The organism is Flavobacterium sp. N2820, from assembly GCF_025947285.1.
GTDB lineage: Bacteria > Bacteroidota > Bacteroidia > Flavobacteriales > Flavobacteriaceae > Flavobacterium.
Genome location: NZ_CP110008.1, coordinates 1,312,672 through 1,543,357, shown reverse-complemented (window position 1 = coordinate 1,543,357; position 230,686 = coordinate 1,312,672). Strand labels below are relative to the sequence as shown.

The 230,686-nt window shown below is 32.4% G+C and carries 239 protein-coding genes and 4 tRNA genes (1 of these 243 cut by a window edge); 140 read left to right on the top strand and 103 right to left on the bottom strand.

All coding sequences use genetic code 11. The features are described from left to right. Window positions 1-1,936: the end of a choice-of-anchor D domain-containing protein gene (locus OLM52_RS07490; protein WP_264547919.1), read on the top strand. The gene continues 3,746 nt to the left of window position 1, outside the view; only the last 1,936 of its 5,682 coding nucleotides appear in the window; its start codon lies off the left edge, out of view; it ends in the stop codon at window positions 1,934-1,936. A gap of 562 nt (window positions 1,937-2,498) precedes the next feature. Here OLM52_RS07490 and OLM52_RS07485 read toward each other — a convergent pair. The 6 genes from OLM52_RS07485 to OLM52_RS07460 form a co-directional block, all read right to left on the bottom strand. Further along, a complete protein-coding gene (locus tag OLM52_RS07485; protein WP_264547918.1) occupies window positions 2,499-3,026 on the bottom strand; it encodes a helix-turn-helix domain-containing protein in 528 nt (175 codons plus the stop codon). Window positions 3,027-3,407: 381 nt separating this feature from the next. Further along, window positions 3,408-5,363, bottom strand: a complete 1,956-nt coding sequence (locus tag OLM52_RS07480) for an OmpA family protein (protein WP_264547917.1) — start codon at window positions 5,361-5,363, stop codon at window positions 3,408-3,410. Window positions 5,364-5,374: 11 nt separating this feature from the next. After that, window positions 5,375-6,304 (bottom strand): type IX secretion system membrane protein PorP/SprF, encoded by a 930-nt coding sequence (locus tag OLM52_RS07475; RefSeq protein ID WP_264547916.1) that lies wholly within the window; start codon window positions 6,302-6,304, stop codon window positions 5,375-5,377. Between the two features lie 55 nt (window positions 6,305-6,359). After that, window positions 6,360-17,297, bottom strand: coding sequence for a tandem-95 repeat protein (locus OLM52_RS07470; protein ID WP_264550501.1), 10,938 nt, complete (start codon window positions 17,295-17,297; stop codon window positions 6,360-6,362). A gap of 43 nt (window positions 17,298-17,340) precedes the next feature. Beyond that, complete coding sequence (locus OLM52_RS07465) at window positions 17,341-18,246, bottom strand: hypothetical protein (protein ID WP_264550500.1); 906 nt, start codon at window positions 18,244-18,246, stop codon at window positions 17,341-17,343. 527 nt (window positions 18,247-18,773) lie between these two features. After that, window positions 18,774-20,849: a tail fiber domain-containing protein gene (locus tag OLM52_RS07460; protein WP_264550499.1), complete on the bottom strand. Its 2,076-nt coding sequence runs from the start codon at window positions 20,847-20,849 to the stop codon at window positions 18,774-18,776. A 405-nt stretch (window positions 20,850-21,254) separates the two neighbouring features. Here OLM52_RS07460 and OLM52_RS07455 point away from each other — a divergent pair, with 405 nt between their 5' ends. From OLM52_RS07455 to OLM52_RS07445, 3 genes are all read left to right on the top strand, one after another. Beyond that, complete coding sequence (locus tag OLM52_RS07455) at window positions 21,255-23,324, top strand: histidine kinase dimerization/phosphoacceptor domain -containing protein (RefSeq protein WP_264550498.1); 2,070 nt, start codon at window positions 21,255-21,257, stop codon at window positions 23,322-23,324. Between the two features lie 10 nt (window positions 23,325-23,334). Further along, window positions 23,335-24,090 carry a response regulator transcription factor gene (locus tag OLM52_RS07450; protein ID WP_264550497.1) on the top strand — a complete coding sequence of 252 codons (756 nt, stop codon included), beginning with the start codon at window positions 23,335-23,337 and terminating at the stop codon, window positions 24,088-24,090. A gap of 131 nt (window positions 24,091-24,221) precedes the next feature. Then, window positions 24,222-24,686 carry a hypothetical protein gene (locus tag OLM52_RS07445; RefSeq protein WP_264550496.1) on the top strand — a complete coding sequence of 155 codons (465 nt, stop codon included), beginning with the start codon at window positions 24,222-24,224 and terminating at the stop codon, window positions 24,684-24,686. Between the two features lie 337 nt (window positions 24,687-25,023). On the opposite strand, the gene OLM52_RS07440 is transcribed toward OLM52_RS07445, so the two are convergent. Further along, window positions 25,024-25,533, bottom strand: a complete 510-nt coding sequence (locus OLM52_RS07440) for a hypothetical protein (protein ID WP_264550495.1) — start codon at window positions 25,531-25,533, stop codon at window positions 25,024-25,026. A 54-nt stretch (window positions 25,534-25,587) separates the two neighbouring features. Next, window positions 25,588-25,974 carry a helix-turn-helix domain-containing protein gene (locus tag OLM52_RS07435; protein ID WP_264550494.1) on the bottom strand — a complete coding sequence of 129 codons (387 nt, stop codon included), beginning with the start codon at window positions 25,972-25,974 and terminating at the stop codon, window positions 25,588-25,590. 137 nt (window positions 25,975-26,111) lie between these two features. On the opposite strand from OLM52_RS07435, the gene OLM52_RS07430 reads away from it, so the two are divergent. The 21 genes from OLM52_RS07430 (at window position 26,112) to OLM52_RS07330 (ending at window position 36,481) form a co-directional block, all read left to right on the top strand. Then, window positions 26,112-26,303: a hypothetical protein gene (locus OLM52_RS07430; RefSeq protein WP_264550493.1), complete on the top strand. Its 192-nt coding sequence runs from the start codon at window positions 26,112-26,114 to the stop codon at window positions 26,301-26,303. Window positions 26,304-26,739: 436 nt separating this feature from the next. Continuing rightward, window positions 26,740-26,961 carry a hypothetical protein gene (locus OLM52_RS07425; RefSeq protein WP_264550492.1) on the top strand — a complete coding sequence of 74 codons (222 nt, stop codon included), beginning with the start codon at window positions 26,740-26,742 and terminating at the stop codon, window positions 26,959-26,961. 17 nt (window positions 26,962-26,978) lie between these two features. Next, window positions 26,979-27,263 (top strand): hypothetical protein, encoded by a 285-nt coding sequence (locus tag OLM52_RS07420; RefSeq protein ID WP_264550491.1) that lies wholly within the window; start codon window positions 26,979-26,981, stop codon window positions 27,261-27,263. Between the two features lie 18 nt (window positions 27,264-27,281). Further along, the gene (locus OLM52_RS07415) at window positions 27,282-27,599 is read left to right on the top strand and encodes a hypothetical protein (protein ID WP_264550490.1); all 318 of its coding nucleotides are present in this window, start codon (window positions 27,282-27,284) and stop codon (window positions 27,597-27,599) included. A gap of 11 nt (window positions 27,600-27,610) precedes the next feature. Beyond that, entirely contained in the window at window positions 27,611-28,057 is a 447-nt protein-coding gene (locus tag OLM52_RS07410; RefSeq protein WP_264550489.1) for a hypothetical protein, read from the top strand. A gap of 13 nt (window positions 28,058-28,070) precedes the next feature. Next, window positions 28,071-29,828: a hypothetical protein gene (locus OLM52_RS07405; protein WP_264550488.1), complete on the top strand. Its 1,758-nt coding sequence runs from the start codon at window positions 28,071-28,073 to the stop codon at window positions 29,826-29,828. 6 nt (window positions 29,829-29,834) lie between these two features. Continuing rightward, a complete protein-coding gene (locus tag OLM52_RS07400; protein ID WP_264550487.1) occupies window positions 29,835-30,314 on the top strand; it encodes a hypothetical protein in 480 nt (159 codons plus the stop codon). A gap of 27 nt (window positions 30,315-30,341) precedes the next feature. Continuing rightward, window positions 30,342-30,677, top strand: a complete 336-nt coding sequence (locus tag OLM52_RS07395; protein ID WP_264550486.1) for a hypothetical protein — start codon at window positions 30,342-30,344, stop codon at window positions 30,675-30,677. Window positions 30,678-30,688: 11 nt separating this feature from the next. Then, the gene (locus OLM52_RS07390) at window positions 30,689-30,883 is read left to right on the top strand and encodes a hypothetical protein (protein WP_264550485.1); all 195 of its coding nucleotides are present in this window, start codon (window positions 30,689-30,691) and stop codon (window positions 30,881-30,883) included. Between the two features lie 15 nt (window positions 30,884-30,898). Continuing rightward, the gene (locus OLM52_RS07385) at window positions 30,899-31,144 is read left to right on the top strand and encodes a hypothetical protein (protein ID WP_264550484.1); all 246 of its coding nucleotides are present in this window, start codon (window positions 30,899-30,901) and stop codon (window positions 31,142-31,144) included. 25 nt (window positions 31,145-31,169) lie between these two features. Next, on the top strand, window positions 31,170-31,655 hold the full coding sequence (locus OLM52_RS07380; protein WP_264550483.1) for a hypothetical protein: 486 nt from the start codon (window positions 31,170-31,172) through the stop codon (window positions 31,653-31,655). An 18-nt stretch (window positions 31,656-31,673) separates the two neighbouring features. Further along, window positions 31,674-31,943 (top strand): hypothetical protein, encoded by a 270-nt coding sequence (locus OLM52_RS07375; protein WP_264550482.1) that lies wholly within the window; start codon window positions 31,674-31,676, stop codon window positions 31,941-31,943. A gap of 227 nt (window positions 31,944-32,170) precedes the next feature. Next, window positions 32,171-32,518, top strand: coding sequence for a hypothetical protein (locus OLM52_RS07370; RefSeq protein ID WP_264550481.1), 348 nt, complete (start codon window positions 32,171-32,173; stop codon window positions 32,516-32,518). Further along, complete coding sequence (locus OLM52_RS07365) at window positions 32,515-33,228, top strand: DNA methyltransferase (protein WP_264550480.1); 714 nt, start codon at window positions 32,515-32,517, stop codon at window positions 33,226-33,228. The genes OLM52_RS07370 and OLM52_RS07365 overlap by 4 nt, the downstream gene beginning before the upstream one ends. Window positions 33,229-33,246: 18 nt before the next feature. Then, on the top strand, window positions 33,247-34,851 hold the full coding sequence (locus tag OLM52_RS07360; RefSeq protein WP_264550479.1) for a DNA cytosine methyltransferase: 1,605 nt from the start codon (window positions 33,247-33,249) through the stop codon (window positions 34,849-34,851). Window positions 34,852-34,853: 2 nt separating this feature from the next. Beyond that, window positions 34,854-35,174: a hypothetical protein gene (locus OLM52_RS07355; RefSeq protein ID WP_264550478.1), complete on the top strand. Its 321-nt coding sequence runs from the start codon at window positions 34,854-34,856 to the stop codon at window positions 35,172-35,174. 30 nt (window positions 35,175-35,204) lie between these two features. Continuing rightward, the gene (locus OLM52_RS07350) at window positions 35,205-35,474 is read left to right on the top strand and encodes a hypothetical protein (RefSeq protein WP_264550477.1); all 270 of its coding nucleotides are present in this window, start codon (window positions 35,205-35,207) and stop codon (window positions 35,472-35,474) included. Further along, entirely contained in the window at window positions 35,471-35,686 is a 216-nt protein-coding gene (locus OLM52_RS07345) for a hypothetical protein (protein ID WP_264550476.1), read from the top strand. The genes OLM52_RS07350 and OLM52_RS07345 overlap by 4 nt, the downstream gene beginning before the upstream one ends. After that, on the top strand, window positions 35,683-35,928 hold the full coding sequence (locus OLM52_RS07340) for a hypothetical protein (protein ID WP_264550475.1): 246 nt from the start codon (window positions 35,683-35,685) through the stop codon (window positions 35,926-35,928). Before OLM52_RS07345 ends, OLM52_RS07340 begins: the two co-directional genes overlap by 4 nt. Further along, window positions 35,928-36,104, top strand: coding sequence for a hypothetical protein (locus OLM52_RS07335; protein ID WP_264550474.1), 177 nt, complete (start codon window positions 35,928-35,930; stop codon window positions 36,102-36,104). The genes OLM52_RS07340 and OLM52_RS07335 overlap by 1 nt, the downstream gene beginning before the upstream one ends. Window positions 36,105-36,112: 8 nt before the next feature. Beyond that, entirely contained in the window at window positions 36,113-36,481 is a 369-nt protein-coding gene (locus OLM52_RS07330) for a hypothetical protein (RefSeq protein WP_264550473.1), read from the top strand. A gap of 12 nt (window positions 36,482-36,493) precedes the next feature. Here the strand turns inward: OLM52_RS07330 and OLM52_RS07325 are convergent, their stop codons facing one another. Beyond that, entirely contained in the window at window positions 36,494-36,694 is a 201-nt protein-coding gene (locus tag OLM52_RS07325) for a hypothetical protein (RefSeq protein ID WP_264550472.1), read from the bottom strand. A gap of 262 nt (window positions 36,695-36,956) precedes the next feature. Between OLM52_RS07325 and OLM52_RS07320 the strand changes: the two genes are divergently transcribed. The 29 genes from OLM52_RS07320 to OLM52_RS07180 all read left to right on the top strand — a co-directional run bounded on the left by OLM52_RS07320 (window position 36,957) and on the right by OLM52_RS07180 (window position 56,925). After that, window positions 36,957-38,546: a transglutaminase-like domain-containing protein gene (locus OLM52_RS07320; protein WP_264550471.1), complete on the top strand. Its 1,590-nt coding sequence runs from the start codon at window positions 36,957-36,959 to the stop codon at window positions 38,544-38,546. 4 nt (window positions 38,547-38,550) lie between these two features. After that, a complete protein-coding gene (locus OLM52_RS07315; RefSeq protein WP_264550470.1) occupies window positions 38,551-39,351 on the top strand; it encodes a hypothetical protein in 801 nt (266 codons plus the stop codon). Between the two features lie 32 nt (window positions 39,352-39,383). After that, window positions 39,384-39,827: a hypothetical protein gene (locus OLM52_RS07310; RefSeq protein WP_264550469.1), complete on the top strand. Its 444-nt coding sequence runs from the start codon at window positions 39,384-39,386 to the stop codon at window positions 39,825-39,827. Window positions 39,828-39,892: 65 nt separating this feature from the next. After that, a complete protein-coding gene (locus tag OLM52_RS07305) occupies window positions 39,893-40,480 on the top strand; it encodes a hypothetical protein (RefSeq protein ID WP_264550468.1) in 588 nt (195 codons plus the stop codon). An 85-nt stretch (window positions 40,481-40,565) separates the two neighbouring features. Then, entirely contained in the window at window positions 40,566-40,934 is a 369-nt protein-coding gene (locus OLM52_RS07300; RefSeq protein WP_264550467.1) for a hypothetical protein, read from the top strand. Then, window positions 40,928-41,176, top strand: a complete 249-nt coding sequence (locus OLM52_RS07295) for a hypothetical protein (RefSeq protein WP_264550466.1) — start codon at window positions 40,928-40,930, stop codon at window positions 41,174-41,176. Before OLM52_RS07300 ends, OLM52_RS07295 begins: the two co-directional genes overlap by 7 nt. Window positions 41,177-41,189: 13 nt before the next feature. Continuing rightward, entirely contained in the window at window positions 41,190-42,068 is an 879-nt protein-coding gene (locus OLM52_RS07290; RefSeq protein WP_264550465.1) for a hypothetical protein, read from the top strand. Continuing rightward, window positions 42,052-42,240, top strand: coding sequence for a hypothetical protein (locus OLM52_RS07285; protein WP_264550464.1), 189 nt, complete (start codon window positions 42,052-42,054; stop codon window positions 42,238-42,240). Before OLM52_RS07290 ends, OLM52_RS07285 begins: the two co-directional genes overlap by 17 nt. A gap of 3 nt (window positions 42,241-42,243) precedes the next feature. Further along, window positions 42,244-42,750, top strand: a complete 507-nt coding sequence (locus OLM52_RS07280; protein ID WP_264550463.1) for a hypothetical protein — start codon at window positions 42,244-42,246, stop codon at window positions 42,748-42,750. A gap of 1 nt (window position 42,751) precedes the next feature. Then, a complete protein-coding gene (locus OLM52_RS07275; RefSeq protein WP_264550462.1) occupies window positions 42,752-43,183 on the top strand; it encodes a hypothetical protein in 432 nt (143 codons plus the stop codon). A gap of 1 nt (window position 43,184) precedes the next feature. Next, entirely contained in the window at window positions 43,185-43,547 is a 363-nt protein-coding gene (locus OLM52_RS07270; protein ID WP_264550461.1) for a carboxypeptidase-like regulatory domain-containing protein, read from the top strand. After that, a complete protein-coding gene (locus OLM52_RS07265) occupies window positions 43,544-43,930 on the top strand; it encodes a carboxypeptidase-like regulatory domain-containing protein (protein ID WP_264550460.1) in 387 nt (128 codons plus the stop codon). The genes OLM52_RS07270 and OLM52_RS07265 overlap by 4 nt, the downstream gene beginning before the upstream one ends. Before the next feature lie 94 nt (window positions 43,931-44,024). Next, window positions 44,025-44,498 carry a hypothetical protein gene (locus tag OLM52_RS07260; RefSeq protein WP_264550459.1) on the top strand — a complete coding sequence of 158 codons (474 nt, stop codon included), beginning with the start codon at window positions 44,025-44,027 and terminating at the stop codon, window positions 44,496-44,498. Window positions 44,499-44,552: 54 nt separating this feature from the next. Next, window positions 44,553-44,975 carry a hypothetical protein gene (locus tag OLM52_RS07255; protein WP_264550458.1) on the top strand — a complete coding sequence of 141 codons (423 nt, stop codon included), beginning with the start codon at window positions 44,553-44,555 and terminating at the stop codon, window positions 44,973-44,975. A gap of 2 nt (window positions 44,976-44,977) precedes the next feature. Then, window positions 44,978-45,121, top strand: coding sequence for a hypothetical protein (locus tag OLM52_RS07250; protein WP_264550457.1), 144 nt, complete (start codon window positions 44,978-44,980; stop codon window positions 45,119-45,121). 3 nt (window positions 45,122-45,124) lie between these two features. Then, window positions 45,125-46,324 (top strand): phage head spike fiber domain-containing protein, encoded by a 1,200-nt coding sequence (locus OLM52_RS07245; protein ID WP_264550456.1) that lies wholly within the window; start codon window positions 45,125-45,127, stop codon window positions 46,322-46,324. Between the two features lies 1 nt (window position 46,325). Next, window positions 46,326-46,625, top strand: coding sequence for a hypothetical protein (locus OLM52_RS07240; RefSeq protein ID WP_264550455.1), 300 nt, complete (start codon window positions 46,326-46,328; stop codon window positions 46,623-46,625). Continuing rightward, window positions 46,622-46,885, top strand: coding sequence for a hypothetical protein (locus OLM52_RS07235; protein WP_264550454.1), 264 nt, complete (start codon window positions 46,622-46,624; stop codon window positions 46,883-46,885). The genes OLM52_RS07240 and OLM52_RS07235 overlap by 4 nt, the downstream gene beginning before the upstream one ends. 1 nt (window position 46,886) lies before the next feature. Continuing rightward, window positions 46,887-47,189, top strand: coding sequence for a hypothetical protein (locus OLM52_RS07230; RefSeq protein WP_264550453.1), 303 nt, complete (start codon window positions 46,887-46,889; stop codon window positions 47,187-47,189). 1 nt (window position 47,190) lies between these two features. Then, window positions 47,191-47,724: a hypothetical protein gene (locus tag OLM52_RS07225; protein ID WP_264550452.1), complete on the top strand. Its 534-nt coding sequence runs from the start codon at window positions 47,191-47,193 to the stop codon at window positions 47,722-47,724. Further along, complete coding sequence (locus OLM52_RS07220) at window positions 47,721-48,329, top strand: peptidoglycan-binding domain-containing protein (RefSeq protein ID WP_264550451.1); 609 nt, start codon at window positions 47,721-47,723, stop codon at window positions 48,327-48,329. The genes OLM52_RS07225 and OLM52_RS07220 overlap by 4 nt, the downstream gene beginning before the upstream one ends. A 2-nt stretch (window positions 48,330-48,331) precedes the next feature. Beyond that, entirely contained in the window at window positions 48,332-48,742 is a 411-nt protein-coding gene (locus OLM52_RS07215) for a hypothetical protein (RefSeq protein WP_264550450.1), read from the top strand. After that, a complete protein-coding gene (locus OLM52_RS07210; RefSeq protein ID WP_264550449.1) occupies window positions 48,739-49,218 on the top strand; it encodes a M23 family metallopeptidase in 480 nt (159 codons plus the stop codon). The genes OLM52_RS07215 and OLM52_RS07210 overlap by 4 nt, the downstream gene beginning before the upstream one ends. A 2-nt stretch (window positions 49,219-49,220) precedes the next feature. After that, window positions 49,221-49,709, top strand: a complete 489-nt coding sequence (locus tag OLM52_RS07205; protein ID WP_264550448.1) for a hypothetical protein — start codon at window positions 49,221-49,223, stop codon at window positions 49,707-49,709. 21 nt (window positions 49,710-49,730) lie between these two features. After that, on the top strand, window positions 49,731-50,441 hold the full coding sequence (locus tag OLM52_RS07200; RefSeq protein ID WP_264550447.1) for a class I SAM-dependent methyltransferase: 711 nt from the start codon (window positions 49,731-49,733) through the stop codon (window positions 50,439-50,441). Beyond that, window positions 50,441-50,647, top strand: coding sequence for a hypothetical protein (locus OLM52_RS07195; protein ID WP_264550446.1), 207 nt, complete (start codon window positions 50,441-50,443; stop codon window positions 50,645-50,647). The genes OLM52_RS07200 and OLM52_RS07195 overlap by 1 nt, the downstream gene beginning before the upstream one ends. After that, window positions 50,647-50,892, top strand: a complete 246-nt coding sequence (locus OLM52_RS07190) for a hypothetical protein (protein ID WP_264550445.1) — start codon at window positions 50,647-50,649, stop codon at window positions 50,890-50,892. Before OLM52_RS07195 ends, OLM52_RS07190 begins: the two co-directional genes overlap by 1 nt. Then, on the top strand, window positions 50,889-54,506 hold the full coding sequence (locus OLM52_RS07185) for a DEAD/DEAH box helicase (protein WP_264550444.1): 3,618 nt from the start codon (window positions 50,889-50,891) through the stop codon (window positions 54,504-54,506). Before OLM52_RS07190 ends, OLM52_RS07185 begins: the two co-directional genes overlap by 4 nt. A gap of 25 nt (window positions 54,507-54,531) precedes the next feature. Next, on the top strand, window positions 54,532-56,925 hold the full coding sequence (locus tag OLM52_RS07180; protein ID WP_264550443.1) for a hypothetical protein: 2,394 nt from the start codon (window positions 54,532-54,534) through the stop codon (window positions 56,923-56,925). A gap of 424 nt (window positions 56,926-57,349) precedes the next feature. On the opposite strand, the gene OLM52_RS07175 is transcribed toward OLM52_RS07180, so the two are convergent. Continuing rightward, a complete protein-coding gene (locus OLM52_RS07175) occupies window positions 57,350-58,567 on the bottom strand; it encodes a tyrosine-type recombinase/integrase (protein ID WP_264550442.1) in 1,218 nt (405 codons plus the stop codon). 56 nt (window positions 58,568-58,623) lie between these two features. Beyond that, window positions 58,624-58,697: transfer RNA gene (locus OLM52_RS07170), tRNA-Met, on the bottom strand. Between the two features lie 160 nt (window positions 58,698-58,857). Here OLM52_RS07170 and OLM52_RS07165 point away from each other — a divergent pair. Both OLM52_RS07165 and OLM52_RS07160 read left to right on the top strand, forming a co-directional pair. Beyond that, entirely contained in the window at window positions 58,858-59,250 is a 393-nt protein-coding gene (locus tag OLM52_RS07165) for an START-like domain-containing protein (protein ID WP_264550441.1), read from the top strand. A 51-nt stretch (window positions 59,251-59,301) separates the two neighbouring features. Next, window positions 59,302-60,141, top strand: coding sequence for an aminotransferase class IV (locus tag OLM52_RS07160; RefSeq protein ID WP_264550440.1), 840 nt, complete (start codon window positions 59,302-59,304; stop codon window positions 60,139-60,141). Here OLM52_RS07160 and OLM52_RS07155 read toward each other — a convergent pair. The 5 genes from OLM52_RS07155 to OLM52_RS07135 all read right to left on the bottom strand — a co-directional run bounded on the left by OLM52_RS07155 (window position 60,134) and on the right by OLM52_RS07135 (window position 64,679). Continuing rightward, window positions 60,134-60,694 carry a YqgE/AlgH family protein gene (locus tag OLM52_RS07155; RefSeq protein ID WP_264550439.1) on the bottom strand — a complete coding sequence of 187 codons (561 nt, stop codon included), beginning with the start codon at window positions 60,692-60,694 and terminating at the stop codon, window positions 60,134-60,136. The two genes, OLM52_RS07160 and OLM52_RS07155, sit on opposite strands and share 8 nt — an antisense overlap. A gap of 118 nt (window positions 60,695-60,812) precedes the next feature. Then, window positions 60,813-61,091 carry an HU family DNA-binding protein gene (locus OLM52_RS07150; protein ID WP_264550438.1) on the bottom strand — a complete coding sequence of 93 codons (279 nt, stop codon included), beginning with the start codon at window positions 61,089-61,091 and terminating at the stop codon, window positions 60,813-60,815. Window positions 61,092-61,267: 176 nt separating this feature from the next. After that, on the bottom strand, window positions 61,268-62,215 hold the full coding sequence (gene fmt, locus OLM52_RS07145) for a methionyl-tRNA formyltransferase (protein ID WP_264550437.1): 948 nt from the start codon (window positions 62,213-62,215) through the stop codon (window positions 61,268-61,270). Continuing rightward, on the bottom strand, window positions 62,215-64,101 hold the full coding sequence (locus OLM52_RS07140) for a RecQ family ATP-dependent DNA helicase (protein ID WP_264550436.1): 1,887 nt from the start codon (window positions 64,099-64,101) through the stop codon (window positions 62,215-62,217). Before OLM52_RS07140 ends, fmt begins: the two co-directional genes overlap by 1 nt. A gap of 38 nt (window positions 64,102-64,139) precedes the next feature. Beyond that, entirely contained in the window at window positions 64,140-64,679 is a 540-nt protein-coding gene (locus tag OLM52_RS07135; RefSeq protein ID WP_264550435.1) for an ATP-binding protein, read from the bottom strand. Between the two features lie 126 nt (window positions 64,680-64,805). Between OLM52_RS07135 and OLM52_RS07130 the strand changes: the two genes are divergently transcribed. From OLM52_RS07130 to OLM52_RS07115, 4 genes are all read left to right on the top strand, one after another. Continuing rightward, window positions 64,806-65,090 (top strand): DUF493 family protein, encoded by a 285-nt coding sequence (locus tag OLM52_RS07130; protein WP_264550526.1) that lies wholly within the window; start codon window positions 64,806-64,808, stop codon window positions 65,088-65,090. Window positions 65,091-65,096: 6 nt separating this feature from the next. Beyond that, the gene (locus tag OLM52_RS07125; RefSeq protein WP_264550434.1) at window positions 65,097-65,795 is read left to right on the top strand and encodes a DUF4290 domain-containing protein; all 699 of its coding nucleotides are present in this window, start codon (window positions 65,097-65,099) and stop codon (window positions 65,793-65,795) included. Between the two features lie 4 nt (window positions 65,796-65,799). Further along, window positions 65,800-67,110 carry a UDP-N-acetylglucosamine 1-carboxyvinyltransferase gene (gene murA, locus OLM52_RS07120; RefSeq protein WP_264550433.1) on the top strand — a complete coding sequence of 437 codons (1,311 nt, stop codon included), beginning with the start codon at window positions 65,800-65,802 and terminating at the stop codon, window positions 67,108-67,110. 70 nt (window positions 67,111-67,180) lie between these two features. Beyond that, the gene (locus OLM52_RS07115; RefSeq protein ID WP_264550432.1) at window positions 67,181-67,948 is read left to right on the top strand and encodes a sulfite exporter TauE/SafE family protein; all 768 of its coding nucleotides are present in this window, start codon (window positions 67,181-67,183) and stop codon (window positions 67,946-67,948) included. Window positions 67,949-67,987: 39 nt separating this feature from the next. Here the strand turns inward: OLM52_RS07115 and OLM52_RS07110 are convergent, their stop codons facing one another. From OLM52_RS07110 to OLM52_RS07090, 5 genes are all read right to left on the bottom strand, one after another. Further along, window positions 67,988-68,407, bottom strand: coding sequence for a hypothetical protein (locus OLM52_RS07110; protein ID WP_264550431.1), 420 nt, complete (start codon window positions 68,405-68,407; stop codon window positions 67,988-67,990). A gap of 56 nt (window positions 68,408-68,463) precedes the next feature. Then, window positions 68,464-70,929, bottom strand: a complete 2,466-nt coding sequence (locus tag OLM52_RS07105) for a DUF5686 and carboxypeptidase regulatory-like domain-containing protein (RefSeq protein ID WP_264550430.1) — start codon at window positions 70,927-70,929, stop codon at window positions 68,464-68,466. Between the two features lie 91 nt (window positions 70,930-71,020). Continuing rightward, window positions 71,021-71,392, bottom strand: coding sequence for a GxxExxY protein (locus OLM52_RS07100; RefSeq protein ID WP_264550429.1), 372 nt, complete (start codon window positions 71,390-71,392; stop codon window positions 71,021-71,023). 315 nt (window positions 71,393-71,707) lie between these two features. Next, window positions 71,708-72,121, bottom strand: coding sequence for a type II 3-dehydroquinate dehydratase (gene aroQ, locus OLM52_RS07095; RefSeq protein ID WP_264550428.1), 414 nt, complete (start codon window positions 72,119-72,121; stop codon window positions 71,708-71,710). Window positions 72,122-72,250: 129 nt separating this feature from the next. Further along, window positions 72,251-72,805, bottom strand: a complete 555-nt coding sequence (locus OLM52_RS07090; protein ID WP_264550427.1) for a porin family protein — start codon at window positions 72,803-72,805, stop codon at window positions 72,251-72,253. A 327-nt stretch (window positions 72,806-73,132) separates the two neighbouring features. Between OLM52_RS07090 and OLM52_RS07085 the strand changes: the two genes are divergently transcribed. The 4 genes from OLM52_RS07085 (at window position 73,133) to OLM52_RS07070 (ending at window position 77,005) form a co-directional block, all read left to right on the top strand. Beyond that, the gene (locus OLM52_RS07085; protein WP_264550426.1) at window positions 73,133-73,657 is read left to right on the top strand and encodes a porin family protein; all 525 of its coding nucleotides are present in this window, start codon (window positions 73,133-73,135) and stop codon (window positions 73,655-73,657) included. Between the two features lie 138 nt (window positions 73,658-73,795). Continuing rightward, on the top strand, window positions 73,796-74,428 hold the full coding sequence (locus OLM52_RS07080; protein ID WP_264550425.1) for a porin family protein: 633 nt from the start codon (window positions 73,796-73,798) through the stop codon (window positions 74,426-74,428). 76 nt (window positions 74,429-74,504) lie between these two features. After that, window positions 74,505-75,404 (top strand): site-specific tyrosine recombinase XerD, encoded by a 900-nt coding sequence (xerD, locus tag OLM52_RS07075; protein WP_264550424.1) that lies wholly within the window; start codon window positions 74,505-74,507, stop codon window positions 75,402-75,404. 104 nt (window positions 75,405-75,508) lie between these two features. Then, window positions 75,509-77,005 carry a sensor histidine kinase gene (locus tag OLM52_RS07070; protein WP_264550423.1) on the top strand — a complete coding sequence of 499 codons (1,497 nt, stop codon included), beginning with the start codon at window positions 75,509-75,511 and terminating at the stop codon, window positions 77,003-77,005. A gap of 51 nt (window positions 77,006-77,056) precedes the next feature. On the opposite strand, the gene rny is transcribed toward OLM52_RS07070, so the two are convergent. The 3 genes from rny to OLM52_RS07055 all read right to left on the bottom strand — a co-directional run bounded on the left by rny (window position 77,057) and on the right by OLM52_RS07055 (window position 79,418). Then, a complete protein-coding gene (gene rny / locus OLM52_RS07065) occupies window positions 77,057-78,619 on the bottom strand; it encodes a ribonuclease Y (protein WP_264550525.1) in 1,563 nt (520 codons plus the stop codon). 206 nt (window positions 78,620-78,825) lie between these two features. After that, on the bottom strand, window positions 78,826-79,119 hold the full coding sequence (locus OLM52_RS07060) for a cell division protein ZapA (RefSeq protein WP_264550422.1): 294 nt from the start codon (window positions 79,117-79,119) through the stop codon (window positions 78,826-78,828). A gap of 8 nt (window positions 79,120-79,127) precedes the next feature. Continuing rightward, the gene (locus OLM52_RS07055) at window positions 79,128-79,418 is read right to left on the bottom strand and encodes a hypothetical protein (RefSeq protein ID WP_264550421.1); all 291 of its coding nucleotides are present in this window, start codon (window positions 79,416-79,418) and stop codon (window positions 79,128-79,130) included. Window positions 79,419-79,610: 192 nt separating this feature from the next. On the opposite strand from OLM52_RS07055, the gene OLM52_RS07050 reads away from it, so the two are divergent. The 3 genes from OLM52_RS07050 to OLM52_RS07040 are packed head-to-tail and all read left to right on the top strand — an operon-like array spanning window position 79,611 to window position 84,524. Further along, window positions 79,611-81,293 (top strand): M23 family metallopeptidase, encoded by a 1,683-nt coding sequence (locus OLM52_RS07050; protein WP_264550420.1) that lies wholly within the window; start codon window positions 79,611-79,613, stop codon window positions 81,291-81,293. Window positions 81,294-81,308: 15 nt separating this feature from the next. Continuing rightward, the gene (locus tag OLM52_RS07045) at window positions 81,309-83,771 is read left to right on the top strand and encodes a TonB-dependent receptor (RefSeq protein ID WP_264550419.1); all 2,463 of its coding nucleotides are present in this window, start codon (window positions 81,309-81,311) and stop codon (window positions 83,769-83,771) included. Window positions 83,772-83,810: 39 nt separating this feature from the next. After that, the gene (locus OLM52_RS07040; protein ID WP_264550418.1) at window positions 83,811-84,524 is read left to right on the top strand and encodes a hypothetical protein; all 714 of its coding nucleotides are present in this window, start codon (window positions 83,811-83,813) and stop codon (window positions 84,522-84,524) included. Window positions 84,525-84,567: 43 nt separating this feature from the next. Here OLM52_RS07040 and OLM52_RS07035 read toward each other — a convergent pair whose 3' ends face one another. The 5 genes from OLM52_RS07035 to OLM52_RS07015 all read right to left on the bottom strand — a co-directional run bounded on the left by OLM52_RS07035 (window position 84,568) and on the right by OLM52_RS07015 (window position 90,532). Then, on the bottom strand, window positions 84,568-85,269 hold the full coding sequence (locus OLM52_RS07035) for a hypothetical protein (protein WP_264550417.1): 702 nt from the start codon (window positions 85,267-85,269) through the stop codon (window positions 84,568-84,570). A gap of 138 nt (window positions 85,270-85,407) precedes the next feature. Continuing rightward, window positions 85,408-87,255, bottom strand: a complete 1,848-nt coding sequence (locus OLM52_RS07030; protein WP_264550416.1) for an ABC transporter ATP-binding protein — start codon at window positions 87,253-87,255, stop codon at window positions 85,408-85,410. Beyond that, complete coding sequence (locus tag OLM52_RS07025) at window positions 87,256-88,983, bottom strand: phospho-sugar mutase (protein WP_264550415.1); 1,728 nt, start codon at window positions 88,981-88,983, stop codon at window positions 87,256-87,258. An 83-nt stretch (window positions 88,984-89,066) separates the two neighbouring features. Next, the gene (locus OLM52_RS07020; protein ID WP_264550414.1) at window positions 89,067-90,008 is read right to left on the bottom strand and encodes a glycosyltransferase family 2 protein; all 942 of its coding nucleotides are present in this window, start codon (window positions 90,006-90,008) and stop codon (window positions 89,067-89,069) included. 2 nt (window positions 90,009-90,010) lie between these two features. Beyond that, the gene (locus OLM52_RS07015) at window positions 90,011-90,532 is read right to left on the bottom strand and encodes a DUF4199 domain-containing protein (RefSeq protein WP_264550413.1); all 522 of its coding nucleotides are present in this window, start codon (window positions 90,530-90,532) and stop codon (window positions 90,011-90,013) included. 228 nt (window positions 90,533-90,760) lie between these two features. Here OLM52_RS07015 and OLM52_RS07010 point away from each other — a divergent pair, with 228 nt between their 5' ends. From OLM52_RS07010 to OLM52_RS07000, 3 genes are all read left to right on the top strand, one after another. After that, entirely contained in the window at window positions 90,761-91,012 is a 252-nt protein-coding gene (locus tag OLM52_RS07010) for a type B 50S ribosomal protein L31 (RefSeq protein WP_008256814.1), read from the top strand. 100 nt (window positions 91,013-91,112) lie between these two features. Then, a complete protein-coding gene (locus tag OLM52_RS07005; protein WP_264550412.1) occupies window positions 91,113-92,288 on the top strand; it encodes a GlmU family protein in 1,176 nt (391 codons plus the stop codon). A 2-nt stretch (window positions 92,289-92,290) separates the two neighbouring features. Continuing rightward, on the top strand, window positions 92,291-92,617 hold the full coding sequence (locus tag OLM52_RS07000) for a hypothetical protein (protein WP_264550411.1): 327 nt from the start codon (window positions 92,291-92,293) through the stop codon (window positions 92,615-92,617). On the opposite strand, the gene OLM52_RS06995 is transcribed toward OLM52_RS07000, so the two are convergent. After that, window positions 92,614-92,880 (bottom strand): hypothetical protein, encoded by a 267-nt coding sequence (locus tag OLM52_RS06995; protein WP_264550410.1) that lies wholly within the window; start codon window positions 92,878-92,880, stop codon window positions 92,614-92,616. The two genes, OLM52_RS07000 and OLM52_RS06995, sit on opposite strands and share 4 nt — an antisense overlap. A 757-nt stretch (window positions 92,881-93,637) precedes the next feature. Here OLM52_RS06995 and mtaB point away from each other — a divergent pair. Next, a complete protein-coding gene (gene mtaB / locus OLM52_RS06990) occupies window positions 93,638-94,981 on the top strand; it encodes a tRNA (N(6)-L-threonylcarbamoyladenosine(37)-C(2))-methylthiotransferase MtaB (protein ID WP_264550409.1) in 1,344 nt (447 codons plus the stop codon). 39 nt (window positions 94,982-95,020) lie between these two features. Here the strand turns inward: mtaB and OLM52_RS06985 are convergent, their stop codons facing one another. Continuing rightward, complete coding sequence (locus tag OLM52_RS06985) at window positions 95,021-95,302, bottom strand: N-acetyltransferase (protein ID WP_264550408.1); 282 nt, start codon at window positions 95,300-95,302, stop codon at window positions 95,021-95,023. Between the two features lie 51 nt (window positions 95,303-95,353). Between OLM52_RS06985 and OLM52_RS06980 the strand changes: the two genes are divergently transcribed. From OLM52_RS06980 to OLM52_RS06970, 3 genes are read left to right on the top strand one after another with little or no spacing between them, the layout of a single operon-like run. Beyond that, window positions 95,354-96,022, top strand: a complete 669-nt coding sequence (locus tag OLM52_RS06980; RefSeq protein WP_264550407.1) for an alpha/beta hydrolase — start codon at window positions 95,354-95,356, stop codon at window positions 96,020-96,022. After that, window positions 96,019-96,909, top strand: coding sequence for a lytic transglycosylase domain-containing protein (locus OLM52_RS06975; RefSeq protein WP_264550406.1), 891 nt, complete (start codon window positions 96,019-96,021; stop codon window positions 96,907-96,909). Before OLM52_RS06980 ends, OLM52_RS06975 begins: the two co-directional genes overlap by 4 nt. 10 nt (window positions 96,910-96,919) lie before the next feature. After that, the gene (locus OLM52_RS06970) at window positions 96,920-97,288 is read left to right on the top strand and encodes a sulfite exporter TauE/SafE family protein (RefSeq protein WP_264550405.1); all 369 of its coding nucleotides are present in this window, start codon (window positions 96,920-96,922) and stop codon (window positions 97,286-97,288) included. Window positions 97,289-97,394: 106 nt separating this feature from the next. Here OLM52_RS06970 and OLM52_RS06965 read toward each other — a convergent pair whose 3' ends face one another. Further along, window positions 97,395-98,093, bottom strand: coding sequence for a TlpA family protein disulfide reductase (locus tag OLM52_RS06965; RefSeq protein WP_264550404.1), 699 nt, complete (start codon window positions 98,091-98,093; stop codon window positions 97,395-97,397). A gap of 139 nt (window positions 98,094-98,232) precedes the next feature. Next, the gene (locus tag OLM52_RS06960; RefSeq protein ID WP_264550403.1) at window positions 98,233-98,748 is read right to left on the bottom strand and encodes a DUF2892 domain-containing protein; all 516 of its coding nucleotides are present in this window, start codon (window positions 98,746-98,748) and stop codon (window positions 98,233-98,235) included. A 167-nt stretch (window positions 98,749-98,915) separates the two neighbouring features. Between OLM52_RS06960 and rpmH the strand changes: the two genes are divergently transcribed. Then, window positions 98,916-99,077, top strand: a complete 162-nt coding sequence (gene rpmH, locus OLM52_RS06955; protein ID WP_007136275.1) for a 50S ribosomal protein L34 — start codon at window positions 98,916-98,918, stop codon at window positions 99,075-99,077. A 171-nt stretch (window positions 99,078-99,248) separates the two neighbouring features. Continuing rightward, window positions 99,249-102,104, top strand: a complete 2,856-nt coding sequence (carB, locus tag OLM52_RS06950) for a carbamoyl-phosphate synthase large subunit (RefSeq protein WP_264550402.1) — start codon at window positions 99,249-99,251, stop codon at window positions 102,102-102,104. Between the two features lie 315 nt (window positions 102,105-102,419). On the opposite strand, the gene OLM52_RS06945 is transcribed toward carB, so the two are convergent. The 3 genes from OLM52_RS06945 to OLM52_RS06935 are packed head-to-tail and all read right to left on the bottom strand — an operon-like array spanning window position 102,420 to window position 104,038. Then, the gene (locus OLM52_RS06945; RefSeq protein WP_264550401.1) at window positions 102,420-103,088 is read right to left on the bottom strand and encodes a hypothetical protein; all 669 of its coding nucleotides are present in this window, start codon (window positions 103,086-103,088) and stop codon (window positions 102,420-102,422) included. Window positions 103,089-103,126: 38 nt separating this feature from the next. Next, window positions 103,127-103,666, bottom strand: coding sequence for a YceI family protein (locus OLM52_RS06940; protein WP_264550400.1), 540 nt, complete (start codon window positions 103,664-103,666; stop codon window positions 103,127-103,129). 9 nt (window positions 103,667-103,675) lie between these two features. Next, the gene (locus tag OLM52_RS06935) at window positions 103,676-104,038 is read right to left on the bottom strand and encodes a c-type cytochrome (RefSeq protein ID WP_264550399.1); all 363 of its coding nucleotides are present in this window, start codon (window positions 104,036-104,038) and stop codon (window positions 103,676-103,678) included. Between the two features lie 73 nt (window positions 104,039-104,111). Here OLM52_RS06935 and OLM52_RS06930 point away from each other — a divergent pair, with 73 nt between their 5' ends. The 7 genes from OLM52_RS06930 to OLM52_RS06900 all read left to right on the top strand — a co-directional run bounded on the left by OLM52_RS06930 (window position 104,112) and on the right by OLM52_RS06900 (window position 108,368). Then, window positions 104,112-104,498: an OB-fold protein gene (locus OLM52_RS06930; protein ID WP_264550398.1), complete on the top strand. Its 387-nt coding sequence runs from the start codon at window positions 104,112-104,114 to the stop codon at window positions 104,496-104,498. Between the two features lies 1 nt (window position 104,499). Beyond that, window positions 104,500-105,012 carry an ankyrin repeat domain-containing protein gene (locus OLM52_RS06925; RefSeq protein WP_264550397.1) on the top strand — a complete coding sequence of 171 codons (513 nt, stop codon included), beginning with the start codon at window positions 104,500-104,502 and terminating at the stop codon, window positions 105,010-105,012. A gap of 6 nt (window positions 105,013-105,018) precedes the next feature. Continuing rightward, a complete protein-coding gene (locus OLM52_RS06920) occupies window positions 105,019-105,795 on the top strand; it encodes a T9SS type A sorting domain-containing protein (RefSeq protein WP_264550396.1) in 777 nt (258 codons plus the stop codon). 15 nt (window positions 105,796-105,810) lie between these two features. Continuing rightward, window positions 105,811-106,707 (top strand): DUF5777 family beta-barrel protein, encoded by an 897-nt coding sequence (locus tag OLM52_RS06915; RefSeq protein ID WP_264550395.1) that lies wholly within the window; start codon window positions 105,811-105,813, stop codon window positions 106,705-106,707. A gap of 84 nt (window positions 106,708-106,791) precedes the next feature. Further along, window positions 106,792-107,364, top strand: coding sequence for a hypothetical protein (locus OLM52_RS06910; RefSeq protein WP_264550394.1), 573 nt, complete (start codon window positions 106,792-106,794; stop codon window positions 107,362-107,364). Window position 107,365: 1 nt separating this feature from the next. Beyond that, complete coding sequence (locus OLM52_RS06905) at window positions 107,366-107,767, top strand: hypothetical protein (protein WP_264550393.1); 402 nt, start codon at window positions 107,366-107,368, stop codon at window positions 107,765-107,767. Window positions 107,768-107,789: 22 nt separating this feature from the next. After that, window positions 107,790-108,368: a hypothetical protein gene (locus OLM52_RS06900; RefSeq protein ID WP_264550392.1), complete on the top strand. Its 579-nt coding sequence runs from the start codon at window positions 107,790-107,792 to the stop codon at window positions 108,366-108,368. A 1-nt stretch (window position 108,369) separates the two neighbouring features. Here OLM52_RS06900 and OLM52_RS06895 read toward each other — a convergent pair whose 3' ends face one another. Further along, window positions 108,370-109,767 (bottom strand): FAD-binding oxidoreductase, encoded by a 1,398-nt coding sequence (locus OLM52_RS06895; RefSeq protein WP_264550391.1) that lies wholly within the window; start codon window positions 109,765-109,767, stop codon window positions 108,370-108,372. A gap of 196 nt (window positions 109,768-109,963) precedes the next feature. Beyond that, a complete protein-coding gene (locus OLM52_RS06890; protein ID WP_264550390.1) occupies window positions 109,964-110,872 on the bottom strand; it encodes an AEC family transporter in 909 nt (302 codons plus the stop codon). Between the two features lie 45 nt (window positions 110,873-110,917). On the opposite strand from OLM52_RS06890, the gene meaB reads away from it, so the two are divergent. Next, window positions 110,918-112,054, top strand: coding sequence for a methylmalonyl Co-A mutase-associated GTPase MeaB (meaB, locus tag OLM52_RS06885; protein WP_264550389.1), 1,137 nt, complete (start codon window positions 110,918-110,920; stop codon window positions 112,052-112,054). Window positions 112,055-112,062: 8 nt separating this feature from the next. Here the strand turns inward: meaB and OLM52_RS06880 are convergent, their stop codons facing one another. From OLM52_RS06880 to OLM52_RS06855, 6 genes are all read right to left on the bottom strand, one after another. Beyond that, window positions 112,063-112,674: a hypothetical protein gene (locus tag OLM52_RS06880; RefSeq protein WP_264550388.1), complete on the bottom strand. Its 612-nt coding sequence runs from the start codon at window positions 112,672-112,674 to the stop codon at window positions 112,063-112,065. A 27-nt stretch (window positions 112,675-112,701) separates the two neighbouring features. Beyond that, window positions 112,702-112,932 carry a hypothetical protein gene (locus OLM52_RS06875; protein WP_264550387.1) on the bottom strand — a complete coding sequence of 77 codons (231 nt, stop codon included), beginning with the start codon at window positions 112,930-112,932 and terminating at the stop codon, window positions 112,702-112,704. A 23-nt stretch (window positions 112,933-112,955) separates the two neighbouring features. Beyond that, a complete protein-coding gene (locus OLM52_RS06870) occupies window positions 112,956-114,371 on the bottom strand; it encodes an MATE family efflux transporter (RefSeq protein WP_264550386.1) in 1,416 nt (471 codons plus the stop codon). A 101-nt stretch (window positions 114,372-114,472) separates the two neighbouring features. Then, on the bottom strand, window positions 114,473-115,174 hold the full coding sequence (locus tag OLM52_RS06865) for an ABC transporter ATP-binding protein (protein ID WP_264550385.1): 702 nt from the start codon (window positions 115,172-115,174) through the stop codon (window positions 114,473-114,475). Between the two features lie 85 nt (window positions 115,175-115,259). Next, complete coding sequence (locus OLM52_RS06860; protein WP_264550384.1) at window positions 115,260-116,084, bottom strand: O-methyltransferase; 825 nt, start codon at window positions 116,082-116,084, stop codon at window positions 115,260-115,262. Between the two features lie 80 nt (window positions 116,085-116,164). Further along, entirely contained in the window at window positions 116,165-118,027 is a 1,863-nt protein-coding gene (locus tag OLM52_RS06855) for an ABC-F family ATP-binding cassette domain-containing protein (protein ID WP_264550383.1), read from the bottom strand. A gap of 80 nt (window positions 118,028-118,107) precedes the next feature. On the opposite strand from OLM52_RS06855, the gene OLM52_RS06850 reads away from it, so the two are divergent. The 13 genes from OLM52_RS06850 to OLM52_RS06790 all read left to right on the top strand — a co-directional run bounded on the left by OLM52_RS06850 (window position 118,108) and on the right by OLM52_RS06790 (window position 126,319). Continuing rightward, window positions 118,108-118,332 carry a hypothetical protein gene (locus OLM52_RS06850; RefSeq protein WP_264550382.1) on the top strand — a complete coding sequence of 75 codons (225 nt, stop codon included), beginning with the start codon at window positions 118,108-118,110 and terminating at the stop codon, window positions 118,330-118,332. Then, window positions 118,322-118,603 (top strand): type II toxin-antitoxin system RelE/ParE family toxin, encoded by a 282-nt coding sequence (locus tag OLM52_RS06845; protein ID WP_264550381.1) that lies wholly within the window; start codon window positions 118,322-118,324, stop codon window positions 118,601-118,603. The genes OLM52_RS06850 and OLM52_RS06845 overlap by 11 nt, the downstream gene beginning before the upstream one ends. Before the next feature lie 3 nt (window positions 118,604-118,606). Then, window positions 118,607-119,725: a glycosyltransferase family 2 protein gene (locus tag OLM52_RS06840; RefSeq protein ID WP_264550380.1), complete on the top strand. Its 1,119-nt coding sequence runs from the start codon at window positions 118,607-118,609 to the stop codon at window positions 119,723-119,725. 84 nt (window positions 119,726-119,809) lie between these two features. Next, window positions 119,810-121,108 carry a dihydrolipoamide acetyltransferase family protein gene (locus OLM52_RS06835; protein ID WP_264550379.1) on the top strand — a complete coding sequence of 433 codons (1,299 nt, stop codon included), beginning with the start codon at window positions 119,810-119,812 and terminating at the stop codon, window positions 121,106-121,108. Window positions 121,109-121,189: 81 nt separating this feature from the next. Further along, window positions 121,190-121,963, top strand: coding sequence for a 3'-5' exonuclease (locus tag OLM52_RS06830; protein ID WP_264550378.1), 774 nt, complete (start codon window positions 121,190-121,192; stop codon window positions 121,961-121,963). Window positions 121,964-122,004: 41 nt separating this feature from the next. After that, window positions 122,005-122,616, top strand: a complete 612-nt coding sequence (locus tag OLM52_RS06825) for a fumarylacetoacetate hydrolase family protein (RefSeq protein WP_264550377.1) — start codon at window positions 122,005-122,007, stop codon at window positions 122,614-122,616. Between the two features lies 1 nt (window position 122,617). Further along, window positions 122,618-122,962, top strand: a complete 345-nt coding sequence (locus tag OLM52_RS06820; RefSeq protein WP_262317896.1) for an Hpt domain-containing protein — start codon at window positions 122,618-122,620, stop codon at window positions 122,960-122,962. A gap of 30 nt (window positions 122,963-122,992) precedes the next feature. Then, on the top strand, window positions 122,993-124,240 hold the full coding sequence (locus OLM52_RS06815; RefSeq protein WP_264550376.1) for a CinA family nicotinamide mononucleotide deamidase-related protein: 1,248 nt from the start codon (window positions 122,993-122,995) through the stop codon (window positions 124,238-124,240). A gap of 79 nt (window positions 124,241-124,319) precedes the next feature. Then, window positions 124,320-124,562, top strand: coding sequence for a 50S ribosomal protein L28 (gene rpmB / locus OLM52_RS06810; protein WP_008253904.1), 243 nt, complete (start codon window positions 124,320-124,322; stop codon window positions 124,560-124,562). Between the two features lie 21 nt (window positions 124,563-124,583). Next, a complete protein-coding gene (gene rpmG, locus OLM52_RS06805; protein WP_008253902.1) occupies window positions 124,584-124,766 on the top strand; it encodes a 50S ribosomal protein L33 in 183 nt (60 codons plus the stop codon). A gap of 8 nt (window positions 124,767-124,774) precedes the next feature. Then, on the top strand, window positions 124,775-124,927 hold the full coding sequence (locus OLM52_RS06800) for a DUF4295 domain-containing protein (protein WP_113988621.1): 153 nt from the start codon (window positions 124,775-124,777) through the stop codon (window positions 124,925-124,927). A gap of 223 nt (window positions 124,928-125,150) precedes the next feature. Then, window positions 125,151-126,131, top strand: a complete 981-nt coding sequence (ftsY, locus tag OLM52_RS06795) for a signal recognition particle-docking protein FtsY (protein WP_264550375.1) — start codon at window positions 125,151-125,153, stop codon at window positions 126,129-126,131. Window positions 126,132-126,139: 8 nt separating this feature from the next. Continuing rightward, on the top strand, window positions 126,140-126,319 hold the full coding sequence (locus OLM52_RS06790; protein WP_264550374.1) for a hypothetical protein: 180 nt from the start codon (window positions 126,140-126,142) through the stop codon (window positions 126,317-126,319). 12 nt (window positions 126,320-126,331) lie between these two features. Here the strand turns inward: OLM52_RS06790 and OLM52_RS06785 are convergent, their stop codons facing one another. Then, entirely contained in the window at window positions 126,332-127,399 is a 1,068-nt protein-coding gene (locus OLM52_RS06785) for a serine hydrolase domain-containing protein (protein ID WP_264550373.1), read from the bottom strand. 104 nt (window positions 127,400-127,503) lie between these two features. Between OLM52_RS06785 and OLM52_RS06780 the strand changes: the two genes are divergently transcribed. Both OLM52_RS06780 and OLM52_RS06775 read left to right on the top strand, forming a co-directional pair. After that, a complete protein-coding gene (locus tag OLM52_RS06780; protein WP_264550372.1) occupies window positions 127,504-127,920 on the top strand; it encodes a lipocalin family protein in 417 nt (138 codons plus the stop codon). A gap of 2 nt (window positions 127,921-127,922) precedes the next feature. Next, a complete protein-coding gene (locus OLM52_RS06775; protein ID WP_264550371.1) occupies window positions 127,923-128,219 on the top strand; it encodes a DUF721 domain-containing protein in 297 nt (98 codons plus the stop codon). Window positions 128,220-128,280: 61 nt separating this feature from the next. On the opposite strand, the gene OLM52_RS06770 is transcribed toward OLM52_RS06775, so the two are convergent. The 4 genes from OLM52_RS06770 to OLM52_RS06755 form a co-directional block, all read right to left on the bottom strand. Further along, a complete protein-coding gene (locus OLM52_RS06770) occupies window positions 128,281-128,700 on the bottom strand; it encodes a nucleoside-diphosphate kinase (RefSeq protein WP_008253880.1) in 420 nt (139 codons plus the stop codon). 57 nt (window positions 128,701-128,757) lie between these two features. Next, complete coding sequence (locus tag OLM52_RS06765; protein ID WP_264550370.1) at window positions 128,758-129,585, bottom strand: formylglycine-generating enzyme family protein; 828 nt, start codon at window positions 129,583-129,585, stop codon at window positions 128,758-128,760. A gap of 150 nt (window positions 129,586-129,735) precedes the next feature. Continuing rightward, the gene (gene bshC, locus OLM52_RS06760; RefSeq protein WP_264550369.1) at window positions 129,736-131,331 is read right to left on the bottom strand and encodes a bacillithiol biosynthesis cysteine-adding enzyme BshC; all 1,596 of its coding nucleotides are present in this window, start codon (window positions 131,329-131,331) and stop codon (window positions 129,736-129,738) included. Window positions 131,332-131,405: 74 nt separating this feature from the next. Next, window positions 131,406-135,041, bottom strand: coding sequence for a T9SS type B sorting domain-containing protein (locus OLM52_RS06755; protein WP_264550368.1), 3,636 nt, complete (start codon window positions 135,039-135,041; stop codon window positions 131,406-131,408). A gap of 107 nt (window positions 135,042-135,148) precedes the next feature. On the opposite strand from OLM52_RS06755, the gene OLM52_RS06750 reads away from it, so the two are divergent. From OLM52_RS06750 to OLM52_RS06730, 5 genes are all read left to right on the top strand, one after another. Further along, window positions 135,149-137,341, top strand: a complete 2,193-nt coding sequence (locus OLM52_RS06750; protein ID WP_264550367.1) for a B12-binding domain-containing radical SAM protein — start codon at window positions 135,149-135,151, stop codon at window positions 137,339-137,341. A 178-nt stretch (window positions 137,342-137,519) separates the two neighbouring features. After that, entirely contained in the window at window positions 137,520-138,005 is a 486-nt protein-coding gene (locus OLM52_RS06745; RefSeq protein WP_264550366.1) for an acetyl-CoA carboxylase biotin carboxyl carrier protein subunit, read from the top strand. Between the two features lie 135 nt (window positions 138,006-138,140). Then, window positions 138,141-139,583 carry an acetyl/propionyl/methylcrotonyl-CoA carboxylase subunit alpha gene (locus OLM52_RS06740; protein WP_264550524.1) on the top strand — a complete coding sequence of 481 codons (1,443 nt, stop codon included), beginning with the start codon at window positions 138,141-138,143 and terminating at the stop codon, window positions 139,581-139,583. Window positions 139,584-139,685: 102 nt separating this feature from the next. Beyond that, window positions 139,686-141,227: an acyl-CoA carboxylase subunit beta gene (locus tag OLM52_RS06735; RefSeq protein ID WP_264550365.1), complete on the top strand. Its 1,542-nt coding sequence runs from the start codon at window positions 139,686-139,688 to the stop codon at window positions 141,225-141,227. A 91-nt stretch (window positions 141,228-141,318) separates the two neighbouring features. Beyond that, on the top strand, window positions 141,319-142,443 hold the full coding sequence (locus OLM52_RS06730; protein ID WP_264550364.1) for a peptidoglycan endopeptidase: 1,125 nt from the start codon (window positions 141,319-141,321) through the stop codon (window positions 142,441-142,443). A gap of 3 nt (window positions 142,444-142,446) precedes the next feature. Here the strand turns inward: OLM52_RS06730 and OLM52_RS06725 are convergent, their stop codons facing one another. Both OLM52_RS06725 and OLM52_RS06720 read right to left on the bottom strand, forming a co-directional pair. Beyond that, window positions 142,447-142,980: a hypothetical protein gene (locus OLM52_RS06725; RefSeq protein ID WP_264550363.1), complete on the bottom strand. Its 534-nt coding sequence runs from the start codon at window positions 142,978-142,980 to the stop codon at window positions 142,447-142,449. Window positions 142,981-142,990: 10 nt separating this feature from the next. Next, window positions 142,991-143,374, bottom strand: a complete 384-nt coding sequence (locus OLM52_RS06720; RefSeq protein ID WP_264550362.1) for an RDD family protein — start codon at window positions 143,372-143,374, stop codon at window positions 142,991-142,993. A gap of 119 nt (window positions 143,375-143,493) precedes the next feature. Here OLM52_RS06720 and OLM52_RS06715 point away from each other — a divergent pair, with 119 nt between their 5' ends. Next, window positions 143,494-144,912: an MBL fold metallo-hydrolase gene (locus tag OLM52_RS06715; RefSeq protein WP_264550361.1), complete on the top strand. Its 1,419-nt coding sequence runs from the start codon at window positions 143,494-143,496 to the stop codon at window positions 144,910-144,912. Window positions 144,913-144,966: 54 nt separating this feature from the next. Here OLM52_RS06715 and OLM52_RS06710 read toward each other — a convergent pair whose 3' ends face one another. From OLM52_RS06710 to OLM52_RS06695, 4 genes are all read right to left on the bottom strand, one after another. Continuing rightward, window positions 144,967-145,203 (bottom strand): YdcH family protein, encoded by a 237-nt coding sequence (locus OLM52_RS06710; protein WP_264550360.1) that lies wholly within the window; start codon window positions 145,201-145,203, stop codon window positions 144,967-144,969. Between the two features lie 143 nt (window positions 145,204-145,346). Beyond that, window positions 145,347-146,648: a 30S ribosomal protein S12 methylthiotransferase RimO gene (gene rimO, locus OLM52_RS06705; RefSeq protein WP_264550359.1), complete on the bottom strand. Its 1,302-nt coding sequence runs from the start codon at window positions 146,646-146,648 to the stop codon at window positions 145,347-145,349. 232 nt (window positions 146,649-146,880) lie between these two features. After that, window positions 146,881-148,428 carry an OmpP1/FadL family transporter gene (locus OLM52_RS06700; RefSeq protein WP_264550358.1) on the bottom strand — a complete coding sequence of 516 codons (1,548 nt, stop codon included), beginning with the start codon at window positions 148,426-148,428 and terminating at the stop codon, window positions 146,881-146,883. A gap of 43 nt (window positions 148,429-148,471) precedes the next feature. Next, window positions 148,472-149,488, bottom strand: a complete 1,017-nt coding sequence (locus OLM52_RS06695) for a hypothetical protein (RefSeq protein ID WP_264550357.1) — start codon at window positions 149,486-149,488, stop codon at window positions 148,472-148,474. Window positions 149,489-149,587: 99 nt separating this feature from the next. On the opposite strand from OLM52_RS06695, the gene proS reads away from it, so the two are divergent. The 6 genes from proS to OLM52_RS06665 all read left to right on the top strand — a co-directional run bounded on the left by proS (window position 149,588) and on the right by OLM52_RS06665 (window position 154,153). Beyond that, entirely contained in the window at window positions 149,588-151,066 is a 1,479-nt protein-coding gene (gene proS / locus OLM52_RS06690) for a proline--tRNA ligase (protein ID WP_264550356.1), read from the top strand. An 84-nt stretch (window positions 151,067-151,150) separates the two neighbouring features. Then, a tRNA-Glu gene (locus OLM52_RS06685) sits at window positions 151,151-151,222 on the top strand. Window positions 151,223-151,252: 30 nt separating this feature from the next. Then, window positions 151,253-151,324: transfer RNA gene (locus OLM52_RS06680), tRNA-Glu, on the top strand. Between the two features lie 156 nt (window positions 151,325-151,480). Beyond that, entirely contained in the window at window positions 151,481-151,732 is a 252-nt protein-coding gene (gene rpsT / locus OLM52_RS06675; RefSeq protein ID WP_008254132.1) for a 30S ribosomal protein S20, read from the top strand. A 145-nt stretch (window positions 151,733-151,877) separates the two neighbouring features. After that, a complete protein-coding gene (typA, locus tag OLM52_RS06670) occupies window positions 151,878-153,674 on the top strand; it encodes a translational GTPase TypA (protein WP_264550355.1) in 1,797 nt (598 codons plus the stop codon). 47 nt (window positions 153,675-153,721) lie between these two features. Beyond that, window positions 153,722-154,153 (top strand): hypothetical protein, encoded by a 432-nt coding sequence (locus tag OLM52_RS06665; protein ID WP_262317873.1) that lies wholly within the window; start codon window positions 153,722-153,724, stop codon window positions 154,151-154,153. Between the two features lie 48 nt (window positions 154,154-154,201). Here OLM52_RS06665 and OLM52_RS06660 read toward each other — a convergent pair whose 3' ends face one another. The 12 genes from OLM52_RS06660 to OLM52_RS06605 form a co-directional block, all read right to left on the bottom strand. Then, the gene (locus tag OLM52_RS06660) at window positions 154,202-155,287 is read right to left on the bottom strand and encodes a peptidylprolyl isomerase (protein WP_264550354.1); all 1,086 of its coding nucleotides are present in this window, start codon (window positions 155,285-155,287) and stop codon (window positions 154,202-154,204) included. 5 nt (window positions 155,288-155,292) lie between these two features. After that, a complete protein-coding gene (locus OLM52_RS06655) occupies window positions 155,293-156,378 on the bottom strand; it encodes a peptidylprolyl isomerase (protein WP_264550353.1) in 1,086 nt (361 codons plus the stop codon). 11 nt (window positions 156,379-156,389) lie between these two features. Beyond that, window positions 156,390-156,947 carry a gliding motility-associated peptidyl-prolyl isomerase GldI gene (gene gldI / locus OLM52_RS06650; protein WP_264550352.1) on the bottom strand — a complete coding sequence of 186 codons (558 nt, stop codon included), beginning with the start codon at window positions 156,945-156,947 and terminating at the stop codon, window positions 156,390-156,392. 8 nt (window positions 156,948-156,955) lie between these two features. Further along, window positions 156,956-157,963 (bottom strand): DHH family phosphoesterase, encoded by a 1,008-nt coding sequence (locus tag OLM52_RS06645; protein ID WP_264550351.1) that lies wholly within the window; start codon window positions 157,961-157,963, stop codon window positions 156,956-156,958. A gap of 44 nt (window positions 157,964-158,007) precedes the next feature. Further along, window positions 158,008-160,020, bottom strand: coding sequence for a T9SS type B sorting domain-containing protein (locus tag OLM52_RS06640; protein ID WP_264550350.1), 2,013 nt, complete (start codon window positions 160,018-160,020; stop codon window positions 158,008-158,010). A 16-nt stretch (window positions 160,021-160,036) separates the two neighbouring features. Continuing rightward, on the bottom strand, window positions 160,037-160,888 hold the full coding sequence (locus OLM52_RS06635) for an ABC transporter permease (RefSeq protein ID WP_264550349.1): 852 nt from the start codon (window positions 160,886-160,888) through the stop codon (window positions 160,037-160,039). Window positions 160,889-160,895: 7 nt separating this feature from the next. After that, the gene (locus OLM52_RS06630; RefSeq protein ID WP_264550348.1) at window positions 160,896-161,792 is read right to left on the bottom strand and encodes an ABC transporter ATP-binding protein; all 897 of its coding nucleotides are present in this window, start codon (window positions 161,790-161,792) and stop codon (window positions 160,896-160,898) included. A gap of 130 nt (window positions 161,793-161,922) precedes the next feature. Then, a complete protein-coding gene (locus OLM52_RS06625) occupies window positions 161,923-163,233 on the bottom strand; it encodes an ABC1 kinase family protein (RefSeq protein ID WP_264550347.1) in 1,311 nt (436 codons plus the stop codon). 98 nt (window positions 163,234-163,331) lie between these two features. Beyond that, complete coding sequence (locus OLM52_RS06620; RefSeq protein WP_264550346.1) at window positions 163,332-163,991, bottom strand: TetR family transcriptional regulator C-terminal domain-containing protein; 660 nt, start codon at window positions 163,989-163,991, stop codon at window positions 163,332-163,334. Between the two features lie 141 nt (window positions 163,992-164,132). After that, a complete protein-coding gene (locus OLM52_RS06615; RefSeq protein WP_264550345.1) occupies window positions 164,133-165,191 on the bottom strand; it encodes a nucleoid-associated protein in 1,059 nt (352 codons plus the stop codon). A gap of 103 nt (window positions 165,192-165,294) precedes the next feature. Then, window positions 165,295-165,846, bottom strand: coding sequence for a plasmid pRiA4b ORF-3 family protein (locus OLM52_RS06610; RefSeq protein ID WP_264550344.1), 552 nt, complete (start codon window positions 165,844-165,846; stop codon window positions 165,295-165,297). An 82-nt stretch (window positions 165,847-165,928) separates the two neighbouring features. Continuing rightward, window positions 165,929-166,384: a YciI family protein gene (locus OLM52_RS06605; protein ID WP_264550343.1), complete on the bottom strand. Its 456-nt coding sequence runs from the start codon at window positions 166,382-166,384 to the stop codon at window positions 165,929-165,931. A 138-nt stretch (window positions 166,385-166,522) separates the two neighbouring features. On the opposite strand from OLM52_RS06605, the gene OLM52_RS06600 reads away from it, so the two are divergent. The 8 genes from OLM52_RS06600 to OLM52_RS06565 all read left to right on the top strand — a co-directional run bounded on the left by OLM52_RS06600 (window position 166,523) and on the right by OLM52_RS06565 (window position 173,473). Further along, complete coding sequence (locus OLM52_RS06600; RefSeq protein WP_264550342.1) at window positions 166,523-168,661, top strand: TonB-dependent receptor; 2,139 nt, start codon at window positions 166,523-166,525, stop codon at window positions 168,659-168,661. Between the two features lie 151 nt (window positions 168,662-168,812). Continuing rightward, window positions 168,813-169,433, top strand: coding sequence for a hypothetical protein (locus OLM52_RS06595; protein ID WP_264550341.1), 621 nt, complete (start codon window positions 168,813-168,815; stop codon window positions 169,431-169,433). An 8-nt stretch (window positions 169,434-169,441) separates the two neighbouring features. Continuing rightward, window positions 169,442-170,782, top strand: coding sequence for a 2TM domain-containing protein (locus tag OLM52_RS06590; RefSeq protein WP_264550340.1), 1,341 nt, complete (start codon window positions 169,442-169,444; stop codon window positions 170,780-170,782). 2 nt (window positions 170,783-170,784) lie between these two features. Continuing rightward, entirely contained in the window at window positions 170,785-171,084 is a 300-nt protein-coding gene (locus tag OLM52_RS06585) for a 2TM domain-containing protein (RefSeq protein WP_264550339.1), read from the top strand. Beyond that, window positions 171,075-171,413: a 2TM domain-containing protein gene (locus OLM52_RS06580; RefSeq protein ID WP_264550338.1), complete on the top strand. Its 339-nt coding sequence runs from the start codon at window positions 171,075-171,077 to the stop codon at window positions 171,411-171,413. The genes OLM52_RS06585 and OLM52_RS06580 overlap by 10 nt, the downstream gene beginning before the upstream one ends. Before the next feature lie 65 nt (window positions 171,414-171,478). Continuing rightward, complete coding sequence (locus tag OLM52_RS06575) at window positions 171,479-172,231, top strand: LytR/AlgR family response regulator transcription factor (RefSeq protein WP_264550337.1); 753 nt, start codon at window positions 171,479-171,481, stop codon at window positions 172,229-172,231. A 62-nt stretch (window positions 172,232-172,293) separates the two neighbouring features. Then, window positions 172,294-172,782 carry a TlpA family protein disulfide reductase gene (locus tag OLM52_RS06570; RefSeq protein WP_264550336.1) on the top strand — a complete coding sequence of 163 codons (489 nt, stop codon included), beginning with the start codon at window positions 172,294-172,296 and terminating at the stop codon, window positions 172,780-172,782. A 97-nt stretch (window positions 172,783-172,879) separates the two neighbouring features. Next, window positions 172,880-173,473 (top strand): thioredoxin family protein, encoded by a 594-nt coding sequence (locus OLM52_RS06565; RefSeq protein WP_264550335.1) that lies wholly within the window; start codon window positions 172,880-172,882, stop codon window positions 173,471-173,473. A gap of 60 nt (window positions 173,474-173,533) precedes the next feature. On the opposite strand, the gene OLM52_RS06560 is transcribed toward OLM52_RS06565, so the two are convergent. The 5 genes from OLM52_RS06560 to OLM52_RS06540 all read right to left on the bottom strand — a co-directional run bounded on the left by OLM52_RS06560 (window position 173,534) and on the right by OLM52_RS06540 (window position 178,412). Then, entirely contained in the window at window positions 173,534-174,304 is a 771-nt protein-coding gene (locus OLM52_RS06560) for a CDP-alcohol phosphatidyltransferase family protein (RefSeq protein WP_264550334.1), read from the bottom strand. 44 nt (window positions 174,305-174,348) lie between these two features. Then, a complete protein-coding gene (locus tag OLM52_RS06555) occupies window positions 174,349-175,368 on the bottom strand; it encodes a COX15/CtaA family protein (protein WP_264550333.1) in 1,020 nt (339 codons plus the stop codon). A 74-nt stretch (window positions 175,369-175,442) separates the two neighbouring features. Then, window positions 175,443-176,858, bottom strand: a complete 1,416-nt coding sequence (locus tag OLM52_RS06550) for a CCA tRNA nucleotidyltransferase (protein WP_264550332.1) — start codon at window positions 176,856-176,858, stop codon at window positions 175,443-175,445. Between the two features lie 92 nt (window positions 176,859-176,950). After that, entirely contained in the window at window positions 176,951-177,517 is a 567-nt protein-coding gene (locus OLM52_RS06545) for an L-threonylcarbamoyladenylate synthase (protein WP_264550331.1), read from the bottom strand. A gap of 1 nt (window position 177,518) precedes the next feature. After that, window positions 177,519-178,412: a polysaccharide pyruvyl transferase family protein gene (locus OLM52_RS06540; RefSeq protein ID WP_264550330.1), complete on the bottom strand. Its 894-nt coding sequence runs from the start codon at window positions 178,410-178,412 to the stop codon at window positions 177,519-177,521. Between the two features lie 83 nt (window positions 178,413-178,495). Here OLM52_RS06540 and OLM52_RS06535 point away from each other — a divergent pair, with 83 nt between their 5' ends. Next, the gene (locus OLM52_RS06535; RefSeq protein WP_264550329.1) at window positions 178,496-179,260 is read left to right on the top strand and encodes a lipopolysaccharide kinase InaA family protein; all 765 of its coding nucleotides are present in this window, start codon (window positions 178,496-178,498) and stop codon (window positions 179,258-179,260) included. 24 nt (window positions 179,261-179,284) lie between these two features. Beyond that, window positions 179,285-180,097, top strand: coding sequence for a glycosyltransferase family 2 protein (locus OLM52_RS06530; protein WP_264550328.1), 813 nt, complete (start codon window positions 179,285-179,287; stop codon window positions 180,095-180,097). Here OLM52_RS06530 and OLM52_RS06525 read toward each other — a convergent pair. Both OLM52_RS06525 and OLM52_RS06520 read right to left on the bottom strand, forming a co-directional pair. Then, complete coding sequence (locus OLM52_RS06525; protein ID WP_264550327.1) at window positions 180,092-181,129, bottom strand: CDP-glycerol glycerophosphotransferase family protein; 1,038 nt, start codon at window positions 181,127-181,129, stop codon at window positions 180,092-180,094. The genes OLM52_RS06530 and OLM52_RS06525 overlap by 6 nt on opposite strands. 2 nt (window positions 181,130-181,131) lie before the next feature. Next, window positions 181,132-181,812: a phosphocholine cytidylyltransferase family protein gene (locus OLM52_RS06520; RefSeq protein ID WP_264550326.1), complete on the bottom strand. Its 681-nt coding sequence runs from the start codon at window positions 181,810-181,812 to the stop codon at window positions 181,132-181,134. Window positions 181,813-181,947: 135 nt separating this feature from the next. On the opposite strand from OLM52_RS06520, the gene OLM52_RS06515 reads away from it, so the two are divergent. After that, a complete protein-coding gene (locus OLM52_RS06515) occupies window positions 181,948-182,577 on the top strand; it encodes an adenylyltransferase/cytidyltransferase family protein (protein ID WP_264550325.1) in 630 nt (209 codons plus the stop codon). Here OLM52_RS06515 and OLM52_RS06510 read toward each other — a convergent pair. From OLM52_RS06510 to OLM52_RS06495, 4 genes are read right to left on the bottom strand one after another with little or no spacing between them, the layout of a single operon-like run. Continuing rightward, on the bottom strand, window positions 182,574-183,155 hold the full coding sequence (locus OLM52_RS06510) for a LicD family protein (protein WP_264550324.1): 582 nt from the start codon (window positions 183,153-183,155) through the stop codon (window positions 182,574-182,576). The two genes, OLM52_RS06515 and OLM52_RS06510, sit on opposite strands and share 4 nt — an antisense overlap. 9 nt (window positions 183,156-183,164) lie before the next feature. Continuing rightward, window positions 183,165-183,542 carry a hypothetical protein gene (locus OLM52_RS06505; protein WP_264550323.1) on the bottom strand — a complete coding sequence of 126 codons (378 nt, stop codon included), beginning with the start codon at window positions 183,540-183,542 and terminating at the stop codon, window positions 183,165-183,167. Continuing rightward, window positions 183,539-184,606: a glycosyltransferase family 9 protein gene (locus OLM52_RS06500; protein ID WP_264550322.1), complete on the bottom strand. Its 1,068-nt coding sequence runs from the start codon at window positions 184,604-184,606 to the stop codon at window positions 183,539-183,541. Before OLM52_RS06500 ends, OLM52_RS06505 begins: the two co-directional genes overlap by 4 nt. A 15-nt stretch (window positions 184,607-184,621) precedes the next feature. Beyond that, window positions 184,622-185,437, bottom strand: a complete 816-nt coding sequence (locus tag OLM52_RS06495; RefSeq protein ID WP_264550321.1) for a 2,3,4,5-tetrahydropyridine-2,6-dicarboxylate N-succinyltransferase — start codon at window positions 185,435-185,437, stop codon at window positions 184,622-184,624. Between the two features lie 106 nt (window positions 185,438-185,543). On the opposite strand from OLM52_RS06495, the gene OLM52_RS06490 reads away from it, so the two are divergent. From OLM52_RS06490 to OLM52_RS06465, 6 genes are all read left to right on the top strand, one after another. Continuing rightward, on the top strand, window positions 185,544-186,392 hold the full coding sequence (locus OLM52_RS06490; protein WP_264550320.1) for a copper resistance protein NlpE N-terminal domain-containing protein: 849 nt from the start codon (window positions 185,544-185,546) through the stop codon (window positions 186,390-186,392). A gap of 34 nt (window positions 186,393-186,426) precedes the next feature. Next, window positions 186,427-186,837: a Holliday junction resolvase RuvX gene (gene ruvX, locus OLM52_RS06485; RefSeq protein ID WP_264550319.1), complete on the top strand. Its 411-nt coding sequence runs from the start codon at window positions 186,427-186,429 to the stop codon at window positions 186,835-186,837. Window positions 186,838-186,885: 48 nt separating this feature from the next. Further along, the gene (def, locus tag OLM52_RS06480) at window positions 186,886-187,473 is read left to right on the top strand and encodes a peptide deformylase (protein ID WP_264550318.1); all 588 of its coding nucleotides are present in this window, start codon (window positions 186,886-186,888) and stop codon (window positions 187,471-187,473) included. 115 nt (window positions 187,474-187,588) lie between these two features. After that, window positions 187,589-188,023: a DUF5606 domain-containing protein gene (locus OLM52_RS06475; RefSeq protein WP_264550317.1), complete on the top strand. Its 435-nt coding sequence runs from the start codon at window positions 187,589-187,591 to the stop codon at window positions 188,021-188,023. Window positions 188,024-188,147: 124 nt separating this feature from the next. Beyond that, entirely contained in the window at window positions 188,148-188,921 is a 774-nt protein-coding gene (gene mazG, locus OLM52_RS06470) for a nucleoside triphosphate pyrophosphohydrolase (RefSeq protein ID WP_264550316.1), read from the top strand. A 108-nt stretch (window positions 188,922-189,029) separates the two neighbouring features. Then, entirely contained in the window at window positions 189,030-189,317 is a 288-nt protein-coding gene (locus OLM52_RS06465; protein WP_264550315.1) for an antibiotic biosynthesis monooxygenase family protein, read from the top strand. A 64-nt stretch (window positions 189,318-189,381) separates the two neighbouring features. Here OLM52_RS06465 and OLM52_RS06460 read toward each other — a convergent pair whose 3' ends face one another. From OLM52_RS06460 to OLM52_RS06425, 8 genes are all read right to left on the bottom strand, one after another. After that, window positions 189,382-189,876 (bottom strand): hypothetical protein, encoded by a 495-nt coding sequence (locus OLM52_RS06460; RefSeq protein WP_264550314.1) that lies wholly within the window; start codon window positions 189,874-189,876, stop codon window positions 189,382-189,384. Window positions 189,877-190,011: 135 nt separating this feature from the next. Beyond that, window positions 190,012-190,218, bottom strand: a complete 207-nt coding sequence (locus tag OLM52_RS06455) for a helix-turn-helix domain-containing protein (protein WP_262318060.1) — start codon at window positions 190,216-190,218, stop codon at window positions 190,012-190,014. A gap of 3 nt (window positions 190,219-190,221) precedes the next feature. Continuing rightward, a complete protein-coding gene (locus OLM52_RS06450; protein WP_264550313.1) occupies window positions 190,222-190,758 on the bottom strand; it encodes a DUF2975 domain-containing protein in 537 nt (178 codons plus the stop codon). 295 nt (window positions 190,759-191,053) lie between these two features. Next, a complete protein-coding gene (locus OLM52_RS06445) occupies window positions 191,054-192,667 on the bottom strand; it encodes a hypothetical protein (RefSeq protein ID WP_264550312.1) in 1,614 nt (537 codons plus the stop codon). Window positions 192,668-192,825: 158 nt separating this feature from the next. Continuing rightward, a complete protein-coding gene (locus OLM52_RS06440) occupies window positions 192,826-193,893 on the bottom strand; it encodes a tetratricopeptide repeat protein (RefSeq protein ID WP_264550311.1) in 1,068 nt (355 codons plus the stop codon). Between the two features lie 653 nt (window positions 193,894-194,546). Continuing rightward, complete coding sequence (locus tag OLM52_RS06435; protein WP_264550310.1) at window positions 194,547-195,473, bottom strand: hypothetical protein; 927 nt, start codon at window positions 195,471-195,473, stop codon at window positions 194,547-194,549. A 441-nt stretch (window positions 195,474-195,914) separates the two neighbouring features. Then, window positions 195,915-196,493, bottom strand: a complete 579-nt coding sequence (locus OLM52_RS06430) for a cytochrome b/b6 domain-containing protein (RefSeq protein WP_264550309.1) — start codon at window positions 196,491-196,493, stop codon at window positions 195,915-195,917. Between the two features lie 139 nt (window positions 196,494-196,632). After that, window positions 196,633-197,205, bottom strand: coding sequence for a pentapeptide repeat-containing protein (locus OLM52_RS06425; RefSeq protein ID WP_264550308.1), 573 nt, complete (start codon window positions 197,203-197,205; stop codon window positions 196,633-196,635). A gap of 95 nt (window positions 197,206-197,300) precedes the next feature. On the opposite strand from OLM52_RS06425, the gene OLM52_RS06420 reads away from it, so the two are divergent. From OLM52_RS06420 to OLM52_RS06410, 3 genes are all read left to right on the top strand, one after another. After that, window positions 197,301-197,374 (top strand) — tRNA-Ala (locus OLM52_RS06420). A gap of 13 nt (window positions 197,375-197,387) precedes the next feature. Beyond that, entirely contained in the window at window positions 197,388-198,176 is a 789-nt protein-coding gene (locus tag OLM52_RS06415) for an ABC transporter substrate-binding protein (protein WP_264550307.1), read from the top strand. Window positions 198,177-198,232: 56 nt separating this feature from the next. After that, the gene (locus OLM52_RS06410) at window positions 198,233-199,015 is read left to right on the top strand and encodes an alpha/beta fold hydrolase (protein ID WP_264550306.1); all 783 of its coding nucleotides are present in this window, start codon (window positions 198,233-198,235) and stop codon (window positions 199,013-199,015) included. 16 nt (window positions 199,016-199,031) lie between these two features. Here OLM52_RS06410 and OLM52_RS06405 read toward each other — a convergent pair whose 3' ends face one another. Both OLM52_RS06405 and OLM52_RS06400 read right to left on the bottom strand, forming a co-directional pair. Then, window positions 199,032-201,041 (bottom strand): T9SS type A sorting domain-containing protein, encoded by a 2,010-nt coding sequence (locus OLM52_RS06405; RefSeq protein WP_264550305.1) that lies wholly within the window; start codon window positions 201,039-201,041, stop codon window positions 199,032-199,034. A 239-nt stretch (window positions 201,042-201,280) separates the two neighbouring features. Then, entirely contained in the window at window positions 201,281-201,991 is a 711-nt protein-coding gene (locus tag OLM52_RS06400; RefSeq protein WP_264550304.1) for a DUF4197 domain-containing protein, read from the bottom strand. Between the two features lie 128 nt (window positions 201,992-202,119). Between OLM52_RS06400 and OLM52_RS06395 the strand changes: the two genes are divergently transcribed. The 3 genes from OLM52_RS06395 to OLM52_RS06385 all read left to right on the top strand — a co-directional run bounded on the left by OLM52_RS06395 (window position 202,120) and on the right by OLM52_RS06385 (window position 206,894). After that, window positions 202,120-205,545, top strand: a complete 3,426-nt coding sequence (locus tag OLM52_RS06395) for a methylmalonyl-CoA mutase family protein (RefSeq protein WP_264550303.1) — start codon at window positions 202,120-202,122, stop codon at window positions 205,543-205,545. Window positions 205,546-205,681: 136 nt separating this feature from the next. Next, complete coding sequence (locus tag OLM52_RS06390; protein ID WP_264550302.1) at window positions 205,682-206,437, top strand: transposase; 756 nt, start codon at window positions 205,682-205,684, stop codon at window positions 206,435-206,437. Next, a complete protein-coding gene (locus tag OLM52_RS06385) occupies window positions 206,421-206,894 on the top strand; it encodes a GyrI-like domain-containing protein (RefSeq protein WP_264550301.1) in 474 nt (157 codons plus the stop codon). Before OLM52_RS06390 ends, OLM52_RS06385 begins: the two co-directional genes overlap by 17 nt. Before the next feature lie 57 nt (window positions 206,895-206,951). Here OLM52_RS06385 and OLM52_RS06380 read toward each other — a convergent pair whose 3' ends face one another. From OLM52_RS06380 to OLM52_RS06365, 4 genes are all read right to left on the bottom strand, one after another. Further along, window positions 206,952-207,128, bottom strand: coding sequence for a hypothetical protein (locus tag OLM52_RS06380; RefSeq protein ID WP_264550300.1), 177 nt, complete (start codon window positions 207,126-207,128; stop codon window positions 206,952-206,954). 210 nt (window positions 207,129-207,338) lie between these two features. After that, a complete protein-coding gene (locus OLM52_RS06375) occupies window positions 207,339-208,748 on the bottom strand; it encodes an MBL fold metallo-hydrolase (protein ID WP_264550299.1) in 1,410 nt (469 codons plus the stop codon). A gap of 61 nt (window positions 208,749-208,809) precedes the next feature. Further along, complete coding sequence (locus tag OLM52_RS06370) at window positions 208,810-209,586, bottom strand: sulfite exporter TauE/SafE family protein (protein ID WP_264550298.1); 777 nt, start codon at window positions 209,584-209,586, stop codon at window positions 208,810-208,812. After that, the gene (locus tag OLM52_RS06365; protein WP_264550297.1) at window positions 209,586-210,218 is read right to left on the bottom strand and encodes a Crp/Fnr family transcriptional regulator; all 633 of its coding nucleotides are present in this window, start codon (window positions 210,216-210,218) and stop codon (window positions 209,586-209,588) included. The genes OLM52_RS06370 and OLM52_RS06365 overlap by 1 nt, the downstream gene beginning before the upstream one ends. 82 nt (window positions 210,219-210,300) lie before the next feature. Here OLM52_RS06365 and OLM52_RS06360 point away from each other — a divergent pair, with 82 nt between their 5' ends. The 4 genes from OLM52_RS06360 to OLM52_RS06345 all read left to right on the top strand — a co-directional run bounded on the left by OLM52_RS06360 (window position 210,301) and on the right by OLM52_RS06345 (window position 214,302). Further along, window positions 210,301-210,846, top strand: a complete 546-nt coding sequence (locus tag OLM52_RS06360) for a hypothetical protein (RefSeq protein WP_264550296.1) — start codon at window positions 210,301-210,303, stop codon at window positions 210,844-210,846. Window positions 210,847-210,931: 85 nt separating this feature from the next. Then, the gene (locus tag OLM52_RS06355) at window positions 210,932-212,320 is read left to right on the top strand and encodes a T9SS type A sorting domain-containing protein (RefSeq protein WP_264550295.1); all 1,389 of its coding nucleotides are present in this window, start codon (window positions 210,932-210,934) and stop codon (window positions 212,318-212,320) included. A gap of 148 nt (window positions 212,321-212,468) precedes the next feature. Next, window positions 212,469-214,076, top strand: a complete 1,608-nt coding sequence (locus OLM52_RS06350; RefSeq protein ID WP_264550294.1) for a class I SAM-dependent methyltransferase — start codon at window positions 212,469-212,471, stop codon at window positions 214,074-214,076. Between the two features lie 7 nt (window positions 214,077-214,083). Next, on the top strand, window positions 214,084-214,302 hold the full coding sequence (locus OLM52_RS06345; RefSeq protein WP_264550293.1) for a hypothetical protein: 219 nt from the start codon (window positions 214,084-214,086) through the stop codon (window positions 214,300-214,302). Here the strand turns inward: OLM52_RS06345 and OLM52_RS06340 are convergent, their stop codons facing one another. After that, window positions 214,303-215,301, bottom strand: coding sequence for a metal-dependent hydrolase (locus tag OLM52_RS06340; protein WP_264550292.1), 999 nt, complete (start codon window positions 215,299-215,301; stop codon window positions 214,303-214,305). Between the two features lie 264 nt (window positions 215,302-215,565). Between OLM52_RS06340 and OLM52_RS06335 the strand changes: the two genes are divergently transcribed. Then, window positions 215,566-217,797: a GH92 family glycosyl hydrolase gene (locus tag OLM52_RS06335; RefSeq protein ID WP_413614422.1), complete on the top strand. Its 2,232-nt coding sequence runs from the start codon at window positions 215,566-215,568 to the stop codon at window positions 217,795-217,797. After that, a complete protein-coding gene (locus tag OLM52_RS06330) occupies window positions 217,798-220,083 on the top strand; it encodes a GH92 family glycosyl hydrolase (protein WP_264550290.1) in 2,286 nt (761 codons plus the stop codon). A gap of 201 nt (window positions 220,084-220,284) precedes the next feature. On the opposite strand, the gene uraH is transcribed toward OLM52_RS06330, so the two are convergent. The 10 genes from uraH to OLM52_RS06280 all read right to left on the bottom strand — a co-directional run bounded on the left by uraH (window position 220,285) and on the right by OLM52_RS06280 (window position 229,821). Beyond that, window positions 220,285-220,692, bottom strand: a complete 408-nt coding sequence (uraH, locus tag OLM52_RS06325; RefSeq protein WP_264550289.1) for a hydroxyisourate hydrolase — start codon at window positions 220,690-220,692, stop codon at window positions 220,285-220,287. Between the two features lie 13 nt (window positions 220,693-220,705). Beyond that, a complete protein-coding gene (locus tag OLM52_RS06320; RefSeq protein ID WP_264550288.1) occupies window positions 220,706-221,212 on the bottom strand; it encodes a GlcG/HbpS family heme-binding protein in 507 nt (168 codons plus the stop codon). Between the two features lie 63 nt (window positions 221,213-221,275). Continuing rightward, window positions 221,276-221,845, bottom strand: a complete 570-nt coding sequence (locus OLM52_RS06315) for a Crp/Fnr family transcriptional regulator (protein ID WP_264550287.1) — start codon at window positions 221,843-221,845, stop codon at window positions 221,276-221,278. 297 nt (window positions 221,846-222,142) lie between these two features. Then, on the bottom strand, window positions 222,143-222,895 hold the full coding sequence (locus tag OLM52_RS06310; RefSeq protein ID WP_264550286.1) for a hypothetical protein: 753 nt from the start codon (window positions 222,893-222,895) through the stop codon (window positions 222,143-222,145). Window position 222,896: 1 nt separating this feature from the next. Continuing rightward, window positions 222,897-223,802, bottom strand: coding sequence for a DUF5655 domain-containing protein (locus OLM52_RS06305; RefSeq protein WP_264550285.1), 906 nt, complete (start codon window positions 223,800-223,802; stop codon window positions 222,897-222,899). Further along, window positions 223,799-224,677 carry a DNA-methyltransferase gene (locus OLM52_RS06300; RefSeq protein WP_264550284.1) on the bottom strand — a complete coding sequence of 293 codons (879 nt, stop codon included), beginning with the start codon at window positions 224,675-224,677 and terminating at the stop codon, window positions 223,799-223,801. The genes OLM52_RS06305 and OLM52_RS06300 overlap by 4 nt, the downstream gene beginning before the upstream one ends. After that, window positions 224,670-227,015 (bottom strand): DGQHR domain-containing protein, encoded by a 2,346-nt coding sequence (locus OLM52_RS06295; protein ID WP_264550283.1) that lies wholly within the window; start codon window positions 227,013-227,015, stop codon window positions 224,670-224,672. The genes OLM52_RS06300 and OLM52_RS06295 overlap by 8 nt, the downstream gene beginning before the upstream one ends. Window position 227,016: 1 nt before the next feature. Beyond that, window positions 227,017-227,922 carry a type II restriction endonuclease gene (locus tag OLM52_RS06290; protein ID WP_264550282.1) on the bottom strand — a complete coding sequence of 302 codons (906 nt, stop codon included), beginning with the start codon at window positions 227,920-227,922 and terminating at the stop codon, window positions 227,017-227,019. Further along, window positions 227,897-228,808, bottom strand: a complete 912-nt coding sequence (locus OLM52_RS06285; RefSeq protein ID WP_264550281.1) for a DNA adenine methylase — start codon at window positions 228,806-228,808, stop codon at window positions 227,897-227,899. Before OLM52_RS06285 ends, OLM52_RS06290 begins: the two co-directional genes overlap by 26 nt. 629 nt (window positions 228,809-229,437) lie before the next feature. Next, on the bottom strand, window positions 229,438-229,821 hold the full coding sequence (locus tag OLM52_RS06280) for an HU family DNA-binding protein (RefSeq protein ID WP_264550280.1): 384 nt from the start codon (window positions 229,819-229,821) through the stop codon (window positions 229,438-229,440). Window positions 229,822-230,686: the final 865 nt, after the last annotated feature.

The following is a 230,686-nucleotide window of genomic DNA, read 5'->3' as shown; positions in this document are numbered from 1 at the left end:
TGTAAAAGATAGATCCGACAATAATATTACGGGTGCACTAAAAAATTTAACTACTGTAGATAGACAAACGGCTCCATTACCATATGAATCTCTAACCAATGGAAACTGGACTGCAGCAGCGACATGGGCAAATAACGCAATGAACTATATTCCAAATTCTAATTCAATAATTGATGCAACAACACCAATTGATTGGAATATTGTGAGAATAAATAATGATGTTATTTCAACGGGTAACAAAACTGTATTAGGTTTGTTTGTAAATACTACTCGAAATTTATTAGTTCAAAACGACACTAAAATGCAAATTTCGCATTACTTGTTATTGGATGGAAAAATCGATTTAGAAGTACGCTCACAACTAATCCAAACGTTAAATAGTGATTTAGATGTTGCAAGTATAGGAACCATTGAAAGAGATCAACAAGGAACAGGAAATTTATTTAACTATAATTATTGGTCCTCACCAGTCAGTACGGTAGTAAGTGCAGTGGCTAATAATACTGGATATACGATTAATAACGCAATGAAAAATGGTACAAATCCTGCAACACCTTCAAATATAAATTGGGTTGGAGGTTACAATGGAAGTACTACTCCTTTTAACATTGCTAGATATTGGTTGTACAAGTTTACCAACTTAACCCCAGATTATGCAAATTGGCAACAATTGAATGAAAATTCTGTTTTAGCTACGGGGCAGGGTTATACGATGAAAGGAAGTGGGGTAGCAGCTCCTCCAGCAATTTCTTCTCAAAATTATGTTTTCGTTGGAAAACCAAATAATGGCTTAATTACTTCATCAGGATTGAATATAGGACCAGGAAGTATCAATTTATTAGGTAATCCTTATCCATCTGCTTTAGATGCTACAACATTTATAAATGATAACCTTGCAAATATAGATGGAACGTTGTATTTCTGGGAGCATTATGCTACTAATAACACCCATATTTTATCAGGTTACCAAGGAGGTTATGCTGTTAGAACAATATTAGGAGGTGTAGCTCCAGTTGCGCCAGCTTTAATTAGTGGTTCTGGTTCAAGTACAAGAATTCCAGGTAGATTTATCCCTGTTGGACAAGCTTTCTTTGTTAAAGGAAGTGCAACTGGAGGGACGGTAACATATAACAATAATCAAAGATTGTTTATAAAAGAAGATAATGTTGATTCGAATAGCATGTTTAGGAATTCGTTTAGTTCATCAATCGTATTTCAAGAAAGTAATCAAGAAGATACTTATGATATAAATCTGTTCAAGTTAATTCGTTTAGGATATACCGCCTTAAACACAAATATGCACAGGCAATTATTGTTAGGATTTACACCTAATAATGAAGCTACGGCAGCAATTGATAATGGATTTGATGGAATTTTGTTTGATTTGCAAACCAATGATGCTTATTTTCCATTAGCAGATAAAAGTTTGGTTATTCAAGCTGAAGGAAGTTTTAATGAGAACGGAATTTTTCCAGTGAATATTAAGGCTACTACTGGTACAAATGGTAAATTTGTAATTGAAGAATTGGTAAATTTTGATCAAAATCAAGAAATTTATTTACACGATAATCAAACGGGTATTTATCATGATTTAAAAATGGGTGAAGTTATTGTACCAGTTACCGCTGGTGAAAATTCAAATCGATTTACCATTCGATTCAAAAATGAAACGCTTGGAAATAATGATTTTGAATTAAATAATAATTTATTCTACCATTACAATAATGAAATTATTGTTTTAAGTCAACTTGTTGAAGAAGAAATTAAAGAGGTTAACGTTTTTAATGTTTTAGGTCAACATATCAAAACTTGGAGAGGTGAAGATTTAGACTTATCTAATGTTAGTTTACCAACAAATCACTTTGCAAAAGGAATTTATATTGTAAATGTAATAACTAAAGTAGGGAAGTACTCTAAAAAAATTATTGTAGAATAAATTTTTGTATATAAAATAAAAAAAGGCGAATTAATTATTCGTCTTTTTTTTATTTAAAGTGTTGATTTGTAATAAAATAATGTTTTAAGCAATCTTAAAAAGTCATTTCAAAGTAAAATTAATAGGATCAAGAAATTTGTATTTTACATTCATGAATTATGATAAAAATTACATTAGGTAATTTACTTTATATCTTTTCAGTTCAATTTTTACAACTTTATCATTTTCGAAAAATAAGTATAAATATTTTTTACAAAAAAAGCAATTTTTTGTATCAATTCTAAACATCCATATATTGCATATGTAATCGTTAAAGCAAAATCCAAATTGTTCTAAAATAGCCTTCTTGCTTTGCCCAATTAAAAGTTCATATTCAGGGAGATTAATTAAACTCATTCTAATGATAAAATTAATAAACCAACAAAAATTATAATAAAATAAAAAGCTAACTCCTTAAAAGTTAATGTAAGCGTAAAATTTCTTTTTAGTTTATCAATTATAATTTTCATGAGTATAATTTTTATAATGGAGTAATATATTATCAAATATATTGTTAGAAAATTTAATCTAAATTTTCTAGGTTGTATAATGATTTTGTTAATTCAACTAAGTTGTTAGTTTTTGTTTTTTTCAATATTCTCATTTTATATGTACTAACAGTACTCAATGCAAGAGAAAGCTTTTTTGATATTTGATTTATTGAGTATCCTTTCATTAACAATGTAGCGCATTCAATTTCTCGTTTTGATAAGAAATTTTTGCTTCTGATAGTGTTTGTAACGGTTTTATAGTTATTTTTTTTCTTAAAAATTGAATTTAAACAATTAATGATTTTCCCTTCATCACTTACTTTATCTAAATAAAAAAAATTATGAGAACTGTAGTTTCTTTTTAAATTACTGTCTTCTGTTAAAAAAATTACTTTTAATTCCTTTTTAAATAAGTTAGATTTATCTTGAATCAATTCTAATTCAGAATGATTTTTTGTATCAATTATTAATAAATCAAAATTTTTTTTAAATTCCGCACCAAATATTTGTTCAAAAGAATCTAATAGCGTAACATTTGAATTTATGTAATTTTTTTTCACAAAAATAGAAAGTGCAACTCTCACAATTGGATAACTACTATAGATTAGTATATTGTAACACATCGTTTAAATTTATGTTTTAAATTAAATAGTTAATGGAGAAGTTAAAGAAATGATAATAAACCCCCTCAAATCTAATTTCATTTTCTTCATTTAAAATAATTTCACCCCCTCAGATAAATTATTTTTTTTAGTTTTTGGTAAACTAATTACTTCTCCATAACTATTTTTACTAAATAGGATTAACTATATCTTTAACAATTCTTTTTAAAATAAAATCGTATGTTTTTTACAAATCACAACTTCAGTGAATTTTTTTATTTTTTTATCAATTACAATTTTTTAGATAAGTTTTTTAAAACATGGACAAAATTGTATTTATTACATTGATATAACTATAAATTCACTTCGTCTATTTGCCTCATGCTCTTCTTCAGAACATTTCGACTCGTTAGCAGGCTCGCAACCACAATCATTTATTAATTGTAATTCACCATAACCCCTTCCGGTTAATCGCTCTGCTGAAATTCCACTTTCAACTAGCCAAGCAATAGTAGATTTAGCTCTTCTATCTGATAACGCTTGATTGTATTTTGCGGTTTGACGACAATCGGTGTGTGAACGAACATCTATTTTCATGGTAGGATTTTTTTTCATTACTTGAAGAATTTTTTCTAATTGTAATGCTGCATCAGGTCTGATATTAGACTTGTCCAAATTGAAATAGATGATTTTGATATCAAATGATTTTGCTAAATCTGAACCAACACCAACTTGTTTTACTCGTTTTGTAATTGGCAATTTTGATTTCGTTTCCCCTGTAACGCTTCCAGTTACTACAGAAGTTTCAACTGTTTCGTAATCTTTTTTTTCCGCTCTTACAAAATATGTTTTTTCGCATTCTAATCCTTCAAATCGATATTCACCATTTTCATTAGCAATCATCTCGCTAATCGAATTCATTTTTTCGTCAAACAGTGTTACCTTAGCATTGGCTAAAACTTCCTTTGTTTCCTCATCAGTAATTACTCCCGAAACGACTTGTTTACAAGTGTATGAAAGCGGAATTTGCTCTACGAATTTATAAATGTCATCGTTTCCTTTTCCGCCTTCTCTATTGGATGAGAAAAACCCGAATCTAGTTTTTGAATCCATCAAATAAGCAAAATCATCTTGTGGACTATTTACTGGCGCACCTACATTGAATACTTTTGACATACTTCCATCTTCGTTGATTTTCACTGAGAAAATATCTAAACCTCCTAAACCTAATTGTCCGTCAGAAGCAAAGAAAATTTCGTTTTCATCAGTTACAAATGGGAATGTTTCACGTGCTTCGGTATTAATTCCACCACCTAAGCTTTCTGGTGTTCCAAAAGAACCATCTGCATTAATTGCAACTTTAAAAATATCGGATTCACCAACAGTTCCAGGCATGTTTGATGCAAAATATAATATTTTATCATCTGGACTCAATGCTGGATGTGCACAACTGTATTCGTCACTATTAAACGGTAATTCTTCAACATTATCCCATTTGCCTTGGTCGTCCTTTGTTGATTTATACAACTTTAATAAAGTAGTTTTTTCTGCATCTGTTTTTTGTTTCCCGTTGGTATAATTATTACGAGTAAAATACATTGTAGTACTATCTTTAGTAAACACAGCAGAAGATTCATTAAACTTAGAATTTATTTTTTTAGATAATGGTGCTGCATCTACTAAATAACCTTCAGAACTAACAGTAGCACTGTATAAATTATAGAAAGAAGCATTAGTCCATGTGTGTTTTACATTGGAAATACCACTTGAATCTCTTGCTGAAGTGAATACAAAGTTTTCTTTGTAAAAAGAGCCTCCGAAGTCAGAATATTCTGTATTGATTCCTGCATCTTCGATTTTTTGTCTTCCTGAATTTCGTTTTATTTCAGCTAAATAGTCTTTATTAGATTCGAAGATTTTTGCACGATTATCAGCAGCTGTTTTTTGAGAAAACTTTGTAAGATATTCATTTGCTTTTGTATAATCTCCAATAGACTTCAATGTTTGAGAATATCTAAAATAGTATTCTGGTGCTACATCTTGACCTAGTGCGAATAATTCACTATACCATCTATTTGCTTCTAACAAATTTGCGTTGAAATAATATGAGTTTCCTAATTTTTGAAATAAATCAACAGATTTGTACCCTTTTTCAGCGACTCCTTCATAAATTTCAATAGCATCTATATAAGCCAAATTATCATACTTTTTATCAGCTGACGATAACTTAATTTTTTGAGCAAAACCTGAGGAAATACTCAATACGAACAATAATAATATTACTTTTATTTTCATAATGTGTCTTTTTAGAAGAATCTTGGAGAAACTACTTTGTCATAATTTTTAAACAATTCATAGCGCAAGAAAAATTCATGTGAGCCCGAATTGTAATTCGCTAATTTTGTAACTTCCATATCATATCCATAACCAATAAACCAAGAATCTGAAACTTGAAATCCGGCTAATAAACTTGCTGCAGCATCCCAACGATAAGCAGCTCCAAGAGTGAATTTATCGTTGAATAAGAAATTAGCAGATAAATCAACCTGTAAAGGGGCACCCTGAACCATTTTAGTTAAAAATGCTGGTTTTAATTTTACATTTTCAGACAAATCAAAAACATGGCCTCCAATTAAATAAAAATGCATTCTTTCTGAAGCAACTGAATTGGCTGTAAAAGCAGATTCACCTTTGTCAAAATGACTTGTTTCTAAGAAATTAGGAACCGATAAGCCTACATATGTTTTGTTGGAATGTAAGTAAACTCCGGCTCCAACATTTGGTGAAAACTTATTGTCTACATTATATTGTGCTAAAACATCACCAGGATTGTAAATATTCAATTTTGTAAAATCTACATTTAAAAGGTTAGCCGTAGCTTTAGCACCAAAAGATAATTTATACGTTTCTGACGTTTTAACCGAATAAGAAATGTCTAATGAAAATGAATTTTCATCTGAAGGACCAATTCTATCATTTACAATAGAAAAACCAATTCCGAAATTAGAATTATTGATTGGAGTATTTAAAGAGAACGTATTTGTTACAGGCGCTCCATCTAATCCAACCCATTGATTTCTATGCAATCCAAAAATACTTAAAACACCACGAGAACCAGCATAAGCAGGGTTAATATTAATAGTGTTGTACATATAATTTGTGAATTGCGAATCTTGTTGTGCATGAGATGATGCCGCTACAAGTGTTACAATAAATATTAAAAATCTTTTTTTCATTTTTTTTCACTTTTTATAATAGCTCAAGGGGAATTGCTTCCCCTTGAAGCTTTTATTATCTATTAATATATAAATGTCCTGAACGTTCTTTGCTGTTTCCGGCACTGTTTCTGTATTTCACTACATAGAAGTATACTCCTACTGGTAATTCAGATGATTGGCTAATGGTTACTCTTCCTTCGGAAATTCCTCTAAAGTATTCTCCATTTTGTCCATAACCTTCGGTTTCATAAACTAAAAGACCCCATCTGTTATAAATCTCAACCGTATTATCAGGATATAATTCAATGTTTCTGATTACAAACACATCATTATCTCCATCTCCGTTAGGAGTAACCAAATTGAAAATCTCTAAATCATCTGCAGAAGGTTCATGATTATTAAACTCTAAATAATCTGGTACACCATCTCCGTCTGAATCTAATGGATTTGTTGGGTCAGGACCAATCTCGTCTCCATTTGGTAATCCATCACTATCACAATCACCACTTAAAAATTCTAATGATTGTTCTAAAGTAACATGCTCTTCTATTGATTCGCATGGATTCAAAGGATTTGTACCGTCAGTAACTTCTGTTCCATCAATTACACCATCTCCATCTGTATCAGGATTTGTTGGATCTGTACCTATTGTATCCTCTTCAGCGTTTGTAAGACCGTCATTATCACAATCTAAATTAGGATTACCCACACAAGCACCAACTACAACTGTAATACTGGCAGTATTTGAAACGGCACCTTCATTGTCTAATATTGTGTATGTAATAATTGATGTAAAACCAGTTGCAGATGGAACAGGAATAAATGTTACAGTTCCATTTGGGTTTGCGGTATAAGTACCTTCACCTGGAACAACTAAAGTTGTTTGCTGACCAGGAGTAGTAGGATCTAAATCAATTGAAGTTAAATCAATAGTGTTATTTCCTTCTATGTCTGTATCTTGACCTGAGACCACTGGATTGTTGATAACAGCAATGGTAATTGGTGTTTCACTCATTGTTATATCTGAATCATTATTAGCCACTGGTGCATCATTTACAGCCGTTACTGTGAAAGTAATGTCAGCGTTATCACATAATACTGGAGTACCAGCATCACATAAAGTGTATGTTAATGTCGCTACTCCGTTGAAGTTAACAGCTGGATCGAAAGTTACAACTCCTGTTGTAGCATCGTAAGTCCAAGTTCCTTCTGGTGTAGTGATTGAGTTTTGATTACCTGCTGTACTAGGATCTAAATCAACGGTATGATCTGAAGTTGGAGAAGGATTACCATCTACATCTGTATCATTCGTTAAGATATTCACGGTTCCGTTAGCTCCGTCTTCTGTTAGTGCTAAAGCAACTACATCATCATTAGCAATTGGTGCATCGTTTACTGGAGTTACTGTTACAGTTACTGTAGCGGTATCACAAGAAGCTGGCAATGGAATACCTGAATCACAAACTTGGTACGTAAAAGTATCCGTTCCATTAAAGTTTGGATCTGGTGTATAAGTTACTTCTCCTGTTGTAGGATCAACGGTTACAGTTCCATTATTTGGCGCATCAGTAATAGTTACACTTGTTGGGTCAATTGGACCTTCTAAGTCTGTATCATTAGCTGTTACATCAATTACAACTGGAGTATCTTCATTAGTTGTAGCTGTGTCATTATTAGCCACTGGTACATCATTTACAGCCGTTACTGTGAAAGTAATGTCAGCGTTATCACATAATACTGGAGTACCAGCATCACATAATGTGTATGGTAACGTCGCTACTCCGTTGAAGTTAACAGCTGGGTCGAAAGTTACAACTCCTGTTGTAGCATCGTAAGTCCAAGTTCCTTCTGGTGTAGTGATTGAGTTTTGATTACCTGCTGTACTAGGATCTAAATCAACGGTATGACCTGAAGTTGGAGAAGGATTACCATCTACATCTGTATCATTCGTTAAGATATTCACGGTTCCGTTAGCTCCGTCTTCTGTTAGTGCTAAAGCAACTACATCATCATTAGCAATTGGTGCATCGTTTACTGGAGTTACTGTTACAGTTACTGTAGCGGTATCACAAGAAGCTGGCAATGGAATACCTGAATCACAAACTTGGTACGTAAATGTATCCGTTCCATTAAAGTTTGGATCTGGTGTATAAGTCACTTCTCCTGTTGTAGGATCAACGGTTACAGTTCCATTATCTGGCGCATCAGTAATAGTTACACTTGTTGGGTCAATTGGACCTTCTAAGTCTGTATCATTAGCTGTTACATCAATTACAACTGGAGTATCTTCATTAGTTGTAGCTGTGTCATTATTAGCCACTGGTACATCATTTATAGCCGTTACTGTGAAAGTAATGTCAGCGTTATCACATAATACTGGAGTGCTAGCATCACATAAAGTGTATGGTAATGTTGCTACTCCGTTGAAGTTTAACGCTGGGTCGAATGTTACAACTCCTGTTGTAGCATCGTAAGTCCAAGTTCCTTCTGGTGTAGTGATTGAGTTTTGATTACCTGCTGTACTAGGATCTAAATCAACGGTATGACCTGAAGTTGGAGAAGGATTACCATCTACATCCGTATCATTCGTTAAGATGTTCACGGTTCCGTTAGCTCCGTCTTCTGTTAGTGCTAAAGCAACTACATCATCATTAGCAATTGGCGCATCGTTTACTGGAGTTACTGTTACAGTTACTGTAGCGGTATCACAAGAAGCTGGCAATGGAATACCTGAATCACAAACTTGGTACGTAAAAGTATCCGTTCCATTAAAGTTTGGATCTGGTGTATAAGTTACTTCTCCTGTTGTAGGATCAACGGTTACAGTTCCATTATCTGGCGCATCAGTAATAGTTACACTTGTTGGGTCAATTGGACCTTCTAAGTCTGTATCATTAGCTGTTACATCAATTACAACTGGAGTATCTTCATTAGTTGTAGCTGTGTCATTATTAGCCACTGGTGCATCATTAACAGCCGTTACTGTGAAAGTAATGTCAGCGTTATCACATAATACTGGAGTGCCAGCATCACATAAAGTGTATGGTAATGTCGCTACTCCGTTGAAGTTAACAGCTGGATCGAAAGTTACAACTCCTGTTGTAGCATCGTAAGTCCAAGTTCCTTCTGGTGTAGTGATTGAGTTTTGATTACCTGCTGCACTAGGATCTAAATCAACGGTATGACCTGAAGTTGGAGAAGGATTACCATCTACATCCGTATCATTCGTTAAGATGTTCACGGTTCCGTTAGCTCCGTCTTCTGTTAGTGCTAAAGCAACTACATCATCATTAGCAATTGGTGCATCGTTTACTGGAGTTACTGTTACAGTTACTGTAGCGGTATCACAAGAAGCTGGCAATGGAATACCTGAATCACAAACTTGGTACGTAAATGTATCCGTTCCATTAAAGTTTGGATCTGGTGTATAAGTCACTTCCCCTGTTGTAGGGTCAACTGTTACAGTTCCATTATTTGGCGCATCAGTAATAGTTACACTTGTTGGGTCAATTGGACCTTCTAAGTCTGTATCATTAGCTGTTACATCAATTACGACAGGAGTATCCTCATTAGTTGTAGCTGTGTCATCATTAACAATAGGCATATCATTAATAGGGTTAACCGTAATAGTTAAGGTTTGATTATCACAAATACCTGGTAATGGTAAACCTGAATCACAAACTTCGATTGTAATAATTTCTGTTCCTGTGAAGTCTGGATTTGGCGTATAGATGTATGTTCCATCAGGTTGTACTACAATTGTTCCGTTAACTGGAGGAACGATTGGTGTAGTATTTACAACAAGTGTTGTACCGTCTGGATCTGAATCTGCAGCGTTAGTAATGTCACCTGAAACAGGTGTGTCTTCATTCGTCACATTGGTATCATCACTTATTATTGGTGCGTCGTTTACCGCTGTAGTTGTTACAGTTACTGTAGCTGTGTCGCAAGCCGCAGGTAAAGGTAAACCACTATCACATACTTGATATGTGAATGTATCCGTTCCGCTGTATCCTGGGTTTGGAGTATAAGTTACTTCGCCTGTTGCAGGATCAACTGTTGTTGCTCCGTTTGTTGGCGGTACTGTTACTACAACCGTTGCAGGATTTAAAGGTGATTCTAAATCAGAATCGTTACCTAAAACGGCGATTACAACTGGTGTATCTTCCGTAGTTGGTGCTGTATCATTATTGGCAACCGGTGGATCATTGACTGCATTAACAGTAATTGTTAATAATTGATCCACACAATTTGCTGGAAGAGGTGTGCCTGAGTCACAAACTGTGATAAGAATTACATCTGTACCATTAAAGTTTGGATTTGGCGTATACACGTATGTTCCATCAGGTTGTAACACAATTGTTCCATTTGTAGGACCACTTAAAGGTGTAGTGTTTACAACAAGTGTTGTTCCGTCTGGGTCAAAATCTGCTGCGTTAGTAATATCACCCGATACAGGTGTATCTTCATTTGTTACGTTAGTATCTGGCAAAACAACAGGTACATCATTATCAGCAGGAACTAAAACAGTTACTGTTGCTGTATCACAAGCTGCTGGTAAAGGCAAACCACTATCACATACTTGGTACGTAAAGGTATCTGTACCATTAAAGCCTGGATTAGGTGTGTAAGTTACTTCTCCTGTTATTGGGTCAACAGTTGTTGTACCGTTAGAAGGAATAGTTACAATTGTTACTGTAGTTGGATTGATTGTACCATCCAAATCAGTATCATTAATTAATACTGGTATAACTACCGCAGTATCTTCTGGCGTAGAAACCAAATCGTTATTAGCATTTGGTGCATCATTAACAGGGTTAACCGTAATAGTTAAGGTTTGATTATCACAAATACCAGGTAATGGTAAACCTGAATCACAAACTTCGATTGTAATAATCTCTGTTCCTGTGAAGTCTGGATTTGGCGTATAGATGTATGTTCCATCAGGTTGTACTACAATTGTTCCGTTAACTGGAGGAACGATTGGTGTAGTATTTACAACAAGTGTTGTACCGTCTGGATCTGAATCTGCAGCGTTAGTAATGTCACCTGAAACAGGTGTGTCTTCATTCGTCACATTGGTATCATCGCTTATTATTGGTGCGTCGTTTACCGCTGTAGTTGTTACAGTTACTGTAGCTGTGTCGCAAGCCGCAGGTAAAGGTAAACCACTATCACATACTTGATATGTGAATGTATCCGTTCCGCTGTATCCTGGGTTTGGAGTATAAGTTACTTCGCCTGTTGCAGGGTTAACTGTTGTTGTTCCATTGGTTGGCGGTACAGTCACTACAACCGTTGCAGGGTCTAGAGGTGATTCTAAATCAGAATCGTTACCTAAAACGGCGATTACAACTGGTGTATCTTCCGTAGTTGGTGCTGTATCATTATTGGCAACTGGTGCATCATTAACAGGGTTAACCGTAATAGTTAAGGTTTGATTATCACAAATACCTGGTAATGGTAAACCTGAATCACAAACTTCGATTGTAATAATTTCTGTTCCTGTGAAGTCTGGATTTGGCGTATAGATGTATGTTCCATCAGGTTGTACTACAATTGTTCCGTTAACTGGAGGAACGATTGGTGTAGTATTTACAACAAGTGTTGTACCGTCTGGATCTGAATCTGCAGCGTTAGTAATGTCACCTGAAACAGGTGTGTCTTCATTCGTCACATTGGTATCATCACTTATTATTGGTGCGTCGTTTACTGCTGTAGTTGTTACAGTTACTGTAGCTGTGTCGCAAGCCGCAGGTAAAGGTAAACCACTATCACATACTTGATATGTGAATGTATCCGTTCCGCTGTATCCTGGGTTTGGAGTATAACTTACTTCGCCTGTTGCAGGGTTAACTGTTGTTGTTCCGTTTGTTGGCGGTACTGTTACTACAACCGTTGCAGGATTTAAAGGTGATTCTAAATCAGAATCGTTACCTAAAACTGCGATTACAACTGGTGTATCTTCCGTGGTTGGTGCTGTATCATTATTGGCAACTGGTGCATCATTAACAGGGTTAACCGTAATAGTTAAGGTTTGATTATCACAAATACCAGGTAATGGTAAACCTGAATCACAAACTTCGATTGTAATAATTTCTGTTCCTGTGAAGTCTGGATTTGGCGTATAGATGTATGTTCCATCAGGTTGTACTACAATTGTTCCGTTAACTGGAGGAACGATTGGTGTAGTATTTACAACAAGCGTTGTACCGTCTGGATCTGAATCTGCCGCGTTAGTAATGTCACCTGAAACAGGTGTGTCTTCATTTGTTACGTTAGTATCATCGCTTATTATTGGTGCGTCGTTTACCGCTGTAGTTGTTACAGTTACTGTAGCTGTGTCGCAAGCCGGAGGTAAAGGTAAACCACTATCACAAACTTGGTACGTAAATGTATCCGTTCCATTAAAGTTTGGATCTGGTGTATAAGTCACTTCTCCTGTTGTAGGATCAACGGTTACAGTTCCATTATTTGGCGCATCAGTAATAGTTACACTTGTTGGGTCAATTGGACCTTCTAAGTCTGTATCATTAGCTGTTACATCAATTACGACAGGAGTATCCTCATTAGTTGTAGCTGTGTCATCATTAACAATAGGCATATCATTAATAGGGTTAACCGTAATAGTTAAGGTTTGATTATCACAAATACCTGGTAATGGTAAACCTGAATCACAAACTTCGATTGTAATAATCTCTGTTCCTGTGAAGTCTGGATTTGGCGTATAGATGTATGTTCCATCAGGTTGTACTACAATTGTTCCGTTAACTGGAGGAACGATTGGTGTAGTATTTACAACAAGTGTTGTACCGTCTGGATCTGAATCTGCAGCGTTAGTAATGTCACCTGAAACAGGTGTGTCTTCATTCGTCACATTGGTATCATCACTTATTATTGGTGCGTCGTTTACTGCTGTAGTTGTTACAGTTACTGTAGCTGTGTCGCAAGCCGCAGGTAAAGGTAAACCACTATCACATACTTGATATGTGAATGTATCCGTTCCGCTGTATCCTGGGTTTGGAGTATAAGTTACTTCGCCTGTTGCAGGATCAACTGTTGTTGTTCCGTTTGTTGGCGGTACTGTTACTACAACCGTTGCAGGATTTAAAGGTGATTCTAAATCAGAATCGTTACCTAAAACGGCGATTACAACTGGTGTATCTTCCGTAGTTGGTGCTGTATCATTATTGGCAACCGGTGGATCATTGACTGCATTAACAGTAATTGTTAATAATTGATCCACACAATTTGCTGGAAGAGGTGTGCCTGAGTCACAAACTGTGATAAGAATTACATCTGTACCATTAAAGTTTGGATTTGGCGTATACACGTATGTTCCATCAGGTTGTAACACAATTGTTCCATTTGTAGGACCACTTAAAGGTGTAGTGTTTACAACAAGTGTTGTTCCGTCTGGATCTGAATCTGCTGCGTTAGTAATATCACCCGATACAGGTGTATCTTCATTTGTTACGTTAGTATCTGGCAAAACAACAGGTACATCATTATCAGCAGGAACTAAAACAGTTACTGTTGCTGTATCACAAGCTGCTGGTAAAGGCAAACCACTATCACATACTTGGTACGTAAAGGTATCTGTACCATTAAAGCCTGGATTAGGTGTGTAAGTTACTTCTCCTGTTATTGGGTCAACAGTTGTTGTACCGTTAGAAGGAATAGTTACAATTGTTACTGTAGTTGGATTGATTGTACCATCCAAATCAGTATCATTAATTAATACTGGTATAACTACCGCAGTATCTTCTGGCGTAGAAACCAAATCGTTATTAGCATTTGGTGCATCATTAACAGGGTTAACCGTAATAGTTAAGGTTTGATTATCACAAATACCAGGTAATGGTAAACCTGAATCACAAACTTCGATTGTAATAATTTCTGTTCCTGTGAAGTCTGGATTTGGCGTATAGATGTATGTTCCATCAGGTTGTACTACAATTGTTCCGTTAACTGGAGGAACGATTGGTGTAGTATTTACAACAAGTGTTGTACCGTCTGGATCTGAATCTGCAGCGTTAGTAATGTCACCTGAAACAGGTGTGTCTTCATTCGTCACATTGGTATCATCGCTTATTATTGGTGCGTCGTTTACCGCTGTAGTTGTTACAGTTACTGTAGCTGTGTCGCAAGCCGCAGGTAAAGGTAAACCACTATCACATACTTGATATGTGAATGTATCCGTTCCGCTGTATCCTGGGTTTGGAGTATAAGTTACTTCGCCTGTTGCAGGGTTAACTGTTGTTGTTCCATTGGTTGGCGGTACAGTCACTACAACCGTTGCAGGGTCTAGAGGTGATTCTAAATCAGAATCGTTACCTAAAACGGCGATTACAACTGGTGTATCTTCCGTAGTTGGTGCTGTATCATTATTGGCAACTGGTGCATCATTAACAGGGTTAACCGTAATAGTTAAGGTTTGATTATCACAAATACCTGGTAATGGTAAACCTGAATCACAAACTTCGATTGTAATAATTTCTGTTCCTGTGAAGTCTGGATTTGGCGTATAGATGTATGTTCCATCAGGTTGTACTACAATTGTTCCGTTAACTGGAGGAACGATTGGTGTAGTATTTACAACAAGCGTTGTACCGTCTGGATCTGAATCTGATGCGTTAGTAATGTCCCCTGAAACTGGTGTGTCTTCATTGGTTATATTGGTGTCATCTACTATTACTGGTGAATCATTAACAGGTGTAACTGTAATAGTTAAAGTTTGATTTGCACAGCTTGCTCCAGGTGTGCCTGAATCACATACTTGTATAGTAACGACGTCTGTCCCATTAAAACCAGGGTTGGGTGTATAGGTGTAGGTTCCATCAGTATTGATTATGATGGTTCCATTAGCTGGCGGTGTTACTGGTGTAGTAGTAACTACCAACATTGTTCCGTCTGGGTCAAAATCAGATGGGGTTAGAATAGTTCCTGTTATAGGATTGTCTTCTGTACCTGTAGCTGTATCATTTGTTATTGTTGGTGCATCATTAACTGGATTTACCGTAAACGATATGTTTGCATTAGCGCAAAGTGCCGTTGGATCACATAATGTATAGGGTAGGGTAGCTGTTCCGTTGAAGTTATCTGCTGGATCGAAGGTTACAATACCTGTTGTATTGTCTAATGCCCAAATACCTTGTGGTGTGGTTATAGAGGTTTGAACTCCTGGTGTAGTTGAATCTAAATCTACGGTAAACTGCCCTACACCATTTAATGGTGCGGTTGGGTTTCCATTACCGTCGGTGTCGTTTCCGATTATATTTATTGAACCGTTTAAACCGTCCTCAGTTAAAGGTATAAGTTGTATGTCATTATTAGCCACTGGGGCAACATTACAATTTTCTGTTTCTAAAACTAAATTTTTAGACAAAACGGTACCACATGATGTAGTAATCTCGTACTTTATAGTTATACTACCAACACCTGTAACCGTAATAACATTGCCCGATAAAGTCCCTGGTCCAGAAACTAAAGTTAAAACTCCTCCAGTTGGCAGTGCGTTAACAGTTATTGTAGTTCCTACACAATATTTACCTGAAGGACCTGTAGGACTTGGTGAAAGTGGAACAGATATCGTTTCTGCACCACAAATTTGAACGGGTGCGGTGTTGTAAGTGTATAAGAGTTCGAATGTATTTGTTGCCGTACCATCACCCATACTACCATTTATACGGTGACCAACATAACCGAAATTAGCATAACATTCGTTCACCACCATAGAAGTATGACCTCCAGTTTCTACTGCAAGTATTACATCGCTTGCACCTATGCCCTGTGGCGTACCAGGATTGTTAGCAGCTGCGGTCCCAACCATAGGATTTGAGGGACACCAACCCGTAATTCCAGCTGAAGTATTAATTACATTCACTGCGGGAAAAAAGCAATCATGCTCATTTGGACTTAACCATTTCACATTGCTCATCACTGGACCTGCAGCACTCGCGTAGCGCGGTTGTGTCCAAACTAGTTTGTCGGTGGTGGTCCAATCGCCTAATTGTCCTACAGCATTTGACCCGATGGAATATACATTTCCATTGGTAGCTAAGATATAATAACTAGAGCTTGATGTAAAAGTTGTCGGATTAAGATTTATTTGCGCTGTAGATGAACACGTGGCACCAATCATTTTAGGAGTTATTCCAGCTGGTACTGCCATTTGAACGGCTCTGTTTCTATCTGTAAAGGGAGTTCCCGCTGCATCCAACGATTGTGAACCCCAAGTCCATAGTGTACCGTCTGATTTTAAAGCCATTAAACCTTGATAGGTTCCTCTAGCTGCCACAACATTGGTTAATGCTGGATTTCCAGCTGCAGCTGTTGTTACCTGTGACCAAACTGTCGCTGAACCTACTCCTCCATTTCCTCGAGCACTTGCATTGGCTGCGAGCACCCATACGTTTCCACTACAGGTAGTGATTACTAATGTTTGAAACGTACCGTATAACATTTTAACATCGGCAGGTGTCACCCCTGGAGGTAAACCATCTGCTTTTCCATTTACTGTAATTTTTTGGAACGTGGTGGTTGGTGTAATACTCGGATCGATTAAAGCACCTGAGTGTCCCCATGCAAAAAGCCCTGTAGTAGTTAAGACCACTTGTTGGCTTATTGCGTTACCTCCTGTGGCGACTTTTAACGGCGTACCTGTTAAGGCTGGATAGGTTACATTATCTAAAGTTACCGGAGTTAAAAGATGGGTTCCTGTTCCGTAAGTTCCAGAAACAACCCCGCTATTTCCCATGCTTTCACCCCAAACCTGAAACGTACCGTTTGAAGTTAGTGCTATGGTACCGTGATACGCAGAAATAAAGTTATCGTACTCTATCGTGTTGGGATTATTATTGGCATTAAAACCATAATTGGTTCTGTCTGTTGTACTACAACCCACGGCTGGTGTTCCACATTGTGCCACAACATTCTCACTTGCCATAAAGGACAAGAAAAATGCTAAGAACAGCCCAAGTTTAGTTTTATGTTTTAAAAATATATTCATAATAGTGGTATTTTGTTTTTACTAAGTATGCAATGTTGTGTGATTATTGTATTGGCTTTTTAAGAGCTGCTGTTTGAGTTCGTCCATTTATATCAATAAAATTGAACTGTATGTAAGCTTCTACTTCTGCAATACCACTCAACTCATATTCTAAAACTTGTTTCCCTTGTTTTAGGGTAGTACCTGATTTAAGCTTTGCGATTATATTTGAACCAACACCAGCAGTAGTTGCATTGGTGTATTTCAAATCAAGACTTTGATTTCCATACGTTTCAATTACTACTGGTATGCTGACTGAAATTCCTGTAGTTTCTACTCCTTTATGTAAGTCACTAGAAACTTTTAATTCATCTCCTAGAAAAGTCATTCTTATTGGAAAAACGGTTACATTAATTTTAGAAGGAACTTTTTCATGCGCACATGATTCTTCTTTACTGTGTGCTTTTGCAGCTGCACTGTTGTCAATCAAACTAATTTCGTATTTGCCTGGTTTGTCAAACACATATTCGTTCAACGCATTACCTAATCCTGATTTAGTTCCGCTAGGTCCAGAAATAGTCCAATTAACTGAATTACCAAGTTGTGGTGCTTTTATTTTTTGACCGAAAGTAATTTCTAATGACAGGATGATTTCAGTACCATTGTCATTTGTTTGCTGTTTGACCGTTTGAAAATTAGTGGTATTGGCATTATCATTTAAGGCCCTTGTTGCAGTATAAGTTTCTGATTTACTGACAACTTTCCTATGAAGAAATTTGATCCGTCTACCAATGATTTTTTTTTCTGATGGATTGGAAAGGTTTTGTAGTGAGTTTTCCAGTTTTAAAATGACATTCCTTTTTACTTCACTTTCATAAGAACTTGCAGTACTATAAAGTACAGATAGCATCAGAAGAAATAAAAAAAGTTTGCTTTTGCTTCGGGTTTTGAATAAAGTAAAGTCAATCATACGGGGTAAGTTTTAGTTAATGATATAATCTAGTGGTAACAATTTGCAATTGCTCAACCTAAATCTTGACAAAAGTATTAAGCAACAATTTGTTAACTCTTTCAATTATTGCTGTAGTGTATTGATTATTGATTTTATTTTAAGATTTATTTGTAGAATAAGTTCGATTGGGAGTTATAAGTTATGAGTTGTGAGTTGTGGGTTGTGAGTTATGAGTGGGAAGTTTAAAGGTATTGGAAGGTAGATAGGACTCTATTGGCTTAGCTCAAGGTTAAATATTGAAAAATCTATATTATGTATAGATATGGATACGTTGCTTTTTAGAATGCGGATTTAGTGTATGTAATTTCATAATTTACTTCATTATAAAAAAACAATCTGTCTTTATTACATAATAAAGACAGATTGAATGACAACTGAAATAACTAAATCAATGTGAAGGCTCCCAATAAAATTATTTTTAATAACCAAAAGAAAGCCAATTTGTGTAAAGTAATACTATCTTTTTTTCGTGATGCTGTATAAACTTATTTATTTGTTTTAGCTTCTAAAATTTCAACTTTCTTCTTTAATTCTTCAATCATAGCTTGTTGTTCTTGAATGGCTTTGGTTAATACTGGCACCAAATTGCCGTAAGACAAGCCCAAGGTTTCTCCTTTTTCAAGATCACCTTCACTACCAGTCACTACTTCAGGTATTACTTTTTTCACGTCTTGTGCAATAAAACCAACTTCCTGATGCTTAGTTTCGTCTTTTTTATAATAATAGGTTACGGGTTTCAACTGCAGTACTTGTGTCAATCCATATTGATTCATAGGTTTAATATTCTCTTTCAATCGAGCATCGGACGCATTTACCCAAGTAAAACTATTGCAATAGGCACCACCACCCATTGTTAGTGCTGCCCAAGGTGTTGTAATACCAATTCCTACGTTACCAGCATATATATTCATGCGCTCTGCACCCCCCTGAAAAAAAGAGATGTCATCATCGGCATCATTATTGTTTCCAATTAAGAGCTTAGTGTTTTCGCCTCCGCCATCAACATAGTATCTTATAAAAGCTTCGTCTCCGCCACCGCCACCTGGATCAGTTGGGAACGAAATTCCTGCATCGCTAGAGTTTCCAACGTGAGGTCGGATGGAACCGTTTACTACTGTAAATTTTTTGCTTGGGTTTGTGGTTCCTACGCCCATATTTCCGTTATTTAGAATTACGGCTTGATCCGCATTGCCTATCCTAAAACCTAAATAACCACCTCCAGTGTTTTGTTTGTTAATAAATGTATAGTTACCATCGCTAGCTTGTAATAATCCATAACCCGATGGATTGGCTTGGCTGTAATGTGCAAAACCAGTCCAACTACCACCATGACCAACATCTCCAATAAAGGCGTTATTAATTCTTGCATTGCCACCTTGGACGTCTAGACGTTGTGCTGGCGCTGCAACTCCAATTCCAACATTACCAGTTCCAGTTATTCGCATTAATTCATTACTTGTTGTGGTGCTTGTTCCAGCATAGAATATATGATTGGAAGTTGGAACTTCGACTTGATACCGTAAACCATAACTGTTAACTCCGAATCCATAGAAATTATGGTCGTTATTAAAGTTTTGCCACATGACTATTTTTCTGTTTTGAATACTGTTATCAAATTGTAATGGCGCCCAAGGTGTTGAGGTTGCTATACCTACATTACCTGATGCTGTAATGCGCATCCTTTCCGTATTGGCTGTGCGAACCACAAAATCTCTAGCGTCAGTTGTTCCAATAAAGTTAGCTGCTGGATTTGTTCCTGCGTTTCCAGTGGTTCCCCAACCAGAGTTTGAGGTTAACAATTTAGACCACGCTGTAGTGGGTGAGTTGTTGGTTTTTCTGAAGTATAAGTCTTGGTCAGCAAAGCTTCCTGCAATTTGTAATGCATAATTATTAGCAGGATTATTATGTCGGCTGTCAATTAAATGCCACCACGAACTAGCTCCAGCTGGAAAATTTATTGGTGCAACAGTCTCATAAAAACCAGATTGTGCACCTGCATTGCCTTGCAAGCCCGCGTTGTCTCTAGTTTCGGTTCTGGAATTGGAATTTCCAAACCCAAATGTTCCGTTGGCTAAGTCTAATTTGTACGCTGGTGTTGGTGTTCCAATACCTACATTTCCGGTAGACATAACGCGCATTCTTTCAAGATTATTTGTACGAACTGTAAAATCTCTTGCATCTGTAGTTCCAACAAAATCAGTGGCAGGGTTAGTAGAAGCATTCCCATTCACTGACCAACCGCGCGTATTGGCATCTGATGCGATTGCTATCCATCTTAATGTTGGCGTGTCCCAATAATAAAATCCAGGCACCACATTATTAGGAGATGTTCCTGCGGTTGCAGTATTAAAAACTAATGTTCCATTAGCTAAAGCACCTCCTTGCGGATTTACAACTGGAGCAGCAACTGTTTTGGAAGTTAAGGCTACACGGGAAACTAATACACCTTGATTAGCAGAGTTTACATCAAAAGCAGCATTGGGTGTTGTAGTGTTTACGCCAACTTGGGAAAAAACGGAGGTGCAACCCAAAAAAAACAAGAGGTTTAAAATTTGTTTCATTTTTTTAAAATTTTATTGCAATATTTTTATTGCGTGAAGGGTATTGATACTAAAAATTAATCTATAAATAATTGTTTTTGAGCGATATAAATAAAACACATCAAAATTATCAGTTAATAAGAACAAATAGATATTGATAATTGATGTGTGATATTGATAATTGATATTATTTACCCCCTTTTTTGTTTAGTATATGAGGTGGTGGGATTGCCTTATTTAGGCAATACATCTAAAAACAGTATAAACAAAAGTTAATTATTGATAGATTAGAACAATAATTAATATTAAAAAGTACATTTATGATATCTTATAGCAATTTTAGATATTTAATATATTTTTTTATTAAATACTTTTGATATTACAATTAACGTATTAAAATACTTATAAATCGATACAATTTTAACGATGAATAAATTACTTGTATTGCTTGTTTTTCTGTTGAATACACAAAAAGCATATTTTCAAACTACTGAACATAAGAAGGCTATCGATAGTCTAATGAAATTAGTAGACCAATCAAAAGAGGATAAAGAAAAAATAAGCTTATACCATCAAATTTGCAAAAAATACTACCCCGAAGAACCATCAAAAATGATGTACTTTAACAAAAAGATATATGAATTGTCTAAAAAGACAAATTATAAAATAGGGTATGGGTTTTATTATTTGAATCTTACAGATATTGATTACTTAAACAGTGATTTTGAGCAAGCTATTGTTCATGGAGAAAAGGCGTATGAAATTTTGTCCAAAACTAAGGATGTAAAAAATCATTTAAACGCGGCATCTTATTTAGCTTATGCGTATTTAGATAATTCAAACTATGACAAAGCAAGAAAGATTTTGCTTGAAAATTTATCACTTGCACACAAATATAATGATCCAAAAATATTGGGAAGGCTGTATCTTTTTTTAGGGGAAACTTATGAAGACGAAACAGCTTCAGTTGAAGAACTCAAGAATTATAAAAAAGCGCTTTATTATTACAATAAAACAAACGATGTTGTGGGGAAAGTATCCCTTTATCAAAGAATTGCTTATATTTATAAAAATATATACTTGCACGAAGAAGCCTTAAAGTATTTAAATCTTGCGCTTGATCAAAAACCCGACGACTACAATTATAACATCTTACAGTTTGAAAAAGCAAGAGTTTACAATAAAATGGGACGCTATAAAGAAGCTAATTCACTAGCTCTTAAAAATGAAAAAGCACTTTCTAAAAACCAACAAAACTCTAGTGATGTCTATTGGATTAACAAACTTTGTTTAGCGATAAGTAATTTTGGATTGAAAAAATATAGTACGGCTATAAAAAACTGTAACGCTATCTTGGCCTATGGCGTTGATGACGATACCAAAATGTCCACTCTAAATATAATTGGTCATAGTTACTTAAAATTAAATAATTTAGAAAAATCAAAATACTACATTGATGAATCGTTAACTCTTGTTAATAAGGTTAACGATTTTGGCAAAGAGGATGTTTATAAAATAAAATCGGAATTGGAAGCAGCACTTGGCAATTACAAAATTGCATTAGATTACAGTAATAAATATAATTTATTAACTACGGATCGTAATTCAAAAATCAATCAAAACAGAATACAGCATTTACAAGTTGATTTTGAAGTGGCAGAAAAGGAGAATGAAATTAAAAAGCTAGAAATAAAAGAACTCCAGTATACTTTAAATATTGAAAAGCAAAAAAAATATTTAATCATTTCTTCCTTTTTGATTCTAATGGCATTAATTTCAATTATTGTTTTTTTTAGAATAACAAAATCAATTAAAAAGCGAAATCGTATTATTGAAAATTCAAATCTTGCACTTTCAAAATCACAATTACTTTTGCAAAAATCGCTTCACGAAAAAGAAATTCTTTTAAAAGAAATCCACCATCGCGTAAAAAATAATTTGCAATTAGTGATGAGCTTGTTAAATATTCAAGCCCGAGAAAGTGATTCAAGAGACTTAGATGATTTTTTAGAAAAAGGACAGTCTAGAATTATATCCATGGCTTTAATCCACGAAAATCTATACCAAACAGATCAATTAGATAATGTAAATTTTCAAGAGTATATTGAAAATTTAGTTCACAATATAAAAAACACATTTAACCATCAAAACGATAATATTTTAACAGAAATTAAAGCCGTTGATGCAAATTTTGATATACAAACATCAATTCCATTAGGGCTTATTATCAATGAATTATATTGTAATATTTTAAAGCATGCTTTTCCAGAACAAAAACAAGGAAAAATCGTAATCGAACTAAATCATAAAGATCATGATAATTTTCAATTAACGGTATCGGATAATGGTGTTGGATTGAGTGATAATGCAAGTGACAAAAAAACATTAGGGTTAGAGCTTGTTTATTTGTTGGTTGATCAACTTTGTGGAAAAATTACGTTGCTTAAAGACCAAGGAACAAAATATATTATTGATTTTAAAGAAATAGTTAACTAACAATACCCCTATGAGACCAAAAATTTTAGTAGTTGAAGATGAAATTATCATAGCGCATGATATAAAAGGAATTTTAAACGATGATTATGATGTGATTATTAATATTAAAACAGTTGAAGAGGCAATTTCAATCATTGAGCAAGAACATTTTGACTTAGTCTTGTTAGATATAAATTTAAAAGCAGAAAAAGAGGGTACTGTGTTAGGGGAGTATTTGCTAAAAAAAGATACGATCCCTTTTATATACATTACATCATATTCCGATAAAACGACCTTAGATAAAGTCAAAAACACTAGACCATACGGATTTATTGTAAAACCTTTCAAATCCTCCGATTTGCAAACTACGGTATATTTGGCGATGAACTCATTCATTCATAGAAAAATTGATTGTTTGAGAGCCGAAGATGAAATTTTAAGTGATGTACCTTTTCGGATCAAAGAAACCATAAATTATATAAATGATCATATTTGTGAAAAAATTGAAATTTCAGTGTTGGCAGATATAACGAAGTGGAAAGTGCATCATTATATAAGAGTTTTTACAAAACACATGAGTCTTACCCCTTATCAATACATACTCAATAGAAAAATAGAAAAGTCAAAAGCATTACTTGCAGATGAACAAGTTTCAATCAATTCAATCGCTTTTGAAATTGGGTTTTTAAGTTATAGTAATTTTTGTAATGCTTTTAAAAGAATTACAGGCATAACACCTGAAGCATATAGAAATTTAGAAATACTTAAGAAAAAAAGAATTAATTGAAAATCGTCTCGCTACTTAGAGTGCTGTTATTTTAATTCAATTAAATTATTTTTTTGTAAAATTAGTATACATATTTGCTCAAAATTAATAGGTTAGGTTTATATTTGCGCAAAACATAAAATAAATTAAACATGAAAAAAATTCTCTCAATTGCAGTAGTATTATTCACATTATTATCTTGTAGCTCTGATGACAGCAAATCAAGTAGCCAAGAAACGTACATTAGATTTTCGATAAACGGAACTAATTATGAATTTAACGATATTATCACAGCTGAATCAGGACTAATTACAATTAATGGAAATAATGGAGCAGGGTTAACTAATCCTGGTGATACTCAACTTGAATTATGGATACCAACAGTATTAGAAAACGGAACATTTGCTGTCAATGACGGATTTGATTCAGAATACTTAGTATCATTTACTTCAGAAGCATTAAATTTTGACTTTGATTTTGCTGAAAGTGGTTCAATAACACTTACTCAAACCACAGGAGATTATATCAAAGGAACTTTTACAGCAACGGTTACCAATGCTGATAATACTACTATTACCATTAATAATGGGGAGTTCAAAGCGTATAGTATGGAGTAATTTATAAATTGATAGAATTTATACTATAAAAAAGGGTGCTTCTGCATCCTTTTTTTATTAATGGCAACAAGAAGTTTTTTAAGAGTTGAACGCAAAATCGTTTACTGTTTCGTTTACTGTTTGTAAAACTAAGAAATAGTTAGACATAAAAAAAACGGATTAGTAAACACTAATCCGTTGATTTTTAAAAGCTTCCTTTTCGTAGCGAGGACGGGAGTTGAACCCGTGACCTCAGGGTTATGAATTACAATTGATATAAAAAAAGCCTTTAAAAAGGCTTAATTACATAGGTTTTGCAATAATAAAAAACATAAATCGTATGCGTTTTAGTATTCTATTATTTTATGTTTTCAGCTGTCAAACAGTATGAAATCATCTTTAAACTATTGATATAATGTTGAAACAGATCAACTCTATTTAATTGTGTGTTTGTTTCATAATTTTTCATGTAAACCTTATATAAATCCTCTTTAAAGTTTAACCATAAATTACTGTTGTATGTAGGAATACAAAAATAATGTGTTCCGGTTAACTTACTTTTATGATAAACAGTTAAAATCATTAAAATCGCACAAGGTTTTGTGCTTCCTTCTTTGTAAAGTAATTTGTAATTTGATTCCCTTTTAAATAAGTTATCATTTGTATAGCTCATTTTATCAGAAAAATATCCAGGTACATTTTTTAAAACATAGCCTTTTTTCATATCCAAACCGCTTTCAATTTGGATTTTATACCCTTTCGTTAAATAATTGTACTCTTCAATAGTAGTGCCTTCTACGGCAGTGCTATCTGGTTGCGCAAATAAATTAAAAGAAACAAACAATAATAAGTAAAATAATTTTTTCATGTTATAAAATTTTAAGTTCATTTTTTCAAATGTACAATTTTCAAGCCAAAAAATTTAGGCTCCAGAACTTTTTTCGTTTGGATAACGATAATACATTACTTGTTCTTCCAAAGTAGCTATAATTTTGTCTTTATCTTTAATAGTATTTTCTAATAAAACAATTATTTTATTTTCATCATGCTTGGTTATTTGATAAGCAGCTGGGGGTTCATTTACAACATTGTTTTTTAATTCTTCCAGCGATTTATTAATAAAATCATCAATTGTTATTTGAAAGTGTGCGCAAATTCTTTGAATGGTTTCTATTCTAGGTTGTGATTTTTCTTTTATATATTGTGAAACGACACTTCTTTTTAAATCAAAAATTGCACCGAATTCATCTTGTGAACAGCGCATTTTGTTTACTAAATAAGAAATATTTTCAGAAATATAATTTTTCATGTGTATTTTAACATTTTTTAAAACGTTGAAAATCAATAAAATACAAATATATTCGTAAAATCTTTGAAAATAAATCGAAAAATATTTGCGTTAATCGAATAACGTTTGTAATATTGCTCAATCAAAATACAAAAAAAATGAATAAAGTATCTGATTTTTTAATCGAACGCAACAAAAAAATTGTTGCACGATTCAAAGAAGTAAAGAAAACCCAAAAAAGAGATGAAGCAATAACTACTGTTTCTCTTGAATTTGGTTTAAGCTATTCTTCAATTGATTTTATTGTATACCCTCGTAAAAAATCTAAAACCGTGCCAAAAGCATCTTAATTATAATGTTTGCCGAAACTGTACATACTATATTTTTGAGTTTGCCCGAAAGCGAACAAAAAAGATTTATGCGTATGGTCCAGGTTAACACTAAAAAGCCAAAGCAAAAAGCAATTCAAAACAATCCTTTTTCAAAAGAAAATTGTTTAAATATTGCAGCAAGTTTAATGAAAAAAAAAGGGAGCGGCAACCACGCCACTCCCACCATTTAACCACACCATGCGGTGCAGATTTGTAAGGAACCACCCTTACAGCTACAAATAAACAAAATTAATGCCAAAAATGAAACACTTTTTTCAACAATACCTTTGCGCAAGTTAAACTTGCATGATTCCTGGAAGTTGAGGACAATGTGAATTACTATTTGAAGATATGTAAAAATTGTCCTCTCCTGAAAGGTTATCATTATTAAAAAAACCATTTAACCATTAATATCATGCAAAAACCAAAAGAAATTCAAGAAAAATACAACCGCTACCAAATGGCAGTAGAAGTATTGAGCGAATTGTCTGAAAAAGACAATGAAGCACCACAATTAAACCCAACAATTGTGTATTTAAAGCAACAACGAAAAGTTATTGCCGAAACATTATTAGATGCAACAAGCATTTTAATGATGCAAGTTGATTCACCCGAATTTATTACTTCAGATAATTAATTAAAACGTAAAAAATCATGCAAACATTTGAAAACGATTTTAAAAATTGTGCCGTTATTACATGGCCAACAAGTGAAAAGGAATATTTAAAAGAACCAATATTCCAATTTAGAATTAAAAAAGATGCAACCGTAGTGGTTGGTGATGTCGTTGAAATTTCTTCAAAAAAGTATAAAAACGCAACTACAAAAGTTTTATACAAAATAGAAGAAATTTTAGAAACAAAATCTTCAACAGCTTTTCCAAAAATGATGATTTACAAGGTTAAATTTTCAAAAATGGAACAAGTTATAACTGAATAACCATTTAACCACCACATCATGCAAAATGTCACTACAATATTCAACGAGGGAAACACTACACAAGCGGTTAATACGCTTCCTGTTACCATTATGCAGCCTATGGATCATATTCTTAATTTATTATGTATCCACTACGTAGAGCATTCAAGAATAACTTTAAATTCCAAACCAGTTGACACAATAAAAATTTTCTTTGATGCCGATTTACAGCCAAATTCAAAGCAAATATTGGCCGTACTTAGTCAATTTGGTTTTAAAGTTAGATACTTCAACTACAACCCAACTAAAAAGATACTTATTCTTATCGTTTCACAATCAAAAGCAATTTTGAATTAATTATTTTGGTTATGATTAAAGGAAATTGCAAAAGATTTTTCAAATTTACATTACCTATAACTGGAAAAGTTACTTATGAAAATTTAGAAATATGTAAAATAAATTGTCCAGAAGCTAGTGTAGGTGATTTGATAATTTTTGATAAAAAGAGTATATATGATTATAAGTCAAAAATAATTATAATCACAAAAAGAGGTAGAATTAAAAGTAAAGATGATTCTATTAGATGCGCTACTAACACAATTAAATTTTCAGAAAACAAAAAATATATTGAATTAATCCAAATACAATATAGAGTTGAAAAATTTATTTTTTTTGAAAACAAAATCGAAAAAGAAATAATAGCTAGTTTTTTGAATATAAATATTCCTGATGAACATTCTATTTTAATAGAAAATGATACAATATCAGAAGAACAATTTCAGTTGAAATATACAAAGATAAAACCAACCATTTAACCACGACCACACCATGCGAATAGGAAACTCTAAACAAGCTGGAGAGATATTTCACAATACTATATTTGGACAACTACTCCCAGTTAACGTAAATTCATTACACGTTGAACGTGAAATTGAAACACGTTCATTAGACGTTAAACGTGAAACAGATATACGTTCATTAGACGTTGAACGTACCGAAAAAACACGTCGATTACACGTTGATTTTACCAATAACACTAAAAATCAACAGCCGTTAAAAGCCGTTTTTCCTGAAATTAATGGAGAAGCATTTGCTTTAACGATGGATAAGTACCGTATTTACGTTTCTAAACTAAACGAAATGCGCAAACTGGAGAACATTGCCATTGAAAAACACAATTTAAACGTTCCTGCAAAACAAGATGACGACGTAAAACAAACGTTCGCTAATTTGTTTGTAAAGAAATATAATTCACTTCTTCCAGTTGCATACAATGAAAAAGTAGACGAGATTTTTGAAGACAAAGGCGTTATCTTGAAAAAGAAGAAGCTGCACATTATCAAATACCAGTCAGAATTGGTTTTTCAGCAATTCTTATACGAATACAGCCAACAATTAGCACAAAACACAAAAGTATTCAAAGACATGGGAATAGTTGAAAATCGCCCTATTAAAATGCTTGAAATTAATTCGCTAAAAATTGTAATGCTTCAAAGAAACGGAATTGCTTCGATAGACGTTTGTAAAGAAACGATCAAGAATCACAGACGTAATTTAGTCGAAGCAGGCATTTTATTCGATTACACCTTTTGCGGTCATAAAAGAGGCGTAAAAGCACATATAAACCGTGAAATTTTGGTTGTTTTCGACCAACATTCTGGAGATTTGGCTACGTCTGAAAATCAGCGCTTTACGCCCCGAACCGCTAAAAGTTTTGGTAATAATAAAGAGGTTACTGTAACAGAATTAAATAAAAGTAAAATAAAAGAGAATGTTCAAAACATTTCTCTTATAAAAGGAACGGCTTCGCCTGATTTTAATTTTAACAATAACATTGACAGTAACACCATTGCGCAAGTTGAAAAAGGCAAACTGGGGGGCGGCGAAAAAAGTGTTAAAATTTCGGAAAAATTGGAAAATTTTATTGAAAATGAGTTTGAATTGTGCAATAAGTTAGCATCTGGCCAATTCAATTACTACAAACCGCTTGATATTAGAGAATTATATCATGAATCAGTAAGCGGAACTATGAGCCGTGAACGTTTTAAAGAATTGATCATTCAGGAATTTTTTAAAGAAGCTGCCCGATTATACAGAAATTCAACACCTTTCTTCGGTTCATGGAAAAAAGCATTGGACACCTGGACCAATAAGAAGTTTTTAGTGAACGGAAATTTGTATAACAAGGAATTAATGGTAGAAAAACTGCAAGAATACCGTTGGAGATTAAACCACGCACACAAATGGTTCACGTCAAAGAACGTTACACCACTTTATCCGAACCAATATTTTGATTTTACACGTCAATCGCCTAAAGAAATTGGCTTTGAGTACACTAAAAAAGCATTTTTATCCAATAAAAAAGCACTCGAAAACCGAATTACAGAAGAAAAACAAGCATTAAAAGCGGCAAAAGAACGTAAAGAACGTATCAATTATGCGAAAAAATTTGATTTGGTATTCAACCGCTTCAAAAACAATAGAATTTCATTAAACGATACGTTGGATTACGTTAAAAACAATCTTCCTGCTAATTATCAAATGAAATTTACCGAACGTTTAAGAGAGTATTCAACTAAAAAATAATATAATATGGCAATTTGGAGCGAAGAAAAAAGTAGAATAAAAGTAGAAGTTTTATTAAATAAAAAAACACTTATATATTATTCTTATATAAAAGAAAATGATAAACCAGTTGAAGAAATAACTTCAAGGATGTTATCAAGACTTATTCACTTTAATACAATTATTAAAGGGTTTTCAGAAATTACAGTTTACGATAACTTTTTAAACGAAGAAATTTTCAAAGTAAATAAAAGACCACTTAAAGAATTATCAAAAATTGTTGAAAAAACAATAATTGAAATAAATAAAGCATTAAAAATTTTTGATTTATCTATTAAAGAAATGCAAAGTACAAATGAGTTTGATATTCATTATATAAATAAATTAAAACAAGATGAGTATAATAATATAATATCAACAATTTGTAAAACCAATAATATTAATGAAAATCATATAAGAAAAATTGGTGGGTGGCAATTATCAAATTATAATTTACCGAACGTTTAAGAGAGTATGCAACAAAAAAATAGAGTTATGAACTTAAAAAAAGAAGATATTGAAGTATTTGATCATAATGATGGTTGTAATTATAGCGAAGTTAGATTTGATTATAACGGTTTTCATATCAGTATTGAAATAATAAATGAAAGTTATGGACCTAATCCACTTTCCGTATTTGTAAAAAACGAAAAAATTGATGAAGCTGTTCAAGTTGATTTTTCAATTATTAATCAAGAATTAAAACTTCAAATTAGAGATATTGATTACGGTAAAGAAACTAAAATTAGATCATTAAAAGAATGGTTGGATTTGGAAAAATTACAAAAATCGATAAGACATATAGCAAAACAATTAAGTTATAATTATTAAACACTAACAAAATGGAACAAATTTTAATGCCATTGGCAATAATTGGCGCTTTCTTATTCATTGCTTTTGGATTATCGGCTGCTAATTCAATAGAAGCGAAAGAAAGTGAAACTGTATCTAACATATTAACTGGATTTTTGATTTTAGGTATAGTTTGTTTTCTGATCGGTTTTTTTGGATTAATAATTATCGGTTTTTTCTTTTAACGAATTCAAAAAAAAATGACAAAAATTGCAATCATTGGTAGCTGTAGTCATGAAATTGTTTTAGCAATTCAAAAAGTAGCCAGTTTACAAAATCTTGAAAAGGTAGTAATTATTGAAGATCAACAGACAAAAAATATAGCATTTGAACCCGAACCATTTCCAATAAAAAACTACAGAGGTAATTTAGTAGAAATGACAACGTATTACGAACAAAAACCAAGTAAATTTTTTACCAAACCTAAAAAGAACTTTAAAAAATAATATCAACAATTTAAACACTAACAAAATGAAAAAAACAACATCAATTTTTATAATGAGTGAATTAGCTTTTAATGATGATAATATCTATAAAGATACAGAAGATTTTTTTAAACAAAAATTTATTGAGGCTTATGAATTTTTTAAATTAGTTGAAGATAAAAAAAAACATTTCCAATATCCTTTACTTCTATCAAAGTTTAAAAATAAAAATTTTGATTTAATAGATTTTTTAAGTACTGCTCTGATAAAATTTGATTACAATTTTGCTAAGTCTTTAAATTTATATGATTGTATTTCTCCTAGATGTTTTTCTTCTGATACTGAATTTGGAAAAGAAGTATTAAAATTTTTAATAAATAATGAAATTTGTTTTTTCGTTATTTCAAAAGCATATCATTCAATTAGTCATATAGATATTTCATTTAAAGTCAGCGATTTTCATACACAATTTGAAGCTATTGAGTGTTTAACAGATAATAAAAGTATATCTTATAAAAACCATAAAAAATAACAAAAACCATTTAACCACATGAAAACAAATCTTATTTTTTTAGCCATTTTACTATTGAGTGCAGGCTATTTACTTTCATTATTCATTAGAGCAATTTTTATTCCTGCATGGCGTGAGTATCAGTTTCAAAAGCAGCATAAAAAAAACTTAGAAAAAAACGGATTAAAACCCTTTCTTTTTGAAAATGGTGCCGTTACCATTTATGCTAAAACCCAGCAAGGTGCAATTTTTCAATACAAAGAGTTGAAAAAAAACTTCAAGGCACAAAAAAAAGCATCTAAAAATTAGATTCGTATGCCTTTCTGGACTACCACCGAAAGCAAAATAAAAATAGTTGTGTTGTTTAAGGGAGAAACTAAAAACCAGTACTGGTATTCTCCCATTAAACACAATTATTTACCTAACGAAGCAATCATTCAATCGATGCTCAATAGGTTAAAGCTAAAAATAGCAGGATTTCATAAAATCCAATGCTACGACAACCAAACTGATACATTAATTTACGTAATTGAATAATGAAACAAGTAAAGCTACACAACGTTTCACACCAAGAAGTACGAACGTTACAAAACGAAATATATGATTTTCAGCAGCAAGCCGAAAAATCATTAAAAACTACTGAAAATTTCTTAGATGCAATCATAACGTTAGATATTTCTTTTAGATTATGGTTCACTTTCCGCACTAAAATTGAGAAACCCGAAGCAAAAAAAGGGTATCAAATTACTTTCAAAACTTCCGAAGCTGCAGTACTTCTAAAAGTATGCTATTTTGATAATCCTAATTCTGGAGTATTTGAAAAAAATGTAAAAGAAAAATATAAGTTATTCCTGGACCAACAATTAAAAGGAGCGTTGTTATGATTGAACCTATATCATTGGCGTATAATTTAGATTGTATTATAGGAATGAAACAATATCCTGATTTATATTTTGATTATGCTATAGTAGATATTGAGTATTGTATTGGAGCATCAAAACCAACACTTAAACCAAAATTTGTTAGACAAAGTAATGGTTCAAAAATTTCAATTAAGCAAAACAATTACAAACATTCCGATTGGGATTTTAAAAAATCATCTGAAGAGTATTTTAAAGAACTTTTCAGAATAAGTAAAAACCAAATTATTTTCGGAGGAAACTATTATGGACTTGAGGGCGGTTATTTGGTTTGGGACAAATTGAATGGTGCAACTGATCAATTTGGTTGTGAATTAGCATGGTTATCATTTACAAAAAGGACTGATATTGTTTATTATTTATGGTCTGGAATGATGCAAGGTATTTATTGCGGTAAAGATGTTAGAAAAGCATTAATACAACAAGGAAATAAACAACTAAATGAAAAACGAATACATGAAACACAAAAGCCAATAAAAATTTATGATTGGATTTTGAATGAATATGTTGAACCAGGTTCAAAAGTCATAGATACACATTTAGGTTCTGGAAGCAATAGAATTTCAAATTATTGGTTTGGGAATGAATTCCATTCATTTGAAATTGATAAAGAAAAATTTGATGCTCAAGAAAAAAGATTTCAGATAGAAATAAGTCAAAAAAGATTTTTTTAATTTAAACCATTTAACCACATGAATATTTACTATATCGATTTATTTTGCGGTGCAGGCGGCACTTCTTCGGGCATACATTTAGCCAGTGAAAACACAAAAGTTTTAGCTTGTGTTAATCATGATGCAAATGCCATAAAATCGCACTTTGAAAACCACCCAAAAGCATACCATTTTACCGAAGATATCCGAGATTTTGAAGTAGTACTAAAACTTAAAAAATTAGTTCAGGAAATCCGCAAAAATGAACCTGATTGTATGATCAATATTTGGGCGAGTTTAGAATGTACTAATTTTTCAAAAGCAAAAGGCGGTCAAGCAAGAGATGCCGACAGCCGAACGTTAGCCGAACATATGTTCATGTATTTAGAACAATTAGAACCTGATTACTTTTTTGTAGAGAATGTTCGTGAGTTTATGTGTTGGGGGCCTTTGTGCGAAAACGGCAAACCACTTTCAAGAACTGAGGGTAAAGATTACGTAAAATGGATTGAAAAAGTTAAATCTTTCGGTTTTAAATACGATGCTAAACTATTAAATTCGGCAAACTATGGAGCCTACCAAAGTCGTGAGCGTTTATTTATCCAGTTTGCAAAGCACGGTTTACCAATTGCGTTTCCAGAACAAACACATACAAAAGATAAAATTGAAAGTCCGTTGTTTCCAATGGAAAAATGGAAACCAGTTCGCGAAGTTTTAGACTTACAAGATGAGGGCGTTAGTATTTTTGAACGTAAAAAACCACTTTCGGAAAATACATTAAAACGCATTCATGCCGGACTTTTAAAATTTGTTGCAAATGGAGAGCCAGTTTTTACCAAACGTTACAACGGTGGAAAAATAAAACCCGAACAAAAAGTAAACTCTATTGAGAAACCAATGGGAACTATTTGTACAAATGGCACTCATGCACTTGTGAAATCGGTTTTTATTAAAAAATACTATTCAGGCCGTCCAGAGGGGAAAGTAATTTCGGTTGATGAACCAGCAGGAACTGTTACAACCGTAGGAGGTCAAGCAATCGTAACCGCTTCGCATCTTTCTACTTATTACGGCAATTTTGGTTTACACTCAATCGATGCGCCAGCACCAACCATTACCACAAAAGACAGAATTACAAAAGTGGATGTGAATTTTATTGATCAACAATACGGCACAGGTGTAGCGGCTTCAATTGAAAAGCCAATAGGCACACTTACAACTGTTCCAAAGTTTAATTTAGTAAAAGCACAGCAATACATTTTTAATCCTGCTTGGGGCGGCAACAATGGCAGTATTGATGCACCATGTTGCACAGTTGTAGCACGTCAGGACAAAGCACCTTTGTATTTAGTTTCTACAGAATTAGGACAAATTACGATTCCAGTTTACGAAAGCGATTCAGAAACCATGATAAAAATTAAGGAATTCATGGTTTTAAACGGAGTTATTGACATAAAAATGAGAATGCTAAACATTCCAGAACTAAAACAAATACAAGGATTTCCAAAAGATTACAAGTTAATCGGTACACAAACGGAGCAAAAAAAATTCATTGGAAACGCAGTCGAAGTAAATCAGGCAAAAGCATTAATTCAAGCAAACTACAACGCATTACTAAATTATAAACTTTTAAAATCAGCTTAATCATGGAAAAACCAAAAGTAACACCGCTACTTGCATTAAAAATAGCGGAAGTAGCTAACAATTTAGATTATGGTAAAAAACTAGAAGAAGCTTTTCCATTAGTAAAAACAATAGCAACAACAGACATAAAAGATGAAAAAGTAAAAGCAATAATGGAAAACGATAATATTCGACAATTTATGTTAGGAAGCATTTGTAGAAGTTTAGGATTAGAAATTGTTATTCCTAAAACAAAATGCAACGGAAGTTGTGAATTATGTGATTGTAAAAAATCTACAAATCAAGGTACAAAAGAAAGTCCGACAGCTGGGCAAAGCGAGTAAAAAAGTTAAATAAATCTACATTTTAATAACATGATTAAAGATTCCACCTACATACGCAAGTTTACAGCCAAACAAAAAAAGCAACTGGAAGAAGTTGCCGCTGCGCAAAACTTGAAAACCGTTCCTGATATACTTTTCTTTTCGTTAGAAAATTACTTAGAACTTGTAAAAGACGTTGCCAGGCTAAACCGCATTATTGAAATGAAACACAAAAAGCAATTAAACCTTCAGGAACGATTAGATGATTTACAACGGAAATTAGATAATATTCAAAACCTTTTAAATAATCCAAGACTATGAAAAAAATAGAAACCTTTTTTACAAAAGCAGCACATTTTCTAAACAATAATTGTAAACCCAGTATTACAACATTTTTCATCTTTATTTTATGCGTTTCATTATTGCTATTAATCAATAAAATACGACAGAAAACACCCGAAGAAATTCACGAAGAAAAACTACACAACGAAGCATTTAACCAACTATTTTTTAATCAATTAAACGAAAGATGACTATTCCAATCATTAAAGGTGCTGCCAGTTACCAACGTTTAAATAACGTTTTACTGGCGGTTAAACCCACAGGAGAAACCATTCCAATAATAAAGTTTAAGCAAACGTTTCCAGACTTACAACGTTGCACGTTAGCACATTTGCAGTACATGGAAAAGTATATTGCAATGAACCCAAAACTTTGTGAAACAATGGAAATTCAGGAACCAAAAAACAACGTTCAACTTTCAATTTTCGACTAATGAAAATAAAGGATTTGTATGTAGTATGTGTAAAATCTATCCATGATGAAGATACTTTTTACATTTTTAGAGCCAATGGCATAGAGGTAAAAATTATTTTATCAGGCGATAAAATAAAATCTAACAAAGAACTTACGGAGTTAGAATTAGACTATATCAACACTAATTTAAAATAATTTAGAATATGGGAAAATTTAAAAAAATCGAATGGAAATATGTAATAATATCAAGTATTTTAATTACATTTTTCACGTTTATAGATATGATTCTCGAAAATAAAATATCTTTTTTTCAATTAACATTAGCATTTGTATCGGTTCCTGTAATAGTAATTATCTTAGCGTTTAGCGATAATAAAAAGGAACAGCCAAAACCACGTCATAACAATAATTATTACATTTCACTTACTGAATTTTTAAAAAAGGATCTTGTTTTTTACAACGAACAATTACACCAGTTTACAGAAGATGAATTAGATGATTACAATATATGGTTATTAAAAAATTATAAAAATTATAATGTAAAAAAATCACAATCTAACAAACCCGATTAATTTCGGGTTTTTTTATGCGTATTCTTCATGTATCATCTTTACTTCAGATTTTCTTAAACCTTTAACGTGTTTTGCTTCACACAGAGGTATTTGTCTATTATTCTTTACTATTTCCCATATTTTCTGACGAACATTTTCACGCCCAAAAAAAGTGGCAAATTTTGCCAATACTTCACCTTTTCTCATCGGTTTAAATTCGGTAGTATCACTCATAGCTAAATTGGTTAAATGGTAGGTCAAAAATATAAAAAATTTCAATTAAAAACATTACAAAATCATACATAATCCTACATAATGTTACATAATGTTACAAAATCCTACAGAATACTACCAAATCATACAAAATCCTACAAGTCAATTATTTAACGGAAGTATATTTGGGTCACATTTAACCACACCCACCACAGAAACATACGGCGTTTACACGTAGCACATCAAACATACGTTCCTAAACGCCAGTTTCTAAAAAAAGTATATGAGTGAAGCGCAATTAATTAATACTATGCTCTACAGAAAGTTAGAATCGGGTTCGCAATATAGCGGCCTAATTCCTAACTATAAACACGTAAAACATAGTTTTGAATTGCCACAAGAGTTTTCAGATACTTATGATACGTTAGAATACATGGCCTATTGGACCAATAAGTATGCTAACCAATTTCAAAAAGTGGCCAATGTGCTAAAAGGTAAAAACGTTCTTGAAACAGTAAAAAACAATTACACTTTTTTATACAAACATTTTCAGTATAAAATCGACGAAAGTTTACAACAAATTTATGCTCCAAGTGCTGCATGGCATTTTAGAAAAGTAGGTTTTGATTGTAAAACATTTTCAAGTTTGGCATCCGCATTATTATTGTGTCAAGATATTGATCATTCGTTTGTAAAAGTAAAATTGCAAGGCTCTAATGATTGGGGCCATGTTTATGTTCAAATTCCGTATCAAGGTTCTTATTTAATAATTGACGCTACAACACATGACAATAAAGAAGTGAATTTCCATGAAAAACACGAATTTAACATGAAAAATTTAAAACATATCGGTTTAGCCAGTCCTTATTTAAACACGCCTTATCTAAATTTAGATAGTGCGGCTTTGTCATGTCCTGGTCAAGCGTGCGATTGTAGTTCTGGTTTGTCAAATCCATATACATATCCATTTTTAACAGCGCAACCTACAACGCCATTTGCAGTAGGATTAAACGGAATTGATGCAGGTTCTATTTCTTCAATTGTTAATCAACTGGACTTTAATTCAATCATGTCATTATTTAGTGGTATTGACTGTATAGGCGGTTCGGCTTACGATAAAGATTATTTGCGTAACAATACCAAATTAATGACGAAAACATTTGCAGACTATGCGCTACAAATCAACAATGCGGCATTAAACGATATTGGTTTATTAGGTTTTCACACTGCAAGCTTCAAAGGTTTTGCAAAAATGCTCGATGCAGCGTATAAAAAAGGAAAACAAGCACAAGGCTGGAATTCCTGTTCAAAAGACAATTTTGATGCTACAATTAGAGTAACTGAATTCTTTTCAATTACTGCAATTCAAGCATTAGACGCTTGGTTAAATAAATTTTTCACAAAAGGTAGTGTGTTATCAACATTGACTTTTAAAAATTACAAATCATTAACTACAGGTTATTCAAGTGGCACAGGTTATTGGGGTACAAGCGCTGGAGGTGCAGAAACGGTAACAATAAACGAACCAGAGTATAAATATACAATCAAAGCTGATGTTTCTACAATTCCAGTATTTGAATTAACAAATTACACAATTCAAGCGGACAAAGCTAACACATTTGATTCTTCAACTTATTTACAATCGTTAAATAATGTTTTAGAATATTTTGATACGCCTTTAGATACATTTCCAGGAGAAAGTTCAACCGGAAATAATAACACTAATCCGGGTAGTGGTTCGGCTGTAGTTAAAAAAACAACTGAATCAGGCGGTGGCGTAATTATCATTGGCGGTTTAGTTATTGGCGCTTTAGCTTGGGGATTTTCAAAAATGAAAGACAATGGTCCTGGATCTAAACAAGTAAAAAAATAAGAGCATGATACAGTATTCAAATAAAGCATTAGGTAGAGCCGTATCAACAGGAGTGAATGGATTGGTTCAAGGAGCAACCAAACCAAAAAGAAGTTTTTTTGGTAGACTTTGGCGTGGAGCTGTAAGAGTTGCAATTCAAGCTATTCCAGGTGAATTAGCTGAAGCACTTTTAGAAGCATTTGGAACTTCTATTGATGAAATTAGTAGAGGTAGTATTTATGTTGCGGAAGACGGCACAGCATTGATTTCTGATGTTGAAAACATAGCTATTGAAAATTGGATTACAAGAAGTTTTGCGCCTAAATATAAGGCAATGGTTGAAAAAGCAACCGTTTTAATGCAAACTACTAATGCTCAATTGCAATTGAAGTTAATCAATGAAATTAACAACGAATTGGCTATTGTGAAAGAATATCTTAACTGGGACAATCCTAAGTTATCACAAGAAGCACAAAAACAAAGAAATGAACTTGTTACAGAATTAATAGGTCATTTAGAGCATATAATTTTCAAAGCTATTGAAGCTTCGCCAGTAGAATATATTGCCGAAAACAAAGCAATCGAAAGTACAGCAGATTTACTTTTCCCAATTGTTTCATTTGTAAAATTTCAAGCAACCGCTACAAATTATACATTAGGAAATACGATAGTACCAACAGATTCAGCACCAGTTGATATGTCGGGAGAAAACCAACCAAAACCAACCAATGAAGCACCAAAAAATCCACAAAGCAGTAACAGCCTATTAAAACTAGGCGGTTTTCTTTTGGCGGGTGTTGTCATAGGTAAATTAGTGAGTAATTAAAATAAAATAAAACCATTTAACCATTTTAAACCATGTTTCAAAAACCATCACAAAAAAGCGCTATGTCTTCTGTTGTAAAAATAGGAGCAGGAGTAGCAGGGGCAAAATTATCAGATGGAGTTGTTAATGTAATGCCTGAAAGTACAAATAATTATAAAAAATTATTAGTAACTGGCGTTGCGTTAATTGCAGCTGCTTCGGTAAACCCAAAAACTACTGCTGGCGAAGCAGTACAAGCAGCATTCGTAGGAATGGCTGTTAAACAAGGAACTGATTATGTAACTGATATGTTGAAAGACAGTGTACCAGTACAAGACAATGCAACAACTACAGGTAAATTTCTTAATGCTGTAATTGGCCACACAACAGAGGTGTCAAACCCAACAGCAACAGCACGTTTAGGACGTAGCTTGAGAAATCCAGTAGACTGGGAACCTGCAAGAGAGGTAAGAGTAGCACCAGCACAGTTAGTTTAATCTAACAAAAAAATTAGTATTTAAAAAAAACCACAGTAAAAAAAAACCATTTAACCACATTAAACATGAGAAATTTAGCTTTTTTTAGTATCGTTTTAGCTTTCTTAGGAGATATCAGCGGACGACTTTCAACCCAATTAAGAAATGACTTAGGTAATTCTAAAGTTGTTCTTGATGATCAAACAATGGAAATCAAGAAAGAAATTTCTGGAGGTTCTATTATCGATTTAATCGACGGTACGTCTGACCGTGTAACAGGTATCAATTCATTCGATAAGGATCGTTTGAAACAAGGTAGAGCATTCATTTTTGACCAAATCGCATTGAACTACGCAACAAATGCCGCTTCAGGATTAGAAGGTAGTTTGGAGTATGGTACAAAACCACCAGCAGCACTTCAAAATGCGGTATTAGTTATTTCACAAAACGGACGTGAAGCATTAAGATTGCCAGTTCGTGATGTTGCTAATATCGAAACTGGTGCAAATGCACAAGACGAGTATAAACAATTGAAATCTTTACGTTATTTATTAGATGACCAAGAAGTAAAAATTCAATTGCATTTTCCTCCAGGAGTAGTTTTAGACGGTGCTGTTAAACATTACGTTTATTTCAGAGCAAACGGTTTACAAACTGCTAAAAAAGTTGACTAAACCCACCATTTAACCCAACCATTTATAAAAAAGCCTTTGCCGTTAAAGGCATAGGCTTTTTTTAATTTTTAAAAGTGCATCAGTCATGAATATTACTTATAAAACCATAAATATTACACTTCCAAGAGGTGACCAAAGTGCAACAAAAGGTACAAAAATTCCAACAGGAAAAATTATCGCAATTGGTACAACCACAAGAGGTAACGGTACAAATGAGATTATTGATTTCTCTTTGTTAGACAACAACAATGAAATCTTATCGCCTTGCGATGTACAGTTTTCTGAAAAAACAGCAGGAGGTCGATGGATTGATTCTATGCGCCCAGTGCATTTAGATGGTGGCCGTGAAGTAGATGCAAAATTATTTGCCTACACACCTGAGCGACCAACAGATGTTAATGTACAAGTCTTATTTGCAATTCTTGAAGATAATAAAAACGATTCATCATGCTAAACGCATTTTCTAAAACTATAACCAAAGATGATAACGCATTCCCATTAAAAGGAATGATTAATCCATGCTTTCAAAACAACGGAACTTCAAACGTGGTTATTTTAGGAAATGAATTAGCTCCAGGCGATTCGTTTCCCATGAATACCAACGGAGAAGAATTAGCAAACTCAGTAACAATAACTTTTGGTGCTGGAGCTTCTAAAAAATTAATTTGCAATTACTTCACTCGAAGTAAGAGCTAAAAACGCTACACAAATGAGTAATTCAATCGCTACTATACAGTTTTTACAACAAAATCCTAATACGCATTTTTTGCGCATTACGGATATGTCAAATGATACCCCTTTGGGTAAAAAAGATACTTACTTGCAAGATATTACAAATCAAAACTTGCAAGATTACATAAAATTATTACTAAACGGACGCGAGTGTGAAGTTTGGATAGAGCATAGAAAAATGCAAGGTAACACAAATGTCAAATTTGGACAATCTTATAAAATGAATTTTATTTTAGAAAAACCAATTGAAGCTGTTGCTACTGTCCATACAACACAAGTTCCTGCCGTTGTTTCAAACCAACAACCAATTATGGCCGAACCAATACATAATCAAAATATGCTTGGCAATCCGTTTGGATTATCAGCACCGCAAATCATGGACAACATGATGAAAGCAAATAAACTTGACGATGTAAAGGAAGCCTTGAAAGAAACAAAAGATGAGTTAGCTGCAGTAAAAAAGAAAAATGAAATTTTAGACGACGAAAATCGTAAACTAAAAACTGATTTATCAATAGCTGCAAAAGACAAGGAAATGGCAATTTTAGCCGAAAAGCTTGATAAAAAAAGCTGGATTGATTCGCCTGCCTTTGAAAAATTAATGGATAAAGCACCTCAAATGATGGAAAGTGTAGTAGCTATGAAAATGGGCGCTACAACTGAAACCGTTTCAATGGGGTTAGGAAATCCAAACGTTTCAAGCATCAAACGTGAGTTTTTTGAATTTGTTGGAGAAAGCTGTACCGATGATCAAATTAACTATTTAGGTTCGATTGTTCATTTTATCGGGAACGAAAATTTTATGTTAGAGTTAAATCAAATAATTCAAAAGTACGCAAATGGCAACAACGGTTAGTATTACAGGAAGCAGTCAAATTGACGAACTGAAAAGAAAACAAGCGGTTGAAAAAGTCTTAGAACTTACAACCGACGAATTAGTGCGTTTGGCTTCGTTAAAAGATAACGAAAAAGCAAGAAGCTATTTAAGCTCAGCAGCCAAATTCGCTATTCTAAAAACATTTATGTAAAAAATGAAAAATCCACCTAAAAAAACAAAATTAGCCAATCCAGCAGTTGCAACTGTATTGAGTTCAGAAGCAGGCCAAACGGCCATAAAAAATGCTTCCGAAAATCAAAGAGAAGTTGTGAAAGCTACGGTTTCGGTACTTCCGTTTATTTTAAAAACTGGTTTTGTTTTAGGTGTAGGATATTGGGCATATTCAAAATGGACAAATCGTTTTGTTCCATCTAAAGAAGTTTCTTATTACCAAGAAGCAAACATAACTAACGGTCAGGCGAAATCAAAAGCCGAAGCTATTTATGGAGCGATGAAAGGTTTTGGTAACGGTTTTCAAATTGTAGCTGCTAACATTGCTGGTTTGAACTATAACGGATGGATTAGATTATACAATGCTTTTGGAGCACGACAAGGATCCATTCCTTTATCGCCAAAAATGGATATTGTAGAATGGTTTACCGACCAGTTTGATGAAGAGGAATTACAACAACTAAGATTCTTAGTACAAAACGTATTTTAAAATGACAGCAGAACAACAAGAATATTTAAAATATGGCGGTATAGCCGTAGGAACTGGTTTGTTAGTCTATCTAATTGTTAAATCTTCAAAAGATTCAGGAGGAGGACAACAAGACCCAACAGGAAATGATAATACAGGCGGTTCTGGATATTATGAAGCACCTTTTAATGCGCAATCTGTTGCAGAAAATCTATTTTCATTAATGGACGGTTATGGCACAAAAGAAGCTGAAATAATTGCCGAACTAACTGCTGTAAATCAGTCACAGTTTGCAAAAGTAGTTCAAGCATTTGGACAAAGGCCTTACTATTTATTTGGAAGCAACGATTGGTTTGGAACAATGCACGGATTGAAATACTGGTTACAAGAAGAATTAGGAGTTACTTCTGATTATTATAGAACCTTAAAACTAAAATACCCTAACTATCTGTAGTATGCAAGTACAATTCATTTTATATGATTCTTTTGGCGACCCTTTAGAGGGTGCAAGCGTTGTTCTTTTAGATTTTAAAGGAATGCAAACTACTATTGGAGATGCAACAGATAAAGACGGTAATTTTCAAATTTATAATACCTCAATTACGCCTGATTCAAAATTAAGAATTTCACACGTAGATGGCATTACAATTATTGATACAGTTAAAAATATCAATTTCAAGTCAATTGAAATGGCACCAATTACACTAAATGAATTTGTTGCAATTGGTAAGACTAAAACAAAACTAAATTGGTGGTGGATTATTATTCCAATAGGAATAGGAACCATAATCGCCAATTCAAAAGCAGACAAAAAATGAGTGCAATTATAAAAGGAACAGTTTTAAATTATTTCAAAAAGCCAATTCCAGGCGCAACTGTTACAGTTCAAAATTCATATCCTGAAATTGAAACTACAACAGATCAAAACGGATTATTTGAAATAGAAATTTCAGGGAAACAAACCTTGATTTTTAAACATGAAAACACAAAACAAGAGTTAGCGCAAGGCGTAAATGAAAATATGACCGAACCGTTAACTATAAACATGATGTCTGAATTAGAAACACAAACGCCAACCGCTTCAACTTCGGAATCATGCAAAAGAAAAGGCTTATTTTCAGTTTTAGTGTTTACAGCTGGCTTTTTAGCAGGCGTAGCATTATCATCTGGAAAAGAAAAAGCCGTAGTAGCAAAAATATAAAGAAACTGCTTCAAGTAGTGTCAGTTGTGTAGCGCAACTTTGAGTTAATGGGCGGTTATTCGCCCATTAATTTCAATTAAAAAACAACAAAATAATGGCAAAAAGTTATCTAAATAGAAATGATTTACCGCGCGGAATTAGAAATAACAATCCGGGCAACATTAGATATTCAAGTAGAAATAATTGGCTTGGTAAAATTCCATTTGCACAAAATTTTGATACCGATAAAGCATTTGAGCAATTTAAAGAATTACGCTACGGTATACGTGCCAAAATGATTTTAATATACAATGATTTGGCCGCTGGAAAAACCATTACACAGTTAATTCATGAGTTTGCGCCACCGTTTGAAAATAATACACAAGCTTATATTAATACTGTTGCAACACAAACAAAATTACCAGTAAACTCAAAAATTGTTTTAACTGAGGATAATTTATTAAAAATTGCAAAAGCCATTAATCGAGTGGAAAACGGCACCCAAAACGAAAAGTATATTACGGATCAAGATTGGAAAGACGGTTTGGCCATTTTTGATAAACCATTACTAAAAAAAAAAGTAGCATAGTACCTGCCATTCTGTTTGGAATAGCAGCTTTTTTAATTGCAAAAAACGAGTAAAATGAGTGTAACGATAGGAGTAGTAAAAAAACCTGAATCACAATTAGAAGTGACAAAGGTTATCAATACCGAAGGACTTAACGGAACAATCCCATATAAATTAATTTCAGAAAATACAATTAATGAAAATATTGTAAAAGCTTCTGGAGGTAATTTATATTCAATAATAGCTATTGGATTGACAAATGAGGTTAGATTTTTAAAGTTTTTCAATAAAAATACCTTACCAAGTTGGGGCGAAGATTTACCAATTATGACCATTCCAATTCCTGCAAATACGCAAGGAGCTGGTTTGGCAATTTCTTTTCCTGACGGTATCAATTTTGATCGTGGAATTGTAATAGGAATTACAGCAGGAAGCGCTGACAATAACGAAGACCCAATCGAAGCAGGTGACGTAATTGTGAATTTAATATATGCTTAATTATGTTAACATTATTAGCAACTGGCCAACCGCAAAATGGTTCTTATGTTAATGAATTGATAAAACAATTCAAAGCGAGAGTTGCTGCCGATGCTGGAACTTTTGAAGCAGAAGAATGTTTAACAAACCACCTAAATAATTTATAAAAAATGAGTTTAATAGAGCAAGCAAGTTTAGTGATAACACCAAATGCGGTGAAAGCAAGCAAATTGTATGCTATTAAACCTTTTGACGGTACAGGCGATTTAGCTGTGGTTCGTGCAACTACAGCTACAAGAGTAAATAAATTGGGTTTAATTGAACAAGTACCTGCAAATGTTGCAAGATTAAACTATAAAAATTCAAGTTGTCCGAGTATATTAGTTGAACCTTTGAGAACGAATTTATTTACATATTCTCAAGATTTCACAAATGCTATTTGGATAAAATTAGGAAGTATTTTTATTAATCCAAATTCGGGTATTTCTCCGTCAGGTAATAATGATGCTTCACTAATTACGAATAATAATATTTCTGATTTTATTAGTCAAATTTATAACGGAAGTACAGGAGTAGTGTATACTTTTTCTGTTTTTATAAAAAACAATAACGCAGAAAGAAGCTCAATTCTTGTAAGAAATACGCTTAATGCGTTACAAGGGTTAATAAATTGGAACGGAAGCGAATTAACTTCTATTTCAGGGGTTAGTGGTGGTTCAATTACTTATGAAACGCTATCTAATGGCTGGTATAGATTAATAGGAACTTTTACGTCTGTGGAAAATGCAATTAGACCAAGATTTAGTTCAGACAATATTAACGTTGGTAGATCTGTTTTTTTGTGGGGAGCACAATTAGAAGCAGCTGCAAACGCTACTTCATATATTCCAACAATAACAAGTGCAGTAACAAGAAATGCTGATGTGATTTCTAAAACGGGGATAGCTGATTTGATAGGGCAAACAGAGGGAGTTGTGTTTGTTGATATGGATTTTCAAGCTTTAAGTATAGATAATGGTATAATATCAATAGGAGATGGTGGTATTGCAAATAGGATATTTTTTTCTTGTTCTTCTTCAAATTTAATTTCGGTTGTAGTTAGAAACTCAACAGGATTTCAATATAGTTTTTCATTAGCAGAATCTTCTGGTAGAAAAAAAATAGCATTATCATATAAGAATAATGATTTTGATTTTTTTATTAATGGAGTTTTAATTAATTCTTCTAATAGCGGTGTTTTACCTTTAAACATTTCATCTTTATCTTTAAGTGTAGGGAATACAAGCTCTAAACAAAATTATATAAACAAAATTTTACTTTGGAAAACTAAATTAACAGACGAACAATGCATTTCTTTAACAACTTTATAAAATGAACGTATACAAATTAAAATATAAAAACAAAGAAACCGCAATAGCTGATTTAATAGCTAAAGGGGTTTATATTGAAACAGAAGAAGGACTTATCTACGGAGAAGGTGTGCAAGCGGTTGTAGAAATAGGCTTGATTGTTTTAGAAGATGGTGTTTATGACGAAGAAGGTAATGAAATTACACCACCTATTTATGCAGAAGGATACCATTACGATATAATGTGCGAACAAAAAATAGATTTCGGTGCAGCCGATATTACAAGTCAAATTACTAAACCTAAACACTCTTTTGCAGGATGAAAACACTAATCGAATTAACAAAATACTGGAAAAATAGAAACGTATTACACCTTGTTTTTGGGGCATTAATAGCTATAGTTCCAAATATAATTTTACCTAAAGGTTTAGGTATTATTATTTCTTGGGCGCTTTGCATCGTTATCGGTCATTATTGGGAAGTCCAACAGGTTAAACACTTCAACGCAACATATTCTAAAAAGGACGTAATTATAACGGTTTTGGGTGGGTTAATTGTTGGACTAATCTTATTATTTTTTTAACATGAACATCATTAACATCATCATCACAGTTGCATCAAGTTCAATTGTAACATTTGTTTTATCAATTGCAGCTTTCAAATATGATCTAATAAAAATTAAAGCCACAACCAGCTCCGAAGTTTCAAAATCTGAACAGGAAAAAATGGTAACAGCCGACAAAGCAATTGAACTGGTTAACAAGCTTCAAGACACCATGAAAAGCCAGTATGAGGAAATGCAGGAAGAAATGGCAAAACTCCGAAAAGAACTGCATTTGTACAAAAGTCAATGTTCAAATTGTACTAACAATAAAATAGGTAGATAACATGAAAAAGTCATTAAAATATTGGTTTACCATGCTGTTAATTTTATTAGCAGTATCATTTCTTGTTATTAGTTGCAAGGCAAAACCACAACCGCAAAATACACATACAATTGAAAAAACAATTGAAACTAAATTAGACAGCGTTTCTACTATCAAAATATCTAAAGCAATACAAGATAGTTTGATACTAAAAATCAGCCAAATCAAAACGGCTAAACCAGAATGCGACAGTATTACTAATGCCGAAATTAAACACGTTTTACAACGTTTAAACAATGTAAAAAAATCAGGTAATAATGAGTTTGGTATTTTCTTCGATGAGCTAAAAAACGAACTTGTTATTTATGCCGATATTAAAGAAGCCATTGAAAAAGACACTAAAATATTAAAATCATTAATTTCAGATTTAAAAAATAGTAAATCACAAACAATAGTAAAAGAAGTATACCCAAAGTGGTTAGTTTGGCTTGCTATTGCTGGAGGTTTATCAATAGCATATATTCTATATCGTTTCTCTAAAATATTCAGACCATGAAAACAACAAATTACATCAAACCAGTTGCCATAGGCATAGGTATAGGCGGCTTGATTTTATTATTAACCAGTAGTAAAAAAGAAGCACCGCAATTTAATGAACCAGCACCAACACCAGGAAGCAACCAAACTACACCACCACCAAAGCCATTACCAACAATGGACCCAAATAAAGTTGTAGCAAAAGGAAGTACAGGACTTGAAGTAAAAGAATTACAAAAACTTTTAGGATTTAAAGGCACTGATATTGACGGTATTTTTGGAAATGACACCGAAACAAGACTTTTCACGTTAAAAGGCGTAAAAAAAGTAAGTGTAAATCAATACAATAAATTGCCATTGATCAATCGCAATGTTTTAGCTATTGGTACTAAAATAATGGCAAACATCAATTTTTCCACACCTACAAATTTGTATGAAGCTTTTAAAAAAGCAGATGGAACTTATGAAAGTACAGGCAAAGTTGAAACAACCGTAGATTATGGGGAAGAGGTTGGAGAAATTATAGGTAAAAACACAACGGCTACCTGGTATTTAGTTGAAAAAAATACTTTTTGGGGTAAAGAACTCTATTTTGTAAAAGCTGCGGATATTAAAAAAATCTAAAAATGAAAGGTAGTACAAAAGTTATAATAGGCGGTTTTCTCGTTTTTGCAATTTATAATGAATTGCAAAAACGGAACAATCAACCAAAAATCTACTATAACAATACTATTACTGGAAATTACAACGCAAGAACAATACCGCCTTTCGGTATTTTTATTAAACCTGAACAAAAAGATAATAAAATGTTACTTAACCACGAGTTAGTACATTGGAAACAATATCAAGAAATGGGTTTAATAAAATTTTACGCAAATTATTCAAGCTATAATAATGAATTAGGCTACGACTTAAATCCAATGGAAATAGAAGCAAGAATTCTAACAGGAGAAAAGCAAGAGTGTATTTATGGTTATACAGAATGTGTAAGAAACGGAAAGGCATTAACAGTACAGAATGAAAACTTTAGATTATGAAAAAACAGCATTGGTACATCGCTGGTGCGACACTTTTAACACTTCTAGTTATGGGAACAAATAAAGCATTTGGAAATATTACAGCAGAACAAAGAGCGAGAGGTTGTGATGCTGGCGGTTGGGGTTGTGGTTCATTTGGCGCAAGTCGTGGAGCAAGAAAACACAACGGTTTGGATATTGTTACCACTCCTGGACAAACTATTTATGCACCTATTTCAGGAAAAGTAACACGTTTTCCTTTTCCTTACTCAAGTGATTTAAGTTATACCGGTATAGAAATTGTAAACGAAGTGTACAAAGTAAAAATTTTTTACATGAAAGCTACAGTTTCAATTGGCGCACAAGTAAAGCAAGGACAACAAATAGGAATTTCACAAAATATTGCTGCAAAATATTCGTCGCAAATGACAAATCATGTACATATCGAGGTATATGATAAAAATGGCAAATTGTTAGATCCTACTAAACTATTTTAATAATGAACATTAACACACCTCAAAAAGTAGTTCTTGGAATAGGTATTTTGACCTTATTAGCTGCTTATGGAAAAAAGAAATATGATGATTATTCAAACGTAATCGAAAATTTACAATTCAAAATCAGTAGTATTTCAAAAGTAAATATTAAAGGATTATCATTATTCTTTGATATTTCGGTAAAATTTTACAATCCTACTGAACATGATTTTTACGTTAATGGCTTAGGTTTTATTTCTGTTAAAAAAGTTCGTGTATTTAGAAAAGGTATTTTTTTAGGTGAAGCAAATTCGGATATTACAAAAATCGAAATTCCTGCTTTTGGAACAAATTCAATTTCAGGAATAACAATTGAAACAAAATATTTGTCTTTTTTATCGGAAATGTCTAATTTAGCACAACTTACGGAGATAAAAGACTATACTTTAGAAATTGTAGTTGAAGCTTTAGGCCAATCATACGTAATTGAGCAGCCAATGACTGCTGAATAACCATTTAACCACCAACCAACCATGAGTAATTCTTTGATAAAAGAAATACTTAAAAAATCTTCTTTAACCAAAGAAGATTTAAGTGTTTTAGAAAACTTCGAACCAAATGACGGCCAAAATAGGCTGTATTCATTTTTTACGCCTATTTGGTTGTGTGAAGTAATGTATAAACTGGCAATTCAAAACGGATTTAACTCAAAAACTGGAAAAATATTAGAGCCTTCTTGTGGTACAGGTCATTTCTTAACCGTTGTTGATAATCCAAAAAATGTAACTGCATTTGAACTAGATAAATTCAACTACGAAATAGCAAAAAAACGAGTTCCTGAAGCTACAATTTATAACCAATATTTTGAAACTGCATTTTTACAAGAGCCTAGATTTACGTCACTATTAAAAAATGATGCAACCTGGTTAAAAGATGCTCCCTTTGATTTAGTTATTGGAAATCCACCTTACGGCAAATATTCAGGAAGTTACGCACCCTACTTTAAAAAACTAAAATTTAAACAACTAGAACAGTTTTTTATGCTTCAATCATTGAAAGTATTAAAAAAAGGCGGCTTGCTTGTTTTCATTACTGGAAGCAATTTCATGCGTAATGATAAAACCTACGAACATGAAAAAAAGCAAATTGGAGAATTAGCCGAATTTGTAGATGCTTATCGTATGCCAAAAGTTTTTAAAAACACACAAGTTCCAACGGATATACTAATATTTAAACGCAAATAATGAAATCAGCTAAAATAGAAACGGAAGTTAGATCTGCAATTCATATTGCTTTATCTAATTTAAAAAGAGAAGCAGCACCAACAATTTATGACTTAATTCAAACAGAAAGCGGATATAAGTATGTTGAAAACGAAATAGTAATAATGATGTGCAAAGAGAACTTTACGGCTTCGGCTTGCATTCCTCATTTAAACGATATGTTGTAATGAACTTTGTCGAAATAACCTCAAACGATAACTGGTTTAAAAAACACCCTGAAAAAATAGCAGGAGTAGAATACGAAACTACTTCTCGCTTTTTTCCTATTATGGTAAAAGGAACTAAAGAGGACGTTTTAAGAGTTACTGGAGTTAATCATAACAAACCAACAAACGACAAAGAAAAGCAATTAAAACTAGCTAAATTAAAGGCAAAAGCTATTAAAATAAAACTTCAATTATTAACCACATGAAACAATATAAAGGACCATTAAGCAGCACCGCTAAAAAGTTAATTGAACAGTCAAAAGACCGATTAATGCGTATGCAAAAAACCACAGGACTAGGGCGTATTTCTAGTTCGGTTTATACTATTGAGGAAAGTATTGAAAAATACAATCCAGGTATTACACAAGATGAAATTCATGCTTGGGTATGGTATAGAAGATTAACAGGAACGCCAATGCTTAATTGGAAATCTTATTTTGTTGATCCAACACAAAAGCAGCTAAAAGAATGGGTAGTAAAGGGTATATTGTTTTATGATGCCACAAAAAAAGAAAACAACCTTGTTCCTTATCCTATCTTTGTTTTTGGTAATCTTTACGAAAAAATATCAAAACTAAAAAAGAACCAGGAAACCATTGTTGATACTTACGGGCAAAAAATATTTGATAACCATATCAAAACTATTCAGGACTTAATGCCTAATAAAATTTCAATTTCTAATCCAGTTGAAAGTGAAAGGCCAGTTATTTTAGCCATTTCAGAAACGGCACGTAATTTCATGGTTAATTCACTTAAAGAAATTCCATTAAGTGAACCTTCAACACTTCAGGAAGCCTACAAAGATTATTTAAGAACTTTGTCCGATGATCAGTTTAACAAAACTAGAGCATTGGAAATCATCAATTATTATCTAAACAATGAAAATAAACCTCGAACTATTGAAAAAGAGGAATGGTTAGATATTAAAAAAAGAACTAGAGATGAAGGGGAGCGTTTATTTAAAAAGTTTCTATATGAAGCATTAGAATACAATGATCAGGTAAGAATTGATATTGAGTATAACGAAAAGTTTAATGCAATTGCACCATTGCAATATCATAAAATTCCAATTGGCTTACAAATATCTAAAAAATTCATGGGTAACGATTTAGATATTCGTTTAGCACAACGCGAAGGAATTGCTTTTATGGAATTAGTAGGTAGTGGAATTATCGCTTATGATGTAGGCGTTGGTAAAACTATTACGGCAATCATTGAATTATCAAACGCAATTAATTCAGGTAAATGTAAACGCCCAATTGTAGCAGTTCCTAATCCAACATATAAAAACTGGATTAAAGAAATTTTAGGTAATGGAGATTTACAAGGAATTTTAACCGGTACAGGAATTACAATTAACGAATGGTATAATTTGGGTGCAGAATATGACCATATTGACGTTGACAATAAAGTAAAAGAAAAAACAATCACTTTAGTAACCTATGAAGGTTTACAAAAAATTGGTTTTAATGAGTATACGGCTAACGAACATTTTGAGCAGCTTTCAGATATTCTCTCACAAAGAAGCGAAGGAACAGATAGAGATAGAGAAAAAGAAAATGAAAAATTACGAGAAATAATTGGAACAGGAACTAAAGAAACTATTGCTGATATTGAAACTTTAGGTTTTGACTACATTGTTGTCGATGAAGCACACAATTTTAAAAATGTGTTTTCAGAAGTAAAAGCCGATGAAAACGGTAAACAATTTCACATTAAAGGGGGCCAGCCTTCAAATAGAGGTATTAAGTTGTTTTTTATTACTAATTATATCCAAAGAAAATATGGTAGAAATGTAATGCTTTTAACGGCTACACCTTTTACCAATAGTCCAATGGAAATTTATTCCATGCTTTCATTAGTCGCATTTGATTATATGAAGTCATGGGGTATTACTAATTTAAGAACATTTTTCGAACAATACATTTCAGAAACAACGGAACACGTAGTAGGAATTGATGGAGAAATTAAACAAAGTAATGTTGTGAAGTCATTTAACAATCGTATTTCATTACAAAAATTGATTAATTCTCACATTAATTTTAAAACAGGAGAAGAAGCCAATATTCCTAGACCGTGCAAAATTAATCTTCCTAGAATAAAAGTAGCAACCGAAAAAGGGATTGAAAAATTAAAAGTAGAGGACCAGGTATTAACCTATTTAAAACTTACTCCCGAACAACAAGCTAATCAAAGAGCAATTAATTCAGAAGCAAGTCAAGGAGCTGATAAAAGTGATCCAGGTAAACTATTGCGTTTAATGTCGGAAAGTTTAAATAATGCACTTTCTCCATTCCTATACGATAAATCGCAACCAGACGATTATTTTGATTTTGTTGTTTCAAGTCCAAAGATAAAATATACAATGGACTGTATTGATTCAGTTAAAAAATACCATGAAAATAGAAACGAAAATGTTTCAGGACAAGTTATTTACATTGATAGAGGAAAAGAGTATTTTCACTACATAAAGGAATATTTAGAAAAAGAAGTAGGATATAAAACAGGAGTTAAATTAAAAGAATTTCCAAACCAAAAAGTTGACGAAGTAGAAATCATTTCTAGTGGAATTACCCAAGCTAATAAAGAAAAAATTAAAATTGCTTTTAATGAAGGTACGTGCAAGATTATTATCGGAACGTCAACAATTAAAGAAGGTATTAATTTACAGGAAAAATCAACAGTATTATATAATTTGTACCCAAACTGGAACCCAACCGATTTAAGACAGTTAGAAGGCCGCATCTGGCGACAAAAAAATATGTTTGGTTTTGTTAGGATTGTTATGCCATTAATGGAAAACAGTATGGACGTTTTTGTATTCCAGAAGCTTGAGGAAAAAACAAGCCGTATCAATGATTTATGGAGCAAAGCTGATAGAGGTAATGTATTAGATGAAGAAAGTTTAGATCCAAACGAAATTAAATTTGCATTGGTTACAGATTTGAACGTATTAGCACGTTTCGAAGTAAAACAAATTGCTGCAGAACTTTCAACTAAATTAATGGTATTGAATAGTAATATTGAAGATTTAGGAAATTACAGCTATTTAAAAACACGTTTAGAAGATTATAGAAATCAGGTATATGCAAAAATAATTACCTGGAAAGAAAGTTTTAAAAATCTAAAATTAAGTGACTGGAATGAGGAGTTATTAATATTTGATGATGTTTCGTCTTTAGGTAAAAAAATGGAATCATTTACCAAAGCAAAACAAAACCGAATTGAAAGATACATTGCATTGTATGAGCAGCTTAACAATATAACCCAAAATTACACCGATAAGGATTTAATTGCAGCAGCTTCAAAATATATGTCTTTAGTACTGGAACGTTCTTATGATAGTGGTTTAGAAAATTACAAAGAAACTACTTCAAAGTATGCAAAAATTAAACGTACTATTTTTGACCAAAGAGGTTATAATGAAAATACGGATATTTCTGTTATTCTAGCTGAAATGGAAAAAGAAAAAGCATTAACGCAATTGGAAATAGAAGAAGTTAGAACAGAAGAATTCCAAGAAAAAATACTTTTAAAAGTTGCAGAACAAAAACAAAAGTATGCTATAAAAGGTGGGGAGTTAAAAGACCGTGTAAAAGATTTTGCGGATATGAACTATTTAATGTCTTATTTATTTCAGGACGTTGTTCAAAAAGATAGCGAAGGTAATAATTTAGCAGGCTGTTTTCTTCCAACTAAAGAAAATACAGTTAAACGAACTCAACCAAAAGTAGAAGATAACGATAAATTAAGAAGATTGAAGCTGGCTAAAATGAAAGCAAAGGCCATTAAAATCAAATTACAACTTTTAGCAGCATAATAATTAACCATTTAACCAACCACCAATGATGACAATTAAAAATTATAACGAGCAAAAAGATACCTGGAATTGGAAAAACTTTCCTCAAACTATTCAAGATAACAGAAATGATATTGAGGATATGATGGAGTTTTATGATGATGACGATGATATTAAAGAAACAATTGATTTGTTTTTAAAATCAATTAATGATAATCTTACTAAAAAGGATAGTGTATTAGTTAAAACGGACAAACCTAAAACCGTAGCACCTGCCAAAAGAAAAGAAACTATTGCAGAAACTTTAGATAATACAAAGTATCTAAAAAAAGTAATGCCAAAACATCAACAGGAAATACTGTTAGGTTATGAACGTTCAGAAGAAAAAGAGTACTTTGTTCAGTTAATTAAAGACCTGGAGAAAGATTTTGATTTAGCTAGAAAACGCCAAGATTTACCATTAATGGATAGTTTTGTAAAAGCACATTTCTTTTATGGCCAAACAGACTGGTATATTTTAGATTACGACCCATCTGAAAATATGTTTTTTGGTTATGTTGTTTTGAATGGAGATACTCAAAATTCTGAAGCAGGTTATATTTCAGTTGATGAACTACAAACAATTAGAGGTATTGAATTAGATTTTCATTTTTTCCAAGAACCATTAGGTCAAATTTTAAATGATAAATATCCAGGTGAATTTCCTGAATATAAAAAAGAAAGTAGTACTGTTAGCAAAATAGAAAAAACAACAACTGCTAAAAAAGCAGCACCTAAAAAAACTAAAGTAGCTAAAGTAATCAATGAAAAGAATTTAGTTGATAACAACTCGATTGAATATTTATTAATTCGACGTTTTTACGCCATGATAAAAAAAGGTGAAAACGTTGTTATTCCTTTCAATACAGTTCGTTTATTATATGTTGCCTTCAATAAAGCAGCCGTAGAGCGTAAAGTCAGAAAAACGTCTGAAAATGCTAACTTATTCAATAAGTGTAATGAAAAATTAACTATTCTTTTTGAGGAATTTGCAAACCCTAAAAAAGCAGACGTAAAAATTGAATTTACAGACAAAAAGTTATTTGCAGAAATTGAAGAATTTTCTACTAATAAAAAAGTTCTCCCAAGTGTATCTTTATTGAAAAGATTTATAGCTATTCAAGGTACTTTGCCTGAAGTTAGTAAAGTAAAAACTCTTTTGAAAAGCATTGAAAAACAAATTGAGGTATCTAATGACCGTTTACGCCCTGAATTGTTAATGGCTAAAAAGGAATGTGAAACATATTTGTATGACCCAAAAGAAAAAGTAGAAGTTACTTTTTATGGTTTATCAAAACCTAGAAATGTATGTACTAATCGTATAAAATGCACAGGGATTGACAAATCAGGAAAATTACATAAAGGGTATAAGTTTCAAGAGCACACAGGAAACATTATAAAAGTTCGTAAACAAAAATTAGGTTCACCGAAAGTATGCTCTAATCGTGTTAAGTGTAATGGAATAGATAAAAGCGGAAAATTAAAAAAAGGGTATAAATTTCAAGAAAACACTGGAAACATTGTGGCGGTTAAAAAAAAAACACTAAACGCACCAGTTAATAATTATCCAGTAGAAACTGTAATTATACGAAATGCTACAGCTCCAGCTATTGAAATGATACAGCCTATTGTTTTTAATGAAAAAAATACAATGCTTTCAAACCCATTACCATTGCAAACAAAAGCGCCTGAAAAAACAGTTACAAAAAGTAATGAAAAACTATCTTCAGGCGCAAAAAGGTTGTTAGGGACAAATTTTGATACACTTGCAATCAATGAGGAATGGAGCGAGTTAATGCAAAATCCAGCGGCTAACTTAAAAATTGCAATTTGGGGTAAACCTAAAAATGGAAAAACATCGGCATCATTGCAAATGGCTGAATATTTTACAAATTTTGGAAAAGTGCTATACAATTTTGCGGATCAAGGTTTTAACCTTTCAACACAGGAACTTTGGAAAAGCAGCGGATTAGCAAACAATTCTAATGCAGAACCAAGCGACATCAGTACTACGCAAGAACTGGAAGCAGAAATTGCAACAGGACAATATAAGTTTGTTTTTATAGATATGATTTCCGACTATATAAGAAAAGAAAAATTAAAACCTGAGGAATTTAAAGAACGTTTTGTTAAACGTTTTCCAGACGTTTCTTTTATTCTAATTTTTGAAGTTACTAAAAGCGGTGATTTCAAAGGTGATCAAGGTTGGACGCACGTTGTAGATGCAATTATGACGGTTGAAAACTTCTTTATGGAAAATAGAGGGCGTTATGGAATGGGTGAGCGCATTATTTGGGAAGAGGGTTTTCAACGTTTTAATCCAAAAAGATATGAGGAATACATGAGAGAAAAAAGAGAAATAGAAGCAGGTAACGCACCAGTTGAAACCGTAATTAATTAAGCCATGAAACTACTAATTTTTAAAATTATATTTTGGCTACTATGGTTTTTTATCAATGCAGTTTTTTATACGCTTGTAACTATAATAATTTGTCCGTTTGAATTTGTTTACTGGTTAATTACGTGTAAACGATTCAATTTTAAAATAATTCAAAACTGGGAAAATTACATTTTTTCAGATATTTAAGTAACCATTTAAACATTAGATACCATGAGTGCAAAAAAACCAACCGCAAAACAATTAGCAGCACGTAAAAAATTCGCAATAGCTGCAAAAAACGGAACGTTAGCAAAAAAACGTAAGACCGCTAAAAAGAAATAGATTTTGTTAGTTATTTTTTGTTGATTGAAAACGTGTTGCAATTTTGTAACACGTTTTTTTGTTATTATACAATAATGATACTTTAAAAAGTAAACTTATAGGTTTACTTTTTAATTAAGTTAGAGTAATCATCTGGAAGCACCGCATCAATATCACGTAAGTATTTATCTAAAGCGGTCATTGTAGTGTGGCCCGTAATCAACATCAATTTACTTTTTGCTTCAAATGGTGTTGAGTTTTTAACCAATTCATTGTATAATTTGGTTATGTAAGTGTGTCTAAAGCTATATAACCCATATTCTTTGCCTAATTTTAGGGGAATTTTAAAACGTTTTCTAAATATATCCGAAATAGCATTTCTTCGGGTTGTTTCTGTAGCATTCCACTCCATTCCAAAACCATTAGGTGTAATAAAAAAGCTATTCGGGTCCAGGTGTGAAAGTTCGGGTAATTCCTTAATCATAATATCCGGAATTATTTTAGTTTTCACAGGTTGGTTTTTGGCACGTATGTAAATCTTTTTATCAACTACATCAATATCCTTTACTTGTAAACGACAAACCTCAATAGGGCGCAAAAAGTTGTAAGAAATCAATTTTATAAATACCGATAAAATAGGCTCGCTCTCAATAATCTTTTCAATGTTTTTTTCTTGCGTAGTGGTATAACTTTTATTGCGTTCGGGTGTAGATTTTAAAACTGCAATATCATTCACAAAATTATCCGTTATAATTTCGTCGTCTTCTAATACTTTAAAAAGCATTGACAAATTAGAACGCGTATTGTTTCTATTTCGGGCAGACGTTGCTTCAGCAATTTCATTCAGGTAAATTGTAACTACTTTTTTGGTAATCGTTTCAATAGTTTGTAATTCATCAATTCCGTTTTCAATCAACCATTTTTTAAATTTTGTAGATCTAATTCTAAAATCGCTGTAACTATTTTCAGAAAGAACGGTATTTTTTTTACGTAAAGCGTAATCAAAAGCATCTTTAATGGTATATTTCACATCAATACTATCAAATTTTGAAGCAAGATAAGGATTAAAACCACCGTCTAAATGACGTTGCACCGCCCAGCATAAGTTTTTAGCAGCTTTTTTTCGTTCCGATAAATTTTTAAGTTTATTAATGCCGCCATATATAGGAGTTTGGCGAACTAATTTTTTTGTAATAGGATTTCTAAAAGAGTAATACACGTACCATCTTTTCGTTAAGCTGCCGCCAGCATCATAAATTTTTGGATCAGAATAATTCTTCATAATCTTTAAATCGTATGCGTTATCGTATGCGTTTTGCAATAATTGCTTACTCAATGACATAAAAAAAGCGGTTTTAAATTACTCTAAAACCGCATAAAATCTATGTTTTTAACCAGTAGCGAGGACGGGAGTTGAACCCGTGACCTCAGGGTTATGAATCCTGCGCTCTAACCAACTGAGCTACCTCGCCAAATATACTGCAGACATCCTTACCGAATGCGGGTGCAAATATAAAACTAATTCTGTTGTTTGCAAATATTATTTTACAATTATTTTCTAAAAAATAAATAAAATCTTTTTTTGTATTTTCAATTTATTCTCTATATATTTCCAAACTTAAAAATTACAAAATGAGTACAAAAGTAAAATACGAATTAGAGTTTCCAATTCAGTCTTCTCCACAATTATTGTATCAATATATATCAACTCCATCTGGTCTTTCGGAGTGGTTTGCCGATAATGTTAATTCTAGAGGAGAATTTTTTACTTTTATTTGGGATGATTCCGAAGAAAAAGCAAAATTAGCGTCTAAAAAATCGGGCGAGCGAATCAAATTCAGATGGTTGAACGATGACGATTCTGAAACCGACTACTTTTTTGAACTAAAAATTATGGAAGACGAAATCACAAAAGATGTTTCGATTGTAATTTCTGATTTTGCTCATGAAGACGAATTAGACGAATCAAAATTACTTTGGGAAAATCAAATTTCCGACTTAAAACATGTCTTAGGTTCTGTTTAAAAAACAAATTATAAAGAGTATATTTGTCCCGATTTTTAATCGGGATTTTTTATGGTAAATTACAACGGAAACATTCAGGAAAATAGCAATTGTACAGTAGAATCAAATAGAGGTTTTTTGTACGGTGATGCCGTTTTTGAAACTATTAAAGTGTTAGATAACAAGGTTTTGTTCTTGGAAGATCACTACTTTAGATTGATGGCCTCAATGCGTATTTGTCGCATGGAAATCCCAATGAATTTCACCATGGAATTCTTCGAAGAACAGATTTTAAAACTGACAAATTCTCTTGAAAAAGCAAATTCGTTTAGAGTTCGTTTTTCTATTTTTAGAAAATCTGACGGATTTTACACACCAATTAGCAATGAAATTGAATTTATCATTGTTGCAATTCCTTCCGAAAATTCTGTTTATACGATTGAAAAATCCAATTATGAAGTCGAATTGTACAAAGATTTCTTTATTCCAAAACAATTGCTTTCGACTTTAAAAACAAATAACAAAATGCTTCAAATTACAGGAAGTATTTTTGCCAAAGAAAATGATTATGATAATTGCTTGGTTTTAAACGATGAAAAAAATATTGTAGAAGCTTTGCAAAGTAATTTGTTTATGAAAATGGGCAATTCAGTTGTTACACCACCAATTTCTGATGGTTGTTTAAACGGAATTATGCGCAAACAAGTAATTGAAATTCTAAATAAAATGGAAGGAATTGAGGTAAAAGAAACGTCAATTTCACCCTTTGATTTACAAAAAGCAGATGAACTATTTTTAACAAACGTAATCACAGGAATTCAGCCCATAACGAAATACAGAAAAAAAGAATATACTGTGAATTTTTCGAATGAAATAGTAGCCAAACTAAATGCAAAAATAAGACTTAGTTAAGCAATGGATTTTCAGGCGCATTAGAAAACAGGACGTATTCGCCTCCTTGTTCAATGATTTTTTCTTTCCAAAATTGGTTGCTTGATTTGGAGAGTAATTTCTTTTTTAAAGAATTTTCACTTACAATCCATGCGTTTTCTTGCAGTTCCATTTCCAGTTGATTTACGCTCCAACCACTATATCCTAAGAAAAAACGAATATTGTTCTTGTTGATCTCTCCTGTATTAATCAGGTGCTTTGTGGTTTCAAAATCACCGCCCCAATATATTCCATTCGAAATTTCAACACTATTCGGAATAATTTCCGGAATGTTGTGAATAAAATACAAATTGTCTTGCTCTACAGGACCGCCATTGTATATTTTAAAAGAAGCTTCAATTTCTGGCAGCAAATCATTAATAGTATAATTCAAAGGTTTGTTTAAAATAAAACCAATAGAACCTTCGTCATTATGTTCTGCCAATAAAACCACAGAGCGATTGAATGAAACATCGCCTAAAGTAGAAGGCTCTGCAATGAGCAAATGACCTTTTTTGGGTAAAGTTGATATCATATTTCTGTAAGTTTAATATCTAAAGTTATCAAAAAAAGTTTACAAAATCAAATAAAATCGTCTAGAAACAAAAAAATCCCGAATTTATCGGGATTCTTATACTGTATAAATCAAAAAATTATTTTTTGTTTACTGCTCCTTCTAATTCAGCACCAGCTTTAAATTTTACTACATTTTTAGCAGCAATTTTGATAGTTTTACCAGTTTGTGGATTTCTACCATCTCTTGCAGCTCTTGAAGATACTGACCAAGATCCGAAACCTACTAAAGATACTCTTCCACCTTTGTTTAAAGTTCCTTCAACATTGCTTAAAAATGATTCTAAAGCTAATTTAGCAGCTGCTTTTGTAATACCAGCAGAAGCTGCCATTGCATCGATTAATTCTGATTTGTTCATGATTAAAGTTATTTATAATTGGTTAAACTTAATTATTTATAGCAAATTTAGCGGTATAATTGAGCTGTGCAAGCATTTGGCTAATTTTTCGACTAAAATGTTGATAAAATAGACTAAATGTTAATAACATTGTTTGTTTTTTTGAATTTTTAGCCCAAATATAGCATTTTCAGGGCTTACAGCGCTATTGCTTTTTCAGAAAACGATATTCCGTTTAACAATTCATGGGCTTGCATTCTTTTCTTTCCTGGAAATTGTAAACTGGTTATTTTTAAAACGCCGTCTTTTGTTGCAATGAAGATCTCTTTTTTGGTGGTTGTAACGCTTCCAATTGCATTAGTTTGTTCTTTTTCTTCAAACGATGCGGCATATATTTTTACATTCCATTCGTTTTCACCATCTTTTATATAGGTCCAAGCCGCTGGATAAGGTGATAAACCTCTAATTAAGTTAAAAATCGTTTTTCCTGATTGGGTCCAATCTATTTTGCAGTTGTCCTTATTTAATTTGTAAGCTGTTTTTACTTCAGGATTTTCTGTTTGAAGTGTAGTGGTCGCTTTTCCTTCCTCAATTAAATGTAGTGTTTCAATTACGGCTTCACTTCCTAATTGCATTAATCTATCGTGTAATTCTCCAGCTGATTCATTTGCGCCAATGGTAGTTTCCTTGCTCAAAATCATTGCACCGGTATCAATTTTATCATCAATAAAAAAAGTAGTCACACCTGTTTTCTTTTCTCCATTAATAATTGCCCAATTAATAGGTGCAGCACCACGATATTCTGGTAACAAAGAAGCGTGCAAGTTGAACGTGCCTAATTTTGGCATTTTCCACACCACTTCGGGCAACATTCTAAACGCCACTACCACATGTAAATTGGCATTCAAACTTTTTAATTCAGCTAAAAAATCTTCCGATTTTAAGTTGGTAGGTTGCAATAAACGTAAGTTTTTAGATACGGCATAGTCTTTAACCGCACTTGTGCTTACTTTTTGACCACGACCCGCAGGTTTGTCTGGAGCGGTAATTACCCCAACAATTTCATAATTATTTTGATAAATAGTATCCAAAATTCCCACAGCAAAGTCGGGTGTTCCCATGAATACAATGCGAAGTTTTTCCATTATAATAAGTAATATTGATTGTATGAATTGATTGCAATTTTATGGTGTTCTAATAACAATTGCAATGCAAAGATAGTGGCTTCGGGAGAAATTTGTAACGAATTTTCAATTTCTCGGGATGATAAGTTGTCTTTTTGTAACAATTGAAGAATTAATTCGGTATTTTCTTTCGGATTGCTCTTTTTTTTGGAAAAACAATACGAACAAATGCCACAATCTTCTTCAGTAATCTCTTCAAAGTAGGCGAGAAGCAGTTTATTTTTACAACTGTCTTCATTCGAAATATAATCAATTACGCTTTGAAACTGGTCTTGTTTCAACTGGTTTTGATGTGCTAAAAATTTAGCCACACGATTAATGGTTAAATCGTCTTCGCGAACTTCATTAAAAGTAATCGAACTATCATTGTTTTTTGCATGAAGAATAATACATTGACTTTCGGCTAATTGATCAATCACTTTTTCAACCGCTGCTTCAGTTGTATTTGACTTTTTGGCAACTAAATGCGGATTGATCGTTGTTTCTACATCAAAAATTCCGGAGTAAGTTCTTAAAATAGTGGTAATAATGGGTTCGTCATGCGGATGCAAACTGATGTAACGAATTACTTCTTTGCTCGGTATGATGAATTGCAAACTAATTTTTTCTGAAGATTCACTCTGAAAAGTCAAAATGCCTTGTCGGTCTAAAAATTGTAAACTATTAAAGGCCTTTAAAATCGGAAAATTATAATGCGAACAGAATTGGTTTAAATTGAAAGCGAAACTTTCGTTAAAGCCTTCTCCATAAGCAATTCTGAAATAATTATTTAGTTTTACATACACATCTCGTACAAATTTTTTATCGGGCAACACATCAAGAAATTGCCTTTTTGTAAAGTCGATATCGCCAGAATTGGTCAAAATAATTCCAAATGCTTTTTCGCCATTTCTTCCCGCTCTTCCGGCTTCTTGGTAATAATTTTCGATGTTTTCAGGCAGTTGAATATGGATGACCGTTTTTACATCAGATTTGTCAATTCCCATTCCAAATGCATTCGTAGCAACTATCACTTGGGATTTATTCTCTAGCCAAGATTGCATGTTTTTTTCTTTCTCTTTAGCAGGTAAACCACCGTGGTAAAATGTAGTCGAAAATCCCAATTGATTTAACTGTTGCGAAGTTTCAATACACGATTTACGATTACGCACATAGATAATCGAGGATTGCGGATTTTTGGTCAGAATCTGTTGTATTTTAAATAACTTATCTTCTGTTTTAATAACATGATAGGCTAAATTTTCTCGGGTAAATGATTTGGTGAAAAATTGCGGATTTTCTAAGGCTAAATTTTTGCAAATATCTTCTTGAACACGCTTGGTTGCCGTGGCTGTTAAAGCTAAAAAAGGTGTTTTTGGAAAGGCTGTTTTTAATTCCGAAATTTTCAAATAAGCTGGTCTAAAGTCATGTCCCCATTGACTTACGCAGTGTGCTTCATCGATTGCGATGAGATTTATAGGCAATTGCTTTAAACGTTCTACAATCCAATCGTGTTGTAAACGTTCGGGAGAAAGGTATAAAAATTTGTAATTTCCAAATTGGCAATTGTCTAAAATATCAATTACTTCATCTTGCGAAACGCCACCCGTTAAGGCAATTGCTTTAATGTTTCGGCTTTGTAAGTTTTGTACTTGGTCTTTCATCAAGGCAATCAAAGGCGAAACCACTAAGCAAATTCCGTTTAAAAGTAATGCTGGAATTTGAAAACAAACTGATTTTCCACCACCGGTTGGCAATAAAGCAAAGGTGTCATTTCCGTCTAAAACCGACTGAATAATTTCCTCTTGTGGTGTTCTAAAGGTTTCGTGTTTCCAATATTTTTGAAGTAATAATAAGGCTTCAGACATGTTAAATGGCTTTTAGAAACACTAATGTACAAAAAGTTTTATTTCGCAAGGTGTTTCATAATGAAATCAATACGATTTTCTACCGAATCTTTAGGAACTTCGGTAATTGAATATCCATAATTTTTATAGGTTTCCATCAAGTGTTCATGAATCAAAACCGCTTGTTCATAGTTTTCATAGCGTTCGGCATCGCTTACATAAATTTCTTTCCAAGGCGGTAAAACAAAAATGGAAGTGTATTTATGGTCTTTACAAGCTTGATCAAAAAAAGAAGGATACGCATCACCAATGTAATGCATGTAAGCCAAAACATCAGGAATTCCGCGGTCTAAAAAAACGATTCTGGCGGCTTCGTTTTGGGCAGCGTGAAATTGTTTTTTTCGACCTTCCAAAAGGAGTTCGCTAAACAACAAAGGTTTTTCAAGAAACAATTGTTCAATCCCTTGTTCCTGCGCTTCTTTGATTACTTCGCGCGAAACTTCTGGATAACAAGTGTGCCCTTTTTCTTTTAATGCTTCAATTAAAGTTGTTTTTCCCGAACTTGGTCCGCCGATTAAAACCACAATTTCTTTGTTCATATCTGAAATTCTAAGGCGCAAAAGTAAGTTTTTTTAAAAATCTAATCAACTTAAAAATTTTATAAGTAGCAACAATATATTTCTGAACATAAAAAAGTATATTTGCTTTTCAAATACGAAATGATGATGGATAAGAAAACCGAAGATTTTTACATTCGTTTAAAAGAAGAATTGTCAAACTCAACACTTTGGCCTTCAGAATATTTATATAAATTTATTGTACCTTCAGATGTGCATAAAATTGCTAAAGTGGAAGCTACATTTAACGATATGGGCGCTGTGATTACTACACAACAATCTAAAACAGGTAAATTTACAAGTATTTCGATAAGTGTAACGATGCCAAGTGCTCAAAGTGTTATTGATAAATATATTGCCGTTTCTGACATAGAAGGCATCATTTCATTATAAAAAATCATGCAAGAAGAAGTAAGTTATTTAGAATATAATTCGCAACGCTCTCATTTAATTATTCCTGAGTATGGAAGACATTTGCAAAAATTAATCGACCAAGCTACAGCAATTGAGGATAGAGAAGAACGAAATAAAGCCGCAAAATACATCATTTCGGTAATGGGTTCTTTGAATCCACATTTGAGAGATGTGTTGGATTTTCAGCATAAACTGTGGGATCAGTTGTTCATTATGTCTGATTTTAAATTAGATGTAGATTCACCTTATCCTATTCCTTCAAAAGATATTTTAACGCAAAAACCAGATCGTTTAAAATACCCACAAAATTTTCCTAAGTACCGTTTTTATGGCAATAACATCAAATACATGATTGATGTGGCCAACAGCTGGGAAGAAAGCGAATTAAAAAATGCCTTGGTTTTAGTGATTGCCAATCACATGAAAAAAAGTTATTTGAGTTGGAATAAAGACACTGTAACGGATGAAATCATATTTCAGCATTTGTTAGAACTTTCGGGTGGAAAATTAAACCTTTCTAAATCAAACGAAGAGCTTTCAAACACGCACGATTTGATGAAAGTGAATAAAAAAGTGTCTAATAAAACACAATTCAGTACAAATAAACCTGGAATTGTTAAGAAAACGAACAACAAAGGGCACCTAAACAAAAACAATAAAAATACATTCAAAAAAAATAGTTAATTGCATGGGAACATTTAAAATTGAAGGAGGAAAATCATTAAAAGGAGAAATTACACCACAAGGTGCAAAAAATGAGGCTTTACAAGTTTTATGTCCCGTTTTGTTAACTTCTGAAAAAGTAAGAGTTACCAATATTCCAGATATTATTGATGTCAATAAATTGATTACTCTTTTAGGCAATTTAGGGGTAAAAATTCAAAAAAATGGACCTGGTGATTATACATTTCAAGCCGATGAAGTCAACGTAAACTATCTAAAAACAGAAGCATTTAAAAAAGAAGGCGGAAGTTTAAGAGGTTCTATCATGATTGTTGGGCCACTTTTAGCGCGTTTTGGTTGCGGGTATATCCCAAAACCAGGTGGCGATAAAATTGGTCGCCGTCGTTTAGATACACACTTTGAAGGGTTTATTAACCTTGGTGCAAAATTTAGATACGAAAGAGAAGACCATTTTTATGGTGTAGAAATCGACGGAAAATTACAAGGTGCTTACATGTTATTAGATGAAGCATCAGTAACAGGAACAGCAAATATTGTAATGGCTGCTGTTTTAGCAGAAGGAACAACTACTATTTATAACGCAGCGTGTGAGCCATACTTACAACAATTGTGTAAAATGTTGAACTCAATGGGAGCAAAAATCTCAGGAGTAGGTTCAAACATGTTAACGATTGAAGGTGTGGATAGCTTAGGCGGTTGCGAACACAGAATTTTACCAGACATGGTCGAAATCGGTTCGTGGATTGGTCTTGCAGCCATGACAAGAAGTGAAATTACAATTAAAAATGTAAGTTGGGATAACTTAGGACAAATTCCAAACGTATTTAGAAAACTAGGAATTACCTTAGAACGAAAAGGAGACGATATTTACATTCCTGCTCACAAAGAGGGCTACGAAATCAAAACCGATATTGATGGCTCTATCTTAACCGTTGCCGATGCGCCATGGCCAGGATTTACACCTGATTTATTGAGCATTGTTTTAGTAGTGTGTACACAAGCAAAAGGGGATGTGTTAATTCACCAGAAAATGTTTGAAAGTCGTTTATTCTTTGTGGATAAATTGATTGATATGGGAGCAAAAATTATGTTATGTGATCCGCACAGAGCGGTGGTTATGGGGCATAATTTCCAATCACAATTAAAAGCAACAACGATGAGTTCGCCAGATATTAGAGCCGGAATTTCATTATTAATTGCCGCTTTAACTGCAAAAGGAACGTCAACCATTCAAAATATCGAACAAATTGATAGAGGGTACGAGCGCATCGATGAAAGACTTCGTGCTATCGGAGCTAATATCGTGAGAGTATAATTTAGTATTCAGTGTTCAGTCGCAGTAAGCAGTATTACTGTGACTGAAAACTGTGACTGAAAACTAAAAAATGGAAACCTACATCATCATTTTTCTCTGCATTGCATCCTTCATAGCTGGTTTCATAGATGCTATTGTAGGTGGCGGTGGCTTAATTCAAACACCAGCCGCTTTAATTTTATTGCCTAATGTATCTGTTGCATCCATTATTGGAACATTAAAAATCCCAGGTTTTAGTGGCACAAGTATGGCAACCTATCACTATCTGAAATCGGCAAAAGTGAATGGGAAGTTATTCTTAGTAATGGCAATTGTTTCTTTTGGATTTGCTTATTTGGGTTCAAGTTTACTCAACATAATGCAAAACGATTTCATGAAACCCTTACTTTTTGTGGTTTTAATTTTACTCTTGCTGTATACCTATTTCAAAAAAGATTTCGGACAATTTCAAGTAGATAAATTGTCAAAAAAGCAAACCTATATTTACGGAAGTATCATTTGTGTGTTCTTAGGTTTTTACGATGGATTCATTGGTCCAGGAACCGGAAGTTTATTAATCATGGCGTTTATAGCGGTTTTAGGGTTCGATTTTTTAAAAGCCAATATTTATGCAAAATTAGTCAATTTGGCTACCAACATTGGTTCCATCACTTTATTTGTCTTAAAGGGAAAAATCATTTGGGCAGTTGCTATTCCTATGGCAATATGCAATGTTACCGGTTCGTGGTTAGGCGCTCGATTAGCCATTTCAAAAGGCAACGGATTTATCCGTGTTTTCTTTTTAATTGTGGTAGGATTGGCGTTAATCCGATTTGGATATGATGTGTTTTTGAAATAAAAAAAACACCTCGATAGAAGTGTTTTTTATGATTTTATATTAAACAATCCAATGTCTTTTAATTGCCTTTTTAGAATACCAAAGCAAGAACAAAGCAAACACCGGAATTATAGCGGTCATGACCAATTCAGCAGTTCCATAATCACTAAGTTTAAATCGAGTAAAAGCGTCAATATTTTGAACAATAATGGCTAAAAACGAAATTAAAAATAACGTGTAGGCCCATTTTTTTCTTAATAATAACGAAACACTTCCAAAAGTAGCTGCAAAAACGGCAATTGCAAATGCAGCTGTTGACCATGCTGGCGTAGCATCCATCATTTGTAATTGAGTTTCGGTGTACATCGCTCTAAACGAATCGGTATTATACGCTTGTTGAATGTATTGACTTACACCCATTAAATTCCACAAAAGTGCAATTACACTAATAATCCAAAAGGAAATTGTTGGTTTTGACATAGTTCATAATTTTATTGGTTAGTACTACTAAGGTATAAAATTATTTTGAACCACTGTTAAAATTTTAAACCAAACATGATTCCATCTCCTTGAAAACCATCCTGGTAGCTTCTCACATAATCAATTCGCAAGAAACGAAATTTTCCCCAACCAATGTTGTCAAACCCAACGGTGAACTCTTGATAAGGTTTCATGTTTGGAATGTTTAGCTGATGAAAACCACCAATTAAATTCCATTGTAGTTTGTTCAATAATGGAATTTTATTCATGATATATCCTTTGAAATTATGCTCAATATGGGTTTCCAAATAAGCATCGTTTGTAGAATGTGTATAATAAGGAAGTAAATTAAACGAGTTCAAGGAATTGTTAAATAAATTTACATGGGTTTGATTGCCGTTAAAATGTTTGTAATCTACAAACGAAATAGCATCCGCATTAAAGAATTTTCCAGCTTTGAAACGCAATCCAAAATCACCTTTGTTCCCAATTGTTTTGTTGTAATCTACTGTTCCGCTGATTAAATCATAATGATAATTACTGTTTGAAGCACCAAAAGCTTTTTCGTAATAAAAACTCAAAATTGGATAATCGTCGTTTTGAATGTTGATTTTTCCATTTGGACGCGAAATGTATTTTTGACCAAAGCGAATACGCGTTCCTAAACTTGCTTTCATAATCTGATGCTTTTCAAACGGAACCGAAGTATAATTGTTAGGTTGTAACGGATCATTCGAAAAATACAAATCATCATTTTTAATTAACGTATAATCGGTGTTATTAAATAAAGCGCGGCGATTTTCATACAACACTTTTCCTGAAGCAAAAACGCCGTTTGTAACTTCTTTTCCATAGCTAATTTCTGCAAATTCTTTGTTGTACAATTTCATATAATTGTTTTTAAAGAATAAAGTGGCAACCGAATTCACAATGTTACTAATCGGTTCGTTTGGATTAAATTGACTTATTGTGCTTCCGACTGAAAAATTAATGTAAGCATTATTTATAGTATTGAATCGATGATAAAAATTCCCTTTTACACGCAATCTATCTTCGGCAAAACCATAATTAAATGTAGAGGATATTGAAGTGAATTTTCCGGTTTCTTCGTTCCATTTTCTAAATGAAAAACCACTGTCCAAATTATAGCCTTGTACCGTGTTAAAACTCAATGAACTCAAATTGGTCAAGCCTTGATAATTAAAATTCCAGTTTTTAAAGCTGTTTTTGTACGTATAGCCCGTGATGATTTTAAAGAATTTAAACGTATTACTTTTGGCATCAATAGAATCTAAATACACTTGAGATTTTCGAACGTTTTGAATACTATCTTTTCGCACATAATTGTTCTCTTCTTCTTCAGTTAAAGGCACTGGTCTGGTTTCGGTCCAAAACGAAGTTTCTTTTTTATTGGCATTTTCGGCAAATGTTACTATTTCTTTACCAAAGGTTTTCTTCTCAAAATCATCTTTAAACACATAATTTGAAAACACATGTGTGAACTTACCCGTAAATTTCATTCCAAAAATACCAGCATTAAAGTCTAAGGATTGTACGTTTTTTGCCCAAATTTTAGTGGTTTCATTATAACTAAAATTCTGATTGACCTTCATGGTTTCCAAAATGGGTTGTTGCATGCGATACCCTTTGATGTCTAAATCAATTCCGTAAATAGCCCACGAATCTTCAACAATATAGATATATCCTTCAAATACAGGTTCTTTATCACGTTTTGGGGTAACCAAAATTTTGTTGATTAATTGGTTTTTATCGTCATAAAAAGTGCTCTCTAACTTAAATTTATAGTAATTAAAAGTATTGTCGGCTATTGGAGAGATCATGTTAATGCCAAAATCGACATAATTTTCATAAAAATCATAATTGGTATTTAAAGCAGTATTGTAACTAAAGCCGTTATCGTCGCCAGCAACTTTTGAAGCGATAATTTCTTCTTTTAAATTAGCTGGTTTTTCAAATTTAATTTTAGAAACGGTTTCCGATTGATAAATAATACCACTTCGGGTTGAATCTAAATTACCATCTAAATCGCCAATTTCAACGCCCATAAATTTCTTCGGAATATCTTTTGCTCTAAAAATCCCTCTTGAATAGAAATCCGCTTCAAATTTGTCTGTTCGTGCTGCATTTTTCTTTTTTGCAACAATAGCTTGACGAATAATTTCATAGGCTGGATTTTCCGTATTTGTAACTATAATATCGTTTAATTGATAACTTTCTTCTTGAAGCGTTACATCAAAATCATATGGAAATTGCGAAATATTTAGTATTTGTTTTTGTGTTTTATACCCTAAATATTGAAATATCAACGCAACATTGTTTTTTTCGGTAGTATTGATTTCATATTTACCTAGTTCATTTGTGGTGGTTCCAATATAGGTGTTTTCAATATAAATATTTACAAAAGGAAGTGGATTTCCATCGGAATCTTTGACAGTTCCTCTAATTTGAGCAAAAGAAATAATTGAAAAAAGAAGTGTGATTGCAAGTATAGTTTTTTTCATAAGGCGTTTTACTTTTTTTGTTACACAGAGTTTCACTGAGTTTTTTTAATTACTTTGTCTTGAATGAGTTTCGCAGAGACGTTTTACTTTTTTATAATATGAATCGTTTGATTCCTTTTGATAATAATTTGGTATTAAAATTAATTAGTAAGCCAGTTTTATAGTTTCCTAATCTCATATAGGTTAGAATTTGAGCTTTATGGACATCAGTAAATGTTTCAACCGTTTTTATTTCGATGACCAATTGATTTTCAATTAATAAATCTATTCTATAACCCTGATCTAATTTAATCTCTTTGTATTCAATGGGTAGTTTTAATTCTCTTTCCACTTTTAAATTAGCTTTCTTTAGTTCATAATATAAGCACTCTTGATAAGCAGATTCTAATAATCCTGGGCCCAAATGACGATGAACTTCAATAGCTAAACCAATTACTTGTTCCGTTAATTTATCATTTTCCATAATTTAATTATAATACTATTCTTTAAATTAAATACGATGCTCTAACTAATTCATTTACACAAAACATAGTGACCTCTGTGCCTCTCATTAAACTCAGTGCATCTCTGTGTAAAAAACAAGTGCAACGCTCTGTATTTCTCACCTTTACCACAAAGTTTAGAAAAAACCTCTGTGCGTCTCATTAAACTCGGTACATCTCTGTGTAAAAAACAAGTGCAACGCTCTGTATTTCTCACCTTTACCACAAAGTTTAGAAAAAACCTCTGTGCCTCTCATTAAACTCAGTGCATCTCTGTGTAAAAAACAAGTGCAACGTTACTCAAAGGCTTTCAATGCTAAATCATAACTCTGCAATCCAAAACCAATAATTACCCCTTTTGCAGCTGGAGAAATATACGATTGATGTCTAAACGATTCACGTGAAAAAGTATTTGAAATATGTACTTCAACCACTGGGGTGTTAATAGCTTTTATAGCATCTCCAATTCCAATTGAAGTATGTGTGTAAGCACCAGCATTTAAAATAATACCATCATATGAAAAACCAACTTCTTGAATTTTATCAATCAACTCTCCTTCAATATTACTTTGAAAATAGGTGAAATCAAACCGGTTGAATTTTGTTTTTAACTTTTCAAAATACGATTCAAAAGTTTCGTTTCCATAAACTTCGGGTTCGCGTTTGCCTAATAAGTTTAGGTTTGGACCATTAATAATAATAATTTTCATGAAGTTTGTTTTTGTAAAAATAAAAAAACCATTCGTTTGAAGAATGGTTTTAGTAAAATATTATGAATTTAAAATGTTTTAAATTAAGCTAATGCTTAAAGCCTATAGCTTAAGACTTATTGCAAAAGATTAAAACATGTATCCAACAGAAAATTGAATAACAGAATTTTTAACATCAGCATCTTTTTTAGGCTCAGTTAAACCTGCCGCATATCTTCCAGAAACAAATAATCCATTTGTAATTTTGTAACTTAATCCTCCAGCAACAGCAAAGTCAAAAGTATTACTGTCTCCGGCATCAACCTCGTTGCGTTCGCTTACTAAAACAGATGCTTGTGGACCAAGTTCTAAACTCAATTTATCTTTTGTTAAGTAAAATTTAGCTAGCACAGGTAATGATAAGTAGCCTAACTCATTTTTTACTTGCTCACCAAATCCTTCTAATTCTGATCCTTGAGTTGAATACAATAATTCAGGTTGAAGGGCAAAGTTTTCAAAGATTTTTATTTCGGCAACAACACCAGCATGATAGCTTGTTATTGATTTAAAATCAAAACCATCAACATCACCTCCTGTATAGTTGGCAAAGTTTAAACCACCTTTTACACCAAACTTTAATAATTGTGCTTGGGAAGTACTAATTCCTAGAATTAAAAGTACTGCTAATACGATTCCTTTTTTCATAAATTAATTTTAATTTTTGAGGTTATACTATTTTTGAAACGTAAATTTCGTTATTTTATTGGATAAAAAAGTTGTTTTAACCCATTTTTATAACAATTTTGCTTTTTTTAAGAAATGGTATTGTTAACTACAAGGTTGTAGATTGTTGATAACTCAAAACATGTTTTTTTGTTAAAATCCTATAATTGCTAGTGTTTATTAAGTATTTGATTCTCAATTCATATGCTTTTTACGGTTAAAAAAAATGTTAATAACCTAACAAATTTTGTTCATTTGTAAAAAAAAATACTATAAATTTGTCTCATTAACTTTAAATTTAAACTAAACATGAAAAAAGTTTTATTCGCTGCAATTGCAGTAATGGCATTCGGAGTATCAAATGCTCAAGAAATGAAATTTGGTGTAAAAGCTGGTTACAGTACAACAAATTTTACTGGAGATGCTGACGGTGGTGACGCTAGAGGTGGATTTTACGTTGGTGGTTTGGTAGATTTCACAGTATCTGAAAAATTCCATGTTCAACCTGAATTAATGTATTCTACAGAAGGTGCTAGTGATGATGCTGGTATTGATTATTTAAGATTACCAATCATGGCTAAGTATTATGTTATGGAAGGTTTATCTTTACAAGCAGGTCCAGAGATTGCATTCAAAATTGCTGCTCAAGAAGATCTTGTTGACGAAGCTACTAAATCTTTAGATTTTGGTTTAGGATTTGGAGCTGGTTATGAATTGTCAAATGGATTAATGTTTGACGCTCGTTACAACCTTGGTTTAGCTAATATTTCTGATGTTGATGGTTTTGATTTCGGAAATGCAGGTTTACAAATTGGTTTAGGATACAGATTCTAATTTGTAACTTAAATAAGTTAAAAATCCCGCTTTCGAGCGGGATTTTTTTATTTTATCTGTTTTATTGTTTGTTCATCGTTTATATTTTAAATTATGTTTAGTTTTCTTACATTTGCCCAAAATTTAATAATTTAAAAAATGAAAAAAACAATTTTAGTTGCAGTTGCACTTTTAGGTTTTGGAATTTCTTTTGCACAAGAAGAGGTAAAATCAGTTGCTGATGTTAAGTTTGGTGTTAAAGGAGGAATGAACTTAGCAAATATCGTTGGTGATGATGCTGGCGATGCTAATAATTATGTTGGTTTTAATGCCGGTTTCTTTGTTGAAATTCCAATTACTAATAAATTAACATTCCAACCTGAACTAATTTATTCAGCTCAAGGTTCAAAATCTGAAGGAACAGTTAATGTAGAAGGTACATTAATAAATTTTGATGCTACATTAAAATTAAATTATATCAACGTTCCTATGATGTTCAAATACCAAGTGGTTAATAAATTTTCATTAGAAGCGGGTCCTTATGTTGGTTTTTTAACCAGTGCTGATATGAAAGTAAAAGCTTCAGGATTTGGTTCTGATACAGTTGATATGAAAGATGAATTAAAATCAACAGATTTTGGTTTAGGATTAGGAATGAACTATGAATTTTCGGATGTTATTTTTGCAAATGCTAGATACCAAGCAGGTCTAACAGAAATTGGTGACTCTGAAGGTGGAAGCAATGATATTAAAAATTCTGTTTTCCAAATTGGTTTAGGTTTTAGATTCTAATTTCTATACATAATATTACTGAAAGTCCCGCTTTTGCGGGATTTTTTTATTGTAACAAATTGTTTACTTTTGAAATATGAGTACATGGCAATCTTATATTAAAGAATATCAAAATTATTTGCGATTGGAACGTGGTCTTTCTAAAAATACCATTGAAAATTATACCTTTGATATTGAAAAATTGGTTTTGTTTTTGAACGAAAAGGAAATTAAAATTTCGCCTATTCACATTTCAGAAGAAACCGTGCAGCAATTTATATATGAAATGGCTACTCAAATTAATCCAAGAAGTCAATCGCGTTTAATTTCAGGTTTAAAAAGTTTTTTTAATTATCTCATTTTTGAAGATTATCGTAAAGACACTCCTTTGGAATTAATAGAAGTACCAAAAACTGGCAGGAAACTTCCCGATACACTTTCTACTGAAGAAATTGATGCTTTAATTGAGGCAATTGATTTATCTACATTAGAAGGTGAACGAAATAAAGCTATGTTAGAAACTTTATACAGTTGTGGATTGCGTGTTTCTGAATTAATTTCGCTCAAAATTTCTGATTTATTTTTTGAAGAAGGATTTATAAAAATTACCGGTAAAGGAAATAAACAACGTTTTGTTCCTGTAGGAAAAACAACAATTAAGTTTATCACGACTTATGTAAATCAAATTCGGGTTCACATTGCTGTACAGAAAAATTTTGAAGACACTTTGTTTTTAAATAGAAGAGGTAAGCAATTAACAAGAGCTATGATTTTTACAATTATAAAAAATTTAGCGAGTGCTATAAACTTAAACAAAACAATTAGCCCTCATACATTTAGACATTCATTCGCAACTCATTTGCTAGAAAACGGAGCAGATTTACGTTCGATTCAATTAATGTTAGGTCACGAATCTATTACAACAACTGAGGTTTACATGCATTTAGATAGAAAATTTTTGGCACAAGTTTTGAATACGTATCATCCCAGAAAATAACTTAACATTTGTTTAGTTTTTTGCCAAATAAACAATTGGTTTTCAGTATTTTTGCGAATCCAATTCATTTTCTGGTAAATACGTTTTAAAAATAATCCCTATTTATGATTTTTACATCTAAAAAGCCTGAAGACTTAAATAAACTCTACGAAAGTTTAATCAAACAGCTTCCTAATATTATATTTCAAATACGCGTATCTCCTGCGAAGGAAATTCATTTGGATTTTATTAGTAAACCAATAGAGTTTTTATATCAATTCTCAATTGAAGAAATTTTAGAAGATTCATACAACTTCGCAAAGTATAGAATTTATGAAAGCGATTTGATCGTTTTTAAAAAAACCTTTACTACAGCTGTAGAAACCAAAACGAAATGGGAAGTAGATTTCCGTTTTCTTTTACCCGATAGTAGTTATAAATGGTTGCGCATTGAAGCCACACCAAAAGCGACCGAGAATGATGAAACTATTTTTTATGGATTACTATCCGATATCACAACCATAAAAGAGCAAGAAATTCAACTACGAGTGGCTGATGAACGCTATCACTTTGCTGTACAAGCTTCCGATAGAGGTGTTTGGGATTGGGATATGGTTACTAATAAAGTGTATTATTCCTCAGAATCAATGAAGATTTTAGGGTTAACCGAATCGGATTTAGTGGCATCACCAGAGGAGTGGGATGAACGTGTACACCCTGATGATAGAGAAGAATATTATGGAAATATCAATTTACATTTTGAAAATAAAATTCCGTTTTATGAAACATGTCATCGTGTAATGTGCAATGGAAGTTATAAATGGATTTTAGATAGAGGTAAAGTAATTGAACGCGACGAATCGGGCAAACCACTTCGTATCGCTGGAACTCATACTGATATTTCTGCTCAAAAGGAAAAAGAGCAAGAATTGTTGAAAATGCTAGAAATTGTAAATTCACAAAATAATAAGCTATTAAATTTTGCTCATATCGTTTCTCATAATTTGCGCACACATGCGGGAAATATTAAATCACTTTTAGAATTGTATCATGATGCTAGTTTTACTTTTGAAGAAACATTGAACAATATCGAAATTGTGTCAAAAGAATTGAATGATACAATTGAAAATTTGAATGACTTGGTAAAAGTCCATACGCAAACTAATAAAGAGTTTGTGTCACTTCAATTATCAGATTATATTTCTAGGATGTTGTATATTTTGAATGAAGATATCAATACTAAAAACATCTTGATCGAAAACCAAGTGAGTGAAAAGGTTTTTGTGAATTGTATTCCGGCTTATTTAGAAAGTATTTTATTGAATTTAATGACAAATGCAATAAAATATTCGGATGATAAAAAAGAGATTAAAATTTCGTTTAAATTATCAGATGTTGAAGATTATCATGTTTTACATGTTATAGATAATGGTGTTGGTATGGATATGGAACGTTATGGAGAATCAATATTTGGATTGTATAAAACTTTTCACGGACATGAAGATTCACGTGGAGTTGGTTTGTATATTACCAAAAATCAAATTGAAACAATGGGAGGGAAAATAGAAGTAGAAAGTAAATTAGATGTAGGAACTACTTTTAAAGTTTATTTTAAAAAATAAAAAAAAGGCTTGTAAATATTACAAGCCTTTTTTTATTCTATGATTTTATTCTTATTTCGCAATATTAACAGCTCTTGTTTCGCGAATAACCGTAATTTTTACTTGACCAGGATAAGTCATTTCAGTTTGAATTTTTTGAGAAATATCAAATGATAAGTTTGAAGCAGCTTCATCAGAAACTTTTTCACTCTCTACAATCACACGTAATTCTCTACCAGCCTGAATTGCATAGGCGTTTTTAACTCCACCGAATCCAAATGCGATATCTTCTAAGTCTTTTAAACGTTGGATGTAAGAATCTAATACTTGTCTTCTTGCTCCCGGACGCGCTCCTGAAATAGCATCACAAACTTGGATAATTGGCGAAATCAATGATTTCATTTCGATTTCGTCGTGGTGAGCACCAATCGCATTACAAACTTCTTCTTTTTCACCATATTTTTCAGCCCATTGCATCCCTAAAATTGCGTGAGGTAATTCGCTTTCAGTATCTGGTACTTTTCCAATATCGTGTAATAAACCAGCTCTTTTTGCTAATTTAACGTTTAAGCCTAATTCAGCTGCCATGATACCACATAGTTTTGCAACTTCTCTTGAGTGTTGTAACAAGTTTTGTCCGTAAGATGAACGGTATTTCATTCTACCCACAACTTTGATTAACTCTGGGTGTAATCCGTGAATTCCTAAATCAATTACTGTACGTTTTCCAGTTTCGATGATTTCTTCGTCAATTTGTTTTGCTGTTTTAGCTACTACTTCTTCAATACGTGCTGGGTGAATACGTCCGTCTGTAACTAATTTATGTAATGCCAAACGAGCGATTTCTCTTCTTACAGGATCAAAACAAGATAAGATAATTGCTTCAGGCGTATCATCAACAATGATTTCAACTCCTGTAGCAGCTTCTAAAGCTCTAATGTTACGACCTTCACGACCAATAATTCTACCCTTAACATCATCTGATTCGATATTAAATACAGAAACACAGTTTTCTACTGCTTCTTCTGTACCTACACGTTGAATGGTGCTTATGATGATTTTTTTAGCTTCTTGATGTGCTGTCATTTTTGCTTCTTCAACCGTATCTTGAATGAATGACATCGCATTTGTTTTGGCTTCAGCTTTTAAGCTTTCTACCAATTGATTTTTAGCCTCATCAGCAGATAAACCAGAGATTACCTCTAATTGTTCTACTTGGCTTTTATGTAATCTATCAATTTCTTGTTGTTTTTTGTCTAAAAGTTCAATTTTAGTAGAATATTCAGCAATTTTAGCTTCTGCTTCGTCATTTACTTTTTTTGCTTTAGCCAATTCATTAGAAATTTGAGATTCTTTGTCTCTAGTTCTTTTTTCAGCTTCAGCGGTTTTTTTATCTCTCGCTAATATGACTTGTTCGTGTTCTGCTTTTAGTTCTAAAAACTTTTCTTTTGCTTGTAGAATTTTCTCTTTTTTGGTGGCTTCAGCTTCAGCTTTTGCGTCTTTTAAGATTGAACCAGCTTCCTTTTTTGCGTTTTTAATTAGGTTTGAAACATTGCTTTTTTCTAAAAATTTAGCAACTCCAAAACCTCCTGCAAGACCGATTAAAATACCTATTATTATGTTTAGTATCATGATATGTGTAAAAAAAATTATATAAAAAAAGCCTACATTAGGTGTTTGTATAAACTCGGTTATACAAGATTTAAGTTAACTTGCAGTTCAAACTTCCCACTAAAGGGCCTGTTATAGTTGCAAAGATTCACTCGTTTAATTTGTTAGTGTTGAGTTTATCAAATATATACTAATGTAGGCAGTATTGTATTTATGTTGTAAGAACGTATTTATTTTGCGAGTAACTCACTCAATTTTTTATCCAAATTTTGCAATCTGGTTATCGCTGTTTCATTATCTTGTGAACCTGTGATTTGCTTTTGCTCTACTTGTGCGGCAAATTGCAAAGCACACATGGCTAACACATCTTGCTTATCTCTCACGGCATAGCTTTGTTCAAACTGTTTAATCATAGCATCAATTTTTTTAGAAGCACTTCTTAGGCCTTCTTCTTGCGATGTATCTACGGTAAGCGGATACACTCGGTCTGCAATTGATATTTTTATTTTCAGTTTTTCACTCATAATGCTTTCTAATCAGAAAGTTGCGCTATGCAATAATCAATTTCGCGAATTAATGAATTTATTTTGAGTTTTGTTTCTCTTTTATTTTCTTCACTGCCTAATAATGAATTGACCATTTTTAGAGTATCTATTTGATTTTTTAACGAAACAATCTCATCAGACTGCTCTTGTTGATTTTTTTTAGAAAGCAACAATTCTTCGCGCAATTCTAGATTAATTTTTTCTAGTTGAACCAATTTTTGATTCAGCTTAAAAAATTTAACTTCTAGAGAATCAATTAATTCAGATAATCCGTTCATTAACGATACAATTCATTTCAATATTTCACAAAGTTAACATTAGTATTCAAAAATAGCAATAGTTTTTACTAAATTTTGCGATTAATTTTTTTTTATTTGTAAGTGTTTGGTTGTTAAGTGTTTGTTTAAGGTATGATTTTTGTTTACTTTAACTCAATATTTTTTATTATTTTAGCATTAAACATAAGTACCATGAAATTCCTATTAGCCATTTTACTCGCCCCTCTTTTTGTTTTTAGTCAAGATTACCCTCAAGAAACTTTTCAATCTCCATTAGGAATTCCGTTAGATTTATCGGGTTCATTTGGTGAGTTGCGTAGTAATCATTTTCATTCGGGGTTAGATTTTAAAACCACAGGAAAAGAAGGATTGCCTGTTTATGCAACTGGTGATGGCTACGTTTCGCGTATCAAAATTTCAACTTTTGGATATGGAAAAGCAATTTACATTACGCACCCCAATGGATATACTTCTGTTTATGGTCATTTGCAAAAGGCCAATGGCGTTATTCAAGATTATATAAAAAAGAAGCATTATCAGGAGAAGTCCTATGAAATTGAAATGTATTTGTATCCCACAGAATTGCCTGCAAAAAAAGGAGATATTATTGCTTATTCTGGAAATACAGGAGGAAGTGGCGGTCCGCATTTGCATTTTGAATTTAGAGATACTAAATCTGAACAAATCATCAACCCAATGCATTTTGGATTAAAAAAAATAATTGTTGATGAACGAAAACCAATTATTCAAGGTATTGTAGCTTATCCCATAGATTCCACAACGGTGAATAATTCTCAAAAACCAATTAATATTTCTTTTTCTAAACAAGCCGATGGGAGTTATTTAGGCGTAAAAGTAAAAGCTAACGGAAAAGTCGCTTTTGGAATTAATGCTTATGATTTTTGTACAAACGGCTATAATAAAAATGGCTTATACAAAGTGAAAGCCTATTTAAATGGTGTTTTGCAATACCAATATGGTTTTGATTCGTTTGCTTTTGATGAATCGCGTTACATTAATAATTTTATTGATTATGAACGTTTTCACGAAATGGGGCAACGTGTGCAAAAACTTTTTCAAATGAATGAATATCCACTTTCAATTGTTTCTGGAAATAAAAAAGATGGAATAATTAATGTACAACCCAATTCAAATTATAATTATAGAGTTGAAGTCTATGATTTTCATGGCAATAAAGTCGAATTAATAATTCCAATTGAATTTGCTAATCAAGAGGCAAAGATTGAAAAAACGTTTCAAAAAACACCATATTATATTAAAGCAAAAACGGAATCTATTTTTGAAAAAAATAATGTTTCAGTGTATGTTCCTGAAAACGCTTTTTATAGTAATTTTTACATGAACTTTGATGTAAATAATGATGTAGTTACATTGCATGATGATAGTGTACCAGTTCATAAAAACATCACATTAGCGTTCAATAATGTTGCTGGTTTAACCGAAGAACAATTAAGTAAAACTTACATAGCAACGCTTGATGGTTATAAATTAAAATACAACAATACTTATAGAAAAGGCAATAATTTTTCAATAAAAACAAAAACATTAGGTAAATTTAAATTGGCACAAGATATAACACCACCAAGAATTTATAATGTGAATTTTATTGAAGGAAAAACACTTACGACACAAAAAACAATTAGTGTTTCTGTAACCGATTTGCATTCAGATATAGACACTTATAATGGTTATTTAAATGGAAAATGGATTTTAATGGAGTATGATTACAAAACAAAAAAGCTCACACACAATTTAGAGGATGCAATTTACGTTGAAGGTAGAAATGATTTAAAGATTGTTGTTACCGATAATTTACAAAATTCAACTACCTTTGAATCTTACTTTTATAAATAATTAAAACGCGTTCGTTTGAAAAATATAGTTCTATTTTTAGTTTTTAGTTTGTTTTCTGTTTTTTCGGTTGCACAAAATGCAAGAGTTAAAGGTGTTATTTTGGACGAAAACAATAATCCAGTTGAAAATGTTAGTATTTCAGCAGATGATTTGGGAACTATTACAAATTCCAATGGATTTTACCTGCTAGAAATTCCAGCCAATAAAAAAGTAACGCTTGTTTTTTCACATGTGTCATTTAAGAATTATAAACTTGTTTTAGAATTAAAGCCCAATGAAGATTATGAACTAAATCCTGTTTTAAACTCAAAAGTTGAAGAAATTGGAGAGGTGGTCTTAATTGGAAACAATAAAAAACGTATCGAAGGTGTAACCACAATTGATCCTGTAGTCATTAGAAAAATTCCTGGTGCCAATGCCGGAATTGAAAATATCATTAAAACACTTCCTGGTGTATATTCTAATAATGAATTGAGTACTTCGTATGCTGTACGTGGTGGAAATTACGATGAAAACTTAGTATATGTCAATGAAATTGAAGTCTATCGTCCTTTTTTAATTCGTTCAGGACAACAAGAAGGTTTGAGTTTTACGAATACTGATATGGTTCAAAATGTAGATTTTTCTGCTGGAGGATTTCAATCAAAATATGGTGATAAATTGTCTTCGGTTTTAGATATTACGTACAGAAATCCAAAACGTTTTGGCGCTAGTTTAGAAGCCAGTCTTTTAGGCGGAAGTCTAACTGTTGAAGGAGTTTCCAAAAATCAAAAATGGAGTAATATTACAGGCGTTAGATACAGAGACAATAGTCTTTTAGTAAATAGTCAAGAAACAGAAACCAATTTTAGACCAACATTTTTTGACGTTCAAACCTTATTGAATTTTAATGCTTCAACCAAATGGAATTTTAGTTTTTTAGGGAATATCTCCCAAAATAGATACAATTACGAACCTTTAACACGTCAAACCAATTTTGGAACTATCGATGAACCAATTGCGCTTTTGGTGTTTTATGAAGGACAAGAAAAAGATAAGTATTTAACATTTTTTGGTGCAGGAAAAGCCGTTTATCAATACAACGATAAAAATAAATTGAAGTTTATTCTTTCTGGATATCACACCCAAGAGCAGGAATATTATGATATTTTGGCACAATATCGTCTAGGTGAAGTGGATTCAAATATAGGTTCGGAAACCTTTGGTGATGTAGTTTTTACGCGAGGAATTGGTTCTCAATTAAATCATGCGCGTAATGATTTAGATGCTTTAATTGTTAACGCTGAAGTAAAAGGTTTTCACGAATTAAACGAAAAATCACAATTAGAATGGGGCGCAAAATTAACCATTGAAGATATTCGCGATAGAATTGTAGAATGGGAAGTGATTGACTCTGCTGGGTTTTCCTTACCTAATCCTATTTTAGATTATCAAAATGATCAGCCTTATAATCCGTATGTTGGCCCTTTAGCTCCTTATCAAAATGTAAGAGCAACTAATTATACTAAAATCAATCGATTTTCAGGTTATGTTCAGTGGAATTATAGAGGAAGATTAGGTGAACATGAATACTGGGTTAATGCCGGAGTTCGAGGTCATCATTGGCAAGTAGATGCAGATGGAATGCCAAAAGGGGATAGCCAAATTACATTTTCTCCAAGAGCTCAGTTTGCTTTTAAACCCAATTGGGATAAGGATATGTTATTCCGTTTGTCTGGTGGATTATACCATCAACCGCCATTTTACAGAGAATTGCGTGATTATGAGGGTGTAGTGCAACCCAATGTAAAAGCACAGCAATCATTTCATTTAGTTTTGAGTAATGATTATAGTTTTAAAATGTGGAACCGACCGTTTAAATTGGTTTCCGAAGCCTATTACAAAAATATAACAGACGTAAACACCTATACAATCGATAACGTTCGTATTCGTTACAGAGCTAACAACGATGCCGAAGCTTATGCTTATGGTTTTGATGCTCGTTTAAACGGAGAATTTGTACCCGGAACAGAATCGTGGTTTACTTTTGGCTATTTAAAAACCGAAGAAAATCAAGATGGAAAGGGTTTTATTGCTCGTCCTACTGATCAGCGATTAAAATTTGGAGTTTTGTTTCAAGATTATATGCCAAATATTCCAAACTTGAGATTATATCTAAATTTGGTTTACAATACAGGATTGCCCGGAGGTTCGCCTGCCTATGCAGATCCATACGCCTATCAATTGCGTTTGAATGATTACCGTAGAGCGGATGTTGGATTTTCATATGTATTTAAAGATGAAAAAATTAAATCATCGAAAACGTGGTTAAAACCGTTTAATGAATTTTCATTGGGATTAGAAATTTTCAATTTATTCAACAATCAAAATGCAATTACGAATACTTGGGTGCGCGATGTGTATACCAAATCGCAATACGGAATTCCAAATTACATGACTACTCGAGTTTTTAATATTAAATTGGTTGCAAGGCTGTAATCAATGTTTTTTAGTATATTTGACTATAAATACTTTTCCATGAAACGCATTATCACATCAATAGTTTTGCTAACCGCACTTATCAGTTGCAAGCAAGAAAAGGAAACACCAAAAGTAATTTACGAAGATGGTAAATCTAAAGTAGGAACTACTGCTAAAGATACCGCGTCTTTTAAAGTTGCCGATTTGCCTATTTTGATGGAAGGTACGCAATATTTGATTCATCCTGTTGGTGATATTCGTGTGTATGATACTGATAGCAGAGCATATGGAAGTAGTAAAACCAACCAAGTGAGTTATGCGATTTCAAATTATAACCGATTTGAAATTACAGGATATTTTGATAATTTGAATTTTCAACACATTGATTCTACAAATACAAAACCATTAACGGATCAAAAAATCCAAATTCAAACCGCTACTTTTTTAGACGGAATTGCCTCAAAAACCAAGAAACAAATTATTGCTTATACGTTGGTTGATGCAGATACCAATAAAGATGGAAAAATCAATCAAAACGACATTAAATCATTGTATTTGAGTACGGCAAGTGGCGAGAATTTCACAAAACTTTCAGAAGAATTTCAAGAATTAATCGATTGGAATATCATCGAAGCGCAAAACCGTTTATACTTTAGATGTATCGAAGACATCAACAAAAACGGTGCGTTTGACAAAAATGATAAAGTACATTATCACTATGTAAACTTGTTAGCAAACGAGTGGAAAGTGGAAATGTATACTCCGAATTAGTTTTTTTGTAAAATCCGTTTACAACTGTTTTTTAATCTATATTTTATATCAAAATATCACTTTCTAAATCCGATTTTTCAATTTCGAAATCAAATCCTAGTTTAGAAACCAATTCAATTACCAAATTTTTATACCAGTTTTCACTTTTTGGGTGAATGTAGATTTTTTCAATTAGTTGGTTTAGGTTTACATCTACTTTTAATCCGTTGTCGATTTTTAAATTGGTGTTGGAAACGTCGGAAATAATACGAATTTCTCTTTCGTATTGAAAACTTTTACGTTTAAACAAGAACGGGAAAAACGTATCATCAAAAGGAATAAACTCTTTTTTGTAATCGATATAATTTACGGCTCCAATGTATTGCTCCGTTTTTTTTTCAGGAAGTAAGGCTTCTTTTAGTCTACCAATGGTAGTTTGAATGGCTAAACCTTCTGTATTTTGGGTAAAAATCTGCCACATCGCAAACGATTCATATTCGTTAATGTGCCAACTGCTAATCACGACTTTTTCACGATGCGATTTATAATTATCTAAAAACTTTGGATTGTTAGCAGCAATTTTCTTGATTTCTTCGAAAGTGGGTTCTGAAAAGGTACCTTCATATTGATCTTCAAACTTATCAGAGCGCGACATAAATAACTGACGCGACAACAACATGTCTAAAAATTTAGACAAGTCCAAATATTTCCAAACAATGGTGTCATTGTCTTCAGGTAACGTAATATTTGAGCTGTTTATGTACATTTTTCAGATTCAGTTATAAATTTAAAGTCAAAATTGTCACACAAAGTTACACTAAGATAAGCACAAAGTCACACAAAGTGAAAAATCTGTTTAAATCAGCGTTTCGCTATAGCGAATCAGTTTCATCCGCGTGCTAATTTACTCGAAACTCTGCATCATCACCAACTTCGAATACGTGCCATTCAAAGCTAATAATTCATCATGTGTTCCATGTTCAACGATTTCGCCTTTTTGCATTACTACAATTTTATCTGCTTTTTGAATGGTTGAAAGTCGGTGTGCAATCACTATCGAAGTTCTATTTTGCATCATATTTTCTAATGCCACTTGAACGAATTTTTCACTTTCGGTATCTAAAGCAGAAGTTGCTTCATCCAAAATCATAATCGGTGGATTTTTCAAAACGGCTCTCGCAATCGATAAACGTTGTTTTTGTCCGCCCGAAAGTTTTCCACCAGCATCACCAATATTGGTTTCAATTCCGTTAGGTAAAGCGGAAACAAATTCATAAGCATTAGCAACTTTTAAAGCAGCAATAATTTCATCATCCGTTGCATCTTGTTTTCCTAAACGAATATTGTTTTTAATCGAATCGTTAAATAAAATCGAATCTTGTGTAACCAATCCCATTAAATCACGAAGCGATGACAAAGTCATGTCTTTGATGTCGATTCCGTCGATTTTTACACTTCCTTCTTGCACATCATAAAAACGCGTCAATAAATTAGCAATCGTGCTTTTTCCAGAACCTGATTGCCCAACTAAAGCTACCGTTTTTCCTTTTGGAACCTCTAACGAGAAGTTTTTCAAAACATTCTCTTCTTCATATCTAAAATTAATATTTTCAATTTGAATTGAATTTTCAAAAGAGGTTTTTGTGATTGCATTTTCTTTATCGGTAATGTTGTTTTCAACTTCTAATACATCAAAAACGCGTTCAGCAGCCGCTAAGCCACTTTTTACTTGATAAGATGCTTTCGAAATTGCTTTTGCCGGAGTTAAAATGTTGTAAGCTAATCCCATATATGCAATAAACTTAGAACCTTCAAGTAAAGGAGAACCATCTGCAAAAGTTTCTACTAAAACCATATTTCCTCCATACCAAAGTAGAATAGCAATAACAACAATTCCCATGAACTCACTCATTGGAGAAGAAAGGTTATTTTTCCTTCCAATACTGTTCGTTAATCGGTATAATCTTTGAATAGAACTATTGAATTTATTGGTAAAAGTACCTTCCGCATTATAGCTTTTAACTACTTTTAATCCCCCTAAAGTTTCTTCAACAACAGAAATTAAATAGCCGTTTTCATCTTGTGCTCTTTTTGATTTTGCTTTTAAACTTTTTCCAATTTTAGAAATGATAAAACCAGAAATTGGGATGAAAATAAAAACGAATAATGTCAATTTAAAGCTAATAACTATCATTGCACCAATCGTAAATAGAATAGTCATCGGTTCTTTAATTACCAACTCCAAGATGTTAAAAAACGAATTTCTAACTTCATTAACATCACCTAGCATTCTTGCCATCATGTCTCCTTTTCTTTTCTCTGAATAATAAGAGATTGGAAGACTTATAATCTTATCAAACATTTTATTCCTCAAATCTCTCAAAACACCATTTTTTAATAACATTAAGTGGTTAAGAGCGAGGTAATTGAAAATATTTTTCAATAAAAATGTTGTAATAATAATAGAAACTACTAACAAGAGTGCATACTGAGCACCATTTTCGTTTGTGAGTTTTGTAATATAAAAGTACAAATAATCATTTCCGTAGCTTGTTATTTCCCAAATTGATGTTAGTTTTGGTTGGGTCACAACCTTTTCAGCATCTTTGAATAAAACGTCTAGCATTGGAATTAATGCAACGAAAGATAACGTACTGAAAAGTGCATAAAGAATATTGTAAATAATATTCATTACGACATCTTTCTTGTACTTAAGTGCAAACGGAATTATTTTCTTTAAATTTTCGTCCATTTAGTTTAGGTTCATTGCCGAAATGATTGCAGCAATTTTGTTGTCTAATTCTTTTTCTACTGATTCAGCGTTTTCAATGGTATCTAAAACTCCATTTACGCTGAAATAGAATTTAATTTTTGGTTCGGTTCCACTTGGTCTTGCACAAATTTTACTTCCGTCTTCCAAATAGTAAATTAATACGTTTGATTTTGGGATGTTGATTTCAAATGTTTCATTATTCATGAAATCTGTTCCTTTGGAAGTTTGATAATCCTCAATACAAATGACACGTTGTCCGTTAATTTCCTTTAGTGGATTTTCGCGTAAATCAATCATGATTTGTTTGATTTCGTTGGCTCCTTCAATTCCTTTTTTGGTAATCGAAATTAAAGATTCTTTGTAAAATCCGAAATCAATATATAAATTCAATAATTCTTGATACAATGAGCTTCCTGAAGCTTTTGCTTGCGCAGCAATTTCACTTACTAATAAGATAGCAGCAACGGCATCTTTATCGCGAACGGCATCGCCCACCATAAAACCAAAACTTTCTTCGCCACCACCCACAAATTTCTGATTTGGGAAATCTTTAATGAATTTTGCAATCCATTTAAAACCTGTTAAACCCACTTTGCATTCTACATCGTAAGCTGCTGCTAATTCCAACATCATTGGAGTAGAAACAATAGTTGAACCGATGAATTCATTACCTTGGAATTTGTCAGCGCGTTTCCATTGTTCTAAAAGGAAAGCCGTCATGATAACCATCGTTTGGTTTCCGTTTAGTAATTTGATTTTTCCATCTAAATCACGAACGGCAACACCTAATCGGTCTGAATCTGGGTCAGTTCCAACCACTATGTCAGCACCAATTTTGTTAGCCATAGCAATTGCCATTGACAACGCTTCTGGTTCTTCTGGATTTGGAGATTTCACGGTTGGGAAATCACCATTTGGTTCTGCTTGTTCAGGAACAATGTTTACATCAATATAACCTGCTTTTTCCAATACATTTGGGATGGCTTTTATAGATGTTCCGTGTAAAGAAGTATAAACGATTTTTAAATTCGCTTTTGCTTGTGCAGGTGTGTTAAAACTTGCGTTTTCAACAGTTGATTTGAAGAAAGCTTCGTCAACTTCTGTATCTATATATTCAATTAAATCGTTGTTGGCTTCAAACTTAATTTCGCTATATTTTAAATCTTCGATTATTTTGATAATTTCGGCATCTTGAGGTGGTACTAATTGTCCGCCATCTTGCCAATATACTTTATATCCGTTGTATTCTGGTGGATTGTGAGAAGCTGTTAAAACAATTCCTGCATGACAATTCAAATAACGAACCGCAAATGATAATTCAGGAGTTGGGCGCATATCTGAAAACAAAAACACTTTAATTCCATTAGCAGAAAAAACATCAGCAACTACTTTAGCTAAGGTGTCACTGTTATGACGACAATCGTAAGCAATAGCTACTTTTAATTGCTCGTTTGGAAACGATTTATATAAATAATCCGATAAACCTTGCGTGTTTTTTCCAAGTGTATATTTGTTGATACGATTGGTTCCAACACCCATAACACCGCGCATTCCGCCCGTTCCAAACTCTAAATTTTTATAGAAACTTTCTTCTAACTCTTTTGGAGCCGAAGTCATCATTTCTTTTATTGTATCTTGAGTTGCTAGGTCAAATGTTGGTGTTAACCACTCGTTTACTTTGTTTAAAATACTTTGTTCGATATGCATTTTTAATCTTGATATTTTTAAAATCTAAAAATGATTTTTTAATTTGTTTTTATGGTATCACAAATTGTGATAGTAGTTTAAAACTATAATACTTCTGAAATCTTATAACGTTCCTCGTTGTTTTTGGTTCGTAGGATAATTTCACCTAAAAATCCGGCTAAGAATAATTGCGTTCCAATTAACATTGCGGTTAGCGATAAATAAAATTGCGGTCTTTCAGTTATTAATCTTCCTGATGTGTTGATGAATAATTTGTCGATTCCTAAATAGAAAGCGAATAAAAATCCAATTATAAACATGATAGAACCCAATAATCCAAAAAGGTGCATTGGTCGTTTTCCGAAGGTTGATAAAAACCAAATCGTAATTAAATCTAAAAACCCATTGATGAAACGACTCATTCCAAATTTAGAATTGCCATATTTCCTAGCTTGATGAATTACAATTTTTTCACCTATTTTACCAAATCCAGCATTTTTTGCTAAAACGGGAATGTATCGGTGCATTTCGCCTGAAACTTCAATGTTTTTGATCACGATGTTTTTATAGGCTTTTAATCCGCAATTGAAATCATTCAGATGAACTCCAGATGTTTTTCGAGCAGCCCAATTGAATAACTTAGATGGAATATTTTTCGCTACAACTGAATCATAGCGCTTTTTTTTCCAACCTGAAACCAAATCATAGTTGTCTTCTGTAATTAAACGAAATAATTCTGGAATTTCATCTGGACTGTCTTGTAAATCAGCATCCATTGTAATAATCACGTCACCTTGCGCTTTGGCAAAGCCAGCGTGTAATGCTTGTGATTTCCCGTAATTTCTAAGAAAACGGATTCCTTTTACATTCGGATTTTCATTTGAAAGCTGTGAAATAGTTTGCCAAGAAGCATCTGTACTACCATCATCAATAAAAAGGATTTCATAAGAAAAGTTATGAGTATTCATAACTTTCACAATCCAATTGTGTAATTCGGGTAACGATTCTTGTTCGTTTAATAATGGGATAACTATTGATAAATTCATTTTTAATTTTCAAAAATTGGTTGCTCTTTTTTTAATGCCAAACCTGTTATTAAAGAAATTAAAAAACCTACGAATAGATTCATAATTATAATTCCAGCTATCATCATTGGATACATATAATTTTTCATCATTTCTACACTCTTCTTTAAATCTGAAGTAGTTATGCTTGATTTTTTCAATTTATCGACCTCCATATTTAAAATATTATTTATAAAATCTGGTTCAATAAAATTAGCAAATACATAAATATATAAGACTGAAATTAATCCTGAAATAACAGAAATTCCAAGACCAATCTTTAAAGCTTCACTTAATTTTAAATAGCCTTTGTTTTCTTTTTTTAATAATTTAATTGGATATACTATTAATACTATCATAAGAGTAAAACCGATTATAGATTCTATGAAACTCTTTTCTAAATAGTTCCCAAAAGCATATTTAATCACCGATACAAAAACAGTAGAAAGTCCAAGAATAATTCCATAAGTTATTATTAACTTTTTTATTGTATTTTTATTTTCCATAATTTCTATTTTTAATTAATTTACAAATATAAGAATTCTAATCGTTACTCAATTAGAGATAAAAAATAAAAAAAAGTTACAGAAACATTGGTAAATTAAAAATTAAATGTAATTTTGCAGGCTAGAAATAAAAAGTTTATAAACAAAAGGTTCTAAAATGTTTACACCTCTGCAAATGCGGAGCCGCGAAACAAATTATAATCGCTTAATAAAAAAAAGATTTACATTATGCAAAAAGGTATCCACCCAGAAAATTACAGATTAGTAGCATTCAAAGACATGTCAAACGAAGATGTTTTTATTACTAAATCTACAGTAGAAACTAAAGAAACTATTACTCACGAAGGTGTTGAGTATCCAGTTTTCAAAATGGAGATTTCAAGAACTTCTCACCCTTTTTACACAGGTAAATCTAAACTTATCGATACTGCAGGTCGTATTGATAAATTCAACAGCAAATACGCTAAAAAAGCTAAATAATTTTTTGCTTTTTCAAAATAATAAGAAAGCTTCACATTTTGTGGAGCTTTTTTTATGGAATAAATTGTATTTTTGATATTCAGAATTAATAAATTTTCAAATGAATTATATACTTTTTGACGGAACCGTACGCAATGCCTTACTTCCGTTTACTTTTACACGCCCAGTTGCTGATATTCGTGTTGGGATTTTAACCATTCGTGAAAAATGGGAAAAATACCTTGGAACCACCACAACAACGTTGACCGAAGAATATTTGATGGAAAAATATCCAATGGTAGAAATGGAACAAAATGTTATGATTAACGCTTCGTTTTTGCCAAATCCAATTCTCATTGAAATGGTTCAGAATTTAGAAAGTAATCAAGCTATAATTCTGGGAGATGAAATCATTGCTTTTTATACAAATGATACGCAAGAAGAAGTTAATTTTGATGATTATGATGTAGTTTATTATGAAGGAGAGGTTTTAAGAATCGAAAATACATGGGATATTTTTGCAAAAAATGATGTTGCCTTGCGTGAAGATTTCGATTTGCTTACAGAAGATAGAACTTCACAACCAATTCCTAAATCAGTTAATGTAATTGCTTCAGAAAATATATTTATTGAAGAAGGCGCAAAGTTAGAATTTGTAACTTTAAATGCTTCAACTGGACCTATCTACATTGGAAAAAATGCAGAAATAATGGAGGGTTCAGTTATTCGCGGACCTTTTGCTTTGTGTGAATCGGGTAGAGTAAAATTAGCTTCAAAAGTATATGGCGCTACAACTGTTGGGCCACATTCTGTTATTGGTGGAGAAGTAAGTAATTCGGTTTTATTTGGTTATTCTAATAAAGGACACGATGGTTTTTTAGGAAATTCGGTTTTAGGCGAATGGTGTAATATTGGTGCCGATTCTAACAATTCCAACTTAAAAAACAACTACGAAGAAGTGCGTTTGTGGAGTTATGAAACAGAAGGTTTTGCACGTACAGGATTGCAATTTTGCGGTTTAATGATGGGCGATCACAGCAAATGCGGAATTAATACCATGTTCAACACTGGAACTGTTGTAGGTGTTTCAACAAATATTTTTGGTGCTGGTTTTCCAAGAAATTTTGTGCCAAGTTTTTCTTGGGGTGGTGCTTCTGGATTTACAACCTATTTAACAAGTAAGGCATTTCAAACAGCAAAAATTGTTATGGCGCGTAGAAATGTTGCATTTTTAGAGGAAGATGCAAAAATATTAGAACACGTTTTTGAAGAAACCAAAAAATATAGAAAGGAGTAATTATGTTGGGAATTGTACTTTTTTATTGGATAGGCAAATTTTTTTATCAACTGGCAGAAAAATTCAATCAAAATAAATGGCTTTATGCAATTTTAGGTGTTCTGGTGTATTTTTTTAGCCAATTTTTATGTGGATTTGTATTAGGAATTCTAGACGATTTATTTGATTTGACAATTAATTTCAATAACTATCTAATCAATTTAATGGGAATTCCTATAGGTCTTTTAGCATGTTATCTGTTTTATTTTCTCTTAGAGAAAGTTTGGGAAAGAGATGTGGTCACAGTAAAAGATTCTATCCAAGATATTGGAAAAAAAGAAATAGATTAATTGAAATAATACATCATAAAAATTAAAACAATAACCATAGAAGTAACAAAGATAATTTGCTGCTTTTTTCTTTTTTTGTTTTCGGCCTGTAAACGAGTACTTATCTCTTTTAACAATTCAGGTGTTGCTTTAATGTGATCTTCTAATGGTTTGTTGTTTTGGTTTTTGTACTCTTTCCAACTTGTTCGATTGCGATTTCCTCTTAATGATTTATTGTAAGCTAAGCTTTTTATTGCTTGCATCATTGCACCTTCTCCCGCCATAGTATATCTTTTAAGTAAATTGAATATTGAAAATAAGATTGTAAAAGTTTAATCCTGCTATGGGATTGTTTGTTTTACGAAATGTATTGATATAAAGTTACAGAAAAATAAAATTTTATGAATCGAAATCTTGTTTTAAGTTGTTTTTTTAAAATTGATTTTAAAGAATTTTTGTTTAAATTTCCATCTTTATTGTAAAAACACTACGGCATTTATTTATCTAATGGGCCATTTTTTTAAATATGAGTAAAATTTTTTTACTTATAGCTTTTAATTTGGTTGTTTAGGTAGAGTCTCTTAATTTCGTCTCATAGATAATGAAAATTTTTATTTCTGTAGGGGGACAATAGGGATTTTTTTCAAAAGGGTCTAACAGTAATGTTAGACCTTTTTTTGTTTTATTTATGAATAGTTTTTATTACATATGCAATAATTTTATACGACTACGGTATAAATTACGTTGCTATTTTCATTAGAAAAAAAATTAAAGATTAAAAAATCAACACTTATTAAATAAAAAGGTACACTTATTACTTTAGGTATATGAGGTGTCAATAACTTATCTACATTTGAATCAATAATAAAAGATTTTATTTCTGTAGGGGGAAATTAAAGTTTTTAGAAAAAAGGCCTAATTTTCATTAGGTCTTTTTATTTTTCTGTTTTTTAGCATCTTAAATCACTCATAAACAAAATTTTGTTTTTAAATTTGCAGACTCAATTTTTTGACAACGATTTCATCAATTGAGTTTTATTTATGGAAAACAAGAAAAAAGTCGCATTTTATACTTTAGGATGCAAATTGAACTTCTCAGAAACATCTACTATTGCACGTGATTTTCAAAATGAAGGATTTGAACGTGTTGATTTTGAAGAAATTGCAGATATCTATGTAATCAATACATGTTCGGTTACTGATAATGCCGATAAACAATTTAAACAGATTGTAAAAAAAGCAATGAAGCTTAACAATAAAGCATTTGTTGCAGCTGTTGGTTGTTATGCCCAATTAAAGCCAGAAGAATTAGCAGCAGTTGACGGTGTGGACTTGGTTTTAGGCGCAACAGAAAAATTCAAAATCACCGATTACATTAATGATTTGTCTAAAAACGACATGGGTGAAGTGCATTCATGCGAAATCGAAGAAGCCGATTTTTACGTAGGAAGTTATTCGATTGGCGATAGAACTCGTGCATTTTTAAAAGTGCAAGATGGTTGCGATTACAAATGTACATATTGCACAATTCCATTAGCGAGAGGAATTTCTCGAAGTGATGCATTGGAAAATGTATTAAAAAATGCTTCCGAAATTTCTCAACAAGGGATTAAAGAAATTGTGTTAACAGGTGTAAATATCGGAGATTATGGAAAAGGCGAATTCGGAAATAAAAAACACGAACACACTTTTTTAGATTTAGTAAAAGCACTTGACGAAGTTGAAGGTATCGAACGATTACGAATTTCTTCCATCGAGCCAAATCTGTTAAAAAACGAAACTATCGATTTTGTTTCTAAAAGTCGAACATTCGTGCCACATTTTCATATTCCATTGCAATCAGGTTCAAACGAAATTTTAAAAAAAATGAAACGCCGTTATCAACGTGAAGTATATACTGAACGTGTCGCAAAAATTCGTGAAGTAATGCCACATGCTTGTATTGGAGTTGATGTTATTGTAGGCTTTCCAGGTGAAACAGATGAGCATTTTTTAGATACCTACCATTTTTTAAATGATTTAGATATTTCTTATTTACATGTATTTACTTATTCGGAAAGAGATAATACAGAAGCAGTAGCAATGGATGGAGTAGTGCCAGCCAATGTGCGTTCAAAAAGAAGTAAAATGCTTCGTGGACTTTCTGTAAAGAAAAGAAGAGCGTTTTATGAAAGCCAAATTGGTAGCAAGAGAACAGTTTTATTTGAAAGTGAAAATAAAGAAGGCTACATTCATGGTTTTACCGAAAATTATGTAAAAGTAAAAACACCATGGAACCCAGAATTGGTAAATTCTTTGCACAATATAGAATTAACAAAAATTGACGAAGATGGAAGTGTAAGGTTACAATTCCAAAATGAAAAATTCCAAATTCCAATAGATTAATCAGTGGAATTTGGAATTTTATATTGGCTTTTTTAGGATTTAAATCATAATTCCTGGAGGCAAAAGTTCTCTATATCTCCTGTTTTTTCTAAAGAAACTTATAAATTTAGCATGTGTAGGAACTACTTTTAATTTTCGTTCTTCAGCAATGCCAAGCACATTGATTATAAATTCGTTGTGTAACTCTTCGTCCTCGTTTGTATTGGCGCAAAATTTCGTTAAAAACAATTTTCGTTCTTGAATGGAATATTCAATTGCAACTAAACCTGTAGGGGTTATTATTTCAAATTGTCTTAAAAGTTCATTATCTTTGATTTCCATGATAACTTCAATTAGAGTGCAAATTTACAAAACTTTTTCCATATTGTAACCATGAGTAAGATTCCAATTTATTTTATGCCAGGTTTAGCGGCAAGTTCAACTATTTTTGAAAATATTGCTTTGCCAAAAGATCAATTTGAAATGTATTTTTTGGAATGGTTTTTGCCCAATGATAAAGAAAGTATCGAAAGTTATGCACTTCGAATGACAGAAAAAATTTCCCAGGAAAATCCAGTTTTGATTGGTGTTTCTTTTGGAGGGATTTTGGTGCAAGAAATGGCAAAACTCATTAAAACGCGAAAAGTTATTATTATTTCAAGCGTTAAATCAAATGAAGAGTTTCCACCTAGATTAAAAATAGCTGGAATGACAAAAGCATATAAATTATTGCCAACACAGTTATTGTCAAATATTGAATTATTAGTCAAATATGCTTTTGGTAACAACATAGTTGCAAAAAGATTAAAACTTTATGAAAAATATTTATCGGTAAGAGATAAAAAATATTTAGATTGGGCTATTGAAAACGTATTGACTTGGTCGCAAAAAAAAGCCGATGCTAATGTAGTTCATATTCATGGTGATGCTGATGAAGTTTTTCCAATAAAACACATTCAAAATAGTATTGTGATTAAAGGCGGAACGCACATAATGATTATTAACAAATTTAAGTGGTTAAATGAAAATTTACCCAAATTAATTTTAAACGAAATACAATGAAAAAGTATATAACGAAGAAAGGAGTAATTTTAGGAATGGTTGCTTTATTGGCAAGTTTCTTAATTTATGGGGTAGTTGCAGATAAAGCAAAATTTTCTCCTGTTGGATATAATTTGAAAATGGATTTTTCGGGAGAAGATGTGCCAACATTTATTGCAGATGTTCAGGAGCGCTTGGATAAAGAAATGATTACCAATATGAATTATCACACAAATACCACTTTGGTTATCAAACGTGCGAATAAAGTTTTTCCTATTATTGAACCCATTTTGGCAAAATATGGAGTTCCAGATGATTTTAAATATTTGGCAGTAATTGAAAGTAGTTTGGTTAACGCAGTTTCACCAGCTGGAGCAAGAGGTGTTTGGCAATTTATGCCAGCAACTGCAAAAGAAAAAGGAATGGAAGTGAGCGATGAAGTAGACGAACGTTATCATTTAGAAAAATCAACCGAAGCCGCTTGTAAGTATTTATTAGTTGCTAAAGAAAAATTTGGTTCTTGGACATTAGCTGCCGCTTCTTATAATGGTGGAATGGCAGGGATTAGTAATAAAATGAAAGAGCAACATGTTGATGATTATTACGATTTATTACTCACCGAAGAAACGTCGCGTTATGTTTTCCGAATTTTAGCATTGAAAGAAATTATGAAAAATTCTGAAAAATATGGATTTTCAATTCCAAAAGAAGCTTTGTATTACAATATTCCCACGCGCAAATTAGTAATCGACAGTAGTATTACCGATTTGGCGCAATTTGCAAAATCACAAGGCGTGAACTATAAGATTTTAAAAATTCACAACCCTTGGTTAAGAGATAAAAAACTAACCAATACTTCAGGTAAAAAATATGAAATCGAAATCCCAACTTCAGGATATAACAAATAATAAACGGCCAATGAGCATTCAAATCATATTGTCATTAGTCTTAATTGGAATTTTAGCTGGAATTCTAAGTGGGTTAGTTGGAGTAGGAGGTGGCGTAATTATGGTTCCGTTGCTGGTTTTACTATTAGGATTTTCTCAGCACCAAGCACAAGGAACTAGTTTAGCAGTTTTGGTTGTTCCAGTTACAGCAGTCGCGGTTTATAGTTACTACAAAGAAGGATATATAGATTGGCGGTATGCGGCTATAATCGCAGTATTTTTTGTTATTGGCGGTTATTTCGGAAGTAAAATTGCCATAGGATTAGATCAAAGAATGTTAAAGAAAATATTTGGTGTTATCTTGCTTTTGATTGCTGGAAAAATGCTTTTGGAAAAATAAAAAATCCACATAGAAAGTCAGTTGTATTGTAATTAAAGGAGTTGAGACCATGAAAACATTATAATCGTCTCTCAAACTGTTTTCTATGTGGAAGAAAATAAAATTATTAATGCGTTGCTAATCTTGTTTCGTTTAAACTATTGGCAACTAATAACGAATTTATATCAGTATTTAATGCCGTTAAACAATTATCTAACGAAGTTTTAAAATCTATTTTATACAATGGTTTTGAACTTCTTTTTTTAATTGAAACTACGGTTCTTGAAGCATCTAAATAATAGGAAGTAGGAAATCCAAGAGTCTTTTTTAATAATTTTATGACTACTTGATCTTTTGAATAACTTTCATGTGCATAGCAAACTTCAATTTGACTATTAAATTTTCGAGCTATCTTTTTCATGTTTTGTTTCTTATCCCAAAAAATAACAACAATTTTAATTCTACCTTTATAATCTTGTGCCATTTTATTCAATGCCGGAATTTCTCCTTTTTCAATCACACACCAAGAGGCATAAGTAAAAATTAAGGTAGGAATTTTAATCGAACTCAATTGTAATTTCTTTTTCCCAATTCTTTTAAACGAAAAATCATCAAATTGTGTTCCTACTAATGTATTAGAAACCAATGAATCATATAAATAAGTAGCTTTTATGTAATCTTTTTTTGAATAGGCTTTATTGCTGTAACTTATATATTGTTTAATATTTTTTTTAACAGCCGTTGAGAATGAAACAATAGAATCTTTGTTCGCAAATGAACTAAACGAATAAAAGAAAATAAAAAAATACAAGTAAAACTGTTTCATAACCTACTTGTTTTATACACATAAAGCTATGAAATCTAATTGATTAGCTGTAAAAAACTCGGTAAAAAACACAAAAAACTCGTTAAACTAACAAAAAAAGCACCTCGAAAGGTGCTTTTGTGTATTGAAAATGAAATAGTTACATTTTTTTCATTTGATCTTTCATCATTTTAATCTGATCTTTTAGCATATTTTGTTTGTCTAATTTCTTAGCTTCATTCAATAAGTTAGTTGCTTCAATTTTTCTTCTACGTGTCATAGCAATTCCCGCTAATTGTAATTTTGCTAGAGCTAAATCTTGATCCATAGACAATCCTAGAGCGATTGCTTTTTTGAAATATTTTTCAGCTTCGTTTAAGTTGGTTTGGGAAACCATTAAGCCGTGTAAGTAATTAAAATAACCTTGTTGTTTTTTTACCAAAGCAGCTTCAGGATTTTTAATATAGGATAACCATTTTTGTGCACCAGGAAAATCTTGCTTTCTTAATTTTAAAAAAGCTAGTAAAATGAATTCGTTTTTGAAATATAAGAAAATAAAAATGGTAGAAAGCAATAATAAGAAAATTCCATTTCCAATGTTACTTTCAGTAAACTGATAAATTCCGAAAGCAATAATTAACGCAGCTAAAACTAATTTGATATTTTTGTGAAACATATTGTTATTTTTTGTTTGATGCAAAGGTAATAAAATCAATTAAAAATATTTTTAAAAAAGTACTTGCGAATGAAAAAAGTCTTTGTATATTTGCACTCGGTTTTCAGGACAGGAAACCTATGAGTTTTAAAAAAGATTTTTATTTATAGATTTTAAAAGATACTACAATGAGTAAGAGAACGTTTCAACCATCAAAAAGAAAAAGAAGAAATAAGCACGGTTTCATGGATAGAATGGCTTCTGCTAATGGAAGAAAAGTGCTTGCTCGTAGAAGAGCTAAAGGAAGACATAAGTTAACTGTTTCTTGCGAACCAAGACACAAAAAATAATGTTTTAGCTTAAAACAATATATCAGCCGTTACTTTTATTAGTAGCGGCTTTTTTTTAAACTGTTTATAAAATTTGAATAAGTTTGAGGTGAATCATAATACAAACCCCCTTTAACTTTAGTAATTTTATACCCTATAAAACTACAACAATAAACTGCAAAACAACACACAATGCCTAAAGACACAACAATCAAATCGGTATTAATTATTGGATCAGGACCTATCGTTATTGGTCAAGCTTGCGAATTTGACTATGCAGGTTCACAATCGGCTCGTTCACTTCGTGAAGAAGGAATTGAAGTTATTTTAATTAACTCTAATCCTGCAACGATTATGACCGACCCATCAATGGCTGATCATGTTTACCTAAAACCCCTTACCACTAAATCAATCATCGAAATCCTAAAAGCACATCCACAAATTGATGCTGTTTTACCAACGATGGGAGGACAGACAGCTTTAAATCTTTGTATTGAAGCGGATGAAAAAGGAATTTGGAAAGATTTTGGAGTACGCTTGATAGGTGTAGATATCAATGCTATTAATATAACTGAAGATAGAGAGCAATTCAAAAACTTATTAAATAAAATCGGAATTCCGCAAGCACCAGCTAAAACGGCTAACTCTTTCTTACAAGGAAAAGAAATTGCTCAGGAATTTGGTTTTCCATTGGTAATTCGTCCTTCGTTTACATTAGGAGGAACTGGAGCAGCAATTGTTTACAAAAAAGAAGATTTTGATGGAGCTTTAACCTATGGTTTAGAAGCATCTCCAATTCACGAAGTGTTGATAGACAAGGCTTTAATGGGTTGGAAAGAATATGAGTTGGAATTATTACGCGATAGTAATGACAACGTAGTTATTATCTGTACAATTGAAAATATGGATCCAATGGGAATTCATACGGGAGATTCGATTACAGTAGCGCCAGCAATGACTTTATCTGATACCACGTTCCAAAAAATGCGTGATATGGCGATTTTAATGATGCGTTCTATCGGAAATTTTGCTGGAGGTTGTAACGTGCAATTCGCAGTTTCACCAGATGATAAAGAAGATATTGTTGCGATTGAAATTAATCCTCGTGTATCGCGTTCTTCGGCATTAGCATCAAAAGCTACGGGGTACCCAATTGCTAAAATTGCTACAAAATTAGCTTTAGGTTATAATTTAGATGAATTACAAAATCAAATTACAAAATCTACTTCGGCTTTATTTGAGCCAACTTTAGATTATGTAATCGTAAAAATTCCAAGATGGAACTTTGATAAATTTGAAGGTTCCGATAGAACGTTAGGACTTCAAATGAAATCGGTTGGAGAAGTAATGGGAATTGGGCGTTCGTTTCAAGAAGCGCTTCACAAGGCTACGCAGTCTCTTGAAATCAAACGTAACGGATTAGGAGCAGACGGAAAAGGATATAAAAATTACGAACAAATCATAGAAAAACTGACTTTTGCGAGTTGGGATAGAGTTTTTGTAATTTATGATGCCATTGCCATGGGAATTCCGCTTTCTAGAATTCACGAGATTACGAAAATTGACATGTGGTTCTTAAAGCAATATGAAGAATTATTCCATTTAGAAAGAGAAATTTCGAATTTCAAAGTAGATACTTTACCAAGAGAATTGCTTTTAGAAGCAAAACAAAAAGGCTATGGCGACCGACAAATTGCGCACATGATGGGGTGTTTGGAAAGTCAAGTACACAAATTACGTGAAGATCAAAACATCAAACGTGTTTACAAATTAGTAGATACTTGTGCGGCAGAATTTAAAGCGGTAACGCCTTATTTCTACTCAACTTTTGAAGCTGAAATTGAAAAAGCAGATGGAACTAAATATGTTCACAACGAAAGTATCGTTACTGATAAGAAAAAAGTAGTGGTTTTAGGTTCGGGACCTAACCGAATTGGACAAGGAATTGAGTTTGATTATTCATGTGTTCACGGCGTTTTAGCGGCTAAAGAATGTGGTTATGAAACCATTATGATTAACTGTAATCCAGAAACGGTTTCAACCGATTTTGATACCGCAGATAAATTATACTTCGAGCCTGTTTTCTGGGAACATATTTACGATATCATCCAACACGAAAAACCAGAAGGTGTAATCGTTCAGTTAGGAGGACAAACGGCTTTAAAATTAGCAGAAAAATTAGCAAAATACGGAATCAAAATTTTAGGAACTTCATTTGACGCTTTAGATTTAGCCGAAGATAGAGGTCGTTTCTCAGATTTATTAACTGATTTGAAGATTCCATTTCCTCAATTTGGAATTGCTGAAAGCGCAGAAGAAGCTTCTGTATTAGCGGATACATTAGATTTTCCATTATTGGTTCGTCCTTCCTATGTGTTGGGTGGACAAGGAATGAAGATTGTAATTAACAAACAAGAATTAGAAGAACACGTAATAGATTTATTAAAATCTATTCCTGGAAATAAATTACTATTAGACCATTATTTAGATGGTGCCATAGAAGCTGAAGCAGATGCAATTTGCGATGCTGATGGAAATGTGTACATCATAGGAATTATGGAGCACATTGAACCTTGTGGTGTGCATTCGGGCGATAGTAATGCAACATTGCCTCCGTTTAACTTGGGTGAATTTGTGATGCAACAAATTAAAGACCACACCGAAAAAATTGCTAGAGCATTACAAACTGTAGGTTTAATCAATATTCAGTTTGCGATTAAAGATGATACAGTATATATTATTGAGGCCAACCCAAGAGCTTCTCGTACCGTTCCATTTATTGCAAAGGCGTATGGCGAACCGTATGTAAATTATGCAACAAAAGTAATGTTGGGTCATAATAAAGTAACTGATTTTACTTTCAATCCGCAATTAAAAGGATATGCAATTAAACAACCTGTTTTTTCTTTTAGTAAGTTTCCAAATGTAAATAAGGCATTAGGACCAGAAATGAAATCAACAGGTGAAAGTATCTTATTCATAGACGATTTAAAAGATGATCAATTCTATGATTTGTATGCAAGAAGGAAAATGTACTTGACCAAATAATACTTATAAATAAGAAAATCCCAATCGAATGATTGGGATTTTTTATTTGCAAACTCTACCCCTAAAGTCTACAAAGAAGTTATTTTTGAAATTTTATTTGCTTAACATTTGCTTGATTTTCTTATGGCAATTTAAGAACTCTTTTTACAAGTCAGTTACAGATTTTCTGTACATTTTCAATTTTTTTTTCCAGTGTTTACTGGGGTTGTTGTTTTAAAATTTAATTTTTTTAAAATAAAAAGCGCTTATTTTGATTGCTGAGCAAAAAAAAAGACATCAATTAATGATGTCTTTTGATAATTATTTTGGTAAATATTACATACCTCCCATTTGTTTTTGGAATTCTTCCATGGTTACTTTAGTGTATCCTTCGCCAATTGTAAAACAATCCTTAGGTAACTCTTTTGAAAAAGAAGTCGCCGTCATCAACATTTCACCTTGCTCGGTTGTAACTTTAACTTCTAAAGGATATCCAGCAAGCTTAACTTTAGTTTCTTCTGTTTGTTGAGGTGCAATTCCGTCCGTAATATAAAAGTCGCTTGAAGTACCATCGTTCATTTTTACAGTTGCTTTGTAGCATTTAAAACCTGCAATTTCTTTAGTATCTTTTTTATCGTAACTAACTTCTAAAGCATTTTCTAAATTGCCTAAACCTTTATTTGCTTTTAAAGCTTCTTCGCCAATTTCAATAATTTCATATTTCATGCCCATCACTTCAATAGCCATTTTTGCATCTTTAAGATTTCCAACTGGAGTAATGGTTTTCATTGTCATCATTCCGCCCATCATGTTCATATCTGTTGCTTGATTTTTTTCATCAAAATGAACAGATATTGTGCTTTCGCCCATCATAGCTGCAGCTTCGTCATTTCCAGTCATGGTCATTTTATAAGTTACAGAACCTTTCTTTAATGCAGTTTGAGCATTCATAGAAACACTCGCTAATAGAAAGAATGCGAATGCAATTTTTGTTATTTTTTTCATTTGTATAGATTTTTGTTCCGTAAAAGTAAGAAAATAATTTATTTCAGTAAGAAATCTAATGAAACATTTACTTTTTTAGAAACTTTTTTACTAACAACACTAGGAATTTCAATATCAAAGTCATCACTATTAACTGAAAAATTAGAACTAATTTCTAATCCATCCTTGTTTTTTCTAATTTTAGCAATTATAGAAATGTCTTTGGTTTTTCCATGAAGTTCAAGTTTTCCTTTGAGTGTATAATTTTGAAAAGAAGTTGTAACTTTAGAATAATCAAAGTTTTCTACTTTTCCTTTAAACGTAGCTTTAGGATATTTTGCGCTCTCCACATAATTCTCGTTAAAGTGTTCTTCCATTAAGGCAACTTTAAATTTAAATCCTTTCATTAATGCTAACGAGGCAATTTCACCAGTTTTAGTATTTAAAACACATGATGCACCTGAATTTTTAGCTTTTACTTCTTCAAAAGCGGGAACTGATGCTTCAAATGTAATTGTGCCGCTTTTTGTAATCATTTTTTCTTGAGCCATTGTCAAAATGCTCAGAAAAAGTATCGGGAGTACTAATTTAATTTTCATAGTTTTATTTTATTGTGGAAAATTGTTGTCAATCCAAGTAGTAATAGCATTGATATCGTTTTGTGGTAATCTTGGTCCGCCTAAAGGCATTGCGCCTGACGTTCCTTCGGTTCTTGATATTCTATCTAATAAGTTTCGGTTCAAAACCGCTTCCTTAACATTTTCGTATGTGGTTAAAGACATAGGTGCTCCATTTGTTGGAATATCTCCATGACAAACAATGCAATTGCTATCAATAATAGATTTAACAGCCGAAGTGTAAGTAACCTCGTTGAGGTTGGTTGGCTCAGTTAAGTCTGAAATACTATCTGTTGTGCAACTTGTAAAGACAACAAATCCAGATAAAATGAATAAATTAATTTTGTTTTTCATAGCGTTTTTTGGATAAAAATAATAATTGATAAAGTTAAATAAATTTAATTAAATTTGTATAAAAATTAGTATAATGAAAAAAAAGTTGTTAATAGTTTGTTTTTTTGTGATTATAACTGCGGTTTTAATATATAATTATGTATACAAAAGCCATCGTGATATTTCGAATGAAAAGGAATCGTTTGCTATTTCTGTTATTGATTTGAAAAATGATTACAGAAAAAACGATAGCCTTGCAAATGCAAAATACCTTGATAAAACTATTGTCATTTACGGAAAAATTACCAGTTTAGATTTGGCAAATAGAATATTGTCTGTAGATACTTCTTTGTCTGCTATTCTGAAAGAAAGTGGAGTTTCATTAAATCTAAATGATAGTATAAAATTAAAAGGTAGGTTTATAGGATATGATGATTTATTAGAAGAATTTAAAATGGACGAATGTTCAGTAATCAAATAGCATGAAGTATATTTTATTCCTTTTTTTATTTTGTAGTTGTACTTGTTTTTCTCAAGAAAATACGTTTTTTAATATTGCTCGAAAGGGTACTATTGAAGAAGCAAAAAAATGGATTTCGGAAAAGCCAAATAGTATTAATGAAATAAATCAACATGGTTTTTCGCCTTTGATTTTAGCTTGTTACAGCGGAAATATTGATATGGTTGTTTTTTTAATTGATAATAAAGCAAATGTTGATTTTTTATCATCTGAAGGAACTGCTTTAATGGCTTCAACAGTTAAGGGGAATTTTAAAATGACCGAATTATTACTTCAAAATGGTGCAAATCCTGATTTAACGAATGAAGCTGGAATTTCTGCGTTGATGTATGCGGTACAATTCAAAAATATTTCGATTATAAAATTGTTATTGCAACACAATGCCAACAAATTGTTATTAGATAAAGAGGGTAGATCAGCTTTTGAATATGCTGTTTTTACCAAAAACGAAGAAATTATTAATCTTTTAAAATAATTAGCTATGAAAAACAAAATTACTTTATTATTACTATTGGGAATTTCAATGTTAAGTGCCCAGCAAAAATCGACAGGAGTTGTTACCTTGTCCACAAATATGTCGGCAAATTTAACGCTGGATAGTGGAACTTCTATTGCAACATTATCTTTAACCGGGCCAAATGACAGATGGTTTGCACTTCAATTTGGATCATTCACAGGCGGAATGGAAGCCGGTTCTGATTTAGTTTATTGGAACAATGTTACCTTAGTTGATGCAAGACATGTTGGGGTAGGTTCAACTCCTACAACCGATGCAACAAACAACTGGACGATTACCTCAAATTTAAATAATTCACCAAGTGCTGGTTTAAGAACTATTGTAGCAACAAGAGCATTTAATACGGGTGATGTAAATGATTTTACATTTAATTTTAGTGATACATCTATTGATTTTGCTTGGGCTAGAATGAGCTCAGCAACTTATGGATTGGCTTATCATGGTGGTGCAAATAGAGATGTTACTTTAGATAGAACTTTCACACTTGGAACCGAAAGTTTTTCTTTAAATGATTCACAACTTTATCCTAATCCAAGCAATGGGAATTTTACGATTTTAGCAAAAACCAATTTAACTAAAATTAACGTATATACAATTACAGGTGGTTTTGTTAAATCCATAGAAGTAACAGATAACGCTATTAATGCAGAAATTAATGTTTCTGGATTAGAAACGGGAGTTTATCTAGTAGAACTTCAAAATGATTTAGAAAAAACTTGGAAAAAAGTAATTGTAAACTAATTGAAACCTACATTTATGGTATTAAATAAAAGAAAAATATGGAAATCAATCATGTTGTTTGCTGTTCCATTATTAATGAATGCTCAGGATGATTTGTTGAGTGAAATTGATACAACAGCTACAAATGAAACTGTTGCATCTGCCTTCAAATCTTTAAAAATAGTAAATTTAGAATCTACTAAATTGGCCGCTAAAGGTGATTTTTATTTCATTGTTGCACACCGATTTGGATTTGTTGATAAAGGATTTGATGATTTTTTTGGACTAGATAATGCAAATACACAATTAAAATTTTTATATGGTGTAAACGATTGGTTAACAGTTCATATTGGCAGAAGTGGCTTTCAAGAAACCTATGATTTAGCTGCAAAGTATCGATTGTATGCACAAAAAGAAAATGGATTTCCAGTTACTATTGTAGGATTTAATAGCGTGGCAATTAATTCTGAATTAAAAGAAGAAGATTTTCCAAAATTGCAATTTGAAAACAGATTAAGTTATGTAGCTCAAGTGTTAATTTCAAGAAAGTTTTCGGAAAAATTATCATTAGAAATTGCACCAAGTGTTTTTCATGAAAACACATTAAGAGATCTATTAGACGATAATAACGCATTAATTTTACCTAATCCACAGGATAATACTCAATTTGCTATTGGACTTGGTGGGCGATATAAATTAACAAATCGGTGGTCTGTTAATGTTGATTATGCGGCACATTTAAACAGAGCTTCGCAATCAAATTATAAAAATCCATTGTCCATTGGAGTTGACTTAGAAACTGGTGGACACGTATTTCAAATGCACTTTACAAACGCACAAGCTATGCATGAAACAGGTTATTTAGGTCAAACAGTAGGGGATTGGTCAGACGGAAAAATTGCTTTTGGATTTAATTTAGTCCGAGTATTTTAAAATAACTTTTAAGAATAAACTTTCCTCAATTACACAAAAGTAGTTGAGGATTTTTTATATTTGGTAAAAATTAAAATACTCAATATGAAAACTAAAGTTTTATTCTTAGCCTTGTTTCTTTTTCAATCTATTTCACTTTTAGCGCAAGATATGGCCTCGCTAAAAATTGAAGCACTGCGTTCATACAAAGCAAGTATGGAATTAAATTATGATGTAATATTTGATACAACTTATCCTAAATTATTTGATTTGATTTCCATAGAACAAATGAAAACAATGTTTGAAGAGATGACAGAAAACGAACAATTTTCAATAAAATTAATAGAGGTTGATCCTCAATTTTCGTATGGTGAAATTAAAGTAATAGAAGATAAAACCTTTTGTTTGGTTGATTATAATAATGTAATGACAATGCGATTTAAGGAACCAATGACAGATCCAGATTCAATGATTGAAAATTTCAAATCATCTATTGGAGCTGATAAAGTTACTTTTGATAAAGCAAACAATACTTTCCGAATTGAAACGCGTTCGACTTTGATTGGTATTGCGGATGAGTTAACCAAAAACAAATGGAAATTTTTGAATAAAGACAAAGAAAATCAAATGTTTTCAATGCTATTTAACGAAAATATAAAAAAAGCCTTAGGATTATAAAATGAACGAAAACAACATCACTTATACCGAATTTTTTAACCATGTTAGAGCAAGTATCGCAAATGGTACTTTTGCAAAATTAACGCTAGCTAAAACCGTTGGAAAACCAGAGTTACAGAACATCTACGTAAAAACCATCGTGGAAGACAATATCTTGAAATTGTCAATGACGTATAAAATTTACATTACTGAAAAGCAAGAATTAATAAAAATTTGCAAATTAGACGATTTAGAAGCTGAGCTAATTCCGCACATCAACAACCCATTTTTATCTGCTTTGTTATTTACTACCGAAGCCGATATTACCATGAAATTAAACAAAAAGCGCATTGCAAGTATTATTGAACAACCACCAACGTTTAAAAATGCGGATGCGAATTTGGTGGAGTTTTTGGGAAAGTAGTTTGCTCTTTTAATAAAATTAAATGATAAATATTTTTTTTAATCTAGAATTATTGATTTTAGATTTTTTTACTGCATTTGGATTGTATTCTTTCCTTTTTTTGATTTTATCAATTTTTATAAAGAAAATAGCAATTTTCCAATTTGATAATCAAGCAAAAAAGTTTATATCTTTTGTTGGAGTACTTTACATTATTTTTTGGTTGTTAGGAACTATTGTCTATTATGTTGAATGTAATTCTGAAGAAAAAAACGCAATGATAGATAGAATTTTTGGAAAATATTGGTTTGGTGTTTGGATACAGCCTTTATTTTGGTTCGCATTATCACAAATTTTCAGAATTAAATTATTTTCAAAAAATATACTGATAAGAATTATTGCAAGTTTCTTTTTGATAATTTCTATAGAAAGATTAATAATAATTATCAGTTCATTTCACAGAGATTATTTGCCAAGTTCTTGGACCATGTATAGACAATTAGATATTTATCCTTCAAATTTTATTCTTTCAATTTTAATGAAGATTTTGATTTTTATGTTGTTTGTTGGATTATATACATTTATCTCAAACAAAATAAATCAACTTAGAAATAATAAATAACTTATTCCCCATCAGGAAAAATCTTCCCAGGATTCAACACATTATTTGGGTCAAAAATGGCTTTGATGCGTTCCATTAATTCCAAATGTACTTTTGAAAACGCAATGTCCATGTAGTTTTTTTGCACCAAACCAATCCCGTGTTCGCCTGATAAAGTTCCTTTTAAACCAACCGTTAATTCAAAAATTTCACGAATCCCTTTTGGAACTTCGGTTTTCCAGTTGGCATCGGTCATATTGCCTTTGATGATGTTGACGTGTAAATTACCATCGCCCGCATGACCATAACACACCGATTGAAAACCATACTTAGCCCCAATTTCTTTGATTCCTTTTAGTAATTTTGGTAATTCATATCTTGGAACAACGGTATCTTCTTCTTTATAAATCGAATTCGCTTTTACTGCTTCCGCCACAGAACGACGCATTTTCCAAAGTGCATTTTTTTGTTCTTCTGTATCGGCAAATAACACTTCATCAATTTCAAATTGTTCTACTACTGCCAAAATTTGTTCTGCTTCTTGCATCAAAATTTCTGGATAATTGCCATCTACTTCAATCAACAAATGCGCTTGAACGTTGTGTTTTACTTCCACATTCAAATCATTCACAAATTTTAATGTCCAATCAATGGCATCGCGTTCCATAAACTCTAAAGCACTTGGGATAATTCCCGCTCTAAAAATCGCTGAAACCGCTTCACACGCTTGCTCCGCTTTATAAAACGGAACCAAAAGCAAAACGTTATGCTTATTTTGAGGTAATAATTTCAATACAATTTTAGTCACGATACCTAATGTTCCTTCACTTCCTACCATCAATTGCGTAAGATTATAACCCGTTGAATTTTTCAAAGTATTAGCACCTGTCCAAATTACATCACCAGTAGGCAAAACAACTTCTAAATTCAGCACATAATCTTTCGTAACTCCATATTTCAAAGCTCTTGCTCCTCCTGAATTTTCAGCAATATTTCCGCCAATGTAACAACTTCCCATACTACTTGGATCTACTGGATAAAACAAGCCTTTTTCGGCAACAGCTTCACGTAAAACTTGCGTAATTACACCGGGTTGAGTTGTAACTTGTAAATTTTGTTCATCAATTTCAATAATCTGATTGAATCGCTCCATTGAAATCCCAATGCCACCATAAATCGATAAAGCACCACCGCTCAAACCCGTACGCGCACCAATAGGCACTGTCGGAATTTTATACGTATTCGAAACTTTTAAAATTTGTGCTACTTCTTCAGTATTGGAAGGTTTTACAACAACATGAGGTGGAAAACTCAAATCTTCCGTTTCATCATGTCCATACATTTTACGAGTAGCCTCATCAGTAAAAATATAAGCCGAACCTACAATGTTTTCAAGCGCAAGTACTATTTCAGGATTCATAGTGTAAAATTGAAGTGTAAAGATAATTAATTTTATGTTTTTTGGAACACAGATTTAACGGATTAGACGGATTTACACAGATTTTTTAACCGAAAACTCGTCATGCCACAAGTTACTCTTTTATGAACTTGAGCACACAATTAACTCAACTTAAACTTATATGACTTATATGTTTAAAAAACTTTGTGTTACAAAACTACAAACTCAAAACCCAATACCAAAAAGCAACCGTCAGCAACGACAACGGAATTCCAATTCCAATCATCATGCTACTTAATTTCGGTTTTAATCCATAATTAGATGCTAAAATAGCTCCTGTTATCATTGGAGCCATGGCAGATTCCATAATTGAAACATCAATTTCTAAACCTTTTCCGCCTAACACAATTTTGTATAGTAAGAAGAAGAAAGCAGGCATTAGAATCAATTTGAAAAGCAATCCTAAAGTCAAAAAAGACCAATGTTTGCTTCGTGTATCAATTTTTAATTGCAATCCAACAGCTACCAAAGCGACTGGAGTTACCGTATTTCCAATTCTTAAAAAAGAGTTTTGTAATACTTCAGGAAAGTCTAAAGTTAATAGAGTACAAAATAGTGCAATTGTAAAAGCAATAAATGGCGGAAATTTTACAATTTTTAATACGATTTCTGAAGTACTCAAATTACCTCTTGAAAAACTCGCAGCCACTAAAATTCCCAAAGTGGTTACGACTACGAATGAACCTGGTTGATCAACGATTATGGCAGTTTTCAATCCTTCTGCACCATATAAAGCTTCGATAATGGGAAATCCTACAAAGGAAGTATTGCTCAGCCCACCTGTCAAAATTAAGCAGCCGATTAACTTTTTAGACCATTTGAAATAGGTTCCTAAAGTATAGAAAAAAACAAACGATAACCCAAAACCCAACCAAGCAATTCCTAACGGATAAAGCAAAGCCAATGAAATCGTAATTTTCGGAATATAGTACAATGCCAAAGCCGGAAGCGAAACGTAAATCACGTATTGATTCAAACTTTGATAGGCATTTTTAGGAAATTGCGGTACTTTTTGAAGCGCAACGCCTAAAAGTAAACACAAAAATAAAAGAATGATGTTTTCCATGTATCAAAATCAAGATTACAAAGGTAATTAAACCTTGAGATTTCGATGTTTCATATTCCTACAATTTTTGTATTTTTACACAAAGCAAAATTCCTTTTGAAAACACCAAATAAAAAATCGGCTCTTTCAGAAATTCACGGCGTTGCCCAACCCGAATCATTAAGTACGGTTGTAGCGACTCAAATTCAACATTTTCGAAGAAAACAACCTTCGGCAGAAGAACTAATTGCTGGAATTTTAAAAGGAGATAAAACCGCTTTAAGTCGCGCGATTACTTTGGTTGAAAGCACAAATCCAGAACATTTAGCCAAAGCAAATGAAGTGATTAAAGGTTGTTTGCCACATGCTAATCATTCGGTTCGTATTGGAATTACTGGTGTTCCAGGCGTTGGAAAAAGTACGTTTATTGAAGCTTTTGGAAAATATTTAACTTCTATTGGAAAGAAAGTCGCTGTTTTAGCGGTTGATCCAAGCTCATCTATTAGCCATGGAAGTATTTTGGGCGATAAAACCCGTATGGAAGAATTGGTAAAAGATGAAAACGCCTATATTCGACCAAGTGCTTCGGGTGATACGTTAGGCGGTGTAGCTCGAAAAACACGAGAAACTATTATTTTGTGTGAAGCTTGTGGTTTTGATACGATTGTTATTGAAACGGTTGGAGTAGGCCAAAGCGAAACTGCGGTGCACAGTATGGTCGATTTCTTTTTGTTGTTGAAAATTTCGGGTGCTGGAGATGAATTACAAGGCATCAAACGTGGCATCATGGAAATGGCAGACACTATTGTAATCAATAAAGCTGATGGCGATAATATTGCGAAAGCGAAGTTAGCGAAGGCAGAGTTCAATAGAGCCTTGCATTTATTTCCGGCTAAATCTTCGGGTTGGATTCCAAAAGTAACGACTTGTAGTGCTTATGAAAAAACAGGAATTGATGACATTTGGAGAATTATTTCCGAGTATTTCGAATGGGTAAAAGCAAATCATTATTTTGAAGAAAAGCGTCAAAATCAAAACCAATTTTGGATGATGGAAACCATAAACGAACAATTGAAATCACATTTTTATAATCATCCAAATGTCATTCAACTCTTAGAAGAAAATAAAAAAGCCGTGCAAAACAATGAATTATCACCTTTTGCAGCGGCTATGAGTTTGTTGGAACAGTATTTTAAAAAATAATAGTTGTACTAGTTATCGATTTTTATTGAAGCCCATAAAGTTGATAAGCTTGCAATCATTAAACCAAATGTTCCTAAATTTATTTCTTTTCCAGTAATAAGAGAATAAATAAAAATTCCAAAAATCAAAACAGTCATAAATATTAATAGATGATATGCAATTTTAGTTTGCATAAAAGACTTTTTATTAACAATTACACCTCCATCGAATTTTATTAACTTCTTTTTTACTGCTTTACAGAAATTAATAAATATTTCACTGTTACAAAAAATATCATTAGAACTATAATAAATTGACTTACCATTTTTAAGATTTAGTTTTAAGCCAGCACCTTTAATAAAATGTAGTTTAAAACTTTTTATATCGTTAAAATTTATCGTAGAATCATTAATTTTTAATTTATCATCAAATAATATAAAATTTGATTTTAGTACTATTTTTTTTCTTAAAAAGAAAAAAGAAATTACCGTTAGAAATAATGAAAAAATAGCTGAAATTAATTTTGATAAAAATAACATCAAAAGAATTGTACTTGAAAAAAAAATGCTTAAAAGGGATATAAAAAAAAGAAATATTGAAATTGGTCTAGTGTGTTCTACATCATAGAATTCTTTTTTCATAATTACTTTTTTGATGATAAAAATTAATTACTCCTGTTCGTAACGTTCTATTTCTCTATCGTAGAATTCACCAGCAATGGTAATTAAATGTTCCATTTCCGATTCTAATTCTTTTTCGTCTTCTTCTTCGATGTCTTCTAAAAATTCTACTTCGTCATCTTTTAAATTGATTACAAATCGTGGATATTCTAAATGGATTACGAAAATATCTTCAGGAAAATCAGTATTATCTCCAATTACAAATTTTGGTAAAGTCATGGTTTTATGTTTTTAATTTATTTTTATTGTTGTTGCACTTGAACTTGTCCCGAAGCTTCGGGATTGGTTTGTCCATCAACCAGTTTTTTAGTTAAATAATTAAAGCGAATATACAAAAATAGTGCTGCAGCTGTTAATCCGGCTAAAAGGCCAATCCACACACCAACTGCTTTTAATTCGGTTTCCAATCCTAAATAAATTGAGATAGGAAATCCAATTACCCAATAGGCTACAAACGTAATATACATTGGAATTTTAGCATCTTGTAATCCACGAAGCGCTCCTAAAACCACTACTTGCAAGCCATCAGAAATTTGAAAAACAGCGGCAACCAAAAGCAAATTTGCTGAAATTGCTATTACTTCTAAGTTTTTGGTTAGGTTTTCCGCATCATTTATGTCTACAAAAATATAGGGTAAAGTGGTGTGTAAAGCCACAAATAGTAAGGCAAAAACCACTTCGATTATTATTGTTAATAAGAAAATAGATATTGCTACTTTTCGTAAGGTAACATAATCATTTAATCCTTTTTGATTTCCAATACGAATCATCGCTGTAACACTCAATCCCATAGCAAACATAAAAGTAACGGATGCCAAACTTAACGCAACTTGATTTGCAGCTTGACTAGTGGTTCCAATCATTCCACACAACCAAATTGCTCCTGTAAATAATGCCACTTCAAAGAACATTTGCATGGCAGAAGGCATTCCAATTTTGATGATTTTTTGGTTGACCTCTTTTTTAATTTCTTTTAAGCTAAAACCTTTAAAATAAGGATGGAATTTTGGTTTTAGATTCATCATATAATGCATAAAACCCAACATCACAAAACGAGAAGCAATAGTTCCAATGGCTGCTCCAACAATACCTAATTCAGGAAAAATCCAAATCCCATAAATTAAAAAATAGTTGATAACCACGTTGGTGATATTTCCAATTATGGTTGCCCACATCGAATATTTAGTTTCACTCAAACCGTCTGCAAACTGTTTGTACGCTTGGTACATAATTAACGGAATTAACGAAAAACCTACGATATCTAAGTACGGTTTTGCCATATCGACAACTGCTTCGGGTTGTCCCATGTAAGCAATAAGTGGTTTCGAAAAGAAAATCAAAGTAAATAATGCTACGCCTAAAATTGTACACAAATACAATCCGTGATGAAACGCAGAACGACCGCCAGCAACATCGTTTTTTCCATCTGATTCGGCAACCAAAGGTGTAATTGCAGTTGAAAATCCAATTCCTAATGACATTGCAATAAATACAAAACTATTTCCTAATGAGACTGCAGCTAACTCGGTTGGGCCTAATTTTCCGACCATAATATTGTCCACAATTCCCACAACGGTATGACCAACCATACCTAAAATAATAGGGTAGGCTAATTTTAAGTTATAAGAAAATTCTTTGGTGTAGTCAGAAAAAGTCATTTTGGCAATTTTGAGGCAAAGGTAGTTATTTTGAAAATCAAAGCAAGAAAAAACCCGACAGGATTCAGAATCTTGTCAGGTTTAATTATTGTGAATTGAATTTATTTTTTAATGTTTGGATTTATGGTATCGCTTTCGATAATTCCATCACGTAAACGAATGATTCTGTGTGCGTAAGCTGCAATATCTTCTTCATGTGTTACTAAGATTACTGTGTTTCCGTTGGCGTGAATTTCGTTGAATAAATTCATTATTTCCACCGAAGTTTTACTGTCTAAGTTTCCAGTTGGTTCATCGGCTAAAATGATTGAAGGTTTGTTTACCAAAGCTCTCGCCACTGCTACACGCTGACGTTGACCACCTGAAAGTTGATTAGGTTTGTGATCCATTCTGTCGTTTAAGCCAACTTGTGTTAGTACTTCGGTAGCACGTTCCACACGTTCTGATTTAGAATGACCTGCATAAACCATCGGTAAAGCTACATTATCCAAAGCCGTTGTTCTTGGCATTAAGTTAAAGGTTTGAAAAACGAACCCAATTTCTTTATTACGAATTCCTGCCAATTCATCGTCTTGCATTTCACTTACGTGTTTTCCGTTCAAAATGTAAGTTCCAGAAGTTGGCGTATCCAAACAACCTAAAATATTCATTAATGTTGATTTTCCAGAACCTGAAGGTCCCATCAATGCTACATATTCGCCTTTATTGATTTCTAAATCGATGCCTTTTAACACATAAACGATTTCGTTTCCTAAAGGAAAATCTCTTTTGATATTGGTTATTTTGATTAACGGATTTGCCATAATGAAATTAGAATTTAGAAGTTTGAACTCAGAAAATTGACTTCAAAACTATCTATAAGTAGAAAAAGAAAGGATTTTGTTACAACTAAAATCGAATTCTTTCAAACAAGTGTGAACTAATCGTTTTATTCGGATTAATGATAAAATGTTCCTTTTCTTGTTCGGTTCTAAAAAAGACAATTCCCCATTGAAATGTGTCAATTGTGACCGAAACCTTTGGATGATTTTTTATGATTTTCCAAACATCTTCCATGTCGGTTGACCAATGAATGTCATCAAAAATCCAAACGGAATCATTTGAAACCGTTGGAAGTAAGGCTTCAAAGTACTCTAAAGTCGCTTTTTTGGAATGGTTGCCGTCGAAATAGATCAGTTGGCAGTGTTCAGTGTTGAGCGGGCAGTTTTTAAAATAATTTGAAAATTCAGTAGTTACAAATTCAATATTTTGAAAATTTGAATTTTGCTTTTGTAATTGAACTTGCGCTTGTTTTTGTGTATTTGTGCAACCTTCTAAAGTGATAATTTTTGTATTTTCATTTGCTAAAGAAAGTGCTGAAGTGGCCAAACCTAATGAAGTACCAATTTCTAAAACGCTTTTTGGTTGAAAATAACGAACGATTCTAAAAAGCAATTCGGCATTTTTTGGAGTAATTCCAGCGGTTTGTGCGATTTTTGAAATTGCTCTAACGTTCGATTTAAAAACTCTTGAACCTGCACCAAAATCGGTTACTTCAATCGTATTTTTATTTTCTAAAAGCGATTTTCGGTACGATTTTAAGGTTTTGTATTCTGAATATTTTGTGTTGTCATAAAAACATTTCGTAACCAAATCAAACACAAATGGCGAATGTATTCCATGTTCGTTTTTGGAATGGAAAAGAAATTTCAGGTATGATTTAATTATAGTCACAGTTTTCAGTCACAGTTTTCAGTCACAGTTTTCAGTCACAGTTTTTCCTTCGTACTGAGACTGAGACTTCAAACTAGTTTTTATTCCATTTTCGAACTCAACTCAAACCAACGTTCTTCTTTTTCTTCTAACGATTGAATGATTTTTTGCAATTCATTTGCTTTTGCTTCAATCTTATCATCAGAAACTTTTCCGTCGGCGAATTCTTGTTCGATTTGTTTTTTGTTGTATTCTAAATCTTTGATTTCGCGTTCTAATTTATTGAATTCCTTTTGTTCGTTGAAATTCAAACCAGCTGAAGCAGTATTTTTTTCTTTCCAACTTACTTTTTCCGTACTTACATTTGAAAGTGTTTTTGGTTCAGCCGAATCTTCATAACTTCTAAAATCAGAATAATTCCCAGGGAAATCTTCAATTTGACCTTCGCCTCTAAAAACAAATAGGTGATCCACAATTTTATCCATAAAATAACGGTCGTGACTCACCACTAATAAACATCCAGGAAAATCTAAAAGGAAACTTTCTAAAACATTTAAAGTTACAATATCCAAATCATTTGTTGGCTCATCTAGAATCAAGAAATTCGGATTTTGAATTAAAACCGTACATAAATACAAACGTTTCAATTCGCCACCACTTAATTTTTCTACAAAATCGTATTGTTTTTTCGCATCAAATAAAAAGCGTTCCAATAATTGTGAAGCCGAAATAATTTTACCTTTAGTCAACGGAATATATTCGCCATATTCTTTGATGATATCAATTACTTTTTGTCCTGGTTTTGGGTTGATGCCACTTTGTGTGTAATAGCCAATTTTAATCGTATCACCAATAATTACTTTACCAGAGTCAGGTTGAATCGTTTGGGTTAAAATATTTAAAAAAGTCGATTTTCCTGTTCCGTTTTTACCAATAATTCCAATGCGTTCGCCTCGTTGAAACGAATAGGTAAAATCGTCCAAAATTTTTCTATCTGGAAAACTTTTATTTAGTTTTACCATTTCGATAATCTTGCTTCCCATGCGTTCCATGTTGATTTCGAGCTCTACTACATTCTCTTTTCTTCGGCTTTCGGCTTTTTCTTTAATGACGTAAAAATCATCTTGACGCGATTTTGATTTGGTAGTTCTAGCTTTTGGTTGACGACGCATCCAAGCCAATTCTTTTACGAATAAGTTTTGCGCTTTATCGATACTCGCATTTTCAGAAGCCAAACGTTCTTCTTTTTTCTCTAGATAATACGAATAATTGCCTTTGTATTGGTATATTTTTCCGTTATCTAATTCAATGATTTCATTACAAACACGTTCCAAAAAGAAACGGTCGTGCGTTACCATAAATAACGTGATATTTTCTTTTGCAAAATAATCTTCTAACCATTCAATCATCTCTAAATCAAGGTGATTGGTTGGCTCGTCTAAAATCAATAAATCGGGTTTACTAATCAAAATAATTGCTAAGGACAAACGCTTTTTTTGTCCACCCGACATGTTTTTGACTTTCATTTTCAAGTCTTCCAACTTCAGTTTGTACAAAATTTGCTTGAATTGCGTTTCAAAATCCCAAGCATTGTGTCTGTCCATATCATCAAAAGCACGTTGATATGCTTCCTCATCATTCGGATTTTCTAAGGCTTTCTCGTAGCGTTCAATTACTTTCAAAATTTCATTATCCGAAGCAAAAATATTTTCCTCAATAGTTAATTCGTCTTGCAAATTATTATTTTGCGACAAAAAGGCCATGTTAATCTCTTTTCGAATCACCACTTGTCCAGTGTCGGGTTCATCTAAGCCATTAATCATGTTCATAATGGTGGTTTTTCCCGAACCGTTTTTAGCGATAAAAGCTATTTTTTGATCTTTGTTAATGCCAAACGAAACGTCTTTAAAAAGAATACGTTCGCCATAAGATTTGGAGATATTTTCGACTGATAAGTAATTCATAATATAATTTAGAAATGCAAAAATAGTTTATTGTATCTAAAGATTATAGATTATTTCCTAACTTTGTGAAAATGCATTTTATGACTTCCAAAAAGAAAAATAAAATAGAAGAACCAGCAGAAGCTTACGAAGTAACTCCTAAAAGTGAAGTTATTGCGAGTAATGATGCTTGGGAGCAATTGCCAGAACATGTCCAAAAAGCAATTGAGCTGGGTATTGAACAAGCAGACAAAGGTCTTGTTTTTACTCATGAAGAAGTTATGTCTAATTTGAAAAAGAAATATCCTTTTTTGAATGGAATATAAGGTTGTTTGGGTTCCTTTAGCTGTTGAAACTTATATGGAAGAAATTGATTTTATTTATTTAAAATGGAATCAAAAAGAAGTTGATGCTTTTGTCATGTTAGTTGATAAAAATTTAAAAAGATTATCGATTAATCCTTTAATTGGTCAAATTCATAAAAATGTTTACAAAATAGTTATATCCAAACAAACATCATTATTTTATAAGATTATTGAGAAAGATAAAAAGGTTGAATTAGTGTATTTTTGGAACAACAAAAAAGATTCTCAATAAATCATGCAACTATCCGTAATCATTCTCAACTATAATGTGCGCTATTTTTTAGAGCAATGTGTTTTTAGTGTTCAAAAAGCATTGGAAGGCATTGATGGTGAAATTATTGTCATTGATAATGCTTCGTCTGATGATAGCTGCGAGATTATGAAAACCAAATTTCCGCACATCAAACTCATTGAAAACGAAGCAAATTTAGGTTTTCCAAAAGGAAATAACATCGGAGTTGCTCAAGCTAAAGGGGAATACATTTGCATCTTAAATCCTGATACCGTTGTTGCAGAAGATACTTTTTCAAAAATACTGAACACTAAAAACTGGCAACTGAACACTGGAATTATCGGTTGTAAATTAATCGACGGTGCAGGAAATTTCCTTCCCGAAAGCAAACGTGGTGTTCCAACGCCTTGGGTGGCTTTTACAAAGATTTTTGGATTGTATAAAATTTCCAATTTTTTCGGAAAATATTACGCCCAACATTTATCCGAAAAAGAAACTGGTAAAGTTGATATTTTAGTCGGAGCTTTTATGGTAATGAAACGTGAATTATATCTGGAAGTAGGTGGTTTTGATGAAAATTGCTTTATGTATTCCGACGATATCGATTTGAGTTATTTGGTGTTGAAAACTGGAAAATCGAATTATTACTTTCACGAAACTTCTGTGATTCATTATAAAGGAGAAAGTACCGTTAGAGATGGAACTTATATGAAACGTTTCCGTGAAGCAATGCAATTTTTCTACAACAAACATTTTAAAAGATCATGGTTTTTTGATGTCATGATGCAAGTAGGAAGTTTTGTTTTTAGTCTTTTGAAGAAGAGTCAGCAAAAAAATGAAGTTCGAATTATTGATGAATATGTCGTTTTTTCAAGAAAAAATAGAGAACTTAATCTATCAAAAAAAACAAATTATTTATCTGATTTTAATCAATTTGAGAACCAATCGTATAAAAACATTGAAATAATATTTGATACCACTACTTTTAGTTTTGATGAAATTATTACTTTTATGCAGTTAAATAAGCGTAAAAATCTAAGTTTCAAAAATTATATTTTGAGTTCGAATTATCTAATTGGAAGCAATAATTCGAACGATAGAGGACAAATAATTTTGTTGTAAAAAATTATTGATTTCTTTAAAAATCGAATGAAAAATTAGTATTTTTGCAAACCAAATACAAAAACACAACTTTAGTTTAAAGATATGGCAAAGTTTGAATTGAAATTACCTAAAATGGGTGAAAGTGTTGCAGAAGCAACCGTAACCAACTGGTTAAAAAAAGTTGGAGATAAAATTGAAATGGACGAAGCAGTACTTGAAATTGCTACTGATAAAGTAGATAGCGAAGTGCCTTCAGAAGTTGCAGGAACACTTGTTGAAATTTTATTTAATACCGATGATGTAGTTCAAGTAGGACAAACGATCGCTATTATCGAAACTGAAGGCGGTGCTGTTGCATCAACTCCAGAAGTTAAAGCAGACGCTCCAGTCGCAGTTTCAGAAGTAGCAAAAGGGGTTGAAGTAGCAAAAGAAACTGTAGCACCAGCTGATTTTTCAGCGTCAGAAAAATTCTTTTCGCCATTAGTAAAAAATATTGCAAAAGAAGAAGGAATATCTTTAGCTGAATTAGAGGCAATTGCTGGTTCTGGTAAAGATGGCCGTGTAAACAAAGAAGATTTATTAAATTACATTAAAAATAGAGGAAGTCAGCCTGCAGTTGTTGCAACTCCAGCGGTGGCTCCAAAAGCAACTCCAGCTCCAGTAGCTCAAGCCGTTCCGGTTTCTGTAAATGGTGGTGACGAGATTGTGGAAATGGACAGAATGCGTAAGTTGATTTCGGGTTACATGGTAGCTTCGGTACAAACTTCGGCTCACGTTCAATCATTCATTGAAGTAGATGTTACGAACATCGTAAAATGGAGAGATAAAGTGAAAGCTGCTTTCGAAAAGAGAGAAGGTGAGAAGTTAACTTTTACACCAATTATGATGGAAGCGGTTGCAAAAGCATTGAAAGATTTTCCAGGAATGAATATTTCTGTTGATGGTGATTTTATCATCAAACGTAAAAATATCAATTTAGGAATGGCAGCTGCTTTGCCAAACGGAAACTTAATTGTTCCTGTAATTAAAAACGCAGACCAATTGAATTTAGTGGGTATGGCAAAAGCGGTAAACGATTTAGGAAACCGTGCAAAAGCAGGAAAATTAAAACCAGACGATACACAAGGCGGAACTTATACAGTTACGAATGTAGGAACTTTTGGTTCTGTTTTTGGAACGCCAATTATCAATCAACCACAAGTAGGTATTTTAGCTTTAGGTGCGATTAGAAAAGTACCTGCGGTTATTGAAACTCCTGAAGGTGATTTCATTGGAATCCGTCAAAAAATGTTTTTATCGCACTCTTATGATCATAGAGTTGTTGATGGAGCGTTAGGAGGAAGTTTCGTTAAGCGTGTAGCAGATTACTTAGAAGCTTTTGATGTGAATAGAGATTTTTAATCAGAAAATAAATTTATAAGTAAACCCGATAGTTTTTAAAAGCTGTCGGGTTTTTCTATCTTTGCATTATATAAAATCGCTATGGAATTAAAATTAACACGCCCTATCTGCTTTTTTGACCTTGAAACTACTGGAATTGATGTGGCAAGAGACCGAATTGTAGAAATCTCAATATTTAAAGTATATCCAAACGGAAATAAAGAAAGTAAAACTTGGTTGGTAAATCCGACGATTCCAATTCCGCCACAAACTACGGCTGTGCATGGAATTACCGATGAAAAAGTAGCCAATGAGCCAACATTCAAAGAGTTAGCAACGCAAGTTCATAACATGATTAAAGATTCTGATTTGGCTGGATTTAATTCGGATCGATTTGATATTCCGCTTTTAGCCGAAGAATTATTGCGTGCTGAAGTTGATTTTGATATGAAAAACCGAGTTTCTGTCGATGTACAAACGATTTTCCATAAGATGGAAGAACGAACTTTAAGTGCAGCATACAAATTCTATTGCGGACAAAGTTTAGAAAACGCACACAGTGCCGAAGCGGATACGATGGCAACTTACGAAATCTTAAAATCACAATTGGATCGCTATGAGAATTTAGAAAATGATATGAAATCATTATCTGAATTTACAACACGAAAAAAATCAGTTGACTTTGCAGGATTCATTGCTTTGAATAATGAAGGTAAGGAAATTTTTACTTTCGGAAAACACAAAGGAGCTTTGGTAGATGATGTTTTTGATAAAGAACCAGGTTATTTCGGTTGGATTCAAAACGCTGATTTTCCGTTATATACCAAAAAAGTTTTGACGGCTATTAAATTGAGAAAGTTAAACACTAAAAGCTAGAAGCTGGAAGAAGTTTGCTTCCATCTTCCAATAAGAATGATATGAAAATAATCTGTATCGGTCGCAATTATGTGGACCATATTTCGGAATTAAACAATGAAAAACCTACAGAACCTGTAATTTTCATGAAACCTGATACAGCGGTTTTGCCAAAGAAAACACCGTTTGTAATACCGGCTTTTAGTGATGATGTGCATCATGAAGTCGAAATTTTAGTAAAAATTTGCAAAGTTGGAAAATATATCAGTCCAAAATTCGCACATAAATATTATGAAGAAATTGGATTAGGAATTGATTTTACAGCAAGAGATGTTCAAAGTAAGTTAAAAGAAAAGGGTTTGCCTTGGGAGAAAGCGAAATCATTTGACCATTCAGCGGTTATTGGTGCCTTTTTGTCGAAAAAAGATTTTTCTTCTGTAGAAAATATTAACTTTGAGTTAAAATCAAACGGTCATTCCGTTCAAGTGGGTAACACAAATTTAATGTTGTGGAAAATAGATGAGTTAGTCGCTTATGTTTCTCAATATTTTACATTAAAAAAAGGAGATATTATTTTTACAGGAACTCCCAAAGGTGTTGCCAAAGTTGTTGAAGGTGATGTTTTAGAGGGTTTTATTGAAGATAAATCAATGTTTAAAATTCAAATCAAATAGTATGGCTTTACAGTATAATCTTGCAAAAGTGTATGAAATTTCTGAAAATGATACCGAGTTTGCCTTGCAAATTGTAACTTTGTTTTTAGAAGAAGTACCTGCTGAAATGAAGTCAATAAAAACTGCAATTGAAGAAAAAGATTATACTAGAACTTATGCTGCTTGTCATAAAATTAAGCCTACACTAGATTTATTAGGAATGGATATGGCATACGAAGAAAATCTTCAAATAATGACTTGGTCAAAAGCGGAAGGAAAGCGAAAGGAAATTAAAGAAGTTTTTAAATCATTAAAAGACAGAATCGACTTAGCTATAAAAGAAATCAAAAAAGATTTTAAACTATAATTCCCAATTCCCAAACTATAATTATTACCTATGAAAGCCACAATTGTTACTATTGGCGACGAAATCCTTATTGGTCAAATTGTTGATACAAATTCGTCTTACATTGCCAAAGCTTTAGATAAAATTGGAATTGCCACCCATGAAATGTTATCAATATCTGACGATAAAGAGCATATTTTAAACACATTTCAAAAACTACAAAATAAGGTTGAGGTTGTTATTATTACGGGTGGATTAGGACCAACAAAAGACGATATTACTAAAAAAATCTTTTGCGATTATTTTGAGGATACTTTAATTGAAAATGAGGCTGTTTTGCTACATGTTAAAGAAATTATCGAAGGTTTTTACAAACGTCCAATTACACAGATTAATAGAGAACAAGCTTTAGTTCCTACAAAAGCAAAAGTGCTTTTTAATAAAGCAGGAACCGCTCCTGGAATGTGGATGGAGAAAGAAGATACCGTTTTTATTTCGTTGCCAGGCGTTCCCTATGAAATGAAGTATTTGATAGATAACGAGGTAATTCCTAATTTAGTTCAAAAATATGAACGCCCATATATTGTACATCAAACTATTATGACGTATGGTCGTGGTGAAAGCATGATTGCGGAGCAAATTGAAGAATGGGAAGATAATTTGCCAGATTTTATCAAATTAGCCTATTTGCCAAGTCCAGGAAAAGTAAGATTACGATTAACAGCTCGTGGAAATAGCAAAGAAATTCTTCAAAATGAAATAGAAAAACAAGTCCAATTACTTGATTTATTGATTCACGATATTATTGTAGGTTATAATGAAGATGAACCTATTGAATTTGTTTTAGGTAAAATATTAACCGAAAAAAAATTAACATTAGCCACCGCAGAAAGTTGCACAGGCGGAAAAATAGCTGCAACTTTGTCTGCAGTTTCAGGAGCATCTAATTATTTTAAGGGAAGTGTAGTAAGTTATGCTTCGCAAACGAAAATAGATGTTTTAGGTGTCTCTAAGGAAACAATAGATAAATACAGTGTAGTTAGTGCTGAAGTGGCAAAAGAAATGGTGCTGGGTATTCAAAAACTAACACAAGCTGATTATGCTATTGCCACCACTGGAAATGCGGGTCCAGCAAAGGGTGATTCGAATGCAGAATTGGGTACAGTTTTTATTGCAATTGCTTCACCAAATGATGTGTTTATTGAAGAGTTTAACTTTGGTCAACCCCGCGAAAAGGTAATAGATAGGGCGGTTGGTAAAGCATTGGAACTCATTTATAAAGAAATTTTAAAAAAATAACAAAAGATAGTTGTGTATATGAAATCGATTTTGTTTCTTTGCACCCTGATTTTAGATAACGAAATAAAGCTGAATAATAATGTCAAGAGTTTGTGAACTTACAGGTAAAAGAGCAATGGTAGGGAACAATGTTTCTCACGCTATGAATAAAACAAAGAGAAAATTCTCTGTTAATTTAGTAAAAAAACGTTTTTACATTCCTGAAGAAGATAGATGGGTAACGTTGAAAATTTCAACGGCTGCATTAAAAACTATTAATAAAAATGGAATTGCTGCTGTATTGAAAAATGCAAAAGCTAACGGATTTGTAAAATCTGTATAATCCGCAATAATATATATCAAAATGGCAAAGAAAGGTAATAGAATCCAAGTTATTTTAGAATGTACAGAGCACAAAACTTCAGGAGTTCCTGGAACATCTCGTTACATTACTACAAAAAATAAAAAAAATACTCCTGATAGATTAGAGATTAAAAAATTTAATCCAATCTTAAAAAGAGTAACTGTACATAAAGAAATTAAATAAGATAAGTCATGGCAAAGAAAACCGTAGCAACTTTACAAACAGCTTCAAAAAGATTAACCAAAGCTATCAAAATGGTTAAATCTCCAAAAACTGGCGCTTACACATTCGTTGAATCTGTGATGGCTCCTGAATTAGTTGATGAATTCTTGAAAAAGAAATAATTCATAGAAACAATATATAGAAAAGCTACTTTCGTTTGAAAGTAGCTTTTTTATTTTTACATTTGTCTCATATTATTTTATTGGAAAACAATTGGCTCCTTTTTAAACACGTTTCCGCTTTTGCAATACTTGATAGATGTTCCAAACAGGATTCTAAATAAGAAAGGGTACTACTTTCAGTTTTTAATCAAATAATTGCTATAAATCAAAAAAAAATCAACAAATGAGTTTTTTTAAAAAAATATTCTCTTCCGAAAAAAAAGAACCTGTCTTAAACGAACAGGACAAACAATCTTTAGATAAGGGATTAGAAAAATCTAAAACATCGTTTTTCTCTAAACTTACCAAGGCTGTTGCAGGAAAATCCAAAGTTGACGCAGAAGTTTTAGATAATTTAGAAGAAATCTTAGTCTCTTCTGATGTTGGCGTAAATACAACTTTAAAAATCATCGAACGCATTGAAGAACGCGTTTCAAAAGATAAATACTTAGGTACAGATGAATTAAACGGAATTCTTCGTGAGGAAATTGCTGGATTATTATCTGAAACAAACTCTGGTGAAGCTACAGAATTTTCTATTCCTAAAGACAAAAAACCATATGTAATTATGGTTGTTGGTGTAAATGGAGTGGGAAAAACCACAACAATAGGTAAGTTAGCATATCAATTTAAAAAAGCAGGTTACAATGTTGTTCTTGGTGCTGCAGATACGTTTAGAGCGGCTGCAATCGATCAATTGCAAATTTGGGCAGATAGAGTAGGTGTGCCAATCGTTAAACAACAAATGGGCAGTGATCCAGCATCTGTAGCATTTGATACTTTGCAAAGCGCAGTAGCTCAAAATGCTGATGTTGTGATTATTGATACTGCGGGACGTTTACACAACAAAGTTGGCTTAATGAATGAACTTTCAAAAGTGAAAAAAGTAATGCAAAAGGTTGTAGAAGATACACCAAATGATGTTCTTTTAGTTTTAGATGGTTCAACAGGGCAGAATGCTTTTGAACAAGCAAAGCAATTTACAGCAGCAACCGAAGTTTCATGTCTAGCGGTTACAAAATTAGATGGAACAGCTAAAGGTGGTGTTGTGATTGGAATTTCTGACCAATTTCAAATTCCAGTTAAATATATTGGAGTTGGTGAAGGAATTGAAGACTTGCAAGTTTTTAATAAGTATGAATTTGTTGATTCATTTTTTAAATAAAAAAGGAGATGGAATTTTTAAAATATAAAACCGTAAAATTATTGATTGTGGCTCTTGTATTAGCTTTAGTTGCAATTCCGTTTGATGAAATTGATTTTGTTTTTATGACATTACGATTAATTTCGTTTGCTATTCTAATGTATATTTTTGTAAAACTTACAAGTTCAAAAAAGAAAGCGAAAAAATAAAAATAAGTGCTGTTAGTTAATAACAGCACTTATTTTTTCCCATAATGTTTCATCAAAATCAGATAATGCAAAATTTACACCATCTGCTACATCTCCCATTCTAATTATAACAAGTTTTCTACTAGGAACGACATATATTTTTTGATCATTTTTTCCTAAAGCACAATACATATCACTTGGAGCGCTTGGAATTAATGTTCCATTAAATTGCAATTGACTTTGTGGTAATCTAAAACTAGTTTTTCCATTTAACCACCACATGTAGCCATATGCTAAATTTAAATTTTGTGAAGTGGTAGTTGCGTTTTGGAAATAATTTTGAGGGACAATTTGATTGTTTTCCCATTTCCCATTATTTAATGCTAATAAACCAAATCGTGCCATATTTCTAGGGGTGCTCCAATAAACACTCAAACCTCCATTCTGAATCCAACTACCGCCAGTCATCCCTATTCGATCTCTTAATTTAGTATTAAAATAATTTGACCAACTTTGTCCAGTAGAGGCAGCTACAACATCTTGCAATTTTACATATACATTATGATAAGCCCAGCGCGTTCCAGCATCTGCAACATATTGTAAATTTGCAGGAGTAACATCGTCTCCTAACGCATCATTTAAGCCTGATGTCATGGTTAAAAGATGCTTATTAGTAATTAAATTTTCCTTTGCTAAGGGAATGCTTGTCCATCCTGTTCCTAAATAATCTGAAACCTTGTTGTTGATGTTTAAGTATCCTTCTTCTTCAGCAATTCCTGTAACTGCTGTGGTTAATGTTTTACCAGCACTTGCCCAATACCATGGTTCATTTGCACTATGACCATTAAAATAATTTTCCAATACAATTTTACCATTATGTAGTACAATAAAACTTTTAGTATGTTTTAATTCTAAATAATCTAGTAAGGGTTGTACTTGTGATTGATTCCAGCCCAAACTTTGTACAGTTTTTGTTTCCCAAGTAGTTGAGCCAATAGGTGGAAAATACATCTGTTCTTCAGGAGTTGTAGTTGTTGATGAATCATCAGAGCCACAACTGATTACTAGTAAAGCGACAAAAAAAGGGACAATTTTTTTCATAAGACTAAAAAAACGGTTATACCATTATTAGACAATAAAAGTAAGTAATAGTTTAATTCAAAAGAGAAATAATTGTAATTTTATACCATAATAAATCGTGTATAATGAAAAAAATAATATTATTTTTTGTTTTTGGACTCATCTTATCTTGTAAACAATCTATTTCTGAATCTGATTTGCAACACCTAAATGGGTATTGGGAAATTGAAAAAGTTGAACTTCCTGATGGAGATAAGAAAGAATATAAAGTAAATGAAACTATCGATTTTTTTAAACTCGAATCAAAAAAGGGTTTTAGAAAAAAAGTAATGCCTCAATTAGATGGTACTTATTTAACCAATAATATTCAGGAAGAATTTGTGATAACAGTTACTAACGGAAACGCAGTAATTGGTTATAAAACTAATTATGCGAGTTGGAAAGAAGAAATAATTGAATTATCTAACGATAAATTAGTAGTTAAAAATCAGCAAGATTTAGAGTATCATTATAAGCGCCCTGTTAAATTTTCAATAAAGTAAGTATGGCAAAGCGATTCAATGAAGAAAGCCCTATTAGTGACGTGTTGAAACAATTTATTTCTCAAAATAAGTTGGAAGCTGGAATGGATGTGGTTAATGTTCGTGATGCTTGGAAAAATTTGATGGGAAATGGGGTCAACAATTATACAACAGAAATTCAGCTCAAAGGTTCAACATTGTATGTAGCTTTGTCTTCAGCTGTTTTGAGAGAAGAACTAAGTTATGGAAAAGACAAAATCATCAAAATGATTAACGAAGAACTTCGAAAAGACTTGGTAACGAGTTTAGTGTTACGATAAAAAATCTCGTTTCAATTAAGAAACGAGATTATATATTTTTAAGCAAACTGCTTACAGAATATTAGAATTGCTCTCTACCTGAAAAATGGAAAGCACCTTCAATAGCTGCATTTTCATCAGAATCTGATCCGTGAACAGCATTTTCACCGATAGAAGTAGCATATTTTTTACGAATAGTTCCTTCAGCTGCATCAGCAGGATTTGTAGCACCGATTAAAGTTCTAAAATCTTCTACTGCATTTTCTTTTTCTAAGATAGCAGCCACAATTGGACCTCTTGTCATAAATTCAACTAATTCACCAAAAAATGGTCTTGCAGCATGAACCGCATAAAATGCTTGTGCATCAGCAATAGTTAATTGAGTTAATTTCAAAGAAACAATTTTGAAACCACCTTCTGTAATCATGTTTAAGATTCCACCAATATGTCCGTTTTCTACAGCATCTGGTTTAATCATTGTAAAAGTTCTGTTTGTTGCCATTTTTTAAATTTTTTGCAAAGGTACCATTTTAATTAGGTTGTGCAAGATTGTTTTTTATTATTTTGAAATTGTTCTAGCGATTCTAAATCCGTAAAATTCATGTGTTTTTGAAGGAATTGTAGAAATTCTGTTTGCAGGTCTTACATAGTTTGATTTACTATCCCAAGATCCACCTCTAACGGTTCTTCTTTCTCCCATTTCTGGACCTTTTGGGTTGTCACCTTTTTCAAGTTTGTAAAAGTCTTTATTATACCAATCCCAACACCACTCCCAAACATTTCCACTCATGTCATAAATGCCTAATTCGTTTGGTAATTTTGTACCCACGGTGTGCGGTTGACCATTACTGTTTACTTTGTACCATGCAACATCTTCTAATTTATCACTTCCGCTATATCTGAAACCTTTTGAATTAGTGCCTCCTTTTGCTGCAAATTCCCATTCTGCTTCTGTTGGTAATCTATACCCGTTCGCTTTAAAATTACAAACAAAATTAGGTCCTTTTTTACTGTAACAAGGTTGTAGTTTTTCTTTGGTACTTAGCCAATTGCAATAGGCTATTGCTTCATTCCATGTGATTCCATTAATAGGGTAATTATCTTGCCAACCCCAAGAAGGTTTTATTGGCATTTTCATTTTATTGGCTTTTATAAATTGTTTCCATTCCCAAACAGTAACCTCAAATTTACTTATTTCAAATGTATTTAGGGTTACGCTATGTTCTTTTTGTTCGTCAAGTTCTGCACTTGTATCAGAATTTTTTGAACCCATTTTAAAAGTACCTCCTTTAACTTGTATGAGGTCAGTTTCAATTAGTGTATTCTTAAAAGCAAATAGGGTAATAAGTAGGATTAATAACGTAGGGTAAAAAGTAATTTTCTTCATAAAAAATTTAAATTAATTTAGGTTTGCAAATATACGTATAATATAACATTACGATTTTATTTTGTTATAAAATGGTTTTTTTGACAAAAAAAATGTTAATTAATTGAAATTACTGTTTTTTATCGATTAAAAATACTTTTTATCGGTAAATTATAAAATTATTTGCGTGAAGTTTTGAGTTAATGGGTTTAATTTGAATTGAATTTTTAGGATAAAAGATTCAAAATCATCTACTTCTGATGCAAATGTGGAAAAATTTTGTGTTCTTTCTTGAAGGCTTTTGTTTGGAAATAATTCATTTTGAATTTCAAAAATGCGTTCCAATTTTGAAGCATGATTTTTGCGTTCGGCTTTTAATAAGCGTTTTTCTAAATTTTCTAACCCTTGAATTTGTTTTTTCTCTTGAGCTTTTACGGCACCTGTGAAGGATTTATCCGTTTGAAGAGCGATTTGATGTAACGCTTCAAATTGTTTTTGTAGTATTGCTTTTTGTTCTGAAAAGTCTATTGTAAATGCTGAAAAGTCTTTTGTTTTTTTATCGGAAAGTGATTTTTGAGACATGAAAATTTCATTCCAACTCAACTCTAATTTATCCAATTTTAAAGCTTGTTTTTCTGTAACTAAGAGCACAGAATTTCGAACCAAAAGCATTGGGAATGTAATATTATTTGCTTCAAAATTTGATTTTAATTCCAACCAATACGCAATTTCCCCACCGCCACCAATGTAACATAAATTTGGTAATATAATTTCTTGATATAATGGTCTTAAAATTACATTTGGACTAAAGTTTTCTGGGTTGTTTTCTAGTTCAATTAAAAGTTCCTTTTCAGAAAATTTTAGTGTGGTGTTATTGATGGTGTAATTTCCGTTTTCAAAAATAATGCGTTCTCTTAACTCATTTTGTATATAAAATAGGTTAATTTCTCTTGGATTTACTTGAATGTTGTAGGCTTCTAGTTTAGGTAATATTTCGTTTACTTTATGAAAAGATGTTTGTTCAACTAATTCTCTTTTTACATACGGAACAAAAAGTTTTTTCAATTCCTTAGCATCACCATCAATAATAACTAATCCTTCATTTTTGAATAATTCGTTAGCTAAAAATCGGGTAGCACTGGCTAAATTTTGATGTTTTAAATATGATTTTTTAAATAAATCAAGTAGGTATTTTGCATTATTTCCTAATCCAATTTCTTTTGAAAACGCTTCATATACTAAATCTAATCCTTCTGTGGAAAGGCGCCCAACCGGCCCTTTACTTTCTCTGTTCCATCTAAATTTTTTGTCTTTAAAATTGAAATAATTGATTTCATTAAAATCATGATCTTCTGTTGCCATCCAATAAATGGGAACAAAATTTTGAGTAGGATATTTTTGCTTTAATTCTTTACACAGATTAATTGTGGAAGCAATTTTATATAAAAAATATAAAGGGCCAGTAAATAAATTCAGTTGGTGACCTGTTGTAATTGTATAGCTATTTGAAAGTTTTAAAAGCTGAATATTTTGTGAAGTACTTTTTGAAATTTCAAAATTTTCATATTGTTTTTCTAATGCCGAAACCAAAATTTCGCGATTTTCAAACGGAAAATTTTTACTTTTTTCTTCAATTTGATCCAGAAAATTTTCAATTTTTGGGAAACGATTGTACAATGATTGCAATTCAGATTTTTCGTCTAAATAATCTACGATAAGTTTAGAAAAATATCCCGAATTTTGATAGGTTACACAGTCGTTTGGCATTTTAGTAGCTAATTTTTTGCTAAAATAAACAATTTTTCATTGCTTTTGTATTGGTTTAACAAACGCTTATGAAATTATCTTTTTAGAGAAAAATGCCCTCTATGTTCTGTTCCATTTTCTCTTTTTACTAGAAACCAATAATCAGTAGAAGGAAGTTGCTTGCCATTGTATGTGCCATCCCAACCAAAATCTGCTGGACCAAATTGAGTTATGAATTTTCCTTGTCTATCAAAGATGTAGATTTCTAAATTTGGTTCGTTTCTAGAAAATTTAATTCTCCAAAGGTCATTATAACCATCACCATTAGGCGTGAAATATTTTGGATACATTAATAAATATATTTCATCTGAACGCACTCCACAACCATTTTTATCTCTTACAAATATTTTATATTCTCCATTTGGTAAATCGGTAAACACATTACTATCTTGATATTCTATTCCATTTAACGAATATTCATAGTTTCCTAATCCGGTAACATTAACTATTATGCTATTATTTTCGACTGTCCAATCTAGAGTTTCAAATGGTCCAAATGTTGCAGGATTTGATAAGATTACATCAATATTTTTAGTTGTAGAACAAATTATTGTTCCGTGAGTTTCTGTAACAGTTAAGCTGTATGTTCCGGGTTGTGAAACCGTAATGCTAGACGTTGTTTCTCCAGTAGACCAAAGATAATTATCAAAAATTTTATTTTCTTTTAATCTAACTGTGAAGTTTTCACACAAATAGTAAGTGTCATTTAGAGTAATAATTGGTGTTGGAATCAGTGTCAAGTCTAATAATGAAATATTTGGGCAGCCAAAAGCATCTCTAACTACTACATATATTATCTTATTTTGTTGATACAGGTTAAAGTTTGTGAAATTTGATATTTGGTCAGAAATAATTTGGTTAGTAGCTCCGTTTAGCGAGTTATAATAACTAAATGTATAATTATTGTGGTTGTTAATTAAGTTAGAATTGTATAAATTTAGATTGACTAATTCGCTTCCATTATTAAAGTTGTCACAAATTAGAGTACTGAAATTTTGAACACTTGGAAGTGGAATAAAATTTGAATTTATAGTTATATATTGAGATAAAGAAGTACAGTTTCCTTTTCTAACTTTTAAGATAAGTGTATCGCCGCCATTTAAGTTTGATAAGGTATTAGAAATTCCCCAAGTTAAGCCGCCATCAAAACTGTATTCATCACCAATAGTTGTAATAGTTACAGTTGCATATTTGTTACAACCTGCTGGGTCTATAGTATAATTTGGTTGTGTATTTTCTAAGCTATATACATAGATATATTTTAGATTAGAGGTACATCCTAAATCGTTTTTAATTTGTAAAATATAGGTACCAGTTGATAAATTATTAAGAATATTAGAGGTTTGCCAAGTGTTTCCTCCATCAAAGCTGTAACTAGAAGCAGGAGTTGTTATGGTTATGTTTCCTAAGTTAGAACAATAAGGTTCTTCTAGAGTATGGTCTAAGGTATTTAAAAATACTCCTTCTATAGATATTATTCTAGGATTTGAAATGCAACCATCAGTGTCTTTTACTCTAATGGAGTAAGTTCCAATAGGTAAATTTGTTAAGGTGTTATTTGTTGTCCATGTTACACCATCATCAAAGCTATATTCTGAAGAGCTTGTCTGTACAGAAATTGAGCCAAACCCTCCACAAAAAGTTGGATTGATATAGGTTGCATCGGGTGTGTTTAACAATATGGGTCTAATCGTTATTGGAGAATTATAGGATTCACAGCCCATAATTGTCCTAATCTTTACTTGATAAGTACCAACGCTTAAATTGGTTGCGATGTTTGAAGTAGTCCATGTTAAACCACCATCATAGCTATATTCCGATGCTGGTGAAGTTATTGTAATACTACCATTAATAACAAAGCAAGAAGGTTGTTGTACCTCGATAGTAGGTAAAACTGCAACTTGATTGGGTAATATTGTTACACTATTAGTTGAAGCACAACCGTAACTATCGATTACAGTTACTGAGTATGTTCCTACATTTGTTACTACAATATTTTGTGTTGTTTCTCCTGTTGACCACAAATAACTAGCACCTAAAGAAGCAGTTAAGGTAGTGCTTCCACTGCATACATTTAAGATTCCAGAAATTGTAGCATACGGATTTTTTACAGTCAATTGAATAGGGATAATTTTATAGCAGTTGGAATCTTTTATAACTCTGACAAAAATATTAGCCGTATAACTTTCAAAATTCTGAAAATTTTGTATGGCATTAGTATCATTATAAGCATCATTTATATTACTGTAGTAGCTAAAAGTGTAATTTGCAGGAATATTGATGACAAAATTCTCACTTAGCGTCAAATCAAAAAATTCTTTACCATCTCCATTTAAGTCACATTTTAGCAGTTCTGTAGTTTCAGGTTTGTAGTCACAGTCTGGACTACAATTCAAAAATGAAATATCCCACCCTGCGTTAGCGTCATGATCACTTGCGCTTGTAAAATTTGTCCCTGCACATGGTGTGGTACTTTGAATAACACCATAATTTATAAATGCTTGAACATTGTAATTTCCATTAACAGTATTAGGTAAGTTATTGGCATTGATTTCAAAGCAAAAAGTTTCATTTGTAATATCTAATTGTGTTGGAGTTGTAGATGAATATACAACTTGATTAGTATCATCTAAAACTTTAATCTCTATTACATCAACATTTGCACTTACTCCCCCAGAATTCGGTATTGTAAATGTTCCGCATATCTCCAATGGGAATGTAGGACAAATTTCAAATAGAGGATTTACTTCAATACTTCCTTGTAAATTTTCATCAGAGTGTAGTAAGCATAAATCATCAATATATGCATAACCAAAATGCCCACTTAAGCCACATCTCGAAGCCGTAAATTCGATAATAAAATCTTCATTATTTGGTATTGATGAAATGTCTAAAATACCTGATTGCCAATTTTCTGTATACAAAATAACACTATTATATGAAGGTGTTTCAGATTCTGTAAAAATACAATTTGTAGGATCTCCAATTAAACAAAACTCACTAATAACAATATTGTTTTTGATTATTCTTGCTTTGAAATAAGGTTGTTCATTCTCATGGTTTGATCCTGAAATACTTTCCAATACGGCTTTGAAATTAAATTTTACTTCAGTTTCGTTGTTTGTTTTAAAGCGTTTTGTTTGAACTACTCCAGAAGTTGTGTAAGAATCTTTGTGATTTATTTTTAAAACATATTGATCAAATCCATTGATGTTTCCAATAAACTCATCATAATAATTTGAAGGCACTGTAGTTGCCATCAAAGTGGATTGATTGGGATCATACTGCAATATTCCTAAATTAGCCTGAATGTTTAGATCTTTGCATTGCATAGGGTTAGTTGGAGAACCTATTTCATAGCTATAGTTTTTTAAAATAGTTGAATTATTAGCATTTTCAAACTCTTCAAACCCAGAATTACTACATAAAAAAACGGAACTTTGTAGTCTTGAAAAAGGAATAAACTTTGGTGAGTTTATTTTTTTTTCTTCTTCTAATTTGGTGATGAATTTTCTCTTTTGTAGTGAATCTTGTAAATTATATTTTGGAGTATTTTCGTAAGCTTGGCCGTTTATTAAAACAATTTTTGAATTTTCAGTTTTTAATTCGGAATTTTGTGCAAAACATTGAAACGATAAAAGAAAGATTATCAGAAAAAAAACATTTTTCATTTAGTAGAATTTTTTTACAAAAATATAAAAAAAACAAAACGATTAATCTATTATATATAGTTTAAACTTTTTCTAAACAATGTAACTTTAACTTTACAATCATAACTTTGAAAGACATCTTTTTAATCACACCACCTTTTACCCAACTGAATACGCCCTATCCAGCAACGGCCTATATCAAAGGGTTTTTGAATACCAAAAACATTTCGGCATTCCAAATGGATTTAGGTATTGAAGTGATTTTAGAATTGTTTTCCAAAAAGGGTTTAACCGAGATTTTTTCATCCATCACCCATCAACCATCACCCAACATACAAAGAATTTATACGCTCAAAGAAGATTATATCAACACTATTGATTCCGTAATTACTTTTCTTCAAGGAAAAAACCCGTCGTTAGCACGTCAAATTTGTTCGGGAAATTTTTTACCTGAAGCGTCTCGTTTTGAACAATTAGACGATATGGAGTGGGCTTTTGGATCGATGGGAATGCAAGACAAAGCCAAACATTTAGCTACGCTGTATTTAGAAGATTTATCCGATTTTATTGTAGAATGTATCGATGAAAATTTTGGTTTCAGTCGCTATGCAGAACGTTTAGGAAGAAGCGCCAATTCGTTTGATGAGTTATACAATCATTTGCAAAACGAGTTAACATTTATTGACGAAATTACACTAAAAATTTTAAAAGTAAGAATTGAAGAAGTACAACCGAAGTTGGTTTTAATTTCCGTCCCTTTTCCTGGAAATTTGTACAGCGCTTTTCGATGTGCTCAGTTTTTAAAAGCCAATTATCCAACAATACAAATTGCAATGGGCGGTGGTTTTCCAAATACTGAGTTACGGGAATTAAAAGATGAAAGAGTTTTTGAATTCTTTGATTTTATAACGTTAGATGATGGAGAACTTCCTGTTGAATTACTATATGATTTTGTCTCTTCGAGCAATTCTGAGGCTGCGAAAGAGATGCCTTTAAAAAGAACTTTTCTTCTAGAAAGCAATCAACTAGTTTATAAAAATAATTCAATTCGTCAAGATTATAAACAATCGGAAGTTGGAACACCAGATTATTCTGATTTATTATTAGATAAATACATTTCGGTTATTGAAATTGCAAATCCAATGCACAGTTTATGGAGCGATGGCCGTTGGAATAAACTAACGATGGCTCATGGTTGTTATTGGGGAAAATGTACTTTTTGCGATATTTCTTTAGATTATATTAAACTTTACGAACCTATTGCTGCCAAGATTTTGGTAGACCGAATGAAAGAATTAATTGATCAAACCGGCGAAAACGGATTTCATTTTGTAGATGAAGCAGCACCGCCAGCATTAATGCGTGAGGTAGCTTTAGAAATTATCAAACGAAAATTAATAGTCACCTGGTGGACAAATATTCGTTTTGAAAAAAGCTTTACAGCGGATTTGTGTTTATTATTAAAAGAATCAGGATGTATTGCCGTTTCAGGTGGGTTAGAGGTGGCTTCCGACAGACTTTTAGAATTAATTAAAAAAGGAGTAACGGTTGAACAAGTAGCGCAAGTTACGCGTAATTTCACTGAAGCTGGAATTATGGTTCACGCTTATTTGATGTATGGTTACCCAACACAAACCATTCAGGAAACAGTTGATAGTTTGGAAATGGTGCGACAATTATTTGAATTAGGTGTTTTACAAAGTGGTTTTTGGCATCAATTTGCCATGACTGCACATTCTCCAGTTGGTATGTTTCCTGAAGAATTTGGCGTTATTCCGGAAAAAAATCAAATAACTTTTGCAAACAATGACATCAATTTTAAAGATAAAACAGGAATTAACCATGACAAGTTTAGCTTCGGATTAAAAAAATCCTTGTTCAATTACATGCACGGGATTTGTTTTGATTATGATTTACAAGATTGGTTTGATTTCAAAATTCCGAAAACAAAAATTCCAGCTGATTTTATTTACAATTGTTTGGAAAAAGAACAAAATTTTTCAACTAAGCCTAATGCTAAAATTATTTGGTTGGGAAGAAATCCAGAAGTAGAAATTTTCACTAAATCTAAAAAAGGAAATAGTTGGGAAATGATGAAATTAACATTTCACGATAAAACCCAAACTTTTGATATTACTCTAAATGCAGAAGAAGGTGAGTGGTTGGTTGAAACCTTGGAAAAACTAACAAATTATAGCGAAAGCAAACTGACTTTTAGTCAATTAAAATCTGATTTTGAACAAAAATTTGATGATTTTGAATTATTTTGGTTTAGCAAGCCTCTTCAAACACTGAGAAGTAGCAAATTACTAATGTTATAAATTTTTACAATTAAGTTTATTTTTAATTTTATTATCCAATTTTTTTTGGGATTGTATTGCTATAGGAACTTATTTATTAGAATTTTAAAACTATAGTATTTTTACAAATTTTATGAGATTTATCATTTACGAAAACGATTTCTTTTTGTAAGTTTACGACAACTAAAAATAATCTCATATGGATACCAATTATAAGCTTTTAGTTAACAATTCAAGTTCTTTTGAATTTACTGAAAGCGATCTTAAAAGGCTTGATGCGGTTCGTGTTCAAGAATCAAAATTTCATGTATTAAAAGAGAGTAAACCCTACAAAGCTGAAATTGTTTCTGTAGATTTTATTGCTAAAAAATACACCATAAAAGTTAATAACAATACTTATGATGTAACCATTTCGGATGCTTTAGACGAATTAATAAAAAGCATGGGCATTGAACGCGGAAAAACGAAAGTAGTTAATGCGATCAAAGCGCCTATGCCAGGTTTAATTCTTGAAATCAGTGTGGAAGTTGGTCAAACTGTTAAAGAAAATGATCCATTATTAATTTTGGAAGCTATGAAAATGGAAAACAGCTTTCTTTCACCTAGAGATGGTATTATTAAATCGATTGCCGTAGAAAAAGGGAACGCAGTAGATAAAGGACAATTGTTAATTGAATTCGAATAAAAAGTTTAAAATTTTCAGGTTTGAATTTTTAAGTTGTGACTTTCAATTTTGTAGAAAGATCAATTAATCCTTTTTTACTCACACACCTTTTAACCTGAAACTTGAGACTTGAAACAAAAAATCAAGATGAAAGAAATTAAGAAAATATTAGTTGCTAATCGTGGAGAAATTGCCATAAGGGTAATGAAAACGGCAAAAAAAATGGGAATCAAAACGGTTGCAGTATATTCAACAGCCGATAGAAATGCACTTCACGTTAAATATGCTGACGAAGCAGTTTTAATAGGTGAAGCAGCCTCAAATCAATCGTATTTACGAGGTGACAAAATCATAGAAGTTTGTAAAGAATTAAACGTTGATGCCGTTCATCCTGGATATGGATTTCTAAGTGAAAATTCTTCTTTTGCGCAAGCATGTGAAAAAAATAATATCATTTTTATTGGTCCAAAATCAAAGGCAATTGAAATGATGGGTAGTAAGTTAGCAGCAAAAGAGGCTGTTAAACAGTATAATATTCCAATGGTACCTGGTACAGAAGAGGCTATTACAGATATTGATGCAGCCAAGAAAATTGCTACTCAGATTGGTTTTCCAATTCTAATCAAAGCTTCTGCTGGAGGTGGTGGAAAAGGAATGCGTGTTGTAGAAAAAGAAGAAGATTTTGTTTCTCAAATGGATAGAGCCATTTCTGAGGCAACAAATGCTTTTGGTGACGGCTCTGTTTTTATAGAAAAATATGTGACTAAACCTCGTCATATTGAAATTCAAATTATGGCAGATAGTCATGGAAATATTGTATATGTTTTTGAAAGAGAATGCAGTATTCAACGCAGACACCAAAAAGTAGTAGAAGAGGCGCCATCAGCAATTTTAACTCCCGAAAAACGTAAAGAAATGGGTGAGGCTGCTGTGAAAGTGGCCAAAGCATGTGATTATTTAGGTGCTGGAACTGTGGAGTTTTTGATGGATGCCGATCATAATTTCTATTTTTTAGAAATGAACACACGTTTACAAGTAGAACACCCAGTTTCTGAATTAATATCGGGATTGGATTTAGTAGAATTGCAAATTCGTGTGGCGCGTGGTGAAAAATTACCAATACAACAAGAGGATTTACAAATCAAGGGTCATGCTATGGAGCTTCGTGTATATGCGGAAGACCCAATGAATGATTTCTTACCAAATGTTGGATTTTTAAGTACTTACAAATTACCAGAAGGAGAAGGAATTCGTGTTGATAACGGAATTGAAGAAGGTATGGATGTGCCAATTTATTATGATCCAATGCTTTCGAAATTAATTACATACGGAAAAACGAGAGAAGAATCGATTGAATTGATGATTAAAGCCATCGATAATTATCATGTAGAAGGCGTTCATACTACTTTGCCCTTTGGAAAATTTGTTATGGAGCATGAAGCATTTCGTTCAGGAGATTTTGATACCGGATTTGTAAAAGCCTATTACGATGCCGAAAAACTAAAATCAAAATTAGATACTGAAGCAGAAATTGCAGCTATGGTTGCTTTAAAACAATATATTGCTGATAAACAAATTTTAAGATTACCTATTGTATAAAAAAAATATAGAATAAAGAACATAGAACATAGATGATAGAAAATAGATTGGGTATCTGATAACGTCTTTTTTCTATTCTCTTTTTTCTTTAATCTCAAAAAAATGGAAGACAAAATAAAAATTTTAAACGATAAAATAGCCTTGGCCAAATTAGGTGGAGGTGAAAAACGAATAGCTTCACATCATGCTAAAAAGAAATTAACAGCTCGTGAGCGAGTAGAATACCTTTTAGACGAAGGTTCCTTTGAAGAAATTGGAATGTTGGTAACCCATCGTACAACAGATTTTGGGATGGAAAAAGAAATTTATTATGGTGATGGAGTTGTAACTGGGTACGGAACAATCAATGGTAGAATTGTTTATGTTTTCGCTCAAGATTTTACAGTTTTTGGAGGCTCATTATCAGAAACACATGCCGAGAAAATATGTAAAGTTATGGACATGGCCTTGAAAAGTGGAGCACCTATGATTGGGTTAAACGATTCTGGTGGCGCAAGAATTCAAGAAGGGGTTCGTTCATTAGGAGGTTATGCCGATATTTTTTATAGAAATGTACAATCTTCAGGAGTTATTCCTCAAATTTCTGCGATACTTGGACCTTGTGCAGGAGGAGCCGTTTATTCGCCAGCAATGACCGACTTTACCATGATGGTTGAAGGGAATAGCTATATGTTTGTAACGGGACCAAATGTAGTAAAAACAGTTACAAATGAAGAAGTTACTTCAGAAGAATTAGGTGGAGCGAGCACACATTCTACAAAATCTGGTGTAGCTCATATTACTTCTCCAAACGGGATAGAATGTTTAGAAGATATTAAAAAATTGTTGAGCTATGTGCCTCAAAATAATAGAGAAACAACACCAAAAGTGCCTTATGTTTTAGGAAATGAAGTACGCGAAAAATTAGATCTAATTGTTCCTGATAATGCAAATAAACCTTATGATATGCATGATGTTATTAGCAATGTTATCGATGAAGATTCGTTTTTTGAAATTCATGCAGATTTTGCCGAAAATATCATCGTAGGTTTTGCAAGATTAGGAGGAAGAAGCATCGGAATTGTAGCTAATAATCCAAAATATTTAGCAGGTTGTTTAGATGTAAAATCTTCTATAAAAGCGGCTCGATTTGTTCGTTTTTGCGATTGTTTTAATATTCCGTTATTGGTGTTAGAAGATGTACCAGGGTTTTTGCCAGGAACAGATCAAGAATGGAACGGAATTATTACGCACGGAGCTAAATTATTGTACGCATTTAGTGAAGCAACAGTTCCAAGAGTTACCGTAATTACACGAAAAGCTTATGGTGGTGCATATGATGTAATGAATTCTAAACACATTGGTGCTGATATGAATTTTGCTTGGCCAAGTGCAGAAATTGCTGTAATGGGTGCTAAAGGAGCTTCTGAAATTATTTTCAAAAAAGAAATTAGCGAAGCTGCTGACCCAGCGGCCAAATTGTTAGAAAAAGAAGCTGAATATGCTGAGTTGTTTGCAAATCCATACACCGCTGCGCAAAGAGGTTTTATTGATGAGGTAATTTTGCCCCGTGATACTCGAAGAAAGCTACTTAAAGCATTCAGTATGTTAGAAAATAAAGTAGTTGATACACCAAAACGAAAACATGGAAATATTCCGTTGTAAAATAAAATAATGTTAAAACTCCCGTTAAAATGGGAGTTTTTTTTATCTTGCAAACGCAAATTTTACTCCCTTCCATCTAAAATTATTATCTATGAGATTTCTAATTATTTTTACAGTTATTTTTTTATGTTTTACGAGTGCAGTTTTTTCGCAAAAAACGATTAAACATACCGTAGTTGAAGGGGAATCATTTTATTCTATTGCTAAAAAATATAAAGTTACAGAATCTGACATTTATAAATTAAATCCCAAAGCAAAAGGGACTTTATTGCAGTTGAAAACAGTTTTACTCATTCCAAACAAGAATTATAAAGCTGAAAATAAAAAGAAAAAAAATAGGCCCAAAAATGATCAACCATCGCAAATTCATCTAGTTGAATCAGGAGAATCATTGTATAAAATTGCAAAAAAATATGGTATTTCATTAGAAAAAATAAAAGAACTTAACCCAAATATAAAACCTGAATCTATACAAATTGGGGATAAAATAATCGTTAAAGCATCTGAAATTGAAGTTGAAATTGCAAATGAAGAATCTCAAATAGTTGTTATACAAACGGATTCAAAAAATAGTGCCAATCCAGAAGAATGCGAAGACGAGTTAGGAAATAAAATTCACACGGTTCAAAAAGGGGAAACCTTATTCAAAATTGCTAAAAAATATAAAATTAAATTAAGTGATTTAAAAGAACTAAATGAGGAAGTGGTTGAAAATCTTCCTGTAGGATATCAATTAATTATCAAACTTGGAACGGCTGAATTAGACAAAATACAACCAAAAACTGAAATTATTAGTGAAGTAAAACCACTTTCTTTAGATAATATGTCGAAAGCCGAGTTTTTAATAGCTAAGGCTTCGGAGCATATTGGAACACGTTATCGCGGTGGAGGTACAACTAGTGCTGGATTTGATTGCTCTGGTTTGATGTTTGCTACCTACAAACAAATCGATATGACTTTGCCTCGTTCTTCGGGTTCTATGGCGGTTGGTGCAGGTGTTAAAGTAGATAGAAATCAAGCACAAAAAGGCGATTTGATTTTTTTTACCACTAACGGTAGAGGTTACATCAACCACGTAGGAATGATTACTGAAGTTTTAGAAGATGAAATTAAATTTATTCATTCTTCAGTACAAGCGGGTGTAATTATTTCATCTACTAAAGAACCGTATTATTCAAAAAGATTTGTTCAAATAAACAGAGTTTTAACAGAATAGCTTTTAGGGTCTAACCAACCAATAATGAAAATCTCTTTCTAAATCATATTGCATTTTTTTTACACTTCTTCTCATAAGAAAATAAGGAATTCCTATCATCAATAGGGAATGAACTAATAAAAACGGAAGAATAAAAAAAGGTGTTTCTGCATCTCCGAAAATAAAAAAACTCAGAAATCCGGCATAAAAAACCAATATAAAACCAAGAAATAAAAACATTATTTTTCTAAATGCATTGATTTCAATTTTGAAGTTTAATTTATCGTTCATTTCATTAAAAGTCCCGCGGGCTATTGCAAATGTCTGATTAGGTTCAAATAATTTTCTTCTTTTTTGGATTTCAAATTTTCTATCGTTGATATACCCTTTGTATTCTTGCTTATTGGATGAAAAAGCTTCAAATCCTTCAAAAAAATTAAATCCTAAATCTGAATTTTCTACATTTTGTTTAAATTTTCGAATGAAATCTGTTTTTGAAGTTTGGAGTTCAAACTGGACATCTTCTATGAGATTAATTTTTCTTAAAAAGTTATTCATTTTAATTTAATTATTTATAAAGTACAATAGAACTTGATGCGAAATCATGAATGGCTCTTTTATTGTTTGAAGCAAAAAAAGAAATAAACGAAATCCATCCTAAAAGCCCTTTAAGCGTAAATCTAATAATTCCCGAAAAAAAAGAAATATTTGCATCGGTGTTGCTGTATTTTTTTACTTTAATGCCTGCATAATGATGTCCTATTGTAGCTCCTTTGGTACATAATAGTATAGGTTCATACAGTAAAAAGTATACAATAAATAATCCAATTTTTAAATGATCTGGAATATTTACAAAATGGGTAAGAATATCACTTGTAATAATTATTAATACGATAAGTATAACACCGTCTATTAGTAGCGCTTTTGTTCTATCAATAAGATTTGGGTACATTTTTTTAAAGTTTAAATAAAGATATTATTTTTTTTAAAATTACAACTATTCTTATATGATATTTATCATTTGACCAATTAAACGTTGGTGTTAATTTAGTACCTTAAAATAATTATGTCATGAAAATAGAACAAATTTATACGGGATGCATTGCTCATGCAGCATACTATGTTGAAAATAATGGCGAAGCCGCTATTTTTGATCCGCTTAGAGAAGTACAACCTTATATTGATAGAGCAAAAAAAGACAATGCAAAAATAAAATATGTTTTTGAAACCCATTTTCATGCTGATTTTGTTAGTGGTCATTTAGATTTAAAAGCAAAAACTGGAGCAGAAATTGTTTTTGGACCTACTGCAAAACCAAATTATGAAGCTACAGTTGCTATCGATGGACAAGTTTTTGAGTTAGGAAATTACAAAATTAAAGTAATTCACACACCAGGTCATACGATGGAAAGTACGACTTATTTACTTATTGACGAAAACGGTAAGGAACACGGAATTATCACTGGTGATACTTTGTTTATTGGCGATGTAGGACGTCCAGATTTAGCACAACACGTTATTGCAGAATTAACACAAGATAAATTAGCGAGACATTTGTATCATTCGCTTCGTGAAAAAATTATGCCTTTAAATGATGATTTGATTGTTTATCCAAACCATGGTGCTGGAAGTGCCTGCGGTAAAAATATGAGTAAGGAAACTACAGATACTTTAGGAAATCAAAAGCGTACCAATTATGCGTTACGACCAGATATGACCGAAGATGAATTTGTAGATGAATTACTAACTGGATTAACAACGCCACCAGGTTATTTTCCTAAAAATGTCATCATGAATTTAAAAGGCTATCAATCGTTAGATGTTGTGTTAGAAAAAGCCAAGCATCCATTGACAGCCGATCAGTTTGAGATGGTAGCCAAACAAACTCGAGCATTAATTTTAGATACAAGAAATGCCAATGATTTTGCTAAGGCATTTATTCCAAACAGTATTAACATTGGCATTGATGGAAGTTTTGCAAGTTGGGTTGGAGAAATGATTTCCGATATAAATCAAAAAATCCTTTTAGTTACCGATTTTGGTAGAGAAGAAGAATGTATGATTCGCTTATCGCGAGTAGGTTATGACGGTACAATTGGGTATTTAGAAGGCGGATTTATCAGTTGGAAAAACGCTGAAAAACCTATACATTCTTTAAAAAGAATTACAGCAGAAGAATTAGAACAAATACTTGAAACGGAAGATTTACCCTTGTTTGATGTACGCAAAAAAAGCGAATTTGATGCCGAACATCTTGTGGATTCTGAAAACATACCTTTAAACCAATTATTTGCAAATATTGCTGTATTTCCAAAAGAAAAACCATTTGTAGTTTATTGTGCTGGAGGTTATCGAAGTATGATTGCAGCTTCCATTCTAAAACATAGTGGATTTGATAATTTTGTAGATGTTTCTGGAGGTTTTATCGAAATTGCAAAAATTACGAAGTTACCTAAAACGGCATATGTTTGTCCTTCAACATTGTTATAATTAAAAGAAAAGCCGCTTTAAAGAGCGGCTTTTTGTTGGTTTAGGTTGTTGTTGCTAATTGGCTTTTAAAAAATTATAAATTTCATCTTTCAAAAAAACTCTATCTTTTCTCAAATGGCTTAATTCGTCATCCATTGCTAATTCTTCATCGGTTTCGATTTTGTAGATTTTAGTATCTAATTCAGTATACGAATGTAACAAAACTTGAAATTCATCATTGTGATGATACAAGTTTTTAATCTTGTCTGCATATTCAGGAAAGTCTTGATAAATTGGATGTTTCGTTATCATAATATTAGGTTTTTTATTAGTATACTCAAAGTTACTATCAAAAAATCAAATTTGATATGACAAATGTCATTTCAAAAAAAAATCCTTACATTAAAATTGCAAGGATTTTGATATAATTTTGAACACTGAACACTGAACACTGATTAAACAGGCTCCGCGTATAAATCAAATTCGGTTGCGTCTGTTACTTTTAAATTTACGAAATCGCCTGTTTTTAAATAAAATTTTGAAGCGTCTACCAAGACTTCATTATCTACATCTGGGCTATCAAATTCTGTTCTTCCGATGAAATATTGACCTTCTTTTCTGTCAATAACACATTTGAATGTTTGTCCGATTTTTTCCTGATTCAAATCCCATGATATTTGCGATTGTAAATCCATAATTTCAGCGGCACGTGCTTGTTTTACTTCTTGTGGCACATCGTCAACTAATGCAAAAGCACCTGTGTTTTCTTCATGCGAATAGGTAAAACAACCCAAACGTTCAAATTTCATTTCTTGCACCCAATCACGTAGAATTTCAAAATCTTGTTGTGTTTCGCCAGGATATCCAACAATTAAAGTAGTTCTAATTGCCATTCCAGGAACACGTTCTCTAAATTCTTGCAATAATTTCGTTGTTTTTTCTTTCGTAGTACCACGTTTCATCGATTTTAAAATATCATCTGAAATGTGTTGCAACGGAATATCAATATAATTACAAATTTTTGGTTCACGTTTCATCAAATCTAAAACATCCATTGGGAAACCACTTGGAAAAGCATAATGCAAACGAATCCACTCAATGCCTTCCACTTTTGCAAGGTTTTCTAACAATTCGGCAAGATTACGTTTTTTGTATAAATCTAATCCGTAGTAGGTTAAATCTTGTGCAATTAAAATTAATTCTTTTACACCATTTTTAGCCAAACCTTCTGCTTCTCTTACCAATTTTTCAATAGGTTGCGAAACGTGTTTTCCACGCATCAATGGAATTGCACAAAAACTACAAGGTCTATCACAACCTTCGGCAATTTTCAAGTAAGCATAGTTTTTTGGCGTTGTGGTTAAACGTTCACCAAGTAATTCGTGCTTATAATCAGCACCTAAAGCTTTTAGTAAAAGAGGTAATTCTGTGGTTCCAAAATATTGGTCTACATCCGGGATTTCTTTCTCTAAATCAGGTCTGTATCTTTCTGATAAACATCCAGTAACAAATACTTTATCTACTAAGCCTTGTTCTTTTTTATCTACATATTCCAAAATCGTATTCACCGATTCTTCTTTTGCATTGTCAATAAAACCACAAGTGTTAATTACCACGATATTGCCTTCTTGTTCATGTGCTACATCTTTTCCGTTGGCTTTTAGTTGTCCCATTAAAACCTCACTATCGTAAGTGTTTTTTGAACATCCAAGCGTAATTACATTGATTTTATTTTTCTTTAACGATTTGGTTCTCATGCTTTTAAATTTGAGGTGCAAAATTACATAAAATAATCAGTAGAAGCACCAGCTATTGCGAATTTTTTAAAGTTTTGACCTGGCATACTGTAAATCTTTTTGCTTTGTCAAATTATCTGAAATCAAAAGAAATCAAAAAGAAAATTGTTTTCATCACGTTTAAGTGCGATGGTTTATGCATAAAAAAAACCACTTCGGTTAAAGAAGTGGTTTGATATGTTATTTTAATTTCTTAGAAATTGATAGAGTAAGTAAGTGTTACATTGTTATTGGTAGTTCTTATTCTTGCAGTATCATTCATTCCAGAAGAAACAAAAGCTAAATTGTAATTTCTGTGATCGTTAGCATAGGCTAAATCTAATCTGCTTTCACCAAAATTATACCCTAAACCTGCAGAATAACCTGTTAAATCACCCATTGCATAATCCACTTTGTATGGACTTTCTTCGAAACGATATCCACCACGAACACTCCATTGTTTAATTTTATATTCCCCACCAACTCTTAATTCATAAGTATTGTCAAATTGGTTATTCATTTGCGTGTTTAAATCTCGGTAAAAGCTATCACCTGTAGGTTTAAATTTTGTATTACTGTAGTCTTTCATGGCATAATCAATACTAATTAAACCTCTTTTGTTGAAAATATAAGCACCACTTACTGTAATTTTACTTGGCGTTTTAATTTTATATGTTTCATAAATATTAATCACGTTTGGAGCTACAATATCCTGAAAGTTGTTTGTCCCATCAGTTGTGTTTACAATAAGTCGTTGAGTTAACTCGTCATTTAATCGATACCAAGTTGGCGATTCATAAGCAACACCAGCTCTGAAACTTTCTGTAAATTTATAAATAGCTCCTAAGTTTAATGAAAAACCACTACCATAAGTATATAATTCATTATCAAATTGAATATCGGTTACTGTTAACCCTGTAGAATACAAAGGATTGTTATTGCCTTCATATACAGAAGTTACTTTTACATAATCCGTAAAGTGAGCATTTAAATTCAAACCTAAGAAAAGTTTGTTTTTGTAAGCAGTTGCAATATTAGCGGTTAACTTTCCGTTAAAGCCATTACTTGTCATATAATTGTCTTGAAAATAATTTCCACCTGTAGGAACATTAGTAAAGTAATCTACGTTGTTTGGGTCTGAATCATCAAAAGCTTCAAATAAGAATGCTTGGTAACCTAACATCGCTTGTTGTGCAGGAAATCCTAAGCCAGAAGTTTCTCCTAAATAAGTATATAAATCAGTTATGGTTTCGCCCGGCTGTAATTGCATAAATTCTAAAGGTAATCCTTGTGCTTTATCAATAAAATAATTTCCGATAGAGTTACTTGGGTTTGTACCAGCAGCATATAAGCTATTATCAAAGTCACTTGAGTTTTCGTAATTTAGTGCAACAGCAATTTTAGACCAATTTGCTTTACCCGAAAGATCATCAAAAACCATTACCCCTCCAATTTGATTTAAATCTAAAGTGCTGTGATTTTCTTTTGTTCTTGTACCAAAATAATCAGAACGATTGTGCACATTAAAACTACTTGCTGTTATACTTGCAAAGTTGTTATTAAAAAACAACGAACCAGCAGGGTTTACATTAATTGAAGATAAATCGCCACCTACTGCACCAAATGCTCCACTCATACCTCTAAAGCGAGCAGTACCAGTTAAATTGTTTACAGAATACCTTAGCGCATCATTTATAGTTGTTTCTTGAGCTAATGTAACAATAGAACTCCCTAAAAGAAGTGATAAAAATATTTTTTTCATTGCAATTTTATATTTTACTAAAACTAATTTTTAATTAATACCATTAACCTCTTCCGCCTCTTCCACCTCCAGAAGAACGTCCACCTCCAGAAGAACTACCTCCAAATCCTCCTGAAGAAGAGCTTCTTGGTGTAGAATAATTGCTACTTCTTGGTGTTGAGGTATTATTTCTTGGTGTAGAAGTGTTGGTTTTTGGTGTTGAATAATTATTTGTTCTAGGAGTTACCGTATTATTTTGTCTAGGCGTAGTTGTTCTAGGAGTTGTAGTTGTTCTAGGAACGTTATTTTGAGATGATCTTGGATTTTGAAAAGTACTTCTTGGATTTGTAGTTCTTGGAGTACCATTAAAGTTTGGATTTGTTCTTCTGCCACTATTAGTATAATTGGCAGAGTTTCTTCCTGAACCAGAATTATAATATCCATTTCCACCTCTTGGTCCAGCATTGTGTGCTACGTTTCTTCCTCTGTAGCCATTCCATCCCCAACCGTTATTGTAGTAGCCTCCCCATCCAGGGCCATAAAATCCATTTCCATAATATCCATTCCATCCCCATGGCGAATACCAGTTGTTCCAACCCCAACCCCAGTTTGCACCATACCAAGAATTCCAACCCCAGCCAGCTCCCCAGCCAAAGTTAGAATAGCCCCAATAAGGAGAATACCAATTGTTCCAACCCCAATTATTGTCATAATAATTGATTGTTATATCGGATGCATTATTACCCCAACCTGCATAACTTTGATTGTTGTATTCGTTGTTGTATACAGTAACTGTAGTGTCTTGAGGTTCTTGTGATTGATAGTTATCAACATCTGTGAAATAAGCATAATCTTCTTGCATTGCTCTAAATTGTTGAGCATATTCGTTAGATTTTTCTGTACTTTGTTCGCTATAATTGCTTTCAACTGTTTCTGTTGACTGGTCAGAAGAACCATAAACACCATCATTATTGTAATACGATGAGTTTTGATAGGAACCACATGAAGTAGCGAAAATTGCAACTAATCCCATCAAGGAAAATGCAATATTTTTCGAATTAATTGGGTAATAAGTTTTCATAACTCTTTTTTTTATTGTTGGACACTCCAAATTTAACTATTTTTGCGGAATAAATAACTTAAGATTAAGTTAAACAATTTTTATGCCAATATATTCAAAATGAGCAAAAATTTAACTACAAGAGAAGAAGATTATTCCAAATGGTATAATGAATTAGTTGTAAAGGCTGATTTAGCTGAGAATTCAGGAGTAAGAGGATGTATGGTAATCAAGCCATATGGTTATGCAATTTGGGAAAAAATGCAAGCCCAATTGGATAAAATGTTCAAAGAAACAGGTCATAGCAATGCCTATTTTCCGCTTTTTGTACCGAAAAGTATGTTTGAAGCCGAAGAAAAAAATGCAGAAGGCTTTGCAAAAGAATGTGCCATTGTAACACATTATAGACTAAAAAATGATCCCGATAAGCCCGGGAAATTAATGGTTGATCCAAATGCTAAATTGGAAGAAGAACTAATCGTTCGTCCTACCAGTGAGGCAATTATTTGGTCAACATATAAGGGTTGGGTTCAGTCCTATAGAGACTTACCTTTACTTATCAATCAATGGGCAAATGTTGTTCGTTGGGAAATGAGAACCCGTTTATTTTTAAGAACAGCCGAATTTTTATGGCAAGAAGGACATACCGCTCACGCAACGCGTCAAGAAGCGATTGAAGAATCTGAAAAAATGATGCATGTGTATGCCGATTTTGTACAAAATTTCATGGCAATTCCGGTTGTAAAAGGGTTGAAAACTGAAACAGAACGTTTTGCTGGAGCAGATGAAACTTATTGTATTGAAGCGTTAATGCAAGATGGAAAAGCATTGCAAGCAGGAACCTCACACTTTTTAGGTCAAAATTTTGCAAAAGCTTTTGATGTTAAATTTGCCAATAAAGAAGGAAAGCAGGAATACGTTTGGGGAACTTCTTGGGGAGTTTCAACCCGTTTAATGGGAGCTTTAGTGATGACGCATTCTGATGATAAAGGTTTGGTTTTACCTCCAAATTTAGCGCCAATTCAAGTGGTAATTGTTCCTATATATAAAACAGATGAACAATTTGATGCAATTTCAGAACAAGTAAATAGCTTAACTGCTGAACTTCGAAAATTAGGAATTTCTGTTAAGTACGATAATAGAGATACACAAAAACCAGGATTTAAGTTTGCTGAATGGGAATTAAAAGGTGTTCCTGTTCGAATTGCTCTTGGACCAAACGATTTAGAAAATGGAACTTATGAAATTGCTCGTAGAGATAATTTGTCAAAAGAAGTAGTTTCAAAAGAAGGTGTAGCATCTTATATTCAAAATTTATTGGAAACCATTCAAAATGATATGTTTGCTAAAGCATTGGATTACAGAGATACGCATATTACAGTGGTGAATTCTTTCGACGAATTTAAAGCGCTATTAGACACTAAAGGAGGCTTTTTATCGGCACATTGGGATGGCACTGCTGAAACAGAAGAAAAGATAAAAGAGTTAACAAAAGCAACTATTAGATGTATTGCTTTAGATAGAGTAGAAGAAGCGGGAAGCTGTATATTTACAGGTGCTCCCTCTAAAGGAAGGGTGCTTTTTGCTAAGGCATATTAAAAAAAAATAAAAATTTTTATTCAAGGTCTTGCAGAAATCAAAATTAGTTGTATTTTTGCACTCGCATTACAAAATTAATGTAATGGCCCGTTCGTCTATCGGTTAGGACGCCAGGTTTTCATCCTGGTAAGAGGGGTTCGATTCCCCTACGGGCTACATATTGAGAATAAAAAAGAATTGGTTAATGGCCCGTTCGTCTATCGGTTAGGACGCCAGGTTTTCATCCTGGTAAGAGGGGTTCGATTCCCCTACGGGCTACAGAATTAGTTGTAAATAAGTTTTATAAAATAATAATTGGTGTCTCTGTTGTTGTTTTATTAGTTAAAACCAAAGTGATTGCAAATGTAATTGTGGGAGGTTTTTCTTTTTTAACTAGTAGTTTATAACAATTATTACAATTAAAAAAAGAACAAAATGGCAAATCATAAATCTGCTTTAAAAAGAATTAGAAGTAACGAGAAAAGAAGAGTATTAAACAGATACCAACACAAAACTACTCGTAATGCAATCAAAGCTATTCGTTTAGCTACTGATAAAGCTGATGCTTCTGCAAAATTATCATCTGTAATTTCTATGATTGATAAGTTAGCTAAGAAAAATATCATTCACGATAATAAAGCTTCTAACTTAAAATCTAAATTAACTAAACATGTAGCTTCTTTATAGTCTACTGTTAGTAAATAATACTAAAGCTCTCATTATGAGGGCTTTTTTTTATGTTATGCTATTATTATTTTTCAACTAAAGTGTTGATTACTATAGTGTTTTTACAAAAATAAAGATTACCTTTGCACTTTCAAAAATAAAATAAATGACTTCTATTAGAAACATCGCAATTATTGCACACGTTGACCACGGTAAAACTACCTTGGTTGATAAAATTATGTACCACTGTCAATTGTTTCGTGAAAACGAAAACACGGGAGACCTAATCTTAGATAATAATGATTTAGAGCGTGAAAGAGGTATTACTATTACTTCTAAAAATGTTTCTGTAACTTATAAAGGAACAAAAATCAACATTATTGACACTCCTGGTCACGCCGATTTTGGTGGTGAGGTTGAACGTGTACTTAATATGGCTGATGGTGTTTGTTTATTAGTAGATGCTTTTGAAGGCCCAATGCCTCAAACGCGTTTCGTATTGCAAAAAGCAATTGACTTAGGATTAAAACCTTGTGTGGTTATCAATAAAGTAGATAAAGAAAACTGTACTCCAGAAGAAGTACATGAAAAAGTTTTCGACTTAATGTTTGAATTAGGTGCTACTGAAGCGCAGTTAGATTTTCCAACCGTTTATGGTTCGGCTAAAAATAACTGGATGTCTGATGATTTTAGAAATCAAACAGAAAACATCGAGCCTTTGTTAGATATGGTTTTGGCACACGTTCCAGCTCCAAAAGTTTCTGAAGGAACACCTCAAATGTTAATTACATCTTTAGATTTCTCTTCTTTCACTGGTCGTATTGCGATTGGTCGTTTAGAAAGAGGTGTTTTAAAAGAAGGAATGCCAATATCTTTAGTTAAAAGAGATGGTAAAGTAATCAAATCAAGAATTAAAGAATTACATACTTTTGAAGGTCTTGGACGTAAAAAAGTTGACGAAGTAATTGCTGGTGATATTTGTGCAATTATCGGAATTGAAGGATTTGAAATTGGTGATACTATTGCTGATTTTGAAAATCCTGAAGCGTTACAAACTATCGCTATTGATGAGCCTACGATGAGTATGTTGTTTACTATTAACGATTCGCCTTTCTTTGGTAAAGAAGGTAAATTTGTAACATCGCGTCACATTAGAGATCGTCTAACCAAAGAATTAGAGAAAAACTTAGCGATGAAGTTAGGTGAAACTGATTCTGCTGATAAATTCATGGTGTTTGGTCGTGGCGTTCTTCACTTATCGGTTCTTATTGAAACGATGAGAAGAGAAGGTTATGAATTACAAATTGGTCAACCACAGGTAATCATCAAAGAAATTGATGGTCAAAAATGTGAACCAATTGAAGAATTAACAATCGATTTACCAGAAAATCTTTCAGGTAGAGCTGTAGAATTCGTAACTATCCGTAAAGGAGAAATGCTTTCTATGGAAGCTAAAGGAGAACGTATGATTGTGAAATTCAATATTCCATCTCGTGGAATTATCGGATTGAGAAATCAATTGTTAACAGCTACTGCTGGTGAAGCAATTATGTCACACCGTTATATTGGATACGAGCCTTTCAAAGGAGCTATTCCAGGACGTAACAATGGTTCTTTAATTTCTATGGAAAACGGAAAAGCTATTCCTTATTCTATTGATAAATTACAAGATAGAGGTAAATTCTTCGTGGAGCCAAATGCTGAGATTTATGAAGGTCAGGTAATTGGTGAAAACTCTCGTGGTGATGATATGTGTATCAACGTAACTAAGGCTAAAAAACAGTCAAACGTACGTTCATCTGGAAATGATGAAAAAGCAAGAATTATTCCACCGATTATTTTCTCATTAGAAGAAGCATTAGAATACATTCAAAAAGATGAATATGTTGAGGTTACTCCAAAATCTATTCGTTTAAGAAAAATTTATTTGACAGAAAACGATAGAAAACGTTTTAAAATATAATTAATTTGAATCCCGATGAAAATCGGGATTTTTTAGCATAAAGAATAATGGAAATTAAATTGAAATACGGAATTGACAATTTGCTTTTCGGAATGAAAGAGCAAGATGTTACAAAAATTTTGGGTAAACCCGATACACAATACAAAGACGAGGAAGAAAACGTTGTTTTTATGTATAATGCTAGAAAACTTCGTTTGATTTTTTACAAAGAAGAAGCATTCAAATTAGGTTATATGACAACAACAAATCCAGTTGTGAAGTTGTTCAACACGACTTTAATTGGAAAGAACTGGAGTGATGTTTTTCCTGTTTTAGAAAAGAATAAAGTAAAATCTTTTGAAACCGATACAGTTGAAGGAATGATGAGTTATTTTAACGAAGAAAACTGGTTGTTTGTTCACGTTGATTATAATGAAATTGTGAAGATTGAAGTAGGTGCCGTTTTTAGTGATAAAGACGAATTTGACTGGAGATTCTAATACAATTAAGTATAAAAAAAGCCACTAATTTAATTAGCGGCTTTTTTGTTATTGATTTATCTTGATTAATTCAACTTCGAAAATCAAATCAGTATTTGGAGGAATAACACCGCCAGCACCTCTTTCACCATAAGCTAAATTGGATGGAATATAGAATTTGTATTTTGCTCCTTCTTTCATTAATTGAACACCTTCTGTCCAACCTTTAATTACTTGGTTTAAGCCAAAATCGATAGTCTCACCTCTTTGTACACTACTGTCAAAAATTTTTCCGTCTAAAAACATACCAGTGTAATGCACTTTTACATTACTTGTTGCAACGGGTTTATTTCCTGTTCCTTCTTGCAATACAATGTATTTTAAGCCGCTTGGAGTTGTTGTTGCATTAGCAAATTCTTTTATTGCTTTGTCTTTCGCTTCTTTTAGTTTTTGAGCTTCTAATTCAGCTTGTTTTTTTTGTTTTTCTGCTGCAATTTCGGCTAATGATTTTTTTATTGCCTCATTTTTAGCATTTTGAATTCTATCGTTTTCTTCTTTTTTTTCAAAGTAGGCTTTAAATATTTTTTCTGCTTTGAATTTTTTAGCTTCTTTTCCGTTTCTAATAATTACAATTGAATTAATTACATCATTTTGTGCAATTTTATCTACGATTTCTTGTCCAGAAACTACATGTCCAAAAACAGTGTGTTTGCCATCTAACCATGGTGTTTCTTTATGTGTAATGAAAAATTGACTTCCATTAGTACCAGTTCCAGCATTTGCCATTGATAAAATTCCTGATCCGCTGTGTGTTAAATCTGTAAATTCATCTACAAATTTGTATCCAGGATCACCAGATCCATCACCTTTTGGACATCCACCTTGTATCATAAAATCAGCAATTACTCTATGAAACTTTAATCCATCATAGTAGGGTTTTCCTTTTAAAGCTTCAGTTACTTGCGTATTTTTACCTTCAGCAAGTGAAATAAAATTTGCTACAGTAATAGGCGTTTTTTTGTATTCCAATTCAATTACAATTTTCCCTTTTGTAGTGTTGATTTCAGCAAAAATTCCATCTTGCTTTTTGTCTTGTGCAAATCCTAAGGTAATAAAACTTAGTGCAATTGCTAACGATTTAATTATGTTTTTCATTGTTATTATTTAGTTGGATTTTCTAATAGTTCAATTTCAAAATAAATGTTTGCGTTTGGTGGAATTATTCCTCCAGCTCCTTGTGGTCCATAGGCTAAGTTTGAAGGAATATACAGTTTTGCTTTTCCTCCAAAGTTTAATAAATTAATTCCTTCAACAAATCCGGGAATAAACTGCAAATTTCCTATGGCTGCTGGATAAGGAGCATAACCATTTTGAGCTGCTTTATTTGGATTATAGGTTCCAAATTGTTTTGCGCTTTCTTCAATAGTAGTGTCAAATTGCAAGCCATTTTCTAAAAACCCTGCATAATTGATGTAAATTTTGCTTCCTGCTGTAGGTTTTTTACCGTCACCAGGTGTGATAATTTCATAAATTAAACCTGATTTAGATTTGGTACCGTTTACTTTTAAATCATTGATTTCTTTTGTTTTGCTTTCAGCTAATACTTTTGCTTTTTCTTCCGCTTCTTTTTGTTCTTTAGCTACCTTTGAATAATAGTTTTTAAAGATTTTAATGGCATCAAATTTTTTGGCTTCACTTCCAATTCTAACAATTGTTACCTTTTCAATAACGTCATCAGATTCAATGGTATTGATGATCTCTAATCCTTCAATAACTTCGCCGAAAACACTATGCATATTGTCTAACCAAGGTGTTTCTTTATGTGTGATAAAGAATTGACTTCCATTCGTACCAGGGCCTGCATTTGCCATAGAAAGAATTCCTGCTTTTGAATGCTTTAAATCAGGATGAAATTCATCTTTAAATTTATAGCCTGGACCTCCAGAACCATCACCATTAGGATCACCTCCTTGAATCATAAAGTCTGTAATAACTCTGTGAAATTTTAGACCATCATAAAAAGGTTTGTTCTTAAATTCTTCACTTACAAAAGGGTTTTTTCCTTCCGATAGTGTTATGAAATTGGCAACAGTATTTGGTACTTTTTTGTACTCTAGCTTAACAATCATGTTTCCTTTTGATGTTTCAATGTCGGCATAAACCCCTTCCTTAAGTTGGTCGTATGATTTTGAACAAGAGGAGAAAAGTGTAATTAAACTTATAAATAAAATTGCAATAGGTTTCATTTTTTTCATCATTAATTTTTTGCTTGAGTATCTAATTTTATGTCATTTAAAGTTACAGTACAAATCAAAGGTTCATTTGTGCCAATTTTTTTATCATCGCCATGATAGCCATACGCCATATGTGAAGGGAATAAAAAAGTAACAGTTTCACCTTTCTTCATTAGTTTAATACCATCACGTAAACCCATCATAATGTTTTCTTTATCTACATAATAAATTTGAGGTTTAGTTTCTGATTTGGTATAAATTACACGACTTTTTAAATCTTTAATTTCGTAATCAAAATAAGTAATATCTCCTCTTTTAGGAAAAGCCGTTGCTTCATCTACTTTAGTTTCGTACTTGTACCAGTATCCTTTATTTGATGCGATGTACTGTTTTAAAGTGTCATTTTTTATTAACGAATCAATTATTTTTTCTTCGCTTGCTACCAATATTTTATTTCGCTCAATGGATTCTTTAATGAATGTTCCAGATGAGTGTGAAATCGGCTTGCGAGCTTGCTCTTGCTGTTGCGAACAACTAGTAAGAACAATGGAAGCAATGAGTATGTAGGTAAATTTTTTCATAGAAATTATTATTTTTCTGTTGCTAAAATAGCAATAAATTGTTGTACCGTTTCGTCAAGCGATAAAAAAGATTTTCCGCCAGCAGCATTAATGTGTCCTCCGCCATTAAAATGATTTCTAGCAAATTGATTCACATCAAAATCACCTTGTGAACGAAACGATATTTTGATTATTCCTTCTTCTTTATGTTCGATAAAAATTGCTGTAAAATCAATGCCTTTTATGCTTAAGCCATAATTTACAATGCCTTCAGTATCTCCTTTTTGATGACCAAATGCATTCAATTCATCTTGACTTAAGGTAATATATGAAGTTTTATATTGGTCTAAAATTTTTAAATTTTGAAGTGCTTTTCCAAGTAACAACAAACGATTATAACTTGAGTTATCAAAAAGTAAATTATGAATTTCACTGTTGTTGATTCCTCTATCGATTAAATCGGCTACACATTTGTGTGTTGCACCTGTAGTTTTTGGAAAACGAAAACTTCCAGAATCGGTTACAATTCCTGTGTATAAACAAGTTGCAACTGTTTTATTTAATATATTTTCGTAGCCTAATTGATAAATAAAATCATACACCATTTGACAAGTTGATCCATACGCAGTATCAGAAAAAGTATAGGTTGCATAACCATCTGGTGCTTGATGGTGATCAATCATAATACTTGTAGCGGTTAGTTTTTTTAGCAGGTTTTCCATTTGGTCACCTGTTCTATGTAAGGCATTAAAATCTAACGTAAAAATTACATCTGATTTTTCTAAAATAGCTTTACACTTATCAAAACTACGTTCAAAAATCAATACTTTTTCGCTTTCAGGTAACCAAGCTAAAAAATCTGGAAATTCGTTAGGTGCAATCACAACAACATCATGCTGTAATTGTTTTAAGATGTGATATAATCCTAAAGTTGACCCCATAGCATCGCCATCAGGGTTTCTATGTGGAATAATGGTAATTTTTTTTGGAGCAGCTAAAAGAATTTTTATAGCTTCAATTTCGTGTACTTGCATCATAGTGCGAATATATTATTTTGTAAGCTATTGTGCAATAATTATGCCTAACGTTTTAATGTAAAATGCCCTTTTATTGTTTTTCCGTCAGTCAATTGAATAGTGAACCAATAATCTGAGCTGGGTAGTGCATAACCATTTAAAGTTCCATCCCAAACTAAATTTCTGGAATTAAGTTGAATGATGAATTTACCATATCTGTCAAAAATTTCAATGGTACTATTTTGTAAATTGCGTTTATTTAAATTTTTTATGAACCAAAAATCATTCGTTCCGTCGCCATTTGGGGTGAAATATTTTGGGTAATCTAAGATGTAAAAAGATTTTGAAACAGTACCGCAACCTTTTTTGTCTTTTACAAAAACAGTATATTCTCCTTCATTCAAATTGCTAAAAATAGGTGAAGTTTGGTAATTTGTACCATCTAACGAAAATTCATAAACACCTAATCCAGAATAATCAACAGTTATTGTATTATTATCTGAAAAATCATTAATTATAATGTCGTTAATAGTCGCAATTCCAGATGCTGTAACAGTAAACGTTTTGGTTTTTGAGCAATTGTTTGCGTTTGTGAGTGTAACAATATAGGTTCCGGCTGTGTCAACCGTAATAGACTGTGTTGTCTCTACTGGATTTGTATTCCAAGTATAGCTCGAAAATCCAGCACCAGCATTTAAAATAACGGGATTATTTTCACAAAGACCTATTTCTTCATCAAAAATTAAATTTGAAAAAGTATTTACAATCAGCTGTACTGGATAATCTGAATAACAACCTTGAATATTCATTATTCTTGCGAAAATAGATTGATTATAGGCAGTTGTATTAGTATAAATTGTAGGTAAAGCTGTAGTACTAGATGGAGTTTCAAAAAATGAAATAGTATAACCCGAAGGTAAATTGGTAAATAAATCAGTTGTAATCGCAGCTAAATCAAAATTAGTAATTCCATCTTGATTGTCATCTGCATCACACAAAGTAAAGGTGTTTTCGTTTATGATTAAGTCAGTTGCATATTCAATTTTAATTTTTCCAGTGGTTTGGCACGATCCACCATAATTAATCTCAACCGAATATTCGCCCTCAGAACTTACAATGTAAGTTGCATTTGTTTCACCCACCAAAGCGATATTGTTTAGAAACCATTGATACCCTGTTGCACCGGTTTGAGTAGCATCAACAACTAATGTTTCACTTGGGCAAAGTGGATTTCCTGTAGCGATTAATCGATCATCACCAATATTAATTCCGAAATTAAAACTTCCTCCACCTAAAAAAATAGCAGAATCATATCTATGATTTCCTTCATCGGCAATGACTAATTTAATATGATAAGTTGTGCCCGGAATTACATTCGCCTGAGCTGTTAAAACGACTGTTTGACCATTATAATTCGTAGGGTGATTTGTATCATTAAATGCATCAAAATAAGCTGCATTTGCTGGTGGACAAATCGTACCTGGTCCTCTAACAGTGTTCACTTTTACAGGGGTTGATGTTCCTGGTATAACGGCTAAATTGTCATACGTAGTAGCGCTTGCTTCTTTTAATAAGAAAACGAATCCGTCTGTAAAATTACATTGATTTGATGTAGGATTGGTTAAATATTGTTCAGAAGAAAAAATATAATCAAAACTAATGTTGTTGCCAAGTGGAATAAAATCAAATTCTAAAATAGTAGCATTGAATGAATTACTTAGCCCTAAAGCTTGATTTAAATCGATATCACCATCCCAACCCATGCTTCCGCCATCATCAGAAAGATAGGAGTTTGGTCCAGGAGCATTATTGATTTTTCCAGTTGAAAGTATAATTCCATTTTCAAAAGGAAATCCAGTACCAGAAGCCTCAAAAAAGCCATAACTTTTTTCTCCAGAAGCAAAATTACCACCTGAAACACTAATATTAAAAACATTAGCGCATGGACTATTTATTAATACATCTTCAACTAAATCTTGTGCAGTATAACCTTCATCAACTGAAATATATTGCGCATTTCCGAATTGAAAAAACAATCCGAAAAGCACAATTTTAAGGGGGTTTTTTATTCTATTCATAGCATCGGCAAAGATACTACAAATCTCTCTTTTTTAAGATATAATAGGATGCAAAAATGAAAATTATTGTCCAAACTAAAACGATAGATAGTTGTGAAAAATGAATTCCATAATCTTTAGCAACTTGAGCGCCACCAATCGTTTTTTCAATCGTTTTAATTGCGCTTAGTCGTGTTACAGGTTCTTTAATCAAGTTACTCATCGATTCAATTGGAAAATATTGAATAATTGTATCCCCAAAGTTTTTGGTTTTGTCGTCTCCACGAAGAATAACAAATTTAACAATCCAATAAAAGATGTTTTCAGCGATGAACCAGATGAATAAAAAACCTAAAGCAAAAGCACTTCTTTTAACTAAAATTCCTAAAAATAAACAAAACGAAAAGAACGCAACTAGTTTTATAAAAAATGCAAATAAGTATTCTAAATCTGAAAAAACAATTGAAAATTCATTGTAGGAAGAAAAGGAATAGCCTAAAATTAATGACATTATAAAAACATAAATAGTTGAAGCAATGGCAAATCCACCAACAACTAAAAATTTTGACAATATGAATTCTTTCTTACTTAAACCGTCGATGAGATTTTGCTTTAATGTGCCATAGGTATATTCATTTGCCATCATGGAAACAATTACAATCGCTAAAAATATTTTGAATAATGCGGCCACATAAGTGTTAAAATGCCAAATGTATGGAAAGTTAAAAATACCTTGGTCAGCAATTCTAATTTCAAAAGTTCCTATGCTAAATTTTATAGAGGCAATTAATGCGATAAAACTTAGTAAAACGAAATAGGTGATTAATAATACTTTGCTAGCTTTGTTTTTCCAAATTTTTTGAAATTCTATCGATAATAATCTTTTCATGATTGGGTTAGTTTTTGGTTAATTCTAAAAATTGTTCTTCTAAACTGTTTTTTCTTTTTACAAGATGTTCTAAAACAATTTTTTGTTCAAACAAATACGCATTTAGTTCTTTCGCTGAAATTTCTTGTTTCAAATAAACCAAAATTTTGCCTTCTTCTTCAACTATTTTTTCTACGGAAGCATGATTTTGAAGTGCCAATTTTAACTGTTCATTATCGTCTGATTGTAACTCGAAAAAGCTATTATTCTCAATCATGTTGTGTACCGAACCTTGATACAGCATTACACCTTTTTGTAAAACTACCACATGACTACACACTTTTTCAACTTCATCTAATAAATGCGATGCCAGTAAAATAGTAGTTCCTTGTGAAGCGATAATTCTGATAATATCTCTAATTTGACGAATTCCTTGCGGATCTAAACCATTTGTAGGTTCGTCTAAAATTAAAATTTCGGGATCATTCAATAGGGCAGAAGCAATGGCTAAACGCTGTTTCATTCCCAATGAAAAGGTTTTGAATTTGTCGTTTTTACGGTCTAAAAGCCCAACTAATTCTAATTTTTCTTCAACCTTTGCAAAAGAAGTTCCTTTGATTTTGCATACCAATTCCAAATTTTCTTTGGCAGACATGTAGGGATAAAAGTTTGGTCGTTCAATAATTGCTCCTACTTTTTTTAAAGCATCATGTGTCGCAACTTTTCCTCCAAACCATTCAAAATCGCCTGAGGTTTTATTGACAACATTTAATACTATGCCTAAAGTGGTTGATTTTCCTGAGCCGTTTGGTCCAAGAATGCCATAAACATTTCCTTTTTTGATTTCAAAAGACACGTTTTTAACAGCGTGCAAATGTTTGTTGAAAATCTTATTAAGATGGGTGATTTTTAAAATGGTTTCCAAATTTGTTCGTTTTTTGATTTAAGATAAGACGAACGAATAGGAAAATTGTTACGAAATGATATTAATCTGCAAAAAAAAATCCTTAATCTTGTTGAATGATTAAGGATTTTTATGCATTTGGGACAAAAAGTTAATATTTTATAAAGTTGTTGATTTTTACATTTTTAGCTTTTAAATCATGCATTAAATTGTATAAACCAAAGAAAGTTCTATTGATGTAAATAAAGTGTTTGGAACCCCGATTTCCATTCATATTTCTTAATTCGGTGCTTTTTGAATAGCGTTCACCTAAATCGGCAATTTGACCAAAGAATTCATCATCAGAAAAATCAAATTCTTCCACATGAAATGGTCTTGCAAATAAGCTTAATAATTCATGAAACATCGCAGTAAAAAACTCGGTTTCTTCTTTAGAATCGTCTGTTCTTAATATTTCTAATTCGTATAATTTTGATTTAAAGAACTCCGGATTTGCTAGATTTTCTTTCTTCGCTAATTCAAAATATGGTATATAAAAATCATTCGGAACTTCTTTTATACAACCAAAATCTAAAGCAATTAGTTGGGTGTTTTTTGTAATTAAGAAATTTCCAGGATGCGGATCGGCATGCACTTTTCGTAAATTATGCATTTGAAACATATAAAAATCCCAAAGTGTCTGACCCAAAATATTCGACTTTTCAGTATCAGTATTATGAGCAGTGAATTCAGATAAATGTTCGCCTGTCATCCAATCCATAGTAATGATTTTTTCCGATGACCATTCAGGATAATATTTAGGAAAAATCAAATTTGGAATATTTTGACAAGCTTCAGCCATTTCAATACTTTGCTTTACCTCGTTGATATAATTGGTTTCTTCAATCAATTTATCTTCAACTTCTTTGAAATATTTATCCGAATCTTTTCCTTTGATATTGAACATTTTAATCGCAATTGGTTTTACCATAGCCAAATCAGAACTAATACTTTCTGCCACTCCAGGAAATTGAATTTTCACAGCAAGATTTTTCCCATCCTTGCTCGCTTGGTGCACTTGACCAATGCTTGCAGCATTTATTGAAGTGGCATTAAAAGTGTCAAATATTTCGTTTGGCTGTTTGCCAAAATAGTTTTTAAAAGTTTTATTTACCAAAGGTGGCGACAATGGCGGAACCGAAAATTGTGCTAATGAAAATTTTTCAACATAAGCACGAGGCAAAATACTTTTGTCCATGCTTAGCATTTGAGCTACTTTCAAAGCGCTTCCTTTCATTTGTTTCAAACCGTCGTAAATGTCAGAAGCATTGTTAATGTTTAGATTTTCTTTGGCTTCAGCTTCGGTTTTAGTGATTTTATCACCATAATATTTAATGTAATTTACACCAACTTTTGCTCCAGTTTGAATCAGTTTGGATGCTCTCTGAATTTTTGATGTAGGAATACTATCTATAGTTTTCATTTTTTTTGACTTTATTTTTTAGCGGTAAAAAATGGTATCGCTTTTTTGTTAAAGGATTTTGCTTCCACAAATATTTGTTTATAGCGATTTCATGTTAATTACATTTTAAATGAAGCTTTTTCTTGCCACATAAATTTTCCGAAGTCAATTAAACTTTTTAAAGGTGCAATATCCATTAAATCAAAACTGGTATTGACCGATTTTTCAATGAAAATATCTGTTTTTTCAAAAGAAAGCGAAGTGTCATCTATCCAAAATTTCAACGTGAATAAAAATTGGAACCAAGCCATTTCACTCATGGTTTTTTCTTGAATTTCAACTAACTTATCTTGTTTTAAATCGATTTTTTCAATTTCTAGGGTATCAAAGAATTGTTTGAAGTGTTTTCTCAATTCTGTCAATTTAGAAAGACTTTTCAATTTGTTTTTATCTTCTTTTAAAAGGGCAACCGTAAAACTTCTGTTGGCGGTTAACATTTCGAAATAGGTGAAGTAAAAACTTAATAATTTAGTTCTAGCATCATACGATTCAAAATCTTCACTTTTTTCAAGTAATACTATTGTTTGCTGAAATAATGAAGTGAAAAAGGTTTTTTCAATTTGTTCAAAAGATGAAAAATTGGCATAAAATACAGCTTCTTCAAAGTTGTAATGCTTCGCAAATTTATATACCGAATGTGGCGCTTTGTTATTTTCTAAAAAATAATCAATATAGAAACCTAAAATATCTTGATTAGTAATCTCTTTCTTCTTTGCCATGACTTTTAAAATTTCATCAAAGATAAAGAATGTTTAATTTATAATCAAAAAAGTTAAACAAATATTTTGTTAAAGTTCTTTCAAAAAAAACCTCAAGTACAAGGTTGTAATTGAGGTTTTAATATTTTGGATGTAAATACCTTAAGATTTCTGCTCTTTATTAAAGTAAACCAAGTAATAATACATTTGCTTTTCTTCGTCCCAACCTTTTTCAACGAATTTCTCCGCGCTTTCTGGGTTGATAAAATCCAATTTGATTTGGATATTCGTGTCTAATTGAATCGTGTTTTTTAACGTACGACGCACATCAGTCACGGCTGCATTTGCAATTGGGAAACTAGAAACGTCTTCGATGCTGTATTTTGCTCCTTTATCTACTTTATAATTTTTGAATTCTGGAATGAACTCTGGATTTTGCATTACTTCATTCAAGAACGCCGTTTCTTCAAACTCATCATTTTTAGCAAAGTGATTGATGGCACGGTTCATAAACAATACTTCTTGTTGTTTGTCTTCGGCTGGTAAAACTACTTCTTTAGCGAACTCTTGACAGAATTTCAAGTATTTCTTAGTCATGAAGTTTTCATCTTGAAAAGCATCAACTGATAAGAAATGCTCTAACCAATAACGTGCATCATAACGATTGCTATCTACAGTTAAAATTTTGTAGCCTTCTTCTTTTTTATAGTTGAAAATGATACAACCTTTGTCTAACTTATTCAAGTTGATTCCTTGTTGTAAAATCATTTCTAAGTTACTTTCTTTTTCTTCAAATTGTAAGAAATCGGTTTGTACTTCGCTTTTGAAAACACCAATCGCATCAACTACATTATTATCAATAGAAACGTGCGTAAAATAGGCTACATACACTTCTCCATTTTTAATATGCGGATGATTAGATTGCTCAAAAAGGTGTTTCGTGATTTTTTTTGAAACGTTGTGAATTTCGCTTGGGTTATTAAAAACTTCGGTTGCAAAATTGAACATGTCGTTGTATTCTAAGTCTACTTCATGCGCAAATTGAAAATAATTTTCTTCTTTTTCTCTGAAAGGTTTAAAGAAATATTCTTTTAGCAAAGGCATAATTTCGTCATTTAACCCGTATGGATTATCGGATAAAAAAATGGCTTCGTTTCTACTTTTGTTTCCTACTCTATGAATAGATAGGTTTTCAATATGTGCGTTAAATAAGTTTATCATTATTAATGTGTCAATTCGTCAATTGGTCTATAAGCCAATTAACAATGTTAGTATTAAGTTTTTATAATTGGCACATTGCCATATTAGCACATTGGCTAATTATTTAATTCCAATTTTCTTCAAATCCCATGTCTTCAAAACTGTCGTCTCCGTCAAACATGTCGTAGTCCTCATCGTCTAAATCATCTTCAAACTCACCAAACATATCTTCTTCAGACAAATCACCTCTTAATCCGCTTTGAAGCGCTTCTGCTGGAAGTTCACCATGTGAAAATAGTAAAGCTGGATAAATTTCACCAATTTGTTTGTCTTCTTCGATAGCTGCTAATTCTAAGAAAAATGTCCACATAGAAAACAAATCATACACATATACTAATTTAGTGTTTTGTTCGTGTACTAATTCGTCTAACTTATATTCGGCCATGGTTTTAATTTCGCCAGGAATATCACCTGTGTCAAATAACGGAATACCATCTTCTTCATGCCAAGCCCAATCATTTGCACACGTATAAAAAGCACCTACTTCTGTACCATCAAAACCAAACGCATTGATTAAAGCATTGTGTAAATCTTCTAATGTATTGTCGCTTTCGATGGCAATATCTCTAAAAATATCTTCTTCAGCATCGAGAATAGCTCTGAATTTATAAATCATAGTTTTTTGAAATTTTAAGAACCGCAAAAGTAAGTATAAATTACGATTTTAGTTTTAGGATTTGCGAATTGTTGATAAGATTTTAAATTTTAGTTTTAGCAATCTTATTATGATTTTCACTGACCAACATTAAAGCAGCACTGCTATACCATAATGTAAGTTCTGCTTCAAATATTTTAGCCGCTACTGCTGGATCAGAATCAACCAAAGTTTTTGCTTCTTCGATTGTTGAGCAATTAAAGATGAAAATACCTCTATAATTTTTGTCGTTTTTCATAAAAGGGCCTGCAACAACTAATTTATTTTCGTCAGCTAGTTTATTAATGTTAGCCATATGGCCTTCAAAATATTTTTGTTTTTCTTCTGCCGTTGCTGTAGTATTTGAGCCCGTTTTAAGCATACAAAAAACATATGTTTTCATGCCATACTCATCGGCTCCAATTTTTTTTGCAAGTGTAGCATCATAGTCTTTATTTTCTTGAGAAAAAACAAATGTAAAAGATAAAATAAGGCTGGTAAACAAAAATATTTTTTTCATTTTAAGTCGTAATTATTTTTGTAAAAGTAATTAAAATCATTTGAGTTACAATTCATCCTTAAAAAATGACAATTGGGTTATATTATCTTTTAAACCTGATTTTTCAGTTGCAACTTTGCTTCATCAAAATCAACTAAAATGAAAACAATCCTAACTTTTTTAATCGTATTCACTTCATTAATTTCATTTGGGCAAACCGATATCAAAGGACAAATTATTGATGAACAAGGAATGCCATTTTCGGGTGCCAATGTTTTTGTAATTGGTACTTATGATGGAACTACTTCCGACGAAAAGGGAAATTTTAGTTTCACAACAACGGCTTCAGGAAATCAGAAATTGCAAATTAGTTTTTTGTCGTATGAAACGATAATTCATGAATTTGTGGTTGAGAAATTTCAATCAAAAGTCTTTACGATTAAAGAAAGTCTTAACACCCTAAATGCAGTGGAAGTTACTGCAGGAACTTTCAAAGCAGGTGATAATAGTAAAGTAACAGCTCTTAAAGCGATGGATATTGTAACAACAGCTGGTTCTGCAGGAAACATTATATCGGCATTAGAAACTTTACCAGGAACACAAACGGTTGGTGAAAATGGAAGATTATTTGTTCGCGGTGGAGAAGCAGACGAAACCCAAACGTATGTAGACGGAATTCGCGTTGGGCAACCTTATGGAGCAAGTGCCAACAATGTGCCAACAAGAGGTAGGTTTTCGCCTTTTTTGTTTAGCGGAATCACATTTTCTACAGGAGGTTATAGTGCGGAATTTGGCGATGCTTTATCGAGTGTTTTGTTGCTAAATACTATTGATGAACCCACTCAAAATCAAACAGATATTTCAATTATGACAGTTGGAGTTGGATTAGGGAAAACAAAAAAATGGGAGAAAAGTTCGTTTACATTTAATACTAGTTACATCAATTTGACGCCCTATCAATTGGTTGTTCCGCAAAATTTAGATTGGAATAAGCCTTATGAAACTTTAGCTGGAGAAAGTGTTTTTCGATATAAATTTAAAAACGGCATTTTAAAAGTCTACGGAGCTTTCGATTATTCTACCTTCGATTTGAATCAGAAAGATGTAAATTTTGATGAGAAGATTCGTATTGATTTACAAAACAATAACTTCTATTTCAATACTTCGTATAAAGGTTATTTGAATGATAATTTACAACTTCAAACGGGATTTAGTTATGGTTATGCACAAAATAAAATCGGAATTTCAGCGGACAAAGTTGCGAATAATGAACGAACATTGCATACCAAATTCAAACTAAGAAATTCATTCTCAAACCGATTCAAACTGAGTGTTGGCACCGATTTGTTTCACACAAATTTTGATGAAAATTTCAATGTTTTTGGGTATGGCTATCAAAATAATTCCATTGCATTTTTCACTGAAGCGGAAGTTTTATTGTCAAGAAAAGTAGCTTTTACTATTGGATTACGTACTTCAAATGCTTCGATTGTTGATGAATTCACAGTGGAGCCAAGGGTTTCTTTTGCATACAAAGTGGCTGAAAATAGTCAGTTTTCAATGGCCTACGGAAATTTCAACCAAACCGCAAAACAAGATTATTTGAAGTTCAACTCTAATTTAGATTATGAAACAACGTCGCACTACATTTTGAATTATATGTACAACAAACAAGGAAGAATGTTTCGTGCGGAAGCGTATTTTAAGGATTATAAAAACTTGGTAAAATACGATGGAACACAAGCCAATTTTGACAGTAATTACAATAATGAAGGTTTCGGTTATGCAAAAGGTTTGGATTTGTTTTGGAGAGACAGCAAAACCATCAAGAATTTAGAGTATTGGATTTCGTATTCGTTTATCGATTCGGAACGCGATTTTAGAAATTATGAAACACAAGTTACGCCTTCATTTGTTGCAAATCATAATTTTTCATTGGTTACTAAGTATTTTGTGAGTAAATGGAAATCTCAACTTAGTACGACTTATTCTTTTAATTCAGGAAGACCATATGATAATCCAAATGGCACTGAATTTATGTCTGAAAAAACAAAATCATTTAATAATTTAAGCTTTAGTTGGGCATATTTGTTATCGCAACAAAAAATATTATTTTTCTCAGTAACCAATGTCTTAGGAACCGAAAATGTATTTGGTTATCAATATGCCAATGCGCCAACTATTTCGGGAGAATTTCAACGTCAATCCATTACGCAAGCTGCCGATCGATTCATTTTTGTGGGTTTCTTTTGGACCATTAGCGATAATAAGAAGACGAATAATTTGGATAATTTATAGGCTGGATGACGGAATAAACTAAATTATTAATTAAAACTACAATTCATCATTAAAAATCAACAGTTCGGTAAGTATAAGTTTTAAAAGATTAAAATCTGGCGGAAATTTGAATCATCAAAAATTAATAATTAAATCATAAACAGAAAATATCATGACAAAAATTATCACTATCATCGCATTATTTGTAGCTTCATTAGTAAGTGCTCAAGGACAATTTGAACAAGGAATGGGAAAAGCATTGCAAACCTGGAACCAAGGAAAACCTGCAGATGCAGTTGCGCAATTAGAACGAATTGCTTCAGTTGAAAAAACAAATTGGTTACCCAATTATTATATCGCATTAATAAACACCACGCAAGCTTTTGGTGAACAAGACAAAACGAAGATGTTATCGTTAATTGAAGCGGCTCAAAAAGCACAAGACGTTTGTAACGATTTAGCAATGGACAACCCAGAAGTTTTAGTAATGCAATCTATGATTCATACCGCTTCAATTGTTTATGATCCAATGACAAACGGACAAAAATTATCGGGAGATGTGCTGTATATTTTGAATAAAGCGTACAAAATTGCTCCTGAAAATCCGAGAGTTGTATTTCAAAAAGCATCATTTGAAATTGGTATGGCACAATATTTTGGACAAGATACGAAACCAATGTGTGCTCAAATTGAAAAAGCAATCGAACTTTTTGCTACTTTTAAACCTGAAACCGCTTTGCATCCAAGTTGGGGATTAGAAAGAGCACAAGCTGAGTTTGAAAAATGTAAATAATATTAAAAATGATTAATAAGTTACTAAAAGAATTTCCGAGAGCAACCTTTATAATGTTGATTGTATTTGTAGTTTTAATAATTATAAAATTACTATCTGGAGGTTCCGTTGGATTTAATGAAGGGTTAGCTTGGCAATTTTTCTACACAGCGCTTTATGGATTCACACTTTATTATGCAAATGCCATCATTTTTGTAAAGCTAGATGATGTTTATCAAACAGACAGATTTTCAAGAAAAAGAATTGTCCAAGGATTTGCTCTTTCATTTCTCGCATCAGTAATTGTCATTTTTATTTTACGAATTGTAGAAGATGTATTAATTGAAGGGCAAACAATTCAACTGTTTTTAGCAAATGAAAAACCTTCAAATTACATTGTTTCTGTTGTAATAACGTTTGTTGTCACCTTGGCCATTCATGCGATTTACTTTTACAAAGCGTATCAAGAAAATAAAGTAAAAGAACAAAAAATCATCGCAGGAACGGCTTCGGCACAGTTTGAAAGTTTAAAAAATCAAATCGATCCGCATTTTTTGTTTAATAGTTTGAATGTATTAAGTTCGTTAATCGAAGAAAATCCTGAAAGTGCTCAAAAATTTACGACTTCACTTTCAAAAGTATATCGCTATGTTTTGGAGCAAAAAGACAAAGAATTGGTTTCGGTAGCAGAAGAATTAACCTTTGCCAAAACCTATATGAATTTGCTGAAAATGCGATTTGAAAATAGCATCACATTTGAAATTCCCGAAGGTTTTGATAATGAAGAAGCCAAAGTAGTTCCGTTATCACTACAATTATTGTTAGAAAACTGCATCAAGCATAATGTAGCTAGCGAAGCAAAACCGCTTCATGTAAAAATTAGTATCGATAATAATCAGTTGGTCGTAGCAAATAATCTACAAAAGAAAGAAGTTTTATCAGATCGTAAAGGTGTAGGATTACAAAACATAGTTAATCGGTATGCCATATTAACAAAAAGAAATGTTTTGGTAGAAGAAAACGAACAAGAATTCAAAATTTTTCTACCTATTTTAACCAAACAAGTTACAATTATGGAAACACAAAATATATACAATGAAAATGTAGCGTATCAACGTGCAAAAGAAAAAGTGGAACAATTAAAAGGGTTTTATGGCAATTTAATTTCGTATTGCATCGTAATTCCGGTTTTGATTTTGATTAATGTTAACACTTCAGATTTCCAGTGGTTTTGGTTTCCTATGTTAGGTTGGGGAATGGGATTAACGTTCCACGCTTTAGAAACTTTTGGCTACGGTAAATCATGGGAAGAGCGCAAAATCAATGAATTAATGAACAAAGAAAACAATAATTCTAAAAATTGGAAATAGTTATGGAACCAAATCAACTGGATATAGAAAAATACAATAAAGCAAAAAAACGAGTAAAAGAATTAAAAGGATTCTATGGACATTTAGCAAGTTATGTGGTAGTAATTCCAATTTTAATATTCATTAACTTATATTTTTCATCTAAACACATTTGGTTTTATTGGCCTATGTTGGGCTGGGGAACAGGTTTGTTTTTTCATGCAATTGGCGTTTTTAATATTATTCCGTTTTTTGGAAAAGACTGGGATGATAAAAAGATTAAGGAAATAATGGAAAAAGAAAAAAACACTAAATGGGAATAATTTTAAATTATAAAGACATGACACCTCAAGACGAAATAAAATACCAAGAAGCTTTAAAACGAGTAAAAAAAATTAAAGGCTTTTACACACATGCAATTGTTTATTTCATAATCAATGTAATGATTGTGATTATCAATATTCAAGATTTAAAAGAAGGAGAAAGTTATTTTCAATGGCATAATTTTTTCACCGCTTTCTTCTGGGGAATTGGTTTAGTAGCTCACGGACTTTCGGTTTTTATGCCCAATTGGATTATGGGGCAAAACTGGGAAAATCGTAAGATTAAGGAATTCATGGAGAAAGAAAAAGCAAATAAATGGGAAAATTAGTCGCAGTTTTCAGTCACAGTTTACAACACAAGAACCTGAAACCTTAAACTTGAAACAAAATAACAATGAATATTATCATTATCGAAGACGAAAAACCAGCAGCACGTTTATTGCAACGAAAGGTAGAAAAATTAGGTTTGCAAGTGAATACCATGTTGCATTCTGTGGAAGAATCAATTACTTGGTTTCAAAACAACGCACATCCTGATTTGATTTTTTTAGACATTCAATTATCTGATGGTCTATCGTTTGAGATTTTTGAGAAAATTGATATTAAAAGCGCCGTCATTTTTACAACAGCTTATGATGAGTATGCTTTGCGCGCTTTCAAATTAAATAGTATTGATTATTTACTAAAACCAATAGATGAAGATGAATTGGAAGTAGCCATCAATAAATTCAAAGTTAGAACGCAAGTGCAAAACTTTTCATTAGATTTTGAAGCCATTAAACGCATGTTGGTCAATCCGGTGGCAAAAGAATACAAAAAGCGATTTTCTGTAAAAATTGGGCAACAATTAAAAGTAATTTCTATTGATGAAGTTGAATGTTTTTATAGCGAAAACAAAGGAACGTATATACATACTTTAGACAATCGCGATTATTTAATTGATGCGACTTTAGAAGTTTTAGAAACCGAAATTAATCCAAAAGACTTTTATCGTGTAAGCCGAAAATTCATAGTTCCGTTGAAAGCGGTTAAAGAAATTCAAGTCTATTCTAATTCGAGATTAAAAATTATTCTTCCTACATACAAAGACGATGAGGTTATTGTCGCTAGAGAACGCGTGAGTGATTTTAAAGAGTGGATTGGTTGATAAAGAATTGTTAATTAACACCAAATAAAATAAATATCTCACTATTTTTGATAAAAAAGTAGATGAGATATTTTCGTTTTATAGCGTTAGCGATTTTCTTTTGGAGTTTTTCTGCGAAGGCGCAAGACTTAATTACGTTCCGAAATTTTGAAGAATTGAATGCTTACATTCAAAAGAATAACGAAAAACCTTTGGTAATTAACTTTTGGGCAACTTGGTGTGCTCCTTGTGTAAAAGAATTGCCTTATTTTGAAGAGTTGCACCAAAAAAATCAAAATATCAAAATCGTTACTGTAAGTTTAGATTTCGACAAACAAGTTGAAAGTAAATTGAAACCGTTTTTAAAAAAGAAGAATTATTCGTTTGTAACAACTTACATGGCAGATAAAAATTTTAATAATTGGATTTCTAAAGTGGATGAAAATTGGTCGGGTTCTATTCCTGCTACATGGATTATCAATGGAAATAAAGGAATTTTTGTAGAACAAGAATTTGCCTCGTACGAAGAATTAAATCAATTTGTAAACGAATCACTAATAAAAATAAATTAATTACTATGAAATCGTCACTTAAACAAGTTTGTCTTAGCAAACACCATTAAAAAATGACGATAACAGATATGACCGATAACAAATAAATTTTATACATATGAAAAGAGTTGGATTTTTAGCCTTACTAATGGGCTTTTTAATGAGTTTTACCAATCCTACGGGATACAAAGTAGGAGATAAGGCAACAGATTTTAAATTAAAATCGGTTGACAATAAAATGTACAGCATGGCCGATTATAAAGATGCGAAAGGATTTATCGTGGTGTTTACTTGTAATCATTGTCCGTTTGCTGTTAAGTATGAAGACAGAATTATTGATTTAGCTAAGAAATACAAATCAAAAGGGTATATTTTATTGGCAATCAATCCAAATGATCCTGCAGCACAACCTGAAGATAGTTTTGAATTAATGCAAGAGCGTGCTAAAGAAAAGAAGTTTTCATTTCCTTATTTGTTTGATGAAGGTCAGAAAATTTATCCTCAATATGGTGCTACAAAAACACCTCACGTATTTTTATTAGATAAGAATTTAGTGGTAAAATATATTGGATCTATAGATGATAATGTAGAGGATGCTGCTCAAGTAAAAGAAAAATATTTAGAAAATGCAATTGCAGCTTTAGAAAATGGCGAAGAACCAACACCAAATACTACCAAAGCAATTGGTTGTTCTATTAAAGTAAAAAAATAAATTTTGATTAAAATATTAGAAAGAGTGAAATGTTATGTTTCACTCTTTTTTGTTTTAAAGCTATCGAATTATGTTTTTTCGGATGCCAATAAGCACAAAAATCAATAGCGAATAAATGATAAAGAAAGGAGCAATTAATTCAATCCATCCTATAGGCAGCATGAACGCAATTATTAACAATTGAAAGCCTAATCCGTAAAGCGAAAGTGTAGTCATAAACCAATTTGGAAACGATTTAACTTTATAAGCTTCAGCATCTAAAAGATGAATTATTTTGTCAAATACGCCATAAACAATGGTGTAAATTTTAAATAAAATAGTAACTGCTTTTTGGGTTTCTCCAGGAAGAGCTCTTGGAGTTTTATATTCAAAAATTTTACTAGTTGCATCACCACCAACTGATTTATTTCTCAAAATCACATAGTAATAGTTATACAAAGTACCTTGGAGTTGAATGCTTACAAAAGCTAATAATGCCATCCAAATAGAAGTTTTAGAAACATAACAAATGGACATGATAAAAAGAAAATTCAAAATAATATCAAATACACTGTCTAAATATCTTCCTACATAAGAAGGGGTGTTTTTTAGTCGGGCTAATTCGCCATCAGCGGCATCAATTCCCGATTTTAAAATAATAAAAAAGCCAGCAGCTAAATAGAATTGATTTAAAATACAATATATAGCAAGTAAGCCAGAAAACCCAAATAGCAGTGTTACATGGATTGGTGTAAACCTTGTTTCTTTAAGTTGAAGAGCGAAAAATCTTCCAAAAGACCTTCCGTAGTCTGATAAGTCTAAAAATTTATCAGAAGCATTTAATTTTGACATTTAAAGTTAATAACAAAGAACTGTGACAATATAGTCGGAATTATTTATTTTGAAAATCGATGCAAAGAAAATGTCATTGCAGTCAATAAAAAGAACGCCATTATTTGATGTGCTAATCCTAACCAAAGTGGCACATGGAATAGCAAGGTGAAAATCCCTAATAAAAACTGAATGAAGACAAAAACCAGTAACGTTTTAACTCCGTTATCTTGCGTTTTATCTAATATAAATTTTCTACTTTTTATAAACAAATAGAGAATTGAAAATACTACTACATAAGCAAAAGTTCTATGAATAAACTGTACGCCGCTTTTTCCTTCTGTGAATGATAAAAGTAAATTCGATTGTTCTAGTTGAATGCTTTCATGGAAGAATTGTCCGTCGCTCATTAATGGCCAATGATTGTGAATTAATCCGGCATTTAATCCGGCAACAAATCCGCCATAAATAATTTGGATAATTAGAATTACCAAGGCAATTCGGGCAATTTTTCTCAATTCTACAACCGGTAATTTTCGTTCAGGATAAATTAAATCTAAAGCTACCCAAAGTGTGTAAGCAAACGTTATAAAAGCAAACGTTAAGTGAATCGCTAATCTAAAATGGCTCACATCGGGCATATCTTTTAAACCGCTTGCCACCATAAACCAACCTAAAAATCCTTGAAAAGCGCCCATCCCTAAAAGAATGAAACATTTTTTAATGGTTGCTGCATCCAATTGCTTTTTGATTAAGAAATAAACAAAAGGAATAATAAAAACAATACCAATAATGCGACCAATAAAACGGTGAAACCATTCCCAAAAGAAGATGAATTTGTAATCGTCTAATTGAAAGTCTTTATATTGATTTACTTTTTGATATTCTGGGAATTTCTTGTATTCTTCAAAAGCTTCAGCCCATTTTTCTTCACTCATTGGAGGAAAGGTATCATTGATTAAATGCCAATCGGTCATCGATAAACCTGAGTTGGTTAGGCGCGTAATTCCACCAACAGTTACCATGATAAATAACAAAACACATCCCGAAAGTAGCCAGTAAATAACCGATTTATTTGTTTTCATTTTTCTTGATATTCAAAAAGCACCCCAAATTTACGTAATGCTCATTTGAAAAGTGCTTTAACAGATTATAAATTTTATACTTTTTTCAATCCTAATTTTTCTGCTCTTTTTAAAATAAATTCTTTCGCAGGTTCATATTCATTAGGGATGTCACCCTCTAAAATGGCTTCTTTAACCGCTTCTTTCAAAATCCCTATTTCTCTACAAGGTTTTAAACCAAATAATTCCATGATTTCTTCGCCCGAAATAGGTGGTTGAAACACACGAACGCGGTCTTTTTCTTCCACTTCCACAATTTTCTGTTTAACAATGTCGAAGTTCTTATGGTATTTCTGGAATTTCTTTGGATTTTTTGTGGTGATGTCTGCTTTACATAAGGTCATCAAACTATCGATATCTTCACCTGCATCAAAAACCAATCGACGAACAGCGCTATCGGTAACAATATCTTCTGCAATTACAATAGGACGCGAACTCATCATGACCATTTTTTGAACAAATTTCATTTTATGATTCAAAGGCATGTGCAAACGTTCAAATATTTTTTTGACCATTTTTCCACCTAAAAATTCATGTCCATGAAACGTCCAACCTTGTTTTTTGTTGAATCTTTTCGTTGGAGCTTTGCCAATATCATGTAATAATGCCGACCAGCGTAACCAAACGTCATCCGTATTTGGACAAATATTATCTACTACTTCTAACGTGTGATAAAAATTGTTTTTGTGCGTATGACCTTCTACTTCTTCAACATTATTCAAAGCGGTCAATTCAGGTAAAATGAGGTCTAATAAGCCCGTTTGATACAAATGTAAAAATCCAATCGAAGGTTTTTCAGAAGCCAAAATTTTGTGCATTTCATCCACAATTCGTTCGCCTGAGATAATATTGATTCGGTCTTTATTTTTTGTGATAGCTTTTAATGATTCAGATTCAATCTCAAAATTTAGTTGCGTGGCAAAACGAATTGCACGCATCATGCGCAACGGATCATCTGAATACGTAATGTCTGGACTTAAAGGTGTTTTGATGATTTTGTTTTTTAAATCTTCCACACCATTAAATGGATCTACTAATTCACCAAAATTTTTAGTATTCAATGAAAAAGCCAAAGCATTTATAGTGAAATCTCTTCGTTCTTGGTCATCTTTTAGCGTGCCGTTTTCTACTAAAGGATTTCGGCTATCGTGAGTGTACGATTCTTTTCGAGCACCCACAAATTCTACATCAATGTCATCATAGCGCAACATTGCTGTTCCATAGTTTTTAAAAACTTGTACTTTTGGATGAAATGGAATCAATTCTGAAACTTTTAAAGCCAGTTCAATACCACTGCCAACAGCAACAATATCAATGTCTTTTTTATGGTCTCGTTCAAGTAAAATATCGCGTACAAAACCACCAATTACGTAACATTCTAAGTGGAGTTCTTGAGCTGCTTGCGAAATGATTTTGAAGATGTTATGTTCTAAATGTTGTGTGTAATTCATTTTTTAATTAGTCAATTTGACAATTAGTCAATGTGCCAATCTCATAGCAAACAACATTATTGGCTAATTGACAAATCGAAATATTGGCACATTTATTTGCGAATCACTTTTACTTGGCTATCTAAACCTAATTTAATAATTGTAGAAGGATTTTTGCAAACTTTATCGTGCTGCAAATTTACTACATAGTCCACACCTTTTATAATTTCGGGACTAATTTCTTTAAAAGTTTTTGGAGTAAACATTCCCGATATATTTGCGGATGTAGAAACCAATGGTTTTTTCATACGTTCCATCAATTTAAAGCAAAAAGGTTCGGTAACGATTCTAACCCCTAACGTGTTGTCTTCAGCAATAATATTTTTGGCAACATTTCGAGGTTTATCTAAAATTAAAGTCGTTGGTCGTTCCGATAAATCTAAAATTTGCCATGCTACTTCAGGAATGTCTTTGAAAACAGTGTACATCATGCGTTCTCCATTCATTAAAACAATCATACTTTTGCTTTCTTCACGTTGTTTTAAAGCATAGATTTTTTTTACCGCTTCTTCATTAGTAGCATCACAGCCAATTCCCCATACAGTATCAGTTGGGTAAAGTATTATTCCTCCGTTTTTGATTACTTCGTATGCGTTGTGTACTTCGGTATTGATATCCATTTTAAAGATTTAAATAATTGAATGCTTTTTCTGCAAATTTAAGATTACTTTCTCTACATTCTGTCAAAAGACCATCATAAGTTGTTCCTTTATTGAGATAATTTAGTGCATCATCAAAAGTTGAAATGATAGGTTGGTGTTTAAAATCATAAAATTTTGAAGAATTAGGTATTGCAATAACTTTCTTTTCCATTAGCATTGCCCAATACATTGTATGATAACTATCGGTAATGATGTTTTCTGAACTGCCAATGAATTCAATTAAATCTTCTAAATTAGTAGTGTTAGATGAGGTGGCAAAATTTTGATACTTTTTCGTAATATCTTCTTTCTTCAGTGTGTCTTTATGAAAAACAACCCCAACTTCATTTTTGACTTCAAATTTTTGATCAAAAATAGGATGCATACAACTCACACAAGGTACATATTCGCCTGGCATGTTGTAATCTCTCGTTCCAACCAATCCAAATTTATTAATGTCTATATTGTATTTTGAAACTTTACCATAAGTTTTTGGCGATTTTTCATTATGACCAACGCCCCAAAGAACTATTTTTTTTCCTTTATCGGTCAGTTTTTCGAACATTTTCATTTGCATCACAAAACCATCACGATTCAATAAACCGCCACCACCTATAATTAAAGAATGTTCTGAAATTTCATTAATAAAATGTGTTCGTATCGCTTTGTCTTCACTCTTATAATCAAAAATATCTAGACTTTTACCTTTTAAAACATCAAAATAATGATGCGGCGCACAGTAAAAATCGCCAATATTTTTTTTGTCGATTCTATGAATATTTACTACATCCTTATTTTCTTGGGTGGCTTCTAAAACAGAATTTATAACACTACGTTTATTTAAATTTCGTTTTATGGATTTGAAGATATTCATGAATGATTTTTTTTTAATACTACAAAACTATAAATTATTTTATATTTGAAGGTAAATAGCCAACATTGTTTTATTTTCGCATTATGAAAAGTACTTTTAATCCCGAATACATTACAAAAAAAGAAGTTATCGAAAATTGTGTTATTAACTACTACAATTTAGGAACTTTTATTTATGAAGGAAATAGAAATAGCATCAAGATTTTTGATTTACAAGACAGTACAATTTGTATTAAAGCGTTCAAAAAACCGCATCTTTTTAATAAAATAATGTATACATATTTTCGGAAAAGTAAAGCAAAGCGTTCTTTTGAATATGCAAAATTGTTATTAGAAAAAGGAATAGGAACACCAAAACCAATTGCTTACTATGAAAATTTTGATGGTTTAGGATTAAACGATAGTTACTATGTTAGCGAGTTTCTAAAGAGCGATTTTAGATACCGAGAACTATTGAAAATGGAAGATGAAGTAAAAAAAGAAACTGTTTTAAGACAATTTGTTGCGTTCACTTATAAATTACACCAAGCCAATATTGAATTTATTGACCATTCTACAGGTAATACTTTAATCAAAGATTTAGGGAATGGACAATATGCTTTTTATTTGGTAGACTTAAATAGAACTAATTTTGATAAGAAGTTAACTTTTGAAGAACGCATGAAAAATTTTTCTAAATTAACTTCAAGCGAGGATATCATTGCGATTATGAGTGATGAGTATGCAAAATTGTCTGGAGAAAATAAAGAAATGGTTTTCAATGCCATGTGGAAAGCTACACAAGAATTTCAACATCAGTTTTACAGAAAAAAAAGACTAAAAAAGAAATTAAAGTTCTGGAAAAAGTAGTATTTTCACTTTTTAATTCATTAGATGAAAGTATCTGTTATTATTACTACTTACAATTCGGAAGAATGGCTTGCAAAAGTTCTCGAAGGTTACTGCAACCAAACCGAGAAGGATTTTGAAGTAGTAATTGCAGATGATGGTTCGACTGAAAAAACACAAGAAGTTATTGCTTCTTTTTCATCTAAATTTAAGCATTCAATCATACATGTTTGGCAACCTGATGCAGGTTTTCAAAAATGCAAAATATTGAATAAAGCCATTCTAAAAACCAATACCGATTATTTGCTTTTTACTGATGGTGATTGTATTCCAAGAAAAGATTTTGTTGCGCAACATTTAAAACACAAAGAAGAAGGCTATTTTCTTTCGGGTGGGTATTTCAAATTGCCCATGGCGGTTTCAAAGTTGATTACAGCAGAAAATATTAAAAAACAAGAGTCTTTTTCTGTTTTTTGGTTAATTCAAAACGGTCTCAAAATCAGTTTTAAATTGTCTAAACTAACTAAAATTAGTCTTTTTGCAAGTTTTATGAATTGGATAACACCAACAAAAAAAACATTCAATGGGCACAATACCTCTTGTTTTAAAAAGGATTTATTAGCCGTAAACGGTTTTAATGAAGACATGAAATACGGTGGTTTGGATAGAGAATTAGGGGAACGTTTATTTAATTTAGGGATTTTATCCAAACAAATTCGATACGCAGCAATTTGTATTCATTTAGACCATGAAAGAGGCTATTTTAGTCAGGAAGAATGGAATAAAAACCTTGAAATTAGAAATTACAATAGCAAGCACAACATCATCAAAATCAAAAACGGAATCGAAAAATTATAGTTTAAACATTTTATTGATTTTATACCTTCTAAATAAAGATAATTTCCGCTTTTTTGGCACACCATTTCTTTTGATATAATCTTCTACTGCTTTTACCATCCGCTCTGCCGATTTTCCATCATTGTATGGATGATAGTTATTATAGATTTCTTGTCTCGTTTTCGCAAATGGATCATCTGTTAAGTTTCGTGCTACTAATTGTCCTAATTGGTGGTAGTCAAAACTGTTTTCCCAAACAATATTTTCTGAAATATTTTTAAAAGTAATGACGGGTTTGTCTAATAATAAAAATTCATAAATAACAGATGAAGTATCACTTATCATCACATCTGCCATCAAAAGAAACTTAATAATGTTTTTTTCGGTTTCGAAAATAATATTGGGTGTTTCTTGCGCTAATTTTCGATACACTTCTAACCAATTTTCAGCCATCAACGGATGAAATTTTAATAAAATTAGATAATCCGGATGATGGGTTGCTAAGGCCTTGATTTGATCAACTAAATGAGGTGCCGAAGTTAGTTTTGGGGAAAATGTAGGTGCATAAAGCAATACTTTTGTCGCATTATTTTGCAGTAAAAGTGTTTGTTTCTCTGCTTCGTATTTAGCTTTTTGAGTTCCGTAAACATCTAGTTTAGGCCAACCAGTTTCAATGACTTCAAAATCTTTGTATTTGTTTTTGAATGCAATAAATTTTTTGGTAAAAAAGGGTCCTTGTGTTAAATATAAATCAAAATAATGACGTATTCTAAAATGCCCTTTTTTTTCACCTGCTAAGCCATGAAAAACCTGAACTTTTACACCACGTAAATAATGCGGCACTTCATTTCCAGGTACAAAAATAGCATCACTTTGATACGACATTAATGCTCCAATAGAACTAGTATGAGGCTCGTTTGTATAAGGATAATCTTGAATGATTTTTGGATTTACATACCAAATATATTCGTGCCCGTTATCAGTTAAATACGTTTTAATGGGTTCTAAAATCCCAAAAGCATAATTATTTTGACAAAACAAGACACACTTCATGATTAGAATAATTTGTTTACGTTTTCTAAATCTTCAACAAAATCAATTTCCATACAATTGTATTTTGAAATATCAACGGCTTGAATTTTAATATTGTCTTTTTCAATAGCTAATTCTAATCCTCTTTCAAAATAATCATTCACATCACATTCCTCTAAACGATTAATAAAAGCTTGAATATCATTAGAAGAGATGAAGTTGATTCCTACGGCTTCTCCTAAACCATTTTTTACCGTTTTAGACAATTCCGCAATAAAACCATCTTTTAAAGTGTATTTTACTTCTTCATCGGCTACTTTACTGGTGTTTACCGCAACAAATGAAGTGTTAGATTCGATGTAAGGATTTAAAATATCGAGTAGTTTTCCATCAAAAACAACATCGCCATTAAACCATAAAACACTACTTTTTCTGTATTTTTTTAAAGCTCTTACTAAACTTTTTGATGTATTGGTTTGGTCAAAAAAAGGATTGTATATGTAGGTTAATTCTGGAAAACGTTCCATAATTAAATCTTTTTTAAAACCAATAACAACATTAATATCATCAATATCATATTTTGACGAAATGTTGTCAATTTGTGTTTCCATAATACTCTTGCCATTTTTCAAAGGCGTTAATGGTTTTGGAAATGGATTTCCTAATCTTGAGCCAATTCCAGCCGCGAGAATTACTATTTTCATATTTTTTTTGGTTTTAAAAAACGAATTTCAAAGGTAACTTTATTTTTTATTTACGAAAAGTATTTTTTTTGATTTTATAACTCAAATCTTTGTCTAAATTTGTCAAGTTATAAAATGTGAAATTTTAATTCATTTATGGAAGCAGTATTTGTCGAAAAGTTTATCTCAAAATATCCTAATTGGTCTGTAAAATCAGATTCTACAGTAACATTTGATTTTTTATTAATTAGTAAAATTACGGGAAATGATGACGAACTAATTGCAATTCTAACGGAGTTAAATGAGGCATTTAAAAAGGCTAATTATACCATAGAAATTAGTAATTTCAAAACCTACGAAATCAAAGTTAAAGAAGTACAAACACCTAAAAAATATAGAAGAATGTATACTTCAGGTTGTTTTGACATCTTTCATTATGGTCATTTGAATATTTTGAAAAAAACCAAAGAACTGTGTGATTATCTTATCGTTGGTGTTTCTACAGATGAATTAATCGAAAAAGAAAAAGGGAGATTACCTGTTATTCCATTTCATGAACGAATTAATGTAGTGAAAGCCATTAAGTATGTAGATGAAGTAATTCCGCAAGTAGATAAAAACAAGCAAAAAGTGGTAGAAGAATACCAAATTGACGCCATTTCAGTAGGTGATGATTGGAAAGGAAGATTTCCAGCAACTTCTTGTCCAGTGGAATATTTTGCATATACTGAAAATGTGAGTAGTACTATTTTAAAGCAAACGCTAAAATTAGACAATAAGTCCTAAGCTAAGGCTTTATCATCTGTTGCTGTATTCCAATCTTTTACTGGTGTTTGCCAGTTACCGTAACGATACGTTAAATATTCGTTTGTTAATTCAGGTGTGCTGTAATCAAATTCTTTGAAAGAAATGGTTCCAAAGTTTTCATAAAATTTGGAAGGAACAAACTTTGTTTTATTGGCAATTTCCCAATAGTGTTTATCTTCGATAGGATATTTGATAAAAATATCAGCACAAACTTTTCCTTTTAATAAGCCAAAAAATCGTTTTTCGCGAATTTTTATCATGCGTAAAGTACCCGCTTTAAAAAAATCATTAGACACCTCAAAATGTCTTGTTTTAACTCTATAGCCCGCTTTTTTCAGAGCACCTATAAAACCTTCTAATTTTTCAGTTTGTGTCGATTTTACCGAAAAATCGATATCATTATCCCATGGTAACAAACGATTTTCTCTTCTTATTCCTAAAAGTGTTCCACCTTCAATCCAATATTCAATGTTGCATGAATTAAATATCTTAGCAATGTTTTCAAGCATTCGTTCAGCAACAAGCATGTTTTTTCCTTCAAGCGTAATATCGTACATAATGAGGTTTTATAAGTTTGAATTTAGAAAGGTAGTTAGATAATCTAATTTTTCTAGTTTGTTATAATGAAAAGTTGAAATTCCTATCGATTTTGCTGAAGTAACGGCGTCCACATTGTGTTCAAAATAAACAACATCCTCTGATTTTAAATTGAAATGCTGTAGCATTTTTACAAAGTAATTTGCATCCGTTTTGTTCGGATTGTGTGCTAAAGAAAAAACAGGATAAGGCATATTTACAATACCAAATTTAACGAGTTCTTCTTCAGTAGCATTGGTTAAAATGATTTTGTTATTTGGATAAGAATCAAGCAACTTTTTCAAGTCTAAATTAATTCCTTCTTCAGTTACAAAAGTATTCCATGCATCGACTAAAATGGTTTTCATTTGAGATTGTTTTTTAAGAATACATCCAATTCTTTCATAAAAAATTCGGGTTGAAAAGCATCATAATAAAACGCATAATTTTCATGAAATTCTTTTCTTTTCTTCTCTTTAAAAAGTTCCGGTTGGTAATCGTTTAAATGAACTGCTTTATTAATGATTCCATCATCAAAAATACTCCAACTTTCCTTTTTTATCCAAGGTGAAAAAATTGTGAACGATGGTTTTTTTAAGGCTTTTGCAATATTAACGGCACCACCATCATTCCCAATAATCAGTGAGCAATGGTGCATTATTTTGATAAATGAACGCAAATCGCTACCAATTAGATCAAGAACAATACTTTGTTTTGTTTTTTCAAGGCATTTATTGTAGATTGAAAGTGCTTCTTTGTGTTGCTTTGGGGTGTAATTAAAAAGAATTTTTACAGCATAATTTTCTGCTACAAAATCAATCAATTTCACCATGTAATCTTCAGGATATGTTTTGCTTACTTCACTTCCCAAAATACTAATCATGATTACTTTTTCAGAAGTTAAATCAATTCCGTGTTGTTTGAAAACGGGAATCATTTCTGCTTTTTCAGTCTCTAATAAATGCAATTTTGGAAAAGGATCAATAGATTTTTTTTTGATTAATTTTTCAAACAGATTAATTCTTCTTTCTATAGCTAAACCATAATAAGATTTGGGTTTATTATGGTGTTTTTCTTTTTGATTATAGGCAATTCCTAATCCTTTATTAAGGTAACCAATTCTTTTTGAGGCACCAGAAAAAAGGGTAATCAAGCTGCTTTCTAATTTGGCATACGGATCTATTACAACATCATATTTTTCATGTCTAATTTGCAGTAAAAACTTTAAAAAAGAAATGTAATTCGCTCTAAATTTATCTTCAAAGAGAATTACATTATCGATAAACGGATTGTTTTCTATAACAGGAGTTGTAAATGAATTTACTAAATAATCCACTTGGGCATCAGGGTATTCTTTCTTTAGATTTTCACAAATCATAGAACTAATCAGCACGTCACCAATCATTTTTTGCTGGACTACAAGTATCTTCATCTACGCTTAAATTAATTATACCGCTACATTATATTCTCTCAAAGCATCATTTAAAGATGTTTTCAAATCGGTTGAAGGTTTTCTTTGACCAATGATGATTGCACAAGGTACTTGATAATCGCCAGCAGGGAATTTCTTTGTATAACTTCCTGGAATCACTACCGAACGAGCTGGAACCACTCCTTTATATTCAATAGGTTCATCACCTGTAACATCAATAATTTTTGTAGAACCTGTCAAGCAAACGTTTGCACCTAAAACCGCTTCTTTTCCTACGTGAACTCCTTCTACAACAATGCATCTTGAACCAATAAAAGCACCATCTTCAATAATTACGGGTGCCGCTTGTAAGGGTTCTAAAACACCACCAATTCCAACACCACCAGAAAGATGAACATGTTTTCCAATTTGCGCACAACTTCCCACAGTTGCCCAAGTATCAACCATAGTGCCCTCATCTACATAAGCACCAATGTTTACATAACTTGGCATTAAAATTACACCACTCGAAATGTAAGCACCATATCTTGCCACCGCATTTGGAACTACACGAATTCCTTTTTCTGCATAATTGCGTTTCAACAACATTTTATCATGGTATTCAAAAATACCCGATTCCCAAGTCTCCATTTTTTGAATAGGGAAATACATTACCACCGCTTTTTTTACCCATTCGTTTACTTGCCAGCCCTTTTCAACTGGTTCAGCTACACGAAGTTTTCCGCTATCTAATAATTCGATAACTTCTCTAATGGCTTTTTGCGTAGTTTCTTCTTGTAATAAAGCACGATTTTCCCATGCTTGTTCTATTGTAGATTGTAAATTGGTCATTGTTATAAAATTTGTGTAGCAAAGATAGTATTTTCTCAATTTTGGAATTGTTTTTGATTAGAGAAAAATACATTAATTTTACAGATGTCACAAAAAAACGAACAACATGAAAAAAAGTCTTTTAATTTTAGGAATGATAGCTTGCAGTTTTACTTCTTGTAAAAAAGAAGCTCAAAAATCGGAAGAAGCTACTACGGTTGACTCTTCAATTGTTACAGTTGATGAACACAATGCAATGAACAGTTTAGATTATCATGGCACATATAAAGGAAGTTTGCCTTGCGCTGATTGTGAAGCATTAGAAACTACAATTACTTTAACAGCTGATGCGTATACTAAAGAAACGGTTTACAAAGGAAAATCAAGAGAAGTATTTAAAGAAACAGGAAAATACACTTGGAACGACGCTGGAAACACCATCACACTTTCTGATTCAGAAGCACCAAATCAATATTTTGTGGGCGAAAATGTATTGTTTCATTTAGATGCCGAAGGAAAACGTATTGAAGGCGATTTAGCTTCAAACTATAAATTATCGAGAATTGAAATATCGGAACCAATTGCTTCAGCTCAAAAAGAAGAAATAAAAACTAAAGAAGTGGCTAAAGTAGAATTGAAAAACTCAAAATGGCGTTTGGTAAAATTACACGGGCAACCTTTTGTAAAAAATAAAGAAATCAAAAAAGAAATCGGTATTACTTTTACTGTAGATGGAAGATTTTCTGCGTTTGCAGGTTGTAATAACATGATGGGAAGCTATAAATTAAAAGAAGATGTAAGTCGTATTGAATTCTCAAAAGCTGCTTCAACAATGATGGCTTGCGGTGACATGCTTACGGAACAAGAATTAGCCAAAGTTTTACAAATTACAGATAATTATAATTTTGATGGAAAAACCTTAAAGTTAAACAAAGGTAGAATGGCAACTTTAGCCGAATTTGAAATTATTAAGTAAATTGAACTTATATTTGCTAAAAATTAGTCAATAAATGCGAATTTTAGCCATAGATTACGGAATCAAACGAACAGGTATTGCCATTACTGATGAAATGCAAATGATAGCTTTTGGACTAACCACAGTAGCTTCAGACACGGCAATTGCTTTTTTAAAAGACTATTTTTCTAAAGAAAAAGTGGTACTTGTAATTGTAGGCGAACCGAAACAAATGGACGGTACACCATCACAAAGTGCCGAAATCATCAATGCTTTTATTGCGAAATTTAAAGCTACTTTCCCCGAAATGCCTCTTGAGCGTGTAGACGAACGATTTACTTCAAAAATGGCCTTTCAAACCATGATTGATAGTGGCTTAAATAAAAAACAACGCCAAAATAAAGCATTAGTTGACGAAATTGCAGCAACAATCATACTTCAAGATTATTTGCGTTATAAAAAATAGTATTTTTGCAGGCGAAATTTAGAATTTAGAAATTAGAATATACAAATTATGATTTTACCAATATACGGATATGGAGAGCCAGTCTTACGTAAAGTAGGCGAGGAGATTACACCAGAATATCCAAATCTTAAAGAAACTATCGCAAACATGTATGACACCATGTACCACGCACATGGAGTTGGTTTGGCTGCACCACAAGTTGGTTTGCCAATTCGCTTGTTTATTGTGGATACCGAACCTTTTAGCGATAGTGATGATGTTTCTAAAGAAGAAGCAGCTTTAATGAAAGAGTTCAAAAAAACCTTTATTAATGCTAAAATCACTAAAGAAGAAGGTGATGTTTGGGGTTTTAACGAAGGCTGTTTGAGTATTCCTGATGTTCGTGAAGATGTTTTTCGTCATGATACAATTACAATTGAATATTTTGACGAGGATTTCAACAAAAAAACAGAAGTATACGACGGTTTAATTGCGCGTGTTATTCAACATGAATACGACCATATCGAAGGAATTTTATTCACGGATCACTTATCAACGTTGAAAAAGAAATTAATTGGGAAAAAACTACAAAACATCATGGATGGTAAAGCTAGACCCGATTATAAAATGAAATACGTAAACAAAAAAGGGCGTTAAGTAGGAATTAGTAGCGAGTGAAAAGTAAATAGTTATTTTAACTAAACTTTTTACTTTTTACTTTTCACTTTTTACTTTAAAATAATATATTTGCCAACCTTAACAATTAAGTAACATGAGTATTCAAAAAATATTAGCTATTTCTGGGAAACCAGGATTATATGAATTAAAAATTCAAACGCGCACAGGTTTTGTTGCCGAATCGTTATTAGACGGAAAAAAAATCACTGTTGGTATGAGAGCAAATGTTAGTTTGTTGTCTGAAATTGCAGTTTACACGTATGCAGAAGAAGTGCGTTTAGCAGAAGTTTTCAAAGCAATTGCTACAAAAGAAAACGACGGTTTAGCTCTATCTCACAAAGAAGACGATGCGAAATTAAAAGCCTATTTCAGAGAGATTTTACCAGAATTTGACGAAGACAGAGTGTATACTTCTGATATCAAGAAAATCTTAAACTGGTACAATTTGTTACAACCTAAAGGATTTGTTTCATTAGAAGCATTATCTAAAGAAGTGAAACAAGAAGAAGAAACTCCAGCTGCTGAATAAGTAGTTGAAAACTATATTTTAAAATCCTGCGTTTTCCACGTGGGATTTTTTATTTTTACAGCTACTTTGTCATGCTGAACTCGTTTCAGCATCTCAATTTAACAATTTAACAATTCAACTCCAAATGAACACACGCCAGCAACAACTGCAAGCTTTCAACCGACTGTTAGACATTATGGACGATTTACGCGAAAAATGTCCATGGGATAAAAAGCAAACGCTTGAAAGTTTACGTCATTTAACAATTGAGGAAACTTATGAATTAGGTGATGCCATTTTAGATAACGATTTGCATGAAATCAAAAAAGAATTGGGCGATGTGCTGTTACACATTGTTTTTTATGCTAAAATAGGAAGTGAAACCAATGCGTTTGATATTGGCGATGTAGCGAATTCAATTTGTGATAAATTAATCGATCGCCATCCGCATATTTATGGTGATGTTGTTGTTGCAGATGAAGAAGAAGTAAAGCAAAATTGGGAAAAACTAAAACTGAAAGAAGGCAAAAAATCAGTCTTGGAAGGTGTTCCTAAGAGTTTACCTGCCTTAGTAAAAGCAAGTCGCATTCAAGATAAAGTTAAAGGGGTAGGTTTTGATTGGGAAGAATCTCATCAAGTATGGGATAAAGTACAAGAAGAATTACAAGAACTCCAAGTTGAGGTACAATCAGGTAATCAAGATAAGATAGAAGCTGAATTTGGCGATGTTTTGTTCTCAATGATAAACTACGCAAGATTTTTAAAAGTAAATCCAGAAGACGCTTTAGAACGCACAAATAAAAAGTTTATTAAACGATTTCAATATTTAGAAAGCAAAGCCACTGAATTAGGCAAACCTTTAATGGATATGACATTAGCCGAAATGGATGTTTTTTGGGAAGAAGCGAAGAAACTTTAGTATTCAGTGGTCAGTCTCAGTGTTTAGTAATAGTCGCCAGTTCAAGTGATTTCGTAGAAATCGTATCGAAAACTATTCATAACTCATAATTCATAATTCATAATTCAAATGTACTACGCAGTAATTTTTACCTCAACCAGAACCGAAATTGAAGCCGGTTATGCTGAAATGGCAAATAAAATGGTTGAATTAGCCAAAGCCCAACCTGGATATATAGGCATGGAAAGTGCTCGAAGTGAAATTGGAATCACCGTTTCGTATTGGGAAAGTTTAGAAGCCATTCAAAAGTGGAAAGCCAATCTGGACCATTTAGAAGCACAAGAAAAAGGTAAAACCACTTGGTATAAAAACTATAAAGTAAGAATAGCAAAAGTGGAACGCGAATATGAGTTTTAAAAGATAAAAAAAATCCCAAGTTAAAACTCAGGATTTTTTCATAAGGCTAATTGCTATTTAATTTTTATGATCTAAGCTTTTTGTATGCTCTAATTAACGTTTTAAGCTCTCGGTTAGAAGTTACATCAATAACTTTATCAGATAAAAAATGACCATATTTGAATGCTACTTCGTATTTTGAAGACGATAACGCATTAGAAATGACATCAAGTTCATTTCTTAATGATTGTTTTTCTGCTTCTATTGTTCCTAATTGTTCAAATTTAGCTTTAAAGTCTCTTCTAAAAGTGGTTGTGTTAAATGGAATTGCATGAAGAATTTGCATTTGCTTCTTCGATTTTAAATCCAAAGTATCTATAATTTTAGGTACTAAATTTTCAATTTCTTTTCTTGATAATGATTCTATAGTATCTGGAAGAAAAGATTCTTGTTTTGCACTCTCTTTTTTGGGAACTGCTTTTATAGTTTTTTCTGGAAATTGCGTATTCATATAGCCACTTCCAAAACACTTTTTACATTTTGGATCTAAACCTTCACAAGAACAAATTTGAACTGCCATAAATTGTTGTTTTATATTCTGAATCGGTATTAATGGGTTTTACAGCAACCTTCTAAACACAGTTTCAAATGGGTTGCAAAGATATATAAAGCAAATGAAATTAAATGAAAATTGAACCATCAATAATCTATGCTTTTAGTGTTCCACAAATTCTAAAATATCTCCAGGCTGACAATCTAAGGCTTTGCAAATGGCTTCAAGCGTACTAAAACGAACTGCTTTTGCCTTTCCCGTTTTTAAAATGGACAAATTCGCTAAGGTAATGTCTACTTTTTCCGAAAGTTCGTTGAGTGACATTTTGCGTTTTGCCATCATTACATCTAAGTTTACAATTATTGGCATAGCTTAAACAGTTAAGTCGTTTTCGTTTTGAATATCGATTCCTTTTTTAAAGATAATCGCAATAATATAGATAACACCTCCCATTAAAATAAAAGCTTCGCTGTCTGCCCAAAATTGGTTTAAGTTATTGGGAACAAAACCGTGATGCATTAAACTTTTAACTATTTGTCTAGCGATGTGACTTAATAGTCCAATGGAAAGGGTGTAATAACTAATATGTAAAATTTGTTTTGCCACAAAAGTATTGAACGGTTTAGACAAATCCATTTTGTGCATTAAATGAATTACGGCATAAAATAGAACCGCTTTTAAAATAGAGATGATTAGTATAAAACTATAAACACCAAAAAAAGCTAATTTACTGTTTTGATACATTTCCATTAAGTCTAACTTTTGATACAGATTTTGAATAAATTCTGGGCTGTAGAGACTAAAAAAGAAATTGACTACTAAGCCTCCTGCTTCAATGGATAAGCCAACAAAAATAAGCCAAGCTATAACATATAAGCCCCAAAATACGAAGTTGTTTGTTTTTGACATAACTATAAAGTTTAAAATTACTTCGCAAATATCAATAAAAATTTATTGAAAAACAATAAAAATTTAGTTATTTTCAATCATAAAATCAATTTTAAGGAATTGGACTTTGTTTTCATTTTTAAAAATAGAGAAAAACCCAGCAAAATTGGAGAGGTATAGAGGTACAAAAAAAAGTTTCATGAGTAAAGTAATTTTTTGCAATATCATTTCAAGATAACTTCACAAGTATTAATTTATTGAATAAAAAAAAATCCCAAGCATAAACTTGGGATTTTCTATTGTATATAGGGTCATATTAATTGCAAGCGTCTAAAGCTTCTGCAAATTGAATGATACTCTCTAAATTGTTTTTAAACTCCTTCTTTTCTACACGAGCAAGTAGGGCAGGACAACCTTGTGCAAGTTCTTCAAAACGTTTTTTAGGCGACATCATCCAAGAAGCTGTAGCATTTGATTTTCCTTCTGATTCGTTGGCTCCTTTGACAATAATTTCACCATTAAAATATTGGTAAACGCCCATTTTTTTACCAACATACATTTCTTTTACAAATTTCTTAGTTGCACCAGACATCGTAATTCCACCATTATCAACAGCAACTTTAAATGAAACTGTAGCAAATTCTTCTCCATTACTCAATGTAAGACGATTGATTTCATTTGCTTTAAAAGTTCTTTCTGAAAATTTGCCTTGGAAATCTTTAACGGTTACTGTAATAGCATCGCTTAAGGCTAAAGTTCTGTTTTTTGGAACATAACCTGCAATAGTATCTTTTTTAATAGTTGCTAAATAGGCTAAAATATAATTTGGATCTGTTTCTATGCTGTAAGGTGCAGATGAAGTTGAGTAACTGCTACTAGTTGAAGTTGGCACAGCTTCTTCATAAAAGAAGTTCTTCGTTTCTACAGCAAAATGTCTTGTGTTAACTTTATTTACACCAAAAAGAGTTATTAAATTATTACACTCCTCAATATTGGTTACGCCATCACTTTTGTCATAATCATTTGCTATAAGTTTGTTAGACCATTCAATTGATTTAGTAGGTAAATCTAAATAATTGTAAATTTTTGCCAAATTATAGTAAGCGCTGTATCTGATTTTTCTGTGCGCTTTTGAATCTTCAGCATATTTTTTTGGTAACGATTCAAAATATTGGATTGCATTTTGTAATTCAATTTCATAACCTGAAACTGGATTATTAAAAGTCATTTTATCAAAAACATTTTTTACGCCAACATAAGCATCATATTCTGCTGCTTGTTCTGGGTGTTTTTTGTTGGCCAAAATCCAAAGATAATCAGTTCCTGTTTTAACTGAATATCCGTATTCGTTATTTAATTGATTGTTTAAAGTGTTTACGACTTCTGTTACAAAATTGTTATAAATCGTACGATTGATGTTATAGTAGTACGATTCTGCACTTGAATAGCTATCATATTCTTTACTTTTCAAAGTGTTGGTTCTAGTAAAATCGATAGTTTTTTGAATTTTTCCATCTGTACTAGTCACTCTTGCCGATCCTTTTTGATCATAAGTAAGTTCTGCTGTATAATAATAACGATTTGTTACATTTCCTCTTTTATCTTTTGAAGAACTGGTTCTAGTGGCTATATTTTTTTTAGTAACGGTTGGAGTTAATAACGTAATATCAATAGAAATATATCCGTTTTTTTCCTTTTTTTCTAAACCATTAATATTGACTTGATTTTGAAAAAAGAATTTTGATTTATCATACATCAAATTTCTGTCAATATTGGTCGTGAAAGAATAGGTTCTATTTTTTACTTCAACCACTGGATTGCTTGGCAATTGCACATAAGAGTAATTAAAATCATGACGGTCTAAGTCGGTCGACTGTGCTAACGCAAAAATTGAAATGAATAAAGTAAATAGAGAGAAAAGTTTTTTCATTTGTTTTAAATTTAAATTTGCCGTAAAGGTACTATTTGTGAGCATACTACAAAATGCTACGCTCTTTTTTTAATAAAAAAAACTCCCGCTTTAAATGCAGGAGTTGTATGGGATTCAAAAACTAGATTTTTTTCAAAACTTGAATGTAAAAGGTGAACTTATTTCTTAGGCCATTCATAATTTTTAGACCAATCATAAAATTGATTAATTTGTACTTCATGCGTGTTGAACCAGTTCGTTACATCTTCTGTTTCTGTAGTAGCAAAGACCAAATAACCCAAGGTTTCTGAAAAATTATTTTTGTGCAATTCTAAAAAATAAGGAACCCAAGTTTCCCAATAAAACCCATGATTGTCTATTTTTGATTCATTCAATGAGGCACACATCCTTTCAAATTTTCTAATAAATTTTACTACATCGGTGTCGTTTTGATACTTCTCATCATAATCTAAAGCTACAGCTAAAGTCAGTGTTAATTCAGTAGTTGAAAAATCATTGGCTTCGGGTTTCCCTTTCTTAACCGCTTTGTCAAACATTTTAGAGTCTAAGCTAATCGATATTGCTTTATCACCTGTTTTTTTGACATTTCCATCCAATACATCTATTAAATTTTTTAAATTTTCAGCAGCTCTTGACGATTGTGGGTCTTGAATAAAATAGGAACAAAAGCCTAAAATTGAAGGTATTTTATTTCCTTGAATCATCTCTAAACGCGCAATGCCATTAAGAGAGCCTAAGTGATAGGGATTAATTGCGATGGCTTGCTGAAAACACGTAATTGCTTCATCATATTTTCGCAATCCTGAATACGCAATTCCTTTGTTAAAGGGTAGTTGGTAATAGTCTGGAAATTTTTTAATGCCTTTATCATACATAGCAAACGCTTGATCCGTTTTTTTTAAGTGATCTAATGCATTGCCATAGGTGACATAAATAAATTGCAATCCTTTTTCTTTTGGATGCTTTTTTAAGGCTATTTTGCAAAGTGCAATTGCTTCTTCATATTGATGTAAGGAAGAGAGAGAATAGGCTTTTTCAGACAATGCGGTTAAATTATCAACGTCTACAGTTAGGGCTTCATCATATTTTTTAATAGCGTTTTCATATTCTCCTTTGTCGTGAAAGGCCACACCTTCTCCAACTAATTTTAAAGCCGCCGTTTTATCTTGAGCATTCATACCACAAAACGAAATCATTACCACAAATACAAAATAGTTTAAACGCATATTAGAATTATTTTTAGTTGATAATCAATGAATTTTAAGTCAAAATAGAGGGCTCATTTTTTGTGAACCGCATAAATAAATACAAACAAGTGTTGATTCAAGAACGAACAGACCTGTTTTTAGTACTGACTTACTTAACAAATATAATAAAAACATTAAATGAAACAACGTTGATATTGAGGGATTTTCGGAAATTTTAATCATAAAATAAATCGCTTTGAGTTACTTAATTTATTACTAAGTTGCTATTGAATGCATAAATTGAGAAGGAATCGCTATAAAAATACATATATCAATTTCTGCTCCCGAATACGCTTTTGTTGTGAACGAATATTGTTTTTTTTAATAGTTGTGTTTGTTGGGGTTTGAATGAAAAATCCTGAGTGTGAACTCAGGATTTTAATTATTATACTACTTATTCAATTTATTATTTTGAAATATTTAAAAAACAGTGATTTTATGAAATTTGAAATGAACGTTATCAAGCTTTGCACTGTTGCGAGCCTTGGAACCGATTATTTTCTGTTAAAAATAAAATTTCTTGCGAAATGTAAACGTGAATTTACCACAAAATTTGCAATCTCACCAAACGGCTGTTACTGGCTGGTTATCTTAGTAATAATGAGCGCTGTTCACTCTTCAAATTTTATAACTTAATGTGTGTCTTTTAGAATTTCTTTAGCTTGTAAAACATTAATTTCAGAGGGTTTTTTGTCATCATTACCTCCCACAATTGCTGTATAAACTTGTCTGAACATCGCATCTGTTAAATCGCTCCAAGTTTCAATCTTTGTTTTTGCGGTATTAAAAGATTCTCGCTTAGCAATTCTTTCTAAAGCAAATGTTATGTATGTTGCTTTTAAAAATTCCGAATTACTACTCGGTGGAATACTCAGACTAATAATCTCTGGGGTTACTATTGTAGTTGAATCTGCGGTAGCTTCTTTAATAGCGTCAATTGCTTGTAAATATTGTACATGCTTCTCTACACTATAACTACCTGCAGGTGGAATTGTAGCCGTTATTTTTGGTCCAGACAAACCTATTGTACTCATCGTTACAGTAACTTCAGCCTTTTTAAACTCTGCTGATGCTGCAATCGCACCTAAATTTGATAAATTTGCACTTGCATCTAATTTCTTTGCTAGAATTGTTAGCCTTACTCCAGCACCATACGTAATTTTACCATTCTTACAATTGTCTAAATCTTTATAATTCATTTGTTCATAAACATATACTTCTTTTCCAATATTAGTTTGAGCTTCAGCTATTGAAACAACTCCTACTTTAGCTGCAGTTTCTAAAGTCATATTGTAAAAAAATATTTTCCAACCCCCCGTTAATTGAGCTAATGTTGTTGGTGCTGTTACTTGACAATTTGGTGTCGTTGCTAAAATATCAGAGAGAGCTGATGATTCTACTTCCATTGAAGACAATTCAATTGAACCTGTTAAAGATTTTTGAGAAATAGATTCGTTAAGGGACTTAATGTTTACAGGAATAATATTCTTTTCTTGAGCATAATTATTCAAGCTTACACAAAGAGTAAAAAAACTTAATAAAATAAATGATTTTTTCATGATTTTCTAATTAAAATAGTTATAAAATAGTTAAGTGATCGATTTATAAGACTTAAAATGTTAAGTTTTTCTGCTCCCAACTTCTGTGTAAATAATGTTACTGTTTAAATAGTATAATTACTGTTTTTTTTGCCAACTAGCCAGTAATTTGTTTAATAATCAAACACATACAAAACACCTACAATATAAAAAACCATTCCCAAACCCAATTACAGATTTTCTGTATATTTTCAATTTTTTTTTCCAGTGTTTACTGGGATTTTGGTTTTTAAAAAGCGTAAAATGCTTTTAGTAAGCTGCTTACAGTACAATTTTAGCAAGAAAAATCCACAAAAAACCCCGTAAAACTACCTGATTTTAAAAACAGGTAGTTTTACGGGGTCAACCAAGTAGTTTTACGGGGATGCCGTTTTAACATTTAGTGTTTTTTAGCACCAAGATTTATCCTTTTTTACTTCCGCTAATCACTCTTGAAATCAATCCTTTTTGTGTGGTACATTCAGCAAGTAGAACACCTCCAAAATGCAATACAATAAAGCCAAGCAAATAGTATAACGAAAGTACGTGTATTTCTTCCATCGGGTCTTTTAGATTTTTAGGTCCAAATTCAATAAATAAACCCGTTACTAACGAAATCGCAGTACACACATAAAACACCAGGTAAACCCAATATTGAAATTTGGTTTTCATGTCTAAACCCACTTTAAAAGGCGAAGCAAATTTCATTTCCCCAAAAAAGGGTACTGCCAAACGTATGCAATACAAACCGGTTAATACATAACCAAAATAAATATGCCAGTTCCACATCGGTTTTCTGATTTTTTTAGCCAATACAATAGCATCATCTTCCGATAGTGCAGCATAACCATTGTCCGCTAAAAAAGCCTGAATTATTCCAGCCACATGATTTTTTTCCATCCAGGTCTTGCGTAAAAAAATAGTCAGCAACAGCAAAAGAAATGTAAAAGCAATTAACCAATGTAAAATACGGTAGACTTTAGAATAATTTCGGGTTTCCATGATATAACGTTTAATGTTACCCAAATGTAGGAAATAGTTTTCAGTTTTTAAGCTATTTTATTTTTAATCTCATACGAATAAATCAGCAAAATCTGCGCTTGAAAATCAGCAAAATCCGTGTGCCAAATATGTGCAAAGCTTATTTAATCACCAAATCATATTTCTGTAACAAACCTTTTAAATTTTCAGTAGAAAAAATAGCGCGTTTTAGTTTGTTTTTTTCAGGATCAATCGTAAAATCATAACTTGTAGCAAAATCGGTTTTGTTGGCTGTGGTACCAATAAAAACAGCATGTCTTAAATTACAATTATCAAACAACGCTTCCGATAAATCACTTTCCATAAAATCCACCGCAATCATACTGCAATTAATAAATTGCATTTTCTTGAGTTTCAAACTGTAAAATTGGGCATAATCAAGCAAGCTATCTTTAAAGTGAAACTCATACAAAATTTGGTCGGTCATGGCAAAATTCACCGAAGTAAAATCGCATTTCGTAAACCAAACATCACGCAACGACACATGGTTGATTTTCGTACTTCTAAAATTACAATCAAAAAAGTTGCAGTCAATAAATGTAACCGCTATAAACGAACACGCTCTAAAATCGCAATTCGTAAACGTACAATTTTCATATTCTTTGTACTTTACATCGCTTTCGGCATAGGTAATATCAGCAAAATTTTGGTCGGTAATGTAATCTGCGTGCATGGTTTTATTTTAGAAATGTAAAACTACTTTATTTTTTTATCGAATCAAATAGAAAGTTTTGTGTTTAAAAATAACTATATTCGTAAAAATTTTTTGGGGATGTAGCTCAGTTGGCTAGAGCGCTACGCTGGCAGCGTAGAGGTCGTGGGTTCGAGCCCCATCTTCTCCACAGTATACGGATTATGATTGACCAATTAGGCACCGAACATTTCTTCAAAACAGCTCCAAAGCGAATTGTTTCATTAGTGCCTTCGCAAACCGAATTGTTGTTCGATTTGGGGTTGGAAGATTCCCTTGTCGGAATTACGAAGTTTTGTGTACATCCTGTTCATCTTAAAGCAACAAAAACCATTGTTGGCGGTACAAAAACCGTAAAATTTGATAAAATAAAAGCACTTCAGCCCGATATCATCATTTGTAATAAAGAAGAAAATACCAAAGAAATTGTTGAAGAATTAGCTCAAATTTGTCCAGTTTGGGTAACCAATATCGTAACGATTGAAGACAATTTACAAATGATTCACGATTTTGGGCAACTCTTCAATAAACGCACCGAAGCACAAAAATGGAGCGATAAAATCAACTTTGCTTATCAAGATTTTCAGCAATTTATAAACGATAAACCAATGAAGAAAGCCGCTTATTTTATTTGGGCTAAACCTCACATGGTGGCTGGAAATAATACGTTTATTAACGAACTATTGAAATTGAATCATTTCGATAATATTTACGAAGTAAAAGAAGGGCGTTATCCCGAAATCGAATTAAAAAAAATCCGTTTAGAAGGCGATCCAGATTATGTATTTTTGTCTTCCGAACCTTTTCCATTTAATGATGAACATGCTTTTGAAATTGGAAGATTCACACATCATGCCAAAACCGTTTTTGTAGATGGTGAACTGTTTTCCTGGTATGGAAGTAGGGTATTAAAAGCCTTTGATTATTTCAAATTACTACATTCCAAAATTTAAAATTTGTTTAGCCCTACAGTTTTTTGAAAAGTAGTACATTTGAACAAAATTAGAATTTGATTTCCTATACACTATATAAAAACGAGTCGAGTACCGAATGGGTTACTTTTGTTCATGGAGCAGGAGGTAGTTCTTCTATTTGGTTTAAGCAAATTCGCGATTTTCAAAAGCATTTTAATGTGTTGTTGCTGGATTTAAGAGGTCACGGCAACTCAAATGAACAAATTAAAACAGCTTTTAAACAAAAATACACGTTTAAATCAATCGCAACAGATGTAGTGGAAGTCATCGAACACTTAAAGATTGAAAGCTCCCATTTTGTTGGAATTTCATTGGGTTCGATAGTGATTCGTCAATTGGCAGAAATGCATCCACATCGCGTAAAGAGTATGATTTTAGGTGGCGCGATTTTAAAGATGAATTTTCGTTCGCAAATCTTAATGAAATTAGGAAATATGTTTAAATATGTATTGCCTTATTTGGTTTTATACAAGTTTTTTGCCTTTGTGATTATGCCTAAAAAAAATCACAAACAATCACGCTTATTATTCATTAACGAAGCCAAAAAACTCTATCAAAAAGAATTCATCAAATGGTTCAAACTCACAGCCGAAATCAACCCAGTTTTACGTTGGTTTAGACAAAAAGAACTGAATATTCCCACGCTTTACGTAATGGGTGAAGAAGATTATATGTTTTTACCTTCGGTGAAGCAAGTAGTTGCCAATCATGTAAAAACTGCGGAACTTTTTATCATTCAAAACTGCGGACATGTAGTAAATGTTGAACAGCCCATTATTTTTAATCAGCAAGTAATCGCTTATATAAAAAGTAAATAAGCGACGTTGTTTAGGATTAGATTTTGACTATCTTTTTTACAATTGTATTTTGTTCTGAAAAGAGGCTTATAAAATAAACGCCATTTTTTAATGCACTAATGTCAATGCTTTGATCTTCAAACGTATTTTCTAGTATAGTTTTTCCTTGTAAATCTACTATTTGATACGATTTTAATACTTCATCGGATTCAACGTGTAACCAATTTTTACAAGGGTTAGGATATACCAGAACCGTTTTACGGTCAAATTTAGCTGTAGTAAGAAGTGCCGCATTACCACTAATACCAATACTTGGGTTCAAAAACGTACCACTTCCTGTTTGTTGCACTTTTATAGCTCTTACCATATACCAATTGGTAGCATTAAAATTAGTATCCGTAAAACTCAAAGCTGCAACAGGATTTGTTGTAAGTTTTGTAAACAGTCCATATTCACTGTCGCTTTTGTACACATGATAACCAATAATATCAGTATCATTAGCAGCATTCCATGATAAAGTAAGTGCTGCGCCATTACTAGTTGCGGTTAAATTTGACGCAGGATGAACTTGAAAAAGTCGCAAAGTAGGATCGCCATGATATTGAAAATGGGTTCTATTCCAAAATTCAGAAGTGTCATAAGGTTGTTGCTGTTTTTCTAATAAATTATTGCCTAAATTGTGATCCATTATTCGTTTACAACTCCAACCAATTGTTTCGCCCATAGCCGGTTGATGAAAGGTGTTAATTGCAGTGGTGGTATATATAGCACCTAAACATTTTGTGTTGGATGCTAACAATGCCCTGATTTTTCCATAATTAAAACTTTCTGCTTCGTCCCAATAGCCCCAATAGCTTTGGTCGCTTGAAAACAGGGTTGCATCCATGCCATATGTGTTCCAATCGTTAAGGTTTGGAATCTGAGAATTTTGCATAAAAATTTGATAAGGGCCATTGTTTTGAACCCATTGAGGATAAGCAGCACTTCCAGTATAAAAATCCACATTGTTCACTCCTGTAATTGGAATTAAACTCCTGTAAGAACCGTCGTTTGAGTTATCATAACCACTTCTAAAGGCCGTTTTATCTCCCATGTCATAACCATTAGAAACCATTCTATAGTGGTGAAGTTTAGTCAAATAATTACGCAATAAAACTTCTTCGCTGTCGGTGTAACTTGTAATATTTGCAAAATCAACTCTTCCAAATGCCATTTCTAATTCAGAAGGAATAAAATCTTGATCCCATTTGTAATCATTGGGTAAATTAATAGCCATTGAATTTATAGTTCCAGGATTATAAGTCGCAATATCGGTAAAAACACCATCTATATCAGCATAAAAACAATCAGCACCGCGAGCGCCTTTATTGATATCATGATCGTCAGGAGCAATTGCATTTTGTCCAGAACGCGCTATAGGAATGTGACCTAGTAAAAATAGGTGGGTTGGTTTATCGTTTGATGGAGAATTATTGTAAGCAGTAGTTATTAAATTTTTTGTGGTAAAGATGCTAGCTTCGGTTTCCCATGTTGTTGCTCTTGGAACATAGAGTTCAATTACGTGCCAACCTTCATGCGTTAAATCTTTTTTGAGTTGTACAATTTCAGCAGCTAAACTGGTTTGAAAGGAAGTATCAATTGCCAATATCATTCGCCCTTTATAATTCGATTGGTCGTAAAGTAAAGCGGCTGTTAAATGACCTATAGCGTCTCCAGAAGCAGTGGTACGCCTAACTTGATATTCATACGAATTACCCAAAAGCACATTAAAATCGGTCCAACTAGTTGTTGTTGGCGCTAAGTTTGTTACCAACGTAGACCAATCTGCATTTGTACCATTAAGGGGTCTTCTTTTTATTGTATAAGGTTCAGAAGTATTAGCAAATTCATCCAATAAATGGAGCGTAACACTTGGTGAAGAGGTATTAACGGAAGCTTGTATGAGACAAACTCTTCTTCCGTTTGTATTGAGATTATAATTAAAATTAAATTGTGCTTGTGTCGTTGAAACTATTGTAAGTAAAAAAAGGCGGTAAAAAAAATTCATCTTCTTGGTTTTCACAAAGATAAAATTATTTTAATAATAGCCAATAAAACAAAAAAACCACGCATAAAGCGTGGTGATTCTTTTAACTAACCTAACCAAATGAGAAAACTTCTTATTTATTACTTTGCAAATATCCGATGAATTTTTGAATTGTAATGTTAAGGTTATGTTATACTTATGTTATTGATTATTAAATTTTTACGAAAACGTTTTTTTGCTGTTTAACGGGTTTCAAAAGATTATTTTTTATCTTGTAAAGCAAAAACTTTCTTCAATAAATCGGAACTTCTTGAGGATAAATTTGTTCGAATATCTTTTTCTTCCACAGCAATCATTTTGAAAACACCTTCCATAGCTTTGTTGGTGGTATAATCTGTTAAATCTGGATTCACTTTTGTAACTAATGGAATGGAATTGTATTTTGTAATAATTTGACTCCATATTTTATCTGCGCCTACTTTTGTATAAGAATTCTTAATCACGGGATTAAATTTTGCATACAAAGCAGTTGAAGTAGAATTTTGTAAATAGGTTGTAGCAGAACTATCGTTTCCTAATAAAATGTTTTTCGCATCGGTAAAAGTCATTTGTTTTACTGCATCCACAAATATTGGCGTAGCTTCTTTTACCGCATCTTCCGCAGCACGATTAATTACTTTTAAACCTTCGTCAGCTAATTTTCCCATGCCTATTTGACGTAGTTTCTTGTCAACCGTTTGTAGTTCTTCAGGCAATAAAATTTTTACGGCTTCATTTTTAAAAAAGCCATCTGTTGCAGTTAATTTCGAAACTTGTTTAGTGATGCCATTATTCAAAGCTTCTTTTAATCCATTCCCAATTTCTGCTTGACTCAAAACACCGGTTCCTTGAGGTAATTGATCTAAAACTTGTTGCATTTCGGCACAACCAAATAAACCAAAGGCGACTAAACTAAATACTACTTTTTTCATGTTTTTCTATTTTGCTAACTAATTTACAAAGATAGTGCCAATTTTCAACAGAATTTATTCTAAAATTTGAATGAAATAAAATTATTAAATTCGTAAATTGCACCCTTTAAAACGAATAAAAATTACAGATGGAACTACAAACTCCTTATATTCCTAAAAATAAAGTAAGAATTGTGACCGCAGCGTCACTTTTTGATGGACACGATGCAGCCATTAATATCATGCGTAGAATTATTCAAGCTACGGGTGTTGAGGTCATTCACCTTGGACATGATAGAAGTGTGGAAGAAGTAGTAAATACAGCTATTCAAGAAGATGCAAATGCCATTGCTATGACGTCTTATCAAGGAGGTCATAACGAATATTTCAAATACATGTATGATTTGCTGAAAGAAAAAGGGGCAGGTCACATCAAAATATTTGGTGGAGGCGGAGGCGTTATCTTACCTTCTGAAATCTCAGAATTACACGAATACGGAATCGAAAGAATTTATGCTCCAGACGATGGTCGTGCGATGGGATTACAAGGAATGATTAACGATTTAGTACAGCGTTCGGATTATCCAATTGGAGATAAACTAACAGGAGAATTATCGCATATCGAAGAGAAGAACCCAACTGCTATTGCACGATTGATTTCAGCAGCTGAGAATTTTCCAGAAATTGCAAAATCGGTTTTTGATGAAATTCACCAAAAGAATGAAACGTCTAAAATCCCAGTATTAGGAATTACAGGAACGGGTGGTGCTGGAAAATCGTCGTTAGTGGATGAATTAGTACGTCGTTTTTTAATCGATTTCCCAGAAAAAACAATCGGATTAATTTCAGTTGATCCATCAAAACGTAAAACAGGCGGCGCTTTGTTAGGGGATAGAATTCGTATGAATGCGATTAACAATTCTCGTGTTTACATGCGTTCGTTGGCTACACGTCAATCCAATTTGGCTTTGTCAAAATATGTGGCCGAAGCAATTGAAGTATTGAAAGCAGCTAAATATGATATTATTATTTTAGAAACATCTGGAATTGGACAATCGGATACCGAAATTTTAGAACATTCTGATGTTTCATTATATGTAATGACGCCAGAATTTGGAGCAGCAACCCAGTTAGAAAAAATCGATATGTTGGATTTTGCTGATTTAGTTGCCTTGAATAAATTTGACAAACGTGGTGCATTAGATGCCATTCGTGATGTGAAAAAACAATACCAACGCAATCATAATTTATGGGATGTGGATACCGATAAGATGCCGATTTTTGGAACAATCGCCTCGCAATTCAACGACCCAGGAATGAACACGCTATACAAATCTATCATGGATAAGATTGTAGAGAAAACGGGAGCCGATTTAAAATCGACTTTTGAAATTACACGTGAAATGAGCGAGAAAATTTTCGTAATTCCGCCGCACAGAACGCGTTATTTATCTGAGATTGCAGAAAACAATAGAAAATACGACGAAACAGCACTTTCTCAAGTTGAGGTAGCGCAAAAATTATACGGAATTTTCAAAACAATTGAAACGGTTAACGGAAATGTTCCGCAATTAGATAAAGCAGGAATTGTGGAGAGTTCTTTAAAAATCACTGCTGATAACAAAGATTTCGTTTCCTTATTAACCAAAGAGTTTGATAGAGTTAAAATGAACCTTGACCCATACAACTGGGAAATCATTTTAACTTGGGACGAAAAAGTTAATAAATACAAAAATCCAGTTTATAGTTTCAAAGTTCGTGATAAAGAAATCAAAATTGCAACGCATACTGAATCGTTATCGCATTCTCAAATTCCAAAAGTGGCTTTGCCAAAATACCAAGCCTGGGGTGATATTTTAAAATGGAATTTACAAGAAAACGTACCAGGAGAATTCCCATTCGCATCAGGTTTATATCCATTCAAACGCGAAGGTGAAGATCCAAGTAGAATGTTCGCAGGAGAAGGAGGACCAGAACGTACCAACAAACGTTTTCATTATGTATCTGCGGGATTACCTGCAAAACGTCTTTCTACAGCTTTTGACTCAGTTACTTTATACGGAAATGATCCACATATTCGTCCTGACATTTATGGAAAAATCGGTAATGCAGGAGTTTCAATCTGTTGCTTAGATGATGCGAAGAAATTATATTCAGGTTTCGATTTAAGTCATCCATTAACTTCGGTATCGATGACAATTAACGGTCCTGCGCCAATGTTGTTAGGATTCTTCATGAATGCTGCCATCGATCAAAACTGTGAAAAATACATCGTTGAAAATGGTCTACAAGATGAAGTAGAAGCTAAAATCAACGAAATCTATAAGAAAAAAGGCGTAGCTCGTCCAACATACCAAGGTGCTTTACCAGAAGGTAATAATGGTTTAGGGTTGATGCTACTGGGTGTTACAGGTGATGAGGTGTTACCTTTGGAGGTATACCAAGATATTAAAGTAAAAACGTTAGCCCAAGTTCGTGGAACGGTTCAAGCAGATATTTTAAAAGAAGATCAAGCACAAAATACTTGTATTTTCTCAACTGAATTTGCATTGCGTTTAATGGGTGATGTGCAAGAATATTTCATCAAGCAAAATGTTCGTAATTTCTATTCCGTTTCAATTTCTGGATATCATATTGCCGAAGCTGGAGCAAATCCAATAACGCAATTAGCCTTCACGTTGGCAAATGGTTTCACTTATGTAGAATACTATTTAAGTCGCGGAATGAACATCAACGATTTCGGTCCGAATTTATCGTTCTTTTTCTCAAACGGAATTGATCCAGAATATGCCGTAATTGGTCGTGTGGCACGTAAAATTTGGGCGAAAGCCATGAAAAACAAATACGGAGCCAACGAAAGAGCACAAATGTTGAAATACCATATTCAAACATCTGGTCGTTCGTTACACGCCCAAGAAATTGATTTCAATGACATTCGTACGACTTTACAAGCATTATATGCGATTTACGATAACTGTAACTCGTTGCATACGAATGCTTACGACGAAGCAATTACCACACCAACCGAAGAATCAGTGCGTAGAGCCATGGCAATTCAGTTGATTATTAATAAAGAATTAGGTTTAGCGAAAAACGAAAACCCAATTCAAGGTTCTTTCATTATTGAAGAATTAACCGATTTAGTAGAAGATGCTGTTTTACAAGAATTTGACAGAATCACAGAACGTGGAGGAGTTCTTGGCGCAATGGAAACCATGTACCAACGTTCAAAAATTCAAGAAGAATCATTGTATTACGAAACCTTGAAACACACAGGAGAATTCCCAATTATTGGTGTAAATACCTTCTTGAGTTCTAAAGGTTCGCCAACAGTAATTCCAGCCGAAGTAATTCGTGCAACAGAAGAAGAGAAGCAATATCAAATAGATATGTTGACTGATTTGCATAAAACAAGTGCAGAAAAAGTTGCCGAACACATCAATATTTTACAAGACGCAGCCATTAAAAATCAGAATATTTTTGAAAAGTTAATGGATGCCACCAAAGTTTGTTCATTAGGACAAATTACAAGTGCATTATTTGAAGTAGGAGGTCAATACAGAAGAAATATGTAATATTTCGAATGTTTATATATTGTAGAGACGCGATTTATCGCGTCTCTTTTTTTTGAATATATTTAAAAAATCAAAAAACATTTTCAATTCCCAAAATAATTTCATTATTTCGTGTAACAATATCATATTCAACGCCATGCAAAATAAATTTCAAAACAAATACCGCATTCCTTCCGCACGTCTACAAACCTGGGATTATGCCAATAACGGTGCCTATTTCATAACCATTTGCACCCAAAATCGCCACCATTTTTTTGGAACCATTCAAAATCAAGAAATGCAATTATCCGAAATCGGTAAATTGGCAGTACAATTTTGGATGGAAATTCCAAATCATTTTCCGTTTATTGAATTGGGAAATTTTGTGGTAATGCCCAATCACGTTCACGGGATATTGATAATAAATCATTCCGTAGAGACGCGATTTATCGCGTCTAATGATATTAATATTGAACCCCAATTTATCGCGTCTAATGAAAATAACAATGAACCCCAATTTATCGTGTCTAATGATAATAATAATGAACCCCGATGTATAGCACCTAATGAAAATAACAATGAACCCCGATGTATCGCGCCTAACGATATCAACAACAATAACAACAACAACAACGAGACGCGATTAATCGCGTCTCTACAGGGGAATATTGGTGGATTTTCGGGCAATAAAAATCCAATGATAAATGAAAATATTTCAAAAATTATTCGTTGGTACAAAGGCCGTTGTTCATTTGAATGTAGAAAAATCAATCCAAATTTCGGATGGCAAACCCGATTTCATGATCATATCATTCGCAATGCAAAATCATTTGATACCATTCAAAATTATATCTTTGAAAATCCATTGAATTGGAAAAATGATAAATTTTATAAAAATGACACCAAAAATTAAAACCTTCCCTACCACAAAATTCATTGGTAAAAACCGTTCATTTACCTATGCCGATTATCGTGCTTTTGAATTGTGGAGCAGTTTTATGCCTAGACGAAAAGAAATTCAAAATCCAATTGGAACAGAATTATTCAATATACAAATCAATCCCGATAATTTTGATTTTCATCCAAACACACCTTTTGTAAAATGGGCTGCGGTTGCGGTTTCATCATTTGATTTTATTCCTGAAGGAATGGAAAAATTAGAAATCGAAGAAGGTTTGTATGCTGTCTTTAATTACAAAGGAGCCCAAAGCGATGCAGCAGTGTTCTTCAATACAATTTATAACGAATGGTTGCCAAATTCGGATTACCAACTTGAAAACCGCCCACAATTTGAAATTCTAGGCGAAAAATACAAGAACAACAGTCCAGCTGCTGAAGAAGAAATTTGGATTCCCGTGAAGCTAAAGTAAAAATGAGTAAAGACTATTGTTTTTTATTAATCGAATACAATCCACCCGCAAAAAGTACTACGGCAAGACCAATAAGCATATAGCCTTTTTTTTTCCAGATTCGTTTGAAGCATCAATTTCTAAGCCTAATACTTTTACTTCCGAAGAACTATTTGCGACTTTAGTTACACCAAAATAGCCTAAAATGATTGCAGCTATTAATAAAACGGTTCCTAATATTTTAGTTGTTTGCATGTTGCATTTTTTTAATTTCTTAAAGGTAGTGCGCGCCAAATGAGTTGAGTTACACTATTTTTTAAAATTGTTACACATTTTTAGGTTTTTAAAATCATAATCTTTGCTCTAAACTTTAGTCCCAACGCTTATTTAATTTAGTGATAGTGCATTTTGTATGGCAATAAAAAATCCGATTCTTTTGAAATCGGATTTGGTATTTTTTTAAAATTATTTCAACGTACTCGGGCAAACATATGCTGTTAATGGAACATCAGTAGTTCTTATTCCAGCCATTCCTTTTTCAACGTTAATCATATTGTGGTAGCCTCTTGCTTTTAAGATAGACGACATAATTACGGAACGATAGCCACCTGCACAATGAATAAAGAATTTATCCTCTTTTGGCACTTCGGCTAATTGTTCGTTAACAAAATCTAATGGAATATTAACTGCATTCATCACGTGTTCGGCTGTAAATTCTCCTGGTTTTCTGGAATCAATTACGGGTGCTGTTTCAAATTGTGCAGCGAACACTTCAGGTGTAATAGATTCGATGCTATCTGTTTCATAACCTGCTGCTTTCCATGCTTCGATACCACCCAATAAGAAACCTAAGGTGTTATCAAATCCTACACGCGATAATCTAGTGATGGTTTCTACTTCTTTTCCTTCTGGCGTAATTAATAAAATGGGTTGTTTAGTATCTCTAATTAAAGCACCTACCCAAGGAGCAAATTGTCCGTGTAATCCAATGAAAATAGAACCAGGAATATGTTCTTTAACAAAATCATTCTCGTTTCTAACATCTAAAACCAAAGCGTCGGTTTGATTGGCAACGGCTTCAAATTCTTTTGGATGCAATGGTGTTTCAGCTTTAGACATTACCGAATCTAAGCTTTCATACCCTTGAATGTTCATCAATACATTTTGAGGAAAATAAGCCGGAGGAGGCGTTAATCCATCTAATAATTCTTTGATGAATTCTTCTTTGGTCATATCGGCTCTCAACGCATAATTGACTTTCTTTTGATTCCCTAACGTATCGGTTGTTTCTTTACTCATGTTTTTTCCACAAGCACTTCCTGCACCGTGATTAGGATACACAATTAAATCATCACTTAATGGCATGATTTTATTGCGAAGCGAATCAAATAAATAACCTGCTAAGATTTCTTGTGTCAAATCTTCCACCAATTCTTGTGCTAAATCAGGACGACCAACATCACCAATAAACAAAGTATCTCCAGTGATAATTCCGTGTTGTTTTCCCGCTTCATCGGTAACTAAATAACACGTACTTTCTAAAGTGTGTCCTGGAGTGTGAATCGCCTTAATCGTAACACCACCCACTTTAAATTCTTGTCCGTCAGTGGCTACAATACACTCAAAATTTGGTTTTGCAGTAGGACCATATACAATTGAAGCTCCTGTTTTCTTAGCTAAATCCAAATGTCCTGAAACAAAATCAGCGTGAAAATGCGTTTCAAAAATATATTTAATACGCGCATTTTCTTTTTGTGCTTTATCGATATAAGGTTGTACTTCTCGTAATGGATCTACGATAGCAACTTCACCATTACTTTCAATGTAATAAGCGGCGTGTGCAATGCATCCGGTGTATATTTGTTCAATTTTCATATGTTCTATTTTTTACAAATTTACTTTCTATTTTTTAATTCTTCTGTACCTAAAGTTACAATTAGATTTCTTTTAACAAGATGATGCATGCCATGAGCAATACAAAGTAAGCAAAAATCTTCTTTAATTGGCTTTCATTTGTGTATTTTGTGAGGTACATACCAATAAATATCCCAACAACTGAAATAGCGGTGAATGTGGTCAAAAACATCCAATCAATTACCAAATTTTGAACATCACCCATAAATCCTACTAGCGAGTTCATGGCAATGATAAATAATGAAGTTCCAACTGCTTTTCGCATCGGTAATTTAGCAAACAAAATTAATGATGGAATAATTAAGAATCCGCCACCAGCGCCCACTAATCCAATAATAATTCCAATTATGAATGTTTGAATGCCAATAAAAATCAAATTTCTTTTTTCTTCGTTTGGGGTTTCTTGGCTTTTCTTTTTTAATACGGATAGTGCTCCAAAAATCATAATTACAGCAAAAAACAACATTAAAAAGGTGTCTTTTGTGATGAGTATTGGCGATTCGAGAATGATTTTTGGAATTTCGGGAACGATATATTTTCGAGTTAAATAAACCGCTACAAAAGACGGAATCGCAAAAATAAATCCGTTTTTGAGGTCGACTAAATTTTTTCGGTAGTTTTGAATCGCGCCAAAAGTAGATGTTGTTCCTACAATAAACAACGAATAGGCCGTTGCTGTCACGGGATTGATACTCATCAAATACACTAAAATCGGAACGGTTAAAATGGAACCACCACCGCCTGTTAGTCCTAAAACCAAGCCAATACACAATGCCCCAAGATAACCTAAAATTTCCATTAGAATTGAAGAATTTCTATCTTATTGCGGTGTAATTTAATTTTTCCTTTCAATTCTAAAGCTTTCAATAATCGGGAAATTACTACACGAGAAGTATGCATTTCATAAGCAATTTCTTGGTGTGTATTTTTGATTTCGGTATCCCCAATTACTTTCGCTTTATCGGTTAAATATTTGTACAAACGTTCATCTAAATTCATGAAAGCCAAAGTGTCAATTGCTTCTAACATTTCATTTAAACGCACATTATAACTATCAAAAACAAAGTTTCTCCACGTTTTGTATTTGGTCAACCATTCTTCCATTTTTTCTACAGGAATCATTAACATGGCACCGTTGGTTTCTGCAATAGCACGAATGCGACTTTTTGATTGTCCCATGCAGCACGTTAAAGTCATTGCACAAGTATCGCCGCGTTCTAAGAAATACAATAATAATTCATCGCCATTTTCATCTTCTCTCAAAATTTTGATGGCTCCCGTTAATAAAAGCGGCATAGTTTTAATGTAATCGCCAATTTCAATGAGGTAGTCATCGGCTTTAAATTCTTTATAAACGGCAACTTTTGCAATTTCATCCAATAAAGCTTCTTCAAAAATATAGCTGTACGCCTGATTTAAAATATCTCTCATTTGTAATCCTTTTTGTAAAGATACTACTAATCTTTAAAAATCAAATGTTACTTTTGTTACAAAGAAATCGAATTTGCCCTTTATGAGTTTAAAAAAATACAATAAAACCAATTTCCATAAACATACTTTTTGTGAGTTTGTTGAAGTCGATGCCACTGCGATTCTAACTATTGATTGGCAGTACAAAAGCAAATCGGGGAGTAGTTATTGTTTTACGGATGAAGGTGTATATCGTAGTTCCAATCACTGGGGAAGAGCTGCAAATTGTAGATGGCGCTTGATTTCAGAAATTAAAAATCCGAATCAGAAAGAACGAGTGGGTTATGCCAAGTGGACTGATTTTTATCCAAATAACGAAACAGAAAACTTTTTTTATGTGGAGGTAAATTTCGAGACCAAAGAAGTAACCTTTCAGCATAAAAATAATCCAAAATACGATGGAAAAGCAGTGCTAAGAAATGCAGCTGAAACCGCAAAAGTCATTCGACAAATAAAAGAAATTTTGGAATCGGATGCTTGGGCAAAATACCTTGATTATGATGATTTGGAAGTACTTCGAAAAGAAATTATAACTGATTATTTGACAACAAATAAAAAATTTATTGAGTTGAAAAAGCGATTTTTTTAGCACTTTATAAATGTTAAAAACTGAATTTTTGTAGTTATTTTTTTATTTAATAACTACTTTTAAAATTCTAAACAGCTCATACATAATGAAAAATCTCTTTTCTCTAAAAACAATTGTGATCATTTTTTTATTACTATTTACTCAAAATATTTCGGCTCAATGTTGGAAATTAGTCGTTGTTGGAGGGGAGCATACAATCGGAATTAAATCAGATGGTACACTCTGGGGATGGGGAAGAAATAATTACGGACAATTAGGAAATGGAACATATGTGAATAGCCTTGTGCCTATTCAAATTGGTGCTGATAATGATTGGGATACTGTTAGCGCAGGATTTGATTTTACATTAGCAGTAAAAAATGATGGCACTTTATGGTCATGGGGTAGAAACTCACAAGGCGAATTAGGTCAAGGAAATTCAACAGTAACCTTTATCCCAACTCAAGTAGGAAATGATACAAATTGGATAGAAGTTACGACTGGATATTTGTCTAGTTATGCAAAAAAGAGTGATGGAACATTATGGTCTTGTGGAAATAATTATAACGGACAATTAGGTTTAGGTGTGTCGGGTTCAGTTTGGGTATTTACTAAAATTGGAGTAGATACAAATTGGGATAAAGTATGTCCTACTGGAGATCATGTTTTAGCAATGAAAACGGATGGTACAATTTGGGCTTGGGGATATAATGCATTTGGTCAATTAGGTAATGGTACTATCACTTCATCAAATGTGCCAATTCAAATGGGAAATGATTCAGACTGGACTGAAATTAGTGGCTGTGGTCATTCTAGTTTTGCTATAAAACAAAACGGAACACTTTGGTCTTGGGGATTAAATAATTTTGGACAACTTGGTGTTGGAAATACAGTCAATATTCCAGTGCCTACTCAATTAGGTACGGCAACTAATTGGAGTAAAATAGTGTCTGGCGGTTATGGTACTTCAATCGCCAAAAAAACCGATGGTACATTTTGGTCTTGGGGACTAAATTATTCTGGAGAATTGGGAATTGGAACTACAAATAACAGAACGGTTCCCACTTTAATACCAAATTTTTCAAATTGTAATTATTTCAAAATAATGAATAGCCATGTAGTGGCAATCAAGTTAGATGAAACGTTATGGTTGTGGGGAAACAATTTATATGGACAAATAGGAGACAATACCAGTACGAATAGATTAGTACCAACAACTATTGTTTGTCCATCTTTATCCATTGAAGAGATTGAATTTGAATCAAATATAACAGTCTATCCAAATCCAACAACTGGAGAAATACATATTCAAAATCTAACGAATACAACAATCGATAAAGTTGAATTATATACTGTAGATGGAAAATTAGTGTTCATAAAGAACGTAAATGATATCAATGCTGTAATTGATGTAACGCATTTATCTAATGCTACTTATTTAATTAAAATTCATTCAAATAATTCAATTGATAAAAAAATCATCATAAAAAAGTAAACTAGATTTTATATTCAATAGTAACGAATTACGTTGTATAAAAAGGTTTCTATTTGACCAATTATAGACCCCATTTATCGAGATAAAACGAAGTTTATTGGAAAGTATATTATAATTTTCATAAATTTGAGAATAAACCACTCAATTTATGATGAAGCGAAACCAATTGCGCGAAGCTATTTTTAGACATTTAGACGGATTAGTAGTTGTTCCAGTTGCTTATTCGTTGTTCCAAAAAGGCGTTTTAGACTATCTTCTAAAAGAAAAAACCGTCACTTTAGCTCAACTTACCAACAAATTTAATGCAAATGAAGGGTATTTAAATGTTGCTTTACGCGTTATGGCTTCACAAGGTTTTGTTCATTATAATGTAGAAAATTCATCGGGAAGCGTTACAATTTCAACTTTACCAAATAGCGAATTTGTGTTTTCTCTTGTTCCATTATACGAAGATACGTTTCAATTGTTGACCCAAACTTCGGTGTTTACGGCAAATAAAATGGATTCGGAATCGATTACAATACTGGAGCCAATTTTAAAGAAATTTACCGAAAACTATCACATTCATTTTGAAGAAGATGAAAATTTGAGAACCATTCAAGAGCAGATACTAACCCATATCGAAGGTTATTTGGTGGGACCGATTGTCGTCAACTTAGGAATGACCGGTATGTTTCACAAGTATTTCATGGAAAGTTCGTTCCGTGCCGATGAATTTCACAAGCATCCGGAAGCTTTCGCTAAAATTCTCGACTTTTTTGTACACTTGGGATGGTTTTCCAAGAAAAACGACAATTATCAATTTACCGAAGATGGTTTTTTCTTTGCCAAACGCGCTTCGGCTTATGGGGTTACAGTTTCCTATCTTCCAATGTTCAAACACATCGATAGTTTGTTGTTTGGCAATGCAAGTGAGTTGCGAAACATCAGTAAAAATGAAGACGAAATTCACGTCAATCGCGAAATGAATGTCTGGGGAAGTGGTGGTGCACATGCAACGTATTTCAAAGTAATTGACGATATCATTATCGAATTATTTAATAAACCTATTGCCGAACAACCGAAAGGGATTTTAGATATGGGTTGCGGAAATGGCGCTTTTTTGCAACATATTTTTGAAGTCATTGAACGTCAAACGTTGCGAGGCAAAATGTTAGATGATTATCCATTGTTTTTGGTAGGAGCCGATTACAACCAAGCAGCGCTGAAAGTCACACGAGCCAATTTGATTAAAGCCGATATTTGGGCTAAAGTCATTTGGGGCGACATTGGAAATCCGAATTTGTTGAATAGTGATTTACAAGAAAATTACAACATCGATTTGAAAGATTTGTTGAATGTGCGCACGTTTTTAGACCACAATCGTATTTGGGAAGACCCAAAGGTAATCACCAACAATAGAATTAGTTCTTCCACAGGAGCTTTTGCACATCGTGGAGTTCGCATTTCCAACAACGCTGTAGAAGATAATTTATTGGAACATTTTAATAAATGGAGTCCGTTTGTTCGTAAATTTGGCCTTTTGATTATCGAATTACATACCGTTGCACCTCAATTGACAGCTCAAAATCTAGGAAGAACTGCCGCCACAGCTTATGATGCTACGCACGGCTTTTCAGATCAGTTTATTGTAGAAATTGAGGAGTTGCAAAAAATAGCGGCCGAAGCGGGATTGCATTCGGATGCCAATTACTTTAAAAAATATCCCGAAACCGATTATGCAACGGTAAGTATCAATCTGCTAAGAGGAAAATAAATTAAATATGGAAGACCAATTTACAGCAATAAAAAAAGAGGTTCAATTGATTATTGATTATATGGCAATGAAGCATTTTTCGCAAGCCAGCATCAAATTAATTGAAGTGAGCGATAGGTTAGATGAAATGCTAGACGCTTCGAATGATGAAGTAGTTTTGAGAGAAATCAGTAAATATCAAGTCTTACTGAATCATTTGCAGATTAAAATGAGTACCAAGGAATAATTAATTTCCTTTTATCCGTGTCACAATCTTTTGGAGCAATGCTTTTCCGTCTCGTTTGGCTTTTGGTACTTCGTGAGCGACTAACGTTCCGTGGGCTTCGTTCACAAATTCATAACTAAAAGCAAATTGCGGATTTTCAGGTTGGTCGTTCAATAAACCAAAGCGTAAATCATTAAAAAATAAACGATTGTTGTGTTCGGTAACCAAATACCAACCTTCGCTAATCTTTTTAAGGCGCTGGAAATCATCAGAATTTACCAATTTTTCTTCCAATTCTTCATTTTTAGGATAGAAAGTAAACCGAATCGGTTGCGAATCAAATAACGAATAATCGGCTAGATAATAGCCTTTTGGAGTAGCTACATTTGCATTCCAAAGGATACAATTGAAAGCGGTGGGTTTTACAATTAGTTCTTGGTAAGCGAAATTTTGATTTTGCAAAGCGGTTTCGAATTGTTGCAAAGCAAAAAGTTTCAAAATACACGTCAAAAGTAAATACGAAGAACTGCTAATCAATCCACGAATTGCATATTTTCTACGGAGGAAATAGTCGCTATTTTTCCAGACAAAAATCAAGCTAATCAAAAGCGGAATGGTATACAAAGGGTCAATTACAAAGATGGTTTTCAAGGCAAATCGGTGTTCCAAAGGCCAAAAGATTTGTGTTCCCCAAGAGGTAAATACATCCAACACAACATGGGTAACCAAACACCAAAACGCTAATAAAGTAGCGCTGTTAAAATTGATTTTCTCTTTTTCTATTTTGGAAATTAAACATCCCAAAACGGGCGCCAAAAACACAAAAAAGAGTAGGGAATGACTCAAACCTCTATGAATGGCAACGCCTCCGACAGCACTCATAAATTTCCCAACCACAATATCTAAATCGGGAATTGTTCCCAAAACAGCACCATACAAAAAGGTTTTGTTGTGCAGTTTTTTACCAGCTACTAATTCAGCTGTGGCAATTCCGAGGACGATTTGAGTGAGTGAGTCCATATGGGCTAAAAAGTTTTTCAAATGTACACTTTTTCGATTGCTTTAGCACTATTGTATAAAATTCATACAACCATTGAACCCTACTAATGAGCACTAAAATTGGGTATCGATTACGCATTTGGCTTAAAAGTTAAAATCTATGGAATGAATTAGAAAATAAAAGCTAAGCGAATCAATTTTAGTATATTTGAAAAACAATCACAACGAATTAGAAACATGACTAAAAGGTTTACAATTATTTTTTTAGTATTTCTTGTTAACAGTATGGCGCAAGAAAACAGCAAAAATAACGACTTAGTAGAATGGATTAATCCTTTAATGGGAACCGATAGCAATTATGAACTAAGCAATGGAAATACCTATCCATCCATAGCCTTACCTTGGGGGATGAACGCTTGGACGCCACAAACAGGAAACAACGGAAACGGATGGCAATATACCTATGATGCAACTAAAATTAGAGGCTTCAAACAAACGCATCAGCCTTCTCCTTGGATGAACGATTATGGCATGTTTTCTTTAATGCCAATGGTGCAAAAAGAAACCGTAGACGAAGAACAACGCGCCAGTTGGTTCAGCCATAAAACAGAAATCGCAAAACCGTATTATTACAGTGTCTATTTAGCCGATTACGACATTACTACAGAAATTACGCCCACAGAAAGAGCTGCGGCTTTTCTATTTACATTTCCAGAAACAGCTAACGGCTATATCGTAATTGACGCATTTGACAGAGGGTCTTATCTTAAAATTATTCCATCAGAAAACAAAATCATCGGGTACAGTACAAAATATGCGCGTGGTAAACTCAATAACTTTAAAAATTATTTCGTAATCGTTTTTGATAAAGCATTTGATCCCAGTTCACTATGGAGTGATGCCACTAAAATGAACGAGTTAGAACTTTCGGGGGGGCATATATCAGGATTAATCCATTTCAAAAACCTAAAAAAAGGCGAAAAAATTTCGGCAAAAGTAGCCTCTTCATTTATAAGTTGGGAACAAGCAGAACGCAACCTAAAAGAGATTGGATCGGATGATTTTGAAACCGTGAAACAAAAAGCCAAAGCGGTATGGAATCAAACGCTAAGCAAAATTCAAGTGGAAGGAGGAACACCAGATCAAATGCGTACCTTTTATTCAACGCTATATCGAACCGTATTTTTTCCAATGAAAATGTACGAAATCAACGCACAAGGGCAACCCATACATTATAGTCCCTATTTAGGAACCGTAAAGCCAGGATATCGCTTTGCAGGTACGGGTTTTTGGGATACCTTTCGTGCGTTATATCCCTTGTTAAACTTAGCATATCCTGCGATAAACAGAGAAATGCAGCAAGGTTTGGTAAATGATTATCTAGAAGGTGGTTGGTTGCCCGAATGGAGCAGTCCATCCTACAGTGATATTATGATTGGGAACAACTCGGCTTCGGTTGTAGCGGATGCATATATAAAAGGGGTAAAAATCGATGAAATTGAGACCTTATATGAAGCGCTATTGCACGGGGCAAATAACGAAGGACCACAAGCAACGGGTAGAAAAGGCGTTGAATTTTACAATAAATTAGGCTATGTGCCCTATGATGTTAATATCAATGAAAACGCAGCAAGAACGCTAGAATATGCCTATGACGATTTTACGATTTATCAATTGGCCAAAGCACTAAACAAACCACAAGCCGAAATTGATTTGTACAAATCACGAGCGATGAATTATAAAAATGTATTCGATCCTGAAACAAAATTAATGCGCGGCAGAAATAAAGATGGTAGCTTTCAATCGCCTTTTAATCCTTTAAAATGGGGCGATGCATTCACAGAAGGAAACAGCTGGCACTACAGTTGGAGTGTGTTTCATGACATCGATGGTTTAGCACAAGCGATGGGAGGTTACAAAGATTTTACAGCAAAATTAGATGCGGTATTTACAATGCCTCCTGATTTTGATGACAGCTACTACGGACAAACCATTCATGAAATCAGAGAAATGCAAATTACCAATATGGGACAGTATGCACACGGAAATCAACCTATTCAACACATGATTTACCTCTACAATTATGCGGGTGAACCTTGGAAAACACAATATTGGATACGAGAAGTGATGGCAAAATTATACCAACCCACTCCCGATGGGTATTGTGGCGACGAAGATAACGGACAAACTTCGGCTTGGTATGTGTTTTCGGCATTGGGTTTTTATCCGGTTTGTCCTGCAACCAATCAATATGTATTGGGTACACCCTTATTTAAAAAAGTGACGTTACATTTAGAAAACGGAAAACAATTTATAATTGCCGCACCTAACAACAGCGCGGATAACAAATACATCCAAAATTGCACACTAAATAAAAAAGAATATCCCTTCAATTGGATCAGTCATGAAGCGATACTAAAAGGTGGAACGTTGCAATTTGAGATGGCTCCAACACCTAATACCACTCGAGGTACACAACCAGCATATTTCCCTTTTTCAATGTCAACCAGCAAATAAATGAAAAAATATTTCACCCTTTTTACAGCAGTACTTTCGTTAGTAGTAAGTGCGCAAAAAACAAATAAAAACCTACTTCCATTCGTAAAACCTATTATCGGTACCCAACGAATGGGACATGTATATCCTGGGGCTACTGCGCCTTTCGGAATGGTGCAATTAAGCCCAGATACTGACACCATTCCGTATGCAGTCAATGGAAAATACAATCCAGACGTATACAAATATTGTGCGGGTTATCAATACGACGACAAAACAATTGTTGGCTTTAGTCACACGCATTTCAGTGGAACAGGACATTCCGATTTAGGCGATTTCCAAATCATGCCTACAACAGGTCCTTTACAACTGAACCCAGGCACTGCACAACAACCCGAAAAAGGCTTTCGTTCCGCTTTCAGTCATGAGGAGGAAACGGCTGAAGCGGGATATTATAAAGTAAAACTCAAAGACCACAATATTCTTGCAGAACTAACAGCAACCACCAGAGTGGGAATGCACCAATACACGTTTCCTAAAAGCAAAGAAGCACACATCATCCTTGACCTAATGGCTGGGATTTATAATTATGAAGATAAAACGGTGTGGACGTACGTTCGGGTCGTGAACGATACTTTAATTACGGGGTACAAACAAACCAATGGTTGGGCGAAAAACAGAACGGTGTATTTTGCCATGAGTTTTTCTAAACCTTTTAAGTCGTATGGACATAAAAATTGGGATTCCAAACAAGTCTATCGAGGGTTTTGGGGAAAATTCAATACCACTCAAAATTTTCCAGAAATAGCAGGAAAAAAAATCAGAATGTTCTTTGACTTCGAAACCGAAGAAAACGAGAAAATTCAAATCAAATTCGCCTTATCTCCGGTGAGCCAAAAAAATGCACTCGCCAATATGCAGGCAGAAATCCCGCATTGGAATTTTGAAAAAGTCAAACAACAAACCCAAGAGCAATGGAATGCCGAATTAAATAAAATTCAAATTGAAGCCAGTCCTAGCCACATGATTAATTTTTACACGGGTCTTTACCATGCCTTCATCAGTCCTACAGTATACATGGATTCCAATAACGAATACAAAGGATTAGATCAGGACATGCATACAGCCGATGGTTTTACCAATTACACTACTTTTTCGTTATGGGATACCTACAGAACGCTACATCCGTTGTTCAACGTAATACAACCCAAAAGAAATGCAGACATGGTACAATCGATGCTAGAGCATTACAAGCAAAGTAGTTTGCACATGTTGCCTATTTGGAGCCATCACGCCAATGACAATTGGTGCATGAGTGGGTATCACAGTGTAGCCGTAATTGCAGATGCCATCATCAAAGGAACCTATAAAGGCGACCCAATGGTTGCTTTAGAAGCTTGTGTAACTACAGCCAAAAAGCGCAGTTATGAAGGCATCGGAGCCTATATGGATAAAGGCTATATTCCGGCTGAAGCTAGTGGTATTTCGGTTTCAAATACTTTAGAATATGCTTATGACGATTGGGCAATTGCACAACTTGCCAAAAAATTAAATCAGGAAAGTGTGTATGCCGAATTTATAAAACGTGCCGACAATTGGAAAAATAATTATGATGCTTCGGTTGGATTCATGCGTCCAAAATTAGAAAACGGTACCTTTAAAAAAGAATTTGACGCCTACAGCACACACGGACAAGGGTTTATCGAAGGGAACAGTTGGAATTATAGTTTTTTCGTACCGCACAACCCAGCGGCATTGGTCGAAAAAATGGGAGGTAAAAAAGCGTTCGCTAAAAAATTAGATACCCTGTTCAGTATGCACTTACCCGATTCCTTTTTCGCCGAAACCGAAGACATTACGCGTGACGGCATCATTGGCGGGTATGTACACGGAAATGAACCAGCGCACCACGTACCGTATTTGTACAATTGGACCAACGAACCTTGGAAAACCCAACAACAAGTTCGCTTAATTTTAAACAAACAATACCAACCTACACCGGATGGGTTAGGAGGGAATGACGATTGCGGACAAATGAGTGCCTGGTATATCTTTAGTAGTTTAGGCTTTTATCCAGTAGCACCAGGTGCGGAAGACTATGCCATAGGCAGCCCATTGGTACACAATGCCATACTAAATTTAGAAAACGGGAAAGTCTTTGAAATTGAAGTGCAAAATCAATCCGACGAAAATGTTTTTGTACAAAGCATCACACTAAATGGCAAACCGCTTCAAAAGTTAACCCTAACCCACACAGAACTAATGAAAGGTGGAAAACTTGTATTTGTAATGAGCAACAAACATTAAATCATTTCAACATCTCCTTTCACTGTTGTCATGCTGAACTCGTTTCAGCATCTCCTCATAGTTGTCATGCTGAACTCGTTTCAGCATCTACAATGTATACGAACTCAAATTGATGCACTTCGTTGAATCATAGATTTTACAGCGTAGTGTGGGGTGTTACCCTACAAAAAACAGGTTTTTACAAGGGATAAGATGTATTATTTAGTTGCCTCTGTAGGTTGCATATCCAAATGCTGAAAGTGTTATTGGAACATGATAATGACTTTCATCTGATATTTGAAATACAACTTCTATAAAGGGATAAAAGCTTTCGGTTTGATTTCGTTTAAAATATTCTTTTGTGAAATAAGTAAGTTTATATATACCTACATTTGAATTGTCGGTCTTCAAAAAATCGGTAATTCGCCCATTTTTATCAGTTACTTTTTCATCGATTTTAATCCAATTATTTGTTTTTTCTTCTAATTTTTCAAGTTTGATGGTTACCCCACTCGCTGGTGTACCTTTGCTGACATCGAGAATATGACTTGATAATTGATGTTTTTCTGTTTGTGCTACCATTCCTGTTGTAAAAAGAATTAGGAGAGCTGAAAGGATTAATTTTTTCATAATTTTTAATGTATTAATTGAATAATTTTACTAATTGTTGTGCTATTGCATCGTCTTGTTCGGGTCCGCCTGCTCCTGCAATTCCAACGCTCCCAATAACGTTATCATTTACTAAAATTGGCGCACCACCACCCAATAATAGTAACTCGGGTAGTGAGTTTAAATTTTGTGTGTCTGGATTTGTTTTTGCATTTCTTGCTAAGAGTAGCGTTGGTGTTTTTGTAGATAGTGCAGTAAATGCCTTTCTTCTTGCTGCCTCTAAGTTGTGAGGACCAACTCCATCTGCAATTGTCATTAAAATTATGCTACCTGATGCATCAAGTATTGCTATTGCAATTTTTTTATTCGATGCTTCTGCTAGAATATTAGCATGTAACATGACTTTTAGAGCGCCATCTTGCGTAAGACTTTGTGTGTTTTTCCAATCTTCAAGATGGATAGTTGCATCGATACTTATTGATTTATTTTGAGCCAACAAGAAAGAAGAGCAGCATAAAAAAGCGAATACCATTGTTTTCATCTATTTTTTTTATGCAAAGTTATCCTTTGAAAATTCAATAAAAATTGATCTATGTCAACGTTTTTATAATTTTGCTTTTAATCGGCTAAGTGTTGATGGCGTTATTCCTAAAAAAGAAGCGGCCATTTTATTGGATACCCTCAATAGTAACTTCGGTTGGTTTTTTATGACCCATTTCACCTTAGAAAGGGCGTCATACCCTTGAAAACCATAGATTCGTTTTTGTGCAACAATAAACCCTAATTCTAAAATTTCAGTGTATAGTTTTGAAAATACAGGTTCTAGCACTACTAGCTTGTAAAAATCAGCTCTAGAAATCCGAAGTAATTCTGATTTTTCAATAGTTTGAAGATATTCTTCTGCGGGTTTTTGGTCAATAAAACTGGGTAAAGCAGTTACAAAAGTATCTTCAAAAGCAAAGTAACGTGATATTTCTTCTCCTTCATTTGTAAGGGTAAATACTCTTACGGCTCCTTTATTCACAAAATAATAATAATTGGCAACTTGTTCATAGTCTAAAAGAATTTCATTTCGATGGGTAGTTACTAAATCAAAATGCGAACAAATCGAATCCAATGATTGCATGTCAATGTCCCCTTTACTTGAAATAAACTTTTTTAAAGCCTCATACATGGATTGTGAATTTTAACGTTTTCAAAAGTAGGTAACTTTTGAGAATACAAGTGTTAATTGTTTGTTGTATTTGGACTTCGCATTCCCCAGTTAAGGAATCTCCTCATAGTTGTCATGCTGAACTTTTTTGTTTCGCTTGTTCGCTGCGTTCGAGGTTGTATCTCTTAACCAACTTTTTATTTTAGAAAAGTTGAATTAATCGAATTTTATTTCACGCACTAGAGATGAATACTCTAAAAGGCATGTTTTATATTGTTTCCTTTTTGTTGAGATTATACCTTTATGTTGCTAAATTAATTATTTAATTTTTAATGATAATTTTAAATTATCTTTTAGATCATTATAAATTTCATCATCAGCAATTGTAAATAATAACAATTCAAGCTCATATGGTTTTGAATCTTCTCCATAGATTAATTTTGAAGTATTTTTTATAAATTCACAGAATTTGAAATAAGCATCTTGTGGCATTATATATAATTGATCTTTTTCAAAATATTCTTTTATATGTGATAGGTTGATTATAGTATTCAAATCAAAATCAGTTATTTTTTTATTTCTTCCCGATGGCATTGGATAATATTTTTCTTTAAAGGCGTCTTTGTTTTCAAGTGTTAATATTAACCAATTTAAAGTATAAATAACTCTTGAATCATAGATAACAAACTCATCGGGATTAATAAAAGAGGCTAATTTTGATAGAGAAGAAATAGTACTAAAAGTATCTTTAGTTAATTTATTAGATTGTATTTGCTTTTTGAATATTTCTACTTTTTGAATATTTCGTTCATTTGGCTTAAAGCCTTTAATACCACCCCAATTGTTAATAACCCAAAAATCAATAGAAGTTTGATTTACACTTTGCTTGTATTTATCACACAAAAGCCATTTTAATTTAATATTTTGCTCGTATGCATTTTTATAACTGTTTAGTTTTTTTGTTTCGTGAACTGTAAAAAATGAATCTGAAGTATTTAATGTATAACTAAATCTCTTTTCTAAATCAATTTGCTTACTATATTCTTTTAATTTTTCAATTACATTTTCCATTTTACTTCATAACCTGCTTAATTAAACTCATTACATACTCAAGATTATCAGTGTTACTTACTATCAACTCATAATCCCCATTACCCCAATGTCCGGTTTCCGAGACATCTTTAGTTAATCCTTTTGGATCGTCTAATAATCCTTTTTTGAGGTTAATAAAAATTTTCAACCCTTTTTTCAATAAAACTATATCCGATATATTTTTATCCTTCTTAAAAGCGATATATAATTTTTTAGGCACAATTTCAACATCATCAAATAAATTCAAAATAGCATTTTTATAAGACTCATATAATTCAACTATTTCATCAGAAGCGCCATTCAAATGGTCATCTTCTGTATAAACTTTAATTTCAGAAGTTAGTGATTTTATTTTTTCATTCTGTTGCGTTATTGGTTTGATGCTTTCTGCCGACCTCGTTTTCTTTATTGGATTAATGCTAATAATATCATTTTCAAAACGCTTAATTTCCCACAATTCAATAGCAATGTCTTTGAAGTTAGTAGCCAAACGTTGATTTTCTGTAAAACTTGGGGAAACAAAAACTACTCTCGTTTGTGACCAATCGACTTTACCACTATGTAAATTTTTGTTCAACGTTTCATTATAAGTCAAAACAAAATCAGCTTTGTTCTCCAACATTAAACTCAAATAAGTAAACCCTTGGTCAACTACACTAACATTCTTATCTCTTTTATATTCTATGATTATAAAAGCATTAGATTGAGTATCATAAGCTAGTGTATCAATACGCTTTCCTTTTATAGAAAACTCACTTTTTACAAACTCTAAACCTGTTAACAAGGTTAAGTTTTGTTCAAACAGATTTTGAATTTCACGCTCTAGTTTAAAGGGCTTTTCTTTTAAAGTATTTAATTGACTTTTATTGACTTGATATAAATTCATAATTCTAAATCTATTGAATATTCTGTTTTAGGCTCTTCTAATAAATACAACTCCAATTGCTTTTTCGTTTCAAAACCACTTATTTTTTGCTTGTATAGATTGGCTATCGATACATCTTCTATTTCTAGTTTTCGGTTTTTGCTAATTTCTAAAAACTCCGTTTCCATATCAATACCTAAAAACCTTCTGTTTGTTAAATTGGCTGCAATTCCCGTAGTAGAACTTCCTGCAAATGGATCTAAAATCCATGCGCCTGGTTTGGTAGATGCTAATATAATACGTGTTAAAACAGACAAAGGTTTTTGCGTAGGATGCTTGCCACATGATTTTTCCCATTTAGCAATAGCAGGTAATTTCCAAACATCTTTCATTTGTTTGTTGCCGTTGAGTTGTTTCATTAACTCATAGTTGTAATAATGTGGTACCTTTTCTTTTTTACGTGCCCAAATTATTAACTCGGCTGAATGTGTAAAGAATCTGCAAGAAAAATTTGGTGGCGGATTATTCTTTTCCCAAGTGATTATATTTAAGATTTTAAAATCTAATTCTTGTAATAATTGACCTATTGAAAAAATATTATGATACGTGCCACTTATCCAAATCGTACCATTATCTTTTAATTTATCCCTAACTAATTTTAACCAAGTACGATTAAAATCATTGATAAAATCAAATCCTTCTGATTTATCCCAAGTACCTTTATTTACGGAAACAATTTGCCCACTTTGGATAGACAAACCATTGTTTGATAAAAAGTAAGGCGGATCAGCAAAAACCATATCAAACTTATGCTCAAATTGAGGCAAAAGCACTTTGCAATCACCTTGCAAAAGGTAAAAGTTTTTGTCTTCGGATTTGAAATAGGGTTTAAGCATTAAAAAAATGATTATATACTTTCTTTAAAAAAAGAATTTCATCCTTATTCAAGCCTTTATTTTTTGTTCCTTCATGAGCCCAAGTATTTCTGTAAGAGTTAAAATGTGACATCCATTTTAATGCATCTTTTCTATTATTAATCCCTTCTCCTATATCAATTGAAAATTCATCTGAAAATTTTATAAAATTTGAATTTTCTTTTGGAGTTTTCCCCCAATTATCATCGATAATTTTTTTATAATCGTTTATTGTAAACATTTCCATCCAATCAACTCTATCTTTAATCCCTTCTTTATAATTTTTTTCGTTTTCAGCATTAGCTCTACCTTGACATGTGGTTTTGATGGTGTTAATTTCTAGTTCCCAATCTTCATTATACAACGATTTTAATTTATCTAATACAGATGTCTTTATTCTTCTTTCTACAGATTTAATGTAAACCCCACCTTCATCTTGAAGATTTTCATCTTGTCTTTCCTTCCAATCAGTTAGTTCAGAAGGTGAATATTCTGGATATTTTTCATTGATTAAAGATTGAAAAAAAGTTAACCATTTTTTTTCAGCACTTTTCCCTTGTATATCCAATTGTTTTTGCGCAACCTCTTGATTTAAACTTGATAGTTTTTCTAAAAGGGCAATTAAATATTTTTCAATAGCAGTGTATCTTTCGGTTGGAGTAGAATTCTTATTAAGAATTTTACTATCAATCATATATCTATGTAGACTACCAATTACAGAAATATAAGCAAAACTACCTCTGTTAGAAATGATGAAAAATCGCTCTTTATTAAAAATTACAGGAAACTTTTCTTGTACACATTCATAACATAATTTTAAAAACTCTGTAATTTCTTTCTTTGCCTTTTTCATTTCAATGTTATGTTCATGATTATGTGTATTATAAACACAGTAATAAACAGAACTTTCATCAAAAGAATTACCTTTTGCAATTGGTAATAAACCAGAATCAATTAATCCAAGCTTCATGTTTTCCATTGAAAGTACTGCTTTGTCCTCTCCAACAGTTATTTTTTTATATAAGGGACTGTTTGGGTCATTACTTAAACCCTTAACAATTGAAGAACGGAGTGCTTTTATTCTCATATCTGCTCTTGGAGACTCCCAAAATAAATCTTCTTCAAGATCAGTTCTCAAACTTGGGGAAACTGCTTTTTGGTTTTGATTAATATCCATAAATATATCTAGCTGTTCTTTTGAATCTAAATTGTCAAATGCAACAACAGGAATAGTATTAGTGCTTAAAAATTTAGAATTAGCATATCCATAGAGTCTATGTTGCCCATCAATAATATAAGCTATAGCATATGCATTAGGAATTTTTAAAATCCCAATTTTTGATAGTGAATTTTCAGTTCTAGAAGAAGCCTCAAAGATTAATTTGTGTTTATTTTGATGACTGAAATTCACAATTAAAGAATTAGGAAAGAAACCACCATCATCTATGAACTTAGTAATACCTTTTAATCTTGTTGGTACTAATAACCTTTGATAAGTTGGAAACTCCGCTTCATTAGCTCTAGTTCTGTGAAGAATAAAACTAAGTTTTAATAGCATCTCTGGCTCAATTGAAAACATATAATAAGTCTTCTTTCCCATTTTTCCCTCAACTGCTGGTAATTCAATTTTCTCTGTGTTAATTAACTCATTTTTAAACACAAGTCCAAAAAATTGATATAGAGATGCTTTTTTATAACTTTTTATTAAATTATTTATATAATCATATGTATTGTCGTTGTAATAAAAAGAGTTTGTTTTTAATAATCTTTGAAAATCAATGTCATTATAGTCAATTTTTAAATTTCTTGTAGCAAAGATATACTTAACACGTAGACCTTTTCCATATGCTTGTTCTATAACTTTTCTAAATCCGTTTAATCTTAAACTTAGTAGTTCAAATTCATCTTTGAAGGTTATTTTTTTTGGTTTATCACTTGATTTACATTCAATAAGAAATACGGCTTCGTGATTAATTGCTACTACATCTATCTGTTTTGTGTCTTCTTCATTAGAAGAAAATGGTAAGTGTAAGTTTTCATCATAGTTTAAATGTCTGAAACCTAACTCATAAAACTGACACCATATATCATCTTCAAATTGTTTTGAATGTTCTTTCTGTTTTCTTATCTTAGTTTTAGTTGCCATTGGCTTTCCTTCAACTTCCCAACCTTTTTTGATAAAATCGTCTAACAAAGAATGTTCAATATTTCTAGTTATATATTTACTTTTCTTTACCTTATATAATTTCCCTAAATATGATAAATCAGTAGTCAATTTTCCTTTTATTTCTTCAACTTTAAATTGTTCTAAATAACCCATATTAATTTTTAAGAATTAATGATAATAAGTTTAATTTCAACATCTCCAAATTCAACAAATAATCCGCTTTATCAAAATATTCTCTTAATGGTTTTAATGTAGATTTCCAACCTGCACCATCTGTTACCCAAATAAAGGTAATATTTTGAGCATTCCAATATTCATTCATTTTTACATATTCTGTTGCTGTAGATTTTAGTTTAGAACCTCCGCCACCATAGAAGTTACATTCAATAAAATACAATTTTCCATTTTTATTGATAGCAAAATCTAAATTACGGGATGATTTGTCTACTTGTATGTCAATGTTCCAATGAGCTTTTATCTTTTTTGCATTGGCTTGTGTCATGTATTCATAGCCTAACTCATCGGAAGCACTTTTTACAAAGGTTTCTACAATGTTTTCCATCATGGTGCCACCACGGTTTTTTCTTCCGTTGCTGTCTAAACCTACTTCTACACCCGTAACATAATCTACAAGATTTTTAACTCGTTTGTCTTTAACCAAATCACCCAAACCAGAATGCATAAAAAAAGTAGTTAAGTCTTCACAATCTTCATCAGTAATAACTCTATGTTTAAAATCATAATCTTTATACAAAAACTCCGTAACATCCGAAAGCATTGATACTTTTGTATCTCTAAAAGCAATTAAAAAAGGAAAAGCTTTAACAACTTGAGGATATTCTTTAATTAGATTATAAACTTCTGTTTCAACATCCTCTTTCCCAATCAAAACATTTAGAAGGTTCAATTCTTTTTCAATGGGTTTAATGTTTTTATGTACTTTCTCCCAATTAACAAAATAGTCCCAAAGCAAAATTCCTTTCTCTTTGAAACTACTAGTAATTTGGGTAAATAAAATATCGTCGCTTTCTAAATTAAGCAATTGACAAAGCTTGTTCATAGGCATAATTGGTAATTAATAATTCAGTTAGTTTGCCTCGTTTAGCTCCGTTTGCATTAATACTTCGTCTGGCATATACTCGGTTAATATTAAATTCTTTGTAAATATCATCAAAAAAAGTATCTGTCATGTCTTTTCCTTTTACATCAGAATTACTTAGCATCCAGTAATGACCTAATGTGTCCAATGTTTTACAAAAGTCACGTAATTCAATTTGTTCATTATCACCAAAATTATCTTTGGTATAAGTGTTAAAACTAGAAGTTTGACTTAAAGGTTTATAAGGAGGATCGAAATAGAACAAGGCAGGATGTTCGGCATGTTGTAAAGTTTCTTTATAATCTCCAGTCAAAATTTCTACCCGTTGTAATACTTTGCTAACCGCCATTATATTTTCAGCATCACAAATTGTTTGCTTGGTAGAATCTCCCATTGGTACATTAAATCCATTGCTTTTATTCACACGAAACAAACCATTGAAGCATGTTTTGTTTAAAAATATTAGCAAAGCTGCTTGAGTTATAGCATCTTTAGAGCGAGAGTTAAAAAGTGTTCTTTGTTCATTATAATAAACTCTTCTTCCTTCTGCATCATTTTCAAAAGAATGAAACTTTGTTTGAAATTGCTCTAAAACCGTTATAAGTTTTTTTGGATTTGAAGCTATGACTTTATAAGTATTGGTTAGGTCTGCATTAATATCATTAATAATAGCCTTTTCCACATTAGGAAAATTTTCCAAAATCCAAAACAAAACGGCTCCACCACCAACAAAAGGCTCAACATAAGTAAACTTTTGTGAGGTAAATTCTCTTGGTAAAGCTTTTTCAATATCGGTAATCAACTGGGTTTTACCACCAGCCCATTTTAAAAATGGTTTTGCTTGCATATATTTTTATTTGCTAATTTCTATTTCCCCAAACATAAGAAAAAAAAAGGGTATTTACAACCCGTAAAAATACCTGATTTTCAAACCAGATAAAAATATGGGGTGCCTTCGGGAGCTAAGGTAAATAAAGCGTTTTAATAAATTTTACGGGAAACCGTAAAACAAAGTGTTAAAATTAAAAACGCGTAAAACCTAAAATTTGATGCAAACTGTGAAGAAACGCCTTACAAAAAAAATAAGTAAAAAAAGGGAACAAAAGGGCGTTTTTTTCAGTGTTAAATTTTATGAATATGTATCTAAACAATCAAAATAAATAGTATATTTACGCTTTATTTCGATACGAATAGCGGGAACTATTCGAGGCTTTCGAAAGAAATTTAGCTCAAAATCGGGTGTCTAGCTCCATTTTTTGAGCTTTTTTTATGTCTTTTTGTCTAAAAATGAACTGTTTTTAGTCTCTTTTTTTCTTTAAGTGATAAAATCAGTTTGTCAGGTCGAGTTTTTCAATTCGTCAGGTTCAGTTTTTCAATTCGTCAGGTCGAATTTGAAGCGTTTTTATCCCAAAAAAAAGCCCCGAACGCGGGAACGTTCGAGGCTTTCGGAAGAGACTTAGTCTCAATAGCGGGTGTCTAGCTCGCTTTTTGGTAACTCAAGTTACCTAGCATTTGTCTTAGCTTTTTAGCTGGTCGAAACAAAATGCGACTTTTTTTGATGTCCGTTGCGGTAACATCTTCTTGAAGAACTTGGCCTGCAGCACTTACACTCACTTGGAACGTGCCTACGTGTCCTAGTTTTACAATTCGGCCTTGGCTAAGTTCCATAAGCATGTTGCGCTCTAAAGAACGTAATACTGCATAACAATCGGTGTCCGTTAAGGTACACTGATACGCAATCATTTCGGCTAACGACTCTAAAGTGGTTTCACCATTTGCAACCGACGTTGCATAAAACTTTTCAGGCGCCATCATGTCCTGAGGATTCTTCTTAGGAAGAACTTTAAATTTAATACTCATTTTTTATGTATTAAATTAATAAATAGTTTTTAGCTAAGTACACCGCTTTGAGTGCCTTACTGCTTTTACAAAGTTTAGCATTTAAAATGTAAAAAGAAAGGCAATCTTATTCACAATTGGAGTAAGTTTTTAACACAAAAAGGAATTGTCAGTAAATTAACATAGGTTTTTAATGTATTGTAAGTCAAGATTTTATAAAATAATAAAAAACACATGAAATGCTTTTAGTGATTGAAAAATCAGCCTATCACAACTATTTTGGTGAACTAAAAAATAAAATTATTTCGCTACTTTTTCAACTTTGTTATCCGCTGATACCAAGAAAAAAAGCATCCGCCATCAAGTGCAACGTCCGAAACTTTGGACTCTGTAAAACACTTCCTTAATTTTTGTAAAACATATAAGTCATATAAGCAAAGTATACTGTTACGCACAATGAAGTTCATAAAAGAGATGCTTAGAAGCATGACAAACTATGTGCATAGTCTAATGTGAGCTATGAAAAATGAAACGTCCGAAACTCCGGTCTCTGTGTATCTCTTTCAACGCAATCCAAATTAAAAAAGCTCTGAGAACTCTGTGTAAAAAATCCGTCAATACCCGCGCTTTTGCGTTAGCAAACTCGTTTCATCCGCGTGCCATAAACCATAAACGCTATCAAGTGCAACGCCTCTGTGTAGCTCATTCAACACAATCCAAATCAAAAAGCTCAGAGAATCTCGGTGTAAAAACTATATGTCTATGAGTTTAAAAGAAAACCCTTCACCGTCTGAATGCCATAAACCATAAACGCTATCAAGTACAACGCCTCTGTGTAGCTCATTCAACACAATCCAAATCAAAAAGCTCAGAGAATCTCAGTGTA

Excerpts from the sequence above, each read along its gene's own strand:
- OLM52_RS07480 (WP_264547917.1), bottom strand. The coding sequence starts at position 5,363 with ATGAAAATAAAAGTAATATTATTATTGTTCGTATTGAGTATTTCCTCA.
- OLM52_RS07475 (WP_264547916.1), bottom strand. The coding sequence starts at position 6,304 with ATGAAAAAAAGATTTTTAATATTTATTGTAACACTTGTAGCGGCATCA.
- OLM52_RS07470 (WP_264550501.1), bottom strand. The coding sequence starts at position 17,297 with ATGAATATATTTTTAAAACATAAAACTAAACTTGGGCTGTTCTTAGCA.
- OLM52_RS07465 (WP_264550500.1), bottom strand. The coding sequence starts at position 18,246 with ATGATTGACTTTACTTTATTCAAAACCCGAAGCAAAAGCAAACTTTTT.
- OLM52_RS07460 (WP_264550499.1), bottom strand. The coding sequence starts at position 20,849 with ATGAAACAAATTTTAAACCTCTTGTTTTTTTTGGGTTGCACCTCCGTT.
- OLM52_RS07455 (WP_264550498.1), top strand. The coding sequence starts at position 21,255 with ATGAATAAATTACTTGTATTGCTTGTTTTTCTGTTGAATACACAAAAA.
- OLM52_RS07450 (WP_264550497.1), top strand. The coding sequence starts at position 23,335 with ATGAGACCAAAAATTTTAGTAGTTGAAGATGAAATTATCATAGCGCAT.
- OLM52_RS07445 (WP_264550496.1), top strand. The coding sequence starts at position 24,222 with ATGAAAAAAATTCTCTCAATTGCAGTAGTATTATTCACATTATTATCT.
- OLM52_RS07440 (WP_264550495.1), bottom strand. The coding sequence starts at position 25,533 with ATGAAAAAATTATTTTACTTATTATTGTTTGTTTCTTTTAATTTATTT.
- OLM52_RS07435 (WP_264550494.1), bottom strand. The coding sequence starts at position 25,974 with ATGAAAAATTATATTTCTGAAAATATTTCTTATTTAGTAAACAAAATG.
- OLM52_RS07430 (WP_264550493.1), top strand. The coding sequence starts at position 26,112 with ATGAATAAAGTATCTGATTTTTTAATCGAACGCAACAAAAAAATTGTT.
- OLM52_RS07425 (WP_264550492.1), top strand. The coding sequence starts at position 26,740 with ATGCAAAAACCAAAAGAAATTCAAGAAAAATACAACCGCTACCAAATG.
- OLM52_RS07420 (WP_264550491.1), top strand. The coding sequence starts at position 26,979 with ATGCAAACATTTGAAAACGATTTTAAAAATTGTGCCGTTATTACATGG.
- OLM52_RS07415 (WP_264550490.1), top strand. The coding sequence starts at position 27,282 with ATGCAAAATGTCACTACAATATTCAACGAGGGAAACACTACACAAGCG.
- OLM52_RS07410 (WP_264550489.1), top strand. The coding sequence starts at position 27,611 with ATGATTAAAGGAAATTGCAAAAGATTTTTCAAATTTACATTACCTATA.
- OLM52_RS07405 (WP_264550488.1), top strand. The coding sequence starts at position 28,071 with ATGCGAATAGGAAACTCTAAACAAGCTGGAGAGATATTTCACAATACT.
- OLM52_RS07400 (WP_264550487.1), top strand. The coding sequence starts at position 29,835 with ATGGCAATTTGGAGCGAAGAAAAAAGTAGAATAAAAGTAGAAGTTTTA.
- OLM52_RS07395 (WP_264550486.1), top strand. The coding sequence starts at position 30,342 with ATGAACTTAAAAAAAGAAGATATTGAAGTATTTGATCATAATGATGGT.
- OLM52_RS07390 (WP_264550485.1), top strand. The coding sequence starts at position 30,689 with ATGGAACAAATTTTAATGCCATTGGCAATAATTGGCGCTTTCTTATTC.
- OLM52_RS07385 (WP_264550484.1), top strand. The coding sequence starts at position 30,899 with ATGACAAAAATTGCAATCATTGGTAGCTGTAGTCATGAAATTGTTTTA.
- OLM52_RS07380 (WP_264550483.1), top strand. The coding sequence starts at position 31,170 with ATGAAAAAAACAACATCAATTTTTATAATGAGTGAATTAGCTTTTAAT.
- OLM52_RS07375 (WP_264550482.1), top strand. The coding sequence starts at position 31,674 with ATGAAAACAAATCTTATTTTTTTAGCCATTTTACTATTGAGTGCAGGC.
- OLM52_RS07370 (WP_264550481.1), top strand. The coding sequence starts at position 32,171 with ATGAAACAAGTAAAGCTACACAACGTTTCACACCAAGAAGTACGAACG.
- OLM52_RS07365 (WP_264550480.1), top strand. The coding sequence starts at position 32,515 with ATGATTGAACCTATATCATTGGCGTATAATTTAGATTGTATTATAGGA.
- OLM52_RS07360 (WP_264550479.1), top strand. The coding sequence starts at position 33,247 with ATGAATATTTACTATATCGATTTATTTTGCGGTGCAGGCGGCACTTCT.
- OLM52_RS07355 (WP_264550478.1), top strand. The coding sequence starts at position 34,854 with ATGGAAAAACCAAAAGTAACACCGCTACTTGCATTAAAAATAGCGGAA.
- OLM52_RS07350 (WP_264550477.1), top strand. The coding sequence starts at position 35,205 with ATGATTAAAGATTCCACCTACATACGCAAGTTTACAGCCAAACAAAAA.
- OLM52_RS07345 (WP_264550476.1), top strand. The coding sequence starts at position 35,471 with ATGAAAAAAATAGAAACCTTTTTTACAAAAGCAGCACATTTTCTAAAC.
- OLM52_RS07340 (WP_264550475.1), top strand. The coding sequence starts at position 35,683 with ATGACTATTCCAATCATTAAAGGTGCTGCCAGTTACCAACGTTTAAAT.
- OLM52_RS07335 (WP_264550474.1), top strand. The coding sequence starts at position 35,928 with ATGAAAATAAAGGATTTGTATGTAGTATGTGTAAAATCTATCCATGAT.
- OLM52_RS07330 (WP_264550473.1), top strand. The coding sequence starts at position 36,113 with ATGGGAAAATTTAAAAAAATCGAATGGAAATATGTAATAATATCAAGT.
- OLM52_RS07325 (WP_264550472.1), bottom strand. The coding sequence starts at position 36,694 with ATGAGTGATACTACCGAATTTAAACCGATGAGAAAAGGTGAAGTATTG.
- OLM52_RS07320 (WP_264550471.1), top strand. The coding sequence starts at position 36,957 with ATGAGTGAAGCGCAATTAATTAATACTATGCTCTACAGAAAGTTAGAA.
- OLM52_RS07315 (WP_264550470.1), top strand. The coding sequence starts at position 38,551 with ATGATACAGTATTCAAATAAAGCATTAGGTAGAGCCGTATCAACAGGA.
- OLM52_RS07310 (WP_264550469.1), top strand. The coding sequence starts at position 39,384 with ATGTTTCAAAAACCATCACAAAAAAGCGCTATGTCTTCTGTTGTAAAA.
- OLM52_RS07305 (WP_264550468.1), top strand. The coding sequence starts at position 39,893 with ATGAGAAATTTAGCTTTTTTTAGTATCGTTTTAGCTTTCTTAGGAGAT.
- OLM52_RS07300 (WP_264550467.1), top strand. The coding sequence starts at position 40,566 with ATGAATATTACTTATAAAACCATAAATATTACACTTCCAAGAGGTGAC.
- OLM52_RS07295 (WP_264550466.1), top strand. The coding sequence starts at position 40,928 with ATGCTAAACGCATTTTCTAAAACTATAACCAAAGATGATAACGCATTC.
- OLM52_RS07290 (WP_264550465.1), top strand. The coding sequence starts at position 41,190 with ATGAGTAATTCAATCGCTACTATACAGTTTTTACAACAAAATCCTAAT.
- OLM52_RS07285 (WP_264550464.1), top strand. The coding sequence starts at position 42,052 with ATGGCAACAACGGTTAGTATTACAGGAAGCAGTCAAATTGACGAACTG.
- OLM52_RS07280 (WP_264550463.1), top strand. The coding sequence starts at position 42,244 with ATGAAAAATCCACCTAAAAAAACAAAATTAGCCAATCCAGCAGTTGCA.
- OLM52_RS07275 (WP_264550462.1), top strand. The coding sequence starts at position 42,752 with ATGACAGCAGAACAACAAGAATATTTAAAATATGGCGGTATAGCCGTA.
- OLM52_RS07270 (WP_264550461.1), top strand. The coding sequence starts at position 43,185 with ATGCAAGTACAATTCATTTTATATGATTCTTTTGGCGACCCTTTAGAG.
- OLM52_RS07265 (WP_264550460.1), top strand. The coding sequence starts at position 43,544 with ATGAGTGCAATTATAAAAGGAACAGTTTTAAATTATTTCAAAAAGCCA.
- OLM52_RS07260 (WP_264550459.1), top strand. The coding sequence starts at position 44,025 with ATGGCAAAAAGTTATCTAAATAGAAATGATTTACCGCGCGGAATTAGA.
- OLM52_RS07255 (WP_264550458.1), top strand. The coding sequence starts at position 44,553 with ATGAGTGTAACGATAGGAGTAGTAAAAAAACCTGAATCACAATTAGAA.
- OLM52_RS07250 (WP_264550457.1), top strand. The coding sequence starts at position 44,978 with ATGTTAACATTATTAGCAACTGGCCAACCGCAAAATGGTTCTTATGTT.
- OLM52_RS07245 (WP_264550456.1), top strand. The coding sequence starts at position 45,125 with ATGAGTTTAATAGAGCAAGCAAGTTTAGTGATAACACCAAATGCGGTG.
- OLM52_RS07240 (WP_264550455.1), top strand. The coding sequence starts at position 46,326 with ATGAACGTATACAAATTAAAATATAAAAACAAAGAAACCGCAATAGCT.
- OLM52_RS07235 (WP_264550454.1), top strand. The coding sequence starts at position 46,622 with ATGAAAACACTAATCGAATTAACAAAATACTGGAAAAATAGAAACGTA.
- OLM52_RS07230 (WP_264550453.1), top strand. The coding sequence starts at position 46,887 with ATGAACATCATTAACATCATCATCACAGTTGCATCAAGTTCAATTGTA.
- OLM52_RS07225 (WP_264550452.1), top strand. The coding sequence starts at position 47,191 with ATGAAAAAGTCATTAAAATATTGGTTTACCATGCTGTTAATTTTATTA.
- OLM52_RS07220 (WP_264550451.1), top strand. The coding sequence starts at position 47,721 with ATGAAAACAACAAATTACATCAAACCAGTTGCCATAGGCATAGGTATA.
- OLM52_RS07215 (WP_264550450.1), top strand. The coding sequence starts at position 48,332 with ATGAAAGGTAGTACAAAAGTTATAATAGGCGGTTTTCTCGTTTTTGCA.
- OLM52_RS07210 (WP_264550449.1), top strand. The coding sequence starts at position 48,739 with ATGAAAAAACAGCATTGGTACATCGCTGGTGCGACACTTTTAACACTT.
- OLM52_RS07205 (WP_264550448.1), top strand. The coding sequence starts at position 49,221 with ATGAACATTAACACACCTCAAAAAGTAGTTCTTGGAATAGGTATTTTG.
- OLM52_RS07200 (WP_264550447.1), top strand. The coding sequence starts at position 49,731 with ATGAGTAATTCTTTGATAAAAGAAATACTTAAAAAATCTTCTTTAACC.
- OLM52_RS07195 (WP_264550446.1), top strand. The coding sequence starts at position 50,441 with ATGAAATCAGCTAAAATAGAAACGGAAGTTAGATCTGCAATTCATATT.
- OLM52_RS07190 (WP_264550445.1), top strand. The coding sequence starts at position 50,647 with ATGAACTTTGTCGAAATAACCTCAAACGATAACTGGTTTAAAAAACAC.
- OLM52_RS07185 (WP_264550444.1), top strand. The coding sequence starts at position 50,889 with ATGAAACAATATAAAGGACCATTAAGCAGCACCGCTAAAAAGTTAATT.
- OLM52_RS07180 (WP_264550443.1), top strand. The coding sequence starts at position 54,532 with ATGATGACAATTAAAAATTATAACGAGCAAAAAGATACCTGGAATTGG.
- OLM52_RS07175 (WP_264550442.1), bottom strand. The coding sequence starts at position 58,567 with ATGTCATTGAGTAAGCAATTATTGCAAAACGCATACGATAACGCATAC.
- OLM52_RS07165 (WP_264550441.1), top strand. The coding sequence starts at position 58,858 with ATGAGTACAAAAGTAAAATACGAATTAGAGTTTCCAATTCAGTCTTCT.
- OLM52_RS07160 (WP_264550440.1), top strand. The coding sequence starts at position 59,302 with ATGGTAAATTACAACGGAAACATTCAGGAAAATAGCAATTGTACAGTA.
- OLM52_RS07155 (WP_264550439.1), bottom strand. The coding sequence starts at position 60,694 with ATGATATCAACTTTACCCAAAAAAGGTCATTTGCTCATTGCAGAGCCT.
- OLM52_RS07150 (WP_264550438.1), bottom strand. The coding sequence starts at position 61,091 with ATGAACAAATCAGAATTAATCGATGCAATGGCAGCTTCTGCTGGTATT.
- fmt (WP_264550437.1), bottom strand. The coding sequence starts at position 62,215 with ATGGAAAAACTTCGCATTGTATTCATGGGAACACCCGACTTTGCTGTG.
- OLM52_RS07140 (WP_264550436.1), bottom strand. The coding sequence starts at position 64,101 with ATGTCTGAAGCCTTATTATTACTTCAAAAATATTGGAAACACGAAACC.
- OLM52_RS07135 (WP_264550435.1), bottom strand. The coding sequence starts at position 64,679 with ATGAACAAAGAAATTGTGGTTTTAATCGGCGGACCAAGTTCGGGAAAA.
- OLM52_RS07130 (WP_264550526.1), top strand. The coding sequence starts at position 64,806 with ATGGATAAGAAAACCGAAGATTTTTACATTCGTTTAAAAGAAGAATTG.
- OLM52_RS07125 (WP_264550434.1), top strand. The coding sequence starts at position 65,097 with ATGCAAGAAGAAGTAAGTTATTTAGAATATAATTCGCAACGCTCTCAT.
- murA (WP_264550433.1), top strand. The coding sequence starts at position 65,800 with ATGGGAACATTTAAAATTGAAGGAGGAAAATCATTAAAAGGAGAAATT.
- OLM52_RS07115 (WP_264550432.1), top strand. The coding sequence starts at position 67,181 with ATGGAAACCTACATCATCATTTTTCTCTGCATTGCATCCTTCATAGCT.
- OLM52_RS07110 (WP_264550431.1), bottom strand. The coding sequence starts at position 68,407 with ATGTCAAAACCAACAATTTCCTTTTGGATTATTAGTGTAATTGCACTT.
- OLM52_RS07105 (WP_264550430.1), bottom strand. The coding sequence starts at position 70,929 with ATGAAAAAAACTATACTTGCAATCACACTTCTTTTTTCAATTATTTCT.
- OLM52_RS07100 (WP_264550429.1), bottom strand. The coding sequence starts at position 71,392 with ATGGAAAATGATAAATTAACGGAACAAGTAATTGGTTTAGCTATTGAA.
- aroQ (WP_264550428.1), bottom strand. The coding sequence starts at position 72,121 with ATGAAAATTATTATTATTAATGGTCCAAACCTAAACTTATTAGGCAAA.
- OLM52_RS07090 (WP_264550427.1), bottom strand. The coding sequence starts at position 72,805 with ATGAAAAAAGGAATCGTATTAGCAGTACTTTTAATTCTAGGAATTAGT.
- OLM52_RS07085 (WP_264550426.1), top strand. The coding sequence starts at position 73,133 with ATGAAAAAAGTTTTATTCGCTGCAATTGCAGTAATGGCATTCGGAGTA.
- OLM52_RS07080 (WP_264550425.1), top strand. The coding sequence starts at position 73,796 with ATGAAAAAAACAATTTTAGTTGCAGTTGCACTTTTAGGTTTTGGAATT.
- xerD (WP_264550424.1), top strand. The coding sequence starts at position 74,505 with ATGAGTACATGGCAATCTTATATTAAAGAATATCAAAATTATTTGCGA.
- OLM52_RS07070 (WP_264550423.1), top strand. The coding sequence starts at position 75,509 with ATGATTTTTACATCTAAAAAGCCTGAAGACTTAAATAAACTCTACGAA.
- OLM52_RS07060 (WP_264550422.1), bottom strand. The coding sequence starts at position 79,119 with ATGAGTGAAAAACTGAAAATAAAAATATCAATTGCAGACCGAGTGTAT.
- OLM52_RS07055 (WP_264550421.1), bottom strand. The coding sequence starts at position 79,418 with ATGAACGGATTATCTGAATTAATTGATTCTCTAGAAGTTAAATTTTTT.
- OLM52_RS07050 (WP_264550420.1), top strand. The coding sequence starts at position 79,611 with ATGAAATTCCTATTAGCCATTTTACTCGCCCCTCTTTTTGTTTTTAGT.
- OLM52_RS07040 (WP_264550418.1), top strand. The coding sequence starts at position 83,811 with ATGAAACGCATTATCACATCAATAGTTTTGCTAACCGCACTTATCAGT.
- OLM52_RS07035 (WP_264550417.1), bottom strand. The coding sequence starts at position 85,269 with ATGTACATAAACAGCTCAAATATTACGTTACCTGAAGACAATGACACC.
- OLM52_RS07030 (WP_264550416.1), bottom strand. The coding sequence starts at position 87,255 with ATGGACGAAAATTTAAAGAAAATAATTCCGTTTGCACTTAAGTACAAG.
- OLM52_RS07025 (WP_264550415.1), bottom strand. The coding sequence starts at position 88,983 with ATGCATATCGAACAAAGTATTTTAAACAAAGTAAACGAGTGGTTAACA.
- OLM52_RS07020 (WP_264550414.1), bottom strand. The coding sequence starts at position 90,008 with ATGAATTTATCAATAGTTATCCCATTATTAAACGAACAAGAATCGTTA.
- OLM52_RS07015 (WP_264550413.1), bottom strand. The coding sequence starts at position 90,532 with ATGGAAAATAAAAATACAATAAAAAAGTTAATAATAACTTATGGAATT.
- OLM52_RS07010 (WP_008256814.1), top strand. The coding sequence starts at position 90,761 with ATGCAAAAAGGTATCCACCCAGAAAATTACAGATTAGTAGCATTCAAA.
- OLM52_RS07005 (WP_264550412.1), top strand. The coding sequence starts at position 91,113 with ATGAATTATATACTTTTTGACGGAACCGTACGCAATGCCTTACTTCCG.
- OLM52_RS07000 (WP_264550411.1), top strand. The coding sequence starts at position 92,291 with ATGTTGGGAATTGTACTTTTTTATTGGATAGGCAAATTTTTTTATCAA.
- OLM52_RS06995 (WP_264550410.1), bottom strand. The coding sequence starts at position 92,880 with ATGGCGGGAGAAGGTGCAATGATGCAAGCAATAAAAAGCTTAGCTTAC.
- mtaB (WP_264550409.1), top strand. The coding sequence starts at position 93,638 with ATGGAAAACAAGAAAAAAGTCGCATTTTATACTTTAGGATGCAAATTG.
- OLM52_RS06985 (WP_264550408.1), bottom strand. The coding sequence starts at position 95,302 with ATGGAAATCAAAGATAATGAACTTTTAAGACAATTTGAAATAATAACC.
- OLM52_RS06980 (WP_264550407.1), top strand. The coding sequence starts at position 95,354 with ATGAGTAAGATTCCAATTTATTTTATGCCAGGTTTAGCGGCAAGTTCA.
- OLM52_RS06975 (WP_264550406.1), top strand. The coding sequence starts at position 96,019 with ATGAAAAAGTATATAACGAAGAAAGGAGTAATTTTAGGAATGGTTGCT.
- OLM52_RS06970 (WP_264550405.1), top strand. The coding sequence starts at position 96,920 with ATGAGCATTCAAATCATATTGTCATTAGTCTTAATTGGAATTTTAGCT.
- OLM52_RS06965 (WP_264550404.1), bottom strand. The coding sequence starts at position 98,093 with ATGAAACAGTTTTACTTGTATTTTTTTATTTTCTTTTATTCGTTTAGT.
- OLM52_RS06960 (WP_264550403.1), bottom strand. The coding sequence starts at position 98,748 with ATGTTTCACAAAAATATCAAATTAGTTTTAGCTGCGTTAATTATTGCT.
- rpmH (WP_007136275.1), top strand. The coding sequence starts at position 98,916 with ATGAGTAAGAGAACGTTTCAACCATCAAAAAGAAAAAGAAGAAATAAG.
- carB (WP_264550402.1), top strand. The coding sequence starts at position 99,249 with ATGCCTAAAGACACAACAATCAAATCGGTATTAATTATTGGATCAGGA.
- OLM52_RS06945 (WP_264550401.1), bottom strand. The coding sequence starts at position 103,088 with ATGAAAAAAATAACAAAAATTGCATTCGCATTCTTTCTATTAGCGAGT.
- OLM52_RS06940 (WP_264550400.1), bottom strand. The coding sequence starts at position 103,666 with ATGAAAATTAAATTAGTACTCCCGATACTTTTTCTGAGCATTTTGACA.
- OLM52_RS06935 (WP_264550399.1), bottom strand. The coding sequence starts at position 104,038 with ATGAAAAACAAAATTAATTTATTCATTTTATCTGGATTTGTTGTCTTT.
- OLM52_RS06930 (WP_264550398.1), top strand. The coding sequence starts at position 104,112 with ATGAAAAAAAAGTTGTTAATAGTTTGTTTTTTTGTGATTATAACTGCG.
- OLM52_RS06925 (WP_264550397.1), top strand. The coding sequence starts at position 104,500 with ATGAAGTATATTTTATTCCTTTTTTTATTTTGTAGTTGTACTTGTTTT.
- OLM52_RS06920 (WP_264550396.1), top strand. The coding sequence starts at position 105,019 with ATGAAAAACAAAATTACTTTATTATTACTATTGGGAATTTCAATGTTA.
- OLM52_RS06915 (WP_264550395.1), top strand. The coding sequence starts at position 105,811 with ATGGTATTAAATAAAAGAAAAATATGGAAATCAATCATGTTGTTTGCT.
- OLM52_RS06910 (WP_264550394.1), top strand. The coding sequence starts at position 106,792 with ATGAAAACTAAAGTTTTATTCTTAGCCTTGTTTCTTTTTCAATCTATT.
- OLM52_RS06905 (WP_264550393.1), top strand. The coding sequence starts at position 107,366 with ATGAACGAAAACAACATCACTTATACCGAATTTTTTAACCATGTTAGA.
- OLM52_RS06900 (WP_264550392.1), top strand. The coding sequence starts at position 107,790 with ATGATAAATATTTTTTTTAATCTAGAATTATTGATTTTAGATTTTTTT.
- OLM52_RS06895 (WP_264550391.1), bottom strand. The coding sequence starts at position 109,767 with ATGAATCCTGAAATAGTACTTGCGCTTGAAAACATTGTAGGTTCGGCT.
- OLM52_RS06890 (WP_264550390.1), bottom strand. The coding sequence starts at position 110,872 with ATGGAAAACATCATTCTTTTATTTTTGTGTTTACTTTTAGGCGTTGCG.
- meaB (WP_264550389.1), top strand. The coding sequence starts at position 110,918 with ATGTTTCATATTCCTACAATTTTTGTATTTTTACACAAAGCAAAATTC.
- OLM52_RS06880 (WP_264550388.1), bottom strand. The coding sequence starts at position 112,674 with ATGAAAAAAGAATTCTATGATGTAGAACACACTAGACCAATTTCAATA.
- OLM52_RS06875 (WP_264550387.1), bottom strand. The coding sequence starts at position 112,932 with ATGACTTTACCAAAATTTGTAATTGGAGATAATACTGATTTTCCTGAA.
- OLM52_RS06870 (WP_264550386.1), bottom strand. The coding sequence starts at position 114,371 with ATGACTTTTTCTGACTACACCAAAGAATTTTCTTATAACTTAAAATTA.
- OLM52_RS06865 (WP_264550385.1), bottom strand. The coding sequence starts at position 115,174 with ATGGCAAATCCGTTAATCAAAATAACCAATATCAAAAGAGATTTTCCT.
- OLM52_RS06855 (WP_264550383.1), bottom strand. The coding sequence starts at position 118,027 with ATGAATTACTTATCAGTCGAAAATATCTCCAAATCTTATGGCGAACGT.
- OLM52_RS06850 (WP_264550382.1), top strand. The coding sequence starts at position 118,108 with ATGACTTCCAAAAAGAAAAATAAAATAGAAGAACCAGCAGAAGCTTAC.
- OLM52_RS06845 (WP_264550381.1), top strand. The coding sequence starts at position 118,322 with ATGGAATATAAGGTTGTTTGGGTTCCTTTAGCTGTTGAAACTTATATG.
- OLM52_RS06840 (WP_264550380.1), top strand. The coding sequence starts at position 118,607 with ATGCAACTATCCGTAATCATTCTCAACTATAATGTGCGCTATTTTTTA.
- OLM52_RS06835 (WP_264550379.1), top strand. The coding sequence starts at position 119,810 with ATGGCAAAGTTTGAATTGAAATTACCTAAAATGGGTGAAAGTGTTGCA.
- OLM52_RS06830 (WP_264550378.1), top strand. The coding sequence starts at position 121,190 with ATGGAATTAAAATTAACACGCCCTATCTGCTTTTTTGACCTTGAAACT.
- OLM52_RS06825 (WP_264550377.1), top strand. The coding sequence starts at position 122,005 with ATGAAAATAATCTGTATCGGTCGCAATTATGTGGACCATATTTCGGAA.
- OLM52_RS06820 (WP_262317896.1), top strand. The coding sequence starts at position 122,618 with ATGGCTTTACAGTATAATCTTGCAAAAGTGTATGAAATTTCTGAAAAT.
- OLM52_RS06815 (WP_264550376.1), top strand. The coding sequence starts at position 122,993 with ATGAAAGCCACAATTGTTACTATTGGCGACGAAATCCTTATTGGTCAA.
- rpmB (WP_008253904.1), top strand. The coding sequence starts at position 124,320 with ATGTCAAGAGTTTGTGAACTTACAGGTAAAAGAGCAATGGTAGGGAAC.
- rpmG (WP_008253902.1), top strand. The coding sequence starts at position 124,584 with ATGGCAAAGAAAGGTAATAGAATCCAAGTTATTTTAGAATGTACAGAG.
- OLM52_RS06800 (WP_113988621.1), top strand. The coding sequence starts at position 124,775 with ATGGCAAAGAAAACCGTAGCAACTTTACAAACAGCTTCAAAAAGATTA.
- ftsY (WP_264550375.1), top strand. The coding sequence starts at position 125,151 with ATGAGTTTTTTTAAAAAAATATTCTCTTCCGAAAAAAAAGAACCTGTC.
- OLM52_RS06790 (WP_264550374.1), top strand. The coding sequence starts at position 126,140 with ATGGAATTTTTAAAATATAAAACCGTAAAATTATTGATTGTGGCTCTT.
- OLM52_RS06785 (WP_264550373.1), bottom strand. The coding sequence starts at position 127,399 with ATGAAAAAAATTGTCCCTTTTTTTGTCGCTTTACTAGTAATCAGTTGT.
- OLM52_RS06780 (WP_264550372.1), top strand. The coding sequence starts at position 127,504 with ATGAAAAAAATAATATTATTTTTTGTTTTTGGACTCATCTTATCTTGT.
- OLM52_RS06775 (WP_264550371.1), top strand. The coding sequence starts at position 127,923 with ATGGCAAAGCGATTCAATGAAGAAAGCCCTATTAGTGACGTGTTGAAA.
- OLM52_RS06770 (WP_008253880.1), bottom strand. The coding sequence starts at position 128,700 with ATGGCAACAAACAGAACTTTTACAATGATTAAACCAGATGCTGTAGAA.
- OLM52_RS06765 (WP_264550370.1), bottom strand. The coding sequence starts at position 129,585 with ATGAAGAAAATTACTTTTTACCCTACGTTATTAATCCTACTTATTACC.
- bshC (WP_264550369.1), bottom strand. The coding sequence starts at position 131,331 with ATGCCAAACGACTGTGTAACCTATCAAAATTCGGGATATTTTTCTAAA.
- OLM52_RS06755 (WP_264550368.1), bottom strand. The coding sequence starts at position 135,041 with ATGAAAAATGTTTTTTTTCTGATAATCTTTCTTTTATCGTTTCAATGT.
- OLM52_RS06745 (WP_264550366.1), top strand. The coding sequence starts at position 137,520 with ATGGATACCAATTATAAGCTTTTAGTTAACAATTCAAGTTCTTTTGAA.
- OLM52_RS06735 (WP_264550365.1), top strand. The coding sequence starts at position 139,686 with ATGGAAGACAAAATAAAAATTTTAAACGATAAAATAGCCTTGGCCAAA.
- OLM52_RS06730 (WP_264550364.1), top strand. The coding sequence starts at position 141,319 with ATGAGATTTCTAATTATTTTTACAGTTATTTTTTTATGTTTTACGAGT.
- OLM52_RS06725 (WP_264550363.1), bottom strand. The coding sequence starts at position 142,980 with ATGAATAACTTTTTAAGAAAAATTAATCTCATAGAAGATGTCCAGTTT.
- OLM52_RS06720 (WP_264550362.1), bottom strand. The coding sequence starts at position 143,374 with ATGTACCCAAATCTTATTGATAGAACAAAAGCGCTACTAATAGACGGT.
- OLM52_RS06715 (WP_264550361.1), top strand. The coding sequence starts at position 143,494 with ATGAAAATAGAACAAATTTATACGGGATGCATTGCTCATGCAGCATAC.
- OLM52_RS06710 (WP_264550360.1), bottom strand. The coding sequence starts at position 145,203 with ATGATAACGAAACATCCAATTTATCAAGACTTTCCTGAATATGCAGAC.
- rimO (WP_264550359.1), bottom strand. The coding sequence starts at position 146,648 with ATGAGAACCAAATCGTTAAAGAAAAATAAAATCAATGTAATTACGCTT.
- OLM52_RS06700 (WP_264550358.1), bottom strand. The coding sequence starts at position 148,428 with ATGAAAAAAATATTTTTATCACTTCTTTTAGGGAGTTCTATTGTTACA.
- OLM52_RS06695 (WP_264550357.1), bottom strand. The coding sequence starts at position 149,488 with ATGAAAACTTATTACCCAATTAATTCGAAAAATATTGCATTTTCCTTG.
- proS (WP_264550356.1), top strand. The coding sequence starts at position 149,588 with ATGAGCAAAAATTTAACTACAAGAGAAGAAGATTATTCCAAATGGTAT.
- rpsT (WP_008254132.1), top strand. The coding sequence starts at position 151,481 with ATGGCAAATCATAAATCTGCTTTAAAAAGAATTAGAAGTAACGAGAAA.
- typA (WP_264550355.1), top strand. The coding sequence starts at position 151,878 with ATGACTTCTATTAGAAACATCGCAATTATTGCACACGTTGACCACGGT.
- OLM52_RS06665 (WP_262317873.1), top strand. The coding sequence starts at position 153,722 with ATGGAAATTAAATTGAAATACGGAATTGACAATTTGCTTTTCGGAATG.
- OLM52_RS06660 (WP_264550354.1), bottom strand. The coding sequence starts at position 155,287 with ATGAAAAACATAATTAAATCGTTAGCAATTGCACTAAGTTTTATTACC.
- OLM52_RS06655 (WP_264550353.1), bottom strand. The coding sequence starts at position 156,378 with ATGAAACCTATTGCAATTTTATTTATAAGTTTAATTACACTTTTCTCC.
- gldI (WP_264550352.1), bottom strand. The coding sequence starts at position 156,947 with ATGAAAAAATTTACCTACATACTCATTGCTTCCATTGTTCTTACTAGT.
- OLM52_RS06645 (WP_264550351.1), bottom strand. The coding sequence starts at position 157,963 with ATGATGCAAGTACACGAAATTGAAGCTATAAAAATTCTTTTAGCTGCT.
- OLM52_RS06640 (WP_264550350.1), bottom strand. The coding sequence starts at position 160,020 with ATGAATAGAATAAAAAACCCCCTTAAAATTGTGCTTTTCGGATTGTTT.
- OLM52_RS06635 (WP_264550349.1), bottom strand. The coding sequence starts at position 160,888 with ATGAAAAGATTATTATCGATAGAATTTCAAAAAATTTGGAAAAACAAA.
- OLM52_RS06625 (WP_264550347.1), bottom strand. The coding sequence starts at position 163,233 with ATGAAAACTATAGATAGTATTCCTACATCAAAAATTCAGAGAGCATCC.
- OLM52_RS06620 (WP_264550346.1), bottom strand. The coding sequence starts at position 163,991 with ATGGCAAAGAAGAAAGAGATTACTAATCAAGATATTTTAGGTTTCTAT.
- OLM52_RS06615 (WP_264550345.1), bottom strand. The coding sequence starts at position 165,191 with ATGATAAACTTATTTAACGCACATATTGAAAACCTATCTATTCATAGA.
- OLM52_RS06610 (WP_264550344.1), bottom strand. The coding sequence starts at position 165,846 with ATGATTTATAAATTCAGAGCTATTCTCGATGCTGAAGAAGATATTTTT.
- OLM52_RS06605 (WP_264550343.1), bottom strand. The coding sequence starts at position 166,384 with ATGAAAAAAATATTTTTGTTTACCAGCCTTATTTTATCTTTTACATTT.
- OLM52_RS06600 (WP_264550342.1), top strand. The coding sequence starts at position 166,523 with ATGAAAACAATCCTAACTTTTTTAATCGTATTCACTTCATTAATTTCA.
- OLM52_RS06595 (WP_264550341.1), top strand. The coding sequence starts at position 168,813 with ATGACAAAAATTATCACTATCATCGCATTATTTGTAGCTTCATTAGTA.
- OLM52_RS06590 (WP_264550340.1), top strand. The coding sequence starts at position 169,442 with ATGATTAATAAGTTACTAAAAGAATTTCCGAGAGCAACCTTTATAATG.
- OLM52_RS06585 (WP_264550339.1), top strand. The coding sequence starts at position 170,785 with ATGGAACCAAATCAACTGGATATAGAAAAATACAATAAAGCAAAAAAA.
- OLM52_RS06580 (WP_264550338.1), top strand. The coding sequence starts at position 171,075 with ATGGGAATAATTTTAAATTATAAAGACATGACACCTCAAGACGAAATA.
- OLM52_RS06575 (WP_264550337.1), top strand. The coding sequence starts at position 171,479 with ATGAATATTATCATTATCGAAGACGAAAAACCAGCAGCACGTTTATTG.
- OLM52_RS06570 (WP_264550336.1), top strand. The coding sequence starts at position 172,294 with ATGAGATATTTTCGTTTTATAGCGTTAGCGATTTTCTTTTGGAGTTTT.
- OLM52_RS06565 (WP_264550335.1), top strand. The coding sequence starts at position 172,880 with ATGAAAAGAGTTGGATTTTTAGCCTTACTAATGGGCTTTTTAATGAGT.
- OLM52_RS06560 (WP_264550334.1), bottom strand. The coding sequence starts at position 174,304 with ATGTCAAAATTAAATGCTTCTGATAAATTTTTAGACTTATCAGACTAC.
- OLM52_RS06555 (WP_264550333.1), bottom strand. The coding sequence starts at position 175,368 with ATGAAAACAAATAAATCGGTTATTTACTGGCTACTTTCGGGATGTGTT.
- OLM52_RS06550 (WP_264550332.1), bottom strand. The coding sequence starts at position 176,858 with ATGAATTACACACAACATTTAGAACATAACATCTTCAAAATCATTTCG.
- OLM52_RS06545 (WP_264550331.1), bottom strand. The coding sequence starts at position 177,517 with ATGGATATCAATACCGAAGTACACAACGCATACGAAGTAATCAAAAAC.
- OLM52_RS06540 (WP_264550330.1), bottom strand. The coding sequence starts at position 178,412 with ATGAATATCTTCAAATCCATAAAACGAAATTTAAATAAACGTAGTGTT.
- OLM52_RS06535 (WP_264550329.1), top strand. The coding sequence starts at position 178,496 with ATGAAAAGTACTTTTAATCCCGAATACATTACAAAAAAAGAAGTTATC.
- OLM52_RS06530 (WP_264550328.1), top strand. The coding sequence starts at position 179,285 with ATGAAAGTATCTGTTATTATTACTACTTACAATTCGGAAGAATGGCTT.
- OLM52_RS06525 (WP_264550327.1), bottom strand. The coding sequence starts at position 181,129 with ATGAAGTGTGTCTTGTTTTGTCAAAATAATTATGCTTTTGGGATTTTA.
- OLM52_RS06520 (WP_264550326.1), bottom strand. The coding sequence starts at position 181,812 with ATGAAAATAGTAATTCTCGCGGCTGGAATTGGCTCAAGATTAGGAAAT.
- OLM52_RS06515 (WP_264550325.1), top strand. The coding sequence starts at position 181,948 with ATGGAAGCAGTATTTGTCGAAAAGTTTATCTCAAAATATCCTAATTGG.
- OLM52_RS06510 (WP_264550324.1), bottom strand. The coding sequence starts at position 183,155 with ATGTACGATATTACGCTTGAAGGAAAAAACATGCTTGTTGCTGAACGA.
- OLM52_RS06505 (WP_264550323.1), bottom strand. The coding sequence starts at position 183,542 with ATGAAAACCATTTTAGTCGATGCATGGAATACTTTTGTAACTGAAGAA.
- OLM52_RS06500 (WP_264550322.1), bottom strand. The coding sequence starts at position 184,606 with ATGAAGATACTTGTAGTCCAGCAAAAAATGATTGGTGACGTGCTGATT.
- OLM52_RS06495 (WP_264550321.1), bottom strand. The coding sequence starts at position 185,437 with ATGACCAATTTACAATCTACAATAGAACAAGCATGGGAAAATCGTGCT.
- OLM52_RS06490 (WP_264550320.1), top strand. The coding sequence starts at position 185,544 with ATGAAAAAAAGTCTTTTAATTTTAGGAATGATAGCTTGCAGTTTTACT.
- ruvX (WP_264550319.1), top strand. The coding sequence starts at position 186,427 with ATGCGAATTTTAGCCATAGATTACGGAATCAAACGAACAGGTATTGCC.
- def (WP_264550318.1), top strand. The coding sequence starts at position 186,886 with ATGATTTTACCAATATACGGATATGGAGAGCCAGTCTTACGTAAAGTA.
- OLM52_RS06475 (WP_264550317.1), top strand. The coding sequence starts at position 187,589 with ATGAGTATTCAAAAAATATTAGCTATTTCTGGGAAACCAGGATTATAT.
- mazG (WP_264550316.1), top strand. The coding sequence starts at position 188,148 with ATGAACACACGCCAGCAACAACTGCAAGCTTTCAACCGACTGTTAGAC.
- OLM52_RS06465 (WP_264550315.1), top strand. The coding sequence starts at position 189,030 with ATGTACTACGCAGTAATTTTTACCTCAACCAGAACCGAAATTGAAGCC.
- OLM52_RS06460 (WP_264550314.1), bottom strand. The coding sequence starts at position 189,876 with ATGGCAGTTCAAATTTGTTCTTGTGAAGGTTTAGATCCAAAATGTAAA.
- OLM52_RS06455 (WP_262318060.1), bottom strand. The coding sequence starts at position 190,218 with ATGCCAATAATTGTAAACTTAGATGTAATGATGGCAAAACGCAAAATG.
- OLM52_RS06450 (WP_264550313.1), bottom strand. The coding sequence starts at position 190,758 with ATGTCAAAAACAAACAACTTCGTATTTTGGGGCTTATATGTTATAGCT.
- OLM52_RS06445 (WP_264550312.1), bottom strand. The coding sequence starts at position 192,667 with ATGAAAAAACTTTTCTCTCTATTTACTTTATTCATTTCAATTTTTGCG.
- OLM52_RS06440 (WP_264550311.1), bottom strand. The coding sequence starts at position 193,893 with ATGCGTTTAAACTATTTTGTATTTGTGGTAATGATTTCGTTTTGTGGT.
- OLM52_RS06435 (WP_264550310.1), bottom strand. The coding sequence starts at position 195,473 with ATGAAAAAATCATTTATTTTATTAAGTTTTTTTACTCTTTGTGTAAGC.
- OLM52_RS06430 (WP_264550309.1), bottom strand. The coding sequence starts at position 196,493 with ATGGAAACCCGAAATTATTCTAAAGTCTACCGTATTTTACATTGGTTA.
- OLM52_RS06425 (WP_264550308.1), bottom strand. The coding sequence starts at position 197,205 with ATGCACGCAGATTACATTACCGACCAAAATTTTGCTGATATTACCTAT.
- OLM52_RS06415 (WP_264550307.1), top strand. The coding sequence starts at position 197,388 with ATGATTGACCAATTAGGCACCGAACATTTCTTCAAAACAGCTCCAAAG.
- OLM52_RS06405 (WP_264550305.1), bottom strand. The coding sequence starts at position 201,041 with ATGAATTTTTTTTACCGCCTTTTTTTACTTACAATAGTTTCAACGACA.
- OLM52_RS06400 (WP_264550304.1), bottom strand. The coding sequence starts at position 201,991 with ATGAAAAAAGTAGTATTTAGTTTAGTCGCCTTTGGTTTATTTGGTTGT.
- OLM52_RS06395 (WP_264550303.1), top strand. The coding sequence starts at position 202,120 with ATGGAACTACAAACTCCTTATATTCCTAAAAATAAAGTAAGAATTGTG.
- OLM52_RS06390 (WP_264550302.1), top strand. The coding sequence starts at position 205,682 with ATGCAAAATAAATTTCAAAACAAATACCGCATTCCTTCCGCACGTCTA.
- OLM52_RS06385 (WP_264550301.1), top strand. The coding sequence starts at position 206,421 with ATGACACCAAAAATTAAAACCTTCCCTACCACAAAATTCATTGGTAAA.
- OLM52_RS06380 (WP_264550300.1), bottom strand. The coding sequence starts at position 207,128 with ATGCAAACAACTAAAATATTAGGAACCGTTTTATTAATAGCTGCAATC.
- OLM52_RS06375 (WP_264550299.1), bottom strand. The coding sequence starts at position 208,748 with ATGAAAATTGAACAAATATACACCGGATGCATTGCACACGCCGCTTAT.
- OLM52_RS06370 (WP_264550298.1), bottom strand. The coding sequence starts at position 209,586 with ATGGAAATTTTAGGTTATCTTGGGGCATTGTGTATTGGCTTGGTTTTA.
- OLM52_RS06365 (WP_264550297.1), bottom strand. The coding sequence starts at position 210,218 with ATGAGAGATATTTTAAATCAGGCGTACAGCTATATTTTTGAAGAAGCT.
- OLM52_RS06360 (WP_264550296.1), top strand. The coding sequence starts at position 210,301 with ATGAGTTTAAAAAAATACAATAAAACCAATTTCCATAAACATACTTTT.
- OLM52_RS06355 (WP_264550295.1), top strand. The coding sequence starts at position 210,932 with ATGAAAAATCTCTTTTCTCTAAAAACAATTGTGATCATTTTTTTATTA.
- OLM52_RS06350 (WP_264550294.1), top strand. The coding sequence starts at position 212,469 with ATGATGAAGCGAAACCAATTGCGCGAAGCTATTTTTAGACATTTAGAC.
- OLM52_RS06345 (WP_264550293.1), top strand. The coding sequence starts at position 214,084 with ATGGAAGACCAATTTACAGCAATAAAAAAAGAGGTTCAATTGATTATT.
- OLM52_RS06340 (WP_264550292.1), bottom strand. The coding sequence starts at position 215,301 with ATGGACTCACTCACTCAAATCGTCCTCGGAATTGCCACAGCTGAATTA.
- OLM52_RS06335 (WP_413614422.1), top strand. The coding sequence starts at position 215,566 with ATGGCGCAAGAAAACAGCAAAAATAACGACTTAGTAGAATGGATTAAT.
- OLM52_RS06330 (WP_264550290.1), top strand. The coding sequence starts at position 217,798 with ATGAAAAAATATTTCACCCTTTTTACAGCAGTACTTTCGTTAGTAGTA.
- uraH (WP_264550289.1), bottom strand. The coding sequence starts at position 220,692 with ATGAAAAAATTAATCCTTTCAGCTCTCCTAATTCTTTTTACAACAGGA.
- OLM52_RS06320 (WP_264550288.1), bottom strand. The coding sequence starts at position 221,212 with ATGAAAACAATGGTATTCGCTTTTTTATGCTGCTCTTCTTTCTTGTTG.
- OLM52_RS06315 (WP_264550287.1), bottom strand. The coding sequence starts at position 221,845 with ATGTATGAGGCTTTAAAAAAGTTTATTTCAAGTAAAGGGGACATTGAC.
- OLM52_RS06310 (WP_264550286.1), bottom strand. The coding sequence starts at position 222,895 with ATGGAAAATGTAATTGAAAAATTAAAAGAATATAGTAAGCAAATTGAT.
- OLM52_RS06305 (WP_264550285.1), bottom strand. The coding sequence starts at position 223,802 with ATGAATTTATATCAAGTCAATAAAAGTCAATTAAATACTTTAAAAGAA.
- OLM52_RS06300 (WP_264550284.1), bottom strand. The coding sequence starts at position 224,677 with ATGCTTAAACCCTATTTCAAATCCGAAGACAAAAACTTTTACCTTTTG.
- OLM52_RS06295 (WP_264550283.1), bottom strand. The coding sequence starts at position 227,015 with ATGGGTTATTTAGAACAATTTAAAGTTGAAGAAATAAAAGGAAAATTG.
- OLM52_RS06290 (WP_264550282.1), bottom strand. The coding sequence starts at position 227,922 with ATGAACAAGCTTTGTCAATTGCTTAATTTAGAAAGCGACGATATTTTA.
- OLM52_RS06285 (WP_264550281.1), bottom strand. The coding sequence starts at position 228,808 with ATGCAAGCAAAACCATTTTTAAAATGGGCTGGTGGTAAAACCCAGTTG.
- OLM52_RS06280 (WP_264550280.1), bottom strand. The coding sequence starts at position 229,821 with ATGAGTATTAAATTTAAAGTTCTTCCTAAGAAGAATCCTCAGGACATG.